This window comes from Bradyrhizobium sp. Ec3.3, from assembly GCF_000472925.1.
Lineage (GTDB): Bacteria > Pseudomonadota > Alphaproteobacteria > Rhizobiales > Xanthobacteraceae > Bradyrhizobium.
The window spans coordinates 1-207,361 of sequence record NZ_AXAS01000012.1; the positions used below are offsets into that span (position 1 = coordinate 1).

Consider the following 207,361-nt stretch of genomic DNA (forward strand, 5'->3'; position numbering starts at 1 on the left):
TCGTCCAGCACCTTGCAGATTTCCTTCGGCGTCGGAATACCGTCGCGCGACTTCACCAGCGAGGACTTGTTCTCCTCACGGATGATGTCCATGCAGAGCTCGACGCACTCATCGCAGATGAAGACCGTGGGACCCGCGATCAGTTTGCGGACTTCGTGCTGGCTCTTGCCGCAGAACGAGCAATACAGCGTGTTCTTGGAGTCGCTCGTGCCGACCTTACTCATTCATGTCTCCGTCCGCGGTTCGATCCCGTCCGCTCGATCGCTCCATTCCGGCACGACAGCCGGCATAGAGTTCAAATAGAGCAAATTCCGTACCAAAAAAGACCCTACGCGTTACATCCCGTGCGAATCACGGTCACTCGATTCTCCCGCGATCTTAGCCCATCAGTCGTAGCCAACCATGCTGTCACCCGACTATCAAGAATTCGCTAATCGGGGGTCGCCGGCTGCCCGTTACAATACCGTGATTTCACGTCTTGGCACGGGAGAACTGACCAAAATCACGCGGGCGTTGCCGGATTACCACGAAAGAACCAGCACGAAAGCGGAACTTTTCGCCTGTCGCAGGGCGCAAACCTGTTTTTTGCGCCGCGCGAACGCGCCGTTAACGTGAAGGCCGCCCTGACGATCCCAAGTAATCCGCGGGATCGCCGTTACCATATCGGTAGTGCTACGGGGCTTTCGGCGGCGCCGGATCCTCGGCGCGCTTGTCGATCACCTTGTCGACAAGGCCAAATTCCTTGGCGTCGTTTGCCGTGAGGAACTTGTCGCGTTCCAGCGCATCCTCGATCGACTTGTAGGTCTGACCGGTGTGCTTGACGTAGATCTCGTTGAGCCGCTTTTTCAGGTTCAGGATTTCCTGCGCGTGCAGCATGATGTCGGTGGCCTGGCCCTGGAAGCCGCCGGAGGGCTGGTGCACCATGATGCGCGCGTTCGGCAGCGAGAAGCGCATGTCCTTCTCGCCGGCGGCGAGCAGCAGCGAGCCCATCGAGGCCGCCTGTCCTGTGCAGAGCGTGGAGACCGGCGGGCGGATGAACTGCATGGTGTCGTAGATCGCAAGGCCCGACGTCACCACGCCACCCGGCGAGTTGATGTACATCGAGATTTCCTTCTTCGGATTCTCGGCTTCGAGGAACAGAAGCTGCGCGACGATCAGCGTCGACATGCCGTCCTCGACCGGTCCGGTCACGAAGATGATGCGCTCTTTCAACAGGCGCGAGAAGATGTCGTAGGCGCGCTCGCCACGGTTGGTCTGCTCGACCACCATGGGCACGAGGTTCATGTAGGTTTCAACCGGATCGCGCATGAGTCACCTAGGTTCTTTGGAGGCGGACATCCTTGCGGCAAGGCAGTCTTGGCTGGAATTGCCGAACTCGGATGGACGTCCCGTGATGCAGGACTTGGGTAGGTAGCGACAGATATAGCCCAATTCGCTCCACACAAGCCCGGAGCGAATTAAGGCTTAATCCGACAAACCTGTTGAAGCTGATTCGCGGAAACAGGCCCAGCCGGCCACTTGGCTAGCGCGCCCGCTTCCGCCGATCATCCTTAACAGACGGCTTTCTTGCGAAGCCCTAAGCGGCGGTCTTGTCCGCCTCGTCATCCTTGTAGAGCTCCTCGCGCGAGACCTTCTTCTCGGTCACGTTGGCGAGCTCGAGGATGAAGTCGACCACCTTGTCCTCATAGATCGGTGCACGAAGCTGGGCCAGCGCGTTGGCATTGTTGCGGTAATAGTCCCAGACTTCCTTCTCACGGCCCGGCACCTGGCGCGCGCGCTCGATCACTGCGCGACCCACCTCGTCATCGGTCACGGTGATCTTGTTCTTCTCGCCGATCTCCGACAGCACGAGGCCGAGGCGCACGCGGCGATCGGCGATCTTGCGATACTCGTCCCTCGCCTTCTCCTCGGTGGTGTCCTCGTCGGCAAAGGTCTTGCCGGCAGAGTCCATCTCGGCCTTGACCGAGTTCCACATCAGATTGAACTCCTCGTCGATCAGCGAGGGAGGCGCATCGAAGCGATGCGCCTCGTCGAGACGATCGAGCAGCGCACGCTTGACGCGCTGACGCGTCGTGGTGGCGAACTCGGCCACCAGCCGCTCGCGCGCGGCTTCCTTCAGCTTGTCCAGCGATTCAAGGCCGAGCGACTTGGCAAACTCGTCGTCGATCTTGGTATCCTGCGGCGCCTCGACCAGCGTTGCGGTGGTCTCGAACTCGGCGTCTTTTCCCGCGAGCTTCTCGCTCATGTAGTTCTTCGGGAACGACGCCTTCACCGTGCGGGTCTCGCCCGCGCCGATGCCGATGAGCTGATCCTCGAAGCCGGGGATGAAAGTGTTGGAGCCGATCTGGACCTGAATGCCCTCGCCGGTGCCGCCCTCGAACGCTTCGCCGTTGATGGTGCCCTTGAAGCTGACGGTGACGCGATCGCCGGAGGCCGCCTTGGCGCCCTCACCCTTGTCGCTGTAGCCGCGGTTGTTGTCGGCGATGCGCTTGATGGCCTCGTCGACCTCGACGTCGGTGACGTCGGCGACCGGCTTCTCGACCTGGAAGCTCTTGAAGTCGGCAAGCTGGATCGGCGGCACCACTTCGATCGCGACCGTGTAGGTCAGGTCGGACTTGCCGGAGAGCAATTCCTCGACCTCTTTCTGCTCGGTCGGCATGGTGATCTTCGGCTCGGTCGCAAGGCGGAAGCCACGCTCCTGGAAGATCTGCGTGTTGGTGTCGCGAATGGTCTGGTCGATAGTCTCGGCCATCACCGAACGGCCATAGACCTTCTTCAGGTGAGCCACCGGCACCTTGCCGGGACGGAAGCCGTTGAGGCGCACCTTGTCCTTGAGGTCGACGAGCTTGGCGTCGGCCTTGGCATCGAGATCAGACGCGGCAACGCTGATCTTGAACTCGTGCTTCAATCCTTCCGAGAGGGTCTCTGTGACCTGCATGGCGTCCAATCTTCTTCTCGCTTCGTCACGGCGCTTGCCGCCGCGACATTTGTCATCAATCGATCCGGCGCGCGGGCAAAACGCCTTTGCGCCGGTGGTTCATCGGACCTACCTCCTCGGGACAAAACGTCCATGAGGAACGAGGTCCTGCAGTAATCCGTGCAAACGCTGAAAGCGCTTGGTGCGGGCGGAGGGACTCGAACCCCCACAACTTTCGTCACTGGAACCTAAATCCAGCGCGTCTACCAGTTCCGCCACGCCCGCGTGAATTTGCATCAAGACCGGCCGCGATGCCGCGGGCGGCCGGGCTTATAGCATGTGCCCGCCTGTTCGCAGCAAAAAAATGGCCGTGTGGACGCCCCCTTCAGATAGGCGCGACGGCTGGACTTATCCAGCGCGGCGTGGTCCGCATCGCCCTCATGACGAAACGATTTTTTGCCCCCACCCGACGCGAGGTTTTGGCCGGCCTGGCGGCCTCGGCGGCGGGTCTGGCCGGGGGCGGCGCGATGCCGCCGGCAGCCACCCGCCTCCCACTCCAGGCGCGGCCTGCGACCCTGGCTCTAAGGCCGGGACAGCCGGCTACACCGATCTGGGAGCTGGTGGCGCCAAGTACTGCCCGTGACGTCCGTCTCAAGCGCGGCGAACGCTGCGAAGTGACTTTGCGGAACGATCTACCTGTCCCGGTTGCCCCCGTCTGGCACGGCCTCGACGGCGCGGCGGCTGCCGAGCCGTTGCTGGGCCGCGCTCCTGTGGGCCCAGGCGTGACGGAAACATCAATTATTTCAATGCCTCACGCCGGGGCCCTGCTGGCCGACCTCAGCCTGCTCGAGGAGGGCCTGAAGCGGCCCGTCCGGCCGCTCCCGATCATCGTCGAGGAAGCCGACCAAGTCGCCGTGGATCGTGATGAAGTGCTGTTGATCGAGGAATGGCGCCTGCGGCCGGATGGGACCGCAATCGCCCCGGGCACCGATCCCAGAGAGACGACGCCGCTCTATACCATCAACGGGCGGACTTCATTCGAGCTCTCAGCCTCTGGCAATCAGCGGCTGCGGCTGCGCTTTATCAACGGCTCCCAACGTACTGTCCTGGCGATCAAACTGGAAAACCACGACGTCCGCGTGATGGCCATGGACGGACAGCCTGCCGAGCCCTTCCTGGCGCGCAACGGTGCGCTGGTGCTCGCCCCCGGCGCGCGGGCCGACGCATTTGTGGATACGGCCACATCGGCCTCATTCCTGCTGCATGACGGCAAGGAGGCGCGCCAGGTCGGGACCCTCGCGATCACCGGCTGGTTCGATCGACGCGCGCCGCTCCTGCCGCCACCACCGCTCCCCTCGAACGACCTTCCCGTCCAGCTCGATCTGAAGGGCGGCTTGCGGTTCGATGTCGCGCTCGGCGCCCCTGACGCCGGCTGGACCCGCCCTGCAAGCTTCTCCGCCTCCTCCACCCCCGCCTTTCGGGCCAAGACCGGTCGCACTGTCGTGCTGGCCTTGAAGAACTCTGCCCCCGTCACCACCGCCTTCCACCTGCATGGCCATCATTTCCGCCTGCTCGACAGGCTCGACGACGGCTGGAAACCGTACTGGCTCGACACGCTCGCAATCGAGCCGGGCCAAACCCAGCGCATCGCGTTCGCGGCGACCTACCCTGGAAGCTGGCTGATCGAGTCCGTCGCGACCGATTGGGCCGCGCCACGGCTCGTGCGCTGGTTCGCGGTGGAGTGAATGCCCTACCGGCGCCTCCAGACGTAGCGAGCGTCCGGCTCTTTCTCCTCATTCCTTGTCCCGTCGGTCTCCTCGACCAGTTCGAACCCGCGGAACTCATAGAAGCGTCGAGCCCGAGCATTGCGCTGGAAGGTCCAGAGCTGCAACTGTTCGAAGGCGCTCTTGGCGACATCAAGCAACTCGCTGCCGACGCCGTGACCTTGCGCGTCGGGCAGCACGTAGAGTTGTTCGATCCAGCCGTCGCGGAAAGCGATGATTCCGCTCAACGCGTCGTCGTCAAAGCGTCCCCACAGGCGGCACGTCGCGAAAACCCCCTCGCGATAAAACCAGCGGTCCTCGTCGGGCGTGTGCAGCCCGACCAGCCACGGCATCGCATGGTCAAAGGCGACGCGATGAACCCGCGCAGCTGCGTCCATATCAGCGAGCGCGAGCTGTCTGAGCACTAGTACTCCACTCCCAAAGCATCATAGATCCGCCGGTGCACGGCCGGCAGCGTCTCGGTCAGGTCCTCCGCGATCAGTCCCGGGCCCGCTTCGCCCGCCGCCTCGCCATGCATCCAGACACCGATGCTCGCAGCCTCGAAGGCCGGCACGCCCTGCGCCAGGAGGCCCGCGATGATGCCTGAGAGCACGTCGCCGGCGCCGGCCGTCGCGAGCCAGGGCGGCGCGTTGGCGGCGATGGTGGCGCGGCCATCGGGCGCGGCAATGGTGGTGTCCGGTCCCTTCAGAAGCACGATTGCGCCGCAGCGCTCGGCGGCGGCACGGACGCGCTCGAGCTTTGAGCGGCCGGGATGCTTGTTGCTGAGGTCGGAGAACAGGCGCGGAAACTCGCCCTCATGCGGCGTCAGCACGACCTCGCTGTCGTGCGACGACTTGATCGATTCAAAGAGCCGTTCGGGATTGGCGGCAAAGCTCGTCAGCGCATCCGCATCGAGCACGAGATGCCGTTGCTCCGTGAGCGCGGTATGGACGAAGTCGCAGGTGCGCGTCCCAGTGCCGGTGCCCGGACCAATAATGCAGGTATTGTAGCGCTTGTCGGAGAGGAGCTCGCCGAATTCGATCGCGGTGTCGACCGGGCGGACCATCACCGCCGTCAGCGCGCCCGCATTGATCGCGAGCGCATCGCGCGGGCTAGCCAGGGTTACGAGCCCTGCGCCGGCACGCAGTGCGCCACGTGCGGCAAGACGCGCGGCGCCGGTTGCTGCGGCATCACCGGATACCGCGAGCACGTGGCCTCGCGCGTATTTGTGGCCGTCGATCCGCGGCACCGGAAAAGTCGCCCCCCAAAAGTCCGGATCGTTCTCGAAAAGCTGCGGCTTGATCTCTTCGAGCACCTCGCCGCCGATGCCGATGTCGGCGACGCGCACGCGGCCGCAATGGATCCGGCCGGGCAACAGAAGATGCGCGGGCTTCTTGCGGAAGAAGGTGATGGTCTCCGTGGCGTTCACCGCAACGCCCATCACGCTTGCGCTGGTGCCGTTGATGCCGCTCGGCAGATCGACGGCCAGCACCGGCGCGCCATTGGCGTTGATCGCCTCGATCATCTCGCGCGCCTCGCCTTCGAGCGGACGGCTGAGGCCGGCGCCGAACAGCGCATCGATGATCAGCGCGGGCTTGCCGATCGCCTGCGGATTGAACGGCAAGAGCGGATGCTTCCAGCCGCGCGCGGCGGAGGCCGCATCGCCCTGGAGCTGGTCGCGCTCGCACATCAGGATGACGGAGACCTCGCGCCCCTGGGCTGCGAGCTCGGCTGCGGCGACAAAGCCGTCGCCGCCATTGTTGCCGGGACCGGCGACCAACAGGATTGGCCCCTCCTCCGCCAGCGCGGCCGCGGCTTCGGCGACCGCCTGTCCGGCGCTCAGCATCAGCTTGAAACCGGGCGTGCCGGCCGCGATGGTGAGCTGGTCGGCCCGCTGCATTTCAGCGTTGGTCAGTACTTCCATGCCACTTCCCTGGTACAAACGCCTTTTCAACAGGCAGTTTCCGTGCCGATCTCAGGTCAAAAACCGCAATCTGCACATAGATTGAACCGTTTGCCTATTTCGTAGTCTTCGCTATTTTGGGCTGGTTGGTCCCACCTATCCGAGATGCTCGTTAAAAGGCTGATAACGCTCCAAAAATCAGGGCATTTGCAACTTGGCATAGACCCTGCTTTCGAGGAAGCCGCTTCGGTTCGTCGTGCTCACTGGCATTCATCAGGGTGTGACCGGCCGCCGCCCGGGCTGGTCAGGCAGCTTGGGACAGCGAGGACAACTCCGCGCGAAGACAAAGCGCATCCTGACGAAGACGTTGCTATTTGATCGAAAGGCCGGGAGGCGCGCAGTGAAGAAAATCGAAGCCATCATCAAGCCGTTCAAGCTCGACGAGGTGAAAGAGGCGCTCCAGGAAGTCGGACTGCAGGGCATTACCGTCACCGAGGCCAAGGGCTTCGGACGCCAGAAGGGCCATGCCGAACTTTACCGCGGCGCAGAATACATCGTGGACTTCCTGCCCAAGGTCAAAATCGAAATCGTGATCGGCGACGACCTGGTCGAGCGCGCGATCGACGCGATCCGCCGAGCGGCACAGACCGGGCGCATCGGCGACGGCAAGATCTTCGTCTCCAATATCGAAGAAGCGATCCGCATCCGAACCGGCGAATCCGGGCTGGACGCTATCTGAGCCGGGTGCTATCCCGAATTTTGCGACAATCTACCTAAGAAATAAGGCCGCCTCGGCGGCCTGATGTCGTTTGTGCACTCGCGCGCCTCAAGAAGCGAGAACAACGTCGCTCGTAGTCTGGAAACCGACCCGCAGAGCCAAAAGGGGTATGCATGAAGACCGCCAAAGACGTCCTGAAAGCGATCAAGGATAACGACGTCAAATACGTCGACCTCCGTTTCACCGATCCGCGCGGCAAGTGGCAGCACGTGACCTTCGACGTCGGCATGATCGAAGAGGACACCTTCGCCGAGGGCCAGATGTTCGACGGTTCCTCGATCGCCGGCTGGAAGGCGATCAACGAATCCGACATGTGCCTGATGCCCGATCCGGTCACCGCGACGATCGATCCGTTCTTCGCAGAGACCACCATGGTCATCGTCTGTGACGTGCTCGAGCCGACCACCGGCGAGCCCTACAACCGCGATCCTCGCGGCATCGCCAAGAAGGCCGAAGCGATGGTGAAGTCGATGGGCATCGGCGACGCCGTCTATGTCGGCCCCGAGGCCGAATTCTTCGTGTTCGACGACGTGCGCTATTCGGCGCAGCCTTACAGCACCGGTTTCCGGCTCGACTCCGCGGAGTTCCCCACCAACTCCGACACTGAATATGAGGGCGGCAATCTCGGCCACCGTATCCGCACCAAGGCCGGCTACTTCCCGGTGCCGCCGCAGGATTCGGTACAGGACATGCGCTCGGAGATGCTGGGCGCCATGGCCAAGATGGGCGTGAAGGTCGAAAAGCATCACCACGAGGTCGCTTCCGCCCAGCACGAACTCGGCATGAAGTTCGACACGCTGACGCTGATGGCCGACCACCTGCAGATCTACAAATACTGCATCCACCAGGTCGCGCACATCTACGGCAAGACCGCCACTTTCATGCCGAAGCCGGTGTACGGGGACAACGGCTCGGGCATGCACGTTCACCAGTCGATCTGGAAGGACGGCAAGCCGGTGTTCGCGGGCAACAAGTATTCCGACCTGTCGGAGACCTGCCTGTCCTACATCGCCGGCATTATCAAGCACGCCAAGGCGATCAACGCCTTCACCAACCCGACGACCAACTCCTACAAGCGCCTGGTCCCGGGATATGAAGCGCCGGTGCTGCTCGCCTACTCCGCGCGCAACCGCTCGGCCTCCTGCCGCATCCCCTACACCGCTTCGCCCAAGGCCAAGCGCGTCGAGGTGCGCTTCCCCGATCCGCTCGCCAACCCCTATCTCGGCTTCGCCGCGATGCTGATGGCAGGTCTCGACGGCGTGAAGAACAAGCTCGATCCGGGCCCGGCGATGGACAAGGATCTCTATGATCTTCCGAAGGAAGAGCTGAAGCAGATTCCGACGGTGTGCGGCTCGCTTCGCGAGGCGCTGGAAAACCTCGACAAGGACCGCGCCTTCCTGAAGGCCGGCGGCGTATTCGACGACGACTTCATCGACAGCTACATCGAGCTGAAGATGACCGAAGTCGAGCGCTTCGAAATGACCCCCCACCCGGTCGAGTTCGAGATGTACTACTCGGGCTAAGCGGCCCCGAACGACGACGGACGAAAGGCGCTCCGCAAGGGGCGCCTTTTTTGTTCATATCGTCGGCAGGATAGGCAGAGCGAAAGCTCCACCTGCGTGCTCAATCGGCGCAAAGCAACGGTCTCAACCATTCGCGCGCCAGGCGAATGTCATCCTCGATGATCGAATGGCCGGTTGGTAGCAGGTGGTGCGTCACCTCTGCACCCATGCGCCCCAGACTCCTTGCCAAGCGGGCGCCATCTCCGGGCGAGCGGCGTTCGTCGTAGTGGCCGTCGACGATGATTGCGGGCGTACCAGGGACGCGCATAGCTGGATCAACAGCGAACGGAGACAACGGCCTGAGAAGAACAGCACCGGAGAGACAGCGGGGATAAAGCATGACCAGAGCAGCCGCCATAATTGCACCGTTCGAAAAACCGACGGCAATCGGCGGCTTTGGAAACCGATAGTCCATTCCGAACTGGTCCACTTCATCTGCAAGCCGCTCCGCTCGGGCAATGAGATCGCGTTCATCGATCGAGCGATCCTCGAACCGGCGAAAGAAGGCAAAGCCACCTTCCCAAGGCAGGGCACCACGAACCGCGATCGCCATCGATGCCGGCGCAAGCTGGCCCGCTAGTGGCACCATGTCCTGCTCGGTCCGGCCAGAGCCATGAAGCATCAGCAGCGGGGTGTCGTGGACCCCGGCCCCCTTGATGAAGTGGTAATCATGCGAGGCCATTCACGGCTCCCCGATAGCACCAAGGTGCTCTCGCTTGCGCCGCTACGCCGTCGCCCGCTGCCGCGCCACGAGCGCCTCGCCGAACGCCTGAAAGATCTTGCGATTGATCGGGTTGCGCTGCGGGTCGTATTCGGCGTGCCATTGCACGCCGAGCGCAAAGGTCGGGGCCTCCGCGATGCGGATCGCCTCGATGGTGCCGTCCTCGGCGACGCCTTCGATCAACACACGCTTGCCCGGCTCCAGAATGCCCTGGCCGTGCAGCGAATTGACCTTGATCTTTTCGCAGCCGAGGATTTTGGCGAAGGCGCCGCCGGGGGTGAGCTCGACCTCGTGGCGGTCGGCGAACACGACGGTGGGATCGGGATGGATCTCGCCGTTCTCAAGCCTGGGCATGCGGTGGTTCATGCGGCCGGGCAATTCGCGGATCTCAGGATGCAGCGAGCCGCCGAAGGCGACGTTCATCTCCTGGAGGCCGCGGCAGATGCCGAACAGCGGGATGCCACGGGCGACGCAGGCGACCGAGAGCGCCAGCGCGACCTCGTCGCGATGGATGTCGTAAGGCTCATGCTTCTGGCAGGGATCGACGTTGAAGCGCGTAGGATGGACATTGGCGCGGGCACCGGTGAGCACGATGCCATCGACGCAATCGAGCAGCGCACCGATATCGGTGATGTCGGCCGAACCTGCAAACATCAGCGGCAAGCCGCCGGAGACCTCGGCCACGGCGCGCAAGTTTCGCTCGCCGACCATCTGGACCTGAAATCGATTTTCGACGCGATGGGAATTCCCGATCACGCCGACGACCGGCTTTTTCATCTCCCGTTCCGACCTCCCCGCCGAAGAAGATTCTCCAAACATGCCCTTCGGATGGAACAATTTCAACCGAAGGGATCGCGGGACCGCAATGCTATTTCGCCTGAATGCCCCGCGGGAAGGCGCAATTGAGGCCCCAACCGCCCCATCCGTGCCCGCGGGCTGAACCTCGGGGGCTCGAGGGGACCGTTCGCAGGGCCCAGTTAAGGCCACGGACGCGTCAAACCGGCACGCGGGTCCGGCTTGATCCGCGGCGGGAATTTCGCGAAAGAGTGCCGTGCACATCGGCCCGCGCAAAGGACATCATGTGACGATCCCCGCAGATGAACGATCCCGGACCCGCAACGATCTGGCCTGGGCGATCGCGGTCGGCGGCATCGCTATCGTGCTGTTTGCAGCGCTGCTGGTCTTCACCTGGTATTTCGCCGCAACGCTGCTGCTGATCTTCACGGGCATGCTGCTCGGCGTCGGGCTCAACGCGCTGACCAACGCGCTCGGGCGCCATGTCGGCCTGCCACATCCCCTACGGCTTGCAATCGTCTGCGTGGTGCTTGCGGTGATGCTCGCGGGTGTGGCCTATCTCGGCGGCGCGACCATCGCCGAGCAGGCCTCCGCGCTCAGCAACACCATCAAGTCGCAGCTCGTCACCGTCAAAGCCTTCCTCGAGAGCCACGGCATCGACACCAGCTTCTTCGACATCGGCAACGCCTCCTCCGCGAACGCAACGCCGTCCGGCTCGGAAACGGCGCCAAGCGCCTCGCCCCCGCCCACCGGACTTCCCGGCGCCGGTGCGCTGGCCTCCAGCGGCGGGGCGATCGTGAGCCAGACCCTCAAGCTGCTGCTCGGCACGATCAGCGCCGTCGGCAACATCTTCATCGTGCTGTTCCTGGGGCTCGCCTTCGCGGCGCAGCCCAGCGTCTATCACGATGGGCTCCTGTTCATCGCCCCGGCCAGGCATCGCTCACGTGCCACTGTCATCATCGACCGCATCAGCGAGACGCTGGAGCGCTGGCTGATCGCGCAAATCATCGTCATGCTCGCGGTCGGCGTGGTGACCTGGATCGGGCTTGCCGTCATCGGCATCCCCGGCTCGTTCATCCTGGGAATCCAGGCGGGTCTCCTCGCCTTCATCCCGACGGTCGGCGCCATCATCGCCGGCGTGATCGTGGTGCTGGCAAGCATCGCGTCAGGCTGGGTCGCTGCGCTCTCCGCCCTGATCCTGTTTCTCGGCGTCCACGCGATGGAGAGCTACGTGCTGACGCCGATCCTCCAGCGGCAGGCGCTCGACATTCCGCCCGCCACACTGTTCGCCTTCCAGATCCTGCTCGGCGTCGTCTTCGGCATCTGGGGCCTGGCGCTGGCGCTCCCGCTGGTCGCCATCGCCAAGGTTTTGCTCGATCATTTCAAGAGCTATGAGACGCCGGCCGCGGCTGCGTGAGACAGCTCAAGCCGTCGTCACCACCGTGTTGGTGTGCTCGACCTCCGGCGGTGCGGCAAAGTATTGGCCAACCAGGCCGCGCCATTCGGCAAAGTTCTCCGAGCCGCGGAAGTCGACGGTGTGGTTCTCCAGGGTCTCCCACTTCACCATCAGCCGGTAGCGCTGCGGCTTCTCGATCGACTTGTGCAGCTCGAAGCCGTGAAAGCCCTTGGAGCGGCCGAACGCGGCCTTGGCCTTGGCCACCGCCGCCTCGAAATCCTTCTCGGTGCCCGGCTTGACGTCGATTTGCGCGATCTCGGTGATCATTGTTTCCACCCTTCTTGTTGATAGGGCGTATCTAGCGCAGACGGCCGAAAAGAAAAAGGCGCCGAAACGGCGCCCTCGTCGATCAAGAGGCCGGCTCTCTCAGCCGAACAACAAGACCGTGCCCGCGACCGTCGCCGCACAGGCCGTAAAGAGGATGAGCGGCCAGAGACCGCGGTTCTGCGCGTACCGGCCCTGGGCACGGCGCTCGGTGATCAGCGCCGTCTCGTACTCGTCCGATGTCGAGAAGATGCAGCCGAAGCCGCCGCGCGCCGATGCTGCGGCCGCTTCGAGCGACACCAGAGCGGCTTGCGAGGTCTGTTGACGGATCGACTCCATGGCCACGATGGTAGGAGTCGATGGTAAACAGCGCCTTACCGCAAGTCGGCTTGCAACCTAAGCCGTCGCAGGCCGTGGCACCGGGAGCCGCGCGGCAGTCTGGCGGCGCCAGTTCTCCAGCGACAGCGGCAGCTCTTCAGCGGCCTCGACGCGATTGCGGCCACCACGCTTGGCCTGGTAGAGCGCGGTGTCGGCGGCAGCCAGCAGCACCTCCAGCTCGGTGCCGGCCGGACCACCGGCAACGCCGATGCTGACGGTGGTGTCGACCGGGCCCTCGTCGACGACGATGCCCGAGGTCTCGAACGCCTCGCGCACGCGCTCGGCGACCAGCACGCCCTCCTCCAGCGAGCACGGCAACAGCGCCGCGAACTCCTCGCCGCCGATCCGGCCCGACAGGTCGGAGATGCGCAGATTGGTGGTCACGACCGTCGAGAACAGCTTGAGCATCTCGTCGCCCGCGGGGTGGCCGAAGCGATCGTTGATCGACTTGAAGTGGTCGATGTCGAAGATCATGACGGTCACCGGCCGCCCCGCCTTGGCCTCGCGCTCGATGACGCGCGAGCAGGCTTCGGCAAATCCGCGCCGGTTGAACATGCCGGTCAGCGGGTCCATCGACGCGGCGGTCTTGTGCGCGGTCACCGTGCGCTCGGACACCAGCATGAAGATCACGAACACGGTGCCGACGGCGTAGAGAATGAGCTCGACCGCGAACACGGTGACCCAGATGCTGCTGGAGAAGTGCGGATCGTTCGGCCGCAGGAAGCCGCCGATCAGGACCGGCATCATCAGCACGCAGCCGTGCATGATCGGCACGGCGTAGACCGGCCAGCTCCGTTGCAGGCTCTTGCGCCGCTCGGACCAGAGCTCGCCAGCGGTCAGCGCTGCGTAGACCGAGACGATGCCGGCGCCGATCAACATGCGCAGCGTCGCGGCGGCCGGATCGAGCAGCGACACCGCGGCAGCCCAGCCGAGCGCACCGAACAGAAGTCCGGGCCAGTTCGGCTTGCGGCCGTGGAAGACGCGCGCGGCGTTCCAGACCATGCCGCAGGCGACGAAGCCGACGGCGTTCAGCGCGAGATAGAGCTGCGCGCCGAGCTTGTCGCCGGCGGCCGTCCACAGCGCGACGGAAGCCGCGCCGAGCAGATAGGCCGTGCCCCACCATTTCAGCGCGGGACTTTTCTCTTGCCTGCCGAAGAACACCATCATGGCACCCAGCAGTGCGGCTACCATCGTGGCAACCAGGTATAGCGTGATGCTATCGAGCGACATCATGTCAGCCCCCTTTGAAACCAAGCCATTACGCGATCAGCCCGATCGCGTGCCCTTCCAGCTGCGACGCTAGGTCCCGCCGGGTTCCATTCAGGTTTTCATGCAGACGCAACTTTTCGGAAAAACACCGGCTCAATTTGCATACAAACGAACAACAAAAGGGCGCCGAATTCGGCGCCCTTTTGCATTTCATTGAAGCCGCTTTCGCGACGAATTTTATCGAAGCGATTAGCGCTTGGAGAACTGGAAGGACCGGCGGGCCTTTGCCTTGCCGTACTTCTTGCGCTCGACCACGCGGGAGTCGCGGGTCAGGAAGCCGCCCTTCTTGAGCACGGTCCGCAGCTCCGGCTCGAAATGCGTCAGCGCCTTGGAGATGCCGTGGCGGACAGCGCCGGCCTGGCCGGACAGACCGCCGCCGGCGACGGTGCAGATCACGTCATACTGGCCGGAACGCTGGGCCACGGAGAACGGCTGCTCGATCATCATGCGCAGCACGGGACGGGCGAAATAGACCTCGACCTCGCGCGAGTTGACTGTGACCTTGCCGGCGCCCGGCTTGATCCACACGCGGGCGACAGCGTCCTTGCGCTTGCCAGTGGCATAGGCGCGGTTGAGCTTGTCGACCTTCTTCTCGTGCTTGGGCGCGTCGGGCGCGGCCGTCTTGAGCTGCGAGAGCTGGTCGAGCGACTGAATGGATTCGGCCATGTTATGCGGCCCTCGTGTTCTTGCGGTTCAACTTGGCGATGTCGATCTTTTCCGGGCTCTGCGCCTCGTGCGGATGATCGGCCCCGCCATAGACGCGGAGGTTACCCATCTGGACGCGACCAAGCGGACCACGCGGGATCATGCGCTCGACGGCCTTCTCGAGCACGCGCTCGGGATGACGGCCTTCGAGGATCTGGCGCGCGGTGCGCTCCTTGACGTGGCCGACATAGCCGGTGTGCTTGTAATAGGTCTTCTGCTCGCGCTTGCGACCGGTCAGCACCGCGTGCTGGGCGTTGATGATGATGACGTTGTCGCCGCAATCAACGTGCGGGGTGTAGGTCGGGAGGTGCTTGCCGCGCAGCCGCATGGCAACGATGGTGGCGAGGCGGCCGACGACCAGACCCTTGGCGTCGATCAGCACCCACTTCTTCGTCACCTCGGCGGGCTTTGCCGAAAAGGTTTTCATATCTGAATTTCCGTGGACGGGGAGATGACGGCGCGAACGACGCGCCGGACTGCGCGGTTTCTAGAGAAGTGACGCGCACCGGTCAATGCCCAATAAGAGAAATTAGTTTAGAAAAATCAATACCTTAAAAATATGGTGTTATATTACCTCAGAAAACTTCAAACATTTGGAATGGAATAGGTCGAGGTGACATGGGCAATCGGGTCCGGCGAGGTGCCCGAGAGCAGGTTGACCTCCCCGACCGCCAGGCGCTTGCCGAGCTTCAGGAGCCGGGCCTCCGCCAGCACGTCCTGCCCGGGCAGGCCCTTGCGCAGGAAATTGATGTTGAGATTGGTGGTGACCGCGAGCCCGATCGGCCCGATCGCAGACAGCAGCACCACGTACATGGCGAAATCGGCGAGCGCCATCAGCGTCGGCCCCGACACGGTTCCACCCGGCCGCAGCATCCTTTCGCTATAGCGCTGGCGCAGCAGCGCGGTCTGTCCGTCGGCGCTCTCGATGGTGATGTCGTCGCCGCTGAAGGCCTGGGGAAACTCCTCACGGAGAAAGTACTCGACCTCAGCCACGCTCATTTTCGCTAACGCCATGCCGCCTCTCACCCTCGCTTCACGTTGCCTGTTACATTAAGTTATCTGCGTCATCCAACTGCAAGATCCCAAACGGAAGCGTCAATGTCCGTCCAACCCGCCCGCACCCCCTCCCCGGAACCGCCGATCCTGCTGCGCGAGATCGTCGGCAGCGTCGCCGTGCTCACGCTGAACCGCCCCGCTGCGCGCAACAGCCTGTCGGAGGCGATGATCGGACAGCTGCATGCGAGCTTCAACGCGATTGCCGAGGACAAGCGCATCCGCGCGGCCGTCATCGCCGCCAACGGCCCGGCCTTTTCCGCCGGCCACGACATGAAGGAATTGACCGCGCGCCGCAGCGATCCCGATCGCGGCCGCGCCTATTTCGCCGAGATCATGAATGCCTGCAGCGCGATGATGCAGGCGATCGTGCGCCTGCCCAAGCCCGTGGTCGCTGCCGTCCAGGGGATTGCGACCGCCGCCGGCTGCCAGCTCGTCGCAAGCTGCGATCTTGCGATCGCATCCGACGCCGCAAGTTTTGCCACGCCCGGCGTCGACATCGGCCTGTTCTGCTCGACGCCGATGGTGGCGCTGTCGCGCAACGTGCCGCGCAAGCAAGCAATGGAAATGCTGCTGACCGGCGAGCCGATCCCCGCCGCACGCGCCCGCGAGATAGGCCTCGTCAACCGTGTGGTCGCAGCCGGCACCGAACGCGATGCTGCGATTGCGCTCGCCGAACAGGTCGCGCTGAAATCCGCCTACACCGTCAAGCTCGGCAAGGAGGCGTTCTATCGCCAGGCCGAGATGAGCCTTGCCGATGCCTATCGCTATGCGGCGGAGGTGATGACCGAGAACATGATGGCGCGCGACGCCGAGGAAGGCATCGGCGCGTTCATCGAAAAGCGCGAGCCGAAATGGGAAGATAAGTAACCCCGTCATTGCGAGCGAAGCGAAGCAATCCAGAAATCCCACCGCAGCAACAGACTGGATTGCTTCGTCGCTTCACTCCTCGCAATGACAAGAAAAAGACAGCTAATGAATCACGACGCCTATCCCGACAATTACATCCGCGGCATCCTCAACAGCGTGAAGTCGATCGCGATGGTCGGCGCTTCGCCGGTCAATGTGCGGCCGAGCTACTTTGCGTTCAAATATCTGGCGCAGCGCGGCTACGACATGATCCCGGTCAATCCCGGCCATATCGGCAAGGAGCTGCTCGGAAAGCCTTTCGTCGCCTCGCTTCACGATATCGGCCGTCCCGTCGACATGATCGATATCTTCCGCAACTCCAGCCACATCATGCCCGTGGTGGAGGAAGCCTTGAAGCTCGATCCGCTGCCGAAGGTGATCTGGATGCAGCTAGGGGCACGCGACGACGCGGCCGCGGAGAAGGCCGAGGCCGCCGGTATCAAGGTCGTGATGAACCGCTGCCCCAAGATCGAATATGGGCGGCTGTCCTCGGAAATATCCTGGATGGGCGTCAATTCGCGCACGCTCAGCTCCAAGCGCCCGCCCGCGCCGACGCAAGGCATGCAATTGTCACTCAATCGCATGAGTGTCGGCGGCGGCAATACCGCAGCGGCCGATCGCGCGGCCAAGAACAAGACCGAGCAGAGCTGACGCAGCTGCGAAAGATTCGCTTCGCGAACGCGACAAAGCGAAGCAAGCCCGTTTCGAACAAGGCGAGGTGCGCGCGAGCGCCTTGACGCCGGCCATCGCCGCGATCAGCATGCCGCGCGTTTTTCAGCCTACCCAAGAACAGGACGCCACGAATGAGCGATCGCCTTCCGGGATTTTCGACCCTTGCCGTGCATGCCGGTGCACAGCCCGATCCGACGACCGGTGCGCGCGCAACGCCGATTTATCAGACGACCTCTTTCGTCTTCAACGACGCGGACCACGCCGCCTCGCTGTTTGGCCTCCAGTCATTTGGCAACATCTATACCCGCATCGGCAATCCCACCAACGCCGTGCTGGAGGAGCGCGTCGCAGCCCTCGAAGGCGGCACCGCCGCGCTCGCGGTCGCCTCTGGCCATGCCGCGCAGGTCGTGGTGATGCAGCAATTGCTCCAGCCCGGCGATGAGTTCATCGCCGCGCGAAAGCTCTATGGCGGCTCGATCAACCAGTTCACCCACTCGTTCAAGAGCTTTGGCTGGAACGTGGTTTGGGCCGATCCCGACGACATCGCGAGCTTCGAGCGCGCGGTGACGCCGCGAACCAAGGCGATCTTCGTCGAGTCCATCGCCAATCCCGGCGGCAGCATTACCGACATCGAGGCGATCTCCACGGTAGCCCGCAAGGCGGGCGTGCCGCTGATCGTCGACAACACGCTGGCGACGCCCTATCTGATCAAGCCGATCGACCACGGCGCCGACATCGTCGTGCACTCCTTGACGAAATTTCTGGGCGGCCACGGCAACTCGATCGGCGGCGTCATCGTCGATGCCGGTACCTTCGACTGGTCGAAGGACGGCAAATATCCCATGCTCTCGGAGCCGCGCCCTGAATATCACGGCATCAAGCTGCACGAGACCTTCGGCAATTTCGCCTTCGCCATCGCCTGCCGCGTCCTCGGCCTGCGCGACCTCGGCCCTGCGCTCTCGCCGTTCAACGCCTTCCTCATTCTCACCGGCATCGAGACGCTGCCGCTGCGCATGCAGAAGCACTGCGACAACGCGAAAGCTATCGCCGAATTTCTGTCCGGCCATTCCGCCGTGGCGTCGGTGAGCTATGCGGGCCTTGCCGGCGACAGGTACAACCAACTCGCGCGCAAATACGCGCCGAAGGGCGCGGGCGCGGTGTTCACCTTCAGCCTCAAGGGAGGCTATGACGCCGGCGTCAGCCTGGTGTCGAAGCTGACGCTGTTCTCGCATCTGGCCAATGTCGGCGACACCCGCTCGCTGGTGATCCACCCGGCCTCGACCACGCACAGCCAGCTCGACGACGCCGCCAAGGTGAAGTCCGGCGCCGGTCCCGACGTGGTGCGCCTGTCGATCGGCATCGAGGACAAGGAGGACCTGATCGCGGACCTCGATCAGGCCCTGGGCGCCTGAGGCTGGTCATTCCGGGGCGCCTCGAGGGGGCGAACCCGGAATCTCGAGATTCCGCGTTCGGTGCTTCGCACCGCCCGGAATGACGGACACTATTCAGGACCGGCCCAGAAATTTACGCGCCTCTCGTTAACGCTCCGTCCGGCATAGACTGAGATACTGGATCGCCTTTCCTGATTCGGAGCCGACCATGCTGCGCTGGATAATGTCCCCTCTGGCCGTGATGCTGATGGTCACGAGCGCACTCGCGGCCGACCAGGTCGTCGTGCAGAAGAAGCGGCACGTCGAGCAATTGCCACCGGGGCTGCCGCGTCCACATTACAAATTCCGCACCACGATCGCGCCGGCGGAGCCGCCGCAGGTCTGGGTCGAGACCGATCCGGACGCGCTGATCTCGCCGGCCTACGGCGTCGGCAGCTACATCCGCAATCTGCCGGGCACCCCGCTCCTGCCAGGCTCGAATACGCTGCCGGGCTACTATGGCCGCCCCTGGGATTACGACTATCAGGGTCCATACTACGGCGGCCCGCAGGTCAGCTACTGGTGGCGGCTGCCCTACGCCTGCGGCGTCTACGGCTACTGCTGATCAGCCGGCTTGGCTCGCGGGAACGACGCGCGAGTAAGTCTCAGTGGACCTTCGCGCAGCAAGGCGCTCGGCCTGCATCACGGCCAGCGTCAGCACGAGGATCGCGACCGCCTGGTGCGCGAGCGCGAGCCCCATCGGCACCTGGTTCAACAGCGTCAGGATGCCGAGCGCGGCCTGCAGGCTCACCGCCGCAAACAGCCACACGGCGCCGCTCGCAGCAGTACCTGCACGCGAACGCACGGCATCGATCGCGTGCAGCAACGCCAGCGCGAACAACGCATAAGCCGTCATGCGGTGCTCGAACTGCACGGTCAGCACATTGTCGAACAGGTTGCGCCACCACGGCGTCTCGAACCACAGCCGCGCCCCCGACGGGATGAACGCGCCGTCGATCTCGGGCCAGGTGTTGTAGGCGCGCCCGGCCCGCAGGCCCGCCACCAGCGCGCCGAGATAAAGCTGCACGAAGGTTACGACGACGAGCACTGCGCTCGTGAACTTCAGTCGCACTGAGACAACGATCCCCTGGCGCGCGCCGAGCCGCCGCAAGGTCCAGACGATGCCAGCGAAGATCAGCAGCGCCAGAACCAGATGCGTCGCCAACCGATACTGCGACACTTCGACCCGTTCCGAGAGGCCAGAGGCCACCATCCACCAGCCGACCGCGCCTTGCAGCGCGCCGAGCCCGAACAGCAGCCACAGCCGCCGTTTCAATTCGCTCGATAGACCCCCGCGCCACAGGAAGAACAGGAACGGCAACAGATACGCGACGCCGATGAAGCGCCCGAGCAGCCGGTGGCTCCATTCCCACCAGAAGATGGTCTTGAAGTCCGACAGGCTCATGCCGGCATTGAGCTGGCGATATTGCGGGATCTTCTTGTAGGCCTCGAAGGCCTCGGTCCACTGCGTCTCGGTGAGCGGCGGCACGCTGCCCGTCACCGGCTTCCATTCGACGATCGAGAGCCCGGACTCCGTCAGGCGTGTCGCGCCGCCGACCAGCACCATCAGCGCGATCAGCGCAGCCACGGAAATGAGCCACCAGCGCACGGCGCGATGCGGGTCGGAGGAAGCTGATATCGTGGTCATTTCGGCCGGAAAACCAATGCTTGAACCAGGCTGCGCGCCCCTTATAGTCCCCCGCTCCCGCAGCGCAAGTTACGCGAAAAGCCGCAAGCTCCCGCCATGAAGATCCGCACCCGCAAGTTCCTCGGTACCATCGCGCTCCTGGTGCTGGCGGCGACATGGGCGCTGCTCGGCATGGTGCTGGCGCAGCTGCCGTGGATCGCGGAATCCGGCTGGCGCCAGGCGATCTATTACGTCGTGGTCGGCATGGGCTGGGTGCTACCGGCAATGCCGGTGGTGAGCTGGATGCAGCGGCCCGACCCGGCTTAGCCTACGCAAACGCGCTTGCGCGTTTGTCGGCAGCAAGCTCGGGTGTCCGCTCATCCTTCCGGATCGAACTTAGCTCAAGAGGACGTGCTGCCCGTCGGCTTCACAGGCGGAAACGTCACGCCCGAGACGAGCACGCGCAGCATCCGCAGCGAGCGGCGCCGGCCGTCCCAGGAAATCCGCGGCAGCGCGCGCAGATTGGTCCGTCCCTCGACGTCGACGATGCCAGGAATCGTCGACACCGCGCTGGCAAAGCCCGCCTCCTCCGCCATCACCACATGGCTGCGCCGGAACGAGATGCGGTCGCCGAACGGATAGGCAAAGTGTCCGATCTCGCGGTGGAACGCGGATTCCGCCACCGCCTTGCCCATCGCCATCTCGCGGGAAGCTGCCGTATCCTTCATGGTGGCGAGCGCGGCATAATTCACCGTCGCGCTGCCGATCGTCACCAGCGGGTCGGCTGCAAGCTTCGAAAGATCCGACCAATCCATCCACGCCTCGCGCGAGACGGCGGCGAGATCGACGCGATGTCGCTTGCAGAGATCGTTGATCGCAGCCGACAGCTCCGCCGGCGGCAAGGTTCTGAGCCAGTCTTCGAGCAGCGTGAACAGCGCCTGCTTCTCCGCACGGTCGGTAACGACGAAGCGTTGCTCCTTCTCGCCCATCATCAGGCTGATGCGACTCTCGCGCGCGATCACCTGTTCGAGCGCGAGCCACCAGGCTTCGCCGACGCCGTCGGGAAAGGCGGTCGGCACGTAGACCGTGAAGGGCACGCCGTGGCGCGACAGCACCGGATAGGCGAATGTGGCGAGATCCTTGTACGCACCATCGAAGGTCAGCGCCACGAAGCGCTGCCGCGCGGGCAGCGTCACCGCGCGCCGGCAGACCTCATCCATGCTGACGATGTCGAACTTCCACCGCTTCAGCGCGCGAAGCATGCGGTCGAGGAATTTTGGTGTGATCTCGCTGGCAAGCAGCGGCTGGAATGGCGCGCGCCCGCGCGGCCTGACGCGCTGAAAGCGCAGGATCGCGCCGGCGCCGCCTGCGCTCCGTCCGCGCAGCCGGTGCTGGCCGGTGAACCAGGCCAGCTCCAGCCGCAGCCGTTCCATCCATCGGTCGTCGGAGGCCAAGATCCACCCTTTGCGAGCCGGCGAGCGGCCGGTTCCTCTTTCCATTGTCCTTACTCTTTGTTGACATTTCTTTGCAAAGGTCGGCCACAGGCCGAACTACGCTTATTTCCGTTTTTCTCGACAGGTTTTGCGAATGACCATGGCTGCGGCGATGCAAAGCCGGACGGCAGAAGCGCCAGCGCGGTCGAAAGCGAGCCGTATCGCCGAGATCGACATCGTCAGCGATCTCGCCATGGCGGAACCGTTCTGGCGCGCGCTGGAGAATACCGGCCACCTCGCAACACCCTATCAGCGCTTCGACCTGCTCGCCCCCTGGCAGCGTCACGCCGGCGAGCACGAAGGCGCAGCGCCGCTCATCGTCGTTGCCCGCGATGCCGAGCGCCGGCCGCTCGTCGTGCTGCCATTGTGCACGCGGCAAAACCATGGCGTGACCGTCGCCTGCTTCATGGGCGGCAAGCATACGACCTTCAACATGGGCTTGTGGGACGCCGATTTCGCCGGCCACGCCAATACCGCCGACCTCGACGCGCTGCTCGCGGCCCTGCGCACGCGCGGCGGCGTCGACGTGCTCGCACTGTCGCAGCAACCGATGCGCTGGCGCGACCAGCAAAACCCGTTCGCGCTTCTGCCGCGCCAAAATTCCATCAACGGCTGCCCGCTGCTCGCGATGCCGCCGGGCGGCCCGCCGGAGTCGCGCATCAGCAACTCCTTCCGTCGCCGTCTGAAGAGCAAGGAAAAGAAACTCAAGGCGCTCGCCGGCTACCGCTATCACCTCGCCACCACCGATGACGACATCACGCGCCTGCTCGACTGGTTCTTCCGCGTCAAGCCGGCGCGGATGGCGGAGCAGAAGCTGCCGAACGTGTTCGCCGAGCCCGACGTCGAGGCGTTCGTCCGCTCGGCCTGCCTGGCGCGGCGCGGTGAAGCCCGCGTCATCGACATCCATGCGCTTGAATGCGACGAGGAGGTGATCGCGATCTTCGCCGGCGTCGCCGACGGCCGCCGCTTCTCGATAATGTTCAACACCTACACGATGTCGGAGCACGCGCGCTACAGCCCCGGCCTGATCCTGATGCGCAACATCATCGACCGCTACGCGGAAGCCGGCTATGACGCGCTCGATCTCGGCATCGGCTCGGACGACTACAAGCGCCTGTTCTGCAAGAGCGACGAAGAGATTTTTGACAGCTTTGTCCCGCTGACCTCGCGCGGCAAGCTGGCAGCGATGGCGATGTCATCGCTGAGCCACGGCAAGCGCCTCGTGAAGCAGAACCAGCTGCTGTTCGACCTGGTGCGAAAACTACGCCGGGCGTTCGGGTAAAACCTATCCCCTTGCACGCTGCCGCCTACGCCGCCACCACGCGCGGCGCTTCCACCGCATCCGACGGCTGCACCGGCTTCTTCAGCATCGTCACCTCGCTGAAGCCGACCGCCTTGAGCTGCTCGCACATCGAGGTGCAGGCCTCCATGGGCATGCCGGCGTCCGGCACCACGACGGCCCGGGCGTTGGTCGTCAGCAGCTCGGCAGGCAGGTCGGAGGCGCTACCGGCGTCGAGCAGCACATGGTCGTAGACGCGGAGCAAGGCGTCGATCGCCAGCGTCACGCGCGGCGATTGCAGAAGGCTGCGGTCGAAGCCCGGGCGACCGCCCGCGACCAGTTGCAGGCGCGAGAGCTTGTCCTTGGTGATGATCTGCGCGAACGAGGCCTCGCCCTGCATCAATTCGGCAAGGCCAGGGGCTGAGGGATCGGCCGAGATCGCCGAAATCGTCGGCGACGATGCGGCGAGATCGACGACCACGACCCGCGCGTCGCGCGCCAGTTGCCGTGCCAGCGTCAGCGCGGTCAGCGTGATGCTCTCGCCCGCCGCGGTGCCGAGCACCGCCACCTTGCGCGCGGCGTCGCCGGCGCGGCGCAGGCTGTCGGCAAGCTGTTCGATCTCGGCGAACTCGGTGATGTCTGCGTCGGAAGCCATCTCCGGCTGGAGCGGCGCCGGCTCGCTCACGACGGGCTCAGACTCGACGGGCTCGGATTCAACGGCCGGTTCACTGCGAACAGCAACGCGCGAGGTGGCAGAGGCCGGCGTGAACGCGGCGATGGCGCGCGGCGCCGTCATGCGCAGGAGCTCGCCGGTGACGACGACGCCGGTGCTGAGCAGCAGCGTCGTCAGCGTGGCGATGAGCACGATCGGCAGCTTTTTCGGATAGGCGATCGTGTTCGAAACGATGGCGCGCGAGATGACGCGCCCCTCGGTGGGCGCGGTGTCGATGGTCTCGCGGGTATTGGCCTCGCGATATTTGGCCAGATAGGTCTCGAGCAGGTCGCGCTGCGCCTTGGCCTCACGCTCCAGCGCACGAAGCTGGACGTCCTGGCCGTTGGTCGAGGTCGCCTGCTTCTTGAGCTGCTCGAGGCTAACGGTGAGGCTGTCGACGCGGCTGCCGGCGATCCGCGCGTCATTCTCCAGCGAGCGCGAGATCTTGCCCGCCTCGTCACGGATCTGCGTGTCGAGATCGCCGATCTGCGCCTTCAATTCCTTGATGCGCGGATGATTGCCGAGCAGCGTCGAGGACTGCTCGGCGAGCTGCGCGCGCAGCGTCACCCGCTGCTCGGACAGCCGGCGCATCAGCTCGGAATTCAGCACCTCCGATGCCTCGATCGGCTTGCCGCTCTGAAGCATCTCGCGGATCAGCCGCGCCCTGGCTTCGGCATCGGCCTTCATCGCACGCGCATTGTTGAGCTGGGTGTTGAGCTCGCCCATCTGCTGATTCGACAGCGTGGTGTTGTTGGTGCCGACGAACAGCGACGATTTGGAGCGAAAATCCTCGGCCTTGGCCTCGGCTTCCGAGACCTTCTTGCGCAGGTTCTCGATCTCGCCCGACAGCCACGCGCTGGCCGACTTGGCCTGCTCCTGGCGCGCGCTCTGTTGCAGCACCAGATAGCCGTCGGCGATCGAATTGGCGACGCGCGCGGCAAGCTCCGGATCGGCCGACTGGAATTCGACGACGATCACGCGCGACTTGTCGACCGCGTAAGCGGTCAGGCGGTCATAATAGGCATCCAGCACCCGCTCTTCCGGCGTCATCGAGAACGGATCGCGGCCGATCCCGAACAGCCCGGCCAGCGACTTCAGCGGCGAGATACCGCGCAGGACCGGGTCGAATTCGGGCAGCTGCGCGAGCTTGTTCTTCTTGATGATCTCGCGCGCCAGATCGCGCGACAGCACGAGCTGCACCTGGCTGGTGACGGCCTCGGCATCGAGCGCCTGCCGCTCCTCGGTGCTGCGGTCGCTGGTCGGACGCAGGAAGACGTTCTCGCGCCCGTCGATCAGGATGCGGGCTTCCGACTTGTAGCGGGGCGTCACCAGATTGACGCCGGCGAGCCCGAGCACCAGCGCCAGCATCGTTGGCGCGATGATGAAGCCCCGCCTGCGCTTGAGCGCGGCACCGAGCGCATGCAGATCGATGTCGCCCGATTCGGCTTGCGCCGCCTGCGCGACGGCGGCCGCGACCCTCGGCTCGGGCTTGTGCAAGGCCCGTTCAATCAAGGCCTTGTCCTTGCCGGCACGCCAGAACGCTAAACGCATCGCACACTCCCGCAGGGCAACGCCGCCGCCCACCTCAACCGGGGCGATTACACTCCATTATGGTTGCCGCTGGGTTAATCGCGCCGCACGCGTGCATAGCGCGACGCGCGAACACCGTTTGTTAACCATGAAGCCGCTTAATCGGGATCGATAATTCAGTGGATTGCTCCGTCATCGCCTGCGAGCGCTGGTTCAGATCATGCCCCCCTCTGTCGACCAGCCGCTTCGCATCCTGCACGCCGTGCGTGCCCCGGTCGGTGGCATCTTCCGCCACATCCTCGACCTCGCCAACGGCCAGGTCGATCGCGGACATCATGTCGGGATTCTCGCCGACGATCTTACCGGCGGCGAGCGCGCAGCGAAGGCGCTGGCCGAGATCGCGCCGCGCCTGAAGCTCGGCGTCTATCGGCTGGCGATCCGCCGCGAACCATCGCCCGACGACTTTCTGGTGTGGCTGCGCATGAGGCGCCTGATCGGAAAGCTCGAGCCGGATGTGATGCATGGCCATGGCGCCAAGGCCGGCGCCTTCGTGCGGCTCAGGCGGCGCTCGAGCGACGCCATCCGCATCTACACCCCGCATGGCGGCTCGCTGCACTATCCCCTGCATACCTTCAAGGGCGAGTTTTACGCGCGACTTGAACGGGCGCTGACGAACAGCACCGACCTGTTTTTGTTCGAAAGCGCCTTTGCCCGCGACACCTATCAGCGCATCGTCGGCAAGCCCAAAGGCGTGGTGCGCTGCGTCTTCAACGGCGTGACGCCGGAGGAATTCGAGCCCGTCGCCACCGCCGAAGATGCGACCGACCTCGCCTATGTCGGCGAGTTCCGGCACATCAAGGGCGCCGACCTCCTCGTCGACGCGGTGGCGCGCCTGCACGCCCAGGGTCGGAACGTCACGCTGACACTCGGCGGCGACGGCGAGGAGATGGCGGCGCTGAAGGCGCAGGTCGAGAAGCTTGGCCTCGCCGGTTCGATCCGCTTCATCGGCCACGTCAAGGCACGCTACGGCTTCTCCAAGGGGCGGCTGCTGGTCGTTCCCTCGCGCGGCGATTCAATGCCCTATGTCGTGATCGAAGCCGGTGCGGCCGGGATCCCCATGATCGCCGCGAAGGTCGGCGGCATCCCCGAGATCTTCGACGCCGAGAGTTCCGCGCTGTTCGCCCCCAGCAATGCCGAGGCCATGGCGGAGGCCATAGGGGCTGCGCTGGACGATCCGCAGGCGACCGCCCAGCGCGCGGCGAGGTTGCGTCAGCGGATCTCAGCGCACTTCTCCCAGCAGGCGATGGTGGACGGCGTGCTGGCCGGCTACCGCGACGCGTTTGCCAATCATTAACCACCCTTAAGGCGGCTTTAGAATTTCTTCCGATTTGTCCGATAAGCGAAAGCGAGGGGGACTCCCGCGCTTCGCGCGCCTAAATGCGCGTCCGGCGGGTTTCAGGAATGGACGTGGACGACCGTGGAACAGCTCAACGCACGCTCGATGCTCGACGCCGCGACCAGTGCCGCCGCACCCGTTGAGAAGCCCTTTGTCGAACGCCGTCGCCGCCTTTCGCCGGCAGCACTTGCGATCGTCAACCAGAAGGTCGCCCGCGCCTATTCGCCGATCGTGATCACCGGCTTCGTGCGCGTCGCCGATTTTGTCCTGCTCAGCCTCGTCGGCACGGTACTTTACTTCGGCTACGTCACGCCGCAGACCGGCTTCCGCTGGGAATATCTCGCTGCGATCTGCGCCGTCGCGGCGGCTGCCGTGATCTGCTTCCAGGCCGCCGACATGTATCAGGTCCAGCTCTTCCGCGGTCAGCTCCGCCAGATGACTCGGATGATCTCGTCCTGGTCGTTCGTGTTCCTGCTGTTCATCGGCATTTCCTTCTTCGCCAGGCTGGGCAGCGAAGTTTCGCGGCTGTGGCTCGCCGCCTTCTTCTCCCTTGGCCTCGCCGCGCTCGCCGCCGAGCGCCTGGCGCTGCGAACGCTGGTGCGCACCTGGGCACGCGAGGGCCGGCTCGACCGCCGCACCATCATCGTCGGCTCCGACCGCAACGGCGAAGAGCTGGTCGAGGCGCTGAAGGCGCAGGAAGACTCCGACATCCACGTGCTCGGCGTGTTCGACGACCGCAACGACAGTCGCGCGCTCGACACCTGCGCGGGCGCGCCGAAACTCGGCAAGGTCGACGACATCGTCGAGTTCGCCCGCCGCACCCGCGTCGATCTCGTGCTGTTCGCGCTGCCGATCTCGGCGGAGACGCGCATCCTCGAGATGCTGAAGAAGCTCTGGGTGCTGCCGGTCGACATCCGCCTCTCCGCGCACACCAACAAGCTGCGTTTCCGTCCGCGCTCCTATTCCTATCTCGGCGAGGTGCCTACCCTCGACGTGTTCGAGGCGCCGATCACCGACTGGGACCTGGTGATGAAATGGCTGTTCGACCGCATCGTCGGCGGCCTCGCGCTGCTCGCGGCCCTTCCGGTGATGGCCCTGGTGGCGCTGGCGGTGAAGCTCGACAGCCCCGGCCCCGTGCTGTTCCGCCAAAAACGCTTCGGCTTCAACAACGAGCGCATCGACGTCTACAAATTCCGCTCGATGTATCACCATCAGGCTGACCCGACAGCCTCGAAGGTCGTCACCAAAAACGATCCGCGCGTCACGCGTGTCGGCCGCTTCATCCGCAAGACCAGCCTCGACGAGCTGCCGCAACTCTTCAACGTGGTCTTCTCCGGCAATCTCTCCCTCGTCGGCCCGCGCCCGCACGCCGTCCAGGGCAAGCTCCAGAGCCGGCTGTTCGACGAGGCCGTCGATGGCTATTTCGCCCGCCACCGCGTCAAGCCGGGCATCACCGGCTGGGCCCAGATCAACGGCTGGCGCGGCGAGATCGACAACGAAGAGAAGATCCAGAAGCGCGTCGAGTTCGACCTCTACTACATCGAGAACTGGTCGGTGCTGTTCGACCTCTACATCCTCCTGAAGACGCCGATCTCGCTGCTGACCAAGAACGAGAACGCGTATTGAAGGTGGATTGCCCAAACCAAGCTGTCATCGCCCGGCTTGACCGGGCGATCCAGTAATCACCGGCAGCGGACGTCACCACTGACGGCGCGGAGTACTGGATGCCCCGCCTTCGCGGGGCATGACTGCGGAAGTTGTGTCGATGAGCTGCGTAAGCGTGTGAGCGTGTGATGGCGTATGCGGCAACGGCCGGGGGAATGAACGTAGCCGCACCGGCTGCGCCCGGCGTGCTGGCCTTGCAGCGCGCTCTAGTGTGGCTGGTCGGCGCCTCCGGTGCGGTCGTCTTCATCGAGCCGAGCCCCTACGAGATCGTGACGCTGCTTGCGACCGTCACCTTCTTCGCCACCGGCCTGCGGCTCCGCCTCGTGTTCATGCCGTTCGTGCTGCTGCTGATCCTGCTCAATGTCGGCTACAGCGTCAGCGCCATTCCGCTGCTCGGCCAGTCCGAGGTGGCAAGCTGGATCGCGACCTCCTGGTACATGGCGGTGACGGTGGTGTTCTTCGCCATGGTCACATCGGAGGATACGGCGGCGCGGCTCGACATGCTGCGCCGCGGCCTCGTGGTCGGCGCGATGGTCGCGTCAACCTCGGCGATCGCCGGCTACTTCAATGTCGTTCCCGGCGGCCACGACCTCCTGACGCTCTACGAGCGCGCGCGCGGCACGTTCAAGGACCCGAACGTGCTCGGCGCGTTCCTGATCCTGCCGGCGCTGTTTTGCTTGCAGAGCGTAGTCTCCGACCGGCTTGCCAAGGCGTTCCGCAACGCGATCGCCTTCGCCATCATGGCGCTTGCGATCCTGCTCGCCTTCTCGCGTGCCGCCTGGGGCGGCCTGATCCTGACCGCCGGCTTCATGCTGGCACTGATGGTGTTGACCAGCCCGAGCAATGCGCAGCGCTCACGCATCATCGTCATGGCCGTGGTTGCGGCCGCGCTGGGGCTGGCGCTGATCGCGATCCTGCTCTCATTCGACTCCATCGCCGAGATGTTCAAGCAACGCGCGAGCTTCGACCAGAGCTACGACGAAGGCCGCTTCGGCCGCTTCGGCCGCCACATCCTCGGCGCGGAGATGGCGCTCGACCGGCCGTTCGGCATCGGTCCCTTGCAATTCCACCGCTACTTCCCGGAAGATACCCACAACTCCTATCTCAACGCCTTCATGTCTGGTGGCTGGCTCTCCGGCATCTGCTATCCCGCGCTGGTTTTCACCACCGTGATCACGGGCTTTCGCCACGTCTTCGTCCGCGTGCCCTGGCAGCGCGCCTATCTTGCGATCTTCTCCGCCTTCATTGGCACCGTCGGCGAGAGCTTCATCATCGACACCGACCACTGGCGGCACTTCTGGATGATGCTGGGGGTGATGTGGGGCATGATCGCGGCCGCGCAGGCCTACAAGATCAAGACCGACGACGAAGCTTCCGCAGCTTGAGGTCGGGACGCTTTTCCGGCGGCGTATCAAGAAGGCCCTTCAGCGCTTCGGTCGCCGCGAGCACCCCCTTGTAGCCCTCATTGGCGAAGCGCAGCAGCAGGCGCAGTTCCTCGTCGGAATAGGCGCCGAAGACCTTCTCCATCGCCTGCTGCATCGGCACGTAGAGTTGGCCGATCTTCATGGCCGTCTCCGGCACGACAGAGATGAAGACCTTGCGGCGGTCGTTTTCATCCCGCTCACGGCGCACGAGCCCAGCCTTCTCGAGCCGGTCGACCACGCCGGTGATGGCGCCGGTCGTCAGGCCCGTGACCTCGGCGAGCCGGCCCGCAGTGACGCGACCTTCGAGGTACAGGATGTCCATGCATTCGAGGTCGGAGTTGGCAATTCCCGCAACGTTCGCAACGGCTTGGCCGTAGAGCACGCCCTGTGCGGAGGACCGGCGCATCGCCTCCTCGAGCTCCTGCAACAGCGCCGCACGCGCCTTCGTCCTTGACAAGGCCGACCTCATATCTTAGTCGATATATATCTTAGCTGCTAAGAGATTTAGCGGCCGTAATTTCTCCTAGCACCACCGCAACGTCGGGAGCAAGCCAATGCACAACCGTCCCCGCAAGGCCCTGATCATCGGCGCCGGCATCGCCGGGCCCGTCGCCGGAATCCTGCTCCGTCGCGCCGGCATCGAGGCGCAGATCTTCGAGGCCTGGCCCTACTCCAAGGGGATCGGCGGCGGCCTGCAGCTCGCGCCGAACGGCATGCAGGTGATGGACGAGATCGGGCTCGCCCGCGAGGTGATCAGCCACGGGTCGATTGCCGACTCCTTCGACTTCTATTCGCAAGGCGGTCAAAAGCTCGGCTCGATCAACCGCGACATGGAGCGGCGCTTCGGCCAGCCGGCAGTGAACATCTGTCGCGCCACGCTGAACGAGATCCTGATCGACAAGGCCTGGTGTTCCTGCGTCTCGCTCTACTTCGAGAAGCGCCTGATCAAGATCGAGGACCGCGGCGACCAGCCGATCATCGCCTATTTCGCCGATGGCACCACCGCGGAAGGCGACTTCCTGATCGGCGCGGACGGCGTGCACTCGGTGGCGCGCCGGCAGGTCGTGCCGGACGGGCCGCAGCCTTTCAACACCGGCCTGATCGGCTTCGGCGGATTCGTGCCGCGCAAGGTGCTTGCCGGCCGCGCGATCGGACAGCGCGTCGAGACCACGTTCGGTCAGAGCGGCTTCTTCGGCTACGGATTTTGCAGCTCCGATCCAAATGACGGCGTGATGTGGTGGAGCACGCAGCCCGCCCACGGCATGGACGCGGCGATGTTCCGCGCTCAGGATCAGGCGACGCTCAAGCAGCACTTACGCGACTTCCATCGCGGCTGGCACGATCCGATCCCCGCGATCATCGAGGCGGCCGAAAATATAGTGGTCACCGATACGCTCGATGTCGCGACGCTTCCGACCTGGTCGCGCAAGCGCTCGCTGCTGATCGGCGACGCCGCGCATGCGACGAGCCCGCATGCCGGCCAGGGCGCATCGCTCGCGCTGGAAGACGCACTTCGCCTCGGCCGGCTGATGGCGGAGGGACACGAGCTCACCGCCACCTTCCAGAACTTTGAAGCCGAGCGCCGCCCCCGCGCCGAAAAAATCGTCGCGATCGCCCGCCGCAACGGCAACAGCAAGCGCGAGTTCACCGCGACCGGCGCCTTCATCCGCGATCAGATGCTGAAATGGCTGCTGCCACTCGGCTCCAGGAGCATGGATTTCATGTATGCGTATGACGCGAGGGCGGCGTAAACGCACGCTGCCGTAGGGTGGGCAAAGCGAAGCGTGCCCACCACTTCTGTACGAAATCGCGGAGAGATGGTGGGCACGGCACTTCGTGCCTTTGCCCACCCTACAATCCCCGGTCAGCTTTCCACCTTGAACGTCAGCCCGGCATGATCGACCAGCCGCTTGATCAGCTTGTGCTGCATCGCTGCGCCCGGCGTCCAGAAGCCGCCTGGGACATCCGGCGTATCGCGCAGCAGGCAGATCGCACATTCGGAAATCATCTTCGAGGTCGAGCCGTAGCCGGGATCGCGGTCGCCGGTGACGCCGGCGCGGACCTGGCGGCCGTCGGGCGCGATCGCGACGTAGAGCAGATTGAAGAGACCGTTCTCTCGCTCCTCCTTCGACGGCCCCTCGCCCGGCTTCGGCGCGTTGGGGCCGGTCTTCTCGGCGTTGGCGGCCATCACACGCTTCGCATTGGCCTCGCCCTTCTCGCCGGGACCGGTCAGCACCATCTCGTCGTAGACGAACTCGTGGCCGTAGGGGAAGCCCATCAGCATGTTGGAGCGATGGACGTTGCGCGTGTTGATCAGCGCCATCATGAACGGCGCGGCCCAGGATTGCAGGTCCTCCTCGTAGGCCGCCCTGTTGCCCTTCGGCTGTTTCGGTCCGGTGAAGCCGGGTGTCAGCGCGAAGTGATCGTTGAGAATCGCGACAAGGCTGAGGTCCTTGGCGACCGCATCGAAGGTCGCCTTCGCACTTGCCGCGGTGCCGCCTGACAGCGTGCCGCGCATGTCGCGCACACGCCCCTTCACGCGCGCAGCCGGCGCACCGTGCACACGCTTGGCCTCTTCCTGCACAAAGAACGTACCGAGCTCGAACGGGACGGAATCATAGCCGCACGAGAACACGATGCGCGCGCCGCTCGTCTTGGCCGCCGCCTCATACTTGTCGATCATTTGCCGCATCCAGACCGGCTCGCCGCAGAGATCGAAATAGTCCGTGCCCGCTGCCACGCAAGCGGCGAGCAGCTCTTCACCATAGAACTGATACGGACCGACAGTCGTGATCACCGACTTCGTCTGCGCGACCATCGCCTTCAGCGAGGCCGGATCGGAGGCATCAGCGACGATCAGGGGCGCATCCACCGACGCGCCGATCGCATCGCGCACGGACTTCAGCTTGTCGAGGCTGCGGCCGGCCATCGCCCATTTCGGCGCCTTGTCGTCCTTGTAATGCGCGGCCAGATATTCAGCGACGAGCTGGCCGGTGAAACCGGTCGCGCCATAAACGACGATGTCGAATTTCGACGAAGAACTCATGTTGCATCCTCAATTTGCTTCGTCATTGCGAGGAGCCAAGCGACGAAGCAATCCAGACTGTTTCCGCGGTGAAATCCTGGATTGCTTCGCTCGCAATGACGATTTACTTCTTTCCGTAACTCACGCCCATGCCGGCACGGACGTCGCTTTGAATTCCATAGGGCGGGATCGGATAGCGCAGGCCATTTTTTGCCAGCGCCTTCATGCCCTTGATCGCCTTGGCGAGATGCGCTGGGCTCAGCGCCATCAGCATCTCCTCGTCCGGCACGCCGCCATAGCGCCGTTCGGCATAGCATGGCAAGGACAGGCTGGGCTCGCCGGTCTTCAGCGCCCGCCCCCAGGAATCCGCGCAGGCGGTCTCGCCGACCACGCCCCATTCGAACTTCCTGTAGCCGGTATATTGCAGCCCGTTGATCAGGATGATCATCTGCCCCGGCGTCGCGTAGACCAGGCAAATGTCGGGCGGATCGAGCCGACCGCTCGCCAGCGGGCTCACCGCGAGCGCCTGGTATTGTCCGAACGGCACCACATCGAGCGCCTCCTGGCGCTTGCGCGCGTCCGCGGCCGTGCCATGCCACACGCCGACATAATTCTCGCCCGCAAGCCATTTCTCGTCCTGCGGCGCAAGGCCAATCACGGCGCTGCACTGGCTGCCAACGAGATCGTCGGCGGTGATGCCGACGGTCCAGCCGAGGCGCGAAGCCATGCTGACGATCTGGTCGGTGGTGTGGACCGCATTCGGCCGGCGGATCTTCGGGATCGCCTCCATGTCCTCGGCGCGCGCAAACAGCTTCATGCCGATCACCGTCGTCTTCAGCCGCAGCAGCGCGTTGAGGTCGGCCACAATGCCGGCGAGATCGATCGGTTCAGCGTTCTCTGGCTGCATGGCGTCCTCCCGGGGCGCGACGATTTTTATGTCCCCCGTTCTAATCCTTCGCCGGACCGGGAAGCAACTCGCCGGTGCGGCCCATCAGGCGGTAGGCGACGAGCCCGATCCATTCGCGCATGGCGATATCGGTTTGCATGATCCCATCGGTGCCCATATTGGTGAAGGTGAAGAGGTCCTCGCGGCCGCCCATCCGAAAGTCCACGGGGTAGGCCTCGACGTCAAATCCGGCCTTGCGGAAGATCCCCATCGAGCGCGGCATGTGGAACGCCGAGGTCACCAGCAGCCAGCGCTCGCCCGGCTTCGGCGCAACCAGCTGCTTGGTGAAGATCGCGTTCTCGTAGGTATTGCGCGAGTTGCGCTCCACGATCAGGCGCTCCTTGGCGATGCCGAGATCTTCCAGGATCGGCGCCGAGTAGTCGGCCTCCTTGGCCTCGGTGGAGATCAGATTGGCATTGCCGCCGGTGAAGACGATGCGCGCATTCGGGTAGCGCCGTGCGAGCGCGGCCGGCGCCAGCATGCGATCGGCGGCATGGGCGACGATCGGCGTTTGATGCGCCGACGACAGGTCGGTATCGACGGAGCCGCCGAGCACGATGATGCCGTCGGGCGCGCCGCGCGAGGCATCCCGCTGCGGAAAGCGCTGTTCCAGGGGATACAGCAGGAGCTTGCCGAGCGGCGAGAACGCCACGAGCGCCAGCAGGACCAGCACGGTCACCGCAAGCCTGCGGCCGGCTCGCGCAAAGCGCGTCGTCATCAGAACGAGCGAGAGAATGCCGAGCTCGACCAGGAAGTTGATCGGCAATAGCGCGACGCCGAGCGTCTTGGACAGGACGAATAACAGGGGAGCCTCGCTTTGGAATCATCGAGCCTATCGATGCGCGGACCTTGACGGGCCGATCCATCTTCAGAAATCTTCTTGAAAGAGGATGGATTGCCGGGTCAAGCCCGGCAGTGACGAGTCCTGATGAAAACACCCGCAAACGATCGGACCAGACCCATGACCCGTCACCACCTGCAGTCCAGCCCCGAAACCTGCCATTGGGGCTTCTTCGAGGCGAAGCTGAAGCCGGTCCTTACCATCGAGAGCGGCGACGAGGTGACGGTCGACACCATCAGCGGCGGGCCGGACGTGCTGCCCGACCGCAAGCAGTTTCATATTCCGCCGGAGCTGTTCGAGGTTCATGCGAAGTCCGAACGCGTGCTGCCCGGCCACATTCTCACCGGCCCGATCGCGGTGAACGGCGCCGAGCCCGGCGACGTGCTCGAGGTCCATATTCTCGACGTCACGCCGCGGCAGGATTGGGGCTGGAACCTGATCAAGCCGCTCTCGGGCACCCTGCCCGACGATTTCCACGAGACGCGCATTCTCAACATCCCGCTCGATCTGACGCGGATGGTCGGCCGCATGCCCTGGGGCCTCGACCTGCCGCTCAAACCGTTCTTCGGCGTGATGGGCGTGGCGCCGCCGCCGGCCTGGGGCCGCATCTCCTCGCTGATCCCGCGCGCGATGGGCGGCAATCTCGACAACAAGGAGCTTGGCCCAGGCGCCACACTCTATCTGCCGGTGTTCGTGCCGGGCGCGCTGTTCTCCTGCGGCGACGGCCATGGCGTGCAGGGCGACGGCGAGGTCTGCGTCACCGCGATCGAGACCGCGCTGCAAGGCCGCTTCCGCCTCACGCTGCGCAAGGACATGCAGCTCGCCTACCCGCGCGCCGAAACCGCCTCGCACTACATGACCATGGCGATGGACCCGGACCTCGACCAATGCGTGGTGCGCGCGCTGCGCGACATGATCGCGCTCCTGGGCGAGAAGCGAAACCTGTCGCGCGAGGACGCCTATACGCTGTGCAGCCTGGCTGCGGATCTGCGGGTGACGCAGACCGTCAACGGCTCAAAAGGCATCCATTGCATGATCGAGAAATCGCTCGTGCACGGTTAGCGCACGCCGCCGCCCTTCCCTCTCAATCCAACCTCCGTCGCCGGTGAAAGCCGCGCGGCGCGCCGGCGCGCGGAATTTCTCCAGCGATTCCAATAGCCTCTGACACCGGTTCGATCCGGATTTGACTCCTCTCGGTTTCTAAATAGACTCTTAATCGTTACTTTTATGTACCCGAGTAAGAGGCTAGCGTTTGCGTCATGGCCACCGAAAAAGCCGAGACTGACCGCATCCCCGTAACCTTGGCGCTCTCGACCATCACGTATCTCGAAAAACTGGTGAGACAGGGCACCCACGGCACCAGCGTTCCCGGCGTCGCGCGGACATTGATTGAGGAAGGCATCCGTCTCGCCATCAAGGACGGACTTTTGTCGATCCGCGACAATGGCAGGACGTGAGGCTCAGGGAGCGCGCAACGCGGTCGGTTTCGGACGGGGTGGTCGATTTGCAACCTGGGACCGTCACAACATGCCTGCTGTTTCACCGACCTCGCCAACATCCGCTGCAACCTGGACCGTTGAGCGCATCGAACTTCTCAAAAGCCATTTTCACGCCGGCCTGTCCTGCCGAGAGATCGCCGCCGATATCGGCGTCAGCCGCAATGCCGTCATCGGCAAGCTCAGCCGCCTCAATCTGACGCGCGGTCCGAAGCGGGAGGAGCGGAGCGCAGACAAGAGCACCGCGCGGGCCCTGCGGACCCTCCGCAGGCTGCAGTATGAATTGCTCTCCACGATCGATATCGAGGCCGAGACGCCGCTCGCCCACGTGCCGATCGACGAGGCCAACCGCTGCTCGCTGCTCGAATTGTCAGAGAACCGCTGCCGCTGGCCGATCTCGACGCCAGGCGCGGATGATTTCTGCTTCTGCGGCAACGCCTCGCCCGACGGCCAGTCTTATTGCACGGGCCACGCGCGCCTCGCCTACCGGCCAAACTCACGCGCGCGTCTCATGCGCGGCTGACGAAGGGGCACAAGCCCGGCGGCGTACTGGGTGCCCCGGTCAAGCCGGGGCACGACACCTGCAACCTGGATACACAATGCTCCTGCAAGGACGCCATGGCTTCGCAGGGCCGACATCGAATGGGCGATACCGCCCCTCGCCTCACCCCAGCCGCCAGCCGGCCTCCTGGGCAAAGCTCTCGTAGAAAGCGCGATCATAGGCCTGCTCCGGCGTCGCGCGCACGCGCTGATCGAGGCGCACGGCGTCCTCGCCGACCAGGATGCGCCACCTCTCGGCCTTGACGCCGTCGAGGATGATCTTCGCGGCCTGCGCGGCCGTGGTCGGCGCATCCTCGCGGAAGCTGCGGGCGCGCTCGACGAACGCCGCCTGGATGTCCTCGTCCGACATCTTCTCCGCATCCGGCACGCCGGCAGCGACCATGCGCTTGCGGGTCAGCACGACCTCGTCGGCATTGAGGCGCTCGGAGCCGTCGCCGCTCTGCACCTTGCGCGAGTTGGAGACGATCGAAGTGCCGATGTGACCGGGCATCACGACCGAGCATTTGACGTGCGGCGCGTGCAGGCGGAGATCATTGATCAGCGCCTCCGTAAAACCCTTCACCGCAAATTTTGCCGAGCTGTAGGCGGTATGCGCCTGCCCCATACCGATCGAGGCCCAGAAGCCGTTGACGCTCGCGGTATTGATGATGTGCGCCTCGTCGGCAGCAACCAACATCGGCAGGAAGGTACGCACGCCGAGATAGACGCCGCCCCAGCAGATGTTGAAGGTGCGCTCCCACTGCTCGCGCGTGTTGGTGAACAGGCTGCCACCGCCGCCGATGCCGGCATTGTTAAACAGCAGGTGGATCTTGTCCGTCTTCTGCTGCTCGGCGAGTTCGTCGCGAAACCGCTTGAGATGATCCTCGATCGCGACGTCGGCAACTTGGGTGGTGACGCGCAGGCCCTGCGGCAGCTTCTCGACCTCGCACAGCCGCTTGGTCTCGGCCATCGCGGCTTCCGACACGTCGCACATCGCAACGTTGCAGCCCTCGGCCACGAGCTGGCGCGCGAGCTCGCGCCCCATCCCCGTTCCCCCGCCGGTGATGACGGCGATCTTTCCGGAAAAGTCCTTCATGGGTTCGGTCCCCTCGCTTGGTCTGGTTGTTGCTCTTGTTGGCCATCACGGACAATGCACGGGGCCGCCGCAAAGTGTAGCAGCGCCGCGCCTGCGGTAAAGCAGGCCGGCGCTGCGTCACGACGAGGGCGAATTATTTCGGCGGACGAACTATTCCGCCGCCTGGAAACGCTGTCCACCCGGCAACACGCCCAGCCCCTCGAGCGCCTTGCGGATCGCGGCCGCTTGCGTCAGCGAGGCCTCCGGCATCGGCGCGCGCGGCCAGGTCTTTTGCAGGCCCTGGAGCGTCTGCGCGTAGCGCGTGCAGGCCGGAAGGTTGTCGGCGATGATCGCATTCCACAGCGTCAGCAGCTTCTTGTGCAGCTCGAGCGCACGAGGGTGATCGCCCGCCTTCACCGCATTCCACAGTTCGACCGAGGCATGGGGCGCCGCGGTCAGGATCGCCGCGATCGAGCCATGGGCGCCGAGCGTGTAGGACGGATACATCAGCGCATCGACGGCGCTATAGATCAGCTTGTCCGGCGCCATCATCATGAGGTCGGCGAACAGCTTCAGATCGCCCGCGCTCTGCTTGACGCCGACCACCAGCGGCACCTCGGTCATGATGCGAGTCAGAAGCGCCGGCGAGAGATAGGACCACGGCACGACGTTGTAGATGATGATGGGCATGCCGGTCTCGTCGGCCATGGCGCGGAAATGCGCGACCATCGCGTCCTCGTGCGGCTTGAACAGATAGTGCACCGGCGTGACCTGGAGGGCGGCGACATTCATGTCGCGCACGAGCTTGCCGCGGCGGATCGCATCGCGCGTGGAGTCCACGATGATGCCGGCGATCACGGGAATGCGGCCCTTCACCGCTTCGACCGTCGCCGCCACCAGGTCGCGATACTCCTCGTGATCGAGCGTGTGCCCCTCGCCGGTCGAGCCGCCGGCTGCAACTCCGTGCGCGCCGGCAGCGATCATCCATTCGACCTGCGGCGCAACGAGCTGAGTGTCGATCTCGCCGTTCTCCCGGAATGGCGTGGTCATCGGCGGTATCACGCCGGTCGGGCGTACCTTCATCTCTCGGCCCTCGCGTTTCCTGCTTCCCGATAGCGGCCCCGCTCTGCCGGCGAGTATCCGCGCGAGCGGTAGCCTAGCGGTTGATGTCGCGGCGGGAAGCGGCACGACCGGGACGCAGCCCTCCTATTCGGTCATAGCGTCGGTTCCCCGTATTTGTCCGGCTTCGGATTGAGGGGAATTTTTTTACAATCCGAATCGTCAAATGGGGCGAAAGCTGAGGTGAGTCTTCAAGCCATCGTGTCGCGGTCGACACAGGGCGTGGCACCCCGCTTGCATCTCCTCGTGGCGTGTAACAACCAAAGAGGTGAAATGCATGTTTATTACCGTCGTGGCCGTGCTCTGCCGGCTAGGCGCAGCAGCTTCGGGCAGTTGCGTCGAGGAAATCGTCACCGACAGCAACATGACGCCCGAAATCTCGCTCATGCAGTGTGCAGTGGGCGCGCAGGCCGAACTCGCAAAATGGATGGGCGAGCACCCGATCTACCACGTCAACTGGCGCATCGAACGCTACAAGTGTGTGCCAGGTCACTACGAGATCAAGGGCCACGCCTAAGGCCCAGCCCCGAAAGGGGAGGAAACGCCCCAAGGGACCGGCTTTTGCCGTTCTGAAAATGGTCGGAGCGAGGATTTCAACCTCCGCCCCAGTCTCCAAGCGGACGCAAGCTTTTGATTGTTGCATATTTTTTGGAAATTGGACTGTTCTCCGCCGCTTGAAATCACAAGCGTTCATCCGCCCCGAAAACGACTGTGATGCGGACGTGCTGTGGCCAGGCTGCAACTCGCCCTCTGTTCCGACCGGGAACGTCGGCTACCGAACCGTTTGCAGACTCGCCTCGAGATTACAGTGCTCGCGCCGGGGCTGAGATCAGCCGCTTGATATTGGACTCGGTGGCCGCCCGGATATTGCGGGCGGCCGTTACCTTTTCCTGACGTTCCGATTTGGGTTCTGCAATGAACCGCAATCGATACTTCGAAGGGCCACGTTGCACCGCGTGCAACCAGCCACGCACCTTGGTCCGAAGCGAACCGGCCACCGGGCGGTACGAAATTCGATCGTATGAATGTCCGACCTGCAAGAGCGTGCTGCGGATCGTCGAGCGCACCGAACCGAGCATGTTTCCGCGCTGATCAGGAACCTCGTCGATAAAAGCGACTGAGTTGCGTGAGACGCTTTCCGAATGGGATTACCGATGACGATCGACAGTTTTAGATCCACGACGCCGCTGTTTCTTCCCGAACGATTTTTCGTCGGGCGGCTCGAAGGCTGGGCAGTGTTGGAGAGTCTGGTTGGCGGACTACTGAAGCGCGCAACGAAGCCCATCGTCCATCGCAATCTCGAAGCGCTCAGTCTTCTCTTTAGCGGTCCTGCCCATCGTCGATCTCAACCGGCCATGCGCGTCAGGCGTGGAGCCGCGCCCCCTCGGCATCGCGACGATAGACGGCAGCTTTGTTCAGTATATCGAGGTGCAATATACTGAGCAACGGGCGACGTTCGTCCAATGGACTTGCGGGAAGTCTTCGCCACCAATCTGCGCCGTTTGCGAAATGCGAAAGGGTTGTCGCAAGACGAACTGGCATATCAGGCCAAGATTAGCCGGAGCTATTTGAGCCAGATCGAGAAGGGCTCGTTTTATGTGAGCCTCAAGGTACTTGGGAAGCTGGCACATACTCTCGAGGCCGAGCCGGAAGAGTTCTTAAAGCGCCCAGCGCGACGCCGAACTCGATAGGCGTTCCCCTTGCCCGAAGCAGCTCTGGCAATAATCGCAGAACTGCCGCCTTGTAGGGTTTCCCGCGACTTCTTTTTCAGAAGTGTCTCGGATCGGCTGTTGCCGGGGATTGGGGAGCGGTGCAATGCAACGGGCGAATGCAGTGGACTGGCGTTGCCATTCTGGCGATAGTGGAACCTTCTTTTGCCAATTTGGAGCTAAGCATGGCTGGGGGCGACGCGAAGATCAAGATCAAGATCGGTGAAATTGAAATTGAGTACGAGGGTGACGCAAGTTTTCTGAAGAACGATCTACTCGGCATCTTCAAGGAGCTGAGTAATACCAATGAACATCTCTTGGTCACGCCGAAGCCCACGCGTGAGAAGGCACACGATAGCCACGGGGCGAAATCAGCTGGCAAGCACTCGACCGTCACCATAGCCACCCTGCTCAAGGCGAAGACCGGCCCCGATCTAGTTACTGTTGCGGCGGCGTACCTGCATTTTTCCCAAGGTAAATCCGAGTTTACGAGAGCTGAAATTCTAGCCGCTATGAAGACGGCCACCGGCTACTGGCAGAAGAACTATACTGGCAACCTCTCCACTTCTCTTGAGGGACTGACCAAAGCAGACAAACTGCGAGTGGTGAAAGAAGGCGTCTACTCACTCCCGGCGGATGAGACGAAGCGATTAGAGGCCGTGCTTGCTAAAGGTTAGCGAACTGAAAAATTGGGTTCATCGCGATTTCAGCGATGTGGACAAGTTGCTCCTTGTGTTGGCAACTTTTTCAACGCCGACACAGGTGAAAGATATTAAGCAACGGTGCAAGGACGTCGGTCTCAGAAAGATAGCCGAGGGGAACGTATCGAGCTACTTTGCTCGAACCAAAGGACTAGCCATCAGTACGAGCGCGGGTTGGGAGCTTTCAGAAGGTGGGAAGCAACATCTACGGACGCTCGGCGTTTCGAGCATTCGACCCGCTGCCGTCCAGATTGCAACCGGCCTACGGGATTTACTCGCGAAGATCAGCGACGCCGACACACGCTCTTTCGTTGAAGAGGCCGTGCAGTGCTACGAATATGAACTGTATCGATCTGCGGTTGTCATGTCATGGCTAGCTGCAATGCATGTGCTCAAGATCGAAGTGCATTCGAAGCATTTGAAGGAGTTCAACACCGAAGCTTCGCGTGTTGATCACAAATGGAAGGCCGCTAAGACGACTGACGATCTAGGCGAGATGAAGGAGTTCACGTTCTTGGAGCGTATTCACGGCATCTCAATGATCGGAAAGAACGTTAAAGAGCAGCTACAGGCATGCCTAAAGACGAGAAACGGCTGTGGTCACCCGAATAGTTTGAAAGTAGGTGAACCGACCGTCTCACACCACATCGACTTGCTCATGCGGAACGTCTTCAACGTGTATTGCTGACGACTTGTCGCGCTAGTTCCGCACCAGTAGGTCCGCGCAGGAATCGCATTCGCCCTGCCTTCCTTCCGCTGCCCGGCCGGCGATGACGGGGTGCCGATTCCAGGCTCCAGCGAAATTCAGGTTGCCGGATAAGCCTTTGATTTGATTAGTCGAAGCGAGACGCCCCTTAGTCTTCTAGACTAGTGCCGCCCAAACCGCGCCTTGGTCCACCTGCTCGACGGTCGTCGGCCCGACCCATCCGACGCGGTGCGATGATGCTGATTTGCCCGACACGTCAATCGATTTTCGTAAAATCCGCAATGCACCGCCCGGGCCGTTGTCGGCTACTTTGCATGGGGTTGTTTTCGACGTTTTGTTGCCCGGTCACGGCAGCTGCAGCTCACCCCCATCGTCACGCAGGCATCAGGGGCAGCGTCCGCGCCGCGCCTCCCGAGCAATCCGCCCGCCAGATGGTTTGAAAAAATGGTCGGAGCGAGAGGATTTGAACCTCCGACCCCTAGTCTCCCAGACTAGTGCGCTAACCGGGCTGCGCCACGCTCCGAATGCCGTTCCCATAGCTAGGATCGCCGCGTTGCGCAAGGCGCCTGAACCGCCCGGACGACCGGGAACATCCCCTGAAATCGCAGAATGCACCTTGCTCAGCCGGCCTTGAGGGCCTCGTCGAGCAGTTCGCGGCAGGCGACGAGGTCCTGGAGCACCCGCTCCAGCCGCTCTCGGTCGGCCGGGTTCGGGCCGGCCCGGTCGGCCGGGCCCTTGCGGAAGGTGGTGAGGATTTCCTCGTCGTCGATCTCGGCGAAGCGGAAATCGATGCCTTCCTCCTCCTCGCCCTGGAAGTCGTCATCGTCGGTATCAGCGACGCCGCGGATCTCGGGTTCCTCCTCGGTCTCCATCAGGCTCTGGCCGATCGCATCCTCGATCGCGCCGAACGAGACCGCGGCCGACGAATCGGCGAGGCCCTGGACCGACTTGATGCCGTGCTCCTTGAGGATCCGCTGCACCCCGCGGATGGTGTAGCCCTCGCCGTACAGCAGCCGGCGGATGCCCTTGAGCAGGTCGACGTCGTCGGGGCGGTAGTAGCGGCGGCCGCCGCTGCGCTTCATCGGCTTGATCTGGGAGAAGCGGGTCTCCCAGAACCGCAATACGTGCTGCGGGATGTCGAGGTCCTGCGCTACCTCGCTGATGGTGCGGAACGCATCCGGCGCCTTGTCCAAGGGCCTCATCCTTTCGGAAGGCGATTACGCCTCCACTTCAGTCTTGCTGCCGTCGCCATTGGCCTTGTGCTGCGAATTGATCCGCTGCTTCAGGATGGCGGACGGCTTGAACACCATCACCCGGCGCGGCGAGATCGGCACTTCGGTACCGGTCTTGGGATTGCGGCCGATACGCTGGCCCTTCTTACGCACCATGAAGGAGCCGAACGAGGACAGTTTCACCGTCTCGCCCCGCTCGAGGCAATCGGTGATCTCCTTCAGCACGAGTTCCACGAAGGCAGACGATTCCGTCCGCGACAGGCCGACCTTTTGATAGACGGCCTCGCAGAGATCCACTCGCGTTACGGTTTTGCTAGTCTCGGTCATCGCCCTGCCCCACCCGACGGCGAACAATTGTCGTCTAAAATTATGAGGTTACGAGACAACGGTCAACCCGCTCATTCCGCGCTTGAGTCGGCAACAAAATGGCCCGCAATCTCGGCAAAATTTTATCGATCGCGCTCTACTACCAGCGCACGAGTGCGGAACCCCAGGTGAAGCCGCCGCCCATCGCTTCCAGCAGCAGCAGGTCGCCCTTCTTCACCCGACCGTCCTTCACCGCGACCGACAGCGCCAACGGAATCGAGGCCGCCGAGGTGTTGCCGTGCTTGTCGACGGTGAGCACCACCTTCTGCGGCGCAATATGCAGCTTGTGGGCGGACGCATCGATGATTCGCTTATTGGCCTGATGCGGGATGAACCAGTTGATGTCCTCGGCGGTCATGCCGGTGGCGTTGAAGGCATCGACGATCACGTCGGTGATCATGCCGACCGCGTGCTTGAACACCTCCTTGCCTTCCATGCGCAGGTGGCCGACCGTCCTGGTCGAGCCGGGCCCCCCATCGACGAACAGTTTGGCCTTGTGGCGGCCGTCCGAACGCAGATGCGTGGTCAGCACGCCGCTGTCGGAGGTCTTCCCCGGTTGCGTCTGCGCTTCCAGCACGATGGCGCCGGCGCCGTCGCCGAAGAGCACACAGGTGCCGCGGTCGTTCCAGTCGAGGATACGCGAGAAGGTTTCCGCGCCGATCACCAGCGCGCGCTTGTAGGCGCCCGTGCGCAGGAAGTTGTCGGCAGTGGCGAGCGCGAACACGAAGCCGGAGCAGACCGCCTGCAGGTCGAACGCCACGCCATGGTTGATGCCGAGCCCGTGCTGGACGGCGACTGCGGTCGCCGGAAACGTGTTGTCGGGCGTCGAGGTCGCGAGCACGATCAGATCGATCGCCTGCGGATCGAGCCGGGCATGCGCGAGCGCCGCGCGCGCCGCCCTGATCGCAAGGTGCGAGGTGAACTCGTCGTCGGCCGCGATGTGACGCTCGCGAATGCCCGTGCGCTGCACGATCCACTCGTCCGATGTGTCGATGCGGGCCGCCAACTCGGCATTGGTCACGACACGCTCCGGCAAATAGCTGCCGCAGCCGAGCACGACCGATCGAATTTGAGTCACGAAACAGCCTCCTGCGCGGTCGGCACTGAAGTCAGCGCGCCACCGTCGCGGTTGAGCATCTGATTGATCTTGGTCAGGAGATCGTAGCGAGCCATCTCATAACCAACATCGACGGCATAGGCAAAGCCTTCAGCGTCGGTTCCGCCATGGCTCTTGACCACGACGCCATTCAGGCCGAGCAGAACGCTCCCGTTGGATTTGCGCGGATCGAGCTTTTCGCGCAACGTCTGGAAGGCGCCGCGCGCGAACAGATAGCCGATGCGCGAAAGCCAGCTCGATGCCATGGCACTGCGCAGAACTTCGAGCATCTGGCGCGAGGTTCCCTCGGCGGCCTTGAGTGCGATGTTACCGGAAAAGCCCTCGGTGACGATCACGTCGGCAAGGCCCTTGCCGATGCCGTCGCCTTCAACAAAGCCGACATAGTCGAGTTGCGGCAGGTTCATGGTGCGCAGCATCTCGGCGGCCTCGCGGATCTCCTCATGCCCCTTCATCTCCTCGACGCCGATGTTGAGGAGACCGACCTTCGGACGCGTGAGGTTGAAGTGGACGCTCGCCATCGCCGCGCCCATCACCGCGAGCGCCACCAGATGGCGCGCATCGCCGCCGATGGTCGCGCCGAGATCGAGCACGACCGATTCCCCGCGCAGGGTCGGCCAGATCGCCGCGAGCGCTGGACGATCGATACCCGGCAGCATGCGCAGGCAGAAGCGCGCCATGGCAACCAGGGCGCCGGTATTGCCGGCGGAAACCACCACGTCCGCCTCGCCCTTCTTCACAGCCTCGATCGCAAGCCACATCGAGGCCTTCTTGCGCCCGCGCCGCAGCGCCTGGCTCGGCTTGTCCTCCATGCTGACGGCGACGTCGGTGTGGATGATCCTGGAGGCGGCCTTCAGCGCGGGGTGCTTGTCGAGCTCGGGCTCGATCTTGGCGCGATCGCCGACCAGCAGGAATTCGATATCGGGATGCCGGGCAAGCAAGATGGCGGCGCCGGGAATGACGACGGGGGCGCCGACGTCGCCTCCCATGGCGTCAAGCGCGATTCGAACCTTGCTTAGCATGAACGTCCCGGAAACCTGATCTCGTGCGGTCTAAGAAACTAGCGGGGCCGCGAAATGGGTTCGCCATCATCAACAGCGATCGGCCAGGCGCCACACCGCACCCGGACCGGGCCGCGACAATAGCGTTTTGTCACCCCGAAACAACCTCTTGCCCCCAGTCTTTTGGATTCCGGGCGATCACGGATCGCCCCCCGCCCAAGCGATAAAAACTCCATGAAATCAAACTGATCACGTAATCTTTCAACCTGACGAGGCAAACCATTCATGCACATCGCAAAGCGAGCCCGCCCGAGGCGCACAGTTATTTGGCCTCATTTGCGCTTGGGCTTGTCCTGGAGCGCCTTCAACGCCGCAAAGGGGTGGTCCTCGGGATCGTGGGCCGTCACCTGGGCCTCGAACACCGCCCCCGGTTTACGCGGATAGGGGTCGATGCCCAGAAACAGGGCGTCCGTGGCCAGCCGGCCGAGGTCGATGACGCCGGCAATGATCGCCTCCGGCGGCTCCGGGACCGCCTCCGCGGCGTCGTCGCTGTCCTGCCCCTCCTCGATGAGGTCAGCCAGTCGCCGCACCTCGGCCTCGGGAGCAAACATCAGGTCAATCTCCTCGTCGATCTCGCTCTCGACCGGGTCGAGCGTCACCACGCAGGTCTGGCCGATCCGCGCCCGGACGTTGCCGGTGACATGAACCCGCCCGCCGCTCTTCGGGGACACGTCGAAAGAGGCCTTCGCGGACACGACCTCGCGAACACCCGCAACCTCGGCCATGGCCTCGCGCTCGCGGCTCGATGCCTCGATCTCCCGATGCAAGCCGGTGTCCGGGATCTGCGCCACGATCACCGGCACGCGCCACGGATCGGTCTGGGGTTCGGCATTTGGTCTGGTCATGGCGCCACATGCTCCCCTGGCGGCGATGGAAATACAAATGAACCGCGCAGCAGCGCGCCCTGGTCAGTCCGGGCAAGATCAGCTTCCGTGGCCCTGGCATAGTCCGCAAGCCGCCGCGCCTGCGCGCCGTCCGTCCCGTTCAAGATATTCCTGGCGATCGCCGATGCCAGCGCCTCGCCGCCTTCGTCCATGGCCTGGTCGTAGGCCCGGGCCCGGCCATAAAAGGCCTCTCCAAAGGCCCGCATCCGCTTGGGGACGGTCTGATCCCCGATACCCATCTCCCGCAGATTGTCTGCCATGTCCTCGCAGAAGCGATCGAACAGCGCCTGCGACAGCTCGGTGGCGTCGGAAGCCGCCCGCAGCCGGCGCAGCAGGAGCCACAAATGCAGGAGAAGCAGGTCGAATCGGCCGTTAACCGTGTCCGGGACGGCCAAGTCCCGGTAAAACATGGGTTCTCGCGCCTGCGTCACGATCATGCCATAGATGGTCTCAATGGTGCCGCGCGGGGCTAGCCGGGGTTTCCTGAAGTGTTTGAACGGCCAGAGCATTGTGGGTTCCACAAGCGTGCGCGCGCGGGTTGCGCTCGCCGCGTCTGCCCGGTACTTCAGCGCCTCGCGCGACGCAAGGGGACGGGATAGTTCCGAGAATGACCAATTCGAGCCAGACCAGTCACCGCGGAGTCAAGGCGCGCGGCCGTTACGCGCGCTGGCGCGCCATCGCCGCCGCCGCGCTCGTCAGCATCGGGCTTGCCGCCTGCACGGGCGAGCAGTTCCAGAAGGGCTATATCCTGCCGCCCGGTGCGCTCGAGCAGATTCCGCTCGGGGCGAGCCAGGACCAGGTGCTGATCGTGATGGGCACACCCTCCACCGTCGCAACGCTTGACGGCGAGGTGTTCTATTACATCTCTCAGCGCTCGGAGCGTCCGGTCGCCTTCATGAACCAGAGTGTGGTCGACCAGCGCGTGATCGCGATCTACTTCGACAAGAATCGGCGCGTGCGCCGGCTTGCGAATTACGGCCTGCAGGACGGCAAGATCTTCGACTCCATCAGCCGCACCACGCCGACCTCGGGCCAGGAGCTCAACTACCTCACGCCGCTGTTCAAGTTGCTCAGCTTCAACTGAGGTCAGGCTGCGGCGTCGCACCGCTCCACGCTGCTTGCGGTGGTGCCCAGCGTTCCCTACGCTCCCTGCAAAACAAAAGCAGGGAGTGGATTCGTGACCAGGACATCGTTTTCCCGCCGACGCGTGCTGACCGGCGCGGCAGCGCTGTCGACGGCGGCTATTCTGCCGCGCACGAGCCTGGCGGACTGGAAGCCCACCGAGAACATTCGCATCATCGTGCCGGCCGCCGCCGGCGGCTCGACCGACGTCATGGGACGGCTGCTCGCGGCGCACCTGCAAGCCGCCTGGGGCCAGTCGGCCGTCGTCGAGAACCGCTCGGGCGGCGGCGGTACCATCGGCACCGCGGAAGCCGCGCGCGCCAGAGCGGATGGCCACACCATCCTGATCGGCAATCCCGGCCCCAACGCGATCGCCTACAGCATCTTCAAGAACCTCAGCTACAAGGCCGACCAGCTCCAGGCTGTCTCCAACATGATCCGGATCCCGAACATCGTCTCGGCGCATCCGAAGACCGGCATCAAGTCGATCGAAGAGCTGATCGCCTTCCTCAAGGCCAATCCGGACAAGTTCAGTTACGCCTCTTCCGGCGTCGGCCAGAGCCCTCACCTCACCGGCGCCTGGTTTCTCCAGCTCACCGGGCTGAAGATGACGCACATCCCGTTCCGCGGTGCGGGTCCCGCACTCCAGGCGGCGCTCGCCGGCGACATCCAGATCCTGTTCGACAACCTCTATCCGAGCCTGCCGCAGGTGCAGAACGGCACGCTCAACGGGCTCTGCGTCACCCCGCCGGAGCGCAGCGAGCTCGCACCCAACCTTCCGACCATGCGCGAAAGCGCGCCGGAGCTGGCCAATTTCGACGTGTCATCCTGGTTCGGCGTCTTCCTGCCGAAGTACGTGCCCGCAGCGGTGCTCGAGGCGCTGAATTTGCAGGTCAAGGCGATGCTCGCGCGCGAGGACATCAGGAAGAACATCGCCTCGATGGGCGCCCGCGCCGACTACGGCACCCCGCAGCAGTTTTCCGATTTCGTCGATGCCGAGACCAAAAAGTTCGCAGGCATCATCGCGAAGGAAGGCTTGCAGATGGATGTGCAGTGACATGCAGCGTCATTCCGGGGCGATGCGAAGCATCGAACCCGGAATCTCGAGATTCCGGGTTCGGTCATGCGGACCGCCCCGGAGTGACGTGAGAAGCTCAAACAAAAACCCCGCGGCTTGCGCCGCGGGGTTTTGTCGTACGGTTGACGCCACTCAGTGCGCGAGGATCGCCAGAAGCAGCAAGGCCACGATGTTGGTGATCTTGATCATCGGGTTGACCGCGGGGCCCGCCGTATCCTTGTAGGGATCGCCGACGGTGTCACCGGTCACGGCGGACTTGTGGGCGTCGGAGCCCTTGCCGCCGAAATGGCCGTCCTCGATGTACTTCTTGGCGTTGTCCCAGGCACCGCCGCCCGAGGTCATCGAAATCGCGACGAACAGACCCGTCACGATCACGCCGAGCAGCATGGCGCCCACGGCGGAGAACGCCGCCGATTTGCCGGCCGCACCCCCGCCCGCGATCGCGTAGATCACGAAGTAGACGACGATCGGCGACAGCACCGGCAAGAGCGAGGGGATGATCATCTCCTTGATCGCCGCCTTGGTCAAAAGGTCGACCGCCTTGCCGTAGTCCGGCTTGTCGGTGCCCTGCATGATGCCCGGCTTCTCGCGGAACTGGCGCCGCACCTCCTCGACGATCGCGCCGGCCGCACGGCCGACCGCAGTCATGCCCATCGCGCCGAACAGATACGGCAGCAGGCCGCCGAACAGCAGGCCCACCACGACATAGGGGTTGTTGAGCGAGAAGTCCGGATTGACGCCGGCGAAGTAGGCATGCTTCGCGGAGTCCGCAACGAAGAACTTGAGGTCCTGGTTGTAGGCCGCGAACAGCACCAGCGCACCGAGACCGGCGGAACCGATCGCGTAACCCTTGGTCACCGCCTTGGTGGTGTTGCCGACCGCATCGAGCGCGTCGGTCGACTTGCGCACCTCCTTGGGCAGACCCGCCATCTCGGCGATGCCGCCGGCGTTGTCGGTCACGGGGCCGAAGGCGTCGAGCGCGACGACCATGCCGGCGAGCGCCAGCATGGTGGCGGTCGCGATCGCGATGCCGAACAGTCCGGCAAGGCTGTAGGTGACGAGGATGCCGGCGATGATGACGATCGCGGGCAGCGCGGTCGCCTCCATCGAGACGGCGAGGCCCTGGATCACGTTGGTGCCGTGACCGGTCACCGAGGCCTGGGCGATCGACTTCACCGGGCGATAGTCTGTACCGGTGTAGTACTCGGTGATCCAGATGATCAGCGCGGTGACGACGAGACCGACGACGCCGCACTCGAACAGCGCCGCGCCCGTGTAGTCGACGCCCTCGAGCTTGCCGAAGCCGATCAGGTAGTAGATCACGCCGGCGATGCCGATCAGCGACAGGACGCCGGTTGCGATCAGGCCCTTGTAGAGCGCGCCCATGATCGACTGGCTCGGCCCGAGCTTGACGAAAAAGGTGCCGATGATCGAGGTGATGATGCAGATGCCGCCGATCGCGAGCGGCAGCGTCATCATGCTGGCGAGGATCGGCGTCTTGGCGAAGAAGATCGCCGCCAGAACCATGGTGGCGACCGCGGTCACCGCGTAGGTCTCGAACAGGTCGGCGGCCATGCCGGCGCAGTCGCCGACGTTGTCACCGACGTTGTCGGCGATCGTCGCCGGGTTGCGCGGATCGTCCTCGGGGATGCCGGCCTCGACCTTGCCGACGAGGTCGCCGCCGACGTCCGCACCCTTGGTGAAGATGCCGCCGCCGAGACGGGCGAAGATCGAGATCAGCGAGGCGCCGAAGCCGAGCGCCACCATGGCGTCGACGACGGTACGGCTGTCGGGCGCAAGCTTCAGCGAATAGGTCAGGAAGCCGAAATAGAGCGTCACGCCGAGGAGCGCGAGGCCCGCCACCAGAAGGCCGGTAATGGCGCCCGCCTTGAAGGCGAGTTCGAGGCCGCCGGCGAGCGATGTCGTCGCAGCCTGCGCGGTGCGCACATTGGCGCGGACCGAGACGTTCATGCCGATGAAGCCGGCTGCCCCCGACAGGATGGCGCCGATGGCGAAGCCGACGGCGACGTAGATACCCAGGAAATAGGCAAGCAGCAGGAAGATGACGATGCCGACGATGCCGATCGTCGTGTACTGGCGTCGCAGGTAGGCCTGCGCGCCCTCACGGACCGCTCCGGCGATTTCTTGCATGCGCGGCGACCCCGCATCCGCGCCCAACACCGAAGACGTCGCCCAGATCGCGTAGACGACAGAGAGCACTCCGCAGAGCACTATCAACCATAATGCTGTCATGTGAATTTTGCCTCAGATCCTTGATGTACCCCCAGCGCCGATTTTTTCCCGTTGTGACGGAGTGGCGCCTTAAAGCGGGACCGCGCCTCCCCAAAAAAAGGAGCAGCCCCGATGGGCGGGGACCTTGCCAAAATCGCCATGCCCGTGCAACGCCGGAGGCGCGAAAATCGTCGATCTCCGCAGGTCCTTAGGTCGTAGGCGTCCGTTTCGCGGAAATTGCTAGAAGTGGCTATAGGACAGCCGCTTGAGGACCAGTTCCCGGCCCGCGCCGTCCAGGAAGCGCGGCGCCTCATTTCCCGGCACTATCGTTCCGACGACGGTTACGGCCACGCCTGCCGCCCGCCCGGCTTCAATCAGATCGGCGCATCGCGCTTCAGGAACAGCACACAGAAGCTCATAGTCATCGCCACCGGACAGCAGCGCGTCGATCCGGACGTCGCCGCGCGCAACGAGGCCGGCGGCCGGCGCCGACAGCGGCACGCTGGCCGCATCGATCGCGGCTGACACGCCTGAGGCTGCACAGAGCTTGACGAGATCGCCGGCGAGCCCGTCCGAGACATCCATCGCAGCGCTCGCGCAGTCGCGCACGGCGTGCGCCAGCACATTGCGCGGTTGCGGAATGCGGTAGCGCGCGACCAGGATATCCCGTGCGGCCGAATCGGATGCCAGCGCCTTCGCCGCAGCACCGCCCTTGAGCACCTCGAGGCCAAGTGCGGCATCGCCAATCGTTCCGGTCACCATAACGCGGTCGCCGGCTTTGGCACCGGTGCGGCCGACCATCCGCCCCGACGGTACGCGGCCGAAGGCCGCGATCGAGATCATCTGCGGCCCGGGCGTGGAGACCGTGTCGCCGCCGAGCAGCGGGCACGCGAAGCCCTTGGCGTCCTCGCCCAGCGCATCGGCGAAAGGCTTCAGCCAGGCATCGTCCTTGCTGCGGAGTGCGAGCGTCAGCACGAAGCCCGCTGGCGTCGCGCCCTTAGCCGCAAGGTCGGACAGGTTCACGCGCAACGCCTTGCGGGCGATGGTACCGGGCGGGTCGCTAGCGAGATAATGCACGCCTTCGACTACGGCGTCCGTGGTGACGACGATGTCCTCGCCGGAGGATTTCAGGATGGCGGCATCATCGACCAGAGCGAACGCGCCGGGGTCAGTCGCCAGCGGCTTGAAATAGCGCGCGATGAGCGAGTCTTCGCCGGAGACATTTGTCGCGTTTGCCATCGGCCTATCCACACACACAACTGTCATCGCCCGGCTTGACCGGGCGATCCAGTATTCCAGAGACGTTCGTGATGAATCGATGGGCCGCAGCGTACTGGATGCCCCGCCTTCGCGGGGCATGACAGCGGAATATGGGGCTGGCGCATTGCATCTTCGACGCCCCTTCGCTTTTGGCTACCGCCCGAACTCGTCGCCGCGAAAGTGGCGGCCGATCTGGTCGAGCACCGCGTTGACCATGCCGGTCTCCTCGCGATCGACGAAGGCGTTGGCGACGTCGACATATTCGGAGACCACGACCCGGCCCGGCACGTCCTTGCGATGCTCCAACTCGTAGGCCCCTGCCCGCAGCACCGCGCGCAGGATCGCCTCGATGCGCTTCAGGGGCCAGCCCTTGGACAGCGCCTCGTCGATCAGGGGATCGAGCTTCTTCTGGTCTCGCACGACGCCGGAGACGACGTCGCGGAAGAAGGCCGCTTCCGCCGGCAGATATTTTTCGCCCTCGACCTCGTTGCCGAGCCAATGGCTCTCGAACTCGGCGAAGATGTCGTTGATGCCGGCGCCCGCAATGTCCATCTGGTAGAGCGCCTGCACGGCCGCGAGCCGCGCAGCGCCGCGCCGGTTTGCCTTTTTTTCCGCCCCGCCGGGCTGTTTCTTGGTGTCCGCCATGGCTCAGGCCCGCGCCAGGCGGCGCTTGATGCGCAGCATGGCAAGCGCCGCGCGCGCGGCATCGCCGCCCTTGTTGAGCTCGCTGGCACGCGCCCGTGCCCAGGCCTGCTCTTCGGTGTTCACTGTGAGAATTCCGTTGCCGAGCGGAAGCTTGCGCGCCACGGCAAGATCCATCAGCGCGCGCGAGGATTCCTGCGAGACGATCTCGAAATGGATGGTGTCGCCGCGGATCACGCAGCCGAGCGCGATCACGGCGTCATAGGGTTTCCCGTTGCTCGCGGCAGCGTCGACCGCAATGGCCGCGGCTGCGGGGATTTCCAGCGCTCCGGGAACCGTAATCACGTCATGGGTGAGGCCGGCCGCCTTCAGCTCGGCGACCGCGCCTTCCAAAAGCGCATCCTGGAGATCGTCATAGAAGCGCGCTTCGACAATCAGCGCACGCGCGCCGGAAATGTCGGTCTGGTCCTTCAGGGGTGCGCGCCGCGCGTCTGCCATCGTTCAATCCGTTCTACTGAGGTCGGCGCGTTATGTAGTCGCCGCAAGCGGTTAAGCCAAGTTTTAAAGTGACCGTCATTCCGGGGCGATGCGACGGGACCGCGGAGCGCGGCCCGGAGCATCAAACCCGGAATCCCGAGATTCCGGGTCTGGTCCTTCGGACCATCCCGGAATGACCGGCTCCGCCGGTCACGTCATTTCGGTCAGTCGCGCCGCATAGCGGGCCATCAGATCGACCTCGATATTGACCTCGTCCCCGGCGCGCCAGGCACCGATGGTTGTGACGCTGAGGGTGTGCGGGATGATCAGGACCGAAAAGGTCACGTCCTTGACCGTATTGATGGTCAAGGACACGCCGTCCAGGGTGATCGAGCCCTTGGTCGCGATGAAGCGCGCGAGCTCCCGCGTGGTCTTGAGCTCGAACCGCGCCATGTCGGGCAAGTCCTCGCGACTGAGAAGCGTCGCGATCCCGTCGGCATGTCCTGCGACAATATGGCCGCCGAGCTCGTCACCGATCTTCAGCGCGCGCTCGAGATTGAGCTTCGTACCAATTTTCCAGTGCTTGGCCGTCGTCAGCGCCAGCGTCTCCGCCGCGGCGTCGACATCGAACCAAGTCCTTTCAGCAGAGTCTTTGCCGCCTTCGATGCCGGAAGCGACCACGGTCAGGCAGACGCCGTTGCAGGCGATCGAGGCACCATCGGCGATGGTCGCACGATCGTAGCGGCAGGCAATGCGCAGCCGATGCAACTGGCCCTGAGCCGTCGGCGTCAGGCCGACGATCTCGCCGATATCAGTGACAATGCCAGTGAACATTTAAGCGCGCTCGTAGATGGTGAGAGTATCCCTGTCGAATGTTTCGCTAGCATGAACCTTGAAGGCGGGCGACTGCGTGATTTTCGACAGGGGCAATGCATCGAGCGCATCGACGCCGCCGGCGCCGATCGCTTCGGTCCCGCGGAACAGCCAGATCTCATCCACCAGATCGGCCGCGACGAAGGACGAGGCCACATGGCTGCCGCCCTCGACCATCAGCCGCGTGATGCCCTTCTCGGCCAGCGCGTGCAGCACTGCAGGAAGATCGAGCCCCGGCGTGCTGCCGGGCGACATGCGCATGACCTGGGCGCCAGCCGCGCCGAGCCGCGTGGCTGCGGCAGCTTCCGCGAGCTCAGAGCCGATCACCCACAGCGCGGTCTCGCGTGCGGAATGGACGAGCTGGCTCGACGACGGAAGGCGTAAACTCCGGTCGAGCACGATGCGCACCGGGGAGCGTGCTTCCATGCCCGGCAGGCGACAGGTCAGAAGCGGATCGTCCGCAAGCACCGTGCCGATGCCGACCAGGATGGCATCGCTCTGCGCTCGCAAGAGATGCACGCGGTTGCGCGCGGCCTCTCCCGTGATCGCGACCGGCTTGCCGCCGGCCGCCCCGATCTTGTCGTCGGGCGAGACCGCAAGCTTCAGGATCACATGCGGGCGCTTGTGGCGGATACGGCGGAAATGGCCGGCATGATCGTAGGCAGCATCCACAGCACAGAGCCCGACATCGACGGTGATGCCTGCGGCGCGCAAGCGCGCGTGGCCTTGTCCTGCGACCTCCGGATTGGGATCCTCGATCGCCGCCACCACGCGCGTGATGCCGGCCGCGATCACGGCGTCCGCGCAAGGCGGCGACTTGCCGAAATGCGAGCAGGGTTCGAGCGTGACGTAGAGCGTCGCGCCACGGGCCGCCTCGCCCGTGCGTCGCAGCGCCTCGCGCTCGGCATGCGGGCGGCCGCCGTGTTGCGTCCAGCCGCGGCCGACGATCACGCCATCCCTGACGATGACGGCGCCGACGGACGGGTTCGGCCAGGTGCGCCCCTGCCCGCGCCGGCCGAGCGCCAGCGCAAGCTGCATGAAGCGGCGATCAGCGTCTTTGGACTCACGGGCCTTCTGCGCGAGCTGATCCTCCAGAATGCGGAAGATCATTTGCGTATCGCGGCGAGCCGCGCTTCCTCCTCGCCGGAGAGCTCGCCGAGCACGTCGGCAAAATCCTTGGCCTCGCGGAAATTGCGGTAGACGGAGGCGAAGCGCACATAGGCGACGTCGTCGAGCGTGCGCAGATGCTCCATCACGGTCTCGCCGATCACCTCCGAGGAGATCTCGGCCTCGCCCGCGGTCTCGAGCTCGCGCACGATGGCAGAAACCATCTTCTCCACCCGCTCCGGCTCGACCGGCCGCTTGCGCAAGGAGATCTGCACCGAGCGCATCAGCTTGTCGCGGTCGAACGGAACGCGGCGGCCGTTGCGCTTGATCACGGTGAGCTCGCGCAGCTGCACGCGCTCGAAGGTGGTGAAGCGGAAATTGCAGGCGACGCAGATGCGCCGCCTGCGGATCACGGACGAATCCTCGGTCGGACGCGAGTCCTTAACCTGCGTATCGAGACTGTTGCAGTTGGGACAGCGCATCCGCTTGTTATCCGCCCTTACTGGTAGATCGGGAACCGATCGGTGAGCGCCTTGACGCGTTCCTTGATCGCGGCCTCGACCAGCGGCGCGTTGCCGTCGTCCGACTGCGCGATTGCGTTCAGGACTTCAGCGATCATGCCGCCGACCTGCTGGAATTCAGCGACGCCGAAACCGCGGGTCGTCGCGGCCGGCGTGCCAAGACGCAAACCGGAGGTGACGAAGGGCTTCTCGGGGTCGAAGGGAATGCCGTTCTTGTTGCAGGTGATGGCGGCGCGGACCAGCGCCTTCTCCGAGACGTTGCCCTTCAGGCCCTTCGGCCTGAGGTCAACGAGCATCAGATGGTTGTCAGTGCCGCCCGAGACGATATCGAACCCGTGACTGCGCAGCGTTTCGGCGAGCGCCTTGGCATTCTCGACGACGTTCTTGGCGTAGACCTTGAAATCCGGCCGCAGCGCCTCGGCGAACGCCACCGCCTTCGCCGCGATCACGTGCATCAGCGGCCCGCCCTGGAGACCCGGGAAGATCGCCGAGTTGAGCTTCTTGGTGAGCGTCTCGTCATTCCACAGGATCAGGCCGCCGCGCGGTCCGCGCAGCGACTTGTGGGTCGTGGTGGTGGTGACGTGCGCATGAGGCACGGGAGAAGCATGCACGCCACCGGCAACGAGGCCGGCGAAATGCGCCATGTCGACCAGCAGATAGGCACCGACGCTGTCGGCGATCTCGCGGAAGCGCTTGAAGTCCCAGGCGCGCGAATAGGCAGAGCCGCCGGCGATGATCAGCTTCGGCTTGATCTCTTCGGCCTGCTTGGCCACCACGTCCATGTCGATGACCTGGTCCTCGCGTCGCACCGTGTAGTGCGCGGCCTTGAACCACTTGCCGCTCATGTTGACGGGCGAGCCGTGGGTGAGATGGCCGCCGGCGGCCAGATCAAGGCCCATGAAGGTGTCGCCGGGCTGCATCAGCGCCAGGAACACGGCCTGGTTCATCTGGCTGCCGGAGTTCGGCTGCACGTTGGCGAAATTGGCGCCGAACAGCCGCTTGGCGCGATCGATCGCGAGGTTCTCGGCAACGTCAACCCATTCGCAACCGCCATAGTATCGCGCGCCGGGGTAACCTTCCGCGTATTTGTTGGTCATCACCGAACCCTGCGCTTCCAGCACGGCCCGGCTGACGATGTTCTCGGAGGCGATCAGCTCGATCTCGTGGCGCTGACGGCCGAGCTCGCCCTTGATGGCGGCGGCGATTTCCGGGTCGGCCTTGTCGAGCGAGGCCGTAAAAAACGAATCGGGCGCGGAGGCGGTTTTGGCGGAAGTCATCGGCGAATATCTCCACCGCCGCAGCCTTTTTGGCGGGCTACGGTCGGTCTTGTGTGACGGTTGGAAGCAGCCGCGATCTACCACATCGCCCCGGTCCGGCCAAGCATTTGCGGGTCCGGGGCGACAATTATGCCAGATATGGTGGGGATCGCGGGGATTTGGAGGCCCGCAGATGTACGGGATCGCCCGCGCCGGGCGCTCGCCGAGCGTTAACAGGCGGCCGCCGCCACACCCGCCGCTTGGCGCCCAGAGGGGCGCCGGCAGCCGGTTCCTCCGGCTTTGAGATAGACTTGGCCGCCTCTCCTCACAAACCGGTATAACCCGCCTTCACCGGGTCGATGCTGCCGTCGAGCTGGCGCAGGTAGGTCAGGCCGCAGACCGTCAACCGATGAGTGTCCTTCTCGCCCGCCTCAACCAGCGTATTGAGGTAGTTGGTCACCTTGGCCCTCGCCTCCTCGCTCGCCGCAGCGGTGCGGTTGGCGAGCAGGTCATAGGTCTTCATGATGCGGTCGATGGCGGCTTCCATGGCATCCTCTGCTTGATCTGAATTTTGGGGAATGCTGTCAGGCAAACGCTTCGGCCTCGAACGCGGCCTCGAATTTCGCGATTGCCTTGTTGGCCAGCCTGATCTTGTTGAATTCGCCGTGCTGGAACAGCTGCACGATGATCTTCAGCAGCCGCTCATCGGTGACGAGCGTATCGGGGAGCGCGCCAGCTCTGCGCAGATAATTCGCGGCGATAGCATAGGCCTCGCTCACGATCTCCACGTTCATGGTCTGTAGTCCACGCTCGACCAGCATCGCACGCCTCCGATCTGAAGGGGATAAGCTGCGAGCCGGCGGCTGGTTCCGCAAGGGCGCTGCTTTTTTCGCAGGTGCAAAAACACAAAACGCGCCGGTCCGGGCAAAGCCGGGCCGGCGCGATCGGGGAAGTTTAGGCACGTTCGCGAGGCACGCCGGTCTTGTTTAGGGCCGGCTTGGCCTTGATCCCTCCGAATAAACTCAGAGCCGATACAGGATCTGGTCGGTCCAGAACCGCTCGAGGCGATGCAGCGACTTGTTGAGCGTGGAGAACTCCTCGCCCGAGATGCCGCCGACCTGCTCCACCGTCTTGACGTGCTTCTGGTAGAGCGCGTCGACGATGCGGCGAACTTCCTGGCCCTGCGGGGTCAGGCGGATGCGCACCGAGCGACGATCAACGCGCGAGCGCTGATGATCGAGGAAGCCGAGCTCGACGAGCTTCTTCAGATTGTAGGAGACGTTGGAGCCGAGATAGTAGCCGCGCGTGCGCAGCTCGCCTGCGGTCAGCTCCTTGTCGCCGATGTTGTAGAGCAAGAGCGCCTGCACCGAGTTGATGTCGGCGCGGCCGCGACGATCGAATTCATCCTTGATGACGTCGAGCAAGCGGCGATGCAGCCGCTCCACCAAAGTCAAAGCTTCCAGATAGAGCGACTGCACCGAGCCCTGCTGGCCGGCGACGCGCTCTGCGGTATCTGCCGCAGTTGCGACGGCTTTCATCATGACACTTCCCCTGTTGTCGTTTTTGTCGACACTTATTCGACGAAACTTTTGTCCCGCCTGATAGCCGCAACTTAAGGGGAGGCGTTTGAAGATCAGCTTAAATAAGAGAATAAAGAGATCATGAATTTAAGACAGTGAATCGCGGATTAAGCCTGTGCGACAAGGACTTTTCGCAACCCTCTGTTGACGGTGGCAAGGTCCTGTTCACCCTCCGTCCGCACCACTTGTCGCATTCCAGAACAGCCCTGCCCTGTTTCGAAACGGGAGCGTAAGAGCTGTGGCGGATCACGCAGGATCCGTGAAAACTTGCCGCAAATTTGAGGCAACCATCGATCAACCATCGACGCGCGAAAACACGCTCTCGTGTCCCTGACGCGCTGCAGCGTGCAACGCTGCTGCGCAGTGCCGGCACTCGGACGCCCGACAGACAATTGTGGAAATTGTGGAAAGATGCGCCCCGCACCCGATCGTGGATGCGCTGCGCAAAACCAGAATTGGCTTTGCTATGGCGGGCGCTCGCGCGCGGCCATCCATGCGAGCGCGAGATAGGCGGCGAGCATGAAAGCTTCGACCGCGACCACGATGAGGCTGCCGCCATAGATGCCGGGGAACATCAATTCGATCACCGCCATCGACACCACCGTCGTGAGCCACACGACCGCGCCCCAGGGCGTCGCGAGCCACAGGCCGACGGCGGCGACGAGTTCGATCACGGCGAAGTAGACGGTTGCGGCCTGCCAGGCCATCGACTGGTTCTCGAACGCATCGTCCTCGCCGCCGACGAAGCCCGTCACCTGCGCCCAGTGATAGAGGCCCTTCAGGATCGAGAGCAGCGCCATCACGCGCAGGAATAGCACGAGCCGCCGCGTCCAGACGTTCTCGTCGGACTCGGGTCTCTCGGACGACAGCGCGGCCACCGACATCGCGCTGTCTCTGCCGTTGTCCCTGGCGCCGTCGCGGGCGGCATCGCGGGTTGAGATCTCGGACATGGCTCCCCTTCTGGCCGCTTCGCCCGGCAAAATCAATCGGTCTGCTACCGGGTTGCGGAAGGTCAAGCCGCGGTGACGGGAACCATGCGAGCTGGTATAAGAATAATTCTAGTTCGGCATGATCCGGAAAAGTCTGCAGCGGTTTTCCGAAAAGATCATGCCCAAACAACAACTAAGCGCGATGATGAATCATCGCGCTGGAGATACCTACAATGGCGATCAAGTACGGACGTCCGATCGAATTGCGCGAGGTAGCGCGCGGAAACGCGACCGCCGCTCCTGCCAGAGATCTGGGCTTGGATCTGACCGTCCGCCCGCGCCGCAACCGCAAGGCGGAATGGGCGCGGCGCCTGGTGCGCGAGAACGTGCTCACCACGGACGACTTGATCTGGCCGCTGTTCCTGATCGACGGCAGCAACAAGCGCGAGGCGATTGCCTCGATGCCCGGCGTCGAACGGCTCAGCGTCGACCAGGCGGTGCGTGAGGCCGAGCGCGCGATGAAGCTGACGATCCCCTGCATCGCGCTGTTTCCCTACACGGAAGCCTCGCTGCGCGACGAGCACGGCTCGGAAGCGACCAATCCCGACAACCTCGTCTGCCAGGCCGTGCGCGCGATCAAGAAGGAATTCCCTGACATCGGCATCCTCTGCGACGTCGCGCTGGATCCCTTCACCAGCCATGGCCACGACGGCCTGATCGCGGACGGCAGGGTCCTGAACGACGAGACGGTCGCCGTGCTCGTGGGCCAGGCGCTGGTGCAGGCGGAGGCCGGCTGCGACATCATCGCGCCCTCCGACATGATGGACGGCCGCGTCGGCGCGATCCGCGAAGGGCTCGACCGTGCCGGCCTGCTCGACGTGCAGATCATGGCCTATGCGGCGAAATACGCCTCTGCCTTCTACGGCCCGTTCCGCGACGCCATCGGCTCGGCCAAGACGCTTGTAGGCGACAAGCGTACGTATCAGATGGACAGCGCCAACACCGATGAAGCACTTCGCGAAGTCGAGCTCGACATCGCCGAGGGCGCTGACATGGTGATGGTGAAGCCCGGCATGCCCTATCTCGACGTCGTACGGCGGGTGAAGGACACTTTTGCGATGCCGACCTTCGCCTACCAGGTCTCCGGCGAATACGCGATGATCGCGGCAGCTGCCGGCAATGGCTGGCTCGACGGCGAGCGCGCGATGATGGAAAGCCTCCTCGCCTTCAAGCGCGCCGGCGCCGACGGCATGCTGACGTATTTTGCGCCGAAGGCAGCAGAGAAGATCAAGGCGCAGAGTTAATACAACTTCCGTCATTCCGGGGCGGTCCGCAGGACCGAACCCGGAATCTCGAGATTCCCAGGTGCGCAAGTGCGCACCATAGTTCGATGCTGACGCATCGCCCCGAAATGACAGTGTCCAATCACTGCCCCCGAATCGCCGGAATATTTCCGCTTGTTGATCGCCGCGGCCTTGGCAGCGGGACGGCCTGATCCCATGTGCAGCCACGAGTGTTTCCGATCGGAGAACGGACCATGTCGTATTCGGACTCGGGCAATTCGAGCCCTAACTCGGGTCCCCGGCGCAATGACGGCGGGGTTCCGCCGCATGCCTATGATCCCTACCTCCAGCCGGAGCTGTTCCGTGGCGTATCGACCCGACGGGTATTCGCCTTCCTGATCGATCTCATCGTGATCTCGGTCCCGGTAATCCTCGGCTACATCTTCATCGCCGTGTTCGGCATCGTCACGCTTGGTCTGGGCTGGGCGCTGTTCTGGCTCGCCTGGCCGGCCTCGGTGATCTGGGCCGTGGTCTATTACGGCGCCTGCATCGGCGGTCCGCATTCCGCGACGATCGGCATGCGGGTGATGGATCTGGAGTTGCGCACCTGGTACGGCGCACCCGGTTATTTCGTGCTCGGTGCCATGCACGCGGTGCTGTTCTGGGTGTCGATCTCGTTCCTGACGCCGTTCGTGATCGTCGTCGGCCTGTTCAACGGCCGCCGGCGCCTGTTGCACGACATCGTGCTGGGAACGGTCGTCATCAACAACTCGGTCCGCTCGCCCGTGCCGCAGACGGCAAGAACCTATTAGAGAAACCTACTAGAGCGCCTCCTAAACCACCTTGTGAGCTGACCGATTGACCATGAGCCTCCGTAGCGCGATGCTGATACCTGTTTCGGAGGCCTACGACGTCCCTTGACCCAGCACTCGCGCGACACCCCCCAATTCTACCTTACGGCGCCCTCGCCCTGCCCGTACCTGCCGGGCCGGCATGAGCGCAAGGTGTTTACGCACCTCGTGGGGGACCGCGCCGGCGACCTCAACGACCTCCTGACCCATGGCGGCTTCCGCCGCAGCCAGTCGATCGCCTACAGGCCCGCCTGCGACCAGTGCCGGGCCTGCGTCTCGGTCCGGGTGGTCGCCAACGAGTTCCGCCCGTCCCGCAACTTCCGCAAGGTGATGGCGCGCAACGCCGACATCATCGGCGAGCAGCGCAGCGCGGTTCCGACCTCCGAGCAGTATTCGGTGTTCCGCGGCTATCTCGACGCCCGACACCGCCATGGCGGCATGGCCGACATGACCGTGCTCGACTATGCCATGATGGTCGAGGACAGCCATGTGGAGACCCGCATCATCGAGTACCGCAAGCGCGGCCCCGACAGCGGCATCACCGGCCGCGGCGAGGAGCTCTTGGCGGTGGCGCTGACCGACGTGCTCAGCGACGGGCTGTCGATGGTCTATTCCTTCTTTGAGCCGAGCCAGGTCGGCCGCTCGCTCGGCACCTTCATGATCCTCGACCACATTGCCCGCGCCCGGCGCCAGGGCCTGCCCTACGTCTATCTCGGCTACTGGATCGAGGGCTCCAAGAAGATGGACTACAAGGCGCGCTTCCTGCCGCAGCAGCGCCTCGCACCCTCCGGATGGCTGCGCGTCGACGCACAAGGCGACACGGCGTCAGAGCCGCAGGATTAGGCCCTTTCGACGTCTTGCCGCTCAGGGGACTGCCGCTTCGGCCTGGTGCGCCGCGGCCGTCCTGGCGCCGGCGCGATGTCTGACGATGAAGTTGAGCGCCGCGATCCCCGGCAGGAAGAAGTAGCCGCCTCCGAGCGGCTTGGTGAACGAGGCCAGCGTCACTTCGCTGCCGCTCGGCAATCCGGGAATGGTGAACGTTTTGGGGTCAGGAAGCGACCCGACGACGGGGTCGTCCTGGTCGTGGAGAGTCCCGAACCTTGGGTTTTGTACCCAGCGCTGGTGAATGAACTCGAACTGGCGCTCGAGATCCGCATTGCACGCGATGAAGAACAGGCCGTCGCGCGTGCCGCTGTCGGTCTCTTCGCGATAGGGCCGTCCACGGCGGAGCAGCCGGTGCAGCTTGGATGACTTGATGCTTGATTGCACATCGATGCCCAGGGAATCGCGCGGGTTGGACCTACGGATGTGAGCCCCCTTCGGACAAGCGAAGCCATTTGCATCCTCGACACGGTAACGGAAGGCGTCGGCCGCCGAATCCGATCCCGGGGGGCCTTGCCAGCCGAGCGGCATGCCATCCATTCGACGTCCCATCAGCTTTTCGCAGATGCCCTGGCCGTTCGCTTTCCTGAACTCCTCGAACGCCTCGACATCCTGCTGGATCTGGCGCACGGCCAGGTAGCTTCCGTTCAGCGTGAAGCGGTCTCCCGACTGCGGCCACTCCTTCACATTGGGACAGTAAGTGAGTTCGTCATACTCGTTGCGATAGCCCAGAACGAATTCTCCGGGCTCGACGACACGATCTTCATAGAAATGGCCGGCGTCCCGTTCGGCCTGCTTCCGCGACGCGCCTCCCTCTTCTCTGAGGCCGCGGATCACGGGTTGCGCGAGGCCATCGCGAAACCCGAACGGCTCGCGCAGTCTGCCGTCTTCTTTCTTCTTGAACGAGCAAGGATTGTTTTCGACGGTCCTGATGACGAACACATCTGGATCGGGAGCCTCCATTCGTGATTCTTCGTCGAGCACCCACCATTGCGCTACGAGAACATGGACCGTCTGGCAGCCGTCGTGGCCTTCAACATCGGACCAGCGCCATTGATCACGCGAAGTGTCTCTCAACAGCTCTTTGCGCAGCGCGCTCCCCATGCCGCTGCTGAAAGGAGTCGGGAACGGATGCGTCTCGGCCTCGGAACAGCCGAGCTTCTTCAGCCCTGAAAAACTGAAAGCGACCGCCACCGCTTCGCTGATCGATGCTTCCGATTTCGCCTTGCCTTCCTCGACGCGCTTGGCACTGACGACCAGGCCGCTGTTGGCGAGTTGTGCAAGCCATGCCCGGGCCTGATCCTCGCGGCCGTCGCGGATCGTCAGCAGCCAGAAGCGGCTGGATTTGAGCCAGCCGAAGCCGCTCTTCAGCATGCCCTGGATGTCGTGTCTCTGCTTGGAAAGATGCGGCGCGTGCTTCACGTACTTCATGTTTCGATGGCCCTCATAATCAGGTCGTCGTTTTTCTCGTTGCGCTCGCCGAACAGGGCGTCGCGCAGCCCAGTGGCGAGATTGATCTCGTCGATCGTCGCGTTGCACGCCACGAAGCGGTACAGATTCGGAAGCATGCTGTCGCGCGCGTAGGATTTGAACTTCAGCTCGCACTTCACTCCCCGGTAAATGAGAAACCGCGTCGGCGGGAAGCTGCGCGGCTGCGCAATGCCGGGCTGACCGGCCACCGCCGGTACGCGCGGGTTCAGCTCCGTCCACCGCCATGCCAGCGTCGTTCCGCTGGAAGCGCCGTTGATGAAGTCGTCGAGGTAGCCGCCAAAATTGCCGTCATAGTTCGAGCAAAACAGGAAGCGGCGACCGTTGTCGATGATGTGCCAGTGGCCGAAATGGATGCCCGGCGCATCTCCCAGCCATCCCTGCGTGAAAAACACCCGTCCGGCGAACGTCACGATGCGCAGGGAAGCCCGGATGCACCACGCGCTCCACCCCTGCGGACCGCACAAGTCCGTCAGGCTGATCATGTGCTGAATTCGGTCGACCTCTCGCGCCTCGCATCTCTCGATCGACGGGTGGATCTGCTGGGCGCGAGGAACGTCGTCTTCGAGTGGATGAAAGAACCTTTCGCTCAGCGTCGTGAACCGGCGATTGAGCCGGGAAAACAGCGCGCCGATGCAGAGCACCACGATGATCGCGACAACGGCGATCTCGGTGAGTTCCAATCCAGTAAGCTTCGGTATCTTCGGTTCGATGGTCTGTTCCATATACTCCGGCACCAGCGCGTAGGCCAAAGGAGCGAGGGTGTAGGCTATGGCGCACGCGGCGATGGCCAGGAGCAGCGGCACGCCGATGACCCAGCCGGCCACATAGGTAGACAGCGACGAGATCGTCTCAGTCGGCCGTTCGAGTTCGCGCTGAATGCTCTTCAACCAGCGTCTCCAGGACACGAATTGCGCCGGGAGCGGGACCAGGAACAGCCAGACCAGAAATGCAATCACCGACACCGCCAGCAGAAAATGTCCACTCATTGCCAGCAGACATTTGCTCGTCTTGCTCACGGCGTCCTCGATCGCCAGCACGACGGGATGCGGCTCGCCGAAGAACCAGTTGTAGGCGCGCGGAAGCGCCCCGCCGAGCCAGAGCACGACGAACCAGAGGACGAGCGCGCTTACTGGATAGGCGAGCTTCGCGCCGATGCCGGCGCCCTTCCCGCGCCAATAGGATCGCGGTGCAGGTTTGGCCGCCCACTCGAAGCGGGGGTTCGTGTATGCCCATCGTGCCAGCGCCAGGGCGAACGCGGTGCGATCATTGCCGTATTTCGGCTTCAGCGTCCGCGCTTCGTTTCGCGTCTGCTTGAGCAGCTCCGCTTCCATCTGGATCTGCCGAACCGACCGGTCGCGGGCGCCGACGAAGGCGCCATCGGCGATGCTGTGGCATTCCATCAGCCGGCCAAGCAATTGCTGCTTCTGCTGATCCGTCGGCTCTTCGACGTTGGGGAAATACATGCCGCCGAAGAGCGACCACATCGCGCCGCCGGAATGGTAGATCAGCCGGTACAGCAGGTCGTATGGGCTGAGACCCTCCTCGACGGCAAGCTCGAGCATCAGCGAAGGCCGCTGCTCCGCTGCATCGGCCATGGCCGGCAGGAGCCCGATCGATGCGAAGTGCACTACCGCGACATCCTTGAACAGGTCATTCAGCGCGCCAGAAACGGGCGTTGGAATTTCGCCTCCGCCGGGCCAGCCTGGCGCAACGATGCAGATCATCTGCTGCCGGACAATCTCGAGCATGGCTGTCCTTCTCCGCGCTTACGGGATACGCATACGCATGCACGACATCAGCGGCCCGTCGTACACGATGGCCTTGCCTTCACCGCGCGCCAGCTGCAGCCCGGGCAGGGTCAGCAAGCCGATCAGCGCGCTCGTCAGGATTTCGACTGCGTAGTCCCTGGCAGGACATTGCCGGTAGCCATATCCGAACATGAGATACCGCAAGGCATGTTCGTTGCCCCAATTGCGATGCGGGCAAAACTTGCCGCTGTCAGGAACCGCGGTTGAATCGAACAGGGCAGCGATCGACAAGAGCGAGACCTTCCCGCCGCCTGGACACTTGGCATTGTGTCGCGCGCCGGTCTCGACTTCGGTATCCCGCGGCACGTCACGCGCCAGGAGCGGAAAGATCGGACGGAAGCGCATCAGCTCGAGCACATGGTCGCGCACGACGTTGCGGAAATTGGCGTCGGTCCAGACGGATGCGCCAAGACTTTTGGCCTGCGATCGTAGCTGTTCGTAGACCTTCGGCCGTTCCAGGAGCTCCTGCACGGCAAGAGCTCCGGACTGCACCGTGACCGGATGCGAGATCCAGGCAAGGCCCACCGCGTTTCGTTCAATGTCCGCAGTGGAGCTCGTGACACCCCACGCCGTGCCGATGAGGCCGGTTAGGCGACCGATCCGCGCCTGTAGCGCATCCCCGCAGGTTTCCGCTCGCCGCCGAACCCCTAATGTCGCCAAGCTGCCAGCCAAGAGCTGCCCCGCGACATATCGGATTTCCAGCAGGTACTGTCGTTGCAGGCCCTGATTGACATTGCCCTGCGCGGCCGCGGCCGGGGCCGCCGAGCCCGCAACCACGGCGCCGGTTGCCGTTCCATACAGGGGCCTCATGGCATGAAACACCACCCACATCAGGTAATCATCAATCAGATCGAAAGCGCCCGCTCCGGGTTGGCTCACAGTATTGATCCGTCGCTTGGCCTCATCATCAGAGTCGACTGGAACGTTCAGAGCGGCCAACCGCTGATGGACCAGGTCCCTGTCGGAATCGTAGGTGGGACCTGGATCCATGCCGATCAGATAGGTCCCGGAGACCATGTTGGCCTCATGCGCCGTGTTGGAGAAGCTTCGCGTCCTTGTCAGGACACCTTTGACGGCACTGGCGCGGGCCACCATGCTGCCGCCCAGCGAGGGCCAGCGCCTGAGCACAGCGCCGACCGCGCGCAGGACGATGATGTGACGATTGAGCCAGCAAAAGGCACCATAGGAGAAGTTGCGGGCTCCCGGCGACAAGGCATCGGGTTCATACATCGAGAGTTTCATGCTGGGTGCCAATCCTCTTGTCGCTTTGCAAGCGCTGCAACGGCCCGCTTCTGGTAGTAGGGCATGCCGAGACGACGCGCCGCCTCGGAGGTCTGTGCGAAGCACGCTTCGGCCGCTGGCTCATCGCCCGCGCGCCGCAGCGTCACGGCCAGTTCGTAAAGGGCTTCCGTCCGGTGCCCGCTTTGTTCGCCCGCCTGGTCGACTGCCTTGCGTCCGGTGCTGATCGCATCGTCCAGCCGTCCGAGAGCGCGATAGGCAATACCGAGGCCGACGCGCATGAACGTCCTGCCGTAAGGATTGGCCGCGTCGTAGATGCGGTCTGCGAAGCCCTTCTCCAGCACCGAGACTGCTTCGGAGGCCTTGCCATTGCGCGCAAGCGCAATGCCGAGCACCCCGCAGCAAGCCGCCAGCGTGGTCGGCACCTTGTGCGTGATGCATTGCTGCACGGCCGTGCGCATCAAGGCCTCCGCACTGTCGAGTTCCTCCTCCTCGACCCAGATCTGTGCCTGGACCGTGTCGACTATCAGACGCGAATACGGATGATCGACCTTGGACAAAATCTCATAGGCGCGAGCGCAGACCTCGTGCCCGGCTTCGCAATCGCCAAGGCGCCATAGCGTGCTGGCATGGAACGCGTACAGGTTGATGATGGGGATGACAGCCCATCCGGGTTGGACGTAGTGCTCAGCTAACTCGGGCGCGTAGTCGGCCAGCAGGACGCGGCCTTCCGCGGCCGCCTCCGAATACCGCCCGAGAGCGTGAAAGTGCAGGAGGCGCGCCTGATGCGCCGCCATCGCCATGTGGCGACGCTGGGCAAGGCGGGCCGCTTCCAGGCCGTGCGTGGCATGCCGCAGCCCCTGTTCGAAGCGTCCGCGCATCCACAGAAACACCGCCGTCTGCGTCGAAACCGATGCGCGCGCGGGTTGGTCGTCCAACTGTGCGGCAAGGGCCTCGGCGCGCTCCATATTGCTGAAGATCTCGTCGATCTGCCCGAGCGCCATCATGGCGCCGATGGCTTCCAGCCGGAGCGCAAGTTCAAGGCCCTGCGCAGTCCGCGTGCCGCCGGCGCGGCGAGCCGCTTCAATGCCCATTTCGAACAGTTGCAGGGCTTCCTGATTGGCCGAGCGCGAGATGGCGCGCGCCATCGACTTCACGGCGTATCTTGCCGCATGCTCCCATTCCTCGCCCTTGAAGGCGTGATGGGCCAGAGCTGGCGCGGCATCGGCGTCCTCGGCACCGGGCTGCGACAGCAAAGCGAGGAAGGCGAGCCGATGCAGCGCCTTGAGGCGGGCGCGTGTCAGCGCCCCGAGCACGACGTCCCTGACCAGTGCATGACGGAACACGAAAGCGTGCTGCTCCAGCGAACGCCCCGTGGGATCGGGGCTCGTCAGCAAGCCGGACGAGACGCAAAGACCAAGCAGCTCCTCGGTCCGCGCAAAGTCTTCGTCCTGCATGGCTGCGATCAGCTCTCGCGTGATGGGATCACCGAGAACACTCGCCGCCTCCAGGGCCGACTTCGCGGCATCCGGCAGCCTGTCGACCCGCGCGCCGATCACGGCGGCGATGGAGCCCGGGACCCGCAACTCCCCGAGGGGGCGCTGCAAACGGTAGGCACCCGGCGTTCCCTCGAGTGATCCGTCATCGATCAGCGTGATGACCAGTTGCTCCATGAAGAAGGGATTGCCGTCGGCGCGACGAACCAGCTCGCTGGTCACCCCAAGCACCGAAGGATCATCGCCGAGCAAGGCTCGCGCGAGGACGAGCATCTCGCCGTCCCGCAGGGGCTCGACCAGGTACTCGGCGAACCACGTCGTCTGTCCCCATTGATGCTCGAAATCCGGACGGTAGCTGACGCAGACCAGAACCTGCAGCCCCTGGAGCCGGGGCAACAAGGCCTCGAACAGCCGCCGGCTGTCGCGATCGGCCAGGAACACATCCTCGAGCACGAGCACGAACGGGCCGGCCCGAACGCGCTGGCGAACGAGCCACAGCAGCGCCTCGCCGATACGGCGCCGCCTTTGCGCCGGATTGAGCACCAGCCAAGCTTCATTGGGCGCAGCAAACCCGAGCAGATCGCTCAAAGCCGCGAGATGGTCGGCGCCTTCTGCCGGCCATTTCGCGAGCAAGGATTGCATCGCCGCCTGCTTGACGTCGGTCGCGCTCGTACGAGGCAACTCCAGCAGACTGGCGATCAGGTCGGCCGCGGTGCTGTAGGCTCTCGTGCTTGCATAACCCCTCGCCTGCGCGACGCACAGGTCCACACCGTGGCCTGCGAGAGCGGCCGTCCAATCGGCGATCAGACGGGACTTTCCGATGCCGGCATCGCCGCGCAGCCCGACCGTCCGCATGGCGCCTTGCCTGACGGTTTCGAGCTCCCCCGCCAGAATCTGCAACAGCTCCTGGCGCCCGATAAGCGGTGCCCAGCGCTGCTTTCGCGTCAACGGTGCGGCCGCCGAGCTTTCGGTCTCGACCACGACTTCGTGAAGTTCGATCGGGGCGGCCAATCCGCGCACGGGCTTTATTCCGACCGGCCGCGTGTCGATCTGCAGTGTGACGAGGCGCTGCGTCGCCGCGCTGATCAAGATGCCGCCCGGGGGCGCCAGTTTCTCCAGCCGCGACGCGATGTGGATCGTCTGGCCGTCCGCACCGTAGTGCGACCACTGGTACTGTCCGACGATCCCGACCAGGACCTCGCCCGAGTTGATGCCGATGCGCAGCGTCGGGCTGGCGACGCCTTGCGCCTCCTGGCCGGGAATGGTTGCCCTCTGCATCTTCAGAGCGGCCATGCAGGCCCGCAAGGCGTGATCTTCCTGCGCCAGCGGAGCGCCGAACAATGCAACGAGGCCGTCTCCCAGCAATTGGCTGACGGTGCCTCCAAAGGTTTCGACCGCGTCGGCAAGCAGGTCGAGCGTTCGGCCGAGATAGTTCCGGGATTCCTCGGGGTCCGCGTGCTGCAACAATGAGGTCGAGTCGCAGACGTCGACGAACAGCACGCTCACCTGCTTGTTTTCGGTCAGCAGCTGCGCCCGCGAGTTGGGACGTTGCGAAGCGGATCGCGGCTCGCGCTCCGTTGCGCCTGAGGTTGAGGGCCCGGAAGACTTGTCGGCGGCACGGTTGAGACCGGCGCCGCATTGCGGGCAGAATCGGTGCTCAAGTTCAACTCGGGCGGAGCAAGCAGGACACCTGGTCACGGCACTACGCACTCATCAATGGCTTCAACGAATAACCGGCGCTCATCCGCATGATCATCGTCTCGCTTGAGGACGTGAACCTGCGCGCAAACAGAGTGGCGGGAGGGCCTGACAAACGTGGCGAAAAGTCTTCCCGCCGGTAAAACAATCAAGACGTCGACATGCGCTTCGCGCGGCATACCTTTGTTCGGAAGGTGCCAATTCCGAAATGCCGGCACCTTTTGTCCTGCCCTTCGAGACGCGAGGCCTATGTTGACCCGAACGGCAGCCGCCTTGGAGCAAACCCAATGGATCTAAACCAATGGATCTAAACCAAACGTCCTGCGCCCATCCATCGAAGTCGCGCGTTGCCGACGATCATGTCTGATGAGAAGCGCGGTTGACGCGCTCATCTCAGCGCATCATTTCGCGGCGTGCAAAAACCATCTTGAAATAACCAACGCCATTATGAGCCCCTATCAAAAATTGAATTCATTATACGCGCCTAGCCAAAATTGAAAAGGACGAATCCGTAAAAGCCCGGGGTACCAGGCGTCAGGCCGCAAGCAAAGCTCGATTATTCCGTCCAACGGCCGAATGCGTTCCGATTTTCCCGCCTTTTGAGGGCACTTTCGAGTGGCGGACGACGGTATCCCCGGGGTTTGCGTACCGATCGATCTCGGAAAAGGATGTCCTCAGCCCTCACCCGAACAGAGTATCGGACAACAACTTAAGGTTGAGGATAACGATGACGCCGGCGACAATCCAGGCGATCGCGGCGACACTACGGGAAATCGCGAACTTGCCCATCTTGCGCCGATCGGAGACGAAGCGCACCAGCGGAATGACCGCAAACGGAAGCTGCATGGAAAGTACGACCTGGCTGAACACCAGCAGATCGGCAGTGCCGCGTTCGCCATAGATCGCGGTGACGACGATCACCGGGATGATCGCAACGCCGCGCGTCAGCAGGCGGCGCGCCCAACTCGGCAGGCGCAGGTCCAAAAAGCCTTCCATCACGATCTGGCCGGCGAGTGTCGCGGTCACCGTGGAGTTGAGACCAGAAGCAAGCAGCGCGATTGCGAACAGCGTCGAGGCGATGCCAAGTCCAAGCAGCGGCGACAGCAGCTCGAAGGCCTGGCCGATCTCGGCGACGTCGGAATGGCCGGTTTTGTGGAAGGTCGCGGCCGCGACCACCAGGATCGCGGCGTTGATGAAGAGCGCCAGCATCAGCGCCACCGTGGAGTCGGTCGTCGCCCATGTGATCGCCTCGCGCCGGCCTTCGTCGGTCCGCTCGTAGGCGCGGGTCTGCACGATCGAGGAGTGCAGATAGAGATTATGCGGCATCACGGTGGCACCGATGATGCCGATCGCGATGTAGAGCATCTCGGGATTGGTGAAGATCTCCGTCCGCGGCGCAAATCCGCGGATCACCTCCGCTACCGGCGGCGCCGCCGCGGCGATCTGGATCGCGAAGCAGATTGCGATCACGACGAGCAGCGACATCACGAAGGCTTCGAGGAAACGAAAGCCGCGGTTCATCAGGAGCAGCAGCAGGAAGGCGTCGAGCGCGGCGATCAGCGCACCGCCGATCAGGGGGATGCCGAACAGCAGCTTGAGCGCGATGGCCGTGCCGATGACCTCGGCGAGATCGCAGGCGATGATCGCGGCCTCGCAGGCGAGCCACAAAAGCCAGTTCACCGCCGGCGAGTAGGTCGCGCGGCAGGCCTGCGCGAGATCACGATCGGTGACGATGCCGAGCCGCGCCGCCAGCGACTGGAGCAGGATCGCCATCAGGTTCGACAGCAGGATTACCGAGAGCAGCGTGTAGCCAAACTTCGACCCGCCGGCGAGGTCGGTCGCCCAGTTGCCGGGATCCATGTAACCGACCGAAACGAGATAGCCTGGGCCGACAAAGGCGAGCAGCCGGCGCCACCACGCCGCGGCGGCGGGGATCGCGACCGTGCCGTTCACCTCAGCCAGGCTTTTGGTGATGGGCGCGTCAGTGCGCCAGCCAGCTGCGTCGGGGGTCAGATCGGGTGATCGGGCATCCATGGGTCAAAGAGAATACCGAACTCGGCTCTTATTGCAACTCATTTGCAACTGCATCTAGCCGCGCTGGTTCCCGGAAGGTCCCGCGACCGGTCTTGTCGGGAAGCGGGTGGGTTTGGCGGTCATTGGGGGCGAATACTGGCCTTTAGATCGACTTTCAGGGAATGACCGATGTCAACGCCCCCCAGCCTGCCGGATACGTTCAACCGCCTCGCCTGGTCCAATCTTGCGGCGCAATCGGCGGAACAGATCGCACTGGCCGCCGCCCCCATCGTTGCGGTGCTGGCGCTGGGCGTCGCCGAAGGCCAGGCCGGCCTGCTCCAGACCGCCCTCACCCTGCCATTCGTGCTGTTTGCGATTCCGGCCGGCCTGCTCGCCGACCGCATCTCGCGGCGCGCGCTGATGGCCGGCGCCGAGGCGCTGCGGGCTGCGGCGCTTGGGACAATCGTGATCCTGATTGCGCTCGGCGCGCTCAACCTGCCGCTGCTCGCAGCACTCGGCTTTGCCGCGGTCTGCGGCACCGTCGTCTACAGCGTGGCGGCGCCCGCGCTGGTACCCTCGCTGGTGCAGGCCGACGCCCTGCCCGCGGCGAATGCACGGATTGAGCTTGCGCGCACCATTGCGTTTGCGAGCGGTCCCGCGCTCGGCGGCGCGCTGGTCGGCTGGCTCGGCGCAAGCCCAGCCTTCGGCTTCGCCGCCGCGCTTTCGGCGATCGCCGTCGTGCTGCTCGCCGGCCTCTACGAGCCCGCGCGCGCACCTGTGCCGCGACGGCACCCGCTGCAGGAGATCCGCGAGGGCGCCGCGTTCGTCTTCCATCACCCGCTGTTGCGGCCGGTGTTCGTCACCCAGTTCATCTTCAACACCGGCTGGTTCCTCCAGCTTGCGGTGTTCGTGCCTTACGCGGTGCGTCATCTCGGCCTGTCCGCGACCGGCGTCGGCGTGGTGCTGGCGATGTATGGCGTCGGCATGGTGATCGGCGCATTGGTAGCGACGCGGGTGATGCGGCGCCTCGCCTTCGGCACGGTGGTCGGACTTGGACCGGTGACCGGATTCGTTGCAGCCCTCGTGATGGCGCTGACGGTGCTGGTGCCTGCCGCATGGCTGGCGGCGTTGAGCTTCTTCCTGCTCGGCGTCGGCCCGATCCTCTGGGTGATCTCGACCACCACGCTGCGCCAATCGGTGACGCCGCCGCGCCTGCTCGGCCGCGTCTCCGCCATCAACATCATGAGCTATGGCGCACGCCCGCTCGGCTCGGCGCTGGGCGCGATCGTCGGCGGCTTTTATAGCGCAGAGGCGTGCCTCTATCTCGCAGCCGCGATCTTCGCCGTGCAGGCGCTGGTGATCTGGCTCTCGCCGGCGGTCGCGCTGGACCGCCAGCCGGAGATGGTCGGCGACGAGGCGACGGCGCGCTGCTAGCAGCTCGTCATTGCGAGCGCAGCGAAGCAATCCAGGAATGCACCCGCGGAAAGCCTCTGGATTGCTTCGCTGAGCTCGCAATGACGGAGTGTGTTGGGGACGCCGACGCTAACCCGCCAGATACCGTTCGTAGCTGCCCGTCACCGGCTCGCTCGTGTCGATGTCCGGATCGAGGGTATAGAGATCCTGCGCGCGGCCGATGCCACGCAGTGCGTAGCGGCCGGTCGAGACGAGATAGCGGCGGCCCGCCGCATCGAGCCCCGCGTAAAACTCCGCCGATGCGAGCAGCTCGCGATCGACCGAGCGGCTCATCGAGGCGATGCGGCTGACCTCGTTGACCGTGGGCCCGACCACCGTGAAATCGAGCCGGTCCTCGCTGCCGATATTGCCGTAGAAGACCTCGCCGACATGCAAGCCAATATAGGCCGAAGTGATCGGGCGGCCGGCGGCGGCCCGCTTCGCGTTCAGCGCCACGATGTTCTTGCGGAAAAGATGCTCGGCCCGAAGCGCCGCGCGACGGGCGCCCGCCATGTCCTCGCCTGTGAACATTGCTAGCACGCCGTCGCCGATCAGCTTCAGCACGTCGCCGCCGGCGTCGTGGATCGCATCGATCACGGCCTGCGCATAATCGTTGAGGAACGGAATGATCTCGTCGGGCCCGATGCTCTCGCTGATCCCGGTCGAGCCGCGCAAATCCGAATACCAGAGCACGGCATTGATGCGCTCGGTGACGCCGCGCGAGATGCGCCCGCGCAGCACCTGCTCCGAGGCATCACGGCCGAGATAGACGCGCCCGAGCGTGCGCACGATATCGACCTGCTGGGCGGACTTAATCGTAAGCCCCAGCACCGGCACGAGATCGCGCAGCGCTGCGAGCTCGCTCTCGGCAAAGCCCTCGCGCCGCCGCGTCGTCCAGTAGGAATAGAGGCAATCCATCTGGCCGAGCGCGCCGCTCTCGCCGAAGCGATGCACGAAGGCGAGGAAATGCCGGTGGCCTTTGTCCGCGAGCTCGCCAATCTGCGAAAAGTCGAGCGATGCGGTGTCCGCGAGATCGATCTGCATCTCGTCCTCGCCGTGCTCGAGCAGATGATAGAACACCGAGCGGCGCCAGTTCTTGGCCGGATCGCCCTGCGCCGTCGATCCATATTCGACGACGTCGCTCTCATTGCTCGGCACATCGCTCCAGCGGAAGGCGCGCCCCTCATAGATCGGGTGCAGCGTGTCGATGACGACGAGCCCGCGCGACAGCTCGATCCCCTCGGCGCGGCAGCGCTCGCAGAAGCCGCGGAGCATCTCGATCTCGGGCAGGCCGGTGAGCCCCTGGCTGGTCAGCCAGTTGATCAACGCAAGGCGGGAGGTCAATTCCATACGCCATTATGGCGTGCATTCGTGACGAGCGAAAGGCAGACGTCGACCTCACGGCTTTAGGTCTCAGGGCTTGCGCGTGACGACCTCGCCATCCTCCTCCACCAAGGATACAGGCGGCTCCAAGCCGGCGCGGCCGCGTTCAGAACCTGTAATTCAGAGTTGCGGTCACAAGGTCACCAAGCATCGAGGCGGAAATCTTCTCGTGATAGAAGGATGCCTTGTCTTTCGACTGATAATTTACAGAGCCGAGATCGAAACGGAGATATTGGACTCCTACCGTCCATTTGGCGCTCAAGGGCAGCTCAACTCCTGCGCCTGCCGTCCAACCGGTCGCTACCGTCGACGCGGCACCATGCGAATCATATCCGTAGTACAGCACGTTGTAATTGTACGTTGATTTGACAGCGCCGAACGCCAACCCGGCGGTGCCGTATAGCAGCGCGCCTCCAAGCGGAATGCCGGCACGGCCGCGCAGGGTTGCGAGCCACTCAATCTTTGTCATCTCCAGGAAGCGCGAGTCCGCCTGGAAATAGGGATCCTTGATGTAACCTGTGTCGCTGTGGCTCGCGAGCGATAGCGCACGGATATCGCCCTCGAGACCCCACACGAAACCCTGCGATTGCCAGTTCCACCCGGCTTGGGCACCGCCAGTAAAATTCGACGGCGAACTCTTCGACGAGCCCGCGGAAGCGATGAATGGTGGAAAGAGTGGATCGTACAACCAATCCGCAGCCTGCACGTCCGTCCGTTGCGAGCCCCAGGCTCCCCCGATGTTTCCTCCGAGATAGAACCCGGACCAATTTGAGGACTGCGCCTCGGCGGTCGACGCCGCGCAGAGCGCGGCTACCAGGGCTCCGGTCGCGACCAACAGCTCCTTAAGTTGCGCAAATCGCAACGTTAGCCTCCGACTTCTTCCGGACCGCTTCATCAGATCAAGGCTCGACTCGTGCATCCTGGAAACCCTCAAATTCTCGGCGCTCAAAGAGAGCCAGTGCGGGCACGTGGCGCCGTCTCCTCTCAGCAAATGTCAGATCGCCGCGGAGATGTCTTGGACCGGGCAGCACACAGTTTGCGCGGGCACGGCACTGAGAAAGAATGGAGACGGCTGTTGTACCGGAGGCACATTCCAAGGGACCGCCTTTGCCCTGACGGCACATGCGCCTTGGACGACACGGCATTGCAACGGCGATGAACCCCGGCGTACAAACAACGACTAATGCTGGTTGCCTCGCTTGAGGGAGCCGACGTCTTGAGGCCGAATTTGCCGGTGGCGGCCGTGACTAATTCCGTGATCGGTGGCAAATTCGGCTGGAGACACTATGTCCGAAAGGAAAAGCGCAACCGATCCGATTTTGGGTCCGCCGACGCGTTTCTCATTCTCGACCGACAATGTTGCACCGGCGCATCGCTTGAACGCCTTCCGCGATGCCGTCAACTCCGTCGAGGAGGTGGACTGGCTTGCGCGATCGCCGGACGAGTTTCGCTGTGCCGTGCAAGCCGACCTGTTCGACGGAGCCATTGCCATTGATCTTCAGGCGTCCGACGTGCGGGGCGGCCCCAATGCACGTCAGGCTCGCCACAACAGCGATCGGATCACGATACAGATTTGCGACCGCGGCAGCCTTCATGTCGAACAGCAAGCCTCGGCTTTTGACGTGGCGCCAGGCCATGCGGCCATCGTCCGCAATGATCTCGAAGGTCACACGACGTATTTAGACGACGCACGCGTCCAGTTCCTTTTTATCGACAGGACACTCGTGCGCCCTCTGTTGAAATCCGATTGGTCGAGGTCAGCGCTCCATATTTCTGCCGCCACGCCCTCCTTGCGCCTGCTCAGAAGCTGGCTGGCCAGCCGGGCCGACGTTGAGCTTTCATCGGACCAGAATCTTCGCGCACTCTATGTCCAACATACCGCCGACCTCGTTGCGATGATTCTGGGACCGCATTCCGATGCGGAGGCCCTGCTGGAAGGTCGAGGGATCAAGGCCGCGCGCCTCAAGGCAGTCATCAACGCGATCAGGCACAATGCGGCGCGCCAGGAGCTGTCAGCGGAGCTGGTCGGCCGCAGCCTCGGCATCTCGGAGCGCTATGTTCGCGTGTTGCTCGAGGAAACCGGAAAGACATTCTCCGAGCACCTTACCGAGGAACGCCTCCTGCATGCCAGAAGGCTCCTCAATGCGCCTCACCTGGCCAACCACACCATCGCCGAGATCGCCATGATGTCGGGCTTCAGCGACATCTCGCACTTCAACAGGAGCTTCCGTCGCCGCTTTGGCGACACTCCGAGTGGAGTTCGCCGCCAGTTCTAGCCAGGCACAATTGGCGAGCGCGGCTCGGCGGCTCCTTGAGATATTCGATCAACTCCGGCTCGACGCCGCTCCTGCGGATCATGGCGAGCGAATTGCGCGAGGTCCCGCAAACCGCAGTTGTGATAGATGGTGACGGCCATGATGGCGTCCTCGCAGGCCCCGGATAGCATCCCGCCCCTTGCAGATCGAATATGCCGTGGGCGATGTTGACGCCGCCCGCGCCGCGGAGGCAAAAGCCGATTGATGTATTCCGATGCCGGCGACGACCAGAAGCGCCAAGATCAACGCAAGCACATGAGCCAGCGACAGCTTCCGATCATTCTGGCGCTGGGCACCACACAGACGCTGGCCTGGGCTTCGAGCTACTACCTGCCGGCCATCCTCGCCGATCCGATCGGGCGCGATCTCGGCGTCTCCGCAAACTGGATCTTCGGCGCCTTCTCCGCCTCGCTGGTGATCTCGGCCCTCCTGGGGCCGCGCATCGGGCGGCAGATCGATCTCGTCGGCGGACGGCAGGTGCTCGCGGCCTCGAACCTGACCATTGCTGGCGGCCTCGTGCTGCTCGGCTTCTCCACCTCCGTCCCGATAATGGCGATCGCCTGGCTCGTGCTCGGCGTCGGCATGGCGCTCGGACTCTATGACGCCGCCTTCGCCGCGCTCGGGCGAATCTACGGCGCCGAGGCGCGCGGCTCGATCACCGGCATCACGCTGGTGGCCGGATTTGCCTCGACCGTCGGCTGGCCGCTGACGGCCTGGGGGCTTTCGCATATCGGATGGCGCGACACCTGCTTTGCCTGGGCGGCCGCTCACATCCTGATAGGCCTGCCGCTCAACTTCCTGATGCTGCCGAAGGTGAAGGGCGCCTGGGAGGCGGCGACGACGGCTGTCAAGCCGCATATCCCGCTCGACCGCACCATGATCCTTCTGGCTTTCGTCTTCGCCGCGGCCTGGACCGTCACCGGCGCGATGGCGGTGCACTTCCCGCGTATCCTTGAAGCCACCGGCGCGACGCCCGTCGAGGCGATTGCCGCGGGCGCCCTGATCGGGCCGGCGCAAGTCGGCGCGCGGGTTCTCGAGGCGAGCTTTCTGAGCCGCTTTCATCCGCTGTGGTCGGCGCGGCTTGCCTGCATCACCCACCCGATCGGGGCGGCCGTGATCGCCATCTTCGGCGCGGCCGGCGCGAGCGCCTTTGCGCTTCTCCACGGCTCAGGCAACGGCGTTCTGACCATCGCGCGCGGAACGCTGCCGCTCGCGATCTTCGGGCCGAAGAATTACGGCTACCGGCTCGGCATCATCGGCGCGCCGGCGCGGATGGCGCAGGCCATTGCCCCGCTCGCCTTCGGCCTCTTGATCGACGTCATGGGCAGCAAGGTCCTGATCGTGTCCTCGGCGCTGAGCCTCACCGCACTCGCGGCACTGTTCCTGGTCCGCCCCGAACGCCGGCCTTCTTGAAGCCCCTTCCCTTCGCGGCTGCTTTCGCGCAAAAGCAAGGCATGACCGACGACACCGGAAATTCAGGCGCACTCAGGCGCATCGCGCGATGGGCGATCACGCCGCCACAGGCCTATGGCGTCTATCTCGCCGCCGTCGTGCTGGTGTTCCTGCTATCGTTCTACGCGGGCAGCCTGAAGCCGAAGAAGGCGCCGGAGGGCGGACCGCCGCCCGTTACGGCTCCGCGGAGCTGATCAGGCCGCCTTCGCCCCGCTGGTGGCGATCCAGATGCCGGCGAAGACGGCGACGAGGCCAATCAGGAGATTGGGCGTGATCGGCTCGCCGATCAGGAGCGCCGCGAGCGCGGCCGCAGCGATCGGGTTGACCGTCATAGTGTTGGCAACGCGCGTCGGCGTCGCAAGCTCGAGCGCCTTGACCCAGAGGATGAAGGCAAGCGCACCGCCGCCGATGCCGAGATAGACCCCCGCGACCCATTGCGCGGTTGTGAAGTAATCGAGCGCCGCGAAGCTTCCGCGCACAAGGCCGACCAGCACCAGCGCGATGGCCCCTGCCCCCATCCCGACCGTCAGGAAGCCGAGCGCGCTCGAGCGCTGCATCAGCGGGCGTGACAACACGTTGTAGAAGGCCATGCAGAAGACGGCCGCGGCCATGATCAGCTCGCCGCGCCAGGCTCCGGGTGGGCTTTGCGCGAGGCCCGTCGCGAGGGCGGCCACGACGCCGAGCACGGCAACGCCGACGCCGAGCGCCTTGGGCACCGTCAGGCGCTCGACGCCAAGGAGCGCGCCGACCACCATGGTATGAAGCGGCAACGTCGCGAGCGCGAGGCTGGCCCGTGCCGCGGTCGTATAGGCGATCGCGATATTGTAGAGGATGAAGAACAGGCCGAAGAAGCTGAGGCCGAGCAGCAGCACGGCCGGCACGTCGTCCCGCGAGGGCCACCGCACGCGCAACAGCAGTGCAACCGGCAGCAGGCAGGCGAAACCGATTCCCCAGCGCAGGATCGCCAGCAGGATCGGATCAGCGCCACCGACAAGATAGCGCGTGATCGCTGCCGCGGTGCCGCCAACGCTGCTGGACAGAAGCGCGATCGCAACGCCCGCCCATTCGCCCAAGGCTGCCTCCAAAGCCTGCTTCCTTAGCGAAGCCAGTCGGACGAATTGCTAGCACCCCCCTGCTGACAGCATCGTGGCAGCAGTCCCAGCTGTCATTCGAGGGATCCGCCGCCCGGACAATGTCAGTCGTAAGACTCCGGCGCCATCTTCAAGCTGTCGCGCTGCGCCTTGTCGTGGTTGATCCAGAGTTGGGCTTTCTCCTTCGCAAGCACGTCGGCGATCTTCCGCATCGAGGCGACCGTCTGGTCCTTGCTGACGTTCATGCTCGGCACGACGCGGTTGTCCCAGTTGCTTTTGAAGTGCACGGCGTCGCCGGACAGCACCACCGCGCCGGTCTTCGGCAGTTTCACCAGCAGCGACTGGTGTCCCGGCGTGTGGCCGGGCGTTGCGAGAATGGTCAGGCTGCCGTCGCCGAACAAATCCTTGTCGCCGTCGAGCAGCACGACGGGATGCGAGGGCTTGAAGCGCGGCTCGTTGTTGGGGCCGGGCCACTCGTATTCAGTCTTCTGAACATGAAGGACGGCCTGCGGAAACATCTCGACATTGCCGGTGTGGTCGGGATGCGTGTGCGATACCGCCATCCATTTGATGTCGCTCGGCTTGAGGCCGAGCTGCTCGAGTTGCGCGAGAAGTGTCTTCGGCCGGCGCCAGACCGTCGCTTTCGGGTCGGAGGGAACCAGGCCATTGGGCATCGATGCAACCGCATCCGGCACACCGGTATCCCAGAGGAACCAGCCCTGGCTGTGCTTGATGAGATAGCAGCTATCAACGAAGTCCATCGGCTTGCCTTCGTTCATGCCCGGCGTCCAGCGCGACACGTCGCTGGTGGCACCCTCCCCGCAATTGAGGATGTAGAGCTTTTCGACGCCGGACTTTTCCGACTGAGCCGAGACTGCATGAGCGGACAGGACGAGCACGGCGGCTGCGAGAGCAAGTTTGATCGGACGTATCATGGGGTTCCTTCCATGCGGCAGGCTGCCAATTGGCAGTTCGGAATCAAACCCCGAGCGGAGCCGAAAAGTCCAGTGTCGTCGGCAGTTGGCGGCCAGAATACGGCGAGGCTCGCGATCGGCGGCATGATCGTAACCGCCATCCTGGCGGTCGGATCGCGGCGCGGCCGTGGCGTCAAGGCGGGAAAGGCTCTCCCCCGAGCAGTCAGGACTGCCCGCGACAATGAGGCTCAACCAGCCATCGGTCGATCATGGTGGAGGCAGATCGCCACCACCGCGTTTCTCGACTTCCGATGGATCGGTCGGAACATCGGTCGCCATCGGGAAGGCGACGCCACCATCCGCGTTGGCAAAGTGCCGTGCGAGTTGGGGGGCCGCCACGCTCGTGCCAATCAAGCGAAAAACCCCACCGCTCCGATTGCCACCGCCAAGAATGCCCTGGAGAGCGTAGGATTCATCGCAAGGCAGCACGTAGTCGGGACCCTCACGAGGGCCGCCGCGAGCGGGCCCAGCCGAGGCATAGGATGATTTGCGCCCATTCGACAGGATGTAGCCACCGGCGACATGTACGCTCGGCTCCTCCGCAGTCGCTATGCCGTTGAGAGTGCCGTGGGTCTTGATCCGCGATCCGGTCAGGTCGAACTCCCCGTCGGCGTATTCGAGACTCTCCTCGGCCGAGAGACTCTCCTCCCATTGTGGATCGACAAAACGAGACGACCTGGCGCCGGAGTGCACGTCGAAATTCGGGTCGGTGCGCGCGACATAGGCATGCACGTTCGCGTTGACACCGATGTAGTCCACTCTGATCGTCCAATCTCCGTGCTCCGGCACGAACCCCGGCCCGGCAATGGTCGGCTCGATTGTAAGAAGCCACATCGTGTTACTTCCCCAGGTGCGGGGGGCGTACGCTCCGGTGTAGGACGGAAATGGGAAGCCGGGCGGTGGCGGAATTGGGCCAGTGACGGATGTCGAGATGAGGCCGCTGGGCGAAGTCAATGTCACCACGACACCGCTGGCAGCGCTCGCGCTCATCCAGACCTCGGCAAAGCACAGCACCGAATTGTCGGGCGGGATGCGCCATATCCATTCGGCATGAACAGGCTGCGTCGTCTTGTTCTCGAAAAAGAGGTGGCCGTCGCTCAGATAGCTGTTGCCGACGGCCAGGAAGACGTCGAGCTTCGGCTTTCCGTGAGTGCCGTCGAATATCGTGACAAGGTCCGTCAGCGCGTCCTCAAGCTCCGCCGTGCCGTCATGTGGCCCGGTCGTCGGCCCATAGCTGACATTGACGACTATGTTCTTCGTTTTCGTCGGGTCGACGAACGACAGAATGTAGTAGATGCCATCCACGACATATGACTTGAGCCATACGCCCGTCGCATCACGGAGGCACGCCTCCGAAAATTGAACGAATACGATGTCCGCGGTGGCCGCAGGACCGGAGTCCGGCTGCCAGCTTGGTGGATCCTGGCGGCCGATGCGTGACGAGACGGGAACGCGTCCCGCGAGCGTATCCATGACGTGACCGCCGTGCGAACGGTGGCGCTTGAGGGTCTTGAAATGTGCGTCGGCATAGCAGTCATCTTCATCGACGAGGTCCGTATTCGTCGTGTGCAATTCGATCCACTCGTCCAGCCCGATCTGTCGTATGCCCGTGCCAGGCGGATCTGAATCGCGCAGGAACTCGAGGCCGTAGTTGAAGTCGGTCAAGAACTTGCCGAACACCTTGGTGCCGTCCGGCCGGATCGGATTTCTGTCAGGATTCTGATCCCAGATGCCGCGCACACGCGTGCCGGTCGCCACGCTGGAGATGAACTTGGTAAAACGCGTCGCCGCGAACGGACAGCCGTCGTCAATCTGGCCGATCAGGACCTCGGTGGGCGGATACTTGCTTGCCGTACGATCACGCAGGTCAGCCCGCTTGACCAGCTCGGCCGTAGTCGGCTTCACGGGCAGCGACAGTTCGACTCTCAAAACATGGTCGATCCAGCTCTGAAACGTCGAGGGCCCAACCGCCGCCTTGAACCCTCGCATCGTCGTGAATCGAGAGGCCGGATCGGACGGACCGAATTCGATACCTGGCGGGGCATGAGGATGGTTGTCATTGTCCATTTCCCCGCCAAACTGCTCTGCATGTTGGACGTCTATGAACTCCACCAGCAGGAACAGCTTGAACCCCTTTTCGTCGAAAGACTCGAAGTACTTGAAGTCTGTCGCGATCGCATAGCGAAGGTAGGGTTCGAAGCAGTTCGGAAACTCGGTGTCGGCCATGGTACGCTCTCCACTTTGACGTGCTCAACGAAGCGTGCCCTAGGGGAATTTGTGCCAGTAGGTCCACTCCTCCTGAGCCTTTCCCCAAAGCTCATTCAAAATGAGGGACTGTGTGATGGGCCCTTCCGAAGATTCAGAATAAAACTTATTTGCCGAGAATTGCTGGTCCGCGCTGAATGGATTGAAGTCCGTGTGGGGATGGCCGTCGACATAGCTGGCATTGAACGTACGGCTCGTCGATGCTGTGGACCCGAGACAGCGTCCGACAAAGTACTCGCCCAGGGTCACGCCCAACATACGCCCCGCCATGCTGTCGACCGGAAAATGAACGCCTGCCACGACACGATTGGTCGTGATGCGCGCCGCCTGACGTTGGAGCTGCGCGATCACCGTTGGGTAATTTGGGTCAAGGTTAAGCAGTGCCTGCAATACATGAGCCACCGCGTAGGCCTGCGTCGCGTGCCCCATGGGGAAAGTTCCATGGCCGGGCGTCGTGATCATCGGCTGTATCTGCGCGTTGTATTCGACCGGACGCCAGCACGCGAGCGCGTGCTTGAAGCGCATTTCCACGTACACGCAGAACTGAAGCACCATGTTGATGAGTTCGAATGTGCGTCTCGTGCGGTCGGAATGCAGATAGACGATCGACGACCAGAAAGCGTATTGGGCATCGATCTGCGCCATGATTTCAGTGGCCCTCTCGTTGCGCAGCTCCGCCCAGCTGAGGACCATCGGAATCTGCTTTTCGAACGTCAACTGCGCCGGACGTTCGATATCTGCGATCAGATATCCGGACGACCACACCTGGAATCCGGTGCCGACTCCCGTTCCCACCTTCACAAAGCTGATCCCGTACAGCAGTTCGCCGAGGGCGATGTAGGCACGAACCCAGGGCTCCCAGCGCTCCAACTGCAGCGGGTTGTCGATGCCTGGCAATTGCGGCGCGTAGTAGTCGAAATGTGGCGCCGTCGAATGTTCGGGAACGACGATGATCCCTTCTCGCTCGAGAATGAGCGCGTCCACCATCACGGGGTTGGCATAAACGTCGCCCAGCGAACCGATTACGCCTCCCCCCGCGCCACCTACTCCACCGGCTCCGCCGGCGCCCCCGGCACCGCCCGCTCCTCCCGCACCACCTGCGCCGCCCGCACCGCCCGCTCCTCCTGCTCCGCCTAGTTGAGCCATTGCCTGCCTCCCTGTTGAGTTGGTCAGTCGATGAGTGAGTCAGCCTGTTGCCGGCAAACCTGCCATTTCCAGGCAGCGAGCCCAGTGCCTGCCTGTTTCGAGGTGCGCGTTGGGAGCGCGCGCGATGTAGCGTTCCACGGTCAATGCCGGCTCGAGCTCGCGCATCTTGCCCAAGGCTCTCCGCGCTTCCTCCATCCGGTTCTGCGCGACGAGCGCAATCGTGAGAACGCGCCAGGTGGACGGATGCATGCGATTGAGCACGAGCGACGATCGCGCCAGCTTTTCCGCCTCGGAATACCGATGTGCCGAAAGTTGCGCCGTAGCGCCGAGGGATTCGAAATAGTAGCGTTGCGGATCGAGCGGAGACAGCTCCATCGCACGCTGTGTCGCTGCCACAGCGGCGGAGCCCTCGCCTTTGAACGCGTTGACGGTGCCGCGATAGAGCCAACCCAGCGCGTGGCTGGGGTTGGCATCGACGGCCTGCTCGCAGCGCTTGCGGGCGGTGTCGAGGTCGTTAAGCAGGTGACAGTAGACGAATCCTTCGGTCGCAAGCGCGAGCGCATCGGACGGATCGCGGTCGAGCGCCGCGTGAGTGGCGCTCAAGGCCTCGGCGGCTTCACGCTTGCGGTCTTCGGACCAGCCGCGCGTCACTCGCAGGATAAACCAGTTGGCGAGCCAGGCGCGCGGGGCGGCAACGCGGCCGTGCCGGTTGATCAGTTCATCAAGAACCTTGCGCGTCTGGAGGAACTCCTCCTTGCTCGATCGGTGCATCAGCCGGATGCTGCCAAGCAGCAGCGAATAGCTCTCGAGCGTCGGCAGCGGCTGGGTCAGGATATGCTCGACCTCGGCATCGAAGACCGACTGATGCACGGCAGCGGCGATGCGATGAGCGAGATCACTTTCCGGCTGTAGCAGGTCGCCGATCTCGCCGCTCAGGCGATCGGTCCAGACGATCTGGTTGGTGCGCGCCGCCGCCAGCTCTGCCGTCACGAGCATCCGGCCTGCATCGACCACGTAGCTACCGCTGAGGATGTAGGTGGCGCCGAGATGCGCGGAAACTTCCGCGACATCACTCAAGTGCCCGCGGAACACGTTCGTCGACAGGCGCGAGATCACCCGCAGGTTCGCCGACCTCGAGAGCCGCCAGATCACGCTGTCCGCGATCAAACTCCCGACATCCATATGCTCCGGCGCATTATTCCGCGCAACGAAGGGGATAACGGCAATCGTCGGCTCCATGGGAGTTCCATAGTCTCTCCGAGCCGCGAGGCTCGGGTGCGGACTTGCCGGACCGACACGATAAGCACGCACCGGTTTGTCAAAGTGCTTGAGTATACATTCTCCCAAATCTTCGCATAGCGCATCCACCCCATGCGTGAGCTCGTCACGCGCCGCTGCACTGCCAATGGTCTCACCCGGTTTTGCGAGGCCGGCGAGGGCCGCCGCCAGTCGATCGTGGGCAGACGCACTGGCAATCGTTTCACCGGGACCTGCGAGTGCGGCCAGCCGGGCCGCGAGGTTGATGCCGGTGCCATAAATGTCGATGCCATCGCTCCAGGCGGACGAGGCGTTGATCCCTGCGCGAAGTTGGAAGTGTTGATCCTCGGGGAGCCCCTCATTCAGGGCGGCGATGGTCCGATGCATCTCGGCTGCGGCATTCACGGCGTCAGGCACTGTCTCAAAGCGGACCATCAGGCCGTCGCCGAGGCTCTTGACGAAGACACCGTGATAACGCGGCAAGATCCGTTCAGTGGCGATATGGACGAAGTCCGCCCATCGACGCACTGCGGATGCCTCGTGCTCCCGCATGAGCCGCACCGACTCCACGAGATCGATCAAGAGGACAACTGTGTCATGCTGCACGAGGCCCATGGTTGTCTCTCCGAGAGCCCGACCTCCGCTGGTCGGACTCAGGTCAATGGCCGCTCAGGCCAGTACGATTCCCGCTTCCTTGTCCGGCAGTTGTGAATTCGACGGATGCCGCGCCATCGAGTGCACTTAGATCAGTACCGCGCACGCGAGCACGATCCTATGAAGCAGATCACGAATGGCGAAATAGATCAGACGGTCGTGCCTGTAACGAAGCGACACAACCTTTGATGAATCATTGATGATATTCACGCTCTGCGAGCGGAGTCATGACCGCGCTAGTGCGGACAGGTCTCGACTTCGACAGTGATGTGGCTCAACCCTTTCAATCCGGCCAACCGCTTCTTGTACACGGCGGGCTGCTTGGGCTTGTCGGAGACGAGCGAGACCAGCACGGCGCGGTGGCCGGGGCCGACCTGCCAGAGATGCAGATCGGTGACGCGGTCCTCGCCCACCTCCATGCGGGCGCGGATGACCCTTTCCAGCTTCTCGTCGGCCCTGACGTCGAGCAGCACCGCGCCCGAGGCCTTGATCAGGCCGAACGCCCAGTTCGCGATCACCACGCTGCCGATCAGGCCGACGGCCGGATCGGCCCACACCCATCCTGAATACATGGCGACGACGAGCGCGCCGATCGCCAAGAGCGAGGTCGCCGCATCCGCCATGACATGGATATAGGCGGCGCGGAGATTGTGGTCTTGATGATGATGGTGATGATCATGGTCGTGGTCCTCGTCATGCACATGTGCGTGGCCATGATCATGGCCGTGATGGTGGTGATCATGGCTGTCGCGCAGCAGCCAGGCGCTGACGAGATTGACACAGAGGCCAAGCACCGCCACCGCGATCGCCTCGCCATAGACGATCGGCACCGGCGAGATCAGCCGCAGCACGCTCTCATAGGCGATCTGGACCGCGATCAGCCCCAGGATGATCGCGCTGGAAAAGGCGGCGAGATCGCCGAACTTGCCGGTGCCGAAAGTGAAATGCGCATTGCCAAGGTGCTGGCGCGCGAAGCGATAGGCGAAGGCCGCGATCCCGAGCGCCGCCGCATGCGTTCCCATGTGCCAGCCGTCGGCGAGCAGCGCCATCGAGCCGAACAGCGAGCCGGCGACGATCTCGCCGACCATCATGATCAGCGTCAGCGCCACCACGAACCAGGTGCGCCGCTCGTTCTCGTCATGCTTGTCGCCGAGGAATGCGTGCTCGTGCGTCCATTGCTCGGTGGAATGTGAGTGCATCGGACATATCTCCGGGAAAGAATCCGTTTGCCGGGAATATAGGCCCCGGTAGCAGAACTTTCTAAGGCTCATTGCCGGTCAAACCCGCGATTGACAGGCACTCGCGGTTTCGCTGTAATACGGCTCATGGGGATTTGAGCGATCTCCCCACGAGGCGACATGCCCAAGTATCGCGTCCCGTTCACTCTTTACGAGGACGCATCATGTCTACTTTCACGACGATATCTTCTGACAAGCTGGCCCGGCTGATCGGCACCGCGAATGCCCCTGCCCTGATCGACGTCCGGACCGACGAGGACTATGCCGCCGACCGGCGGCTGATCCCCGGCTCCATCAAGCTCAGCCACGACAAGGTTCCGGATTGGGGTGCCGACTTCGCCGGACGCCCGGCGATCGTCACCTGCCTGCGCGGCGAAAAGCTCGCGCAGGGCACCGCGGCCTGGCTGCGGCAGCTTGGCGTGCAGGCCGAGACGCTGGAAGGCGGTTTCGAGGGCTGGAAGGCGGCAAAACTGCCGCTTGTCGACACCACCAAGCTGCCGAAGCGGGATACCAAGGGTCGCACCGTCTGGGTGACGCGAGCACGGCCGAAGGTCGATCGCATCGCCTGCCCATGGCTGATCCGCCGCTTCGTCGATCCCAATGCGGTGTTCCTGTACGTGGTGCCCTCCGAGGTCGTCGGCGTCGGCGAACGCTTCAATGCCGCGCCCTTCGACATCGAAAATGTGTTCTGGAGCCACCGCGGACAGCTCTGCACCTTCGACGTCATGGTCGAGGAGTTCGGGCTTGCGACCCCGCCCTTGCAGCGGCTCGCAACCCTGGTGCGTGGGGCCGACACCGCGCGGCCCGATCTTGCTCCGGAGGCTCCGGGCCTGCTCGCAGCCTCGCTCGGCCTGTCGCGGATGTATGATGACGACCTCGAGCAGCTCGAGGCCGGCATGCTGCTCTACGATGCCTTCTACCGCTGGTGCCGCGACGCCACCACCGAGACCCACAACTGGCCGACCAACAAAGTGAAGGCGTGATGGATACCCGCAATGTCCAAGCAGGAGCTGATGCCGGTCACGGCATCAGCTTCAACGAAGCCCTTCGCGTCTGGCTTCGGGTCGCCGTCTTGAGCTTCGGCGGCCCGGCCGGTCAGATCGCGGTCATGCACCGCATCCTGGTCGAGGAGAAGAACTGGATCTCCGAGGGCCGTTTCCTGCATGCGCTGAACTACTGCATGCTGCTGCCGGGACCGGAGGCGCAGCAGCTTGCGACCTATATCGGCTGGCTGATGCACCGGACGGCCGGCGGGTTGATGGCCGGCGGACTGTTCATCCTGCCCGGCATCATCGCCATCATGGGCCTGAGCTACATCTATGCGGCCTTCGGCAATGTCAGTTTCGTCGAGGCGCTGTTCTTTGGCCTGAAGGCCGCGGTGCTCGCCATCGTCGTCGAAGCCGTTGTGCGCGTCGGCAAGCGCGCGCTGAAGAACCGCATCATGATCGCGCTCGCGGCCGCAGCCTTCGTCGCGATCTTCTTCTTCGCCGTCCCCTTCCCGATCATCATCATCACCGCCGGCATGATCGGCTATGTCGGCGCAAGAAGCGGCCGTCCGGAATTCGCGCCCTCGGCCCATGGCCATGGCACCAACACCGCCGCGATCGACAGCATGCTCGGCGAGGCCGTTCCCGATCATGTCCGCCCCAACACCGCGCGTGCGATCCGCGTCGGCGCGCTATGGCTCGCGCTCTGGCTCGTGCCGGTGATCGCTCTGCTCGCGGCGTCCGGACAGGCCAACGTGTTCAGCCAGATCGCGCTGTTCTTCTCGAAGATGGCGCTGGTAACCTTCGGCGGTGCCTATGCGGTGCTCGCCTATGTCGCCCAACAGGCGGTGGAGCATTATCACTGGCTCAGCGCGCGCGAGATGCTGGACGGTCTCGGCATGGCCGAGACCACGCCCGGTCCCCTCATCATGGTGCTGCAATTCGTGGGCTTCATGGCCGCCTTCCGTGATCCAAACGGGCTGTCGCCGATGCTCGCGGGCACATTCGGGGGCCTGCTTGCGACATGGGTCACCTTCACGCCCTGCTTCCTCTGGATCTTCTTAGGGGCCCCCTATGTCGAGCTCTTGCGCGGCAATAAAGGCCTCGCCGGCGCGCTCAGCGCGATCACTGCGGCCGTCGTCGGCGTGATCCTCAACCTCTCGATCTGGTTCGCGCTGCACACGCTGTTCCGCGAGACCGTCCCGGTGCACGCATTTCCGCTGTCCTTCGACATGCCGGTGCTTGCAAGCGTCGACATCGCGGCACTCGTGCTCTCGATCGCGGCCGCGACGGCAATCTTTCGCTTCAAGCTCGGCATGCTGACGGTGCTGGCGGGATCGTGCGCGGCCGGCGTGGCGCTGCGGCTGGCGGGTTTGATCTAGGAGCTAGGAGAGACGCGGCTTCAGGCCGCGATCTCAGCCATCGCTGTCGCTGAGTCTCTAGCCAATCGCAACGCTCCGGGCCTCGGCCCGCGCCACCGCGCTTTCGGGTCAAAGCGGACATCAACCGGGCGATACTCCCTGCTCAATCGGTCGAAAATGACCCAAAGGCAAATCCCTTGGTGTCCCCCATTTGTCGTTCGGTTCCGCTGCTTTCCTGCCGAGTTTGCATAGCCGACGTGCCCGCCGCTTCCCTATGGTCGAGGAGAGTGAACTGAACTCGCAACAGAGGCTCAGATTTTGAAGATCGTTTCGCTCATCGGTTAGGGCCGAGCCTTCAAGGTATGTGGCCAAAGCGGGACGCGAAAAATCTTGAAGCCAGCGATTTCAGGAAACCCGTCCGCTGCGTCCGCAGACACGAGGGCCAGCACAGCAGCCGTCACCTCGCCATTGCTAAGCCGATCGATCGCCGCGGTGTGTCCTGCACTCACTTTGATTGAGACCCTTCCTGCCACAACAAACCCGATCCAAACATCAACGCTGGATGCAGAATACCTTTCATCCATCGCAACATTTTTACCCGCAAGATCGGCTACCGACTTGATCTCCGGACGAGCCATTACAACGGCAACCAGGAGGTCCGCGGGTTCGCCATCGTCATGTGGAGCTGTCAAATCCGCATCCGTCATTCGCTCTGCGACCTCGGTCGCAGCCGCCACCTGCTCCTGCAGGGTTCTGCTTTTGGAATTCGGAGAGAGAACCACAGTGGATTGCCCTATCGTACCCAAATCCGCAGCGGCTTTGCTTTTCGGCTCGAGTTGCGTCCTCAATGAGGGAGGCCGGAGCGGGATGCGAGTTGACGTAGGCTCAGTTTTTGCTCTGATGCTTGCAGGTTTTGTTTTCTTGGTGATGAAACGGGAAGCCCTGTCACGGCCCCGAAGAGACAGCGGCTTTTCGCTCTTGAGTTTGGTTTCTGTCGGCGCTTCGGTCTTGAATGACGCGAATTCGATCGGCTGATGAGCCGCCGCTCTGGGAAAACAGGCGAACTGGCGTTCGTCAGTGCACGGTACTGTACCCGCCTGGTGTGGTGGTTGACGGCTGCAGCCGACCAAGGTCGCCGCGAGCGCGATCATGAGAAGCGCCCTCAAACAATCCTCCTAGAGGATGAATGTCCGCCGTCATTCGCCTTGCGTATTGATCTCCACGCTGGGGGTCTACCTTTTGTGCAAAAACGTTAAAGGCGCACTAACCGTCGGGGTCCTTAATGCGCGATCCCCCATATGGTTAATGTCGGCACGGCCGTAGCAACTTCGATTTGCACCTAGCGAATTTCCGTCGCCTACGTCAGAACCGGTCATATGTCAGCTTGTGTGGGGCAAAGCGGACGTCCATCAGCTGAGTCGCGATGTCCGAGTCTGGCCCTTCGCGACAAAGTGCGCCGCCGCGCGAACTTGGTCGCTAGAGCAGACGCAGCCATCGTCAGGTCACGCCAACAGATTTGTGGGTACACGCTTGACGTGGCTGGGCTTGTGGCGTTTGCGCCGTAATGCCCGAGCATAGAGATTACAGAATTCGTAGAGCAACGACGATGCGGATAGAGGCGCGCGTGACCCAGGACGGACTTTCACAAATCGTCCTCCTTAAGCGGCGCGATTTGTTGAGACTCGCGCAGGTAGGCCTTCAGGGCCTGGCGCAGTGTAGGAAGGATCCACGTCTCATGTTCCGGCCGGTAGAGACCGGCCTCCCGAAACCATTCGAGAAACTCGGCCTTGCGCCCGGCTAGCATCAGGAACGTTCCGCGGGCTTCGAGCCGTTCGCGCAAATCGCGAAGTGCATACAGTCCGGTCGTGTCGATCTGGCTGACTGGAATTGCATCAATCACAAACCATCGTAGTTCCGGGCCTGCGGCGTCGGCCACCGTCAGCGCTCTCGCCTTGAAGTAGTCGGAATTGAAGAAGGTAAGCGGGCCATCGAAGCGATACAGCACGAGCCCCGGAAACGTCCTGGCGTCTGGATGTCGCTCGACCGAATGCAGACCGGGGAGTCCGTCGACCGTTCCCAGGACTTCGTCCCTCGGCCGCGCGGTCAACTTGACGAAGCGGACCAGGGCCAACCCCACCGCGATGAGGATTCCGTTGATGGCGCCCAGCGCGACCACTCCGAGCGTGGTGATCACGGCCAGGACGACCTCGCTACGATCGATGCTCCAGATTTCGCGTAGCGTACGCGTGTCAAACAGCGAAATCGAAGCGAACACGAGCAATGCGCCCAGCGCAGCAATCGGCACATATCGCAAGGGCCCTGTCAGAAACAGCAACACTGCGGCGATTGTCGCCGCCGCCACCAGGCCAGTCACTTGGGTGCGACCGCCGGATGCAACGGCCACGGCTGTGCGCGAGTCAGCGCCGGTCACGGCGAACCCCTGAGACAAGGCGGAGGCGAGATTAGCTGCACCAAATGCAGCCAGCTCACGGTCAGCGTCGATCTCGTAGCCGCCCTTCGACGCAAAGCTGCGCGCTGTCAACATGCCACTCGAAAACAGCACGAGAGCGAGCCCCGCCGCGCTGCCCAGCAGGGATGGTATGTCGTCCGTTGGAAATCTGGGCAATCGCAGCGGCGGCAGGCCCGCAGGAACCGCCCCCAGAATAGCCACTCCATACCGGTCCAACCCGAACAATGCGACCGCGGCGCCGGCGGCGATCAATATGATCGGTGCAGCCGGAAGTCGCGGTACCCAGCGCGCCAGCCCAAACAATATCGCCAGGCTTGCCGCTCCGACGATCAACGTCGGAACCTGCGTCTCCGGAAGCTTGGCGAAGATTTCGAACAGTTGCGGAATAATCCTTTTGGATTCGATGGAAAAGCCGAGCAGCTTGCCGATCTGCCCCAGGCAAATGGAAATTGCGACCCCGTTCAAGAGTCCGACAAGGATTGGCTTGGAAAGAAATTCCGCCAGCGCACCGAGCCGCAAGAAACTCGCTCCAATGCAGAACATGCCGGCCAGAAATGTGACTGCGACCGACAGCGACCAGTACAGTTCGACATTGCCGCCCGCCAGCGGAGCTACTGCGGCGGCGACCATAGCGCACACGGCTGCATCGGGATTCACGATCATTTGCCGCGAAGTGCCGAAGATGGCGTACGCGATCAGCGGCAGAATGCTCGAATATAGCCCCACGACCGGATCGAAGCCCGCGAGCTGCGCGTAGGCAATCGCGACCGGCAAGGCTACTGCGGCAACAGAGATTCCCGCCAACAGATCGTGCCGAAAGTCGTCGGCAAAACTGTAGGACAAAAGTTTTATCAATCCGGGTGCAATACGCGTCAGACGGTCAGTCATGCCGGATTACGAGTAGTGGTACGCCGGAGCGCAAGCCACGCAACTCTAGCTGCGCGAGCGAAGGTCCGCCAGTGGCCCTACGCGACCATGTTGCGTCGCGTTCGCCAAGCCCGATCATGTCGGCGCAATAGCGATATAGGGAATGCAGGCCACGACAACGGCGAGCTGGATCGCATTGCCCAGCATGCCGCCCCAATGCAGCCGCCGGAGTCGGCGCGCGGCCTCCGTGTCGCCGGCATCTCCGTCACTGATCCGGGCATCCATCTGCCGCAGGAACCAGCGGCGCGACCACACGGCGAGAGCCGTGATCAAGCCGACGCCTATGGCCAGGACCGGGCGGCCGTCCACGGCAACGGCAGTCGTGCCTACGGCACCGGCGACGGCCAATGTCAGGAAGTAGCCGTTGAACATGGCGCGCAAGAGCAGCGCGACAGGTCGGACGTCCAGCTTCACCAGCAGAAAGGCCGGCGCCGCCAGCAGCAGATAAAACATCGGAAGCAGCAGGATGATCGTGGCAAACAGGGCGACGTTGTCTGGCATCATCCGAACACCCCCCTCGTTCCTGCGCCGGGCAAGGGTTCTCCGGCAGCGCAGTATCGGCCTCGATTTGTCGCCGGCACCATTGGGCTTTGGTTGGACGCGCACTGCGTCCAGCGGCCTAGGACCCGATCTCCACCGGAAACGTTGATAGGGGTCATCGAAGGCGCGCCATGGAAACACTCTCTGCGTATCTCGACCGGAAGCACGAGGAACTTGCATTGCTGAATGGTTGCCTCGCGAAGCCTTTGGCGCTGCGAGAGTCGGTTGCGGTCGTGGAGGTGATCGAACAGAAATTCCGCCTTGCCGCGGCGCTGAAGGCTGAACACGCCCTGCACGACTGGGCGCGCACGGAAACCGACTGGGCACATTGGGGGCGGCTGCGCGCCGGTCCGTTCGAGTTCAGCTACGATTACCAGCGCGCCGATCTCGACGTCCGCGGTCCTCCGTTCTACGACGTCGAGAACGCCGCGATGCCGGAGACCATCTACACGTCGTCAGGCATGGCAGCGATATCGGCGCTGCTGCTGAGCTCCGCCCGCGTAATCCCGAACGCAGACATTCTGGTCCTGCCCGGCTCCTATGGCGAGACCATCGAGTTGATTGAACGCCATGCCCGACATCTGCGTCTCGTGGCGCTGAACCAAGCGCCCCGTGAACTCGCGCCTCTCGCGGGCCGGCCGAAAATTCTCCTCTTCGACTCCTGTGCGCCGGCTGCCGCCTTCGAAGCGACGCTGCGCTGCGAGGCGAGCGGGCTCGATCTGGTCATCTTCGACACGACATGCTTCTCGACCGGTTCGGGACGGATCCGCCGCGTGCTCGGCTGGGCCCGGCGCCGGCAAATTCCCGTCGTCCTCGTGCGCAGCCACACCAAGCTCGATTCTCTCGGCCTGGAATATGGCCGTCTGGGTTCTGCATCATTCATTGCCGCTGACGAGCGGATGACCACGAATGGCCGGCAATTGCTGACCGATCTGAAGACGGAAATGCGCGATGCCGTGCGGCTGTTCGGCGGCGCGGCCCTGCCGGCGCATTTTCCGCCCTATGTCGGGACGGAAGCCTACCGCATGCTGACCGACCGGCGCGTCGCAGCCATCCTTCGCAACAGCCGGCGAACAGCCCGCTATTTTGCAGCGGCGCTTCCCGGTTCATCGGCCGAGTTGCATTTCGCCCATGGGCTCTACGTGACGCTGGCACCAAAGTGGAGCATGAACGAGCAGCAGGCGCGGCAGATCGCGGTGGATCTGTCGGGCAACTTGGGCCGGGCCGGATTGCCGCTTCGCCACGCAGGAAGCTTTGGCTTTGATTTCGGTGCGACGGAGTGGTTCCACGACACCATCAGCAATCGCTATGTCGTCAGGATCGCCGTGCCGGATTTGCCGACGCCGTTGTGGGACGAGGTCGCTCAAGCTGTGGCGCGCTGGTGGTCTTCGCATGAGCAGGACGCCCCCCGGCGTGGGCTGCCCGCCAACGTATCCGCATAGCCTCACGTCTCACCGGACTCCTCCGCCCCGGTGAAAGACGCTAAGGTGTGTTCGAGGGGGAATCTGCGCCGTGGAATCGTTTCCTGATCAGAAGGCCAGGCCGCGACGACCGGTCATTATTCTCGTGCTCCTGTCCCTCCTCCTGATCGCCTGCTTCGTCGCCATGTATTACGCCGGCGATCTGTCGAAGTATCAGGCCGTCGTTTCCGCCGAGGAGACCCGCACCGCCTTGCGCGAAGTGACTGATGCCGAGCAGCTCGATCAGGTCATCAAGCTGCATCCTTCGAACAGGCTGCTCAGGCTGCTTGCGCTCGCAAACAGCGACGCGATGGAAATCGATGCCGCCGCGCGAAAGCTGCTGGGCGAGGTCGAGCCGAAACCGCTGCCGAAGCTCGGCGATCTCGGCGCGTCGAGCCGCAGCGACCTTGACGGGCTGCGCCGCGATCTCAAGACGGCGGAAAACAATGCGGCAGGTTTGGCGCGTCGGTACGCCGAGACGATCAAGACCACGCGTGACAGGATCGAAAACGACGCGCGCTCGCTGAACCTCGGGGATGCGCGGCTCGCCGGTTTCATGGCGCTGATCGACGAGCAGCATGCGGCGTGGACGGCGCTCACCTCCAAGGCGCTCGCCTCGCGGGCGGATTACTACAATGCTTTCGACAAATGTGTGGCGCTTCTGATACGCGAGTTCGGGGTCTACAAGGTCGCGAACGGTCAGTTCATCTTTCCCTTCCAGTCCACGGCCGACAGCTACAATCGCGCCGCGACGGCCATGACTGCTGCGGTCAACCGCGCTGCCGAACTCGAGGACGAAAGAAAGAGCCTGCGACAGTCAGAGTTCGCCAAATGGAAGACGTTTGTCGACGGTTAGCCCCTGACGGCCTCGCGCGCGGGGAGCAGATTTGCCCCCTGATTTGCCCGACGTGTCAATCCGTCCAGCATCACCCGGGGGCACCCTGCCGGCGACTTGCGCGCTACTTTGCATGGGGTTGTTTTCGAGATTTTGGTTGGGAGCACCGCAGCCACACCCCACCACCGCCTTTACAAGACCAGATCGCCCGATTTCGCGGGCGATCACGGTGGTCTCGGTGGTATGAGCGCTCTGCTGTGCCCCTACCCGATCACCCGCCCGAACTTGTTCGATTTCGGGAAGCCCTTCGGCGGCAGGCGGCCGGCGTCGGCGCGGGTGCCCTGCCACTCGGCGAGTTCCTTCATGGTCGCGCCGAACTCGCGGCCGGCAGAGTCCTTCCAGGTCAGCCCTGCCTTTGCGTCGAACACGGCGACGTCGGACAGGCCGCCGTCCTTGTACTTCTGCAACCGCACGCCGCGGCCGCGGGCCATTTCCGGCACCTGATCGAGCGGGAAGATCAGCATCTTGCGGTTCTCGCCGATGACGGCGATGGTGTCACCGAGCACTTCCGTGACCGTGCGCGCCTCGTTCGGCATCTCGACGTTGAGGACCTGCTTGCCCTTCTTGGTGGTGCCGACGCAATCGTCCTCATTGACGATAAAACCCTGGCCCTCGTGGCTTGCGACCAGGAATTTGCGACCGCCCTTGTTGACGAACAGCGCGACCGGCGCGGCCTCCTGCTCGAGGTCAATGAACAGCCGGATCGGCTCGCCATGGCCGCGGCCGCCCGGCAGCTTCGCAACATCCAGCGAGTAGAACTTGCCGTTGGTCGCGAACAGCAGGAGCTTCGAGGTCGTTTCGGCGAAGAAGGCAAAGCCGAGCTTGTCATCCTGCTTGAAAGCAAGCCCCGACAAATCCTCGACATGGCCCTTCATCGTCCGGATCCAGCCCTTGTCGGAGACGACGACCGTGACCGGCTCGCGCTCGACGAAGGCTTCCTCGATCGCGGCGAGATCGTGCTCCGGCGCGTCAGCAAAGGCGGTGCGGCGCTTGCCGAGCGGCGTCTTGGGCCCGAACATGTCGCGGACCTTGCCGACCTGCTCGCCGACCTTCTTCCACTGCTCGGTTTCGGAGGCGAGCAGGCCTTCGATACCCTTCAACTCCTTGCGCAGATCCCTGTCCTCATTGCGGATCTCCATTTCCTCGAGCCTGCGCAAGTTGCGCAAACGCATGTTGAGGATGGCTTCGGCCTGGATTTCGGTGAGCTTGAACGCCTTGATCAACGCCGGCTTCGGCTCGTCCTCGGTGCGGATGATCTTGATCACCTTGTCGAGGTTCAGATAGGCGACCAAATGGCCGCCAAGGACCTCGAGCCGGTGCTCGATCTGGCTCTTGCGGAAGTTGGAGCGGCGGATCAGCACGTCGCGCAGATGGTCGAGCCATTCGCGCAGGCACTCCGCGAGCCCCACAACCTTGGGGATGCGGCCCTTGATCAGCACGTTCAGGTTCAGCGGGATCTTGCTTTCGAGCTCGGTCAGCCGGAACAGCGACTCCATCATCAAAGCGGGATCGACGTTCTTCGACTTCGGCTCGATGACGAGACGGACGTCCTCTGCAGATTCGTCGCGGACCTCGCCAACCAGAGGCAGCTTTTTCTGGTCGAGCAACTCGGCGATCTTCTCGACCAGCCGCGACTTCTGCACCAGCCACGGGATCTGCGTGACGACGACGACCCAGGTGCCGCGGGCGCCTTCCTCCTGCTCCCATTTGGAACGGACGCGGAAAGAGCCACGGCCGGTGGTGTAGGCCTCCGCAATCGCCTGCTTGGAATCGACGATGATGCCGCCGGTCGGGAAGTCCGGGCCCTTCACCCACTTCAGGAGCGACTTGGACTTGGCATCGGGCTTTTCGATCAGATGCAGGGCCGCGTCGCAAAGCTCGGCCGCATTGTGCGGCGGAATCGAGGTCGCCATGCCGACCGCGATACCCTGCGCGCCGTTGGCGAGCAGGTTCGGGAAGCCGCCGGGCAGGACCACCGGCTCCTTGGACTGGCCGTCGTAATTGGCACGGAATTCGACGCCGTCCTCGTCGATGCCGTCGAGCAGAAGCCGCGCGACGTCGGTCATGCGGGCTTCGGTGTAGCGGTAGGCGGCGGGGTTATCGCCGTCGATATTGCCGAAATTGCCCTGGCCGTCGACCAGCGGATAGCGCGAGGAGAAGTCCTGCGCGAGACGTACCATGGCGTCGTAGATCGCCTGGTCGCCGTGCGGATGGAACGAGCCCATCACGTCGCCGACGATCTTGGCCGATTTCTTGAAGCCGGCGCCCGGGTCGAGCCTGAGCAGGCGCATGCCATAGAGGATGCGCCGGTGCACCGGCTTCAGACCGTCGCGCGCATCCGGCAGCGCGCGGCCCGTGATGGTGGAGAGCGCATAGGCGAGATAGCGCTCTTCGAGCGCATCGCGTAGCGGCACCTCGTGGATTTCAGCCGGCTTCTCCGGCGGTACCTGTCGTTTTCCCATGGGGAGGCGTTAAACCGAGACGGTGAATCGGGCAAGCCGCGAATCAAAATGCTCGATTTGGCGGGCTAACCTCCTCACAGAAAAAGGATTTGCAGGCCGATTCGGATCGGGCTCGCGCTACGCCGCCGCTTCGGATCGCAAATTGCGGACGCAAAACGGGCGAGGATCAATTGATTCCCTGTCGGCTACTATTGCCCGGCCCAGCCCGCGGTCACAGGCGGGGTGGCTTGCGGGCCCTTGGCCTGCGTCGGCGCATTGGCCAGACAGCGGCGCGCAGTCTCGATTTCCGCGTCCGTCGCGCCGTGGGATCGCGCCCATGTCTCCGCGGCGGCTGCCGAATATTTCGCAACATAGTACCGCACGACGGTGCAGGAGGCGCGGCGAAACAGGCCGGGCTGCTGCTCAGCAGCCATTGCGTCCGGCGCCAGCGCAAGCAGCGCGGCGGATACCACGAATCCTCTGATCATCTGGATGTCCCCGGTGGAACCACCCCGGCCAACCCAGTTAGCGTGATTTGGTTCCCGGTTTCAATAGCCGATCGGGCAGAGCAGAGACGCGCTCATGGCGAGCTGATCGCCCTCGCCTGCTGCCGCGTCAGAGCATTGAGGAAGCCGCTTCTTGCGTCCGAATGCCCCTGCCCGCGCGGCTCCAGCACGTGGCGGAGCAGGAACAGGCCGGTGAGCCGAAAGCCATCCTGAAGGTCCTGGTCCGTGAGCTCGCTCGCCGCCTCGCCCTGCCGCAGGAACGGTGGCAGGCGCAACAGCCGGTCGCGCCACGGCTCGCCGGCGGAGCGCGACACCGCGCCGCCGGATTTCGGCGAGACGTAGATCAGATCCGTGGTCTCGCCGGTCACCGCGCAATTCTCCAGCGCGAGGCCGAAGCCGAGTTCGGCGAGCATCGCGAGCTCGAAATGGATGATGTGCACGGCCGCCCCGCCGATGTCGTCGAAGTCATCGAGGGCGTGCTCGAGCTGCGCAAAGATCTCCTCATGCGGATCGCGCTCGGGCAACAGCCGCGCCAGCGAGGCAAGATGCGTGACGCCATAAACGCCGTGCGAGGACGCAAGCAGCTCCGCAGCCCGCAACCGCAGGCCCTCGATCGCATAGGTGCCCAGATGCTCGTCCAGCCGCGCCCGCCACACCGCGCGCACGCTGTTGCCGGGCTGGAGCAGCGGCCGCATCCGCGAACTGGCGCCGCCGCGCGCGAGCCCGAGATGCCGGCCGTGGGCGCGCGTCAGAAGCTCGACGATGGCGCTGGTCTCGCCATGCCGCCGCACCCCCAGCACGATGCCGTCGTCGGTCCATTCCATGGCAACGAGCTTACCGTATTTCGCGGAACCGTAGGGTGGGCAAAGCGAAGCGTGCCCACTGATTTGATCGATCAACACACGGCCAGTTGCGGTGGGCACGGCGCGCGAAAAGCGCGCCTTTGCCCTCCCTACGCATCTCTAGGCGTTGAACCAGCCCTGCGCGTCGCCGGTGAAGGAGAAATACAAGCCGATCGTCGTCAGCACGCAGGACACGATCTCGATGCCGCTGTCGAGCTCGATGCCCTTCTCGCCGATGATCTGCGTAAGCGAGATCACCGACAGCACGAGGGCCGCCGCCAGCACCCAGCGCGGCCAGTTCTTGCGCTTTTGTGCCGCCAGCCAGACGAAATAGACCAGCAGCAGGATCATCCCGCCGGCGATCAGCGTCGCGGTCGTGATCATCTGGTCCGTCATGTCGGGGTTCGGCGTGCGGTCCTGGAACGCAACCGACAGCGCATCCAGCATCAGCGATGCGTAAAGCAGCACTTCGAAGCGCAGGACGTTGCGGGGCACGCTCATCACCAACCCATCTTCTTCTTGTTCATTCTTTGGGGAATTCCAGGCCCATTTCCCGATAGCGGTCGGGATCGTCGCCCCAGTTCTCGCGCACCTTGACGAACAGGAAGAGATGCACGGGCACATCCAGGATCTGCATCAGCTCCTTGCGCGAGTCCGCGCCGATCGACTTGATGGTGGCGCCGCCCTTGCCGAGCACGATCTTGCGCTGGCTTTCGCGCTCGACGAAGATCGTCTGCTCGATGCGCACCGAGTTGTCCTTGCGCTCTTCCCATTTGTCGGTCTCGACCGTGGACTGGTAGGGCAATTCCTGGTGCAGCTTCTGATAGATCTTTTCGCGCGTGATCTCGGCCGCAAGCTGCCGCATCGGCGCGTCCGACATCTGGTCCTCGGGGTAAAGGAAGGGACCAGCCGGCACCATCTCCGCAAGCGTCGTGCGAATGTCGTCGACGCCGTCGCCCGAGATCGCCGAGATCATGAAGGTCCTGGCAAACGGCATGCGCTCATTGGCGGCCTGCGCCAGCGCCAGCAGCTTCTCGCGCTGGACCAGGTCGACCTTGTTGATCACCAGGATCTTCTCGTGATTGACGCTCGCGGCCTTGGTGAGGATCGCCTCGGCCTCCTCGTCGATGCCGGTCTTGGCGTCGAGCAGCACGCAGACGAGATCGGCGTCATGCGCGCCGCTCCAGGCGGTCGACACCATGGCGCGGTCGAGCCGCCGCTTCGGCGAGAAGATGCCTGGCGTATCGACCAGAATCACTTGCGCATTGTCCTCGATGACGATGCCGCGGATCAGCGCCCGCGTCGTCTGCACCTTGCGCGAGACGATCGTGACCTTGGCACCGACCAGCGCATTGACCAGGGTTGACTTGCCCACATTGGGGGCGCCGATCAGCGCCACGAAGCCGCAGCGTGTGGCCGGCGGCGTCGCCGCATTGCTCGCCTCAGCCGTCATTGCCACCGCCAACGCCTTCGCGTTCGATCATGACGGAGGCCGCGACCTTCTCCGCCGCGCGCTTGCTGCCGCCGATGCCTTCCGCCGATGCCAGCCCAGGCAGATCCACGGCGACGCGGAACTGCGGATCGTGATGAGGCCCGGTGCGCTCGACCTCGCGATAAACCGGCGTCGGCAAGCCCTTCCCCTGCGCCCATTCCTGGAGCACGGTCTTGGGGTCGCGCAGCGGCCGCCGCGGCTTGTGCATGCGCTCGGTCCAGTTTCGCTTGACGAACTCGGCCGCGGCCGCATGCCCACCGTCGAGATAGATGGCGCCGATCACGGCTTCGCAGATGTCGCCGAGCACGGATTTGCGCAAGCGGGCGTCGGCGGCGGGACCGACACTACCAAGCTTGATGTCCTCGACGAGGCCAAGCAACTTCGCAACGTCAGCGCAACTCTCCTTGCGCACGAGCTCGGCGAGCCGCTTGGACAGCTCGCCTTCATCGGCGCTCGGGAAGGCGTGATAGAGCATGTCGGACACGACGAGCCCGAGCACGTGGTCGCCGAGGAATTCCAGCCGCTGGTAGCTGTCGCCGCGCTTGCGTCCCGACTTGAGGGCAGAGACGTGCGTGATCGCCTGGATGAGCAGGTTCGGATCGGCGAAATTGTGCCCGATGCGCGCCTCGAGCGCCGCGTTCGCGCCCTTGGCCTTGCCGCTCCTCGCCCGCTTCTTCTTTGCGGGAGCTTTGGGAGCAGCTTCGGCGTCAGGGCTCGCAGCGGCCTCGATCGGTTGGATTGTGATGTCCTTGGCTTCGTCTTTCATCGGACGATTTTGAACATTCGGTTCCAGCGCACCGCCCAGGGCCAGCGCCAGAACATCCAGGCGTGCTCGCCTTCGGCGATGGAGAAGAAAATCATCTGGGCACGGCCGATCAGGTTCTCCTGCGGCACGTAGCCCACCGCCGACTGCACGCGGCTGTCGGTCGAGTTGTCACGGTTGTCGCCCATCATGAAGAAGTGGCCGGCCGGCACGGTGTAGACGTTGGTATTGTCGTAGAAGCCGTTGTCGACGCAGTCGAGCGTCTCATAGGTGACGCCGTTCGGCAGCGTCTCCTTCCAGCGCTTCACCCGCGCGGTAGCATCCGACGAGCCGCAGGGGTCTTCGCCGACGAAGTCGCTCAGGCGTTCGCGCTGCACCGGCACGTCGTTGATGTAGAGCAGCCCTTCCTTCATCTGGACGCGGTCGCCGGGCAGCCCGATCACGCGCTTGATGTAGTCGGTGGTGTCGTCCTTGGGCAGACGGAAGACGACGATGTCGCCGCGGTTCGGGTCCGAGCCGAAGACGCGTCCCGAGAACAGCGGCGGCGAGAACGGGATCGAGTAATGGCTATAGCCGTAGGAATATTTCGACACGAACAGGTAATCGCCGACGAGCAGCGTCGCCTTCATCGAGCCGGAGGGAATATTGAACGGCTGGAACAGGAAGGTGCGGATCACCAGCGCGATCAGGAGAGCGTGGATGACGACCCGGACCGTTTCGCCGAGGCCGCTCTCAGATTTGGTTCCTGAAGTCACGCTCATTGCTTTCCCAATTCCGGTCCCGCGGTCACGGAACGCCCGTTCCCGCGCATAGCCCCGTCGCTTTGCGGCGTAAGGAGATTGTCCTGATTCTGATAGTGGGGGCCAATTCCGGCGTAAAGCCGAATTCGCCCCGGCTGATTTGTGCCGGCGAACTTTTAGACGGTTGTCAGCAGCCACGCAATCAAGGGGCGCATCAACAATATATAAGTCATTGAATTTATTATATTACTTTAATTCTTCGGCCGACAGATCAAGGTTTCGCCAGCGGCACCGCTGAAATGACGACGAAGGCCTGGGCGAGCGGCCAGTCGTCGGTGATCGACAGGTCGATCCGCGCTTCGAAGCCCTCCGGCGTCAGCGCGTTCAACCGGGCCAGCGCACCGCCGGTCAGTTGCATGGTCGGCCGCCCCCCGGGCAGGTTGACCACCCCCATGTCGCGCCACCAGACGCCGCGCCTGATGCCGGTCCCGAGCGCCTTGGAGCAGGCCTCCTTGGCGGCGAAGCGCTTGGCATAGGTCGCGACCACCATCTTCTCGCTCTTGGCGCGGCGCTCCGCCTTGGCACGTTCGGCCTCGGTGAAGATGCGGTCGAGAAAGCGCTCGCCATGGCGTTCGATCACCTTGGCGACGCGGGTGATGTCGATCAGGTCGGAGCCGATGCCGATGATCATGCCCTGCTCCGGCCGCGGTCCATCGCGGCGCGCATGCTGCGCACCGTTTCGGCAAGGCCGACGAACAGCGCCTCGCCGATCATGTAATAGCCGATGTTCAGCTCGATGATTTCGGGGAGGCCTGCGATCTTCTCCGCCGTCGCATAATCGAGCCCGTGGCCGGCGTGGACCTCGAGACCTGCAGCGCGGGCCAGCCTGGCGCCGGCCACGATGCGCTGCCATTCGGCCTCGGCCTTGTCGGTGTGTCCGTCGACGACGGCGTCGCACCAGGCACCGGTGTGGATCTCGATCACCGGCGCGCGCAGCCGCGCCGCCATCTCGATCTGCTGGGGGTCGGCGGCGATGAACAGCGACACGCGGATGCCGGCGTCGTTCAGCCGAGCGATGAAAGGCGCGAGCGCATTGTGCTGTCCGACCACATCGAGCCCGCCTTCGGTCGTCACCTCCTGGCGGCGCTCCGGCACCAGGCACACCGCATGCGGCTTGGTGGCGAGCGAGATGCGCATCATGTCGTCGGTCGCCGCCATCTCGAAGTTCAGAGGCTTGGAGATTTCCGCCTTCAGCCGCGCCATGTCCTCGTCGCGGATATGCCGGCGATCTTCGCGCAAGTGTGCGGTGATGCCATCGGCGCCGGCCTCGATCGCCACCAAAGCAGCGCGCACCGGATCGGGATTGCGGCCGCCCCGCGCGTTACGCAGGGTCGCGACATGGTCGACATTGACGCCGAGGCGAAGCGGAGGAACGGGCATGGCGAGGCTCACGTAGTCGGAGGGACAGGCAAACTCGGCCTATCCATTAACACGTTCGACGCGCGCGACGACCGCCTTCGCGCGCAACTGGGCTATGATCGCGCTCAGGTGCTTCAGGTCGTACACCTCGAGATCGATGGTCGTCTCGGTGAAATCCGGCGAGCGGCGCTGCATGCTGATATTGTCGATGTTGCCGTCGTGCTCGGCGATCACGGTCGCGATCTGCGCGAGCGCGCCGGGCTCGTTGACGTTCTCGACCTTGATGCGGGCCGGGAAGCGCTGCGGAGTGGTGTCCTCGATGTCCCAGCGTACGTCGAGCCAGCGCTCCGGCTCCTCCTCGAAATCCTTCAGGGCCGGCGACTGGATCGGATAGATGGTGATGCCCTCGCCCGGCGTGACGATGCCGACAATACGGTCGCCAGGCACGGCGCCGCCGTTCGGCGCGAACTTCACCGGCAGGTCGGAATTGATGCCGCGGATCGGGATCGCGGTCGGGGGGCGCGGCGTCCCCGGCACCACGGTCTCCTTGAGCTTGGCGGCCAGCCCCTTCTTGGCGTAGCGCCCGACCCGCTCTTCCTTGTAGTCGGGATACATGGCCCGCGCGACGTCGGAGGCCTTGATCTCGCCTCGGCCGACCGCCGCCATCACGTCCTCGATCGAGGAGCGGGCAAGGCGCGGCAGCGCCCCCTTCAGCTTGTCGTCGGCGTAGTCGATTTTGGCACGTTCGAACAGGCGCTCGACGATACGCCGGCCGAGGCCGGCATATTGGTCGCGGACTGCGGTACGGGTAGCACGCCGGATCGCCGCGCGCGCCTTGCCGGTTACGGCAAGCGATTCCCAGGCCGATGGCGGCGCCGATTGTGCCTCCGAGGTCAGAACCTCGACCTCGTCGCCGTTCTGCAGTTCCGAGGACAGCGGCGCGAACTTGCCGTTGATCTTGCAACCCACGGCGCTGTTGCCGACGTCGGTGTGCACCGCATAGGCAAAGTCGATCACATTGGCATGGCGCGGCAGCGCGATCAGCTTGCCCTTCGGGGTGAAGCAGAACACCTGGTCGTGGAACAGTTCGAGCTTGGTGTGCTCGAGGAATTCCTCGGGATTGGTGCTCTCGGAAAGAATTCCGACGGTATGGCGCAGCCAGGCAAACGCATTGGACTCGCGCTTCAGGAACTCCGTCGGCGAGCCGACGCCCTCCTTGTAGAAGACGTGCGCGGCGATGCCGCGCTCGGCGATCTGGTCCATTTCCTCGGTGCGGATCTGGAGCTCGACGCGCTGGTTTCCGGGGCCGATCACCGTGGTGTGGATCGAGCGATAGTCGTTCTGCTTGGGCGTCGAGATGTAGTCCTTGAAACGGCCGGGCACGACAGGCCAGGTGGTGTGGACGATGCCGAGCGCGCGGTAGCAGGCCTCGACGTCGTTGACCACGACACGGAAGCCGAAGATGTCGGACAATTGCTCGAAGCCGACCGACTTGCGCTCCATCTTGGTCCAGATCGAGAACGGCTTCTTGCGGCGACCGTAGACGCGCGCGCCAAGGCCCCTGTGGCGCAGATTGTTCGAGAGCTGAGCCTCGATCTCGCCGATCAGATTGCGGTTGCGCTCGGCCAGCGCATCGAGCCGCTGCATCACCACGTTGTAGGCTTCGGGATCGAGGGTGCGGAAGGACAGGTCCTCCAGCTCCTCACGCATCTCCTGCATACCCATGCGGCCCGCCAGCGGCGCGTAGATGTCGAGCGTCTCCTCGGCGATCCGGCGGCGCGATGCCGGCGGCACGAATTCCAGCGTGCGCATGTTGTGCAGGCGGTCGGCGAGCTTGACCAGGAGGACGCGAACGTCGTCCGCGATCGCCAGCAGGAGCTTGCGCAGGTTCTCGGCCTGCTTGGCCTCGCGCGATACCAGCTCCAGCCGCTTCAGCTTGGTCAGGCCCTCGACCAGCGCACCGATCTCGGGGCCGAAGATCTGGTCGATCTCGGCGCGGGTCGCCTCGGTGTCCTCGATCGTGTCGTGCAATAGCGCCGCCACGATAGTGGCGTCGTCGAGCTTCAGGTCGGTGAGGATCGCCGCCACTTCGAGCGGATGGGAGAAGTAGGGGTCGCCCGAGGCGCGCGTCTGCGAGCCGTGCGCCTTCATGGCGTAGACATAGGCGCGGTTCAGCAGGTCTTCGTTGGTGTTCGGGTTGTAGGACCTGACGCGCTCGACGAGGTCATATTGCCGCATCATGCGCGCCCGCGGCTTTGAGGGCCGTGCCGTCGGCGCAGTCGGGGCCACGGCGACCGACTCGGTCGCGGCCTCCATCTGCGTAAATTTACGACGCCGATACACCATCTCTGCCCGCGTCTTCCTGCCTTCAAACGAACCAGGAAATGGCCCGTTGTATACATCCTAGCGCCGATCGTGCGCGTGTCCGACACAATCGGAAACGGCGCTCGCAAGCGCGCTCTGCTAGCGCTATGGTAACCACGAAAAGGTCAACAAAAGCAAAGGCCCGAACGCGGGTTCGGGCCTTTGATGAAATCAAAATTTCGTCGGCGCGGCGCGAGAACGATTACTCGTCCTCCTCGGGCTGCTCCTCCGGCGGCGCCAGGCCCTCGAGGCCCTTCAGGAGCTCCTCTTCCGTCATGCGCTCGACAGCGACCTCGGTATCGTCGGCATCGACGCTGGCGCCAGCGGAACCGATCAAAGGCACGGTATCGGGCTCAGGCTCATCCACCTCGACGAATTTCTGGAGCGAGTGGACCAGCTCCTCGCGCAGATCCTCTGGCGAAATGGTCTGGTCGGCAATTTCGCGCAAAGAGACAACGGGGTTCTTGTCGTTATCCCGGTCAACCGTTAGTTGTGAACCGGACGAAATCATGCGGGCGCGGTGGGCGGCCAGCAGGACGAGGTCAAACCGGTTGTCGACCTTGTCGATACAATCTTCTACGGTGACGCGAGCCATTAGACTGTCGCTCCGCTCTTGGGTGGGTCAAAACATGTGGATGATGCGGGCTAGTTATAGAGGCCGGGGCGGTTTCGCAAGATCATTTTGTGATTTGGTCTCGCCAAACGCCTTGGTTAACCCCACATTGGGGCTAGAATCGGCATTTCCCGGGTCGCCAAGGAGGGCGGCACCGGACGGGCCGACCGCCATAACTATACCTTGGTTTGCCCCGACTTCTCCGGATTTACGGTTTCGGCGGGTTTTGGCAGCCTCTTGATCTGCGCGGATTGCTGCCGTCGCGCCAACAATAAACGATTGAACACGAACACTACGCGAGCAACTGAATGTCACCTTCTCCAACCAACAAGATCGCGCTCTTCATCGATGGGGCCAATCTGTACGCGACGGCAAAAACGTTGGGTTTCGATATCGATTACAAGCGCCTGCTGAAGGAATTCCAGAGCCGGGGGACGCTTCTGCGTGCTTTCTACTACACCGCCATCATCGAGGATCAGGAATACTCCTCGATACGTCCCCTGATCGACTGGCTCGACTACAACGGCTACACCGTCGTCACCAAGGCCACGAAGGAATTCATCGACGCCAGCGGCCGCCGCAAGGTCAAGGGCAACATGGATATCGAGCTTGCGGTGGATGCCATGGAACTCGCCGAACACATCGACCAGATGGTGCTGTTCTCCGGTGACGGCGATTTCCGTTCCCTGGTCGAAGCCGTGCAGCGCCGCGGTGTCCGCGTCACCGTCATCTCCACCATCGCCAGCCAGCCGCCAATGATCGCCGACGAGCTGCGCCGCCAAGCCGACGTCTTCACCGACCTCGTCGAGCTCCAGTCCAAGCTTGGTCGCGACCCGTCCGAACGCCCGGCTCCGCGCGAGCGTGGCGACCGCGAAGCACGTCATCACGCCCCGCAGTTCCTCCAGCGCGCGACCACGATGGCGCCGAGGGGCGATGACGACTTCGAGGAGTGAGGCGGCCCGTTCAAGCCGCCAGGTCCCCACCGTCGTACCCGACCGTGACTGTCCGCTCTGTCCACGGCTGGTTGCCTTTCGCGAGGCGAACCGGGCGCGCGAGCCGTCCTGGCACAATGCGCCGGTTGCGCCCTTCGGCGACGTCAAGGCGCGCCTGCTGATCGTCGGTCTCGCACCGGGGATGCAGGGCGCCAACCGCACGGGTCGCCCGTTCACGGGCGACTATGCCGGCGACCTGCTCTACGCAACGCTGATCGAATACGGGTTTGCCAAGGGGGCCTATCAGGCGCGGCCCGACGACGGCCTGAAGCTTGTCGACTGCCGGATCGCCAATGCGGTGCACTGCGTGCCGCCGCAGAACAAGCCGCTGCCGGCAGAGATCAACACGTGCCGCACCTTCCTCGCCGCCAACCTCGAGACGATGCCGAACCTGCGTGCCATCGTCGCGCTCGGACGAATTGCGCACGATACCGTACTCAAGCCGCTGGGCCTGAAGGGTGCGCAGGCGCCGTTCGGTCACGGCGCGGTGCACCAGGCGGGCGCGCTCCGGCTGTACGACAGTTATCACTGCTCCCGTTACAACACGAACACCGGCGTGCTCACGCCGGAGATGTTCCGCAAGGTGTTTGCTAAGGTGAAAGCCGACCTCGACTAGGCCTTGACTGGGTGGTCTTTCAGCCAGTGCAGCACGTCGCCGGCGTTTCGGTCGGGCGGAAACACCGGATAGAATACGTGCGTTATCTTCGCGTCGTCGAGGATCAACGCAAGCCGCTTGATCAACGTCAGCCCGGCAACCTCCATCGTCGGCAGATTGAGTGCGCGGGTCAGCTCGAGCTTCTCGTCTGAGAGCACCGGGAACGGCAGATGCAGCCGCGAGGCCATCTCGGTCTGGTAGTCGTTGCTTTGGGTCGAGAGCCCGAACACATGGGACGTGCCGGCTGCCTTCAACTCGGCGAAGAGGTCGCGGAACGCGCAGGTCTGCGGCGTGCAGCCGCGCGCGCCGGGGATCATGTCCCAGTCGTCGACCAGCGCGATCTTGCCGGGCTCGCCTGTGCGCGGATAGCCGAAGACAACGGTGCGGCCGCGGAGCGCCGACAGCGTCACTGACGTATCGTCGGTCGCGCGCAGGCTGACCGGCGGGATCGTCATGCCCTTCAGATGCGTCGCGCCACCATCGTCTGTCGGCGCCGGGATCTTGCTCCAGTCGACCTCGAGCAGGTTTCTCTGGTTCATCGCCTCATCCCCTCGCCCGCATCAGCCGGCCCTTCTCCCGGCCCCAGTCGCGCTTCTTCACGGTCTCGCGCTTGTCGTGCAGCTTCTTGCCCTTGGCGACCGCGAGCTGCAGCTTCGCCCGCCCGCGCTCGTTGAAGTAAAGCTTGAGCGGGATCAGCGTCATGCCCTCGCGGTCCACCGCGCCGATCAGCTTGTTGATCTGCTTTCGATGCAGCAGCAGCTTGCGCGGCCGCTTCGGCTCGTGATTGAAGCGGTTGGCCTGGAGATATTCGGGGATGTTGGCGTTGATCAGCCAGATCTCGCCGTTCTTCGAATCCGCGTAGGATTCCGCGATCGTGCTCTTGCCGTTGCGGATCGACTTGACCTCGGTTCCGGTCAGCGCAATGCCCGCCTCGACCGTGTCCTCGATCGCGTAATTGAAGCGCGCCTTGCGATTTTCCGCCACAACCTTGATGGGGCGTTCGTTCTTGTCGGCCATGGCTCAGGTTACCAGATCGAGATGCGCGTCAACGCTAACAGGTTGGATGAAGCGCGCGCGTCAAGACTTCTTGAGGAGATCGCGGATCTCGGTCAGCAGCTCAACCTCGGCTGAAGGCTTCGGCGGAGCAGCAGGCGCGGCCTCCTCCTTGCGCTTCAACTTGTTCATGGCGCGGATCACCAGGAACAGCACGAAGGCAACGATGATGAAGTTGATCGTCAGCGTGAGGAAGCTACCCCAAGCCAAGACGGCACCCTGCTTTTTCGCATCCGCAAGATTGCCGGCGGTGACTGCCTTCGACAGCGGCGTAAAGTAGTTCGAGAAGTCGAGCCCGCCGGTGACGGCGCCGATCATCGGCATGATGACGTCGCCGACCAGCGAGTTGACGATGGCGCCGAACGCCGCACCGATGATGACGCCGACCGCGAGGTCGACGACGTTGCCTTTCATGGCAAACTCGCGGAACTCCTTGAGCATCTGCATGCCCTTTTCCTCGACGCTCATGAAAGCTCCCCGATTGGCTAGGGCGTCAGTTGATCAGGCCGGCATGGACCATGGCGCTGCGCACCGCGACGCGGGTCGGCTCGGACACCGGCACCATCGGCAGCCGCAGCGTCTCGTCCATCTTGCCGAGCAGCGACAGCGCATATTTGATCGGAGCCGGATTGCTCTCGATGAAGAGGTTGTTGTGCAGCGGCATCAACTTGTCGTGCAACTTTAAGGCGGTTGCGTGGTCACCCTTCTGCCAGGCGGTGTGGAATTCCGAGCACAGGCGCGGCGCAACATTTGATGTCACCGAGATGCAGCCATGGCCGCCATGCGCCATGTAGCCGAGCACGGTGGCGTCCTCGCCCGAGAGCTGGTTGAAATCCTCGCCCATCGCGGCGCGCTGCTGCGACACCCGCACCATGCTGGCGGTGGCGTCCTTGACGCCGGCGATGTTCTTCAAGTCCCACAGCCGCTTCATGGTGTCGACCGACATGTCGATCACCGAGCGCGGCGGGATGTTGTAGATGATGATCGGAATTCCAATCGCATCGTTGATCGCCTTGAAGTGCTGGTAGAGCCCTTCCTGGGTCGGCTTGTTGTAGTAGGGCGTCACCACCAGCACGGCATTGGCGCCCGCCTTCTCGGCGTGCTGGGCAAGCTCGACGGCTTCCTTGGTGGAGTTGGAGCCGGCGCCGGCGATCACGGGCACCCGTCCCTTGGCCTCCTGGATGCACCATTCGACGACCTTCTTGTGCTCGTCGTGGCTGAGCGTCGGGCTCTCGCCGGTGGTGCCGACCGGAACCAGGCCGTGGGTGCCCTCAGCGATCTGCCAATTGACCAGCGAGCGGAAAGCAGCCTCGTCCAGCGAGCCGTTTTTGAACGGCGTGACCAAGGCGGTAAACGATCCCCGGAACTTCGTCTTGGCTGCCATGGGCTTCCTCCGTACGCGTGCTGGCCTGAAAAGAGGCCCCTTTCATATCGGGTCTAACGGGCCGGTAAAAGGCCCGGTCCCAGGTGACGCACCGTTTAGGCCGCGATTTTGCCGCGGTGATGGTCCAAACACGGCCGCGGTAAGCGGCTGTTGGTATTTTTTCCGCATATTCAATCAAATACAGCTAGGTCTTGAGCCACTTGAACGATTCGGGGCAACGAAACTCCGTGACCTTCTTTTCCCATGCCACATGGCGATCCGCCGGTCTGGTTGTGTGCCTGATGGCTGGGCTGTCGGTCGGTTGCGCGGCCTTGGCCAAATCCAATGAGACCACCGCGGACGGGACCAAGGACACAGCGAAGCCAGCCGCCAAGGATACTGCGAAGGGTCCAGCCAAAGGATCGGCCAAGGGAACGGATAAGGGAACTGGCAAGGACACGGCCAAAGGCGGCGCTGGCAAGGGAACGGCTGGCGCACCGGCCAAGGATGCCGCGAAGAAACCCGTCAAGGATGCCGGCAAGGAACCCGCAAAGGACAAGCCCAAGCCTGCGGCCGGGGTACCTGTGCCAAAATCACAGCCGGCCGCCAACGGTTCGTCTCCCAAACCCGCACCCGCCCCGGCGGCGACGGCTGCCGTCAAACCAACCGCACCGGCTGCCGTCAAACCGATCGCAGCACCCGTGCTGGCTCCTGCGACCCGCCAGCATGCCGCACCACGCAAGCCCGTGACGCCGGCCGCGGTCGCTGCGACCTCATCGACTTCGCAGGCCGACAAGGACACGCTGGAGAACGTCATCGAGCTCGTGCGCAAGCACAGGCCGGGTGATGCCACCGACAATGCGGCCACGATCACAGATCCGGTCGCGCGAAAACTCGCCGAATGGATCATCCTGCGCAGCGACGACAATGGCGCCAGCGTCGAGCGCTACCGTGCCTTCATCAGCGCCAATCCGAGCTGGCCGTCGCAAACCTTCCTGCGCCGCCGCCTTGAAGCCGCGCTCTGGGACGACCGGCGCGAAGACTCCGTCGCGTGGTCGTGGTTCGAGAACGAATCCCCTGTCTCCGCCAAGGGGCGCTTCTCGCTCGCCAGGGCGATGCTGGCGCGCGGCGACCGTGCCAATGCCGAGCGCCTCGTGCGCGAGGCCTGGCGCAGCGACCCGATGTCGGAAGAGACGGAGAACAACGCGCTCGACCAATTCGGCGCGCTGCTCACGCCGGGCGACCAGAAAGCGCGAATGGACACGCTGCTCTATGGCAGCGAGCATGAGGCCGCGCTGCGCGCCGCCAAGCGGCTCGGCGCCGGCTACGTGGCGCTCGCCAAGGCGCGCATCGCCTCCTACAAGAAGGCGCCGAACACGCGCGCTCTGCTCGAAGCCGTGCCGCACGAACTGCACGGCGATCCCGGCTTCATCTTCAGCAAGATCCAGCTCCTGCGCCGCGAGGAGAAGTTCGCGGAAGCCGCGCAACTGATGCTGTCGGCGCCGAAGGATCCAAACCGGCTCTACAATCTCGATGAATGGTGGATCGAGCGGCGCCTGATCGCACGCAAGATGATCGACACCGAGGAATTCCGCAGCGCCTATCTGATCGCGCGAGACGCGGCCCTGCCCTCGCGCGACATCTACAAGACCGAGCAGGAATTCACCGCGGGCTGGATCGCGCTGCGCTTCCTCAATGATCCCGCGGCCGCAGCCCAGCATTTTGCCCGCATCGGCGTCGGCAGCGTCAACCCGACCACGCTGGCGCGCGCAGGCTATTGGCAGGGCCGCGCAGCGGAAGCCATGGGCCGCCAGCAGGAAGCGCGCAACGCCTATGCACGCGCGGCCGAGCAGTCGACGAGCTACTATGGCCAGCTTGCGCGGGCAAAACTCGGCCTGCCGCAGATCGAGCTCAACAGCGCGCCGCGCGGCCGCGGCGCCGAGCGGCTGGAGATCGTACGCGCGGCGCAACTGCTCTACGAGCTCGACGAGCGCGAGATCGCGGTCCCGATGCTCGCCGACATGGGGGAGAATGGCGACCCCGAAGCGCTTGCCGGCCTCGGCGAGCTGACCCAGCGCTACAGCGACGCCCGCGGCATGCTGCTGGTCGGCAAGGCCGCGCTCAACCGCGGGCTGCCCTTCGACTTCTACGCCTATCCGGTCAACGGCATCCCGCAGTTCAGCCAGATCGGGCCCGAGGTCGAGCGCAGCATCGTCTACGCGATCGCGCGGCAGGAAAGCGCGTTCAATCCGGCGGTGGTGTCGCCGGCGCAGGCCTACGGGCTGATGCAGGTGACGCCGGACGCTGCGCGCTACGTCTGCAAGCGACACGGCGCGACCTACGACCTGTCGCGGTTGAAGAACGATTCGGTCTACAACGCCACGCTTGGGGCGGCCGAGCTCGGCGGCCTGCTCGAGGACTACCGCGGCTCCTACATCATGACCTTCGCCGCCTATAACGCCGGCCGCGGCAGCGTGAAGAAGTGGGTCGAGCGCTACGGCGATCCGCGCGAATCCAAGATCGACGCAGTCGACTGGGTCGAACTGATCCCGTTCTCCGAAACGCGCAACTACGTGCAGCGCATCATGGAGAACCTTCAAGTTTATCGCGCGCGCTTTGGCGGCGGAACGCGGCTGCAAATCGACGCTGACCTGCACAGAGGCACGAGCGGCAGCGTCGAGTAGCTGGTCAGCGCCGCATCGAGCCTCGTAGCTTACCGCCCTCTGCGAATCCAGGCGCGGTTCAAGGAGAGCTACCAAGCCACTGGCGCGGCATTATAATTGGAAACGCCGCACATCGATTGGTCGACGGCACGAACCTGGAGGCGTGTCATGTTTCGCGTGATCTGCGCAGTGATATCGATGGCCCTGATCCTGTCAGGTATTGCGGCCGGCAGCTCGACGGCTCACGCCAAGAAACGCCCCCATCCGGCTCCCCAGGCGGTCGCGCAGGATCGCTATTGCCTGCAAGGACGACGCTGGGGGTACCCAGGCAATTGCCAGTTCGCCACTTACAGCCAATGCATGGCGACGGCGTCGGGCACGATAGACGCCTGCGGCCTCAATCCCACTTACGCGTTCAGGGAATGGCAGGGACCCCGGTGATCCCTAATTCTTGCGCGCGAACGCGCCGCGAGCCCACCGAGCCGCGCCGGCAATCGAAGCGGCAGGAATTCCATCATCACCTGACCGGAACGGGCCTACCCGAGGGTGCCGGTGGGCGGGCAACGCCCGTTGTGGTCGGCTGGGACCAATATGGATTGTCCATGCACATCGCCGACAATCCCGCCGCGGCCGCCTTGCACGCCTCCCACGAGGGATAGCTGCAATAGATCGTGCTGCTACCGCCCCACTCCCACTTCTGGAGGCAGACGGGATATCTGGGATCGTAGCGCTCGGCCATCGCTGGCGCAGGAGCGAGGATCGTGGCGCCGGCCATGATCACCGCGCCGAGCACGCCCGTCATCGCGGCCATCCGGATTGTCCAACTGCTCACCGTCGAATCTCCAGCTCCGCTCCTTTCACCGGAAAGAAGCCGTTACGTTCGAGCCAATATACGCCGCAACACCCGCAAAGAAAAACCCCGGCGGTTGCCCGCCGGGGTTCTCTGATCGGTCGAGAGATCGATCTTAGAAGTTGCGCTGAGCGCGGAGCAGCATGGTAACGCTGTTCTGGTCCCTCAGCTCATACAAAGCGCGTGGCTTTTGCAACGTGGCAGACGGCTGGATGTCCACCGTTCCCGAGTACCTCTGGTCCAAACGCGTCCAGTTGACGTCGGCGGTGAAGGCGAGGTTCTTGACCGGGGTCCAGACCACGTTGGCACCGACCACTGCAACGGCGAAGTCGGGGTTGCAGTTGCCGGTCAGACCAAGCGATTGCCGAGCGAAGAAGCAGATCGTGTTCGTGGCGAGAGAGCCGTAATCCACCACGCCATAGGCACCGTAGATGCCGCTCGCCCAGTTCGGGCTCCAGTTGTGGGTGTAACCACCGCGGAAGCCCCAGCTCTTCACCGTTTCAAGACTGCTATTCGCGAAGCCATTGCCGCCGGTGAATACCGCATCAGCAATGGCGGCAAACCCGAGGCTCTGGTAAGCACCAGGCACGCCCGTGCCACCAAACATCGCGATGGTGGTCGGGAACAAGCTCTGGAAGTTATAGCGCGTTGCACCGTCCGTATAGACGGCCTGCAAGTTGATCGAGTCGCCCGGTCCGGTCGGGATGTTCTTGATCGACAACGAACCCTGAACCGCCCAGCCAAACTTGGTGCCGGGAGAACCAGTGGACTCATTGGTACCGTAGTAACCCGGGGTATTCTCATGACCCACGACGGAGAGTTGGGCTAAACCCCAAGCTTGGTCAACGCGGACCGCACCGACGATATCCGGAACACGGGTGCCGGCAATCGTGGGCGCACCGTAACCGGTGAGGAAGCTGACAGTACCGTTGGGTGTGATGCTCGGCGTCGCACCACCCGGGAACGACAGGTTCCAGATGTTCGTCTGGTCATAGACTGTGGGGTCCTGCAACGCCACCGAAGCCGTGATGCCCTGACCGAAATCAGCCGTGTAAGCGACCTGGTTCACGCCGGTGACGTGGTTGGAACCGCCTGGCAACGTATCGGGACCGCCAGCCGGATAGCTCTGCCACGGAGCGTCGAAGATCGAGACCGTGCGGCCAAACGTAAATCCAGCGAACTGGATGAACGCGTGGTACAGACCGAGCGAGGCGCCGCCAATGGTACCGGTCGTGCTGTTGTAAACAGTCGTGCCGCCGACCGTGCCAGCGCCGACATAAGAACCACCGGTCCAGGTGAACACCATGTCCGCGTAGGTGCGCACGACGCCGTATTCGGTCGCGGTGCGGGTATCGACCGTGAAGTCCATACGAGCGCGGCTGGCCCAGTAGTTGCTCAGCCGGTTGCGCGCACCATCCGGTGCACCGGTCGCAAAGGCATAGTCGTTGCTGCTGCCGACCACCGTGTCGGCGCGGACGTACCCGCCGAACTTGATGCAAGTGTCAGTGCCCGGCATGTAGTAGAATCCGGCACCGTACAGGGAGCAGATCTTCACGTATTCGACCGCCTTGGCCTTTACGGGGAGATCGGCTGCCTGAGCTCCGCCCACGGCGATCAGACCCGCCGCTGAGCCGAGCAAAAGGCTCTTAACCAACTTCATGTTAAACCTCCAAGTTGCTCTTCAGGGAAGGTCACTGACCGGATGGCCAATTTCCCATTCCCGTTTCAAACACCGCTTAGCCGCTTCGCGCCTTCGGACACACCCGCATGAACGCGAGGGACTTAAGCGAACCACCTAAAACGGGACGACCTCGGGATGCCCCCCTCCGTCGCGTGGTCAGAATTACCGAACGACCTTGCACACACAACAAAAGAACGCTCCGAACCGGCCCTACAAAGCGCGTTTTCCAACGGGTGTTGCACAAATAACACGCGGATGTGATCGCGGCGCGCCTGTAAGTACTTGTTTTCCATACTCTTTTTGCAGCGGCTCCAAATGCTGTCAAAATTCCCTCGTGAAGGGGGACCGAGCGCTTGCTGTCTGTGACGACGTCGCGACGCACTGGAATCGAAGAATCGGCAGCCGACTCGGAACGGAGGCTGGACGATCTCGTCGCCGCGCCGTTCGATCGCTGAGCGCACTGGTCTTTGACTAACGCGAGGCCGTTCCCCCAGGGCCAAGCGAGGACAGAGTGCTAGTTCCCGTGGGGGGCGAGCTGCCGCCGGCCGGACCTACCTGGACTCATATATATTGTGGGGTGATTTGAAGCGGTGGGCCGGAGTTCACGGCTGGCGGAGACGGAGGGATTCGAACCCTCGATAGGCCTTTACAAGCCTATAACGGTTTAGCAAACCGCCGCCTTCAGCCACTCGGCCACGTCTCCGGCTGTGCCGGGTATGCCCGACCCCGCGGCGAGCCGCAAGCGGCAGAATCGAGGCTAACGGGTTTCTTTGCACATGAAAGCTTTGACAGCGACCGAAGCGGGGGACGGGTCGAGACTGGCTTGACGTCCGGAGCGACGGCCGGCCGTCGTCAAGCACGCAGGGCCGGTAGCCATCGCGTCAGTTGGCCAGCACAAATGCAAATATTGTCGCGCGCAAAATCTCGGCACGTGCGCGGTTAGTTTCGTAGCTTGAAGCGCGGGCGGCGCGGCCGTTGTTCTCTCCAGCAAAGGCGACTAGAGTTTTTTGCACCCAGTTCGCCAAAGCACAGACCCGTCATCGCGGTCCGGAAACCCATTCACATGTCGCAGCAAAGCCGCAACAAGGGAGCTTCGGCCCCCTCCTCACTCCATTCGTCGGCTATTCTGGACCGGGCAATTGCGGCGCACCGTTCGGGCAATCTGGCGGATGCGGAACGGGCCTACACGACCATCCTGAGGGCAAGCAGAACGCATCCCACCGCGCTCCATATGCTGGGGCTGTTGCAGGCCCAGCGCGGCAATTTCGCGGACGCCGAGCCATTGCTCAAGAAGGCTGCCCGCATCGACTCCGGCAATCCCGACGTTCTTTTCAACTATGCCAACGTGCTGCGTGCATTGGACAAGACAGACGATGCGCTCGCTTGGCTTGCGAAAGCGATTGCCCTGTCGCCGGACTTCGCCGATGCGCATCTCAATCGCGGCGCGATCCTGATTGCACGGAAGGAGTTTCACGGCGCGATCGCCGAACTTGATCGCGCCATTGCGATCACGCCATCGAGCGCAGCCTTCTTGAACCGAGGTAGTGCGTTCCAGCGGCTCGGTCAGCTTGACGAAGCGCATGACAGCTACCGAAGTGCCATCGAGCTTGCACCGTCGAATCCACAGTACCATTTCGTCTTGTCTGAGGTCCTTACCGAAATGGGCCGACACGACGAAGCGATCGAAGCGCTCGAAAGAACGGTCGCACTCAACAAGGCCTTCCCGTTCGCGTTGAGCAAGCTCGTTGATTCCAGGCGGAAGCGTGCCGACTGGCGCAGTTTCGAACGTGAACAGGCCGCCTTGGACGAGGCCGCCGAATCCGGCGTGGCGATCGACGCGCTCACCTTCCTTGTTGCCTCGTCGTCTCCGGCACACCAATTCACCTGTGCGAAGACGTATGTCGCCAACGTCGCTCCGGAGCGAGGTGCCGCGATAGCCAGAACGCCGTCACCGACTTCCCGGCTGCGGGTCGCGTACCTGTCTGCCGATTTTCGCAATCACGCCACCGCGCTTTTGATGGCCGGACTTTTCGAGGAGCACGACCGCGAGCGCTTCGACATCAGCGCCATCTCCTACGGACCGGATGACGGCGGCAACATGCGCAACCGCCTGAAGGCAGCATTCGAACGCTTCGAAGACGTCAGACATCTTACCGACGAGGACGTGGTCAAGCTGATACGCCAGCTCGACATCGAGGTCCTCGTCGATCTCGGAGGCTTCACCGCCGGTGCGCGGCCGAAAATCCTCGCGCACCGGCCGGCTCCCATCCAGGTCAACTATCTCGGCTTTCCCGGCACGATGGGCGCGTCATATATCGACTACATCATGGCCGACCGGATCGTCATACCCGAAGGAGAGCAGAAGCATTACGCCGAGAAGGTGATCTATCTCCCCGACAGCTATCAGGTGACCGACACCAGGCGACCGCCCCTGCCAAATGCACCAGCCCGGAGCGAGGTCGGACTGCCGGACGATGCATTCGTCTACTGCGCGTTCAACAAAACGTTGAAGATCACGCCTGTGCTGTTCGATGTCTGGATGAGGCTGCTTGCCAAGACCGCCGGCAGCGTCCTTTGGCTGTTTGATGGGGGCCAGATCGCCAGGGAGAACCTGAGGCGTGAAGCTGTAGCGCGCGGCATCGCCGCCGAGAGGATCGTGTTCGCCCCACCCGTCGCTATCGACGAACACTTGGCGCGCCACCAGCTGGCCGATCTGTTCCTGGACACGTTGCCCTACAACGCCCATACCACGGCCAGCGACGCCCTTTGGGCTGGCTTGCCGGTCCTGACCTGCCTCGGCACCGCCTTTCCGGGACGAGTTGCAGCCAGTCTCCTGAATGCTGTCGGCCTTCCCGAGTTGGTGACGCGATCGCTGGACGAATATGAGGGCTTGGCGCTTCGGATCGCGCACGATTCCGAACTTCGAACCGCCCTCAAGAGCAAGCTGGCGACGCATCGGTCCACTTGGCCTCTCTTCGATACTGTCGGTATGACACGACACATCGAAAAGGCCTTCAGTGAAATGTGGCGCCGGCATTGCGCCGGCGAAGCGCCGGCCTCGTTTGCCGTCTAAATCTGATGGTCGCCTTGGCGCAATCGCATCGATCGGTCAAGGTTCGGGTCCGTACGGCGGAGTGAACTGCTCAATGCGCGGTGGCCCAGGCCCTCGCCTCGCGCTGCGCGGCTGCGATCTCGGCATCCGACATCTGCCCGGCGACCTCCTGGCGAAGTGCGATCGCGTCCTTGCGGCCCTTCAGCGCCGCGAGGTTGAACCACTTATGCGCGGCGACGAGATCGACGAGGCCGCAGCGGCCGCTCGCCCAATACATGCCCCGCTCGAACAGCACGTCCGACAAGGCGCTCACGTCGACCGGCGTCGCGGTCTCCAGATCGAAAGTCCCCTGAAACATGTCGCATCCCCTTTATTGTTGTGCCGCCTCGTTCCCCCGAGCGCGGCTCCCATCCAAACTGTTCAACTCGTCCCCATGCCGTTCTTGCCGGCTTGTTGAGGGCGATCTTGGCGAGCAAATTTGAATGGCAGTTTAAGTATCGCGATGAAGGGGACGTAAACGCGAGGCCACCTGGCGCGGCCACGAAAATGCAAGAAGTCCCGGATTCTCAAGTACTTCTGCGATACGTCAGATTTGGTTAACCGTCCGGATTTTCGGACGATGATAACCATCGCGCGTGGTGAGATGCGCACGATCGTAGCCAAATTCTGAGCTGTCATTCCCCGCGAAGGCGAGGAATCCAGTACGCCGCGGCTTCTCCGTATGCGTCACTGGCTCTGGAATACTTGGCGGTTTCAACCGGTCGTCGCAACACTCCATCAAAGGAGGTGGCGATGACGCCGGAGGGTGGGCGCGCGGTCGGGCCACGGCGATCGCGAGCCTGTTCGGCTGCGCTGTCGCGTCTTGGATCTGAAATTTTGAGAAATGAAAACGCCGGCGAGGATCCCGGCTACTCGAACGAGGGCGTCGGCGAACACGTCAGGACCAGATTTCATTTTGGCCGCGAGGCTACTCATGAAATTGCGGAGCCGTTAAAGGCGAACCGCACCGAACGAAGAAAACTTGTTTCTTCTGCCGGACCGGACCTTGACGAGCAAGCTCGACAAGGAAGGACGATCCGACCGTTGACCTGATGTCTCGCCGACACCCTCTATCGCCGATCAGAGCCTAGTTGACTGAGACCTGTCCTGCCGGAGGCAAACCAGATCGCAGAAGGCGCTGATGACGTGCCGGCCATCAGAGAGGCCGGCGACTTCAGAAGCGAAGTTACTTCTTCTTCTTCGCGACCTTGCGGGTCTTCTTCGCAGTCTTCTTCACTGCGCTCTTCGCCTTCTTCGCCTTCTTCGCTTTCTTGGCCATGTTGCCCTCCGATGTGTGAGATGGCTTTAATCGCTGCGTGCATTCGGGGATCGAATGCACTTCATCCCGAATACACCAACACGGCGAAAAAAACATCTTCCCGCTTAAGGAAGTGTTGACGCAGCGAAGCGCGCAAGTACTCCGCGCATCGTGCACGCGGTTGACGAGTCGTTCGATCGTCTATGCGAAAAGTGCCTGCCGCACCGACGCCGGCGAAAGCATCGATTGCAAGAAAACTCTATGCTGCAAGCCCATTTCGCATTCGCAAGTTGCGCGCGATCGATGCTCCGGCGCGCGTTGCGTCTTGTTCGAAGGCGCACGAAGCGTGTTTCGCGGACTCTGAGTCGCGAATTTTGGCAACGAAAATATTTTCATGCTTAACGGCGCGATCGCTCGCCGGAGCGTGCTCGAAGCCGCCGTTTGTACGAATCGAAGACGGCGATTCGGTGGGGCTTGGACGATGCGATCGAGGCGACGTTGGTGTCGCCGAGTGCGCGACGGATGCGCAAAGGCAGGATCGCGGTGACGACACGCGCCGTCACCGCAACGTGTCAGACGCCGAGCTTGGACTTGAGCAGGTCGTTGACCGCTTGCGGGTTGGCCTTGCCGCCGGACGACTTCATCACCTGGCCGACGAACCAGCCGAGTGCCTGCGGCTTGTCCTTGACCTGCGCGACCTTGTCGGGATTGGCCGCGATGATGTCGTCGACCACCTTCTCGATCGCCGAGAGGTCGGTGACCTGCTTCATGCCGCGGCTTTCGACGAGCGCGCGCGGATCGCCGCCCTCCTGCCAGACGATCTCGAACAGATCCTTGGCGATCTTTCCGCTGATCGTGCCCTCGCCGATCAGGTCGATGATCGCGGCAAGCTGCTCGGCGGCGACGGGAGCGCCCGCAATGCCCCGTCCCTCCTTGTTGAGACGGCCGAACAGCTCGTTGATCACCCAATTCGCCGCCATCTTGCCGTCGCGGGTGCGATTGGCGAGCCTGTCCAGCACGGTCTCGTAGAAGTCAGCGCTTTCGCGCTCGGCGACGAGCACGCTCGCATCATAGGTCGACAGGCCGAAGTCGGCGACGAAGCGCGTCTTCTTTTGGTCCGGCAGCTCGGGCAGCTTCGCCTTCAGCTCATCGACGAAGCTTTGCGAGAATTCCAGCGGCAAGAGATCGGGATCGGGGAAGTAGCGGTAGTCGTGCGCCTCTTCCTTCGACCGCATCGAGCGCGTCTCGCCCTTGTTGGGGTCGTAGAGCCGTGTCTCCTGGTCGATCTCACCGCCGTCCTCGAGGATCTCGATCTGGCGCCGCGCCTCGTACTCGATCGCTTGTCCAATGAAGTTGATCGAGTTCATATTCTTGATCTCGCAGCGGGTGCCGAGCGGCCCGCCGGGACGACGCACCGAGACGTTGACGTCGGCGCGCAGGTTTCCCTTCTCCATGTCGCCGTCGCAGGTGCCGAGATAGCGCAGGATCGAGCGCAGCTTGGTGACATAGGCCTTCGCCTGCTCGGCGTCGCGGATGTCCGGTTTTGAGACAATCTCCATCAGCGCCACGCCGGAGCGGTTGAGATCGACATAGGACATCGTCGGCGACTGGTCGTGCAACAACTTGCCGGCATCCTGCTCCAGGTGCAGCCGCTCGATGCCGACGTTGACGCTGCGGCCGCCGTCGAGCTCGACCAACACCTCGCCCTCGCCGACGATCGGCGACTTGTACTGGCTGATCTGATAACCCTGCGGCAAGTCGGGATAGAAATAGTTTTTCCGGTCGAACACCGAACGTAGATTGATCTTCGCCTTCAGTCCGAGCCCGGTCCGGACAGCCTGCCTGACGCATTCCTCATTGATGACGGGCAGCATGCCGGGCATCGCCGCGTCGATCAGCGACACGTGCGTGTTCGGCTCGCCGCCGAACGCGATGGACGCGCCCGAGAACAGTTTTGAGTTCGACGTCACCTGCGCATGGATTTCCATGCCGATGACGATCTCCCAGTCGCCGGTGGCGCCTTTGAGAAGCTTGTGGGGGGCGGGTGCGTTCATGGGTCTCGATGTCCGGACAAATCCATATCGGGGTTGGTTGGGCTTCGCGCAACGGATCGCGCCAGTCAAGCTGGAGAACGTGGTGCGACAATGGGCCGACGACGGCGGCTGGCGCATTCCGCCCGCGCCGGGCCTGCACAGTGCACATTTGGCGCCGCTCCCTCAGGCATTGACGCCGACGCCCGACGCGCCGTAGAAGTTGAGTGCAGGGGGCAATGCATGTTCTTTCGTAGCCTGATTTTGGTGGCTTCGGCCGCCGTTCTCGTGTCCTGTTCGACACCTTATCAGCAACAAGGCTTTACCGGTGGATCCGACGTCAAGGAGCTCAGGCCCGACGTCTTCCGCGTGAGCTTCCAGGGCAATGGTTACACCACCCGCGAGAGTGTTCAGGTCTATTGGCTCTATCGTTCTGCCCAACTGGCGATCGAAAAGGGCTTTGCTGGATTTGAAATCCTGTCAGACATTCAATTCGTGATGCATCGACCACCGGCGAATGATCGTGGCCCTCGCCTCGCCAGCGCAGTGCCGTCGCTGCGCACCCGCATTCCGGTGTCACCACAGGAGACTGCCGATTTCAGGATCTGGGACCATGGCGATTTCGCCAGCCGATCGGATCAGCCGATCCGGCTCGCGCGTGGCGGCGTGTTTATCTACACCGGCGGCGGGGCGGCGGGGCCCAAGCCCGGACTCGAGGCCGACGTGCACTTCCTGCCGGCACCGGTCGAGGCGGCTCCTCCGAAAGTCTTCAATGCCAAGGCGCTGATTGCCCAGTTGGAGCCGCTCATCAAGGCCGAGCGGTGCAACCTCGGCAATATCTGTCCGCATGTTCACGAATATCTGCTGCCGAAAGGAACGCTAAGATAGCGCGCCGCGAGATATCATTGCGGGTGAACCGACCTCACGATCTAAGCAGCGTGGCAGTGATCCGCTCCCACTCCGCCTGCAATGATTCTTTCGCCGCCGGCTGGCCCGCCTGGCGGTACCAATAGCCGGCATTGCCGAGATCGCCTTCAACGCGGTGCAAGTATGCGTGCACCCAGGCGGCGTCGCGGCTGTCCTCGTCCTGGACGATCTTGTGCGCCTTGTCCCAGTCTCCCTTCGCGGCCCACCAGAGCCCTGCGAGCGGCGCGCTGAGTTCGGGCGCCGGCGCTGCGCCTTCGAGGCTGGCGATGTACGCCGCCATGTTCACCACCACCTCTCGGGCGTGAAGCGGCCGGCCGCCTGCTCGATGACCTCGCCGAGCGAGAACAGCGTCTCCTCATCGAAGGGCCGGCCGATCAATTGCAGGCCGAGCGGCAGACCTTGCGCATCCTTGCCCGCGGGCACGGCGATGCCGGGCAGGCCCGCCATGTTCACGGTGACCGTGAAGATGTCGTTCAGGTACATCTCGACCGGGTCGGCGCCGCCCTTCTCGCCGATGCCGAAGGCGGCCGACGGCGTTGCCGGCGTGAGGATCGCATCGACGCCCCTGGCGAAACAGTCCTCAAAGTCCTTCTTGATCAGGGTGCGCACTTTTTGCGCACGCAGATAATAGGCGTCGTAATAGCCGGCCGACAGCACATAGGTGCCGATCATGACGCGCCGCTTCACCTCGGCGCCAAACCCTTCGGCGCGGGTGTTCTCGTACATCTCGATGATGTTGCGTCCCTGCTCGCGCAGGCCGTAGCGTACGCCGTCATAGCGCGCGAGGTTCGACGAGGCTTCCGCCGGCGCCACGATGTAGTAGGCCGGCAAAGCGTATTTGGTGTGCGGCAGCGACACCTCGACAAGCTCGGCGCCGGCGGCCTTCAGCCAGGCCGCGCCCGCTTCCCAAAGCTTTTCGATCTCGGCAGGCATGCCGTCGAGACGGTATTCCTTGGGAATGCCGATCTTCATGCCCTTCACGGACTTGCCGACCGCGGCCTCATAGTCCGGCACGGCGATGTCGACGGAGGTCGTGTCCTTCGGATCGTGGCCCGCCATCGAGCGCAGCAGCATCGCACAATCGCGCACGCTGCGCGCGATCGGACCGGCCTGATCGAGCGAGGAGGCAAAGGCGACGATGCCCCAGCGTGAGCAGCGGCCATAGGTCGGCTTGATGCCGACGGTCGCGGTGAAGGCTGCGGGCTGGCGGATCGAGCCGCCGGTATCGGTCGCGGTCGCGCCCATGCAGAGCAGCGCCGCAACGGCCGAGGCCGAGCCGCCGGACGAGCCGCCAGGCACCAGCGTCGTGTTCGAGCCCTCGCGCCGCCAGGGATTGCCGACGGGACCGAAGCAGGAGGTCTCGTTCGACGAGCCCATCGCGAACTCATCATTGTTGAGCTTGCCGAGCATCACCGCACCGTCGCGCCAGAGCTGCGAGGTGATGGTCGACTCGTAGGTCGGCACGAAATTGCCGAGGATCTTCGAGCAGGCCGTGGTGCGCACGCCCTTGGTCGCAAACAGGTCCTTGATGCCGAGCGGAATGCCGGCGAGCGGGCCGGCATCGCCCTTGGCGATCTGGCTATCAGCTTCGCGCGCCATGGCGCGCGCCTGGTCGGGCGTCTCCAGGACGAAGGCGTTGAGCGCGCGCGCAGCCTCCATCGCACTCAGATGCGCGTCGGTCAGCTCAAGCGACGTGAATGTCTTGTCGGCGAGACCCTTGCGGGCCTCGGCGAGCGTCAGCGATGTCAAATTGGTCATTTATTGATCGGGCTACAGAAGAACGGAGACAGGGTCTTGTCGTTGGCCGGGTCGTCTTGCTTAACGTTGTTCTTGGCGGATGCATTCGCCGACGCCTCGAGCTGGTCGAGCACGGCATTGGCCGCCACGTTGGGATCGGCAGCCTTGCCCTGCCGCTCCATCGCGTCGAGATAGTTCATATAGGCCTGATAGGCCTTCTCATCGTCGCATAGCAGGCACATCGGACTCGTGTCCTAATTTTTTACTCGACGACCTTCGGCACCAGGAAGAAGTGGCCTTCTGTCGCCGGCGCATTGGCAACGATATCATCGGCGATCTCACCATCATTGACGACGTCCTGGCGCTTCTTCATCTCCATCGGCGTCACCGAGGTCATGGGATCGACGCCCTCGACATTGACCTCCGAGAGCTGCTCGACGAAGGCCAGCATGGCGTTGAGCTCGCCCTGGAGATGCGGAACCTCGTCGTCGGAAACCGCAATGCGCGCCAGATGCGCGATGCGGCGGACGGTAGCGGCGTCAACGGACATAATATAAGGCCTCGAACGGCAGAAATCCTGTTCTGCCGTATAGCAGAGGCCGGTTTTGCGCCGCAACCGGCGCTGGGCGCATGATCCGGACCCGAAGGGCCGCGTTAGCGCAAAGTGCGCAGCGGTTTTCCGAAAAGATCATGCGCAAACAATAACCTAAAGCGCGATGACGATCCTCCCGGATCTCATCGCGCCTAGCCGGCCAGCGCTTTCAGGCGGGCCTGCGCGGATTTGGCCAGCTCCCGGGTCAATTCGGCCGCGGGCATCTCGCGGCCCATGCCGATGGCCTGTCCGGCCCAGAGATTCGTGAAATCCACCCTGCCCTGCTTCTCGGCCGCCGCCTTCAAAGGCCCCAGCGCGGTCGCGGCATGGGGAAAGGCCGGCGCGTCCGGTGAAATCGGGCCGGCTTCGCGCATCAGACGGTTCTGCACGCCGCGCGCGGGCCGTCCGGTCATCACGTTGGTAATGACGGTGGAATCGTCCCGCGCTTCGGCGAGCGCCTTGCGGCCACCGGCGCTGACCTTGGATTCCGGGCAGCGCAGATAGGCGCTGCCGATCTGCACGCCGGCCGCACCGAGCGCAAAGGCAGCCGCGATACCGCGCCCATCCGCAATGCCGCCGGCCGCGATCACCGGCACCTTCACGGCATCGACGACCTGCGGCACCAGAGCGAAGGTGCCGGGCTGCTCGGCGATTTCATCGGTCAGGAACATGCCGCGATGGCCGCCAGCCTCGGCTCCTTGCGCGATCACCGCATCGACACCGCGCTGCTCGAGCCAGACTGCCTCCTTGACCGTGGTGGCCGACGAGATGACGAGGCAGCCGGCCGCCTTGACGCGCTTGAGCTGCTCCTCCGCCGGCAGGCCGAAATGGAAGCTGACGACTTCCGGCTTCAGCTCCTCGACGACCTCGCAGAACGCTGCATCGAATGGCGCGCGGTTGGCAGCGTTGATGGGCGCCGCCGGATCGAGACCATGCTCCTTGTAATAGCCCGCGAGACGGTGCTTCCAGCGCGCTTCGGCCTCGGCCGTAAGCTCGAGAGGCTTGTGGCAGAAGAAGTTCATATTCACGGGCGCGGTAACCCGCTGGCGGATGAGATTGACTTGCTCGCGCGCCTTCTCCGCCGACAGCATCGCGCATGGCAGCGAGCCGAGCGCACCGCCTTGCGCCGCCGCGATCACCAGCTCCGCATCCATCACGCCGGCCATCGGCGCCAGCACGATCGGGAATTCGGTCTTGAAGAGGTCGATCAGTCGACGGTTAGGCCACATGGTTGTTCTCTCTTCTCTAAGCAGCGGAAGCGACCGAGTTGCGCCGGCCGGCGAGCAGCTGCTCCGCCTCTGCCGCGATCCGCTCGACGATCTCGGCTGCCGGCGGAATATCATGGATCAGGCCGACCGCCTCGCCCGCGATCACAGCGGCGACATCGAAATTGCCGCTCGCTTTTGCGGCGGCATAGTCGGCCGCAACCTTGGCGACATTCTGCATCAATTCGACCTCGCGGCCCATCCAGCGCCGGGCGTGATCGTTGATCAGGCACCGCCCGGTAAACGGCGCCGGCCAGACATTGTTGCGGGAGAGATCGAAAATGATGCCGCGCACAGTCGAGCCGCTCGTTGCATCACAGATGCGCCGCTTCGCCTCCTCCGCACCGTCGGCCTCCCGGCTCGCATAAAAGCGCGTACCGAGCAGCACGCCGCTTGCGCCCAGCATCACCATGGCGGCGAGCCCGCGTCCGTCGGCGATGCCGCCGGCCGCGACCACCGGCACGCGACCCGCCGCGAGATCGACGATCCCAGGCACGAGATCGATCGTGGTGCGGGATGCACCATGGCCGCCTGCCTCGGTGCCTTGCGCGATCAGAACGTCGGCGCACGCATCGAGCGCCTGTCGCGCCATGGCCTCGTCCTGCACCTGGCAGATCAGCCGCGCCCCGCCCGCCTTGATCTGCGGCGCAAACGGCGCGGGATCGCCGAACGACAGCATGATCGCCCCGGGCTTTGCCGCGAGCGCAACATCGAGAAGCTCGGGGCGCTTGGCGAGGCTCCAGGTGATGAAGCCGATGCCGAACGGCGCGCGCAGCGCCTTCAGCTTCGCCGTCTCCTGCTCCAGCCAAGCCCTTTCGCCATAGCCACCGCCGAGAATGCCGAAGCCGCCGGCGCGGCTCACCGTCGTCACCAGACTGCTGCCGGCGATGATGTCCATCGGAGCAAGCAAGATCGGATGCTTAATACCGAGCAGCGCGGTCAGGGGTGTGGTGATTGGCATGGCTCCTCCCGTGTGGACAGGAAGACTAAGTGGGAATAGCATTCTCGAAAATTGAATTCTTGCGAACGCTGCCATCTCAAAAACGAAACGAAACCATGGAACTCAGCGATATCAAGACCTTCGCCGCGGTCGCCCGCACTGGCGGCATCACCCGGGCCGCCGAAGAACTCAACACCGTGCAATCGAACGTCACCCAGCGCATCAAGGCGCTGGAGGCCGAGATCGGCACGCCGTTGTTCGAGCGCCACAGCCGCGGCATGACGCTGACCGGCGCCGGCAAACGGCTCTTGCCTTACGCGCAGCGGATGGCGGCGCTTTCGCGCGAGGCCGTCCTTGCCGCCCGCGATGATGGCGAGCCGAAGGGGCCGCTCGCGATCGGCTCAATGGAGACAACCGCCGCCGTCCGCCTGCCACCGCTGCTCGCGGATTTCCACCGGCGTTTCCCTGCCGTGCGGCTGAGCCTGCGCACTGCAACCACCGCCGATCTCGTCGCCGCCGTGCTCGATGGTGCGCTCGACGGCGCCTTCGTCGCCGCTCCCATCGAGCATGTCGAGCTCACCGCCGTCAGCGCCTTCCGCGAAGAGCTGGTGCTTGTCAGCGCGCGCCGCTGGACGTCACTCAAAGAGCTCCGCGCCGGCACGCCGGAGTCAGGCCCGACCGCGCTGGTGTTCCGCACCGGCTGCACCTATCGGCAACGCCTCGAGCAGATGTTCGTCGAGTTCGGCTGGCCGTCGGCGGGGCGCTTCGAGCTCGGCACGCTCGACGGCATGATCGGCTGCGTCGCCGCCGACATGGGCGTGACGCTGCTTCCACGTGCGGTGGTCGAGCGCAGCGCGATGATCGGCAGCGTGTCGATCCACACACTGAGCCCGGCTTACGCAGGGGTCGAGACGCTGTTCATCCAGCGCAGCGCCGGCCACCAGTACAGCGCGCTTCAGGGGTTTGCGTCCTGCCTGAACAGGGATGACGAGGTCATCGCGGCCTGAGCGACCAACGCCGCAGCGCCACGATCGCCCAGATCGCCTCGACTACGCCGAACGGCCAGGCGCCCTGCAGGAAACCGTAGGCCGAGCCGAGCGCGCAGGAGGCGGCGAACAGCAGCACGAACCAGTGGCTGCGGTCCTCCAGCGCATAACAGACCAGCATCGCCGTCACGGCGAACAGGCCGAATAAGGTCAGCGCATCCATTGTTCTCGGTTCACTCCGCAGCGCTTGCCATGGTATGCGCTAACACCATGCCGGCTCCTATCCTACCTCTGGTCGATGCTGCAACCCACTGGCCCGCGCGCGGTGCGCTGATTGGGCTCGATCTCGGTACCAAGACGATCGGCGTTGCCGTCTCCGATCCCGACCGGCGGCTCGCGACCGGCGTCGAGACAATCCAGCGCAAGGCATTCAAGCAGGACGCCGCGCGCCTGCTCACCATCGCCGCCGAGCGCAAGGCTGTCGGCTTCGTGCTCGGGCTTCCGATCAACATGGACGGCAGCGAGGGCCCGCGCGCACAATCGACCCACGCCTTTGCCCGCAATCTCGCCGGTCTCACGGCACTGCCGATCGGCCTGTGGGACGAACGTCTCTCGACGTCGGCGGTCGAGCGCGAGCTGATTGGCATGGACGTCAGCCGCGCCAAACGCGCCGAGGTGATCGACGAGCACGCCGCGATCTTCATCCTGCAAGGCGCGCTCGATCGTTTGGCCAATCTTCGCGACGCACCCGGGATGGACTGACCCATGGCGGTGGTGATTGCAGCACTGCTGCCGGTCTTCATTCTCATCGCGCTCGGCGTGGTGCTGAAACACAGCCTGATGCGGCTCGACACGCAATGGCACGGGCTGGAGCGGCTGACCTATTACGTGCTGTTTCCGATGCTGCTGATCCAGACGCTGGTGAAGGCCGACCTCGACAAGGTGCCGGTCGCAGGCGTCGGCGGCGCGCTGCTGCTATCCTCGCTCGTGATGTCGCTGCTGTGCCTCGCACTGCGGCCGGCCCTGGCACGGCTCGACATCGACGGCCCCGCTTTCACCTCGATCTTCCAGGGTGCGACCCGCTGGCAGACCTATGTCGCACTGTCAGTCTCCGCCAATCTGTTCGGCGATATCGGCCTCGCTCTCGCCTCCGTCGCGATGGTCGCAATCATTCCGCTGGTCAACGTGTTCAGCGTCGCGGTGCTCGCGCACTATGCCTCGCCAAACAAGCAATCCGTCGGCGCTATCGTCATGACCGTGGCGAGCAACCCGCTGATCTGGGCCTGCGCGATCGGCCTGCTCGTCAACGTCCTGCACCTGCCGCTGCCAAAGATCTGGCACGAGGTCGCGGATGCGCTGAGTCGCTCTTCCCTTGCCATCGGCCTGCTCGTCACCGGCGCGGGCCTGCACCTGAACGGCCTGCTCCGCCCCAGCGTGGGTGCCGCTATCGGCGTGGCCTTCAAGCTCGTGCTGATGCCCTTGATCGCGCTTCTGCTGGCGCTATGGTTCGGGCTGACCGGGACGAGCCTTGCGATCATCGCAGTCTGCGCGGCGGTGCCGACCTCGCCCAGCGCCTATGTGCTGGCCCGCCAGATGGGCGGCGATGCGCCGTTGCTCGCGCAGATCATCACGCTGCAGACGATCTTGGCGGCGATCACGATGCCGATCGCGATCGCGCTGGTGGCCTAGCCGCCATCATCGGCGCGCGATTGCCGGCAACCTCAACTCCCCAGCCACATCGTCAGCACCACTGCGGTCAGATTGTTCAGCGCATGGAGCACGATCGTGAGCCACAACGAATTGCCGCGGTAGCGCATGTAGCCGAACCACAAGCCGATGGAGAACACCTCGGCGAGGAAATACATGTCGTACTGGAGATGCACGGCCGTCCAGACCAGCGACGACAGGATGATCGCGCCGGGCACGCGCAGAAAGCTTTCTGACCAGCCGCGATAGAGGAAGCCCCGCGCGATCACCTCTTCGGACATCGGCGCGGCAATGCTGAAAGAGAGCACGAGCATCGTCGCCGCACCCTTGTCGCGGCCCGATTTCAAGAGATCGGTCATGAAGCCGGGCGTCGCCTCGCGGCCCAGCGCACGCGACATCGTCTCCCAGATCACCACGATCAGGACGAGACCGACGACACCGAGCAGAATCTGCAACCAGGACGGCCAGCGCAGCGCGAGGTAGTCGGCGAAGGAAGCTCCCTTCAGGCGAATGGCCAGCCACACCGCGGCCAGCGTGGTCGGCAGGCCCGCGATCACCGACAGCGCCAGCGCCTGCGGATCGCGGCCGACGGACTCGAGGGACGCCATTTCGATCGGGCCGCCGCGATGCGCGACGAGATAGACGACCGTGCCGATCTGGCCGACGAACATCGCGGCGAAGACGAACAGCCCCCACAGCGACGTGCCCCAGAATTTCCAGACGCGCGGGGATACCTCGGCGGGCGTCACGATCAGCGGGGGGTGGTCAGGATTGAGAGTGTCCATCAAGAGACTTTCGTTGGATGATCGCTGTCATTCCGGGGCGATGCGCAGCATCGAACCCGGAACGACAGACCAAGTGATCGACACAAAACATTTCAAGGCAGCGCTCGCTCGAGCAGCGCTCGCACGTCGGCACTCTCCAGCTCCACCGCGCCGTACATGCTGGCGTGACTGGTGGCGAGGCGTGTGGCGGCGAACAATTCGGCGTGCCGACGTGACACGACGTTGAGCGCGGCCGTTGCTGCAAGCAGTGCGAGCTTCTCAACCGCTAGCCGCGCGACCCGCTCGGAATCCTGCCGACGGAAAGCCTTATCAATGAAGGCCAATGCATCACCCACACCGGGAAGGCCGCTGGTTTCGGCTCTGAGATGCATCAGCACGTGGGCGGCCGCCTCGGGTTCACGCGCCAGCGCGCGCAGCACGTCGAGGCACATCACATTGCCCGAGCCTTCCCAGATCGCATTCACCGGGGATTCGCGAAAATGGCGCGCCAGGATGCCGTCTTCGACATAGCCATTGCCGCCGAGGCACTCCATCGCCTCGTAGAGGAAAGCCGGCGCGCTCTTGCAGACCCAGTATTTGATCGCGGGCGTGAGCAGCCGCATGTAGTTTGCTTCACGAGCGGCTTGGTGCGCTCGGTCGAAAGCCTGGCAAAGCCGCATCACCAGAGCGACCGTCGCCTCGACATGCAGTGCCATGTCCGACAGCACCGCCTGCATCAGCGGCTGATCGGCGAGATGTTTTTGGAACACGCTGCGATGACGCGCGTGATGCAGCGCTTGCGCCAGCCCCGAACGCATCAGTCCGGCGGAGGCGATCGCGCAATCCTGCCGCGTCAGCTGCACCATCTGGATGATGGTGCGGATGCCCTTGCCCTCCTCGCCGACGGCTTCCGCATGGGCGCCGACGAACTCGACCTCGGAGGACGCATTGGACCGGTTGCCGAGCTTGTCCTTGAGACGCTGGAACTGGATCGCGTTGACCGAACCATCCGGCGCAAAGCGCGGCATGAAGAAACAGGTCAGCCCGCCCTCGGCCTGCGCCAGCACGAGGAAGGCGTCGCACATCGGCGCCGACATGAACCATTTATGGCCGGTGATGCGGTAGGCGTTCCCATCGCGCACCGCGCGCGTCATGTTGGCGCGTACGTCGGTGCCGCCCTGCTTCTCCGTCATGCCCATACCGAGCGTCATGCCGCGCTTCTCCCACCACGGCGCGAAGCTTGGATCGTAGCTCTTCGTCGACAGCACCGGCATCACGCGCGCGAGCAGATCAGGCTGCATCGCAAGCGCCGCGACAGAGGCGCGCGTCATTGTGATCGGGCACAGATGTCCGGTCTCGACCTGTGAGGCAATGTAGAACTTTGCCGCGCGGATGACCTCGGCCGCATCGCCGGCAGGCTTTCCGTCCGTAGTCCAGGTGGAATTGTGCACACCGGCATGCGCGCTATGCGCCATCAACTCGTGATAGGCGGGATGAAACTCGACCTGGTCGCGACGGTTGCCCTTGGCGTCAAAGGTGCGGAGCTTTGGCGTGTTCTCATTGGCGATGCGCCCGCGCTCGGCCATCGCCGCCGAGCCCCAATGCCGGCCGAACGCCGACAGCTCCTGTTCCGCCGCAGCACCGCCATTGGCCCTGACTGCATCCACCAGAGGGCGATCTGCTGCAAACAGGTCGACGTCCTCCAGAGGCGGCGACTGGTTGAAGACCTCGTGGGTTGCGAAGCTCGGCTGGGTCATGGCGTGTCCTCGGACCGGAATCAGTTCCGCCGCGGCTGGATCGGGAAATCATAGGCTGCCCCGCCCGCCCCCGGCAGGGAAAAATGCCACCACTCCTTCGAATAGTTCACAAAGCCTTGCCGGGCCATCACAGCGACCAGCCGCTTGCGCCAGGCGCGCTGATCGGCCGTGATCGACGGTGCAGCGGTATGGCCCTTCGCATCCGTGCAGTCATAGCCGGTGCCCATGTCGACGCTGCCTTCGGGCGGCCGGGCCTCGACCGGCGCCGTGCAGTCGGCGTAGGACCTGGCGGGATCAAATTTGGCGGAGTTGTCAGCCCTGAGATCGACGAGTGTCAGATCGAGCGCAGCACCGGTGGAATGCTGCGAGCGGCTCGCGATGTAACCGAGCCGGAACAGCTCCGTCTTGGGAATCTTGGGATTGTAGCGCCGCTCGGCCGCCGGCTCGCGGCCGTTCTGCGCCCATGCCACCATATCGAGCGACGCGCGCACCGGGCGGTAGCAATCGAACATCTTCAGCGAAAGGTTTTGGCTGGCGAGCTCCTGCTGGATCGCTTTCAGCCTCAGCCCCACCTCCCGCTTCACCACGCATTCGCCGGCGCCGTAGCCGCTCAGCGGATGGCTGGTGAAGTTGTTCGAGGTCGCGTAGCGGATGTCCTGGATGATGGTGGGATCGATGTCGCGCAAGTACACGAAGCCGCCGGGGAGCGTTTGGGCGTGGGCGAAGGAAATTGAGACGATTGTTACAATTGCAATCAAGATCAGCTTCACGGAGCACTTCCCATCTTTCCGTCGTCATTCCGGGGCGATGCGACGGGACCGCACAAAGCGCGGCCCGGAGCATCGAACCCGGAATCTCGAGATTCCGGGTCTGGCGCTGACGCGCCATCCCGGAATGACGGTGTATCAGACTGATCAGGGGATAACTCACTTCCCTACCTTTGGCCCTTGCCCCCTTACCCATCCCCGCCTATAGCTCTGCTTTTAATGACCCCTGCATCGAAATCGACCTTCGTCCTCGGTCACCGGCATCTGCTGGGCATCGAGGGCCTTTCCGCTGCCGACATCACCGGCCTCCTCGACCTGTCCGAAGAATATGTCGAGGTGAACCGCCAGGTGGACAAGAAACGCGCCGTCCTGCGTGGGCGGACGCAAGTGAACCTGTTCTTCGAGGCGTCCACCCGCACCCAATCCTCGTTCGAGATCGCCGGCAAACGCATGGGTGCCGACGTCATGAACATGTCGGTCTCCTCCTCCTCCATGAAGAAGGGCGAGACGCTGATCGACACCGCGGTGACGCTGAATGCCATGCACCCGGACATCCTGGTGGTGCGACATCACGCCTCCGGCGCGGTGGAACTTCTGGCCCGCAAGGTTGACGGTTCCGTGATCAATGCCGGCGACGGCGCGCATGAGCATCCGACGCAGGCGCTGCTGGACGCGCTGACCATCCGCCGCAACAAGGGCCGGATCGAGGGCCTCGTGATCGCGATCTGCGGCGACGTCCTGCATTCGCGCGTCGCCCGCTCCAACATCATCCTGCTCAACACCATGGGCGCCCGCGTCCGCGTCGTCGGGCCGTCCACGCTGCTGCCGCCCGGCATTGAGCGGATGGGCGTCGAAGTTGCGCGCGACATGCGCGAGGGCCTGGAAGGCGCTGATATCGTCATGATGCTGCGGCTCCAGCGCGAGCGCATGAACGGCTCCTTCGTGCCGTCCACCAGCGAATACTTCAACTATTTCGGCCTCGACCAGAAAAAGCTCGCCTACGCCAAACCCGATGCGCTGGTGATGCATCCCGGTCCCATGAACCGCGGCGTCGAGATCGACACAGCGGTCGCCGACGGCGCCCAGTCCCTGATCCGCGAACAGGTGGAGATGGGCGTCGCCGTACGCATGGCGGTGCTGGAAGCGCTCGCCCGTAACCTGCCGAACGCGTGATGCCAATGCTAACCGACCGCCGCCCGATCCTGCTCGCCAACGCCCGCGTCGTCGATCCCGCCAGGGATTTTGACGGCATCGGCGACGTCCTGATCGCCGACGGCACGATCCGCGAGACCCGCCGCGGCATCGGCGCAGCCGGCGTCCCCGAGGGCACCGACATCGTCAACTGCTCCGGCAAGATCGTGGCTCCCGGCCTGATCGACATGCGCGCCTTCGCCGGCGAGCCGGGCTACGGTCATCGCGAGACCTTTGCGAGCGCGAGCCAGGCGGCCGCGACCGGCGGCATCACCACCGTGATCTGCCAGCCGGACACCTTACCCGTCATCGACAATTCGGCGACCGTCGACTTCGTGATGCGCCGGGCCCGTGACACCGCGATCGTCAACATCCAGCCGATGGCCGCCCTGACCAAGGGGATGCGCGGCGAGGAGATGACCGAGTTCGGTCTCCTGAAAGCCGCCGGCGCGGTCGCCTTCAGCGACGGCGACCGAAGTGTCACCAATGCGCAGGTGATGCGCCGCGCCCTCACCTATGCGCGCGATTTCGACGCGCTGATCGTGCATTACACCGAGGATCCCAACCTCGTCGGCGAAGGCGTCATGAACGAGGGCGAGTTCGCGACCCGCCTCGGCCTGATGGGCATCCCGAACGCCGCGGAAGCCGTGGTGCTGGAGCGCGACATGCGCCTCGTCGCGCTGACCGGCGGCCGCTATCACGCGGCCTCGCTCTCCTGCATCGACTCGCTCGATATTCTCAAGCGCGCCCGCGACGCCGGTCTTGCCGTCAGCGCCTCGGTCTCGATCAACCATCTCGCACTGAACGAGAACGATATCGGGCCTTACCGGACGTTCCTGAAACTGTCGCCGCCGCTGCGCACCGAGGACGACCGCCGGGCGCTGGTTGCGGCCGTCGGCTCTGGCCTCGTCGACGTCATCATGTCCGACCACAATCCGCAGGACGTCGAAGGCAAGCGGCTGCCGTTCGCGGAAGCAGCTCCCGGCGCGGTGGGCCTCGAGACCATGCTGTCGGCGGGCCTGCGGCTGGTGCATAATGGCGAGATGGAACTGAAGACGCTGATCCGGGCGATGTCGACCCGGCCGGCCGAGCTGCTCGGCCTGCCCGGCGGCACCTTGCGCACCGGCGCGCCGGCCGACGTCATCGTGATCGACGCCGACACGCCCTGGGTGCTCGATCCCGCCGACCTCAAATCGCCCTGCAAGAACACGCCGTTCGACGAAGCCCGCTTCTCGGGCCGCGTGGTGCGCACCATCGTCGGAGGACGAACGGTGTTCGAGCATGTCTAATCATGCGCGGGAAATACGCCGGACATGGAGATGTGGCGATGGGAATTGAAGCTGTCCTGCCAGTTGCATTCCTTGTCGGCTATTTCCTGGGCTCGATCCCGTTCGGGCTCGTCCTGACACGCCTTGCAGGCACGCAGGACCTGCGCTCGATCGGCTCGGGCAATATCGGCGCCACCAATGTGCTGCGCACCGGCCGCAAGGGACTGGCGGCAGCGACGCTACTGCTCGACGCACTCAAGGGCACGGTTGCGGTGGTGGTTGCGGGCTATCTCGCCGGGCCCGATGCAGCGATTCTGGCAGGCCTCGGCGCCTTTCTCGGCCATCTCTTCCCGGTCTGGATCAAGTTCAAAGGCGGCAAGGGCGTTGCCGTCTATATCGGCATCCTGCTCGGCCTGTTCTGGCCGGGAGCGCTGTTCTTCTGCCTCTTGTGGCTCGCAACCGCCTTCACCACCCGCTACTCCTCGCTCTCGGCGCTGGTGGCGGCCTTCGTGACGCCGATCTTCCTGTGGTGGTTCGGCCACCTCGCGCTCGCCTCGCTGTTCGCGGTGCTGACACTGCTGTTGTTCTACATGCACCGCGAGAACATCAAGCGGCTGCAGTCGGGCACCGAGGGCCGGATCGGTCAAAAGGGCTGAGTCCGGAAAAAGTACGGATACCGACGCAGGCCGTCCGCATTATATTCCAATTCCTGTTCGCAACTCTTGTGCTGACAGTGGCAAAGGAGTTCCATGCCTGTCATCCTCAGGGATGACAATTGCGTCATCCGGTTTGCGTCCGATGAATGAGAAGACCGACGTTACGCATGATCGACTAACTCAGCGCAGCGCCACTGATGCGCCCGCGCAAGCTTGCGGCACCGCTGCGAGCCGCCTGCTCTCTTTGACGAACATCTGGTCAAGCGCCTCCGAATCGCCCGTCGCGGAGGCGCCCGTTCCGAAACCACCGCCCGCCCGCGAAGATATCGCGCCCCCCGTAGCGCCGCCGATCGAACGGCCGGCCCCTGCCCCCGCCATCACGAACGCGCGCCCCTCTACCGCCTGGCCGCCGCGAAAGCTGTCGCTGGCGTTGCAGGGCGGCGGCACCTTTGCCGCTTTCACCTGGGGCGTGCTGGAGCGGCTGCTGGAAGAGCCGGGAATCGAATTCGACACCATCAGCGGCGCCAGTGCCGGCGCCATCAACGCGCTGCTGGTCGCCTGTGGCCTTGCCGAGGGCGGCCGCGAGGGCGCGCGGGCCCGCCTCGAGCGGTTCTGGGTACGGCTGATGCACGAGGCCTCGTTCCGCTCACTAATGCTGGTCGGCGGCTTTTCGCCGGCAGGAAGCTCCGTGGCATTCGGGTCGACGCTGCGCTCCGGCCAGTTCGATCCGTTCGATCTCGATCCGCTGCGGCAGGCGCTGTCGCGCGACATCAATTTTGCGGCGCTGCAGGCCAAGGCCTGCCCGAAACTTCTCGTCGCAGCGACACGGATCCGCGACGGACACCTGCAGGTGTTTTCGAACGACGCGATCACCGCCGACGTCGCGCTGGCCTCGACCTGTCCGCCTTTGGTGCATTGCGCCATCGAGATCGACGGCGAGGCCTATTGGGACGGCGGCTATGGCGGCAATCCGCCGCTGGTGCGGCTGGTGCAGGAGTCGCGCGCGTCCGACGTGCTGGTCGTCCAGGTGACGCCCTCGCGCGACAGCTACGTGCCGATCACGCTTGCTGCGATCGACCGCAGGCTCGACCAGATCGCGGCCAACGCCGCGCTTAACGCCGAGCTCGCCGCGGTGGAATGGGCGCGCGCCGGCTCGGCACCCGCGCTACGCCTGTTCAGGATCGCGGCGGAAGACGAGATCGAGGGGCTGGCGCAGCGCTCATCGACCGATCTTGGCCGCGGCTTCATTCGCCTGCTGCACCGGAGCGGCCGCACAGCTGCCGACCGCTGGCTGCGGCAGGAGACGCGTAGCGAGCCGTCCGTTCAGCGCACGCCTGCCGAGCCCGCGCTAGCTTGACGCCGCGAGCGCGTTCTCGAGGAAGCGCGCGGTGGCCAGCGCGCCCGCATCATTGCCGAAGCGCGCGATCACCTGCACGCCGACCGGCAGGCCGTCCACCTTCAGCGCAGGCACGTTGACGCAAGGATTGCCCATCAACGTCCACAGCCGGTTGTAGCGGGGATCGCCGGTCGATGAGAGCCCCTTTGGCGCGGTGCCCGGCGCGGAATAGGTCAAGAGCACATCGACACCCTCAAAGACTTCGCCGAGCTCGCGGCGGCCGCGGCGGCCAGTCCGGCGCGCCTCGTCATATTCGCGCGGCGTGACCCCGACGCTCGCATCGAGGGTCGCGCGCAGCATCGGCGCGATCTCGTCGTGACACTCGGAAAACTCCCAGGCGAACGCACGATGCGCCTCGAACACCTGGATGACCGGATGAATGCGCCAAGCCTCCCGCACCAGTTCCGGCAGGTCGACGCTCTCGACGCTCGCGCCGGCGCGCTTCGCAGCCTTGATCGCGGCGGCGAGCCCCTCTTCGGCTGCGGGCTCGACCGGACCGGCGAACTCCTGCCTGACCACGCCTATGCGCGGCGAGGTCGCCGGGCTGATGTCGGAGAATTCGGCACGACCGGTCATCGCAAACAGCCCGCGCGCGACGTCGTCGACGCCGGCACCGAACAGGCCGACCGTATCGAGCGCCCAGGAGAAGCACTTTACGCCTACCGTCGGCAGCAGCCGGAACGACGGCTTGATCGCCGCGACGCCGCAATAGGCCGCGGGCCGGATCACCGAGCCGCCGGTCTGCGTGCCGAGCGCGAGCGGGATCATGCCGGCAGCCACGGCTGCCGCCGAGCCCGCGGAGGAGCCGCCCGGCGTGTGGCCGGGATTGTGCGGATTGAGCGTGACGGTCGGATCGTTCGCGGCGAAGGCGGTCGTCGTGGTCTTGCCAATGACGGTGGCCCCGGCCCGCTTGAGCATCATCACCACCGGTGCATCCGCGCGCGGCTGCCAGCCACGATAGATCGACGAGCCCATCTCGGTCGGGAAATCGGCGGTGTCGACGATGTCCTTGATGCCGACCGCAATGCCGCGCAGCGGACCCGAGCCTTGCGCCTTCGCCGATTTGGCGTGACAGACGAAGGCCCGGACAACCTTCTCCCGCGCCTCGATCGCCTCAAGCGACTGCGCGATCGCGGCATCCGGCGAAAGCTCGCCCCTCTCGATGCGGCGCTGGATGTCGGCGAGTGAGATCATGGCGAAATCCTTCTTGTTGGAAGCGCTTTTAGCATCGGAACGAGGTCGCGCAAGCGCAGGCCCCCTGTTGCCCACGCGCCCAGGTTGTTCCATGCTGCGCGCGCAAGGAGACACCGTGGACGCTATCACGAACACAACAACCCTCACCGAGGCCGACAGGATCGACCGCTTGCGTCTGATCCGCTCGGACAATGTCGGCCCGCGCACCTTCCGCTCGCTGGTCGATCACTTTGGTAGCGCACGCGCGGCGCTGGAGCGGCTGCCCGAGCTTGCGCGGCGCGGCGGCGCGGTCGGGGCGCATCTGCTCCGCAGATGAGGCCAGGGCCGAGCTCGCGGCAAGCCGGAAACGCGGCGTGAACTGGCTCGCGCCCGGCGAGGACGGCTATCCCTCGCGCCTTGCGACGATCGACGACGCGCCGCCGCTGCTGGCGGTGCGCGGCGACGCCGCAACCTTGATGCGGCCGATGATAGCGATCGTCGGCTCGCGCAATGCCTCCGGCGCCGGGCTCAAATTTGCAGGCCAGCTCGCACGCGAGCTCGGCGAGGCCGGCTTCGTGGTCATCTCGGGCGTTGCCCGCGGCGTCGACCAGGCCGCACATCGCACGAGCATCGCAACCGGCACGGTCGCAGTGCTCGCCGGCGGCCATGACTGCATCTACCCACCCGAGCATGAGGATCTGCTCGCCGCGATCATCGACCAGAGCGGCGCTGCGATCTCCGAAATGCCGCTCGGTCACGAGCCGCGCGCCCGCGATTTTCCTCGCCGCAACCGCCTGATCTCGGGCGCCTCGCTCGGCGTGGTCGTGGTCGAGGCGGCGCAGCGCTCGGGCTCGCTGATCACCGCGCGCATGGCGGCCGAACAGGGCCGCGAGGTCTTTGCCGTGCCGGGCTCGCCGCTCGATCCGCGCGCCGCCGGCACCAATGACCTGATCAAGCAGGGCGCAACGCTCGTGACGGAAGCCGCCGACATCATCAATGCGGTGCAGCCGATCATGGAACGGCCGGTGATGCATCCGGCCGGCGAGCCTGACAGCGAACCGTTTGAAAGCGATCCGCAAGGGCAAGACCGGGATCAGATCACCGGCCTGCTCGGCCCCGTGCCGATCTCGATCGACGATCTCGTGCGGATGTCCGGCGCCTCGCCTGCGATCGTCCGCACCGTGCTTCTAGAGCTCGAACTCGCGGGACGTCTGGAGCGCCACGGCGGTGGTCTGGTCTCGCTCCTCTAGAAAAAGATCGAAAACAACCCCATGCAAAAGTAGAAAGCCCGCCACGGGCGGGCGTCGCAGGGCTTCTCGCCGCTCCCGAGGTGAACCGGGCTAAATCGCTCCAACCAAAGGAGATTCAGCCCAACAGCTCAGATCAGCCCTCATTGCGCTTGTCGAAGCGCGCCCGCGCCGCCTCGATTTCCGTCTGGTGCGCCTTCGCCCACATGCCGAGCGCCTCGACCGGGCGAGCCAGCCCGCGGCCGAGATCGGTCAGTTCATAATCCACGCGCGGGGGAATGGTCGGAAAGATTGTGCGCGTGACGAGCCCGTCGCGCTCCAGCCCGCGCAGCGTGAGGGTCAGCATCCGCTGCGAGATGCCGGCGATCATGCGCTTGAGCTCATTGAAGCGCTTCGGCCCGTCGCCGAGCATCATGATCACGAACACGCTCCATTTGTCGCCGACCCGGGCAAGGATGGAGGCGACGCCGCGGCAGTCGGAATGGTCGGGATGCGGCACCGGCAGGGCGGGCAAATGGCTGTGTGTCGGTTTCAAAGATGTGCCCATGGCTCAAAAAAGTGCGTTCTTGCGGGGATTTCGATAGTCACTCATGTAGTGCGGGTTACAAATCTATACCATGGGTGACCCAAATGAAACTCCTCCACATCGACTCCAGCGTGCTCGGCCCCCACTCCGTTAGCCGGCAGGTTTCGGCGGCCGTCGTCGACCGGCTGCGCCAGGCCACGCCGTCCCCTGAGATTGTTTATCGCGACCTGACCCAGGTGCCGCTCGCGCACCTCTCCGGATCGCATCTCGCCGCCGCGCAAGGCGGCCCGGCGCCGGCAGAACTCGGGCCCGACCTCGCCGCCAGCAAGACCGTGCTGGATGAATTCCTCGCCGCCGACATCGTCGTGATCGGCGCGCCCATGTACAATTTCACCATCCCGAGCCAGCTCAAGGCCTGGATCGACCGCATCATCGTGGCAGGAAAGACCTTCCAGTACGGCGCCACCGGACCTGAAGGGCTTGCCGGCGGCAAGCGCGTGATCGTGGCGATCTCCCGCGGTGGCTATTACGGCGCCGGTACGCCGCTCGCTGCCCTGGAGCACCTCGAAACCTATCTGCGCAGCGTGTTCGGCTTCATCGGGATCAGCCCGGAATTCATTATCGCTGATGGCATCCAGGTCGGACCGGACCACCGCGAGAAGGCCATCGCAGGCGCGCTTCAGGCCGCGACCAGCCTGCGCGCGGCCTAGGCTTCTCGCCAACGCCATCTGTCGCCGCCACCTGCGGGCGGCGGCAGTTGCATCAGCGCATCTGTCGCAAAGCTAAAACCACATCCCCTGAATGCCCAGGATGACGGCGACCAGCGAGATGAGCAATCCAATGCCGGAGAACAAGGCGACCGCAACGAACTGGTGCGTGTCGGATTTCTTCGCGGGGATGGCGGAACGTTCGGTGTAAATACGCGGTGCTGAAATCGACGAAAAAATGCGAGCGGCTTTCGGCATAACGGGCTCCCTTAAACGGGTCTTATGACCCTGCCCGTAGAAATGTCTGTGCAGCGCACGCCAAGGTTCAACCAGATCACGCACTGTTTTGGAAATACGTCTCAGGGATGAGGGAACCGGCCGGCGCAACCGCGCGAGGCCGGTTCAATTTTCACTTCATCGATCAACCGCGAAAGATCGGCGCGCCCGCAGGCGAGCCGGTCGCACCGCCATCGACGAAGATCTCGGCGCTCTGCACATGAGCGGAATCATCGGAGGCGAGGAACAGCACCGTCTTCGCAATGTGATCTGCTTCACCAATTCGGCCGAGCGGCGTCGTCCTGGCGATGCGGCTCTCCAGCGCGGCAAATGCCTCGTCGGTCGGTGCGGTGCCCTTCCAGATCGGCGTGCGGGCCGCGCCAGGCGCCACCACGTTGACGCGGATTCCGCGCGGCGACAGTTCGGACGCCATCACGCGCGCCATCGCACGCACGCCGGCCTTGCTCGCGGCGTAGGCGGAATAGCCGGGATTGCCAAGCACCGAGATCACCGAGCCGTTGAGAATGATGGAGGCGCCGTCATTGAGATGCGGCAGCGCCGCCTGCACGGTGAAGAACACCGAGGTGATGTTGGTGCGAACCACCTGCTCGAAGGCGGACAGCGTGGTGCCGCCGAGCGGCGTGTTGCCGGGAATGCCGGCATTGGCGAAGACGATGTCGAGCTTGCCGAATTTTTCGACCGCGCGCGCGATCGCCTTCTCGGTCGCGGCGACGTCGTTGATGTCGGCTTCCACCGCAAGACCGTTGGCCCCGAGTTCCTTCGCGGCAGCCTGCAGCGTCTCCTTGTTGCGCCCTGTGATGGTGACCTTGGCGCCCTCGGCCACGAACAGCTTTGCCGTCGCCAGGCCAATGCCGCTATTGCCGCCGGTGATGAATGCCGTCTTGCCCTTCAGCCTCACGTTCGCCTCCGTTGGTTGCATAATGAAACTGGATTGCCATCTAGGGCATCCGGTTTTATAATGCAACCACACAAGCGCGTGATCGGCGCATGATGGGAATGGCACGATGGTGAAACGAACGAGCTTTGAGGGCGACTCCTGCCCGATCGCGCGATCGCTCGAAGCGATCGGCGACTGGTGGTCGCTCCTCATCATCCGCGAGGCGCTGTTCGGCGTGCGCCGCTTCGGCGAGTTCCAGGGCAAGCTCGGCATGGCCAAGAACATCCTCGCAACGCGCCTGCGCGCTCTCGTCGACCTCGGCATCCTGAAGGTCGCCCCCGCCTCCGACGGCAGCGCCTATTCTGAATATGTCCTCACGCCGAAAGGCCACGGCGTCTTCCCGGTCCTGGTCGCGCTCCGGCAATGGAGCGAGGAGTTCGACGACCACCCGGAGGAGATCGCGACCATTTTGGTCGATCGCGACAAGGGCCGCCCGGTGAAGAAGCTCGAGCTGCACGCGGAAGACGGGCGGGTGCTGACTGCCGTCGACACCACGCTCAAGGCGCGGCCGCGGCGGAGCCGGAGCGCAGGTTAGCGGATGTCAGCTTGTCTGGAAACGCTCCGCTTGTCAGAGCATGCCCGGCTCTGACGAGAGAAGATCGGCCCACTGAGCAATCCAATAGTTAGAATCAAGCTACCATTTTCTCACCCGGCTTGCCCGCGATGGGTGCTTCCTTGCGTGGCCGCTTGATGATCTTGTCGATCTTTTTCGACCAGTCGCCGTAGTAGGCCAAGGCGCATAGAATTCCGACCCCCGCGGCGCTAATCAGGATTTGAGTGAGCAGCGCTCCTGAACTGATCGTCAGCAGGAAATAGCCCAGGAATGAGAGAAATATGCCGACGCAGAACACCCGCAGGGACTGTTGGCCGCATTTGATCAACGGATCGCAAATGGGGCTCTTCAGCCCCTTCCAATCCATTGGCATGAATCGGATCACGAGCAATGCGATCAGGATGAAATGCAGGACCCGGTAAGGCCCAAGATTTGTCTTGTCGTTCGGATTGACGGCATCAAACAGCCAGTCTGGAACGATCTGCCTGACGCTTCCGAAGGAAGCCGCCAGCGTCAGGATGAGAGCAAAAACCAGATAGCCGATGCCCAAAGTCACGACCCACCGTGAAATGAGGAAAGGTCGGATTTCTGTGCCTCCACCGAGTGCAGTCCATGCGCCCAGACAGAACAGGAACTGCCAACAGAAGGGATTGAAGAACCAATAGCCTTCAGGATAGGCGGCAAGATTCCAGCCGAAATGACGGGCCGCGAGATAGAGCAAGAACGACGCCAGTAGCGTGAGACTAGGACGTCGCAGCATGATCCATAGCACCAACGGAAACAGCGCCATTAATACGATGTAGAGAGGTAGGACGTCGAGGTTGACCGGCTTGAACCGCAACAGGAGGCCTTCTATCAGCGTCGTGAAAGGCCTGTCGCCCAGTCTTGCCACATTGAATTGATGGACAAGGGTGTCAAATTGAAAGCGATAGGCGACATATCCGACTGTCGCGATGTAGATCACAAGCACCATGACATGCGCGACGTAGAGTTGCCAAACTCGCCTCCATAGCCGCGTCGCACCGACGACAAAGCCGTGGTCTCGCATCATGCGACCAAAAACTAGCGCTGCCGTGTATCCTGATATGAATACGAATAGGTCGGCCCCGTCACTGAAGCCGTAGTTGCGCGTGGTGATCCAGTTGACCGCGTTATTCGGCATGTGATTGAGAAAAATCGCCCAATTTGCCACTCCTCGCAGCAAATCGAGACGCAGGTCGCGGCCCTGCGAAGGAAAGACGGCTGTAATCTTCATCTTGGTTCGCGAGCCTCAACCGGACGCAAACACTGGGCGTTCGACTGCAAATCGTACCTTCCGCGTCTTTCGGAAGATTGATTCAGGTCAACCGTCAGAGCGCGCGTCCGCTACGATTATTAACAATGCTCGCATCTGACCGAGCCCACTGCCGAGCGGTGCTCTTAATAGGCCCCATGAGGGACGGAAGCACATCAGAACCAAAATAGTCCGTATCTCGTGGCGTGGCTTGCTTGGAATGTCATCGTTGCGGCTGCGCTGTTGCTCGCCTCTGTCGCGGGCGGACGCGAGCCGAGAACGGACTACGGTTAGCGGGCTTTACCCCTTTTAAAACACTGGAAAACGGCTCATTCCTGATCCATGCCGAAGTCAAATGTCTCTGCGGGCGCTCCCTTACGAACAGTGCCAAATTGATCGAGCGATAGCGTCAACGCGATGGATGAAGAGTTCAGGTCCGCAAGTTCGAGCTTCAACTGCTTCCCGGAGTCTAGCTTCGCGATGAGATCAGAGTTAACCGGGGCGGCCGCAATGCAGATGTTAGTCAGACACCAGTTGAACGGAATCTGAGTCTGGAGCCCCTGATCCACGCTGACTTTGACGCCCTTTTGCAGGTTCGCCCCTTGTGGAACGAAAAGTTGCATGCGAGCAGCGCCGTCCGCGCGACGGATCAGATCGACTCTGGCCACGACCTGACCAAGATCGTCGGTGCCGGTCGATGTCGTACGGCAGATCGCAGTCCCATCACTGGAATTGAAACAGAGCTTTCTCCAAGCCGAGTATTGAATCGTTTGAGGTAGGCGCACTCTCGGAGCTTTTGCCTGTAACTCCGCACCAGAACGGGTGCTGCCCATTTGTTGCTGCGCGCTGCTCGTTGCTGAATGCTTCTCAAGAAATTGGCTTACCAGCGGAGACCAGATGGGTACTGCGTCGGGGGAATCGATCATGAAATGGCCGTCGCCTCCGAATGCTGGCAGCATGTGATATTCGGCGTTTCCTCCCGCCGCCACGAAGGCGTCATGCATCCGCTTCGTCAGCTCTGGCCCGAAATAGGTGTCGTTCTCTGTGTATAGCCATAGCATCGGTACTCGTGCCGAACGACCAAACTCGCTTGTAGCTGCGACGAGTTTATCGGGAGCACAGTTGTTGTTCGGTTTGCCATCTACTCTGCCTCCACGTCCTGCCGCAAAGGTAATGACGGCTTGAACTGACGATGGGTTCCGACTCGCAAGAGCAATCGATCCCCATCCACCGCCGGACTGACCAACCACGACGACCTTGCCGGGCTGAATCGCCTTCTTCTTGCTCATGTAATCGATGACCCACTCGTTCATGGTGGCGATGGCAAGTCCAGGGCCTTTGAAGTTCGGGTTGTTGCAGGTACCGATGTGCGCAAAGACCGCTCCATAGAGCCCCTGATCTTTGTCATCCAGGCTACTGGCGCCGTATCTCACCGGTGATATGACAAAATAACCGCGGCTCGCGAACCACCGCGCTGCCGCGCGGTACTCGATGGTCGGGAACATCGTCCGTTCCTGGAGGCCGAGCGCAATTCCGTGATTCATGATCACAAGAGGAAATGGACCATCGCCGATCGGCCGTACCACGAAGGCAAGCATAGGAAGTGGGAAGGGGAGCGCCCAGATTTCCTCTTGGATTGTTGGCGCTGCTGCAACATCTTCCGCGACGGCCGAGGAATAAAGAGCCAGTAGAGATGCCAGCAAGGTCAGAGCAATCAGAAGGCGCTTCAGCATCTTCGTACTCCGTTCTCAAAAGATCAATTGCCGCAAGGAGCAGAAGCATCGTGCGCAGGAAACGTATCGGCGTTTCATCGCTCAATTGGTCATTTCGAGGCTAAGTAGCCGTGCCTTGAGCCCTTTGACATAGATCAAGCCCAAACGTTCGGCGGGGCCACAGCAGGGCTACCAGACTTCTGCCGTTGGCCCATCAGAGAAATGGCTCCGCGCCTCGTCGAGTTCGGACAACACGCCGCGAGGCCGGAGTACCGCCGGCCCGACTCCAAAGCATGCATTTGTCCCCGGAGTTTATGCTACTCTCGGGCGGTCGGAAGATGGTGCCATCTTCGCCGACACGTGAAATCCCGTTCAACCTCGTCGACGACTTGGGTGGGAAAATGCATCACGTTCAAGAGAGGCTCCTCGAAAACAGGATGACCGAAATCGAGCAGGCCCGGTCTTGGAGCCCGCGCGTCATCTCCAAATTCGAAAGCTTGATCCGGGGTGGCGACGACCTCTCGCTTTATCGCGTCAATCCGCTTTCCTTTGCGCGCGACCGCGCCATCAGCGAAGCAGAGAGCATCGACCTGTTTCTTCATGCCGCGCGGAGCGGTCTGTTCGACATGAGCTGGGATGTCGTGTGTCCCCAGTCCGGCATGGTGCTCGACAGTTTCGGCGCCTTGCGAACCCTGAAAACCCACTATGTTTGCGGTCTGTGCGATGTCAGCGGCGATACAGACCTCGATGACTTCATCGAAGTGACTTTCACGGTCTCCCCGCAGCTCCGAAGGCTTCCCTTCCACGATCTGGCGTCGCTTTCGGTCGAAGATTTTCACTGGAAGGCCCGCTTTCTCACCGATGGGCGCTTGCCGGGTCAGCCGATCCGCTTTCTTGACGTTCTGCGCGGTCTCGTTCGCGGCATGTCGTTCTTGCCTCCCGGCTCCACCACGTCGCTCATGGTCGAACTCGGCCCCGGCGCACTCGCCGGGGTCAATGTGCAGACGCAGGCCAGCTTCGCGGTGAGTGTGGTCGGCGAGCCCGCATCGGCTCCGGCGCGCTTGTCAATCAAGTATGATGGACGCCGTTTTTCTCCGCTCGCATCCGCCGTGCCGCCCGGGCCGGTGGTCGTTGAAGTGGAGAATTGCTCTGCCACACGCGGCTCCTTGCTTCTGATCAACTGGCCGCCCGAGATCCTGGCGCAGACGGTCAAGCCCGCCCTCGACTTCGATCCCTATCTGTCGGGCGGCATGCTGCTCGCCCGACAGACTTTCCGACGACTGTTCCGGTCGGAGCGCGTCGATGAAAAGGAAGGCCTTGGCATCAGGCAGGTGACCTTGCTGTTCACGGACCTGAAGGGATCGACCGCCATGTACGAACGGCTTGGCGACCTCAATGCCTATGCGCTGGTGCGCGAACATTTTGCCCTGCTGGGCTCAACCGTGCAGGAACACTCGGGCGCCATCGTCAAGACGATCGGCGACGCCGTGATGGCCGTGTTCTCCCGTCCTGCCGATGCCGTCTCGGCTGCGCTGCACATTCTGGCGGATATAGAGCGCTACAATGCCGAGCACGGCGATCCCAGCATCATCCTGAAGATCGGAGCCCATTGCGGCCCCTCGATCGCGGTCACCTTGAACGAAAACCTCGACTATTTCGGGCAGACCGTGAATGTTGCGGCGCGCGTACAGGCACTGGCCGATGCCGGAGAGATTTGCCTTTCGGAAGCGCTCTATTCGGCACCAGGGGTAAGTCAAGTTCTCGCCGGTCACAACGTTGTCGCGTTCGACGCACCGCTTCGGGGAGTCGAGGGAGCGGCGTGCGTCTATCGCGTGACGGACATGTAGACCGTGGCCGCCCTGCTCAGTCATTGCGAGTGCAGCGAAGCAATCCAGACTGTCACCGCGGAAAGATTCTTTCGCCGGCTAGGGAACGGCAGACCTTATTGTCGTTTGGTCAGTACCCGAGCCTTCCGCGCAATTCCCCAAGCGCGAACTTTGGCTACTGCGATGCACGCGTTGAATAGCCACCGCGCCGCGCGTTGCTGCTTGATCTAAGTCAAGATCGGGCGGCGGCTAAGCGAAAATGCTCGGTGTGATAGTATGAAAAGAGGAACGATGTCCGGCGAGAGCAACCAGTCACTCCGTATCGCCGTTCTCGGAGCCGGTGCAATGGGATCGTTGTTCGGGGGCAGTCTCTTCGAGGGCGGAGCAAATGTTACCCTATTCGACCTCGACGTCGCTCATGTCGAATCGATCCGCAAGAACGGCCTCAACCTCAAGACGGACGCAGGCGAACGCCGCATTCACGTCCCGGTTCTATTTCCCTCGGAGGTGAATGGGGTCTACGACCTCGTCATCGTCTTCACGAAGGCGATGCACACGAGACAGGCACTAACCGCCATACGTAGCGCGATCGGCCCAAACACGGCGTTATTGAGCCTGCAAAACGGACTCGATAACAAGCTTGTTCTCACGGAGTTCGCCGATCCCAAAAATGTGCTGATCGGCATCACAACTTACCCCGCCGATCTCAAGGGGCCGGGCCGCGTCGAATCTCATGGTCGCGGCGTTGCCCGGCTTGCGGCGGCAGGCGAACCAGCCTCGCCGACACTGGACCTCCTACCCGACCTGTTCGCGCGCAGCGGGCTCGATGCAGTAATCGATCCACATGCCGAAGCGGCGATTTGGGAAAAAGTGGCGTTCAACGCCGCATTGAACGGCCTTTGCGCAATCACCGGCTCAGCGGTGGGGCAAATCGGCGCTCACCCGGAAACGCGGGCGTTGGCTTTTCAGATTGTCTCGGAGGTCTGTACCACGGCGATCGCCTGCGGCTTTGCTGTTGAGCGGCAGCATGTGGAGGAGATGTTGGCCGATGCGCTGGCACACCACATCCATCATAAGCCTTCCATGCTTCAAGATGTGATTGCAGGTAGACCCACCGAGATCGAGGCGATATGTGGCGCGGTGGTCCGCCGCGCAGACGAGCGGGGCGTAGCAGCCCCGGTTACTCGTACGATCCTGGCGCTCGTACGGCATATCGACTGGCGTGCAGCCACTGCGCGAAGATCGGCCGACCAACTCAGGCGTGATCCTACAGAAGTCTAGATTATTAGCGCAGCGCTGAATTCCTCGATTCGGCCCCTCACGACAGCTTGCGCTTGCTGCGCAGGCGGATGTGCTCATCGGCCTCTAGCTGGGTCATGCCGAGGAGATAATGCAGCACGTCGAGCTTGTGGCGTTCGGCGATCTGGCGCAGGTGAACCACCTGCTCGGCGATGAACGCGACAGCCTCGTCCGCCCCGCCCTCACCCGGTTCCTCGCTCCTCGAACGCTTTGCTCCGGCCGAGACGGCCTGCGTCCGCTTCCTCGCTGGTTTTGTCACCAGACCCCATCCGAATCCTTAGCCATCTCCGATTCTACGCCGCCCCGCGCCACAACTCCAAGGCGGTATTTTACAACTTATCCGATATGAAACTTTGCTCATTTTCGACCCGTTCAACAGCCCTCGATTTGACAGGGACGGCCTCACCACCCATGTTCGGGTCGAAACGGCCGACCCGAGTCCCTTCGAATTTGGCCTAAATTTCTCCCGTAAGTTACTGGAACTACATGAATATCGTCATTGTGGAGTCGCCGGCGAAAGCCAAGACGATCAACAAATATCTGGGCTCGTCCTACGAGGTTCTGGCCTCGTTCGGCCATGTCCGCGACTTGCCGGCGAAGAACGGATCGGTCGATCCGGAGGAAAATTTCAAGATGATCTGGGAGGTCGACCCCAAGGCGGCCGGCCGGCTCAATGACATTGCCAAGTCCCTGAAGGGCGCCGAGCGCCTGATTCTAGCCACCGACCCCGATCGCGAGGGCGAGGCGATCTCCTGGCACGTACTTGAGGTGCTGAAAGAGAAGCGCGCGCTGAAGGACCAGAAGATCGAGCGCGTGGTGTTCAACGCCATCACCAAGCAGGCGGTCTCGGAGGCCATGAAGCATCCGCGCCAGATCGACGGTGCGCTGGTCGACGCCTACATGGCGCGCCGCGCGCTGGACTATCTGGTCGGCTTCACCCTCTCCCCCGTGCTGTGGCGAAAGCTGCCGGGCGCCCGCTCGGCCGGCCGCGTGCAGTCGGTGGCGCTGCGCCTCGTCTGCGACCGCGAGCTCGAGATCGAGAAATTCGTCGCCCGCGAATACTGGTCGCTGATCGCGACCCTGCTGACGCCGCGCGGCGACGCCTTCGAGGCCCGTCTGGTCGGCGCCGACGGCAAGAAGATCCAGCGGCTCGACATCGGCACCGGCGCGGAAGCGGAAGACTTCAAGAAGGCGCTGGAACTTGCCGCCTACGCGGTCACTGCGGCCGACGCCAAGCCGGCCCGGCGCAATCCGCAGGCGCCCTTCACGACCTCCACCCTCCAGCAGGAAGCCAGCCGCAAATACGGCTTTGCGCCCGCACACACGATGCGGATCGCGCAGCGGCTCTACGAGGGCATCGACATCGGCGGCGAGACCACCGGACTCATTACTTATATGCGTACCGACGGTGTGCAGATCGCGGGCGAAGCGATCACCCAGGCGCGCAAGGTGATCGGCGAGGACTACGGCAACGCCTACGTGCCGGACAGCCCCCGTCAGTACCAGACCAAGGCCAAGAACGCGCAGGAAGCGCACGAGGCGATCCGCCCGACCGACCTCTCCCGCCGCCCCGCCAGCATGGCCCGCAAGCTCGATGCCGATCAGGCCAAGCTCTACGAGCTGATCTGGAAGCGCACCATCGCAAGCCAGATGGAAGCGGCCGAGCTCGAGCGCACCACCGTCGACATCACGGCAAAGGCAGGCTCCCGCACGCTGGAGCTGCGCGCCACCGGCCAGGTCATCAAGTTCGACGGTTTCCTGGCGCTCTACCAGGAAGGCCGCGACGACGAGGAGGACGAGGACTCCCGCCGCCTGCCCGCGATGAGCGAGGGCGAAGCCGTCAAGCGGCAGTCGCTCTCCGTCACGCAGCATTTCACCGAGCCGCCGCCGCGCTTCTCGGAGGCCTCGCTGGTCAAGCGCATGGAAGAGCTCGGCATCGGCCGGCCCTCGACCTATGCCTCGATCCTCCAGGTCCTGAAGGACCGCGGCTACGTCAAGCTCGAGAAGAAGCGCCTGCACGGCGAGGACAAGGGCCGCGTCGTGGTCGCGTTCCTGGAGAGCTTCTTCAGCCGCTACGTCGAATACGATTTCACCGCCGGTCTGGAGGAGCAGCTCGACCGCATCTCCAACAACGAGATCTCCTGGCAGCAGGTGCTGAAGGATTTTTGGCGCGACTTCATCGGCGCCGTCGACGAGATCAAGGATCTGCGCGTCGCGCAGGTGCTCGATGTGCTCGACGAGATGCTCGGGCCGCACATCTACCCCGCCCGCGCCGATGGCGGCGACGTCAGGCAATGCCCGAGCTGCGGCAGCGGCAGGCTCAACCTGAAGGCCGGCAAGTTCGGCGCCTTCGTCGGCTGCTCGAACTATCCGGAGTGCCGCTACACCCGCCAGCTCGCCGCGGACGGTGAAGCCAGCGCCGACCGCTCGCTCGGCCAGGATCCCGACACCGGCTTCGAGGTCTGGGTCAAGGCCGGCCGCTTCGGGCCCTACATCCAGCTCGGCGAGCAGAAGGACTATGCGGAAGGCGAGAAGCCGAAGCGCGCCGGCATCCCGAAGGGCACCTCGCCCGGTGATGTCGAGCTCGAGCTTGCGCTGAAACTGCTGTCGCTGCCGCGCGAGATCGGCAAGCATCCGGAGACCGGTCAGCCGATCACCGCAGGCCTCGGCCGCTTCGGGCCGTTCGTGAAGCACGAAAAGACGTACGCCAGCCTTGAAGCCGGCGACGAGGTGTTCGACATCGGTCTCAATCGCGCGGTGACGCTGATCGCGGAGAAGGTCGCCAAGGGCCCGAGCCGCCGCTTCGGCGCCGATCCCGGCAAGGCGATCGGCGATCATCCGACGCTCGGCACCGTCACCGTGAAGAGCGGCCGTTACGGCGCCTATGTCACGGCAGGTGGCGTCAACGCCACGATCCCCGCCGAGTTCGAGAAGGACGCGATCACCCTGCCCCAGGCGATCGCGCTGATCGACGAGCGCGCAGCCAAAGGTGGTGGAAAGAGCGGCGGCAAGGCCAAAGCAAAGAAGGCGAAGGCGACCAAGACCACGGCAAAGACCGCCGAGGGCGAGGACGCGCCCAAGCCAGCAAAGAAACCGGCCGCAAAAAAAACCGCGGCCAAGACGAAATCTGAATCAACCAGCAAGGCACGCGCAGCCGTGTCGTCGACCGCCAAGACGTCGCCGACCAAGGGATCTGCCGCTGCCAAGGCTCCGGCCAAGAAGAGTGCCGGCAAGAATTAGAGGTTAAGTGAAACGTAAGAATGACCATGGCTTTCCTGATCGGAACGCCATCGTCGCCTTCATCAAGGCAAATCCAGGAAAGGTCGGCACTCGCGAAATAGCGCGAGAGTTCGGCCTGAAGAACGCCGATCGCGTCGAGCTCAAGCGCATGCTGCGCGATCTCGCCGACGACGGAATCATCAAGAAAAAACGCCACAAGGTTTCCGAGCCGGACAGCCTGCCGCCGACGCTGCTCGCCGACATCACCGGCCGCGACAGCGATGGCGAGCTGATCGCCTCCCCCGCCGAATGGGACGAGGTCGAGCGCGGCGAACCGCCGAAGATCCTCATCGAGATGCCGCGCCGGCCGAAGCCGGGCGCCGCGGCCGGCGTCGGCGACCGCGCCTTGCTTCGCATCGAGCGCTCCGACGAGACCGAAGGTCCCGCCTGGCGGGGCCGCATCATCAAGGTCATCGACAAGGCCAAGAGCCGCATTCTCGGCGTCTTCCGCAGCCTGCCCGAGGGCGGCGGACGGCTCGTGCCGGTCGACAAGAAGTTCGCCGACCGTGAACTCAACATTGCGAAGACCGAGACGCAAGGCGCAGAGGATGGCGACCTCGTCAGCGTCGACATCGTGCGCTCGCGCGGCTTTGGCCTGGCCTCGGGCCGGGTGAAAGAGAAGCTCGGCTCGGTCAAGTCCGAGAAGGCGATCAGCCTGATCGCGATCTACGCCCACGATATCCCCCTGCAATTCTCTCCCGCCGCGGAGCGCGAGGCGGAAGCGGCGGAGCCGGCAAACCTGAAGGGCCGCGAGGACTGGCGCGACGTCCCGCTCGTCACCATCGATCCGCCTGACGCCAAGGATCATGACGACGCGGTGCACGCGGAGGCCGATCCCGATCCCAACAACAAGGGCGGCTTCATCGTCAATGTCGCGATCGCGGATGTGAGCTTCTACGTCCGCCCCAGCACTGCGCTCGACCGCGATGCGATCGACCGCGGCAACTCGGTCTATTTCCCGGACCGCGTCGTGCCGATGCTGCCGGAGCGGATCTCCAACAATCTGTGCTCGCTGGTACCGGGCGAGCCGCGCGGCGCCCTCGCCGTGCGGATGGTGATCGGCCCCGACGGCCGCAAGCGCTCGCACTCGTTCCATCGCATCCTGATGCGTTCGGCGGCAAAGCTGCACTATGCGCAGGCGCAGGCCGCGATCGACGGCCGGCCGGATGACACCACCGGCCCCCTGCTCGATCCGATCCTCAAACCGCTCTATGCCGCCTACGCCTGCGTCAGGCGCGCCCGCGACGAGCGCGATCCGCTCAATCTGGATTTGCCCGAGCGCAAGATCCTGTTGAAGAGCGACGGCACGGTCGATCGCGTTGTCGTGCCTGAAAGGTTGGACGCGCACCGGCTGATCGAGGAGTTCATGATCCTCGCCAACGTCGCGGCAGCAGAGATGCTGGAGAAGAAGTCGCTGCCGCTGATCTATCGCGTGCACGACGAGCCGACGCTGGAAAAGGTCCACGCGCTTCAGGAGTTTCTGGAGACGCTCGACGTTCCCTTTGCCAAGAGCGGCCCGCTGCGCCCGACCCTGTTCAACCGCGTGCTGGCCCAGCTCGAAGGTCACGACTACTACCCGCTGGTCAGCGAGGTGGTGCTGCGCGCACAGGCGCAAGCCGAGTACTCAGCCGAAAATTATGGGCACTTCGGCCTCAACCTGCGCCGCTACGCGCATTTCACTTCGCCGATCCGCCGCTACGCGGACCTCGTGGTGCATCGCGCGCTGGTTCGCGCGCTGGGCCTTGGCGAAGGCGCGCTGCCCGACAGCGAGACGCCGGAAACCTTAAGCGAAGTCGCCGCGCATATTTCGGTCACCGAAAGGCGCGCGATGAAGGCCGAGCGCGAGACCGTCGACCGGCTCATTGCGCATCATCTCGCCGATCGCATCGGCGCGACGTTCCAGGGGCGCGTGTCCGGCGTCACGCGCGCCGGCCTGTTCGTCAAGCTCGACGACACCGGCGCTGACGGTTTGATCCCGATCCGATCCCTCGGCACGGAATATTTCAACTATGACGAGGGCCGCCACGCCCTCGTCGGCTCGCGCAGCGGTGCCATGCACCAGCTGGGTGATGTCGTCGACGTCCGTCTGGTAGAAGCTGCTCCCATTGCCGGCGCGTTGCGCTTCGAGCTGTTGTCGGCGGGCGAGAGTGCGCCGCGCGGCCGCAGGGACTTTCGTCCGCAGCGCAAATCGGCGAAGGCGCAACCCGGACGCAGTCCGGAGAAGAAGCGCAAGCCGGAGAAGCAGAAGACGTCCGGCAAGGGAAAGAAGGGCAAGGGCGCGAAAGGCAAGGGAAAGAACAAGGCATGGAAGCGATGAGCACGGCGCCAAAGATCTGGACGCGCGAGACCGGCCTCGTCGAGAAGCGCGACGTCTGGGATGCGATGAAGCGCGGCTTTCGCGGTCGCTGCCCGCGTTGTGGCCAGGGCAAGCTGTTCCGCGCGTTCCTGAAAACTGCCGACAACTGCTCGGCCTGCGGGCTCGACTTCACGCCGCATCGCGCCGACGACCTGCCCGCCTATCTCGTGATCGTCATCGTCGGCCACATCGTGGTGCCGACGATCCTCTGGATCGAGACCAACTACACCACGCCGGCCTGGATCAGCTTTGCCGCCTATCTGCCCTTCACCTTCGTCGCATCGCTCGCGTTGCTGCAACCGGTCAAGGGCGCCGTGGTCGGCCTGCAATGGGCCCTGCGCATGCACGGCTTTGACGACAATCCGCCGGATGGTATTCCGCCGGTCTAAACAACAATGAAGAAGAGAATTTGGGGTTGGAGATGACGGACGTGGCGCAAGCGGCACCGGAAAAAGTCCACGAAGAAAAGGAAGCCGACCACCATCCTTATTTTCGACCGAAGGATGCTGCCACCCTGATCCTGGTTGATCGCAGCGGCTCTGTTCCAAAAGTGCTGGTCGGCAAGCGCCACGACAAGGTGGTGTTCATGCCGGGCAAGTTCGTCTTCCCCGGCGGCCGCGTCGACAAGGACGATTATCGCGTGCCCTGCGCGGCGCCGATCACGCCTGAGCTTCAGGCCAATCTGTTCAAGGGCAGCCCGAAGACGGAAGCCTCGCGTGCAAAATCGCTTGCGATCGCCGCGATCCGCGAGGCCTGCGAGGAAACCGGTCTCTGCCTCGGGCGTCAGCACGAGGGCAAGGCGCCGAAGCTTGCCGGCCCCTGGAAGCCGTTTGCGGATGCGGGACTGTTGCCTGATCCCTCCGGCCTGTTCCTGATCGCGCGCGCGATCACACCGCCCGGTCGCGTCAAGCGTTTCGACACGCGCTTCTTCACCGCGGATGCCTCCGCCATCACCCATCGCGTCGAGGGCGTCGTGCATGCCGATGCCGAGCTGGTCGAGCTGGTCTGGGTCGAGCTCGGCCCACAGCCGCTCGCCGACCTGCATCCGATGACGCGGAACGTGCTCAACGAGCTGGACAGGCGGCTCGCCACCGGCCCGCTCCGCCATGACGCGCCGGTGCCGTTCTTCCATTTCTACGGCGGCAAGATGCAGAAGGATATCTTGAGCTGACCTATTCTTGCGGATCTCTGAGATCCGTATCATCTGGCTCGGTGCCGACGTAGTCGCGCGCGGGGAGCTTGAGGGCTCGGCCGAGCTCGTTCGCAAGCTTGTTCGCCTCGTCGCGCGACGTGAAGCTCGACAGCGTGATCGGCGTGGTGTCCCTGTTGCCGCAGAGATTGACGTCGTACATCGTCAGCTCCGCATCGCAGTCATCGGTGATGCTGATCAGGTTATAGTCGGCCAGATTGCGCAATGAGCGGAAATTCAGCGGACCAAACTGCCTGGTGATGATGACCTGGCGCAGCTTATCGTTCAGAATGATGAAATAGCGGTATGTCAGCAGGATGAGGCCGGGAATGCCGACCGCAACGCCGAGACCCGTAAAGACCAGCACAGGCACCCAGTCATCCGCCAGCCGTCCGAAGCCGAACAGGTCCTGTCGCAGCCCAAGGGCGACGTTCCACAGCAGGTAGCCACTCGCCGCAAGCAGTGGCAGCGACAGCAGCCGGCCAATCCAGGGCATCGGCCGATCGATGCGGATTGTGCCGTCCAATATGGTTGCGCCGGCCATAGGCATTGGTTCTCGTCTCGCGGAAACAAGACTTTGTCGGCCGCGACGGCTGACAGGTTCGAGGGCAATGGCTCTCCACCCTCGTCATTCCGGGGCGCCGCATAGCGGCGAGCCCGGAATCCATAACCACGATCGGGAGTATGGATTCCGGGCTCGCGCCAAGGGGCGCGCCCCGGAATGACGGCCATGCTGAGTATGGAGCGAAAAACAAAAAATTGTTCTGCGCGTGGCTGATGGCACATGCGGGCGCCGCACCTATGTCATGTCGAGCGACACCCAGCATGGACACGGGCGATGGCACAGCGGCAACTCAAGCTCGGCGCGTTCATGCGCCCGATCTCAATCCACACCGGCGCCTGGCGCTATCCCGGCGCCTGGCCCGACGCCAATTTCAATTTCGGCCACATCAAGCAGCTGATCAGGAAGCTCGAGGCGGGCAAGTTCGACGCTTTCTTCATGGCCGATCACCTCGCCGTGCTGAACATGCCGATCAATGCCTTGAAGCGTAGCCACACCGTGACGTCGTTCGAGCCGTTCACGCTTCTGTCAGCGCTCGCCGCCGTGACCGAGCGCATCGGCCTGATCGCGACGGGCTCGACCACCTTTGATGAGCCCTATCATGTCGCGCGTCGTTTTGCCTCGCTCGACCATCTCAGCGGCGGCCGCGCGGGCTGGAACATCGTCACCACCTCGAATCCGGACGCGGCGCTGAATTTCGGTCTCGACGATCACATGGAGCACGCCGAGCGCTACAAGCGCGCCCGCGAATTCTATGATGTCGTCACCGGCCTCTGGGATTCCTTCGCCGACGACGCCTTCGTGCGCGACGTCGAACAGGGTCTGTTCTTCGAGCCGTCAAAGATGCACGTGCTCGACCACCAAGGCAAATATCTGAAGGTACGTGGTCCCCTGAACATCGCCCGCCCCGTCCAGGGCTGGCCGGTGATCGTGCAGGCCGGAGCGTCCGAGGACGGCAAGCAGCTCGCGGCGGAGACCGCGGAAGCCGTGTTCACCGGCGGCGGCAGCCTTGCCGACGGGCAGAAGCTCTATGCCGACATCAAGGGCCGCATGGAGAAGATCGGCCGCGATCCCGAGCATCTGAAGATCTTGCCGGGCGCTTTCGTGGTGGTCGGCGATAGCGTCGATGAAGCCAAGGAGAAGCGCGCCCTGCTCGACAGCCGCGTGCATTACGACAGCGCCATCGCCTCGCTCTCGGTCATCCTAGGCACGGACGCGAGCGGCTTCGACCCGGACGGGCCGCTGCCGCCGATCCCCGAGACCAACGCCAGCAAGAGCGGCCGGCAGCGGATGGTCGATCTCGCGGCGCGCGACAAGCTCACGGTGCGCCAGCTCGCCCAGCGCGTCGGCGGCTATGGCGGGCTGTCCTTCGTCGGCACGGCGAAAACCATCGCCGACCAGATGGAGGAATGGCTCCTCAGTCGCAGCTCTGACGGATTCAACATCATGTTCCCGTTCCTGCCGGCGGGCCTCGACGATTTCGTCGACAAGGTCGTTCCGGAACTGCAACGGCGCGGGATTTTCCGGAAAGAGTACGAAGGGGCCACTTTGAGGGAGAATCTGGGGCTGCCGCGGCCGAAAAACCGGTTCTTCGAGGGTTAATCGGGCCGATTTGAGCGAGTTTCTGGCCGCAAAACCTTGACTTTGGGCGGTTTGTGGCTAGGTTGCCGGCCAACGCGGGCCGTTTGGCCGGCTCCTCAAATCCCATTCCATTCGAGGTTTCTGAACATGGCCAAAGCGGTCACCATCAAGGTCAAGCTCGTGTCCTCGGCTGACACCGGCTTCTACTACGTCGCCAAGAAGAATTCGCGCACCATGACCGAGAAGCTGGTCAAGAAGAAGTACGACCCGGTCGCGCGCAAGCACGTCGAATTCAAGGAAGCCAAGATCAAGTAAGATCGCGGAACGCTGAACGACTTCGGCGGGGTCCCTTGCGGGCCCCGTTTTTATTTGCGGCCGTTTTTATTTGCGGCCGTTGGTCGTAGCCTTGGCGTCCATGAGCGCAACCATGGACGAAGGAAACGTTGGTGGCTACTCGGTCGCCTATGGCCGCGACGACACCTATTTCCCCGTCTACGTGACGGCGGCGCTGGCTGCGATCTTCTGCACCGCCGCCCTCCTCACCGGCGCGCTCTACTGGCTCCTGCTCGCAGCCCTTGCAGCCGGCTTCACCTACTACAACATTCCGCTGCTCGAGACCGGCCGTCCCACCATCGGCGCCAATCAATACGGCATCTTCATCCAGGCCTTCGGCCTGATCCGGTGGCGCGCCATCGAGCGCATCGATCTCGTCGAGATCGCCGAACGCGCGATGACCGTGCACGAGCTGCAAATCGTGCTCAACGCGCCGCTCACAAGCGCGCTGGTCGCCGACTGGCGCAAGCAGCCGTCCTGGCGCTGGCTGATGCGCCTGCCCTGGCGGATGAGCCATACCAACACGGTCCGAATCAATGTCGAGCCCTTCGACCAGCCTCCCGACATGATCCATCGCACGTTCCTGAGGATGTGGCGCTACTACCGTAGCTAGCGTGTACCCATAAATCCGTGATGTCCGCTTTCGGTGGTCAAAATGCGAAGAACTCAGTGTGAGCAAATCTGGTCCGCTGTAACCCACTGACCGGACCTCGACGAGGCGTGCGGACACGTTGCTGATGGGCCAATGGGCGACCTCAACCTATTCAATCACCTCGTCGGCGCGGGCGAGCAATGAGGCAGGAATTTCGAGGCCAAGCGCCTTTGCAGTCTTGAGGTTTATGAACAGATCAAACTTGGTGGGCTGTTCGACGGGCAGGTCGGCTGGCTTGGCACCCTTAAGGATTTTGTCCACGTAGGTAGCGCAGCGCCGGTTGAAATCATTGATGTCTGCTCCATAAGACATCAGTCCCCCGAGTTGCACAAACTCTTTACCCATAGCCATTATGGGGAGCCGATGCTCTGTTGCGAGATCAACAACGCGTCTTCGTTCGGTGTAGAGCATCGGACTCGGAAACACGAGAAGAGCCTCGGCGTGCTCTCCGGCAATTGAGGAAAATGCCCGAGGAAACTCGTCGGGGCCGTGCACAGCGACACGTCGCAGCTGTACTCCGAGGGTCCGTGCCGCCTCCTCTGCTTCCTTCATCATGTCGGTCATCGTGCGCTCGCCATATGCCCCGGGATGCCACAAGATCGCTATCTGCGAAATCGCGGGGAGCGCTTCCTTGAGCAAGGCCAAGCGCTTTGGGACAAGCTGCGGGCCGAGGAACGTCAAGCCGGTGATGTTCCCTCCGGGTCGCGCGAGACTGGCCACAAGCCCGTCTCCGACAGGATCACCCATCACAGGCACAACAATCGGGATGGTGGTGGTCACTCGTTGCACAGCACGGGCGGAAAGCGAGTTCGTTGCGACGATTAGATCGATGTTGAGACCGACAAGTTCGCTCGCCAAGGCTGGATACCGCTCAACCTTTGAGTTGGCCGCCCGGACCTCCACGATGATGTTTTGACCATCGATATAGCCGTGTTCGCGTAACCCTTGATAGAAGGCGTTGAGTCCCGCGCGTGTTTCGGGCATTTCAAGCGAGCCAGTCGTCAAGAACGCGACCCGCGGAATTTTCTTCTGAGCCTCCGCCGCGCGCGGCCAGATCGCAGCGCCAGCGAGCACCGTGATAAAGTCGCGTCGCTTCATGCCAAACTCCCCGGCCGGGGCGACCAACAACCCGCTCAACGCAGCTTAACACATCGGAAAGCAGCAGGGACGGCCTCCAGCAAGGTTTTTGGAGCGGCCAGCTACTGGGCGATGTCTCTTGTGGGTGGTAACAAGGCGACATGCCGGGTTCGGTGCCGCGTGTCTGCTTTACCACCCTGGCTGTGTGAAAACGCGAACTTTGGCGAACGGTGGAGAATCTACTTCTCAGATCACGCAGCACTAGAGCTCAGTATCGTCATCGTGGTCTCGGAAGCGGTGTAAGAAGGAATGCTTTTCTCCAAAGTTTGAGCGCCGTTGCGTTTTCACACAGCCGAGACCCGAAGCGGACCTCGCTATTTCTCAACCGCTTCGGCCTGCTTGGGCCACCAGCCAATCACCGACGACCGGTTCGACCGCTGCCTGGTAAGCCGGATGTCGAGCTGGCGTTAGATCCCACGCCCGCGGAGCCTTGAAGCTCGTCGCTTGGTCGGCAGCGTCAGTCAGGTAGTGATCCATGTGGTCGATAATCCGGAGCTCTCCGCGACCGGGGTGCGCGCGGTTGACGTCCTCTAGGATCGCTCGGCTGTCAGCCTCGCTGGTGATGAAATCCGCATTCCCGTAAACCACCAACACGGGTAGGTCGAGCGGGGCCCACAACGCCGGCAGGTTCAGGGCGGCGACGTTGCGCAAGTAGGCGTCTGAAGCCGGATACTTGATCATCGCGGCAGCGGCGGGCCGTTCAGCGAGCAGCGCTGCGCGTGGCTGACCATCGATCAGCAGGCGATGCATCGCCCATTCCTTGAGCGCCATACGTTTGGCCACCTCCGCCGGGGCAATCCCCTCGAGTTCGAGCTGCCGGCGCACGTTGACGAGTTCGTACTCGAACCATGTGGTACCCACGCCTTGCATGACGACGATGCCTCTCACCGGCTCGCGTGCTGCGGCCATTGGGGCTTCTACGCTCCCAATGCTGTGGCCGAGGATAAAGACCCGCTCGGGGTCGACGTCGGCCCGTGCTTTGAGCATCTTCAGGCCGGCGATGTAACCGACGAGCTCGCCATCCAGATCGACCTCCTTGGCCGGAGGACCCTCGCTGTCGCCGACGCCGCTCTTCTCAACTCGCAGGGTGACGAAGCCGCGGCGAGTGAGGGCAGCGAGCAGGCGCCGGTATGGCTCGGCGACATCGTGATCTGGATCGAAGGAATAGTCGACGCTGTAAGTGCCGATGCCGCCGATCAGCAGCACAGCCGGTCGCCGGCCGACAGCAGGCGCTTGCGGCGAGGTCATGATGGTGCGCCGGAGTCCGGTCGGTGTCGCCACGGCGTCGTAGGTGAAATCAATGCCGGGAGCGGTCTCGAACGGTACGCCGTCGAGCTTGATGGCAAGTGTGAGAGGTTGGCCGGCGCGGCGCAGCTCCACAGGAACGGTGTCGCCGGCGCGGTGCACTCCGACCGCTCGCAAGAAGTCGTCAACTGCGCCGAGCGGTTTACCGTCCACGGACACCACAACATCGCCCGAGACGACGCCGGCTTGGGCGGCTGGCGAGCCGGCGATCACGCGCTCGGCCAGCACGCCGGGCCCAATCGAGTCGACGCCTGCCCGCAACGGCGAGGCCGTAATGCCTAGCAAGGCCCGCCGCCCAAGATCGAGACCCGACGCCGGGGCCCCCAAGGCCATAAATAGCAGGAGCGAGCCAAACAATCCGGTCAGGTGCTTACGGATCACGTCGACCTCCTCGCAGAAGCAGTTTGGAGCGTGGCAGCATATGGAGGATACGCAGTTGTCGCAATCGCTGCAGCGTCAGCTTCTGGCCCCTCGCGTCATTTGCTGCTTCTGCACAAATGCGGGCGGGGACCGAAGCGAACATCGATTGGTAGCGAGAACTGCCCGGCTCAGTCGCGAGTGACCCAACTGAGACATGTGCGCCGCAGGATTGTTGCGATGCAGAGCACGTGGATATAAAAAAGGACTACGGCGGCAAGATCGTCCGCAACGCCAACGGCGCGACGCCCCTCCCAGCATCCGGTACCTAATCGCATGACCAAAGCGCGCGCCGTGCCCATGCCCAGCAACAGCGTGCTTGCGCCGCTTTACGCGGGCGCGGACCTTTTGGACGCCTTTGCAATTCCACTGCCGGCGGGGGCCAGCGATGATCTAGAGGTGCTGGCACGCGCCGCGCTCGAGCGACAGGCGTGGTGGATTCGTGCGCTCACTCGTGTTCGCGATGTGGTGATGGCGACAGTCGCCGTCAAATCGTCGCGCGCCGTCGGTCTTGCCGCAGCGGCGCGTGGGCCGGTTATCGGCTTCTTCCCGGTGCTGTCAAAGAGCGCGACGGAGTTGGTAGTGGGCGCGGATGACTGGCATCTCGACTTCCGCGTCACCATCCAACTTCGCGCCGATGCAGCAAATGGGCGCGAGCTGGTCGCGGGTACCGTGGTGCATTGCCATAACCGACTGGGGCGTATCTATCTTACGACGATAGCACCGTTTCATCGCGTGATTGTGCGGGCCAGTTTAGAACAGGCGGCAAGAGCAATGAAGATTTCAGCATGCTTTGGTGGTCGCGACTGGCTGTAGTCGGCCATTAGACGCCTACGACCCACTGCTGGGACGCTCGTGATTTCTGTCACAGATTGAGAAACCGCCCTCCGATATCAACACGAGCAGTGGAGGAACTGGCGTGCTTTGAGCCAGACGTTGTTCACATGAGAGGGGAGGAAGATCACGTCATGCCAGCATTGATTATCGGAGTGTTTCTCGTTGCTGCGTTCGCGATCAGTAGGCTCGTTTAGTAAATTGAAGTTTGCTCCTCGAAGTCTTTCAAAGCACGCTGCGCATGGTGAGACGCATCACAGATTGAATAGCAAGGCCGCGCCTATTCTTCGCCATAAAGGGAATGGTCCCTCAGATAGTAGCAGGAGCATTCAATATGGGAGAGATTATTCGATTTGTCTCAAAGTCTGAGCGCGAGCAAGCCCGCTTAGTTCGAGAAGCCCTTGCGATATATGACAGCATCTTCCCGGCGGCTGATCCGGTCAGGGAGCAGCATGACAAGGCATCGATAAGTCATACGGTCAGCGGCACCAAAGCCCATCGCAGCGACGGGGGTCCCCTGTCGTGATCAAGGTCATCGCCGTGCTCTGCAGTCTCTCTTCTCCGACAGATTGCCACGAGCAGATCGTCACCACCTCGGACTTCGCCGACATCTCGATGCAGTCCTGCCTGATGGGGGCGCCACAGCTCGCCGAGTGGATGAACCAGCATCCGGCAGAGCGCCTGGCGGCATGGCGCTGCGTGATTGGTAACCAGGATCGCAGGGGAGCTTAGGGTGGGAAGCAGCCTCCCCATTTGAACCGCTTAACCACGACCGCTGCGGTTCCTGACTGGGACCGTTCAATGGCCATCATCGGGTAAGTTCTTGTTTGCGGAGCATGAGTCCGGAAGTGGCCCATCGGCAACGTGTCCGCACGCCGCGTCGAGGTCCGGTCAGTGGGTTACAGCGGACCAGATTTGCTCACACTGAGTTCGTCGCATTTTGACCCCATCTCGGACATTGGAACCGGACCAACTAAAAGCTGGCGCGTTGATTTAGGTCAAATGGTGTCATCCTGGCGATGACACGCTCTGGCAGGCCTTACCGCAATGGAGTGCTGGACATGAGCATCCATCGCAGCGTACTTGCGGTCGCAGCAACTTTTTTCGCCCTCGGTTGCGTCTCAACATCAGCTCAGCAGGTCACCGGCGTTCCAGGATCGCCCAGTGCCACCACCACGATAGACGGCAACCAGCTCCCGCCGCCCGACCCGAAATTCGGCGGGGTGATCAAGGAGAGTGCCTCGGAGTCGAAGCCTTGGTGGCCGCCGCGCGTCGTGCCTCCCAAGGGTGCGCCCAACGTGCTGCTGATCATGACCGATGACCAGGGCTTTGGGGCACCCGGCACCTTTGGCGGTGTCATACCCACTCCAACCATGGATCGCATCGCGCAGGCCGGACTGCGCTACACCAACTTCCACTCGACGTCGCTTTGCTCGCCGACGCGGGCCGCGATTATCACGGGACGCAACCATCACTCGGTGGGCTTCGGCGTCGTTGGCGAAATCGCAACAGGTTTCCCAGGTTACGACTCGATCATTCCGATCGAGAAAGGCACGATCGGCACCATCTTGAAGGCGAACGGGTATGCGACCTCGTGGTTCGGCAAGGACCACAACACACCCTTCTATCAGGCGAGCCAGGCAGGGCCGTTCGATCAATGGCCGAATGGTATGGGCTTCGACTATTTCTACGGTTTTGTCGGTGGCGATGCGAGCCAGTGGCAGCCGAACCTGTTCCGCAATACGACGGCCATCTACCCCTTCCTCAACAATCCCGGGTGGAACCTGGAGACGGCGATGGCCGACGAGGCGATCCAGCACATTAAGCAACTCAAGGAGATTGCTCCGGGCAAGCCCTGGTTCGTCTACTACGTGCCGGGCGCGACCCATGCGCCTCATCACCCGACTGCTGAGTGGGTGAAGAAGATCAGCGACATGCATCTCTTCGACGAGGGCTGGAATAAGGTCCGCGAGAAAATCTTTGCCAATCAGAAGCGGCTGGGGATCATGCCCGAGAATGCCAAGCTGACCCCCTGGCCGAAAGATTTGCCTGAATGGGACTCCCTGAGCTGGGACGAGAAGAAGCTCTTCATCAAGCAAGCGGACGTCTATGGAGCCTATCTCGCCTACGCCGACCATGAGATCGGACGGGTCGTCCAGGCCGTCGAAGACCTCGGTGAACTCGACAACACCTTGATTATCTACATCGGCGGCGACAACGGCGCGAGTGCCGAGGGCATGCTCAACGGAACGCCGAATGAATTCACGACTTTCAACGGCATTGCCGTTCCGGTGAAGGATCAGTTCCTCTGGTATCCGTTCTGGGGATCGGAGCGGACGTTCCCGCATTACGCGGCTGAATGGGCCTGGGCGATGGACACGCCCTTCAAGTGGGTGAAGCAGGTGGCATCACACTTCGGCGGGACGGCTCAGGGCGTGGTCATGTCCTGGCCCGGCCACATCACGGATTTGGGCGGGATCCGCCGCCAGTTCCATCACGTCATTGACGTCGTGCCGACCATCCTCGAGGCGACCGGCATTCCGCAACCCGACACCCTCAACGGGATCAAGCAGATTCCGATTGAAGGCGTGAGCATGGCGTACGCGTGGGACAATGCGAACGCCGCCGCACCCACCCGGCACACCACGCAATATTTCGAGATGCTCGGCAATCGCGCCATCTATCAGGACGGATGGGTGGCCACCACGACGCCTGCGACGCTCCCGTGGGAGCTGAGCACCAAGACGCCACCGAACGTGATCACCGGATACAATTGGGAGCTCTACAACGTCCAGGAGGATCCGACGCAGTCTAATGACCTTGCTACCAAGATGCCGGACAAGCTCAAGCAGATGCAGGATGCCTTCTACGCCGAGGCGAAGAAGTACAACGTGCTGCCGCTCGACAACACAACGCTTACTCGCTGGAACACGCCTCGTCCGAGCCTCACGGCAGGACGCACGGTCTTTACCTATTCGGGCGAACTGATCGGCACGCCGGCCAGCGCAGCGCCCAACATCCTAGACAAGAGCTACACCATCACTGCCGAAGTCGACATCCCCGAGGGTGGCGCGGAGGGTATGATCGTCACGCAGGGCGGACGCTTCGGCGGCTACGGCCTTTTCCTGAGCAAAGGCGAGTTCGGATTTGATCGCGGCAGGGTGGTGTTCTTGTACAACCTGCTCGATCTCAAGCGCACGATGTGGGAGGGGCCTGAATTGACCGCTGGCAAACACACCATCGTGTTCGATTTCAAATCCGCTGAGCCAGGTTTGGGCAAGGGCGGTACCGGCGTGCTATCTGTCGATGGCAAGGAAGTGGCCCGGAATTCGATGGAGCACACCACCCCGATCACCTTCCCCGAGGATGAAAGCTTCGACATCGGCCAGGACACGCGGACCGGATTGGCACTGATCGAGTATCGCTACGATCCTCCGTTCAAGTTCACCGGCAAGATCAACAAGCTGACGTTCAAGCTTGAACCGGAGCCGCAAACGCAGGGTAAGAATTAGCAACTTATCGCAAGCGCGATTAATGCAATGGCGCGATGAAAAAGATCCTGGTTTTCGCTGCTGTCGCCGAGGCTGCCACAGGATTGGCATTGCTACTTGCTCCGTCTCTGGTGGGCCAGATGTTGCTCGGTCAACAACTTGCCGGGGTTGCAGTACCGATAGCGCGGGTCACCGGCATCGCCCTGATTGCTCTAGGAATAGCTTGCTGGCCAGCCACGCCACTCGTCGGGATGCTCGCGTATAGCTCAATCGTAACGCTGTATTTGGGTTACGTCGCTCTCGCGGGCGAGTTTGTGGGGGTGCTTCTTTGGCCCGCCGTCGTGTTTCATGCAGTCCTGTCGATCCTTCTTGGTCGGGCTCGGTTTGCCCCAAACTAGAGATGCCCAAGATCGGGTAGTTTCGATATGTCGGCTTGCGCCCCAAGCGGCGCTTGAGGGATGTCTGCTATTCCGCCGCTATCAGCGGATAAGCAGACATCCAGCCAACCGACCGGCGGTGACGCGACTGTATTTGGCCGCCAACGCCGACGCGAGCCGTCAACCTCCTTGTCAGAAGCCTGCGGATGTTACGCTGTTATGTGCCGGGAGTTTTAACGACCAGCTTGATGTTTAACAGGGTGACTCCCTTGAACGGGTTCGGCGCGCTTTCGATCGTTCCTGTGCCCGTAGCGTTCGCATAGGCACCTGTACCCGAAAGGATCGTATACTCGCCCTTTGACTTGCCGTCCTTAGCCGAGCCGCTGTAACGCGCCGTGATCGAACCCTCCTCGAACGTGTAAGTGCTATAGCCGAAGAAGGAGCCCGAGCCTTTGAGCATGTCCGAGGTATTCACGAACTCTTTCACCCCGATACGGCCGTCATTGAAGACGGCGACGCCAAACAATTTGCCCGACGCAACCGTCTGTCCCTCGACGTTTGCGACCTCTAAGACCTTGACGTCGATCGGCTTAGTGACGAGTTTGAACTCAAGGACCTCCTCACCCGCGAAGGCGTTCGAAGCTGCGGCGGCAAGCGCGGCTGATAAGAAATAGGAAGCGTAGCGTATTCGCATGATCTTCCCTCCAAATTAACTGAAAAAGATAGTGTCCCGCTCTGGCGGGAAGTCGATTACTAGCACAACCCAAAATGGCTTTGGGCCAAAACATCGGACAGTCATCTTGACGCGATAAGTTATCTCGCGGCTACCTTATCATCCAAGGCGCACCGCATCCAAAGGCTATCGCTGCGATCAATCGACTCAACATCATGTGCGTTAGTTCCTTGCTCATCGCTTTCGCAGGGACACGTGTCGCCGAGCGCGCCGAGCAAAAAAGCTTGGACAATGAAACAAAGCCTGGTGGCTCATTCCACTCGTCCGCCTTGGCAAGACAGGCGGATGCGATCTCGCGTCGGACCTGATCGACGACGGCGTCGCACGCCCCAGCCTTTCATGTCCTCTGGACCAGTTGCGCATAGGCCTCCGTCCGCATGCCGTAGGTCCAGGCGACCGCCTCGCGTGCGGTGCGCAGATTGGCCGGCACCTGCAGGAAGAAATGCCGGCGCGTGCCATCAGGCTCGGGCGTGGCATTGACGACTTCCACCGCGGCCCAGGCGTCCGCGGCGAGCCAGTTACGCCGCCACAGGATTCCGGTCTCGTCCTCGGCGATGCGGGTGGCGCCGCCGAGCGCGATATAACGTTCCGGCGTCATGATCTCGATCATGCAGCGGCGGACCTGGACATCCACTTGCTCGTCGATCGAGGCCAGCGTGATTCTGTCGCTGTGCGCGATGATCCAGCGCGGCACCTCCACCCCGCGCCAGGCCCAGACCGACCAGCCGTCCGGATAGCGCAGCGCTGGACCGCTCGCGTGATGCAACCGGTCGCGCGCGTCACCGCACAACCGGTTCGGCCGTTCCGCGAGCCAGCAGGTCTGCTCATGCGGCTGCAACCAGCCGACACTGGTCGCAAGCTGCATCAGTCCGCGCAGCGGCTCGGTCTCGGCATGAAAGCCCAGCACCTCGCGGAGATAATCGTAGATGCCAAGCCAGGACAAATCGTGCGGCCCCACCGCGCAGGACGAAAAACTCCGTGGTGCAAGCATCGCCTCGCGCACGCCGGACCACGACAGGCCGTAGCGGCGAAGATGACCCAGCACGGACAGAGTCTGCTCCGGCACGCTTCGTATCACCGCATCAGTCGCGGCAGCGACCAGGGGATCGGCGGGATTGACGGCGCTCTCGACAGTGGCGAGCGCCTTCCGATGGACCCGCCTTCCGACCAGCGAATCGACTTTTCGACGCAGATGATCGACCAGAAGGGAGCGGACGTTGCGACCGTCGTCGCGCGACATCCGGCCGGCAAGCGTGGCCAGCGTAAGCGGGCTGTCGCACCAGACGATGCGCGCTGGCGGCGCAAGTTCGGCAGCATGATAGGCAAGCTGCACCGCTTGCGCCGCCGCGCCGCGGTCGGCAGGCACCGTCGAGCGCCGGACGGCAACCCACCGCGCGCGAAAATCCCCCAGCGCCGCTGTCTGCTCCGCCGTCAGCGCCTGTTCAGTCGGCAAGGACGCGTGCATCGCGTGGCCCGAGCTCGCGCTGGCGGCGCACCCGGTAGGTCCCCCGCGGCAGCGTCAGCGGCGCATGCTCCTCATGCGTCACCCGCGCACAGGCCGCACCGATCAGAAGATGCCCGATATAAAGCCCGGCCGGAATGTCGCGCGCCAGATCGTCGTCACGAAACAGCGTCACGCGCTCGCGGATCGCATGACAATGTCCGGTGGCTTCGCCCTCCAGCAGGACCAGCGGCGCGCCCTCGGCGGTTTCAGCAAGCATACCCGACGGCGCCACATCGGGTACCCGCTCGATCAGCAGGTCACCTTGCGCAAAGATCTCGGTCATCGTTTCCTCTCCCGTGCCGGTGCATCCGCGGGCAACGCGGATGCCCGGATTGCTTCGCTATTATTGCCGGCGATCCAAAGCGCGATGAGATTGAATCACCATCGCGCTTTAGGTTGTTGTTTGAGCATGCTCTCCGCGCAAACGCGTTCCGCGTTTGTCGTCCGGATCATGCTCTAGTGCACGACCTCGCCATGCAACGCGAGATCGAGACCATCGCGCTCCATATCCTCCGACACCCGCAGGCCGACGAACAGCTTGACCACATAGAGGATGATCAGGCTGACGACGGCGTCATAGACGAACACCGTGGCGACACCGATGCACTGGTTGATGAACTGGCCCGGATTGCCTTCCAGCGCGCCCGCGGTGCCGCCATATTGCTCGACGGCAAAGATGCCGGTGAGCAGCGCGCCGACGATACCGCCGACGGCGTGAACACCGAAGCAATCGAGCGCGTCATCATAGCTGAACATGGCCTTCAGCCCGGTGCATCCCCAGTAGCAGAGCACACCGGCGGCAATGCCGATTACGAAGGCGCCGATCGGGCCGACGAAGCCGGACGCGGGCGTGATAGCGACGAGGCCTGCGACCGCGCCCGAGCAGATGCCGACGACCGTCGGCTTGCCCTTGAGCGACCACTCGACCAGCATCCAGGTGAAGCCGGCAACGGCCGTTGCGATCTGCGTCACCAGCATCGCCATGCCGGCCTGCATGCCCGCCGTCACCGCCGAGCCCGCGTTGAAGCCGAACCAGCCGACCCAGAGCAGCGAGGCGCCGATGAAGGTCAGCACCATGTTGTGGGCGGGTCCTGTCTCCTTGCGCTTGCCGAGCATGATGGCGCACATCAGGCCCGCCACGCCGGCATTGATATGCACGACGGTCCCGCCGGCGAAATCGAGCACCTTGACCCAGGCGGCGTCGTTGCCGGAGGCGAAGATCCCGTCAGGGCCCCACACCCAATGCGCGATCGGCGCATAGACGAAGATCGCCCACAGGCCGATGAACCAGAGCATCGCGGAGAATTTCATCCGCTCGGCGAAGGCTCCTGCGATCAGCGCCGGCGTGATGATGGCAAACGTCATCTGGAAGCAGATGTAGACGCTTTCGGGAATCGTCGCCGCGAGCGGATTGGGATTGCCGATCCCGCCCTTGCCGATGTCGCTCAGGATGTCCTTCAGGAACATACGGTCGAGCCCGCCGATAAACGGCGTGCCGGCGCGAAAGGCCAGGCTGTAGGTCAGGATCGCGAACAGGATCGTGACGAGGCACGTCACCGCAAAGCTCGTCATCACGGTGTCGCCGACGTTCTTCTTGCGCACCATGCCGCCATAGAACAGCCCAAGCCCCGGAACCGTCATCATCAGCACCAGTGCAACGGAGGTGAGCATCCAGGCGGTGTCGCCGGGATTGGGCGTGCACTTCTCGAGGATCTTGCCGCCGCAAGCCGGCGGCGCTGCGTCCTCGGCAAGAGCAACATCGCCGAGGGCGAGGTAGAGCAGCGCAATTCCCAACAGCGCGACCACCAATGTCACGAGCCTTTGGCGCGTGGATATTCTTGATTCCATCGTCATCCTCCCAAGTCGCAAGAGATGTCTTCCGGCAATTGCCTTGACTGGAACCCGCGAGACGAGCGTTCGCGCCGGCGCGATCGGGCCAGCGTGATCAGCTCGGATTTTCGGGACACAATGTTCGCGGCTCGGCGCGATGAGGTCGTCGAGCGTCGATGGCTGGAGACTGGCGGCGACCAGCCTCATGGCTTATCGGCCTTTCCCTTGTCGCCAGATCGGAAAGCGTCAGTGACGGTTCCAATTCCTGGGTTAAGAAGAAGCAAAATTCACGCCATCGACGCTTCTCGCTCAACCCACTGAATGCGCATCGATTCCAGCTTGCTGCCTTGCGACAGGCGCCACGCACGCTGCTTCACGCAGCAGCGCTTCGCCCAACAAATGGGCAGAAGCCGACGATGCCTACGCCGTTTGCAACACCGTCGGCAACGATCGGGGCGGAGCAGTGCGAACTGGATGATGCCGGCGGCAAGCCCGACCGCAACGCCAATGCGCCAGGCCATGTCGTAGGAGCCGAGCGCGGAGCAGCGCAAGCGCGCGCCGCCGCCGTATCGCACGGTATCATCACCCGCCTTGTGCGCAATTGCGCACTGGAGCGGGTGATCCAGTATTCCAGAGACGGTCGTTGGATACGGAGACGCCGCGCTACTGGATTCCCCGCTTTCGCGCGGAATGCCAGCGGAGCGGGCGGCGAGAACAGCGCGCCCCTCACCTGCCCTGAACCACGCCTCCAGCCTCACGCCGCCTGAGAGACCACGCGGTTGCGGCCATCGTGCTTGGCACGATAGAGCGCGGTGTCGGCGCGCTTGAGCACGTCGGCGACGGCCTCGCCCTTCTGCTCCAGCGTGGTCAGGCCGATCGAGATCGTGACCTCGATGCGCCTGGTGCCCTTGTGGACGGAAAACGGCTCGCCCGCGATCGAGCGGCGCAGGCGCTCGGCGACCATGCCGGCAACGTGCAGATCGGTCTCCGGCATCACGATGACGAACTCCTCGCCGCCATAGCGACAGGCGAGATCGATGCCGCGGATCGATTTGCGCACGCGCACCGCGAATTCGCGCAAGACGTCGTCGCCGGCATCATGCCCGTAATTGTCGTTGATCGACTTGAAATAGTCGATGTCCAGAATCATCAGCGCCAGCGGCTTGCCGCGCGTCGAGGCCTGCTCGGCGAGCGTCGCCAGATGGCTCTCCATGTAGCGGCGATTGTGCAGGCCGGTGAGCGCGTCGGTAATCGCCATCTCGATCGAGTTCTGCACGTTGTCGCGCAGATGATCGGTGTAGCGGCGGCGGCGGATCTGCGTGCGCGCACGCGCGAGCAGCTCGTTCTTGTCGACGGGGCGGAGCAGATAGTCATTGACGCCGATCTCGAGCCCGCGGAGCAGCCGCGTGCCGCTCTCGGCGTCCGAAATGGCGAGGATCGGAACGTGGCGGGTGCGCTCCAGCGAGCGCGCCTGGCTGCACAGCCTCAAACCATCGAAATTGTTGAGGTCGAGCGAGACGATCAGCAGGTCGTAATTGCCCTCAGCGGCGTGGAACAGCGCCTCCGTCGGATTGGGCTCGACGTCGACGGTGTGCTCGGCGGCAAGCAGCGACGCCAGCCGTTCATAGGAGGACTGGCGGTCGTCGACCAGGAGGATGCGGCCGCCCTTCCCGGTGTCGGCCACCGCGCTGCGCTCCGGCGCCTGCACGCCGATCTCGAGCGAGGTGATGGCACGCATGCGCAGCTCGTCCGTCATCATCTTCAGCCGCGTCAGCGAGCGCACGCGCGCGATCAGCACGACGTCCGAGACGGGCTTGGTGAGGAAATCGTCGGCGCCCGCTTCCAGGCCGCGGATGCGGTCGGCGGGGCTGTCGAGTGCGGTCACCATCACGACGGGAATGTGGTGCGTCAGCGGATCGGTCTTCAGGCGGCGGCAGACCTCGAACCCGTCCATGTCGGGCATCATGACGTCCAGCAGGATGATGTCGCACTCGGCGCGGAGGCAGATCGCCAGCGCCTCAGCGCCGTTCGAGGCCGTCATCACATCGAAATATTCGGCGGAGAGGCGGGCTTCCAGCAGTTTGACGTTGGCAGGGACGTCATCGACGACGAGGATACGCGCGGACACTGAAATGCACTCCCTACCCGATAAAACGCCGGACCGTCTCAATGAACTTGCCGACCGAGATCGGCTTGGAAAGATACGCCTCGCAGCCACCTTCGCGTATGCGCTCTTCGTCACCCTTCATCGCGAATGCGGTCACTGCGACGACGGGAATGTTGCGCAGCTCCGGATCGTCCTTGATCCAGCGCGTCACCTCGAGCCCCGACACCTGCGGCAACTGGATATCCATGAGCACGAGATCGGGACGCATCTTGCGAACGAGATCGAGCGCCTCGTAGCCATTGCTGGTGCCCGAGGTCTGATAGCCGTGCGCCTCCAACAGGTCGCGGAAGAGCTTCATGTTGAGCTCGTTGTCCTCCACGATCAGGACGGTCTTAGCCATCCCGTCCCTCCCCATTGTCAGGAGACCAGTTCGACATGTTACGCCTCAGGCGCCTTCCGCGGGCGCTTCGAAAACTGGATTCAAACTAGCCTCAGATTCGCTCTAGTTTCGTTAAACCCGAGGGCCAACTTTCCGCGATTTGGTTTCCAGTTGCTTGTCTGAGCTCACCAGACTCGGGCATGATGATTCCAAATTAGAGACCGAAAGTTAACGGAAAGGCAAACCGTCCGCTTGAAAAAGCCTGTTCAAAACCCCCGCGAAGTAGCTGAAATCGTTGCGATTCAGGCGTTGTCCTTCGTCGCCAGCGATCCCGAAAGGCTGGGCCTGTTTCTGGCCGAGACAGGCATCGGCCCGGAGACGCTGCGGAACGCGGCCTCCGACCCGAATTTCCTGATCAGCGTGCTCGATTTCGTGCTGCGCGATGACGCAACCGTGAAGGCCTTTGCGAGCGCCTCGGAACTCCATCCGACCAACATCGCCGCGGCTCGTCAGGTGCTGGGCGATCCGCACTGGGAGCGCGACGTGCCGTGAGCACCCCTGAGGCGGCCGGGCCCCGCTGCTTCTGCCGGGATTGTCTGGCCGACCAGGGCATGTCGGCGCGACGCTGTTCCGCCTGCGGTTCCCCGCGCCTCGTCCGCCACCGCGCACTCGCCGCGCTGACGATCGCCCATATCGACTGCGACGCGTTCTACGCGACGGTCGAGAAGCGCGACAATCCTGACATAGCGGACAAGCCTGTGATCATCGGGGGCGGCAAGCGCGGCGTGGTGTCGGCCGCCTGCTATATCGCGCGCACGTTTGGCGTGCGCTCGGCCATGCCGATGTATAGGGCGTTGGAAGCCTGCCCGCATGCAACCGTGATCCGCCCAGACATGGCGAAATACGTCCGCGTCGGTCGCGAGGTACGCCACGCCATGCAGGCGCTGACGCCTCTGGTCGAGCCGCTGTCGATCGACGAGGCCTTCCTCGACCTCTCCGGCACCGAGCGCGCTCACGGGATGATCCCGGCAAAGGTGCTGGCGCGCTTTGCCCGCGACGTCGAGCGCGACATCGGTATCACCGTGTCGGTCGGGCTCTCCTGCAACAAGTTTCTGGCCAAGATCGCCTCCGATCTCGACAAGCCGCGCGGCTTTGCGCCCCTCGACCAGGAGGAAGCGCGCCTCATGCTGGCTTCGAGGCCGGTCGGCTTCATCTTCGGCGTCGGGCCGGCGACGCAGGAGCGGCTTGTTCAGCGCGGTTTCCGCATCATCGCCGATCTGCAGAAGGCCGACGAGATCGAGCTGATGCGGCAGTTTCCGAGCGATGGCCGCAGACTCTGGCGGCTCGCCCGCGGCATCGACGATCGCCGCGTCGAGCCGGACCGCGGCGCCAAGACGATTTCCAGCGAGACCACGTTCGAGACCGACATCCGCGACTTCGCGACGCTGGAGAAGATCTTGTGGCGACTCTGCGAGAAGACCTCTTCACGGCTCAAGAGCAGCGAGCTTGCGGGCTCGACCATCACGCTGAAGCTGAAGACCGCCGACTTCCGCCAGCGCACGCGCTCGCAATCGATCAATGCGCCGACGCAGCTGGCGGCAAAGATCTTTTCGATCTGCCGCGAGATGCTGACCAAGGAGATCGACGGCACCGCCTTCCGCCTGATGGGCGCCGGCGTCAGCGCGCTGCGCACGGGCTCGGCCGCCGATGACACCGACATGCTCGACCGCCGCGCCGCCCACGCCGAACGCGCCATCGACGGCCTGCGCAAAAAGTTCGGCAGCGCCGCGGTGATCCGCGGCATTGCGTATGACGGGCCGGAGAAGGCGCAAGAGTGAGAGTCATCTGCTGTCGCATTAACAATAGCCGATGGCCAATCCCTCGATGTCGTCCTGGCGAAAGCCAGGACCCATTACCACCGGCCTCGGTTTGGCGGAGGCCCGCGGTTGACAGCTCAGCGCCGCAACTTTTCCCTGGGGTAATGGGTCCTGGCTTTCGCCAGGACGACCTTGGGGAAGCATGTCGCGCTCAGATATCGAGCTGTTGGAATTTCGTGAAAGGCAAACAACCGTGACAGGCGAACGCGATCTCAATGCGCTGTTGGGGGACATGAAGCCGGAAATGCAGGAAGGCACCTTCGTGTTCTGCACGATCCCGCCAAACGAGAGCATTCCGGCCGGTATCAACCCGCTGCTGACGTTTCGTGAACAGGAAGGCACCACGCTCGTGATCCGGCGTGAAGAGGCCGAAGCGGCAGGACTTCCTCACGCGTTCGCCTCGCGCCTGATCACCCTGACGGTTCATTCCTCGCTCGAAGCGGTCGGGTTCCTGGCTGCGATCACGACGCGGCTAGGCAAAGCCGGCATCAGCGTGAATGCGGTTTCGGCCTTCTTTCACGACCACCTGTTCGTGCCCGATGACAGGGCTGATGAAGCGTTGGGCGTTCTGCAGGGGATGTCCAACGCGAAGCACCCGTAACCGGTAGGATGGGTCGAGCGAAGCGAAACCGATCAATCTCGTCCGACAAGAGAACGATGGGTTTCGCAAGAGCTCAACCCATCCTACGGGTCGAAATCAATCCGCAACCGCCACCGCCTCGATCTCGATCAGCCATTCCGGCGCCGCGAGCGCGGTGACGCCGACGAGCGTGCTGGCCGGCGGGTCCATGCCTTCGAAGAAGACCGAGCGCGCCTTGCCGATGATGGGGCGCAGCTCGGGCTTGTAGCCGACCACGAAGGTGGTGATCTTCACGATGTTGGCGTAGCTCGCACCCGCAGCTTTCAGCGCGAGGCCAAGGTTCTGCATCACCTGCGTCGTCTGCGCAGCGAGATCGCCTTCGCCGACGATCCTGCCCTCCTCGTCGGTCGATACCTGCCCCGAGATGTAGATGGTGCGCGCGCCGGAGGCCGTGACGACGTGCGAATAGGCCGGATTGTGGTGCAGGCCGCTCGGGCGGAGATGGTCGATCTTGGGCATGGGTGCCTCCCTGACGTTTGTGATTGGGAGGGAGCGTAGCGGGAGACAGCGCTCAAAGCCAGACCGTCATTGCGAGGAGCTCTTGCGACGAAGCAATCCAGAATCGTTCCGCAGATGCATTTCTGGATTGCTTCGCTTCGCTCGCAATGACGGAGGAGAAAGCCGATGCCTCCCCTGCCTCGTTATTCCGGAGCGATGGGCAGCATCGAGTCCGGAATGACCTCAAGACCGTCAATTACAGGGCTTCGTGTCCTTGACGTCGAACTTGCCGAGCGCGCCGGAAATCACGAAATCATTGTAGTCGAGCACCAGCGCGCGGGAGACGCCGTTTTCGTAGAGTTCGAACGACATCGCGTAGACGGGCGTCTGCTCACCCTCTTTCTGCTGGGCTTCGCGGTCGAAATAGCTGACGGTGACCGGCCAGCGCGTCAGCGACTTCATGTGCTCGTCGGACGTCGACGGATCGGGCGAGGACGCTGCGCGATCGGCCGTGATCGGCTGGCCGATCACGGTCAGCGTGTTGTAGACCTTCTCGCCATTGTCGGAGCCGTCATAGACGGAGAGCTCGAGCAGCGATTTGCCCTCCTTGGCGGCGGCAATGATGCGCTGGATCTGCTCGGTCGGAAACACAGTCGTGCCGTCGAGCGTGAAATTCTTCGGCACCGGGAGCTTCAATTTGACGTTGATGTGGTCGCCATCGCGCTCGGCCGTTCCGTCGACCTGGCTCGAGCCGGTATCGTTCATCCGCGTCTCGATCTTGAAACGATAGCTCTTGCCGGCCGCGTCTTCCCAGGAATTGGAGCGGAGATCGCTGAGCGTGACCTTGCCCTCGCCGCTGTCGAGCTCGGAAACCTGGCGGAATTCCGACGTGTAGCCCTCGCAGGAATTGCCGGCGAAATTGTAGAGGATGCGACCGCGCGCGCTGTTGATCGAGTTGGAGCGCGACTTGGCCAGGCTCAGCTCGTACAGGGCCTGGTGCGAGAGGAAAGGACCATTCGCGGCCTCAGCCCCGCCGGAAGCACCAACAGCAACAGCCGCGAGCGCCATGACACCGAGCGACGTCCGGAAAAGGTGCACCATGAATATTCCTTGGGGAAATCGAGATTCGTCATTTTAATGACCGTCGCATTGCGTCGCAACTGCGGCCGCTTCACGGAAAGTTGCGCTTTTTCCCAGAAAATCGCTGCCTTGCCTCGGAAAGATGCAACCCTGCCGGGCGCCCGGGCCGCCGCCTCGCCACCTTGCATGTCACTGCACAATCGGCGAAACAGGCGCGCTGGCCGGCTTGAGGCCGGACAGAATTTCCAGATGACATCGAGGTCGGAACATGGCGGGCACGGTCGAGCAGAAACTGGCGGAACAGGGCATCAAATTGCACGAGGCCCCCACCCCCGTGGCCAACTACGTGCCGTTCGTGCGGACCGGCAACCTCCTGTTCGTTTCCGGTCAGGTCTGCTTCGATCCGGCCGGCAAGCTGATCGCCAAGGGCAAGCTGGGCGCCGGCGTCTCCATCGAAGAGGGCGCGGCGGCGGCGCGCGGCTGTGCCATCAACCTGCTGGCGCAAGTCAAGGCGGCGCTCGGCGACCTCGACAAGGTCGTGCGCGTGGTGCGGCTCGGCGGTTTCATCAACTCGGCGCCGGATTTCGTCGACGGACCGAAGGTGCTGAACGGCGCCTCCGACCTGATGGTCGCGGCCTTCGGCGACAAGGGCCGCCATGCCCGCACCACCGTCGGCGTCGCCTCGCTCCCGGCGGACGCCGCGGTCGAGGTCGAAGGCGTGTTCGAGGTCGCCTGAGCCGGGAGCAAGAGACGTGCGTGCTCCGGATTGGCTGACTGCGCGGCCGGTCGCCCATCGCGGCCTGCATGACATTTCACGCGGTATCGTCGAGAACATGCCGGGCGCGGTGCAGGCTGCGATCGCAGGCAATTTCGCCATCGAGGTCGATATCCAGCTCTCCGCCGACGGCGAAGCCATGGTGCATCACGACCATGCGCTCGGTCGACTCACGGAGGGCAACGGCGAGCTGATCGAGAAGACCGCGGCTGAGCTCAGGGCCGTCAAGTTCAAGGACACGTCCGAGCGGATGATGTCGCTGTCGGACCTCTGCACCATGGTCGCTGGGCGGGTTCCTCTTGTGATCGAGGTGAAGAGCCATTTTGGCGACGACCGCAAGCTCGTGAAGCGGATGGCGGAGGTGCTCGCCTCCTATGACGGGCCGGCCGTCGGCATGTCCTTCGATCCGGACCAGGTGCTGGCGCTGCGCGAGCTGTTGCCGTCGCGCCCACGCGGCATCGTCGCGCAGCGGACCTATGAGGACGAGTACTGGGCGAAGCTGACACAAGCCCAGCGCGACAGCATGCTGTACTTGCGCCACGGCTTTCAGACCCAGCCGAATTTCGTCGCCTTCAAGGTCGACGATCTGCCGGCGCCGGCGCCATGGATCGCGCGCAACGCTTTCGGCTGTGCCCTGCTCGGCTGGACCGTGCGCACACCCGAGCAGCGGACGCGGGCTGCGCGGTGTGCGGATCAGATGATCTTTGAGGGGTTCGTGCCGTAGGGCGCCCCAAATGTCGTCCTGGCGAAAGCCAGGACCCATAACCACCGAACGCAGTTGGCGCGAAGAACCGGTGGTTGGCGGCGCTGCGCCACAACTTCTCCTTGGGGTAATGGGTCCTGGCTTTCGCCAGGACGACTCGCGGATGGAATTGCGTGTCATCCTCGACACCGCATTCGCGCCGCGTCAGTTCCCGCCTCTTGAAGTCGCTGCTGCAATGCACGATCTTGGGCGCGATGGCATCATCCGAAATCACGCTCGAGGCCGTACCATCCATTGGCGAAGTGACGCCGGAGGACTGGGACGCTTGCGCCAATCCCGGCAAGGCCTGCAACGGACATGGCGCAGGAACCTCATCCGAGCTCCCAGGCGATTCCGCCCGACTCTTAAGACCGTCCTATAACCCATTCGTCTCTCACGCCTTTTTGTCAGCGGCGGAGAATTCGGGTTCAGCGACCGCACGGACCGGCTGGCGACCGCGGCATCTCGTTGCCAGGCTCGATGGCCGCGTCGCGGGCGTCGTGCCCTGCTATCTGAAATCGCATTCGCAAGGCGAGTACGTCTTCGACCGCGGCTGGGCGGATGCGTATGAGCGCGCCGGCGGGCGCTACTATCCGAAGCTGCAGGTCTCGGTTCCCTTCACACCGGCGACCGGCCCGCGCCTTCTGATCCGCGATGGCGTCGATCGCGAGCGCATCGCCTCTGCCCTGGCCAGCGGGCTGATCGCGCTGTGCGGTGTGAGCAAGGCCTCCTCGGTGCACGTCACCTTCGCGCGCGAGGCCGAATGGAAGCTGCTCGCCGAGCACGGCTTCCTGCAACGGACCGACCAGCAGTTCCACTGGCACAACGATGGCTTTGCGTCCTTCGACGATTTCCTTGCCACCCTCAATTCGCGCCACCGCAAATCGATCAAGCGCGAGCGGCGCGACGCACTTGCAGCCGGCATCAGCGTCCACTGGCTCACCGGCAGCGACATCACCGAGGAGGCCTGGGATGCGTTCTTCGACTTCTACATGGAGACCGGCTCGCGCAAATGGGGCCGGCCATACCTGACCCGCGAATTCTTCTCGCTGATCGGCGACACCATGAGCGACGACGTGGTCCTGGTGATGGCCCGCCGCAATCACCGCTGGATCGCGGGCGCCATCAACTTCATCGGCTCGGACACGCTGTTCGGCCGCAACTGGGGCGCGGTCGAGCATCATCCGTTCCTGCATTTCGAGGTCTGCTACTACCAGGCGATCGACTTTGCGATCAAACACGGCTTGATGCATGTCGAAGCCGGCGCGCAGGGCGACCACAAGATCGCACGCGGCTACCTGCCGCGAACGACGCATTCGGCGCATTTCATCGCTGACCCCGGCTTGCGCCGTGCCATCGACGATTACCTCAAGCGCGAACGTGCGTATGTCGCGGAAGCCGGCCGCGAGCTTGCCGAGTTGGGCCCGTTCCGCAAGGGCGCCGAAGAGGCGTCTTGACGCCTTCTTAGAGGTGATGACAGTAAGGCCGCAACTTCAGGAGCAGCCGCATGACCGCCTACGATCCCAACAATGTCTTCGCGAAAATCCTGCGCGGCGAATTCCCCTGCTACAAGGTCTATGAGGACGAGCACGTGCTCGCGTTCCTCGACATCATGCCGCGCTCGCCCGGCCATACGCTTGTCGTCCCGAAAGCCCCGGCCCGCAACATTCTCGACGTCAAGCCGGACGACTACGCCCATGTCGCGCGTGGCGCGCACAAGATCGCGGCCGCCGCGATGAAGGCCTTCGATGCCGACGGCATCACCGTGCAGCAGTTCAACGAGCCGGCCGGCGGCCAGGTCGTGTTTCACCTGCACATGCACGTGATGCCGCGCCACGACGGCGTCGCACTGCTGCCGCCCGCGAGCCGCAAGGAAGACGGCAAGGCGCTGGAAGAACACGCGGCACAGCTGATCGCGGCGCTGAAGACGGGCTAGGTCTTTCCCCCGTCATTGCGAGCGAAGCGAAGCAATCCAGACTGCCTCCGCGGAAACACTCTGGATTGCTTCGTCGCTTCGCTCCTCGCAATGACGGAGGAGAGGACTTCATTCCGTCTCGAAATCCCCAGCCTGCGGCGCGGCCAGTGGTGTGAACTCGCAACGGTCCGGCTTGATGTCGATCAGTGGCGTGTTGTCGATGCAGTCGAGGCCGCGCACCAGGATCGTGTTGCCCTCGATGCCGACCAGCCTGACGATCGAGGTGCCGATCGGATTGGGCCGCACCGGCGAGCGCAGCGAGAATGTGCCGCGGGTGTTCTGGTTGTTCTTCGGGCTCTGCAGGATGATGTCGCGACGCGACCGGTCGAGCCAGTAGAGCACTTCGAGATTGCTGTAGAAGTCGACGCCCTTGATCGCCGGCACGAAGGGCTCGAAGATCTCCAGCCGGCACACCGGGCCGTCATGCCGCCCCTGCCGCGGCGTCTCCAGCCGGGAGGTCCAGGGCGTGCGGATCCGGCCGATGAAGACGAGGCCGGCATCCTGCGTCGCCGGCAGCTCGATCGCCACCTCGCCTTCGCGGAGCTCATTTTCGCGAACCATTTTGTCTGTTCCTTGCTGTTCGCTGGCGGTTTTAGCCCAGCCACCACTTGCCGGCCAGCATGAACAGCTCGCCGGTGACGACGCCGGCGAAGATCGAGCGGCGGGTCAGCATGAAGACGACGAAGCCCGCGACCACCGCACCATACCGCAAGACATCGGGCACGCTGGCGAGCGCGCCCGGGGGCTGGACCACGATCTGGGCGATGACGCCGGCCAGGATCGCGGTCGCCACCGCCCTCACCCAGACCAACAGCTCCGAGCCCTCGTCGATGCCGCCGCCGAACCACAGGCCCAGCATGCGCCATATCTGGTTGGGAATAACGCCGGCGACGAACAGCACGGCGAGCGCATGCCAGTCGCCGAGAAAGCCACTCATGCGCGCGCCTCTCGCCAGAAATGGACGCCATAGGCGATGGTGCCCGCCACGACGCCGCTAACGAGGATGTCGAGGCCGCTGTTCATCTTCGCGGCCAGCGGATAGAGCACGAGCCCGAGCACCAGCGCGACCACGTCAGCGATCTCGCGGCTGTTGCGCGCGGTCGAGAACAGGAACGACAGCGGGGTGAGCAGCAAGATCGCCGCGCCCAGCGTCTGCGTGAGGTTGGCGGCGAGGAAATAGCCGACCGTGTTGGCGGTCAGGCACACCGAGACCAGGCCGCAGCCGAGCCCGTGAACGAAGGCGATGCGCCGCTCGCGCGGCACCTGCGGCAGGAAGCGGTGGCATTCGACCCACAGCGTCACGGCGGTGAGATGCGCCGCGAAGATCAGCTCGCGCCGTTTTGTCGTCGGCGTGCGCATCAAGGGCAGGACCGACACCACCATTGGAAACAGGCGGATGGCGCTGACAGTCACGGCGATCGCCGACTGGATGACGGTCGCCCCGGAGCCGAGCGTGGTGATCAGGATGATCTGCGCCGGCCCCGCCCAGACGAACAGCGTCGATGCCAGCGCCCAGGCCAGGCTGAAATGCGTGTCATGCGCCAGCGCCCCGATGCCCAGATAGGTCACGAACAGCACGATGGTGAGGATGGTCTGCGTAATCGAGCGCAGCCCCCACGCAAAGGCGCGAAAGGCACTGTGCCATTCAGGAGAATCGAGCGGAGGAAGCGCCACGGGGGGTCTTGGCCGGGAGAGGAATCGTGCCTGCATAACGGGGGATGGGGCGGCGCGCGTCAAGAAAGCGCGAGGCTGGGCTGGCATGCGCGCCACATTGACACGCCGTCATTCCGGGGCGCGCCCCCTTGGGCGCGAGCTATGATGCGCAATTGCGCATCTGAGAATCCATACTCACGATGGTGGTTATGGATTCCGGGCTCGCCGCTTCGCGGCGCCCCGGAATGACAGGTGTTGATACCCCCTATCCCGTCACGCCCCGGTTCTTCAGTACGAAGCAGGCGCCGCCGGCTTTGCGGATGCGGTTGCAGAGATCATCCGCCTCGGGCCGCGTGTCGGCGCCGATGCGCACCTGGTAGAAGGCGTGCGTGCCGCGGCTGCGCATCACGGACGACAGCAGGCTCGGATCGCGGTCACCGATCACGGCGCTGAGGCGCGTCACCGCGCGGGAATACATCGCCAGCGCCCTGTTGCGGTCGAAGCCTGCAGCGAGCTGCACACCCCAGACTTTTGCGGCGGCAAGCTCCACATGCTGCTCGAGCTCGGCGACGAACGGGTTTGGCGCGCGCTTCAGGAGCGCCATCAGATCGCGACAGCTCGTCGTCGGCGCATTCGGCGGCCCCTTGCCGGTCGCGCCGGCCTTGGCCCAAGCGTCGACCGTCGCCCCGGTGATGGCGAAGACGTAGTTGCGAGTCTGCTCCGGCATCGGACCGGTGCCCGCGAGCCATTCCTGCACCCGCCTCGGCCCGGCATTGTAGGCAGCAGCCGCGAGACCAAGATTGCCGAACTGGTTGCGCAGCTCGTTGAGGAATTCAGCCGATTTCGGCAGCGCCTGCACCGGATTGAAGGGATTAAGGAGCCCGCGCTCGCTCGCCGTGCCCGGCATGAACTGCGCGATACCCTGCGCACGCTCGCCGCTGCGCGTCACAGGCCCCACCGCGTCGCTCTGGAACCGGCTCTCCTGCCAGATCACGCGGGCGAAGAATTCCAGCGGCAGATTGGCGTCGCGCGCGGCGGCCTCGATGATCAGGCAGATCGATTCCCGTGTATCGCTCTCGCGCGCCGCCTCGGCGGGCTTGCCCGGCGGCATCGCGAGCTCCTCGACGCTCGGCACGGCAACATTGGTCTTCGCGGGCGAATTGTCCCATGCCGCTGCCGGCGCGACCAGGAACAGCGCGGTGGCGGCCTGGCAGAGCGCAAATCGGGCTCGTGTCATCGGCATGGTACCGGCGATATCGGACTTGAACTCGGAGACTAAGCGAACTAGCAACTGGCGGCATAATCAACGTAGGCCGGGGCGGAATGGCTACAATCTATTTTGATCTCGACGGCACGCTGACCGATCCGAAGCCCGGGATCACCCGCTCGATCCAGTATGCGCTGGAACGGCTCGGACAGCACGTCCCGAGCGAGGACGAATTGACCTGGTGTATCGGGCCGCCGCTGCATGCGAGCCTGAAAAAACTCACCGGAACCGATGAGCTCGCCGACCGGGCCCTGCTGCTCTATCGCGAGCGGTTTGCCGATATCGGCCTGTTCGAGAACGAGGCGTATTCCGGCATCGAGGAGACTCTATCCACGCTGTCGGCGACGGGCGCGCGCATGTTCGTGGCGACCAGCAAACCGGTCGTCTATGCGAGCCGCATCGTCGATCATTTCGGCCTCAAGCGTTATTTCGAGCAGGTGTTCGGATCCGAGCTCGACGGCACCCGCGTCGACAAGGGCGATCTCCTGCGCTACGCCCTCGACACCGCGAAAGTGGATCCGCAAGCGGCCATCATGATCGGCGACCGCAGCCACGACGTGGTCGGCGCGCGCAAGAACGGCTTGACCGCGATCGGCGTGCTCTACGGCTATGGCAGCGAGACCGAGCTCAGGGACGCCGGCGCGCATCATATCTGCGCCGCCCACCCCGAGCTGGTTGCCTACTGCACGACGCGTGCCGCTTGAACGTCCGGCACTGACGCTCTGCATCCCTGGTCAGCTCGCTGCCGCCGCGATGTCCGCGGGCTCGACGGTGTCGACCGGCAACGCGAACTGCTCGACCCGCTTATACGGCTTCTTGTTGAGCAAGAGCCGCGTCACGTCGGGCCGCGAATAGTGCCCGGCGGGATCGGCCGCATTCTTGGCGACGCCAATGACGCCGAGATCGATCTCGGCGACCAGAAGCCCTTCCTGATCCGGTGCCAGCTTGTCGCCGATCTGGCTGCCGTCGGGGCCGTAGATCGCGGCAAAGCCGCCGCCGGCATGCAACAGCGCATGCTTGTCCGGGCGGTCGCAGAGCTCATCGATCATCGCCTGCGAGACGGTTGCGCAGGGCGCAAGCACGAAGCAGGAGCCCTCCACCGCATAGACGCGCGAGGCAGCGTTGTTGACCTCCGCTCCCAAGGCGGGCGCGAAGGGATCGTAGAGCGAGAAGCTCGGCCATGACGCCACATGCACCTGCTCGTTCTGGGCGTACATCGCATATTTCGACAGCGGCTGGAGATGCTCCCAGCAGCACAGCGCACCGAGACGTCCGATGTCGGGGCGGTCGTGGACGGCAAGATCGCTGCCGTCGCCCTCGCCATAGACGGTCCGCTCGGCATGGGTCGGCCGCAGCTTGCGGCGCTTTGCAATGGTCTCGCCATCTGGCCCGATCAGCCATTGCGCGATGTAGAGGCTGCCGCCGTCGCGCTCGGAAAGCCCGATGACGGCGGTCAGGCCAGCCTTGCGCACGGCCTGCCGCAGCTTCTCCGCCTGCGGGCTGTCGTAGGCGAGCGAATTGTCGAAATAGCGCTGCACGAAGCCGCGGCCGATCGACCAGGCCGGCGAATCCAGCCAGATATGCCAGGGGTATCCGGGGATGAACACCTCCGGGAAAGCGATCAGCTTCGCACCCTTTCTTGCGGCCTCCTCGATCAGCGCGATCGACTTGTCGACGGACGCGTCGAGGTCGAGCCAGGCCGGCGCCGCCTGCACCACCGCGACTTTGTATTTCGGATGTTCGATGCCCATTCCCGCCTCCACGTGATCCACTGGGACGCGCCGCTTTCCGGTTGATCGCGGCAGACGTCCGATGCAGTCTATTGGGCCACGGCTGGACCAGGCCTGCTCGACTGCCACGGCATGAAAATTCGACCGGGACGGCGGTACCGAATTTCCCTGCGCGGGGGCCAATCCAAGTTCGTGAAAGGGAGGCCCGCGCATGACCATCCAGTTCACGACGGACGGCAGCCCCGGGCACCGGCGCCTGGCGCTCTGGCAGGACATCGTCTGCGACGTCTTCGTCGAGCTCGACTGCAAGTCGGATCTCGGCAGCGCCTTCCGCGGCTCGGTGACGCAAGCTTCGCTTGGGCGCGCGGTCTGTTCGGATGTCTGCTCGGACCGCCAGCACGTCTTCCGCACGCCGTCGCGGATCGCCCGCTCGGATCTCGACTTCGTTCTCGTCGCGCTTGGCAATCAGGGCGTCGGCGGCGTCGTGCAGGACGGCCGCGAGACCGTGATCCATCCCGGCGAGTTCGCACTCTACGACACCACGCGCCCGTATGAGCTGAAGTTCGATCACGCCTTCACGCAGACCATCTTCAAGGTGCCGCGCGAGATGCTGCAGCGGCGCCTCGGAGCCACCGAGGCGCTGACGGCGATCTCGTTCGGCTCCGACGCACCGCTGCAAAAGCTCGCCTACGATTTCATCTTCAGGCTTTGCCACAGCGCCGATCAGATCGATCCGCAGCATGCCGTCGCGCTTTCCGAGCAGGCGGTCGATCTCGTCGCCATGGTGCTGAGCGACCGGCTCGGCAAGACGGCGCCGCCCTCCTCGACGCATCGCTCGGCCCTGCTCTACCGGCTGAAGGCGCATATCCGCAGTCATCTCACTGACCCCGATCTGACGCTGTCGGATACCGCGGCCGCGCTTGGCATCTCGCCGCGCTATGTCAACGATCTCCTCAGTCAGGAGCACACCTCGTTCCAGCGCTATGTGCTTGCGGAGCGTCTTGCCCAATGCAGGCGCGATCTCGCCTCACCCGCGCTCGCAGGCCGTCAGGTCGGCGAAATCGCGTTCGCGTGGGGCTTCAATGACCTCTCGCATTTCGGCCGCGTCTTCCGCGAGCAGTTCGGAATGTCGCCGCGCGACTTCCGGCAGAGCCTATTGCCGCACTAGACTGGCCACCGTTTCGCAGCAACCAACACGACCGCGGAGCACACGCTGACAACGAGGGCACAACCGGGAAACGATTTGAAGCCTCGCGCCAATCCTGCGGTCCGTTTTCGTGCTGGGACCGTCCGGCTGTTCCAGATGCTCGCGCGCAACGCGGCCCTCGGGCTTGCATTGGCGCTATTTGCCTGCATCTCCTGCTCCACGGCCCAGGAGGGGACTACCAAGCCAGGGACCACCAAGCTCCGGGTCGCGACCCGAATAGTCCCTCCCTTGGTCATCGAGAAGAACGGCACCCTGAGCGGCTTCAGCATCGAGCTCTGGAACGGCATCGGGGAGCGACTGCATCGCGAGACCGAGTACGTCATCACGCCCGACGTTGGCGAATTGCTTGCCGCCGTGGAAAGCGGGCGGGCAGATCTCGGAATCGCAGCCATCTCGATCACATCCGAGCGCGAGAACAGGTTCGACTTCTCGCAACCGATCCTGAATTCGGGACTACAGATCCTGGTGCGCGGTACCGCCGCCAATGTCGAGCCGAATCCGCTGCTCGAGTTCGTGGAGCTGTTCTTCTCCCGCACTCTCCTGATCTGGCTTGGCATTGCGCTGCTCCTGATCCTCATACCGGCGCATCTGATTTTCCTGGTGGAGCGGCATCATCACAACGGGATCATTCCAACCAGCCGGTATTTTCCGGGAATCTTCCATGCGATGTTCTGGGCCGCGGGCACGCTGGCGACCCAGGCGGATCAAATGCCCCGGCACTGGATCGCTCGCATCGTCGCCGTGCTGTGGATGTTCACGGGCGTGGTGTTCGTGGCGTTCTATACGGCGCAACTCACCGCATCGCTGACGATCCAGCAGATCAGGGGACCGATCAACAGTCCGCAGGATCTCGTCGGCAAGATCGTCGGCACGACACGGGGAAGCACGGCAACCATCTATTTGAACGAGGTCAGGGCTCAGGTCCGTGAGTTTGAGAAGATCGATGACCTCTACGGCGCCTTGCTGAATCAGGAGGTCGACGCGGTCGTCTTCGATTCACCGGCGCTGCTTTACTACACAACTCACGACGGCAGGGGATCGGCGCGGACCGTCGGCAGCGTCTTCCATAAGGAGGACTACGGCATCGTCTTTCCGACCGGCAGCCCGCTGCGTAAGCACGTGAATGAGGCCCTTCTCGCGCTGCGCGAGAGCGATGCGTATCAGCGGATTTACGAGGAATGGTTCGGCAAGCACTAGGCCGCTGACGCCACAGCGCCGCCCCCGATGCCGCCGATGTGACTGATCGTGAAGCCGGGAGAGATTGCGGCGCCGCAAGGCGAACCTCACCTAAGGTCGGTATCAGGTTCCACCCGGGGAGAACGCAATGCGTCCCGTCTTGCTCTTGAGCCTTCTGATCGCGCTATCGAGTGCTGCCAACGCCGCTCCGGCGCATCGCACGCACCGGCACTATGCCGTTGACCCTGCCACTCGCGTGTACAGGGATCCCATGTCGAGTTTTGGCTATGCGCCGCCTCGGGCACCGGCCCCCTATCTGTCCGCGCCGAGCTATCAACCCGATGCAACGTATGACAGTCCCTACAAGAACTGGGGCGGATAGCTGACATCGCGTGCAGCCGGTCCCCCGGTTGCATGCGCGTGACGCATTGACGTGCATCAAGCCGATCTTCGCCGGACGTGCCATCGTCTATGAGCGAGGATCGCCGATGCGCCGGTTTGCCATGAAGGCACTGTTCACCGCCCTCAGCCTCAACAGAGAGGAGAGAAAGCGGATCGATTGGGATCGCAACGTTCTGATCTTCTCGACGGCGGTGACTGCGGGTCTGATCGCGCTCTATGTCCTCGGCAAGGCGACGGCGCGCTGGTAGGACGCATGAAGCGATCGCTGCCCTTACTTGCGATCGTCGCCGCACTGTCCGCCACGCCGAGCCACGCGCTGGATGCCGAGCAGCAGTACGGCCAGGCTCTCCTGCAAAGGATGTGCGCACGTTGTCACGCGGTGGGCACGTCCGGCGCGAGCCGAAACCGACGAGCCCCGGCGTTCCGTACCCTCGGCGAGAACAAGCTCTACGACGCCGACTTTGTGCAGCGGCTGCAGGATGGCTACAGCAGCATTCACCGCTTCATGCCGACCTTCCGTTTCGAGCGTGCCGATGCCGAGGCCGTGGTCAACTATCTCAAGGCGATTCAGGAGCCGCGCAAGCCGAACTAACGCGGACACAGCGCCCGGACGCCCATTGGGCTCGCGCTGGAACTGTCCCGGGTCGACCAACCTGAGACTGTCACCCGCCGGTGCCCGTGGCGCGGAGCGCCCGCGGATTCAGGACGGCAGCGAATGAAGGGGGACTAGCGCGCCGCCCCCCGCGCGTCCGCGGCACAACCTGTGCGTGGCTTAACCATTTGGCGTGTCTGCCACTTGCCCGCGCGCGTTGGTTGCGCTTGATTGCAGCGGGGATTTAGGGGCATTTCATGCGTATCTTTGGAATTGTGGCGCTCGGCGTCATGCTGGGCGGCTGCGCGTCGGTGACGCGCGGCACGACGGAAAATATCGCCATTTCATCAACACCATCTGGCGTCGAGGCCGTGGTTTCCGGACTTGAAGTGCCGACCACCTGCACCACGCCATGCTCGGTCGTCGCCAAGCGCAACGCCGACATTTCCATTACCTTCGAGAAGCCCGGCTACGAGTCGCAGGTCGTGCAGCTGCAACGCGACATACCGGGGGCCGGAGCCGCCGGCTTCGCCGGCAATCTGCTGCTGGGAGGTGTCGTGGGCATGGGCGTCGACGCGGTCACGGGCGCGGCGACCGATCACAAGCCCAATCCCGTCATCGTCACGATGCAGCCGAAGGCTCCTCCGCCGCGGGCGCCGGCGCCAGCTGCGAGAAAGCCACGCCCGCCGCGGGCACCCGAGGCGGGCACCTAATAAGCCTGCTCCGCAGATCGACAAAAAGGCCGGCTTCACAGCCGGCCTTTTTTCAGTTCATGACGCTCCCTATCAAACCTTGACCAGCGGTCCCTTGGAGGTCGGCCCCTTGGAGGGGCCGCCGGGACCGCCCGGCTTGGACTTGCCTGACGGCGGGCGCTTGCGGGCGCCGGGCAGCTTCTCCTGCTTCGGCGTGACCGGGCCCTCGACGAACTCGAAGCCGATCTTGTCCTTCTCGGCGTCGGCCTCGTCCTTGACCAGGACGACGCGGACATGGCCGCCGCCCTTGAGCTTGCCGAACAACACCTCGTCGGCGAGCGGCTTCTTGATGTGCTCCTGGATCACGCGGGCCATCGGCCGCGCACCCATCTGCTCGTCATAGCCGTGCTTGATCAGCCAGGCTTTGGCTTCCTCGGACAGCTCGATCGTGACGTCGCGGTCGCCGAGTTGCGCCTCGAGCTGGAGCACGAACTTCTCCACCACCATGCCGATCACGTCGGCATTGAGATGAGCGAAGGAGACGATGGCATCGAGGCGGTTGCGGAATTCCGGCGCGAACTGCCGGTTGATCGCCTCGTGGTCGTCGCCTTCCCGCTTGGAGCGTGTAAAGCCGAAGGCCTGCTTGGCGAGATCGGCCGCGCCGGCGTTCGTGGTCATGATCAGGATCACGTTGCGGAAGTTGACCTGCTTGCCGTTGTGATCGGTGAGCCGGCCATGGTCCATGATCTGGAGCAGCACGTTGTAGAGATCGGGGTGCGCCTTCTCGATCTCGTCCAGCAGCACCACGCAATGCGGATGCTGGTCGACGCCGTCGGTGAGCAGGCCGCCCTGGTCGAAGCCGACATAGCCCGGAGGCGCGCCGATCAGGCGCGACACGGTGTGCCGCTCCATGTATTCGGACATGTCGAAGCGCAACAGCTCGACGCCGAGGCTGGAGGCAAGCTGCTTTGCGACCTCGGTCTTGCCGACCCCGGTCGGACCAGAGAACAGGTAGCAACCGATCGGCTTCTCCGGCTCGCGCAGGCCGGCACGCGCCAGCTTGATCGAGGCGGACAGCGACTCGATCGCCTTGTCCTGGCCGAACACGACGCGCTTCAGGGTCTGCTCGAGATGCTTGAGCACCTCGGCATCGTCCTTCGACACGCTCTTCGGCGGGATCCGCGCCATCGAGGCGATCGTGGTCTCGATCTCCTTGATGCCGATCGTCTTCTTGCGCTTGTTCTCGGCAACCAGCATCTGCGCCGCACCGGATTCGTCGATCACGTCGATCGCCTTGTCCGGCAGCTTGCGATCGTGGATGTAGCGCGAGGAGAGCTGCACCGCGGCCTCAATGGCCTCGTTGGTGTATTTCAGCCGGTGGTAATCCTCGAAGTACGGCTTCAGCCCCTTGAGGATCGCGATCGCGTCCTCGACAGTCGGCTCGTTGATGTCGATCTTCTGGAAGCGCCGCACCAATGCGCGGTCCTTCTCGAAATGCTGGCGGTATTCCTTGTAGGTGGTCGAGCCCATGCAGCGGATGGTGCCCGAGGCGAGCGCCGGCTTGAGCAGGTTCGACGCATCCATCGCGCCGCCCGACGTCGCACCCGCACCGATCACGGTGTGAATCTCGTCGATGAACAGGATGGCGTTGGGATGCGCCTCGAGCTCCTTCAGCACCTGCTTCAGGCGTTCCTCGAAGTCGCCGCGATAGCGCGTGCCCGCGAGCAGCGTGCCCATGTCGAGCGAGAACACGGTTGCAGCCGCCAGAACCTCCGGCACCTCGCTGTCGACGATGCGCTTTGCAAGGCCTTCCGCGATCGCGGTCTTGCCGACACCGGCCTCGCCCACGAACAGCGGGTTGTTCTTCTGCCTGCGGCATAGCACCTGGATGGCGCGATTGATCTCGGAATTGCGACCGATCACCGGATCGATCTTGCCGTCGCGCGCCTTCTTGTTGAGGTTGACGCAGTAGGTCTCGAGCGCCTCGCCCTTTTTCTTGGAGTCCTCGTTGCCCTTGGTCTCGGTCTCCTCGTCGACGCCGCGAACGGGGCGCGCTTCCGAGACGCCCGGCCGCTTGGCGATGCCGTGGCTGATGTAGTTGACCGCGTCGTAGCGCGTCATGTCCTGCTCTTGCAGGAAATACGCGGCGTGACTCTCGCGCTCGGCGAAGATCGCGATCAGAACGTTCGCACCGGTCACTTCCTCGCGACCGGATGACTGCACATGAATCACCGCGCGCTGGATCACGCGCTGGAAACCGGCCGTCGGCTTGGCGTCGTCGGCGCCATCCGTCACCAGATTTTCGAATTCGGTCTCAAGATAGTTGACGAGACTGGTGCGCAGCTTGTCGAGATCGACACTGCAGGCCCGCATCACGGCTGCTGCGTCGGAGTCATCGATCAGCGACAACAGCAAATGTTCGAGCGTCGCGTATTGGTGATGACGCTCATTTGCGATCGCCAGTGCACGATGCAGGGATTGTTCAAGGCTTTGAGAAAAAGTCGGCATTCGCGTCCTCTGTGGCCCCCACCATCATGATCGCCATCGCCCGGTCAGGCAACAACAACCTTTGTCACATATAGTTATACAAGATCGCGGCAAAAGATCGGTTCCGCGACACTGGACTCACGCGCGGTATTTTCGATGCAAAACCCGTTCCTATTTGGGCAGGGTTGGCGCCAGTCCCCCTACTCCCCGTAGTTCGCCGGCCATGGCGGCCGTGAGGATGACGAACGGGGTGACACGAATGTCAGAACACGCAGTAACTCGGGACGCGCCTACTTCTTTTCCATCACGCATTGCAGCGGGTGCTGGTGCTTGCGGGCAAAGTCCATCACCTGTGTGACCTTGGTCTCGGCGATCTCGTAGGTGAAGACGCCGCATTCGCCGATGCCGTGATGGTGGACATGCAGCATGATCTTGGTCGCTGCCTCGATGTCCTTGTTGAAGAACTTCTCCAGCACGAGAACCACGAACTCCATCGGCGTGTAGTCGTCGTTCAGGATCAGCACCCGGTACAGGTTGGGCCGCTTGGTCTTGGGCTTGACCTTGGTGATGACCGAGGTGCTCGGGCCGGACGGACCATTAGAACGGTTCTCGTCATTGCTCATCCGGGGAGCATAGGCGACGGCTGACGCGGGCAGATCGAGGCTGGAAGTTAGTTGCGGCATGGCACAGGCGTTCAAAATCCCCACGGAAACGTATGGCAGCCCGCCGCGCTGCCCCGCCATCGGAGCCTCGCATAGGCGAGCCGTCTTGTTCGATCGCCGCTCCCGACCGGTCCGGTCCTCACCGGAACGGCAACGGTGAATATGGGCCCGCCCCCGGCCCGCCGCAAGCGTGCAGAGGCTGGAGCGATGCGGCCGCACGGCGGTCCCGATTCCCGGTCCCTGGCGATCCTGACCAAGGTTAATCAATCCGGACCCGTTTGACAAAAAAATCCGATCGGCAGGTTTCTCTGCCCTCAACCAGGAACCCGACGTCGACCCGCGGCGACCAGTTCGCAGGCCGGCACGTCCGGTCTTCTACGGTCGAATTAACCAACCACTCAATTGCGCGCTCTTCACCGACGAAGCCTCGCCGGCGCTGTCACGAACCGCAGCGACCATCAAGCCAACGTGCGCAAGCAACAGCTCGACGGTCTCGACAATCCAGTCGACGACGATTTGACACCATCTGCAGAACCGCGCGAGCCGCTCGAACAAGTTCTTCATGCTGACGAGCTCGACCCGGATCGTGACGACTTCGACACGATCGGCATTGCGCTCGGCAAGCTCGGGGGCTCGCAATAGCCCTCGCAAACGCGTCCACGAAAAAAGCCCGGCTGAACCAGCCGGGCTTTTCCGATTCCAAGACTTGACGAAGAGTTAGTGAGCGGCCGGGGTGAACTTCGAGACGATGGTCTCGACCGGCTTGAACGCCTGCTTGGCGAGGTCGTTGTAGAGGCCGGCGATCTTCTGCGATTCCGCAACGAAGGTCTCGTAGGCGGAGCGCGCGAAATCGGTCTGCGCTTCCAGCGCCTTGTCCAGCGACTTCACGCCGGAAAGCTTCTCAACGAAGGACTTGGTGTCCTCGAACGACTTCTTGGTGTAGTCGCCATAGGCGCTGGCGATCGCCTGGAGGCCGTGCTGCACCGAACTCGCAGAGGCCACGCACTGCTCGAACTGCTCTTTCCCGTAGTTCTGAAAGTCTTCAACCTTGAACATCATGGAATCCTTTTTTCCCTGGCTCTCGTCCGGAAGCCTTAGATTTTTCAAGCCTTGGATATCTCAAGCCTTGGATTTCTCCTTGGGGCCACCTGACGCTGCCCATAATTAGTGCAACGCACAAAAAAGTCAAGAATATTTGTGCGACGCACAATAATACATGCAACTTGAAGTGATTCCGGGCTATCTACGCAAGGGTTCCTTAAGCTTTTGGAAACCGGGCGCCCCTACCCTGATTCCCTGGACGTGTTCAGCTTCCGACAGGCGGTCAAAAGCCGTTTGCGAACATCGCCTTAGCCAGAACAGCGGCTTGAGCTTCGATTGCCGGCGATGAGCGCTGGCGGATTGGCGGTTCAAGCAGGTCATGGTCCCGGATCTGGAGGGCACAATTTTGCCTCACGAGCCGGTGATCAAGTCAGAAACGGGGACGGGGTTTCATGCTTCGTAAGAACTGGTCTTCCTCGCGCTTGGCGCGGGCTGGAGTCTTCGGGCTTCTTACAGTCACCACCGCGGTCATCTTCACCAGCGATGCTGCCGAAGCGCGCCGCCACCGCGGCCGGCACTATGCGCATCATCGCGTGCATCGCGACTCAGGCGAGAGCTACAGCCCGCAATTCGCCTCGATCATCGTCGACGGCAATTCCGGCGCGACGCTGCAAGCGACGAGCCCCGACGGAATTCGTCACCCCGCTTCGCTCACCAAGATCATGACGCTCTATCTGCTGTTCGAGCGTCTGGAGTCCGGCAAGGTCAAGCTCGACACCGAGATGCCGGTGTCCGAACACGCCGCCGATCAGGATCCCACCAAGCTGGGCCTGCGCCCCGGCCAGACCATCCGGGTCGAGGACGCGATCAAGGGCCTCGTCACCCGTTCCGCCAACGACGCCGCAGTCGTCATCGCCGAATATATCGGCGGCACCGAAGACGATTTTGCCAGCATGATGACGCGCAAGGCGCGCGCGCTCGGCATGTCCAGGACGGTCTATCGCAACGCCTCGGGCTTGCCCAACGACGAACAGAACACGACGGCGCGCGACCAGGCCACCCTTGGCCGTGCGATCCAGGATCGCTTCCCACGCTACTACCGCTACTTCTCGACCACGGCCTTCAATTTCCGTGGCCGGACGATCACGGGCCACAATCACCTGCTCGGCAGCGTCGAGGGCGTCGACGGCATCAAGACCGGCTACACCCGCGCCTCCGGCTTCAATCTCGTGAGCTCGATTCACCGCGGCAACCGCTTCCTGGTCGGTGTGGTCCTGGGCGGCCGCAGCGGCGGCTCGCGCGACGCCATCATGCGCAACCTGCTCGCGGAGAACCTCGAGAAGGGCGCGGGCAGCCGCACCGTGGCCGCCATCACCGAGCGCAATGGCGCCGACACCAGCACCGACGTCGCCGACGCCTCCGACACACCGGCGCGAGCGGCACCGCAGGTCCAGGCCTCCGCCCCCGCTCCCGAAGCGCCCGCGCCACGGCCCGCCTCGCGCCTCGCCACGCTTGCCGCCGCCACCGCGGCGATGCCGCCGGCCGCCAAGCCGGAGCCCAAGGCAGTCGAATCCAAGGTCGAACCCGCGCCGCTGACCAATGGCGTGATCTCGAGCCAGCCGCTCTCGATCATTCCGGGCTCGTCCGAGCCGATGAAGCCGGTCAAGGTGAAGACGGTCCAGGTCAAGGCCGGCGCCGTGAAGGTCGCGTCCGCCGCCCCGTCGCAACCGGCCCCGCCGATCACCAACACGATCTCCACCGCGCGCGCCGAAGTCGCGGAAACCTCCGGCGCCGTCGTCGCCAAGGCCGACATCGTCAACAAGCCGGACGTCATCGCCAAGCCTGAAGCGGTCCGCAGCGACCTGCCGCCGCAGCCGCCGGGCTTTGGTACCGGCAACGGCATCCTCGGTGTCCTGCCGGCTTCCGGCGCTGCGGCGTCCGCGCCCGCACCTGCCGCAAAACTCGCCTCGGTCGAGCCGGCCCCGCAGCCGATCCAGACGAGCGCAACGACCAGGCCGGTCACGCACAGCGGCTGGATCGTTCAGGTCGGAGCGCTGGAGAGCGAGAACGAGGCGCAGCAGCGCATCGAAGCCGCCCGCAGTTCGGCCCGCGGCCTGCTCAGCAAGGCCGATCCCTTCACCGAGGTCGTCGCCAAGGACAATCGCAAGCTGTTCCGCGCCCGCTTTGCCGGCCTGGAGCGCGATCAGGCGGAAGCCGTCTGCCGCACGCTGAAGCGGGCCGAAATCTCCTGCATCACCGTCCGCAACTGACGGCGAGCAAATCGATCCGGTCCGATGCCCGCGCCTCATGCGCGGGCATTATCGTTTCAGGCAGGCACGAAGACCGTCTCGCAACAACCTCTCGTCAACGATTTACGGTTAAGATTTTGCTCAAGGGATCGACCACGCCGATAATGGCGGGCATCGGGGCGACGGCAGACAGAGCAATACGGAGCTGACGCGGTACGGGCGTTTGTAGCGTTGGTTGCCGGAGTTAGCTGTTATGCGTGCGAAGCAGAGTATCCTTGGCCTCGTTTACCCGGGCAGCGAGATACGTCGAGCCCCCCTGGTCGGGATGCAGTTTCTTCATCAGGGTCTTGTGGGCCCGTCCGATCTCGTCGCGCCCCGCTCCCGGCTGCAGGCCAAGGATCTGATAGGCCTCCTCCGCCGTCATTTTGCCGCTCGGCGCCGCGCGGCTCTGCCGCCCTGCCGCATCTCCTTGCGCGTTCTGACGCCAGGCGGGAAACCGGCGGTCCAGATAGCTTTCAAGTAACGCGACGCTCTCGGCATCGAAGGCGGGGCACATCGCAAGCAGCGCGGCGAGATCGAACTCGTCGAGCGAACGCCCGGCGTAAGGCCCGGCGACGATCTCGCCTGCAAGCTGGCCGGACTCGTGGTCCAGCCGCATGTCCAGAAATTGCGAGCGAACGCGCGAGGTCTGCCCGGGCGAGCGCGTCGCGCCACCGAACAGCCCGCCGATATTGCCGAAGCTGGAGTTCGCGAGCGGCGTCCAGCCGAGCAGGCCGGCACCGAAGATGCCGAGCGGGATCGCGACCGCCAATTCGCCCCGCAGCCCCGTGAAGGCCGCGACCGCCAGCGCCACGACCCCGCCGCCGACCTTGATGGCGCGCGCGAGCACCGCCGGATTGGCGGAACGGAACATCTGCAGCAGCAGGTAAAGTGTAACGACGGCGACAGCGCCTGCGATCAGGGTCGGCATGAGCGCAATATAGTCGCCTCGCTCGCAAAAATCATGCGGCCGGACTTCGTTGTGGACGGCCAGCGCCTCACTTCATCTGCCCGATCAGCTTGGCCGCGCCGCTTGTCGTCTTGGCCAGCCTGAGCAGCGCCTCGCGGCCACCGGCGGCGTAGGCGGCTGCCGCGCGCAGGAGTTCGCGCAGTTGCGCCGCGGCGCCCGGATCGAACCTGCACCAGGCCCCGCCGGTCAGCCGTGCGATCTCGCGAAAGGCCTGCTCGGCCGTCGCATCATGGCCTTCCTGAAACATGAAGACCGGGACCTTGAGCATGCCGAGTTCGCCCGCCTTGGCACAGAGTTCGTCGACCTGCTCCTCCATGGCGTCGCCGACGAAAACCACCGCGCGCACGCCGGAGGATGCCGCTTCGCGCCGCGCCTCCGAAAGCACCCTGCCGATCTGGGTGTCGCCGCCGCGGCAATCGATCTTGCTCATCAGGCTCGCGAGCCTGGTGCTGTCGGAGATCCATCCCGTCGCACGGCACTCGTTGAAGCCGCGGTAGTAGACCAGCCGGATATCGAGGCTGCCGAGCGCCGCCGCCTCGCGGAACATGTCGGCCTGGAGCGCACAGGCCATGTCCCAGGTCGGCTGCCGGCTCATCGTGGCGTCGAGCGCGAAAATCAACCGGCCCTTCGCGCCCGGCGCATGGGGCGACATCGCGCGCGCCTTGGCGACGAAGGCCGCGATGTCGTCGCTGGTGGAGGTCTTGGCCTGCGGCAACTTGCCGTCTTTCTCGGCCCGCGCCGACACGGCATCGCCGCTGCGTGGTTTGGTCGGTTCGCCGGACATCCTGCTCTCACGCTGGACTACACGGCCAATATTTGGCGAGCGCACCGTGATCGGTCAATGTGCAAAGGCCTCCGCGGCGGTCAGCAGCGGAGGCCTGGCAGGTCAAAAATTCGGAGGTCGACGGAAAAACGTCAGCTCTTGGCGGGCTTCATCAAGGCGACCGGACCGGGCTCGAGCACCTTGGGCGGCGCGCTGAGGGTATCGACGGGCGCCACTTCGCTGTCGGTGTCGGCCAGGAACTTGTCGAGCATGCCCTGGATCGAGTTCTTCGCGTCATCCGGACCGGTGTCGCGCATATCGTTGTGCTGGAAGTCCGTCTTCACGACGGTGATGCCCGCCTTCTCGCACTCCTCGTCGGTCGGGAGCACACCGGGATCGGTCTTGAACTGCGGATCCTTCGAGCGGAACGACAGGATCTTGAACTTGCCGGCAGTGACGAACGGAACGCGCAGGTTATCGAGGGTCACGACCTTCTTGACCTCGTCCGGATACTGCTTGGCGAAATACATCGAGATGTCGCCGCCCATGGAATGGCCGACCATCGTCACCCTGGCGTAGTCGGCATTGGGCTGGACGGCCTTCATGTCATGCAGCGCCAGATGGATGTTGGCCACGCCGCGCAGGATCTGCGGCAGGCGGCCGACATAGAGTTCGCCCGGCTTGGTCACCATGGGCGGATCGGTCGGCAGGTCATGCTGCGGGCTCATCACGAGATAGCCGCGCATCGCGAAGACGGTGGAGAGGAAGCCGTACTCGGTGTTCTTGACGGTGTTGCCGTGATTGAGGACTGCGACCGGCAGCGTGATCAAGCCAGCGTTCGCCTGCATCTCGCGATCGCGACGAACAGCGATATCAACCGGCACCGGACGGTTGTCGCGCGAGGCATCGTAGAAGGTGATGGTCTCGTGCTTGATGGCCCACTTGTTCGCCGTGAAATAGGCGATGCCCGCAAGGGCAGTGACCGAAACCAGTACGGCAATTCCACGCTTCATTTTCGTCCTCAGCCTCAGGCTTTTCTGGCCTGAAATCCCAATTGAAATCGTGTTGCTTGAAGGCTCTTGGGCCCCTTGTCGGTTATTCCTTAATATATGTCACAGCGTCGTGACGGGAAGACCAAAAATTGTGAACCGGCAGCCCTTTCATTGTGCGCTGCACTCGTTTTGTGGGCACGGTATTCCAGGACCACTACGTTAGGTACAATTGTCCTTCAGACGCAACCTGTCTGCGCAGGGTTCAATCGCAATTGCCCCGCCCGGTTCCCGTGGAACCGGCGGCTCGATCGAAAAATCTTGAGTGGAAGTAGCAGCGTACCGCGCCTGGTCAGGCGCCGAGGATGTCGTGAAGCTCGAGCGGCTTGTCGACCTGGCTGAACCATTCGGCGCGGTTGGCGGCGCGGCGTCGTCCGCGCTCGTCGAGCGGCAGCTTGAGCTGGCGGAGCAGGCTCGTCACCTCCTCGCGGGCGGTGACGTGGCCGAGATTGGGCCGCATGCCGAGGGTTGCTTCGTCGATATCGTCGAGGGCTGTCAGGCCACGCGGGAAAAATTCGCGGTAGACGACACGCTCGGCAAAGCCGTCGACATAGCGGAAACCGAGCCGCAGCGACAATTCCTTCAACCCGTCGGCGACGAGCTGCTTGTTGCGTGAGCCCAGCATCGACAGGCGGTTGCGCACGACGATCCAGTCGGTAGTCGAACCGTCGAGCTGGCGGCGCTTGCGGCGGCTGTCGCGGACCATCTCGGCATAATGACTCTCGCCGGTCACCGCATAGTTGGCGGGATCGACGGTGCCGAGCACGTCGAAGTCGAGGAAGCTGTCGTTGATCGGGGTGACCAGCGTGTCCGCCATCGAATGCGCGAGCCGCATCAGGTAGCTGTCGGTGCCTGGCGTATCGATGACGATGAAATCGAAGTCGCTCTCGACCGCCGAGACCGCCTCCATGAACTGCAGGAACTCGGAGTTCTCGTTGTCGGCGATCTGCATGGTCTCCCCGAGCTTGATGCAGCGATGCACCGGCAACTCGAGGGCGAGGCCGGTGCGGCGCGCCCAGGCGGAACGGTTGTTGATGTAGCGGGTAAAGCTCTGCTGGCGGCAGTCGAGGTCGATGGTGGCGACGCGCTGGCCGGCCTTGAGCAACGCGACCGCGATATGCAGGGCAGTGGTGGATTTCCCGGAGCCACCCTTCTCATTGCCGAGCACGACAACGTGCGCCGAGCCCAATTGGCCTTGGCTAGCCTGCACAAGCATGTAGGAATCCTCGACGCCCCGAATAATTATCTTCAAGTTGACCGCGTCTGCGGTCAAGTGAAATGCGTGACAGGAAATGCAAATCGCGACGCGCCGTTCTTAAGCATGAATCGCGCGCGTGTTTCGCGTCTCTGGTCGAGCCCACATTGTTGCTCACGCGAAACATTCTCTGACTCCAGCAGGTGCATGGCGTCTACCCGTGCCGCTTGTTAAGGTTAGCCCCTGCCCGCGGAACGCCGCATCAGCCGCATCTCCAGAGCCTAGAGTCCAGATGCCACGAAGCCCCCTGATCGCCCGCACGGTCCCTGCCCTGCGGCGCAGCCTCGATGCTCTTCGCAAGCGGAAGGCCACGGTCGCGCTGGTGCCGACGATGGGTGCGCTCCATGACGGGCATATGTCGCTGGTGCGCCTCGCCAGGCGACGCGCGAGCCGGGTCGTCGTCTCGATCTTCGTCAATCCCACGCAGTTCGCGCCGACCGAGGATTTCGGCGCCTACCCGCGCACCTGGAACGCCGATATCGCGAAACTTGCGGCGGAGGACGTCGACCTCGTCTGGCACCCCACGGTCGAGGCGATGTATCCGGATGGCTTTGCAACCCGCATCGTGCCGGAGGGACCGGCGCTCGCCGGGCTCGAGGACCGCTTCCGGCCGCATTTCTTCGGCGGCGTCGCCACCGTCGTCGGCAAGCTGTTCACGCAATGCCGCCCGGATGTCGCGATCTTCGGCGAGAAGGACTTTCAGCAGTTGCGGGTGGTGACGCAGATGGCCGGGGATCTCGACCTCGGCATCAAGGTGGTTGGCTCGCGCACGGTGCGCGAGCGCGACGGGCTCGCGATGTCCTCGCGCAACGTCTATCTGTCGGCCGAGGAGCGCCAGCGCGCCGCAACCCTCTATCGCGCCATGAAGGAGAGCGCCGGGCGGATCCGCGCCGGCGAAGCGATCGGGCCGGTGATGGCCGATGGCGCCCGGATGATCGAAAAGGCCGGCTTTGCGCTCGACTATTTTGAAGCCCGCCATGCCGAGACGCTGGCGCCGGTCACCTCGCGCAAGGACGGGCCGCTGCGCATCCTGGTGGCGGCCCGGCTCGGCACCACCCGCCTGATCGACAATATCGCGGTGTAGGACGCCCAGGTTGCGCTTGCGTGGTCCCTCGCCCGCATGGATGATCGGCGCGAGTACGGAAAGCCGACCGGCAGGGGCATGTCATCCATCCGCACGATCATCGCGAGCTGTGTGCTGGCGCTCGCCGCCAGCGGCGCCGCACAAGCGCAGCAGCGGCCGCCGATCGGCGTGTTCGGCTCGCCGCCCAACGCCATGATCTTCTATGTCGCCCATGGTGCGGCCGGCGCCTGCGGACCGGGCTGCTCGGACTGGATCGCTGCCGAGGGCACCGTGCAGTGGGACAGCTACAAGCGGCTGATCGCGATCCTCGACCGCCAGCAGGGGCGCAAGCTGCCGCTCGTCATCCATAGCTGGGGCGAGTCCGACCTCAATGTCGCGACCAGTCTCGGCCGCATCCTGCGCGACCGCGGCCTTGACGCCACCGCCGGTGCAACCGAGGTCGAAGCCTGCGCCGGCAAGCCGGAGGCCGAATGCTTTGCGCTAAAGCGTCCGGGCGGACCGCTCGACGCCAAGGTGATGGTGCCGGACCCGGCCTGCGACTTCACCTGCCTGCTCGTGCTCGCCGGCGGCGTGCATCGCAGCCTGCCGCAGGGCGCGAAGGTGGTGCTGTCGGGTCGCTTCATCCGCAACCGCGTCGCGCCCAACGTCTCGGCCGAGCAGCGCGAGAGCCTGACGGCGCATTTTGGCGAGCACTACCGCCGATACCTGCACGACATGGGCGTCGAGCCGGAGCTGATCGACATCGTGGACAGTCTTGGCGAAGGCGGGCGCCGGATCGAGATGCCGTCAACCGACTGGGCGCGGCTGCACCTCGTCACGCCGCCGTAGCGGCGGTTCAGAGCAATCCGAGATCGCGCAACTCGCGCCGCATCGGCTCGGGCATCGCCGCGATGGTGCCGGCGGCGGCCTTGCCGAGATCGGGCGGCACGGCATCTTCCGTCAGATAGCGCCAGCCCTGGAACGGCCGCATCGGCCGCGGCGACACGGAGATCACCTTGGGCTGCATCACGATGCGGCAGCGCCCGATGCCGTCCTTGTCGCGGAACGGCTCGATGCCGATGATCTTTTCGCGTGCGGCGATCTCGCCCTTGATCACCCAGTAGAGCGATCCGCCCGCGAGGATCTCGTCACCGCGCTTGGGCACCATGCGGGTGACGTGGACGTGGTGTTGCGGCAGGCCCTTCTTCTTGGCGGCCTGCATCCGTTCGGCGATCCACTCCTTCAATTCCTTGACGGAGTCGCAGCCGACGGCGAGCTTGATCAGGTGGAGTGGCATGCCCCAGCATTAGCGGGCCGGCCGCGCCTTTGAAAGCCGAACTAATTGTTATCCGCAGCCGCGGGAGCCGGAGCCTGCTCGGACTGAGCCGCCGGCGCAATCTGAACCGGCGCAGACGCAGGTGCGCGCGCGGCCTTCGGCGCAGGCTGCTTCTTCGCAGGTGGCGGCGCGGAGGCCTGGGCCGCGGTGGCCGCCGGCGCGCGCGCAGGCGGTGCGGCCGCAGTTCCCGACGGCGGCGCCGGCCGCGTGGCCGGCTCCGGCGCCATGATGCTGACCGCCGGCGTCGATGCGGCGCTCGGGAACTCCGCGTTGGTCGGCTTGCCGGTCGGCATTGAAGGCGGCAGCGCGGCGACGGCACCCGGCATCGCCGCCACCGGCGTGTTCCAGTTCGATGCGTAGCGCGCGACCAGCCCCTCATAGAGATGGGCGTCCATATTGGAGGCGATCTGTTGCTGGTCCGTCAGCGAACGGAACACGGCGCAATCGAATTGCGTGCAGCCGTCGCGGGCGACCAGCACCTGGGCGACGAGGCCGTAGCGGTCGTGCTCGATCGCCCGTCGCAACGCCTTGAGTTCCGGGGGCGGGTTCTTGCCGGCGGCAGCGACATCGCCGAGCGCGGTGAGACGGCTGATCTGGGCCGCGGTGTAGGAGACGGCGGCGGCGGTCGCTTCAGGCGATCCGAACAGCGCCTTCTCGCAGGCCGCCAGAACGGTGTCGCCGGCCAGATCGTCGATGCAGGACAGTGCGGGCAGCGCGGCGGTCGTCACGGGCCTCGCGCGGGTTTCGTTCGCGGGTGCTTCCCTGCCGCTCGGTCCATAGGCGCGAATGGTGGCAGCGCCCGCGATGCCGATCGCGAGCAGCGTGATCACGGTCAGCGCCCCGTTGGCGACCGATCGCTCGGCGCGCAGCAACGTGATCAGCAGGATCAGGCTGAAGAAGCCGGCGGCCGCCAGCGTCAGCCACATCGGAAAGCCCGGCGAGCGCCAGATGTCGTCGAGCGAATTGGCCCATGCCCAGTTCATGCGCGACGTCCCCTCACGCGAGCCGAGATCAAATTCAGTGATGGTAACTGCCCGCGAAGCGACAGCAGCCCTCTCACCATGTTGACTTGAACCGGACCTTTTGACGGCGGGACAACATCCAATTCGTCATCCCACCCTTGCGTAGCATCAGGACAGGGCGAGCTGGCTTTCCTTGGCAACCCGTTCGAAGGCTTCGGTCGAGCTCTTGATCCGATACTGACAATCGTCGCCCTCGGTCGGCAGCAGGCGGATGACCTCGTAGGTACCGCTGGCGGCCGGGCGCGCGATATTGCTGGCCGTGAAAAGGACGCGCGCGCCCACGGGGAATTTGTGCTTCAACACCCTCTCCATCACTCAAACAACGCCTGCCGCGCCCACGTGTCCCGCTGCGGCGGCCGGCCGGAAGCCCGGCGCGGTGTATAGCACGCGGCCGGCCTTCTTGGCCAGCGCTATGCCACTATAGCAAATGTGTGATTTTTGTAATATTTTCAGCACGATAGCGGGCACATGGGCCCACCAATGAGACCCCGGAACCGTAGAACTACGGGCCGACCTCACGAGCCCTGGGGCAGCTTTCCGTCGGGGCTCGCATTATCCACAGCCTTGGGCAGCTCCTGGGCCAGGATCTGGCTGAGCTGGTCGACCGGGATGTTGTAGCGCGCGGCAAGCTGCCTGACCGTGTCGTTGCCGAGCACCCGGCGGAGCTGGTCGGCCGAGATCGGCAGGTTCTGGCCGTTGCCGAGCCACGACTTGACCTGATCGGCGAAGCCCGCCTGCTCGAGCTTGGCGACGATGGCACCCAGGCCGCCCTGGTTGTTGCTGCCGAGCACCTCGTTGAGCACGGCCGGCAACACCGCTGCGCCAAGCTGGCCGAGCGCGCTGCGGAACGCGGGGTTGTTTTCCAGCGCGTCGAAGATTCCCATGGGCCGTCTCCCCTTGCGCCTGATGCGCGTTGCCTTCGTCGATTGAGCGCCGCCCGCCGGTCGGCCGTCAAGCTGCGCCCAATCACATTCCTGTCTGCGCCCGGCCCCGCCTCGCCTACGCGGTTTCGAACTTCTCGATGACCAGCGTTTCGGCGAGCCCGTCGCGCGTCCATTCCTGGAATGCCGGCTGCGCCAGCATGGTGTCCATATAGGCGCGCGTCTGCGGCGTGACCTCGATCGCATAGGTGCGGAAGCGGTGTACCACCGGCGCATACATCGCATCCGCCGCGCCGAAGCGGCCGAACAGGTAGGGCCCGCCCGCGCCATAGCGCTCGCGGCACTGCTGCCAGATCTCCTGCACGCGGGCGACGTTGGCCTGCGCATCCGCCGACAGTGTCACGGGACGCACCGGACGATGCAGGTTCATGCCGCATTCGCTGCGCAGCGCCATGAAGCCGGAATGCATCTCGGCGCACACTGAACGGGCATGTGCGCGCGCCGCGGCGTCATCGGGCCACAGCTTCTTCTCCGGAAAGCGCTCGGCGATGTATTCGATGATGCTGAGCGAATCCCACACCGTGACGTCGCCATCGACCAACACCGGCACCTTGCCGGCGCGGCTGAACGAGATGATGCGCTGCTTGTCTGCGGGATTGTCGGTGTAGAGCGGGATCACGACCTCCTCGAACGGGATGTCGTTGGCGCGCAGCGCGAGCCATGGCCGCATCGACCATGACGAGTAGTTCTTGTTGCCGATCGCGAGCTTCAGCGCCATGTGACTGGTCCTTCTCAAATGCTGGTCCATCAAGCCGCTGCTTTTAACGCCATCGCGTGCACGCAATCAATCGTTGCCGCGACGGAACATGCATGGCAATCCTGCGCGGCAACGAGAGGATCACAATGAGCGGATACTGGGTCGACATGGCAGCGGTCGGCTTTTTCGTGCTGGAATGGCTGGTCTACGCCGCCACGCTGGAGCACTCGGCCTATGGCCGCGACAGCCTGTCGGCGCGCATGAACCGCTACCGCGAGGTCTGGGTGCGCCGGCTGCTCGACCGCGAGGCGCGCATGGTCGACATGCAGATCATGGCCTCGCTCCAGAACGGCACCGCCTTCTTTGCCTCCACCAGCCTCATCGCGCTCGGCGGCGCGCTGGCGCTGCTGCATGCGACCAACGATGCACTCGTCATCCTCTCAAAGCTGCCGGTCGATCTCAGCCCCTCGCCCGCGCTGTGGGAGCTGAAGTGCGTCGGCCTCGTCCTGATCTGCGTCTACGCCTTCTTCAAGTTCGCCTGGGCCTATCGCCTGTTCAACTATGTCGCGATCCTGTTCGGCGGCATGCCGCCGGCCTCCCAGCGCGGCACACCGGAAGCCGAAGCCCACGTCATCCGCACCTCCCGCCTGTTCGAATCGGCCGGCCGTCACTTCAACCGCGGCCAGCGCGCCTTCTTCTTCGCGCTCGGCTATCTCGGCTGGTTCGTCAGCCCCTGGGTGCTGTTCGTGACCACGGCGGCGGTCGTCATCGTGACGTGGCGGCGGCAGTTCGCATCCAGCGCGTGGGCGGCGATGGCGCCGGAGGAAGCGTCGCCGAAGGGCTAGCACTACTTTGGCAGAATCTATTTGCGCCAGTGTTTTTCAAGGATTTGTTTTCGGCAGTATGGGCACCGCTGAGACGGCGGCCGAAGGATGA

The 207,361-nt window shown here is 63.7% G+C and carries 204 protein-coding genes, 3 tRNA genes and 2 pseudogenes; 85 read left to right on the forward strand and 124 right to left on the reverse strand.

Translation table 11 applies throughout. The features are described from left to right. The 4 genes from YUU_RS50865 to YUU_RS0113490 form a co-directional block, all read right to left on the reverse strand. Window positions 1-224 (reverse strand): ClpX C4-type zinc finger protein (locus YUU_RS50865; protein WP_035662312.1); only part of this gene is annotated, 224 nt, incomplete at its 3' end. Window positions 225-672: 448 nt separating this feature from the next. Beyond that, the gene (locus YUU_RS0113480) at window positions 673-1,308 is read right to left on the reverse strand and encodes an ATP-dependent Clp protease proteolytic subunit (RefSeq protein ID WP_027522840.1); all 636 of its coding nucleotides are present in this window, start codon (window positions 1,306-1,308) and stop codon (window positions 673-675) included. A gap of 268 nt (window positions 1,309-1,576) precedes the next feature. Then, window positions 1,577-2,938: a trigger factor gene (gene tig / locus YUU_RS0113485; RefSeq protein ID WP_027522841.1), complete on the reverse strand. Its 1,362-nt coding sequence runs from the start codon at window positions 2,936-2,938 to the stop codon at window positions 1,577-1,579. Window positions 2,939-3,117: 179 nt separating this feature from the next. After that, a tRNA-Leu gene (locus YUU_RS0113490) sits at window positions 3,118-3,202 on the reverse strand. A gap of 155 nt (window positions 3,203-3,357) precedes the next feature. On the opposite strand from YUU_RS0113490, the gene YUU_RS0113495 reads away from it, so the two are divergent. After that, the gene (locus YUU_RS0113495) at window positions 3,358-4,662 is read left to right on the forward strand and encodes a multicopper oxidase family protein (RefSeq protein WP_027522842.1); all 1,305 of its coding nucleotides are present in this window, start codon (window positions 3,358-3,360) and stop codon (window positions 4,660-4,662) included. Window positions 4,663-4,667: 5 nt separating this feature from the next. Here the strand turns inward: YUU_RS0113495 and YUU_RS0113500 are convergent, their stop codons facing one another. Both YUU_RS0113500 and YUU_RS0113505 read right to left on the reverse strand, forming a co-directional pair. After that, window positions 4,668-5,105, reverse strand: coding sequence for a GNAT family N-acetyltransferase (locus YUU_RS0113500; protein WP_027522843.1), 438 nt, complete (start codon window positions 5,103-5,105; stop codon window positions 4,668-4,670). Next, window positions 5,105-6,604 carry a bifunctional ADP-dependent NAD(P)H-hydrate dehydratase/NAD(P)H-hydrate epimerase gene (locus tag YUU_RS0113505; protein ID WP_027522844.1) on the reverse strand — a complete coding sequence of 500 codons (1,500 nt, stop codon included), beginning with the start codon at window positions 6,602-6,604 and terminating at the stop codon, window positions 5,105-5,107. Before YUU_RS0113505 ends, YUU_RS0113500 begins: the two co-directional genes overlap by 1 nt. 379 nt (window positions 6,605-6,983) lie before the next feature. Between YUU_RS0113505 and YUU_RS0113510 the strand changes: the two genes are divergently transcribed. Together YUU_RS0113510 and glnA are read left to right on the forward strand one after the other, a co-directional pair. Further along, window positions 6,984-7,322 (forward strand): P-II family nitrogen regulator, encoded by a 339-nt coding sequence (locus YUU_RS0113510; RefSeq protein ID WP_007603495.1) that lies wholly within the window; start codon window positions 6,984-6,986, stop codon window positions 7,320-7,322. Window positions 7,323-7,474: 152 nt separating this feature from the next. Continuing rightward, on the forward strand, window positions 7,475-8,884 hold the full coding sequence (gene glnA / locus YUU_RS0113515) for a type I glutamate--ammonia ligase (protein ID WP_027522845.1): 1,410 nt from the start codon (window positions 7,475-7,477) through the stop codon (window positions 8,882-8,884). A 100-nt stretch (window positions 8,885-8,984) separates the two neighbouring features. On the opposite strand, the gene YUU_RS0113520 is transcribed toward glnA, so the two are convergent. Continuing rightward, complete coding sequence (locus tag YUU_RS0113520; RefSeq protein WP_027522846.1) at window positions 8,985-9,605, reverse strand: alpha/beta hydrolase; 621 nt, start codon at window positions 9,603-9,605, stop codon at window positions 8,985-8,987. Window positions 9,606-9,647: 42 nt separating this feature from the next. After that, window positions 9,648-10,421: a gamma-glutamyl-gamma-aminobutyrate hydrolase family protein gene (locus YUU_RS0113525; protein ID WP_027522847.1), complete on the reverse strand. Its 774-nt coding sequence runs from the start codon at window positions 10,419-10,421 to the stop codon at window positions 9,648-9,650. 304 nt (window positions 10,422-10,725) lie between these two features. Here YUU_RS0113525 and YUU_RS0113530 point away from each other — a divergent pair, with 304 nt between their 5' ends. Beyond that, window positions 10,726-11,856: an AI-2E family transporter gene (locus tag YUU_RS0113530; protein WP_027522848.1), complete on the forward strand. Its 1,131-nt coding sequence runs from the start codon at window positions 10,726-10,728 to the stop codon at window positions 11,854-11,856. A 6-nt stretch (window positions 11,857-11,862) separates the two neighbouring features. Here YUU_RS0113530 and YUU_RS0113535 read toward each other — a convergent pair whose 3' ends face one another. From YUU_RS0113535 to YUU_RS0113560, 6 genes are all read right to left on the reverse strand, one after another. After that, the gene (locus tag YUU_RS0113535) at window positions 11,863-12,162 is read right to left on the reverse strand and encodes an antibiotic biosynthesis monooxygenase (protein ID WP_027522849.1); all 300 of its coding nucleotides are present in this window, start codon (window positions 12,160-12,162) and stop codon (window positions 11,863-11,865) included. A 99-nt stretch (window positions 12,163-12,261) separates the two neighbouring features. Continuing rightward, the gene (locus tag YUU_RS0113540) at window positions 12,262-12,498 is read right to left on the reverse strand and encodes a hypothetical protein (protein ID WP_027522850.1); all 237 of its coding nucleotides are present in this window, start codon (window positions 12,496-12,498) and stop codon (window positions 12,262-12,264) included. Window positions 12,499-12,555: 57 nt separating this feature from the next. Beyond that, window positions 12,556-13,770, reverse strand: a complete 1,215-nt coding sequence (locus tag YUU_RS0113545; protein ID WP_027522851.1) for a GGDEF domain-containing protein — start codon at window positions 13,768-13,770, stop codon at window positions 12,556-12,558. Between the two features lie 225 nt (window positions 13,771-13,995). Then, entirely contained in the window at window positions 13,996-14,472 is a 477-nt protein-coding gene (gene rpsI, locus YUU_RS0113550) for a 30S ribosomal protein S9 (RefSeq protein ID WP_027522852.1), read from the reverse strand. A gap of 1 nt (window position 14,473) precedes the next feature. Next, window positions 14,474-14,938, reverse strand: a complete 465-nt coding sequence (gene rplM / locus YUU_RS0113555) for a 50S ribosomal protein L13 (protein ID WP_027522853.1) — start codon at window positions 14,936-14,938, stop codon at window positions 14,474-14,476. A gap of 158 nt (window positions 14,939-15,096) precedes the next feature. Further along, the gene (locus YUU_RS0113560) at window positions 15,097-15,525 is read right to left on the reverse strand and encodes a PaaI family thioesterase (protein ID WP_027522854.1); all 429 of its coding nucleotides are present in this window, start codon (window positions 15,523-15,525) and stop codon (window positions 15,097-15,099) included. Between the two features lie 84 nt (window positions 15,526-15,609). Between YUU_RS0113560 and YUU_RS0113565 the strand changes: the two genes are divergently transcribed. The 4 genes from YUU_RS0113565 to YUU_RS0113580 all read left to right on the forward strand — a co-directional run bounded on the left by YUU_RS0113565 (window position 15,610) and on the right by YUU_RS0113580 (window position 19,140). After that, a complete protein-coding gene (locus YUU_RS0113565) occupies window positions 15,610-16,434 on the forward strand; it encodes an enoyl-CoA hydratase (protein ID WP_027522855.1) in 825 nt (274 codons plus the stop codon). A gap of 105 nt (window positions 16,435-16,539) precedes the next feature. After that, entirely contained in the window at window positions 16,540-17,124 is a 585-nt protein-coding gene (locus YUU_RS0113570; protein WP_027522856.1) for a CoA-binding protein, read from the forward strand. Window positions 17,125-17,276: 152 nt separating this feature from the next. Then, on the forward strand, window positions 17,277-18,557 hold the full coding sequence (locus YUU_RS0113575; RefSeq protein WP_027522857.1) for an O-acetylhomoserine aminocarboxypropyltransferase: 1,281 nt from the start codon (window positions 17,277-17,279) through the stop codon (window positions 18,555-18,557). Window positions 18,558-18,744: 187 nt separating this feature from the next. Beyond that, complete coding sequence (locus YUU_RS0113580; RefSeq protein ID WP_027522858.1) at window positions 18,745-19,140, forward strand: hypothetical protein; 396 nt, start codon at window positions 18,745-18,747, stop codon at window positions 19,138-19,140. Here the strand turns inward: YUU_RS0113580 and YUU_RS0113585 are convergent, their stop codons facing one another. Continuing rightward, window positions 19,141-20,223, reverse strand: a complete 1,083-nt coding sequence (locus tag YUU_RS0113585) for a COX15/CtaA family protein (protein WP_027522859.1) — start codon at window positions 20,221-20,223, stop codon at window positions 19,141-19,143. Window positions 20,224-20,319: 96 nt separating this feature from the next. Here YUU_RS0113585 and YUU_RS0113590 point away from each other — a divergent pair, with 96 nt between their 5' ends. Next, window positions 20,320-20,529 carry a DUF2842 domain-containing protein gene (locus YUU_RS0113590; RefSeq protein WP_027522860.1) on the forward strand — a complete coding sequence of 70 codons (210 nt, stop codon included), beginning with the start codon at window positions 20,320-20,322 and terminating at the stop codon, window positions 20,527-20,529. Window positions 20,530-20,603: 74 nt separating this feature from the next. On the opposite strand, the gene YUU_RS0113595 is transcribed toward YUU_RS0113590, so the two are convergent. Beyond that, entirely contained in the window at window positions 20,604-21,656 is a 1,053-nt protein-coding gene (locus tag YUU_RS0113595) for a polysaccharide deacetylase family protein (RefSeq protein ID WP_027522861.1), read from the reverse strand. A gap of 133 nt (window positions 21,657-21,789) precedes the next feature. Between YUU_RS0113595 and YUU_RS0113600 the strand changes: the two genes are divergently transcribed. After that, entirely contained in the window at window positions 21,790-22,977 is a 1,188-nt protein-coding gene (locus YUU_RS0113600) for a GNAT family N-acetyltransferase (protein ID WP_027522862.1), read from the forward strand. A gap of 25 nt (window positions 22,978-23,002) precedes the next feature. Here YUU_RS0113600 and YUU_RS0113605 read toward each other — a convergent pair whose 3' ends face one another. Continuing rightward, window positions 23,003-25,237 (reverse strand): exopolysaccharide transport family protein, encoded by a 2,235-nt coding sequence (locus YUU_RS0113605; RefSeq protein ID WP_027522863.1) that lies wholly within the window; start codon window positions 25,235-25,237, stop codon window positions 23,003-23,005. A gap of 199 nt (window positions 25,238-25,436) precedes the next feature. On the opposite strand from YUU_RS0113605, the gene YUU_RS0113610 reads away from it, so the two are divergent. The 3 genes from YUU_RS0113610 (at window position 25,437) to YUU_RS0113620 (ending at window position 29,662) form a co-directional block, all read left to right on the forward strand. Then, entirely contained in the window at window positions 25,437-26,570 is a 1,134-nt protein-coding gene (locus YUU_RS0113610) for a glycosyltransferase family 4 protein (RefSeq protein WP_027522864.1), read from the forward strand. 123 nt (window positions 26,571-26,693) lie between these two features. Continuing rightward, complete coding sequence (locus tag YUU_RS0113615; protein WP_027522865.1) at window positions 26,694-28,238, forward strand: undecaprenyl-phosphate glucose phosphotransferase; 1,545 nt, start codon at window positions 26,694-26,696, stop codon at window positions 28,236-28,238. Window positions 28,239-28,405: 167 nt separating this feature from the next. Beyond that, window positions 28,406-29,662 carry an O-antigen ligase gene (locus tag YUU_RS0113620; RefSeq protein WP_027522866.1) on the forward strand — a complete coding sequence of 419 codons (1,257 nt, stop codon included), beginning with the start codon at window positions 28,406-28,408 and terminating at the stop codon, window positions 29,660-29,662. Here the strand turns inward: YUU_RS0113620 and YUU_RS0113625 are convergent. Next, the gene (locus YUU_RS0113625) at window positions 29,631-30,107 is read right to left on the reverse strand and encodes a MarR family transcriptional regulator (RefSeq protein ID WP_051389744.1); all 477 of its coding nucleotides are present in this window, start codon (window positions 30,105-30,107) and stop codon (window positions 29,631-29,633) included. The two genes, YUU_RS0113620 and YUU_RS0113625, sit on opposite strands and share 32 nt — an antisense overlap. Before the next feature lie 148 nt (window positions 30,108-30,255). Here YUU_RS0113625 and YUU_RS0113630 point away from each other — a divergent pair, with 148 nt between their 5' ends. Beyond that, the gene (locus YUU_RS0113630) at window positions 30,256-31,452 is read left to right on the forward strand and encodes an FAD-dependent monooxygenase (protein ID WP_027522868.1); all 1,197 of its coding nucleotides are present in this window, start codon (window positions 30,256-30,258) and stop codon (window positions 31,450-31,452) included. A gap of 113 nt (window positions 31,453-31,565) precedes the next feature. On the opposite strand, the gene YUU_RS0113635 is transcribed toward YUU_RS0113630, so the two are convergent. The 3 genes from YUU_RS0113635 to YUU_RS0113645 all read right to left on the reverse strand — a co-directional run bounded on the left by YUU_RS0113635 (window position 31,566) and on the right by YUU_RS0113645 (window position 34,477). After that, window positions 31,566-32,747, reverse strand: a complete 1,182-nt coding sequence (locus YUU_RS0113635; RefSeq protein ID WP_027522869.1) for a trans-acting enoyl reductase family protein — start codon at window positions 32,745-32,747, stop codon at window positions 31,566-31,568. A gap of 103 nt (window positions 32,748-32,850) precedes the next feature. Next, on the reverse strand, window positions 32,851-33,633 hold the full coding sequence (locus YUU_RS0113640; RefSeq protein WP_027522870.1) for a DUF169 domain-containing protein: 783 nt from the start codon (window positions 33,631-33,633) through the stop codon (window positions 32,851-32,853). 40 nt (window positions 33,634-33,673) lie between these two features. After that, window positions 33,674-34,477: a YdcF family protein gene (locus tag YUU_RS0113645; protein WP_027522871.1), complete on the reverse strand. Its 804-nt coding sequence runs from the start codon at window positions 34,475-34,477 to the stop codon at window positions 33,674-33,676. 156 nt (window positions 34,478-34,633) lie between these two features. Between YUU_RS0113645 and YUU_RS0113650 the strand changes: the two genes are divergently transcribed. The 3 genes from YUU_RS0113650 (at window position 34,634) to YUU_RS0113660 (ending at window position 36,532) form a co-directional block, all read left to right on the forward strand. Further along, window positions 34,634-35,575 (forward strand): acetamidase/formamidase family protein, encoded by a 942-nt coding sequence (locus YUU_RS0113650; protein ID WP_027522872.1) that lies wholly within the window; start codon window positions 34,634-34,636, stop codon window positions 35,573-35,575. Window positions 35,576-35,772: 197 nt separating this feature from the next. Further along, on the forward strand, window positions 35,773-35,970 hold the full coding sequence (locus tag YUU_RS0113655; protein ID WP_007603456.1) for a hypothetical protein: 198 nt from the start codon (window positions 35,773-35,775) through the stop codon (window positions 35,968-35,970). 70 nt (window positions 35,971-36,040) lie between these two features. After that, window positions 36,041-36,532, forward strand: a complete 492-nt coding sequence (locus YUU_RS0113660) for a GcrA family cell cycle regulator (RefSeq protein WP_027522873.1) — start codon at window positions 36,041-36,043, stop codon at window positions 36,530-36,532. Window positions 36,533-36,673: 141 nt separating this feature from the next. Here YUU_RS0113660 and YUU_RS0113665 read toward each other — a convergent pair whose 3' ends face one another. Together YUU_RS0113665 and YUU_RS0113670 are read right to left on the reverse strand one after the other, a co-directional pair. Beyond that, entirely contained in the window at window positions 36,674-37,645 is a 972-nt protein-coding gene (locus YUU_RS0113665) for an SDR family NAD(P)-dependent oxidoreductase (protein ID WP_027522874.1), read from the reverse strand. 150 nt (window positions 37,646-37,795) lie between these two features. After that, a complete protein-coding gene (locus tag YUU_RS0113670; RefSeq protein WP_027522875.1) occupies window positions 37,796-38,707 on the reverse strand; it encodes a dihydrodipicolinate synthase family protein in 912 nt (303 codons plus the stop codon). Window positions 38,708-39,020: 313 nt separating this feature from the next. Here YUU_RS0113670 and YUU_RS0113675 point away from each other — a divergent pair, with 313 nt between their 5' ends. Continuing rightward, window positions 39,021-39,260: a hypothetical protein gene (locus YUU_RS0113675; RefSeq protein ID WP_027522876.1), complete on the forward strand. Its 240-nt coding sequence runs from the start codon at window positions 39,021-39,023 to the stop codon at window positions 39,258-39,260. Window positions 39,261-39,546: 286 nt separating this feature from the next. Here YUU_RS0113675 and YUU_RS0113680 read toward each other — a convergent pair whose 3' ends face one another. Then, window positions 39,547-39,822: a hypothetical protein gene (locus tag YUU_RS0113680; RefSeq protein WP_027522877.1), complete on the reverse strand. Its 276-nt coding sequence runs from the start codon at window positions 39,820-39,822 to the stop codon at window positions 39,547-39,549. Between the two features lie 75 nt (window positions 39,823-39,897). Here YUU_RS0113680 and YUU_RS61165 point away from each other — a divergent pair. The 4 genes and pseudogenes from YUU_RS61165 to YUU_RS0113695 all read left to right on the forward strand — a co-directional run. After that, a pseudogene (locus tag YUU_RS61165) lies at window positions 39,898-40,020 on the forward strand (DUF3833 domain-containing protein); the annotation flags it as partial. 186 nt (window positions 40,021-40,206) lie between these two features. After that, window positions 40,207-40,434 (forward strand): helix-turn-helix domain-containing protein, encoded by a 228-nt coding sequence (locus tag YUU_RS0113685; RefSeq protein ID WP_027522878.1) that lies wholly within the window; start codon window positions 40,207-40,209, stop codon window positions 40,432-40,434. A gap of 203 nt (window positions 40,435-40,637) precedes the next feature. Next, window positions 40,638-41,129: a hypothetical protein gene (locus YUU_RS0113690; protein ID WP_210164173.1), complete on the forward strand. Its 492-nt coding sequence runs from the start codon at window positions 40,638-40,640 to the stop codon at window positions 41,127-41,129. After that, window positions 41,116-41,841: a hypothetical protein gene (locus YUU_RS0113695; protein ID WP_027522880.1), complete on the forward strand. Its 726-nt coding sequence runs from the start codon at window positions 41,116-41,118 to the stop codon at window positions 41,839-41,841. Before YUU_RS0113690 ends, YUU_RS0113695 begins: the two co-directional genes overlap by 14 nt. Window positions 41,842-42,304: 463 nt before the next feature. Here the strand turns inward: YUU_RS0113695 and YUU_RS0113700 are convergent. From YUU_RS0113700 to YUU_RS0113730, 7 genes are all read right to left on the reverse strand, one after another. After that, a tRNA-Pro gene (locus YUU_RS0113700) sits at window positions 42,305-42,382 on the reverse strand. Between the two features lie 97 nt (window positions 42,383-42,479). Next, entirely contained in the window at window positions 42,480-43,052 is a 573-nt protein-coding gene (locus tag YUU_RS0113705; protein WP_027522881.1) for a MerR family transcriptional regulator, read from the reverse strand. Between the two features lie 24 nt (window positions 43,053-43,076). Continuing rightward, the gene (locus YUU_RS0113710) at window positions 43,077-43,418 is read right to left on the reverse strand and encodes an integration host factor subunit alpha (protein ID WP_027522882.1); all 342 of its coding nucleotides are present in this window, start codon (window positions 43,416-43,418) and stop codon (window positions 43,077-43,079) included. A gap of 139 nt (window positions 43,419-43,557) precedes the next feature. Then, window positions 43,558-44,535 carry a beta-ketoacyl-ACP synthase III gene (locus tag YUU_RS0113715; RefSeq protein WP_027522883.1) on the reverse strand — a complete coding sequence of 326 codons (978 nt, stop codon included), beginning with the start codon at window positions 44,533-44,535 and terminating at the stop codon, window positions 43,558-43,560. Then, window positions 44,532-45,593 (reverse strand): phosphate acyltransferase PlsX, encoded by a 1,062-nt coding sequence (gene plsX, locus YUU_RS0113720; protein WP_027522884.1) that lies wholly within the window; start codon window positions 45,591-45,593, stop codon window positions 44,532-44,534. The genes YUU_RS0113715 and plsX overlap by 4 nt, the downstream gene beginning before the upstream one ends. A gap of 311 nt (window positions 45,594-45,904) precedes the next feature. After that, window positions 45,905-46,477 (reverse strand): DUF177 domain-containing protein, encoded by a 573-nt coding sequence (locus YUU_RS0113725; RefSeq protein ID WP_027522885.1) that lies wholly within the window; start codon window positions 46,475-46,477, stop codon window positions 45,905-45,907. Next, the gene (locus YUU_RS0113730) at window positions 46,474-47,025 is read right to left on the reverse strand and encodes a ubiquinol-cytochrome C chaperone family protein (RefSeq protein ID WP_027522886.1); all 552 of its coding nucleotides are present in this window, start codon (window positions 47,023-47,025) and stop codon (window positions 46,474-46,476) included. The genes YUU_RS0113725 and YUU_RS0113730 overlap by 4 nt, the downstream gene beginning before the upstream one ends. A gap of 98 nt (window positions 47,026-47,123) precedes the next feature. Here YUU_RS0113730 and YUU_RS0113735 point away from each other — a divergent pair, with 98 nt between their 5' ends. Next, on the forward strand, window positions 47,124-47,600 hold the full coding sequence (locus YUU_RS0113735; RefSeq protein ID WP_027522887.1) for an outer membrane protein assembly factor BamE: 477 nt from the start codon (window positions 47,124-47,126) through the stop codon (window positions 47,598-47,600). 93 nt (window positions 47,601-47,693) lie between these two features. Continuing rightward, window positions 47,694-48,695 (forward strand): tripartite tricarboxylate transporter substrate binding protein, encoded by a 1,002-nt coding sequence (locus YUU_RS0113740; RefSeq protein ID WP_027522888.1) that lies wholly within the window; start codon window positions 47,694-47,696, stop codon window positions 48,693-48,695. Window positions 48,696-48,848: 153 nt separating this feature from the next. Here the strand turns inward: YUU_RS0113740 and YUU_RS0113745 are convergent, their stop codons facing one another. The 12 genes from YUU_RS0113745 to YUU_RS0113800 all read right to left on the reverse strand — a co-directional run bounded on the left by YUU_RS0113745 (window position 48,849) and on the right by YUU_RS0113800 (window position 59,614). After that, window positions 48,849-50,969 carry a sodium-translocating pyrophosphatase gene (locus YUU_RS0113745; RefSeq protein ID WP_027522889.1) on the reverse strand — a complete coding sequence of 707 codons (2,121 nt, stop codon included), beginning with the start codon at window positions 50,967-50,969 and terminating at the stop codon, window positions 48,849-48,851. Window positions 50,970-51,188: 219 nt separating this feature from the next. After that, window positions 51,189-52,187, reverse strand: coding sequence for a thiamine-phosphate kinase (gene thiL / locus YUU_RS0113750; protein WP_027522890.1), 999 nt, complete (start codon window positions 52,185-52,187; stop codon window positions 51,189-51,191). Between the two features lie 174 nt (window positions 52,188-52,361). Further along, window positions 52,362-52,853 carry a transcription antitermination factor NusB gene (gene nusB, locus YUU_RS0113755; RefSeq protein ID WP_027522891.1) on the reverse strand — a complete coding sequence of 164 codons (492 nt, stop codon included), beginning with the start codon at window positions 52,851-52,853 and terminating at the stop codon, window positions 52,362-52,364. 3 nt (window positions 52,854-52,856) lie between these two features. After that, complete coding sequence (gene ribH, locus YUU_RS0113760) at window positions 52,857-53,348, reverse strand: 6,7-dimethyl-8-ribityllumazine synthase (protein ID WP_027522892.1); 492 nt, start codon at window positions 53,346-53,348, stop codon at window positions 52,857-52,859. A 189-nt stretch (window positions 53,349-53,537) separates the two neighbouring features. Then, entirely contained in the window at window positions 53,538-54,161 is a 624-nt protein-coding gene (locus tag YUU_RS0113765; protein WP_027522893.1) for a riboflavin synthase, read from the reverse strand. Beyond that, entirely contained in the window at window positions 54,162-55,310 is a 1,149-nt protein-coding gene (ribD, locus tag YUU_RS0113770) for a bifunctional diaminohydroxyphosphoribosylaminopyrimidine deaminase/5-amino-6-(5-phosphoribosylamino)uracil reductase RibD (RefSeq protein ID WP_027522894.1), read from the reverse strand. It abuts the gene before it with no gap. Further along, a complete protein-coding gene (gene nrdR, locus YUU_RS0113775; protein WP_027522895.1) occupies window positions 55,307-55,789 on the reverse strand; it encodes a transcriptional regulator NrdR in 483 nt (160 codons plus the stop codon). Before nrdR ends, ribD begins: the two co-directional genes overlap by 4 nt. Window positions 55,790-55,806: 17 nt before the next feature. Next, entirely contained in the window at window positions 55,807-57,105 is a 1,299-nt protein-coding gene (gene glyA, locus YUU_RS0113780; RefSeq protein WP_027522896.1) for a serine hydroxymethyltransferase, read from the reverse strand. 304 nt (window positions 57,106-57,409) lie between these two features. Further along, complete coding sequence (locus tag YUU_RS0113785; RefSeq protein WP_027522897.1) at window positions 57,410-57,631, reverse strand: hypothetical protein; 222 nt, start codon at window positions 57,629-57,631, stop codon at window positions 57,410-57,412. A gap of 37 nt (window positions 57,632-57,668) precedes the next feature. Continuing rightward, entirely contained in the window at window positions 57,669-57,905 is a 237-nt protein-coding gene (locus YUU_RS0113790; protein ID WP_027522898.1) for a hypothetical protein, read from the reverse strand. A 201-nt stretch (window positions 57,906-58,106) separates the two neighbouring features. Beyond that, window positions 58,107-58,625, reverse strand: a complete 519-nt coding sequence (gene ldtR, locus YUU_RS0113795; RefSeq protein ID WP_027522899.1) for a transcriptional regulator LdtR — start codon at window positions 58,623-58,625, stop codon at window positions 58,107-58,109. Between the two features lie 503 nt (window positions 58,626-59,128). Beyond that, the gene (locus tag YUU_RS0113800; protein WP_027522900.1) at window positions 59,129-59,614 is read right to left on the reverse strand and encodes a DUF6163 family protein; all 486 of its coding nucleotides are present in this window, start codon (window positions 59,612-59,614) and stop codon (window positions 59,129-59,131) included. Window positions 59,615-59,826: 212 nt separating this feature from the next. Between YUU_RS0113800 and hemB the strand changes: the two genes are divergently transcribed. The 3 genes from hemB (at window position 59,827) to YUU_RS0113815 (ending at window position 62,570) form a co-directional block, all read left to right on the forward strand. Next, on the forward strand, window positions 59,827-60,897 hold the full coding sequence (hemB, locus tag YUU_RS0113805) for a porphobilinogen synthase (RefSeq protein ID WP_027522901.1): 1,071 nt from the start codon (window positions 59,827-59,829) through the stop codon (window positions 60,895-60,897). Between the two features lie 233 nt (window positions 60,898-61,130). After that, window positions 61,131-61,688, forward strand: coding sequence for an RDD family protein (locus YUU_RS0113810; protein ID WP_027522902.1), 558 nt, complete (start codon window positions 61,131-61,133; stop codon window positions 61,686-61,688). A 105-nt stretch (window positions 61,689-61,793) separates the two neighbouring features. Next, complete coding sequence (locus tag YUU_RS0113815; protein ID WP_027522903.1) at window positions 61,794-62,570, forward strand: arginyltransferase; 777 nt, start codon at window positions 61,794-61,796, stop codon at window positions 62,568-62,570. Between the two features lie 21 nt (window positions 62,571-62,591). Here YUU_RS0113815 and YUU_RS0113820 read toward each other — a convergent pair whose 3' ends face one another. The 5 genes from YUU_RS0113820 to YUU_RS0113845 all read right to left on the reverse strand — a co-directional run bounded on the left by YUU_RS0113820 (window position 62,592) and on the right by YUU_RS0113845 (window position 72,375). Further along, window positions 62,592-63,983, reverse strand: a complete 1,392-nt coding sequence (locus YUU_RS0113820) for a Dyp-type peroxidase domain-containing protein (RefSeq protein ID WP_245288011.1) — start codon at window positions 63,981-63,983, stop codon at window positions 62,592-62,594. Between the two features lie 53 nt (window positions 63,984-64,036). Continuing rightward, complete coding sequence (locus tag YUU_RS0113825; RefSeq protein ID WP_027522905.1) at window positions 64,037-65,848, reverse strand: hypothetical protein; 1,812 nt, start codon at window positions 65,846-65,848, stop codon at window positions 64,037-64,039. 18 nt (window positions 65,849-65,866) lie between these two features. Next, complete coding sequence (locus YUU_RS0113830) at window positions 65,867-67,150, reverse strand: cytochrome P450 (protein ID WP_027522906.1); 1,284 nt, start codon at window positions 67,148-67,150, stop codon at window positions 65,867-65,869. Continuing rightward, window positions 67,147-70,149 carry an adenylate/guanylate cyclase domain-containing protein gene (locus tag YUU_RS0113835; RefSeq protein WP_245288012.1) on the reverse strand — a complete coding sequence of 1,001 codons (3,003 nt, stop codon included), beginning with the start codon at window positions 70,147-70,149 and terminating at the stop codon, window positions 67,147-67,149. The genes YUU_RS0113830 and YUU_RS0113835 overlap by 4 nt, the downstream gene beginning before the upstream one ends. A gap of 873 nt (window positions 70,150-71,022) precedes the next feature. Beyond that, on the reverse strand, window positions 71,023-72,375 hold the full coding sequence (locus YUU_RS0113845; RefSeq protein ID WP_027522909.1) for an Nramp family divalent metal transporter: 1,353 nt from the start codon (window positions 72,373-72,375) through the stop codon (window positions 71,023-71,025). Between the two features lie 168 nt (window positions 72,376-72,543). On the opposite strand from YUU_RS0113845, the gene YUU_RS0113850 reads away from it, so the two are divergent. After that, a complete protein-coding gene (locus tag YUU_RS0113850; RefSeq protein WP_027522910.1) occupies window positions 72,544-73,788 on the forward strand; it encodes an MFS transporter in 1,245 nt (414 codons plus the stop codon). Between the two features lie 108 nt (window positions 73,789-73,896). Here the strand turns inward: YUU_RS0113850 and YUU_RS0113855 are convergent, their stop codons facing one another. Together YUU_RS0113855 and YUU_RS0113860 are read right to left on the reverse strand one after the other, a co-directional pair. After that, the gene (locus YUU_RS0113855; RefSeq protein ID WP_027522911.1) at window positions 73,897-75,156 is read right to left on the reverse strand and encodes an adenylate/guanylate cyclase domain-containing protein; all 1,260 of its coding nucleotides are present in this window, start codon (window positions 75,154-75,156) and stop codon (window positions 73,897-73,899) included. A gap of 139 nt (window positions 75,157-75,295) precedes the next feature. Beyond that, a complete protein-coding gene (locus YUU_RS0113860) occupies window positions 75,296-76,108 on the reverse strand; it encodes an outer membrane protein (protein ID WP_084801437.1) in 813 nt (270 codons plus the stop codon). A 457-nt stretch (window positions 76,109-76,565) separates the two neighbouring features. Between YUU_RS0113860 and YUU_RS55075 the strand changes: the two genes are divergently transcribed. The 3 genes from YUU_RS55075 to YUU_RS0113875 all read left to right on the forward strand — a co-directional run bounded on the left by YUU_RS55075 (window position 76,566) and on the right by YUU_RS0113875 (window position 79,150). Then, entirely contained in the window at window positions 76,566-77,465 is a 900-nt protein-coding gene (locus YUU_RS55075) for an AraC family transcriptional regulator (protein WP_198031753.1), read from the forward strand. A 294-nt stretch (window positions 77,466-77,759) separates the two neighbouring features. Beyond that, window positions 77,760-78,917 carry an MFS transporter gene (locus tag YUU_RS0113870; protein WP_027522913.1) on the forward strand — a complete coding sequence of 386 codons (1,158 nt, stop codon included), beginning with the start codon at window positions 77,760-77,762 and terminating at the stop codon, window positions 78,915-78,917. A 41-nt stretch (window positions 78,918-78,958) separates the two neighbouring features. Then, on the forward strand, window positions 78,959-79,150 hold the full coding sequence (locus tag YUU_RS0113875; protein WP_027522914.1) for a hypothetical protein: 192 nt from the start codon (window positions 78,959-78,961) through the stop codon (window positions 79,148-79,150). Here the strand turns inward: YUU_RS0113875 and YUU_RS0113880 are convergent, their stop codons facing one another. The 6 genes from YUU_RS0113880 to dmeF form a co-directional block, all read right to left on the reverse strand. After that, entirely contained in the window at window positions 79,151-80,029 is an 879-nt protein-coding gene (locus YUU_RS0113880; protein WP_027522915.1) for a DMT family transporter, read from the reverse strand. A 122-nt stretch (window positions 80,030-80,151) separates the two neighbouring features. Continuing rightward, entirely contained in the window at window positions 80,152-80,982 is an 831-nt protein-coding gene (locus YUU_RS0113885; protein ID WP_027522916.1) for an N-acyl homoserine lactonase family protein, read from the reverse strand. Between the two features lie 246 nt (window positions 80,983-81,228). Beyond that, on the reverse strand, window positions 81,229-83,247 hold the full coding sequence (locus tag YUU_RS0113890) for a hypothetical protein (RefSeq protein WP_027522917.1): 2,019 nt from the start codon (window positions 83,245-83,247) through the stop codon (window positions 81,229-81,231). 39 nt (window positions 83,248-83,286) lie between these two features. Continuing rightward, window positions 83,287-84,432 carry a phosphatase PAP2 family protein gene (locus tag YUU_RS50875; RefSeq protein ID WP_084801438.1) on the reverse strand — a complete coding sequence of 382 codons (1,146 nt, stop codon included), beginning with the start codon at window positions 84,430-84,432 and terminating at the stop codon, window positions 83,287-83,289. A 39-nt stretch (window positions 84,433-84,471) separates the two neighbouring features. Next, the gene (locus tag YUU_RS0113900; RefSeq protein WP_027522918.1) at window positions 84,472-86,304 is read right to left on the reverse strand and encodes an adenylate/guanylate cyclase domain-containing protein; all 1,833 of its coding nucleotides are present in this window, start codon (window positions 86,302-86,304) and stop codon (window positions 84,472-84,474) included. A gap of 275 nt (window positions 86,305-86,579) precedes the next feature. Further along, window positions 86,580-87,542, reverse strand: a complete 963-nt coding sequence (gene dmeF / locus YUU_RS0113910) for a CDF family Co(II)/Ni(II) efflux transporter DmeF (RefSeq protein ID WP_027522919.1) — start codon at window positions 87,540-87,542, stop codon at window positions 86,580-86,582. A gap of 203 nt (window positions 87,543-87,745) precedes the next feature. Here dmeF and YUU_RS0113915 point away from each other — a divergent pair, with 203 nt between their 5' ends. Both YUU_RS0113915 and chrA read left to right on the forward strand, forming a co-directional pair. After that, window positions 87,746-88,564 (forward strand): chromate resistance protein ChrB domain-containing protein, encoded by an 819-nt coding sequence (locus YUU_RS0113915; protein ID WP_027522920.1) that lies wholly within the window; start codon window positions 87,746-87,748, stop codon window positions 88,562-88,564. After that, window positions 88,564-89,949, forward strand: coding sequence for a chromate efflux transporter (gene chrA, locus YUU_RS0113920; protein ID WP_027522921.1), 1,386 nt, complete (start codon window positions 88,564-88,566; stop codon window positions 89,947-89,949). Before YUU_RS0113915 ends, chrA begins: the two co-directional genes overlap by 1 nt. Before the next feature lie 320 nt (window positions 89,950-90,269). Here chrA and YUU_RS61175 read toward each other — a convergent pair whose 3' ends face one another. From YUU_RS61175 to YUU_RS0113935, 3 genes are all read right to left on the reverse strand, one after another. Further along, entirely contained in the window at window positions 90,270-91,079 is an 810-nt protein-coding gene (locus tag YUU_RS61175; protein WP_051389738.1) for a hypothetical protein, read from the reverse strand. A gap of 491 nt (window positions 91,080-91,570) precedes the next feature. Then, a complete protein-coding gene (locus YUU_RS0113930; RefSeq protein ID WP_027522922.1) occupies window positions 91,571-93,286 on the reverse strand; it encodes a SulP family inorganic anion transporter in 1,716 nt (571 codons plus the stop codon). Window positions 93,287-93,400: 114 nt separating this feature from the next. Next, complete coding sequence (locus tag YUU_RS0113935; protein ID WP_035662357.1) at window positions 93,401-93,826, reverse strand: hypothetical protein; 426 nt, start codon at window positions 93,824-93,826, stop codon at window positions 93,401-93,403. Between the two features lie 170 nt (window positions 93,827-93,996). Between YUU_RS0113935 and YUU_RS50885 the strand changes: the two genes are divergently transcribed. Beyond that, window positions 93,997-95,307: a hypothetical protein gene (locus YUU_RS50885; RefSeq protein ID WP_051389739.1), complete on the forward strand. Its 1,311-nt coding sequence runs from the start codon at window positions 93,997-93,999 to the stop codon at window positions 95,305-95,307. A 70-nt stretch (window positions 95,308-95,377) separates the two neighbouring features. Next, window positions 95,378-96,181, forward strand: a complete 804-nt coding sequence (locus YUU_RS0113945) for a hypothetical protein (RefSeq protein ID WP_027522924.1) — start codon at window positions 95,378-95,380, stop codon at window positions 96,179-96,181. Window positions 96,182-96,423: 242 nt separating this feature from the next. Here the strand turns inward: YUU_RS0113945 and parC are convergent, their stop codons facing one another. From parC to rpoZ, 11 genes are all read right to left on the reverse strand, one after another. Next, window positions 96,424-98,682, reverse strand: coding sequence for a DNA topoisomerase IV subunit A (parC, locus tag YUU_RS0113950; RefSeq protein WP_027522925.1), 2,259 nt, complete (start codon window positions 98,680-98,682; stop codon window positions 96,424-96,426). Window positions 98,683-98,870: 188 nt separating this feature from the next. Then, window positions 98,871-99,149, reverse strand: a complete 279-nt coding sequence (locus tag YUU_RS0113955; RefSeq protein ID WP_027522926.1) for a hypothetical protein — start codon at window positions 99,147-99,149, stop codon at window positions 98,871-98,873. Window positions 99,150-99,241: 92 nt separating this feature from the next. Then, window positions 99,242-99,991 carry a DNA repair protein RecO gene (recO, locus tag YUU_RS0113960; protein WP_027522927.1) on the reverse strand — a complete coding sequence of 250 codons (750 nt, stop codon included), beginning with the start codon at window positions 99,989-99,991 and terminating at the stop codon, window positions 99,242-99,244. Window positions 99,992-100,129: 138 nt separating this feature from the next. Next, a complete protein-coding gene (locus YUU_RS0113965; protein ID WP_027522928.1) occupies window positions 100,130-100,510 on the reverse strand; it encodes a hypothetical protein in 381 nt (126 codons plus the stop codon). A 22-nt stretch (window positions 100,511-100,532) separates the two neighbouring features. After that, window positions 100,533-101,462 carry a GTPase Era gene (gene era / locus YUU_RS0113970; RefSeq protein WP_027522929.1) on the reverse strand — a complete coding sequence of 310 codons (930 nt, stop codon included), beginning with the start codon at window positions 101,460-101,462 and terminating at the stop codon, window positions 100,533-100,535. Then, window positions 101,452-102,267, reverse strand: coding sequence for a ribonuclease III (gene rnc / locus YUU_RS0113975; RefSeq protein WP_027522930.1), 816 nt, complete (start codon window positions 102,265-102,267; stop codon window positions 101,452-101,454). Before rnc ends, era begins: the two co-directional genes overlap by 11 nt. Then, window positions 102,264-103,025, reverse strand: coding sequence for a signal peptidase I (gene lepB, locus YUU_RS0113980; RefSeq protein WP_027522931.1), 762 nt, complete (start codon window positions 103,023-103,025; stop codon window positions 102,264-102,266). The genes rnc and lepB overlap by 4 nt, the downstream gene beginning before the upstream one ends. A gap of 250 nt (window positions 103,026-103,275) precedes the next feature. Beyond that, on the reverse strand, window positions 103,276-103,695 hold the full coding sequence (acpS, locus tag YUU_RS0113985; protein WP_027522932.1) for a holo-ACP synthase: 420 nt from the start codon (window positions 103,693-103,695) through the stop codon (window positions 103,276-103,278). Continuing rightward, window positions 103,692-104,444, reverse strand: a complete 753-nt coding sequence (locus tag YUU_RS0113990) for a pyridoxine 5'-phosphate synthase (protein ID WP_027522933.1) — start codon at window positions 104,442-104,444, stop codon at window positions 103,692-103,694. Before YUU_RS0113990 ends, acpS begins: the two co-directional genes overlap by 4 nt. Window positions 104,445-104,483: 39 nt before the next feature. Then, the gene (locus tag YUU_RS0113995; RefSeq protein ID WP_027522934.1) at window positions 104,484-106,769 is read right to left on the reverse strand and encodes a bifunctional (p)ppGpp synthetase/guanosine-3',5'-bis(diphosphate) 3'-pyrophosphohydrolase; all 2,286 of its coding nucleotides are present in this window, start codon (window positions 106,767-106,769) and stop codon (window positions 104,484-104,486) included. A gap of 220 nt (window positions 106,770-106,989) precedes the next feature. After that, on the reverse strand, window positions 106,990-107,382 hold the full coding sequence (rpoZ, locus tag YUU_RS0114000) for a DNA-directed RNA polymerase subunit omega (protein WP_027522935.1): 393 nt from the start codon (window positions 107,380-107,382) through the stop codon (window positions 106,990-106,992). A 326-nt stretch (window positions 107,383-107,708) separates the two neighbouring features. Between rpoZ and YUU_RS0114005 the strand changes: the two genes are divergently transcribed. Next, window positions 107,709-108,353, forward strand: coding sequence for an NYN domain-containing protein (locus YUU_RS0114005; RefSeq protein ID WP_027522936.1), 645 nt, complete (start codon window positions 107,709-107,711; stop codon window positions 108,351-108,353). Then, window positions 108,334-109,008 carry a uracil-DNA glycosylase gene (locus YUU_RS0114010; RefSeq protein ID WP_027522937.1) on the forward strand — a complete coding sequence of 225 codons (675 nt, stop codon included), beginning with the start codon at window positions 108,334-108,336 and terminating at the stop codon, window positions 109,006-109,008. The genes YUU_RS0114005 and YUU_RS0114010 overlap by 20 nt, the downstream gene beginning before the upstream one ends. On the opposite strand, the gene YUU_RS0114015 is transcribed toward YUU_RS0114010, so the two are convergent. The 4 genes from YUU_RS0114015 to dapA are packed head-to-tail and all read right to left on the reverse strand — an operon-like array spanning window position 109,005 to window position 111,484. Continuing rightward, complete coding sequence (locus tag YUU_RS0114015) at window positions 109,005-109,586, reverse strand: peroxiredoxin (protein WP_027522938.1); 582 nt, start codon at window positions 109,584-109,586, stop codon at window positions 109,005-109,007. The two genes, YUU_RS0114010 and YUU_RS0114015, sit on opposite strands and share 4 nt — an antisense overlap. 4 nt (window positions 109,587-109,590) lie before the next feature. Continuing rightward, window positions 109,591-110,064, reverse strand: a complete 474-nt coding sequence (gene smpB / locus YUU_RS0114020) for an SsrA-binding protein SmpB (RefSeq protein ID WP_027522939.1) — start codon at window positions 110,062-110,064, stop codon at window positions 109,591-109,593. Window positions 110,065-110,124: 60 nt separating this feature from the next. Further along, window positions 110,125-110,541, reverse strand: coding sequence for a large conductance mechanosensitive channel protein MscL (gene mscL, locus YUU_RS0114025; RefSeq protein ID WP_027522940.1), 417 nt, complete (start codon window positions 110,539-110,541; stop codon window positions 110,125-110,127). Between the two features lie 52 nt (window positions 110,542-110,593). Then, window positions 110,594-111,484 carry a 4-hydroxy-tetrahydrodipicolinate synthase gene (gene dapA, locus YUU_RS0114030; protein WP_027522941.1) on the reverse strand — a complete coding sequence of 297 codons (891 nt, stop codon included), beginning with the start codon at window positions 111,482-111,484 and terminating at the stop codon, window positions 110,594-110,596. Window positions 111,485-111,765: 281 nt separating this feature from the next. On the opposite strand from dapA, the gene YUU_RS0114035 reads away from it, so the two are divergent. Both YUU_RS0114035 and YUU_RS0114040 read left to right on the forward strand, forming a co-directional pair. Beyond that, window positions 111,766-114,147 carry a lytic transglycosylase domain-containing protein gene (locus tag YUU_RS0114035; protein ID WP_035662333.1) on the forward strand — a complete coding sequence of 794 codons (2,382 nt, stop codon included), beginning with the start codon at window positions 111,766-111,768 and terminating at the stop codon, window positions 114,145-114,147. Window positions 114,148-114,294: 147 nt separating this feature from the next. Then, entirely contained in the window at window positions 114,295-114,567 is a 273-nt protein-coding gene (locus tag YUU_RS0114040; RefSeq protein ID WP_027522943.1) for a DUF3551 domain-containing protein, read from the forward strand. 76 nt (window positions 114,568-114,643) lie between these two features. Here YUU_RS0114040 and YUU_RS0114045 read toward each other — a convergent pair whose 3' ends face one another. The 3 genes from YUU_RS0114045 to YUU_RS0114055 form a co-directional block, all read right to left on the reverse strand. After that, window positions 114,644-114,958, reverse strand: coding sequence for a DUF3551 domain-containing protein (locus YUU_RS0114045; RefSeq protein WP_371260485.1), 315 nt, complete (start codon window positions 114,956-114,958; stop codon window positions 114,644-114,646). Between the two features lie 133 nt (window positions 114,959-115,091). Further along, a complete protein-coding gene (locus tag YUU_RS0114050; protein WP_027522945.1) occupies window positions 115,092-116,636 on the reverse strand; it encodes a porin in 1,545 nt (514 codons plus the stop codon). A gap of 630 nt (window positions 116,637-117,266) precedes the next feature. Further along, window positions 117,267-117,360: transfer RNA gene (locus YUU_RS0114055), tRNA-Ser, on the reverse strand. 360 nt (window positions 117,361-117,720) lie between these two features. Between YUU_RS0114055 and YUU_RS0114060 the strand changes: the two genes are divergently transcribed. Continuing rightward, window positions 117,721-119,730 carry a tetratricopeptide repeat protein gene (locus tag YUU_RS0114060; RefSeq protein ID WP_027522946.1) on the forward strand — a complete coding sequence of 670 codons (2,010 nt, stop codon included), beginning with the start codon at window positions 117,721-117,723 and terminating at the stop codon, window positions 119,728-119,730. Window positions 119,731-119,800: 70 nt separating this feature from the next. On the opposite strand, the gene YUU_RS0114065 is transcribed toward YUU_RS0114060, so the two are convergent. Next, complete coding sequence (locus YUU_RS0114065; protein WP_027522947.1) at window positions 119,801-120,067, reverse strand: hypothetical protein; 267 nt, start codon at window positions 120,065-120,067, stop codon at window positions 119,801-119,803. 434 nt (window positions 120,068-120,501) lie between these two features. On the opposite strand from YUU_RS0114065, the gene YUU_RS58630 reads away from it, so the two are divergent. After that, window positions 120,502-120,801 (forward strand): hypothetical protein, encoded by a 300-nt coding sequence (locus YUU_RS58630; protein ID WP_156944280.1) that lies wholly within the window; start codon window positions 120,502-120,504, stop codon window positions 120,799-120,801. 777 nt (window positions 120,802-121,578) lie between these two features. On the opposite strand, the gene gatB is transcribed toward YUU_RS58630, so the two are convergent. Next, complete coding sequence (gene gatB, locus YUU_RS0114085; RefSeq protein ID WP_027522949.1) at window positions 121,579-123,060, reverse strand: Asp-tRNA(Asn)/Glu-tRNA(Gln) amidotransferase subunit GatB; 1,482 nt, start codon at window positions 123,058-123,060, stop codon at window positions 121,579-121,581. 243 nt (window positions 123,061-123,303) lie between these two features. On the opposite strand from gatB, the gene YUU_RS0114095 reads away from it, so the two are divergent. Continuing rightward, a complete protein-coding gene (locus YUU_RS0114095) occupies window positions 123,304-123,924 on the forward strand; it encodes a hypothetical protein (protein WP_245288013.1) in 621 nt (206 codons plus the stop codon). A 34-nt stretch (window positions 123,925-123,958) separates the two neighbouring features. Here YUU_RS0114095 and YUU_RS0114100 read toward each other — a convergent pair whose 3' ends face one another. The 6 genes from YUU_RS0114100 to YUU_RS0114125 all read right to left on the reverse strand — a co-directional run bounded on the left by YUU_RS0114100 (window position 123,959) and on the right by YUU_RS0114125 (window position 128,518). Next, window positions 123,959-124,243, reverse strand: coding sequence for a hypothetical protein (locus YUU_RS0114100; protein ID WP_198031754.1), 285 nt, complete (start codon window positions 124,241-124,243; stop codon window positions 123,959-123,961). Between the two features lie 2 nt (window positions 124,244-124,245). Further along, window positions 124,246-125,721 carry an Asp-tRNA(Asn)/Glu-tRNA(Gln) amidotransferase subunit GatA gene (gatA, locus tag YUU_RS0114105; RefSeq protein ID WP_027522953.1) on the reverse strand — a complete coding sequence of 492 codons (1,476 nt, stop codon included), beginning with the start codon at window positions 125,719-125,721 and terminating at the stop codon, window positions 124,246-124,248. Further along, window positions 125,718-125,942: a hypothetical protein gene (locus YUU_RS0114110; RefSeq protein ID WP_027522954.1), complete on the reverse strand. Its 225-nt coding sequence runs from the start codon at window positions 125,940-125,942 to the stop codon at window positions 125,718-125,720. Before YUU_RS0114110 ends, gatA begins: the two co-directional genes overlap by 4 nt. 20 nt (window positions 125,943-125,962) lie before the next feature. Then, a complete protein-coding gene (gatC, locus tag YUU_RS0114115) occupies window positions 125,963-126,250 on the reverse strand; it encodes an Asp-tRNA(Asn)/Glu-tRNA(Gln) amidotransferase subunit GatC (protein ID WP_027522955.1) in 288 nt (95 codons plus the stop codon). Window positions 126,251-126,444: 194 nt separating this feature from the next. Beyond that, entirely contained in the window at window positions 126,445-127,521 is a 1,077-nt protein-coding gene (locus YUU_RS0114120) for a nitronate monooxygenase family protein (protein WP_027522956.1), read from the reverse strand. 16 nt (window positions 127,522-127,537) lie between these two features. Further along, the gene (locus YUU_RS0114125) at window positions 127,538-128,518 is read right to left on the reverse strand and encodes a nitronate monooxygenase family protein (RefSeq protein WP_027522957.1); all 981 of its coding nucleotides are present in this window, start codon (window positions 128,516-128,518) and stop codon (window positions 127,538-127,540) included. 95 nt (window positions 128,519-128,613) lie between these two features. On the opposite strand from YUU_RS0114125, the gene YUU_RS0114130 reads away from it, so the two are divergent. After that, window positions 128,614-129,504: a LysR family transcriptional regulator gene (locus YUU_RS0114130; RefSeq protein ID WP_027522958.1), complete on the forward strand. Its 891-nt coding sequence runs from the start codon at window positions 128,614-128,616 to the stop codon at window positions 129,502-129,504. Here YUU_RS0114130 and YUU_RS0114135 read toward each other — a convergent pair. After that, window positions 129,491-129,706, reverse strand: coding sequence for a hypothetical protein (locus YUU_RS0114135; RefSeq protein ID WP_027522959.1), 216 nt, complete (start codon window positions 129,704-129,706; stop codon window positions 129,491-129,493). The two genes, YUU_RS0114130 and YUU_RS0114135, sit on opposite strands and share 14 nt — an antisense overlap. A gap of 47 nt (window positions 129,707-129,753) precedes the next feature. On the opposite strand from YUU_RS0114135, the gene ruvX reads away from it, so the two are divergent. Further along, window positions 129,754-130,245: a Holliday junction resolvase RuvX gene (gene ruvX, locus YUU_RS0114140; protein WP_027522960.1), complete on the forward strand. Its 492-nt coding sequence runs from the start codon at window positions 129,754-129,756 to the stop codon at window positions 130,243-130,245. A gap of 3 nt (window positions 130,246-130,248) precedes the next feature. After that, window positions 130,249-131,172, forward strand: coding sequence for an AEC family transporter (locus YUU_RS0114145; RefSeq protein ID WP_027522961.1), 924 nt, complete (start codon window positions 130,249-130,251; stop codon window positions 131,170-131,172). Window positions 131,173-131,204: 32 nt separating this feature from the next. On the opposite strand, the gene YUU_RS0114150 is transcribed toward YUU_RS0114145, so the two are convergent. From YUU_RS0114150 to YUU_RS0114160, 3 genes are all read right to left on the reverse strand, one after another. Beyond that, a complete protein-coding gene (locus YUU_RS0114150; protein ID WP_027522962.1) occupies window positions 131,205-131,975 on the reverse strand; it encodes a CPBP family intramembrane glutamic endopeptidase in 771 nt (256 codons plus the stop codon). 92 nt (window positions 131,976-132,067) lie between these two features. Next, the gene (locus tag YUU_RS0114155; protein WP_027522963.1) at window positions 132,068-133,711 is read right to left on the reverse strand and encodes an acyl-CoA dehydrogenase family protein; all 1,644 of its coding nucleotides are present in this window, start codon (window positions 133,709-133,711) and stop codon (window positions 132,068-132,070) included. Window positions 133,712-133,731: 20 nt separating this feature from the next. Beyond that, on the reverse strand, window positions 133,732-134,481 hold the full coding sequence (locus YUU_RS0114160) for a M15 family metallopeptidase (protein WP_051389740.1): 750 nt from the start codon (window positions 134,479-134,481) through the stop codon (window positions 133,732-133,734). A 216-nt stretch (window positions 134,482-134,697) separates the two neighbouring features. On the opposite strand from YUU_RS0114160, the gene YUU_RS0114165 reads away from it, so the two are divergent. The 4 genes from YUU_RS0114165 to YUU_RS0114180 all read left to right on the forward strand — a co-directional run bounded on the left by YUU_RS0114165 (window position 134,698) and on the right by YUU_RS0114180 (window position 138,950). Beyond that, on the forward strand, window positions 134,698-135,651 hold the full coding sequence (locus YUU_RS0114165; protein WP_027522965.1) for an aspartate carbamoyltransferase catalytic subunit: 954 nt from the start codon (window positions 134,698-134,700) through the stop codon (window positions 135,649-135,651). Between the two features lie 5 nt (window positions 135,652-135,656). Beyond that, complete coding sequence (locus YUU_RS0114170; RefSeq protein ID WP_027522966.1) at window positions 135,657-136,958, forward strand: dihydroorotase; 1,302 nt, start codon at window positions 135,657-135,659, stop codon at window positions 136,956-136,958. A gap of 38 nt (window positions 136,959-136,996) precedes the next feature. After that, entirely contained in the window at window positions 136,997-137,593 is a 597-nt protein-coding gene (plsY, locus tag YUU_RS0114175) for a glycerol-3-phosphate 1-O-acyltransferase PlsY (protein ID WP_027522967.1), read from the forward strand. Between the two features lie 142 nt (window positions 137,594-137,735). Beyond that, the gene (locus tag YUU_RS0114180; RefSeq protein WP_027522968.1) at window positions 137,736-138,950 is read left to right on the forward strand and encodes a patatin-like phospholipase family protein; all 1,215 of its coding nucleotides are present in this window, start codon (window positions 137,736-137,738) and stop codon (window positions 138,948-138,950) included. Here YUU_RS0114180 and YUU_RS0114185 read toward each other — a convergent pair. Next, window positions 138,942-140,183 carry an amidase gene (locus YUU_RS0114185; RefSeq protein WP_027522969.1) on the reverse strand — a complete coding sequence of 414 codons (1,242 nt, stop codon included), beginning with the start codon at window positions 140,181-140,183 and terminating at the stop codon, window positions 138,942-138,944. The genes YUU_RS0114180 and YUU_RS0114185 overlap by 9 nt on opposite strands. A gap of 91 nt (window positions 140,184-140,274) precedes the next feature. Between YUU_RS0114185 and dprA the strand changes: the two are divergent. Beyond that, a pseudogene (gene dprA, locus YUU_RS50890) lies at window positions 140,275-141,412 on the forward strand (DNA-processing protein DprA). Window positions 141,413-141,545: 133 nt separating this feature from the next. Here dprA and YUU_RS0114195 read toward each other — a convergent pair. After that, a complete protein-coding gene (locus YUU_RS0114195; protein WP_027522970.1) occupies window positions 141,546-141,956 on the reverse strand; it encodes a helix-turn-helix domain-containing protein in 411 nt (136 codons plus the stop codon). 83 nt (window positions 141,957-142,039) lie between these two features. Between YUU_RS0114195 and YUU_RS0114200 the strand changes: the two genes are divergently transcribed. Further along, a complete protein-coding gene (locus YUU_RS0114200) occupies window positions 142,040-142,645 on the forward strand; it encodes an FMN-dependent NADH-azoreductase (protein ID WP_027522971.1) in 606 nt (201 codons plus the stop codon). Window positions 142,646-142,717: 72 nt separating this feature from the next. On the opposite strand, the gene YUU_RS0114205 is transcribed toward YUU_RS0114200, so the two are convergent. Both YUU_RS0114205 and YUU_RS0114210 read right to left on the reverse strand, forming a co-directional pair. Then, window positions 142,718-142,900, reverse strand: a complete 183-nt coding sequence (locus YUU_RS0114205) for a hypothetical protein (protein WP_027522972.1) — start codon at window positions 142,898-142,900, stop codon at window positions 142,718-142,720. Between the two features lie 163 nt (window positions 142,901-143,063). Beyond that, on the reverse strand, window positions 143,064-143,837 hold the full coding sequence (locus tag YUU_RS0114210; protein WP_027522973.1) for an SDR family NAD(P)-dependent oxidoreductase: 774 nt from the start codon (window positions 143,835-143,837) through the stop codon (window positions 143,064-143,066). Window positions 143,838-143,943: 106 nt separating this feature from the next. Between YUU_RS0114210 and YUU_RS0114215 the strand changes: the two genes are divergently transcribed. Then, on the forward strand, window positions 143,944-144,411 hold the full coding sequence (locus YUU_RS0114215; protein ID WP_027522974.1) for a helix-turn-helix domain-containing protein: 468 nt from the start codon (window positions 143,944-143,946) through the stop codon (window positions 144,409-144,411). Window positions 144,412-144,505: 94 nt separating this feature from the next. Here the strand turns inward: YUU_RS0114215 and YUU_RS0114220 are convergent, their stop codons facing one another. After that, window positions 144,506-145,684, reverse strand: coding sequence for an OpgC domain-containing protein (locus YUU_RS0114220; protein ID WP_027522975.1), 1,179 nt, complete (start codon window positions 145,682-145,684; stop codon window positions 144,506-144,508). Window positions 145,685-146,031: 347 nt separating this feature from the next. After that, window positions 146,032-147,435 carry an invasion associated locus B family protein gene (locus YUU_RS62690; protein ID WP_027522976.1) on the reverse strand — a complete coding sequence of 468 codons (1,404 nt, stop codon included), beginning with the start codon at window positions 147,433-147,435 and terminating at the stop codon, window positions 146,032-146,034. 380 nt (window positions 147,436-147,815) lie between these two features. Between YUU_RS62690 and YUU_RS0114230 the strand changes: the two genes are divergently transcribed. Both YUU_RS0114230 and YUU_RS0114235 read left to right on the forward strand, forming a co-directional pair. After that, window positions 147,816-149,261, forward strand: coding sequence for an adenylate/guanylate cyclase domain-containing protein (locus YUU_RS0114230; protein WP_027522977.1), 1,446 nt, complete (start codon window positions 147,816-147,818; stop codon window positions 149,259-149,261). Window positions 149,262-149,531: 270 nt separating this feature from the next. Continuing rightward, a complete protein-coding gene (locus tag YUU_RS0114235; RefSeq protein ID WP_027522978.1) occupies window positions 149,532-150,521 on the forward strand; it encodes a ketopantoate reductase family protein in 990 nt (329 codons plus the stop codon). Window positions 150,522-150,558: 37 nt separating this feature from the next. On the opposite strand, the gene YUU_RS0114240 is transcribed toward YUU_RS0114235, so the two are convergent. After that, window positions 150,559-150,798, reverse strand: a complete 240-nt coding sequence (locus YUU_RS0114240) for a hypothetical protein (protein WP_027522979.1) — start codon at window positions 150,796-150,798, stop codon at window positions 150,559-150,561. A 227-nt stretch (window positions 150,799-151,025) separates the two neighbouring features. Here YUU_RS0114240 and topA point away from each other — a divergent pair, with 227 nt between their 5' ends. Genes topA through YUU_RS0114260 form a run of 4 tightly spaced genes read left to right on the forward strand, consistent with a single transcriptional unit; the run spans window position 151,026 to window position 157,345 of the window. After that, window positions 151,026-153,779 carry a type I DNA topoisomerase gene (topA, locus tag YUU_RS0114245; RefSeq protein WP_027522980.1) on the forward strand — a complete coding sequence of 918 codons (2,754 nt, stop codon included), beginning with the start codon at window positions 151,026-151,028 and terminating at the stop codon, window positions 153,777-153,779. Between the two features lie 7 nt (window positions 153,780-153,786). Beyond that, the gene (rnr, locus tag YUU_RS0114250) at window positions 153,787-156,135 is read left to right on the forward strand and encodes a ribonuclease R (protein ID WP_027522981.1); all 2,349 of its coding nucleotides are present in this window, start codon (window positions 153,787-153,789) and stop codon (window positions 156,133-156,135) included. Further along, on the forward strand, window positions 156,123-156,563 hold the full coding sequence (locus YUU_RS0114255; protein ID WP_027522982.1) for a DUF983 domain-containing protein: 441 nt from the start codon (window positions 156,123-156,125) through the stop codon (window positions 156,561-156,563). The genes rnr and YUU_RS0114255 overlap by 13 nt, the downstream gene beginning before the upstream one ends. A 32-nt stretch (window positions 156,564-156,595) precedes the next feature. After that, window positions 156,596-157,345 (forward strand): NUDIX hydrolase, encoded by a 750-nt coding sequence (locus tag YUU_RS0114260; protein ID WP_027522983.1) that lies wholly within the window; start codon window positions 156,596-156,598, stop codon window positions 157,343-157,345. Window position 157,346: 1 nt separating this feature from the next. On the opposite strand, the gene YUU_RS0114265 is transcribed toward YUU_RS0114260, so the two are convergent. Next, window positions 157,347-157,907 carry a hypothetical protein gene (locus tag YUU_RS0114265; protein ID WP_027522984.1) on the reverse strand — a complete coding sequence of 187 codons (561 nt, stop codon included), beginning with the start codon at window positions 157,905-157,907 and terminating at the stop codon, window positions 157,347-157,349. 294 nt (window positions 157,908-158,201) lie between these two features. Between YUU_RS0114265 and YUU_RS0114270 the strand changes: the two genes are divergently transcribed. The 3 genes from YUU_RS0114270 (at window position 158,202) to YUU_RS0114280 (ending at window position 160,452) form a co-directional block, all read left to right on the forward strand. Next, window positions 158,202-159,527 (forward strand): LLM class flavin-dependent oxidoreductase, encoded by a 1,326-nt coding sequence (locus tag YUU_RS0114270; protein ID WP_027522985.1) that lies wholly within the window; start codon window positions 158,202-158,204, stop codon window positions 159,525-159,527. Window positions 159,528-159,653: 126 nt separating this feature from the next. After that, window positions 159,654-159,821, forward strand: coding sequence for a 50S ribosomal protein L33 (gene rpmG, locus YUU_RS0114275; RefSeq protein ID WP_027522986.1), 168 nt, complete (start codon window positions 159,654-159,656; stop codon window positions 159,819-159,821). Between the two features lie 112 nt (window positions 159,822-159,933). Then, window positions 159,934-160,452 (forward strand): hypothetical protein, encoded by a 519-nt coding sequence (locus YUU_RS0114280; protein ID WP_245288014.1) that lies wholly within the window; start codon window positions 159,934-159,936, stop codon window positions 160,450-160,452. A gap of 147 nt (window positions 160,453-160,599) precedes the next feature. Here the strand turns inward: YUU_RS0114280 and YUU_RS0114285 are convergent, their stop codons facing one another. Both YUU_RS0114285 and YUU_RS0114290 read right to left on the reverse strand, forming a co-directional pair. Beyond that, window positions 160,600-161,589, reverse strand: coding sequence for an ABC transporter substrate-binding protein (locus tag YUU_RS0114285; protein ID WP_027522988.1), 990 nt, complete (start codon window positions 161,587-161,589; stop codon window positions 160,600-160,602). A 360-nt stretch (window positions 161,590-161,949) separates the two neighbouring features. Continuing rightward, window positions 161,950-163,314: a PDZ domain-containing protein gene (locus YUU_RS0114290; protein WP_156944284.1), complete on the reverse strand. Its 1,365-nt coding sequence runs from the start codon at window positions 163,312-163,314 to the stop codon at window positions 161,950-161,952. A gap of 312 nt (window positions 163,315-163,626) precedes the next feature. Between YUU_RS0114290 and YUU_RS0114295 the strand changes: the two genes are divergently transcribed. From YUU_RS0114295 to YUU_RS0114315, 5 genes are all read left to right on the forward strand, one after another. Then, a complete protein-coding gene (locus tag YUU_RS0114295) occupies window positions 163,627-164,166 on the forward strand; it encodes a DUF2867 domain-containing protein (protein ID WP_027522990.1) in 540 nt (179 codons plus the stop codon). Window positions 164,167-164,518: 352 nt separating this feature from the next. After that, entirely contained in the window at window positions 164,519-164,710 is a 192-nt protein-coding gene (locus YUU_RS61190; protein WP_084801440.1) for a hypothetical protein, read from the forward strand. After that, window positions 164,707-164,916: a hypothetical protein gene (locus tag YUU_RS0114305; RefSeq protein ID WP_027522991.1), complete on the forward strand. Its 210-nt coding sequence runs from the start codon at window positions 164,707-164,709 to the stop codon at window positions 164,914-164,916. Before YUU_RS61190 ends, YUU_RS0114305 begins: the two co-directional genes overlap by 4 nt. Window positions 164,917-165,245: 329 nt before the next feature. Then, complete coding sequence (locus YUU_RS0114310) at window positions 165,246-167,696, forward strand: arylsulfatase (RefSeq protein ID WP_027522992.1); 2,451 nt, start codon at window positions 165,246-165,248, stop codon at window positions 167,694-167,696. Window positions 167,697-167,731: 35 nt separating this feature from the next. Continuing rightward, window positions 167,732-168,073, forward strand: coding sequence for a hypothetical protein (locus YUU_RS0114315; protein WP_027522993.1), 342 nt, complete (start codon window positions 167,732-167,734; stop codon window positions 168,071-168,073). Window positions 168,074-168,269: 196 nt separating this feature from the next. Here YUU_RS0114315 and YUU_RS0114320 read toward each other — a convergent pair whose 3' ends face one another. The 6 genes from YUU_RS0114320 to YUU_RS0114350 all read right to left on the reverse strand — a co-directional run bounded on the left by YUU_RS0114320 (window position 168,270) and on the right by YUU_RS0114350 (window position 174,626). Continuing rightward, window positions 168,270-168,746, reverse strand: a complete 477-nt coding sequence (locus YUU_RS0114320; RefSeq protein ID WP_027522994.1) for a hypothetical protein — start codon at window positions 168,744-168,746, stop codon at window positions 168,270-168,272. Between the two features lie 376 nt (window positions 168,747-169,122). Further along, window positions 169,123-170,238 carry a DUF6745 domain-containing protein gene (locus YUU_RS0114325; protein WP_156944285.1) on the reverse strand — a complete coding sequence of 372 codons (1,116 nt, stop codon included), beginning with the start codon at window positions 170,236-170,238 and terminating at the stop codon, window positions 169,123-169,125. Then, entirely contained in the window at window positions 170,228-170,572 is a 345-nt protein-coding gene (locus YUU_RS0114330) for a hypothetical protein (RefSeq protein ID WP_051389742.1), read from the reverse strand. The genes YUU_RS0114325 and YUU_RS0114330 overlap by 11 nt, the downstream gene beginning before the upstream one ends. A 173-nt stretch (window positions 170,573-170,745) precedes the next feature. Continuing rightward, window positions 170,746-172,143, reverse strand: a complete 1,398-nt coding sequence (locus YUU_RS0114335; RefSeq protein ID WP_371260486.1) for an ammonium transporter — start codon at window positions 172,141-172,143, stop codon at window positions 170,746-170,748. A 730-nt stretch (window positions 172,144-172,873) separates the two neighbouring features. After that, window positions 172,874-174,247: a PleD family two-component system response regulator gene (locus YUU_RS0114345; protein WP_027522999.1), complete on the reverse strand. Its 1,374-nt coding sequence runs from the start codon at window positions 174,245-174,247 to the stop codon at window positions 172,874-172,876. A gap of 13 nt (window positions 174,248-174,260) precedes the next feature. Next, complete coding sequence (locus YUU_RS0114350) at window positions 174,261-174,626, reverse strand: response regulator (RefSeq protein WP_027523000.1); 366 nt, start codon at window positions 174,624-174,626, stop codon at window positions 174,261-174,263. Between the two features lie 231 nt (window positions 174,627-174,857). Between YUU_RS0114350 and YUU_RS0114355 the strand changes: the two genes are divergently transcribed. From YUU_RS0114355 to YUU_RS0114365, 3 genes are all read left to right on the forward strand, one after another. Continuing rightward, entirely contained in the window at window positions 174,858-175,157 is a 300-nt protein-coding gene (locus YUU_RS0114355; RefSeq protein ID WP_027523001.1) for a DUF3572 domain-containing protein, read from the forward strand. Further along, a complete protein-coding gene (locus YUU_RS0114360; RefSeq protein WP_027523002.1) occupies window positions 175,154-176,443 on the forward strand; it encodes a DNA polymerase IV in 1,290 nt (429 codons plus the stop codon). The genes YUU_RS0114355 and YUU_RS0114360 overlap by 4 nt, the downstream gene beginning before the upstream one ends. A 232-nt stretch (window positions 176,444-176,675) precedes the next feature. Continuing rightward, the gene (locus YUU_RS0114365; protein WP_027523003.1) at window positions 176,676-177,083 is read left to right on the forward strand and encodes an ACT domain-containing protein; all 408 of its coding nucleotides are present in this window, start codon (window positions 176,676-176,678) and stop codon (window positions 177,081-177,083) included. Between the two features lie 96 nt (window positions 177,084-177,179). On the opposite strand, the gene YUU_RS0114370 is transcribed toward YUU_RS0114365, so the two are convergent. Further along, the gene (locus YUU_RS0114370; RefSeq protein WP_027523004.1) at window positions 177,180-177,581 is read right to left on the reverse strand and encodes a RidA family protein; all 402 of its coding nucleotides are present in this window, start codon (window positions 177,579-177,581) and stop codon (window positions 177,180-177,182) included. Between the two features lie 231 nt (window positions 177,582-177,812). Continuing rightward, window positions 177,813-178,661 carry a cell envelope integrity EipB family protein gene (locus tag YUU_RS0114375; protein WP_027523005.1) on the reverse strand — a complete coding sequence of 283 codons (849 nt, stop codon included), beginning with the start codon at window positions 178,659-178,661 and terminating at the stop codon, window positions 177,813-177,815. A gap of 247 nt (window positions 178,662-178,908) precedes the next feature. Between YUU_RS0114375 and YUU_RS0114380 the strand changes: the two genes are divergently transcribed. The 4 genes from YUU_RS0114380 to YUU_RS0114395 all read left to right on the forward strand — a co-directional run bounded on the left by YUU_RS0114380 (window position 178,909) and on the right by YUU_RS0114395 (window position 182,093). Next, window positions 178,909-179,376: a RidA family protein gene (locus YUU_RS0114380; protein WP_027523006.1), complete on the forward strand. Its 468-nt coding sequence runs from the start codon at window positions 178,909-178,911 to the stop codon at window positions 179,374-179,376. A gap of 16 nt (window positions 179,377-179,392) precedes the next feature. Beyond that, entirely contained in the window at window positions 179,393-180,139 is a 747-nt protein-coding gene (locus YUU_RS0114385) for a glycerophosphodiester phosphodiesterase (protein WP_027523007.1), read from the forward strand. A 233-nt stretch (window positions 180,140-180,372) separates the two neighbouring features. After that, window positions 180,373-181,614, forward strand: coding sequence for a GNAT family N-acetyltransferase (locus YUU_RS0114390; protein ID WP_027523008.1), 1,242 nt, complete (start codon window positions 180,373-180,375; stop codon window positions 181,612-181,614). Window positions 181,615-181,664: 50 nt separating this feature from the next. Further along, the gene (locus YUU_RS0114395) at window positions 181,665-182,093 is read left to right on the forward strand and encodes an HIT family protein (protein ID WP_027523009.1); all 429 of its coding nucleotides are present in this window, start codon (window positions 181,665-181,667) and stop codon (window positions 182,091-182,093) included. A 108-nt stretch (window positions 182,094-182,201) separates the two neighbouring features. On the opposite strand, the gene tsaA is transcribed toward YUU_RS0114395, so the two are convergent. The 4 genes from tsaA to YUU_RS0114415 all read right to left on the reverse strand — a co-directional run bounded on the left by tsaA (window position 182,202) and on the right by YUU_RS0114415 (window position 185,022). Beyond that, complete coding sequence (gene tsaA / locus YUU_RS0114400; protein ID WP_027523010.1) at window positions 182,202-182,693, reverse strand: tRNA (N6-threonylcarbamoyladenosine(37)-N6)-methyltransferase TrmO; 492 nt, start codon at window positions 182,691-182,693, stop codon at window positions 182,202-182,204. Window positions 182,694-182,724: 31 nt separating this feature from the next. After that, window positions 182,725-183,069 (reverse strand): AzlD domain-containing protein, encoded by a 345-nt coding sequence (locus YUU_RS0114405; RefSeq protein WP_027523011.1) that lies wholly within the window; start codon window positions 183,067-183,069, stop codon window positions 182,725-182,727. Further along, window positions 183,066-183,806: an AzlC family ABC transporter permease gene (locus YUU_RS0114410; RefSeq protein WP_027523012.1), complete on the reverse strand. Its 741-nt coding sequence runs from the start codon at window positions 183,804-183,806 to the stop codon at window positions 183,066-183,068. The genes YUU_RS0114405 and YUU_RS0114410 overlap by 4 nt, the downstream gene beginning before the upstream one ends. Window positions 183,807-184,050: 244 nt before the next feature. After that, window positions 184,051-185,022, reverse strand: a complete 972-nt coding sequence (locus YUU_RS0114415; RefSeq protein WP_051389745.1) for a lytic transglycosylase domain-containing protein — start codon at window positions 185,020-185,022, stop codon at window positions 184,051-184,053. Window positions 185,023-185,108: 86 nt separating this feature from the next. Between YUU_RS0114415 and YUU_RS0114420 the strand changes: the two genes are divergently transcribed. Further along, a complete protein-coding gene (locus tag YUU_RS0114420; RefSeq protein ID WP_027523014.1) occupies window positions 185,109-185,756 on the forward strand; it encodes an HAD family hydrolase in 648 nt (215 codons plus the stop codon). Between the two features lie 30 nt (window positions 185,757-185,786). On the opposite strand, the gene YUU_RS0114425 is transcribed toward YUU_RS0114420, so the two are convergent. After that, complete coding sequence (locus YUU_RS0114425; RefSeq protein WP_027523015.1) at window positions 185,787-186,803, reverse strand: carbon-nitrogen hydrolase family protein; 1,017 nt, start codon at window positions 186,801-186,803, stop codon at window positions 185,787-185,789. A 190-nt stretch (window positions 186,804-186,993) separates the two neighbouring features. Here YUU_RS0114425 and YUU_RS0114430 point away from each other — a divergent pair, with 190 nt between their 5' ends. The 6 genes from YUU_RS0114430 to YUU_RS0114450 all read left to right on the forward strand — a co-directional run bounded on the left by YUU_RS0114430 (window position 186,994) and on the right by YUU_RS0114450 (window position 190,872). Beyond that, window positions 186,994-187,950: a helix-turn-helix domain-containing protein gene (locus YUU_RS0114430; protein ID WP_027523016.1), complete on the forward strand. Its 957-nt coding sequence runs from the start codon at window positions 186,994-186,996 to the stop codon at window positions 187,948-187,950. A 75-nt stretch (window positions 187,951-188,025) separates the two neighbouring features. Next, complete coding sequence (locus YUU_RS50895) at window positions 188,026-189,186, forward strand: transporter substrate-binding domain-containing protein (RefSeq protein ID WP_156944286.1); 1,161 nt, start codon at window positions 188,026-188,028, stop codon at window positions 189,184-189,186. Between the two features lie 127 nt (window positions 189,187-189,313). Next, on the forward strand, window positions 189,314-189,547 hold the full coding sequence (locus tag YUU_RS58635) for a hypothetical protein (RefSeq protein ID WP_156944287.1): 234 nt from the start codon (window positions 189,314-189,316) through the stop codon (window positions 189,545-189,547). Window positions 189,548-189,653: 106 nt separating this feature from the next. After that, a complete protein-coding gene (locus YUU_RS60210) occupies window positions 189,654-189,815 on the forward strand; it encodes a hypothetical protein (RefSeq protein ID WP_198031755.1) in 162 nt (53 codons plus the stop codon). Window positions 189,816-189,820: 5 nt separating this feature from the next. Beyond that, window positions 189,821-190,159, forward strand: coding sequence for a cytochrome c (locus tag YUU_RS0114445; RefSeq protein WP_027523017.1), 339 nt, complete (start codon window positions 189,821-189,823; stop codon window positions 190,157-190,159). 257 nt (window positions 190,160-190,416) lie between these two features. Next, on the forward strand, window positions 190,417-190,872 hold the full coding sequence (locus YUU_RS0114450) for a PEGA domain-containing protein (protein ID WP_027523018.1): 456 nt from the start codon (window positions 190,417-190,419) through the stop codon (window positions 190,870-190,872). A 72-nt stretch (window positions 190,873-190,944) separates the two neighbouring features. Here the strand turns inward: YUU_RS0114450 and clpA are convergent, their stop codons facing one another. Together clpA and clpS are read right to left on the reverse strand one after the other, a co-directional pair. Next, window positions 190,945-193,359 carry an ATP-dependent Clp protease ATP-binding subunit ClpA gene (gene clpA / locus YUU_RS0114455; protein ID WP_027523019.1) on the reverse strand — a complete coding sequence of 805 codons (2,415 nt, stop codon included), beginning with the start codon at window positions 193,357-193,359 and terminating at the stop codon, window positions 190,945-190,947. Window positions 193,360-193,628: 269 nt separating this feature from the next. Continuing rightward, window positions 193,629-193,961 (reverse strand): ATP-dependent Clp protease adapter ClpS, encoded by a 333-nt coding sequence (gene clpS, locus YUU_RS0114460; protein WP_027523020.1) that lies wholly within the window; start codon window positions 193,959-193,961, stop codon window positions 193,629-193,631. Window positions 193,962-194,468: 507 nt separating this feature from the next. Here clpS and YUU_RS0114465 point away from each other — a divergent pair. Beyond that, window positions 194,469-194,642, forward strand: a complete 174-nt coding sequence (locus tag YUU_RS0114465; protein ID WP_156944288.1) for a hypothetical protein — start codon at window positions 194,469-194,471, stop codon at window positions 194,640-194,642. Window positions 194,643-194,717: 75 nt separating this feature from the next. On the opposite strand, the gene YUU_RS0114470 is transcribed toward YUU_RS0114465, so the two are convergent. After that, the gene (locus YUU_RS0114470) at window positions 194,718-195,056 is read right to left on the reverse strand and encodes a phasin family protein (RefSeq protein WP_027523022.1); all 339 of its coding nucleotides are present in this window, start codon (window positions 195,054-195,056) and stop codon (window positions 194,718-194,720) included. Between the two features lie 437 nt (window positions 195,057-195,493). Between YUU_RS0114470 and YUU_RS0114475 the strand changes: the two genes are divergently transcribed. Then, window positions 195,494-197,311, forward strand: a complete 1,818-nt coding sequence (locus YUU_RS0114475) for a D-alanyl-D-alanine carboxypeptidase (RefSeq protein WP_027523023.1) — start codon at window positions 195,494-195,496, stop codon at window positions 197,309-197,311. Window positions 197,312-197,534: 223 nt separating this feature from the next. Here YUU_RS0114475 and YUU_RS0114480 read toward each other — a convergent pair whose 3' ends face one another. The 4 genes from YUU_RS0114480 to YUU_RS0114495 all read right to left on the reverse strand — a co-directional run bounded on the left by YUU_RS0114480 (window position 197,535) and on the right by YUU_RS0114495 (window position 201,327). Beyond that, window positions 197,535-198,260, reverse strand: a complete 726-nt coding sequence (locus tag YUU_RS0114480; RefSeq protein ID WP_027523024.1) for a DnaJ domain-containing protein — start codon at window positions 198,258-198,260, stop codon at window positions 197,535-197,537. 67 nt (window positions 198,261-198,327) lie between these two features. Beyond that, a complete protein-coding gene (locus YUU_RS0114485; RefSeq protein ID WP_027523025.1) occupies window positions 198,328-199,083 on the reverse strand; it encodes a hypothetical protein in 756 nt (251 codons plus the stop codon). A 131-nt stretch (window positions 199,084-199,214) separates the two neighbouring features. Continuing rightward, complete coding sequence (locus YUU_RS0114490; protein ID WP_027523026.1) at window positions 199,215-200,075, reverse strand: alpha/beta fold hydrolase; 861 nt, start codon at window positions 200,073-200,075, stop codon at window positions 199,215-199,217. A gap of 328 nt (window positions 200,076-200,403) precedes the next feature. Then, window positions 200,404-201,327, reverse strand: coding sequence for a division plane positioning ATPase MipZ (locus YUU_RS0114495; RefSeq protein ID WP_027523027.1), 924 nt, complete (start codon window positions 201,325-201,327; stop codon window positions 200,404-200,406). 271 nt (window positions 201,328-201,598) lie between these two features. Here YUU_RS0114495 and panC point away from each other — a divergent pair, with 271 nt between their 5' ends. Together panC and YUU_RS0114505 are read left to right on the forward strand one after the other, a co-directional pair. Further along, complete coding sequence (panC, locus tag YUU_RS0114500) at window positions 201,599-202,450, forward strand: pantoate--beta-alanine ligase (RefSeq protein WP_027523028.1); 852 nt, start codon at window positions 201,599-201,601, stop codon at window positions 202,448-202,450. 78 nt (window positions 202,451-202,528) lie between these two features. Next, a complete protein-coding gene (locus YUU_RS0114505; protein WP_027523029.1) occupies window positions 202,529-203,278 on the forward strand; it encodes a hypothetical protein in 750 nt (249 codons plus the stop codon). 7 nt (window positions 203,279-203,285) lie between these two features. Here YUU_RS0114505 and YUU_RS0114510 read toward each other — a convergent pair whose 3' ends face one another. The 5 genes from YUU_RS0114510 to YUU_RS0114530 form a co-directional block, all read right to left on the reverse strand. After that, on the reverse strand, window positions 203,286-203,726 hold the full coding sequence (locus tag YUU_RS0114510; protein ID WP_027523030.1) for a DUF1489 family protein: 441 nt from the start codon (window positions 203,724-203,726) through the stop codon (window positions 203,286-203,288). A gap of 41 nt (window positions 203,727-203,767) precedes the next feature. Continuing rightward, window positions 203,768-204,748, reverse strand: a complete 981-nt coding sequence (locus YUU_RS0114515; RefSeq protein ID WP_027523031.1) for a hypothetical protein — start codon at window positions 204,746-204,748, stop codon at window positions 203,768-203,770. Between the two features lie 147 nt (window positions 204,749-204,895). Then, a complete protein-coding gene (locus tag YUU_RS0114520) occupies window positions 204,896-205,099 on the reverse strand; it encodes a hypothetical protein (protein WP_156944292.1) in 204 nt (67 codons plus the stop codon). Between the two features lie 203 nt (window positions 205,100-205,302). Continuing rightward, a complete protein-coding gene (locus YUU_RS0114525) occupies window positions 205,303-205,671 on the reverse strand; it encodes a YidB family protein (protein ID WP_027523033.1) in 369 nt (122 codons plus the stop codon). Between the two features lie 115 nt (window positions 205,672-205,786). Then, on the reverse strand, window positions 205,787-206,446 hold the full coding sequence (locus tag YUU_RS0114530) for a glutathione S-transferase family protein (RefSeq protein ID WP_027523034.1): 660 nt from the start codon (window positions 206,444-206,446) through the stop codon (window positions 205,787-205,789). Window positions 206,447-206,571: 125 nt separating this feature from the next. Here YUU_RS0114530 and YUU_RS0114535 point away from each other — a divergent pair, with 125 nt between their 5' ends. Next, complete coding sequence (locus YUU_RS0114535; protein ID WP_027523035.1) at window positions 206,572-207,270, forward strand: DUF599 domain-containing protein; 699 nt, start codon at window positions 206,572-206,574, stop codon at window positions 207,268-207,270. Window positions 207,271-207,361: the final 91 nt, after the last annotated feature.

Coding starts and splice junctions, on each gene's coding strand:
- YUU_RS0113725 (WP_027522885.1), bottom strand. CDS start 46,477: ATGACCAGACCAAATGCCGAACCCCAGACCGATCCGTGGCGCGTGCCG.
- YUU_RS0113820 (WP_245288011.1), bottom strand. CDS start 63,983: ATGCTGAAGAGCGGCTTCGGCTGGCTCAAATCCAGCCGCTTCTGGCTG.
- YUU_RS0114445 (WP_027523017.1), top strand. CDS start 189,821: ATGAAGCGATCGCTGCCCTTACTTGCGATCGTCGCCGCACTGTCCGCC.
- clpS (WP_027523020.1), bottom strand. CDS start 193,961: ATGAGCAATGACGAGAACCGTTCTAATGGTCCGTCCGGCCCGAGCACC.
- parC (WP_027522925.1), bottom strand. CDS start 98,682: ATGGGAAAACGACAGGTACCGCCGGAGAAGCCGGCTGAAATCCACGAG.
- YUU_RS0113635 (WP_027522869.1), bottom strand. CDS start 32,747: ATGAGTTCTTCGTCGAAATTCGACATCGTCGTTTATGGCGCGACCGGT.
- ribH (WP_027522892.1), bottom strand. CDS start 53,348: ATGGCAGACGCGCGGCGCGCACCCCTGAAGGACCAGACCGACATTTCC.
- YUU_RS0113605 (WP_027522863.1), bottom strand. CDS start 25,237: ATGCGTTTAGCGTTCTGGCGTGCCGGCAAGGACAAGGCCTTGATTGAA.
- YUU_RS0113680 (WP_027522877.1), bottom strand. CDS start 39,822: ATGCTCGGTTCGGTGCGCTCGACGATCCGCAGCACGCTCTTGCAGGTC.
- YUU_RS0113690 (WP_210164173.1), top strand. CDS start 40,638: ATGGCTGGGGGCGACGCGAAGATCAAGATCAAGATCGGTGAAATTGAA.
- YUU_RS0113575 (WP_027522857.1), top strand. CDS start 17,277: ATGAGCGATCGCCTTCCGGGATTTTCGACCCTTGCCGTGCATGCCGGT.
- YUU_RS0114110 (WP_027522954.1), bottom strand. CDS start 125,942: ATGTGCCTGCTATGCGACGATGAGAAGGCCTATCAGGCCTATATGAAC.
- nusB (WP_027522891.1), bottom strand. CDS start 52,853: ATGGCGGACACCAAGAAACAGCCCGGCGGGGCGGAAAAAAAGGCAAAC.
- YUU_RS0114150 (WP_027522962.1), bottom strand. CDS start 131,975: ATGGACACTCTCAATCCTGACCACCCCCCGCTGATCGTGACGCCCGCC.
- recO (WP_027522927.1), bottom strand. CDS start 99,991: ATGGAATGGACCGACGACGGCATCGTGCTGGGGGTGCGGCGGCATGGC.
- YUU_RS0114230 (WP_027522977.1), top strand. CDS start 147,816: ATGCATCACGTTCAAGAGAGGCTCCTCGAAAACAGGATGACCGAAATC.
- chrA (WP_027522921.1), top strand. CDS start 88,564: ATGGATACCCGCAATGTCCAAGCAGGAGCTGATGCCGGTCACGGCATC.
- YUU_RS0114485 (WP_027523025.1), bottom strand. CDS start 199,083: ATGTCCGGCGAACCGACCAAACCACGCAGCGGCGATGCCGTGTCGGCG.
- YUU_RS0114510 (WP_027523030.1), bottom strand. CDS start 203,726: ATGCCACTCCACCTGATCAAGCTCGCCGTCGGCTGCGACTCCGTCAAG.
- YUU_RS0114450 (WP_027523018.1), top strand. CDS start 190,417: ATGCGTATCTTTGGAATTGTGGCGCTCGGCGTCATGCTGGGCGGCTGC.
- YUU_RS0113745 (WP_027522889.1), bottom strand. CDS start 50,969: ATGACAGCATTATGGTTGATAGTGCTCTGCGGAGTGCTCTCTGTCGTC.
- YUU_RS0114405 (WP_027523011.1), bottom strand. CDS start 183,069: ATGAGTGGCTTTCTCGGCGACTGGCATGCGCTCGCCGTGCTGTTCGTC.
- YUU_RS0113900 (WP_027522918.1), bottom strand. CDS start 86,304: ATGGGCCTCGTGCAGCATGACACAGTTGTCCTCTTGATCGATCTCGTG.
- YUU_RS0114495 (WP_027523027.1), bottom strand. CDS start 201,327: ATGCTTGTGCAGGCTAGCCAAGGCCAATTGGGCTCGGCGCACGTTGTC.
- YUU_RS0114370 (WP_027523004.1), bottom strand. CDS start 177,581: ATGCCCAAGATCGACCATCTCCGCCCGAGCGGCCTGCACCACAATCCG.
- YUU_RS0113995 (WP_027522934.1), bottom strand. CDS start 106,769: ATGGTGTATCGGCGTCGTAAATTTACGCAGATGGAGGCCGCGACCGAG.
- tsaA (WP_027523010.1), bottom strand. CDS start 182,693: ATGGTTCGCGAAAATGAGCTCCGCGAAGGCGAGGTGGCGATCGAGCTG.
- plsX (WP_027522884.1), bottom strand. CDS start 45,593: ATGCTAAGCAAGGTTCGAATCGCGCTTGACGCCATGGGAGGCGACGTC.
- YUU_RS62690 (WP_027522976.1), bottom strand. CDS start 147,435: ATGCTGAAGCGCCTTCTGATTGCTCTGACCTTGCTGGCATCTCTACTG.
- YUU_RS0113800 (WP_027522900.1), bottom strand. CDS start 59,614: ATGTCCGAGATCTCAACCCGCGATGCCGCCCGCGACGGCGCCAGGGAC.
- ribD (WP_027522894.1), bottom strand. CDS start 55,310: ATGATCTTCCGCATTCTGGAGGATCAGCTCGCGCAGAAGGCCCGTGAG.
- YUU_RS0114320 (WP_027522994.1), bottom strand. CDS start 168,746: ATGCGAATACGCTACGCTTCCTATTTCTTATCAGCCGCGCTTGCCGCC.
- YUU_RS0113790 (WP_027522898.1), bottom strand. CDS start 57,905: ATGCTGGTCGAGCGTGGACTACAGACCATGAACGTGGAGATCGTGAGC.
- dmeF (WP_027522919.1), bottom strand. CDS start 87,542: ATGCACTCACATTCCACCGAGCAATGGACGCACGAGCACGCATTCCTC.
- YUU_RS0114130 (WP_027522958.1), top strand. CDS start 128,614: ATGGAACTCAGCGATATCAAGACCTTCGCCGCGGTCGCCCGCACTGGC.
- YUU_RS0113735 (WP_027522887.1), top strand. CDS start 47,124: ATGACCAATTCGAGCCAGACCAGTCACCGCGGAGTCAAGGCGCGCGGC.
- YUU_RS0114185 (WP_027522969.1), bottom strand. CDS start 140,183: ATGATCTCACTCGCCGACATCCAGCGCCGCATCGAGAGGGGCGAGCTT.
- YUU_RS0113570 (WP_027522856.1), top strand. CDS start 16,540: ATGAATCACGACGCCTATCCCGACAATTACATCCGCGGCATCCTCAAC.
- YUU_RS0113625 (WP_051389744.1), bottom strand. CDS start 30,107: ATGCGCCGGTCCTCCGCACAGGGCGTGCTCTACGGCCAAGCCGTTGCG.
- tig (WP_027522841.1), bottom strand. CDS start 2,938: ATGCAGGTCACAGAGACCCTCTCGGAAGGATTGAAGCACGAGTTCAAG.
- ruvX (WP_027522960.1), top strand. CDS start 129,754: ATGCCGGCTCCTATCCTACCTCTGGTCGATGCTGCAACCCACTGGCCC.
- mscL (WP_027522940.1), bottom strand. CDS start 110,541: ATGCTCAAGGAGTTCCGCGAGTTTGCCATGAAAGGCAACGTCGTCGAC.
- YUU_RS0114145 (WP_027522961.1), top strand. CDS start 130,249: ATGGCGGTGGTGATTGCAGCACTGCTGCCGGTCTTCATTCTCATCGCG.
- hemB (WP_027522901.1), top strand. CDS start 59,827: ATGGCGATCAAGTACGGACGTCCGATCGAATTGCGCGAGGTAGCGCGC.
- YUU_RS0114270 (WP_027522985.1), top strand. CDS start 158,202: ATGGCACAGCGGCAACTCAAGCTCGGCGCGTTCATGCGCCCGATCTCA.
- ldtR (WP_027522899.1), bottom strand. CDS start 58,625: ATGATGAAAGCCGTCGCAACTGCGGCAGATACCGCAGAGCGCGTCGCC.
- gatB (WP_027522949.1), bottom strand. CDS start 123,060: ATGAACGCACCCGCCCCCCACAAGCTTCTCAAAGGCGCCACCGGCGAC.
- YUU_RS0113765 (WP_027522893.1), bottom strand. CDS start 54,161: ATGTTCACTGGCATTGTCACTGATATCGGCGAGATCGTCGGCCTGACG.
- YUU_RS0113730 (WP_027522886.1), bottom strand. CDS start 47,025: ATGCTCTGGCCGTTCAAACACTTCAGGAAACCCCGGCTAGCCCCGCGC.
- YUU_RS0114035 (WP_035662333.1), top strand. CDS start 111,766: ATGGCTGGGCTGTCGGTCGGTTGCGCGGCCTTGGCCAAATCCAATGAG.
- YUU_RS0113545 (WP_027522851.1), bottom strand. CDS start 13,770: ATGATGTCGCTCGATAGCATCACGCTATACCTGGTTGCCACGATGGTA.
- YUU_RS0114530 (WP_027523034.1), bottom strand. CDS start 206,446: ATGGCGCTGAAGCTCGCGATCGGCAACAAGAACTACTCGTCATGGTCG.
- thiL (WP_027522890.1), bottom strand. CDS start 52,187: ATGGCAAACGCGACAAATGTCTCCGGCGAAGACTCGCTCATCGCGCGC.
- YUU_RS0114200 (WP_027522971.1), top strand. CDS start 142,040: ATGAAACTCCTCCACATCGACTCCAGCGTGCTCGGCCCCCACTCCGTT.
- YUU_RS0114280 (WP_245288014.1), top strand. CDS start 159,934: ATGGACGAAGGAAACGTTGGTGGCTACTCGGTCGCCTATGGCCGCGAC.
- YUU_RS0113620 (WP_027522866.1), top strand. CDS start 28,406: ATGGCGTATGCGGCAACGGCCGGGGGAATGAACGTAGCCGCACCGGCT.
- rplM (WP_027522853.1), bottom strand. CDS start 14,938: ATGAAAACCTTTTCGGCAAAGCCCGCCGAGGTGACGAAGAAGTGGGTG.
- YUU_RS0113560 (WP_027522854.1), bottom strand. CDS start 15,525: ATGGCGTTAGCGAAAATGAGCGTGGCTGAGGTCGAGTACTTTCTCCGT.
- YUU_RS0114490 (WP_027523026.1), bottom strand. CDS start 200,075: ATGAAGCGTGGAATTGCCGTACTGGTTTCGGTCACTGCCCTTGCGGGC.
- YUU_RS0113655 (WP_007603456.1), top strand. CDS start 35,773: ATGGCCACCGAAAAAGCCGAGACTGACCGCATCCCCGTAACCTTGGCG.
- YUU_RS58630 (WP_156944280.1), top strand. CDS start 120,502: ATGACGCCGGAGGGTGGGCGCGCGGTCGGGCCACGGCGATCGCGAGCC.
- YUU_RS0114205 (WP_027522972.1), bottom strand. CDS start 142,900: ATGCCGAAAGCCGCTCGCATTTTTTCGTCGATTTCAGCACCGCGTATT.
- YUU_RS0113630 (WP_027522868.1), top strand. CDS start 30,256: ATGCACAACCGTCCCCGCAAGGCCCTGATCATCGGCGCCGGCATCGCC.
- panC (WP_027523028.1), top strand. CDS start 201,599: ATGCCACGAAGCCCCCTGATCGCCCGCACGGTCCCTGCCCTGCGGCGC.
- YUU_RS0114195 (WP_027522970.1), bottom strand. CDS start 141,956: ATGGGCACATCTTTGAAACCGACACACAGCCATTTGCCCGCCCTGCCG.
- YUU_RS0113665 (WP_027522874.1), bottom strand. CDS start 37,645: ATGAAGGACTTTTCCGGAAAGATCGCCGTCATCACCGGCGGGGGAACG.
- YUU_RS0113845 (WP_027522909.1), bottom strand. CDS start 72,375: ATGGATGCCCGATCACCCGATCTGACCCCCGACGCAGCTGGCTGGCGC.
- YUU_RS0113650 (WP_027522872.1), top strand. CDS start 34,634: ATGACCCGTCACCACCTGCAGTCCAGCCCCGAAACCTGCCATTGGGGC.
- YUU_RS0114395 (WP_027523009.1), top strand. CDS start 181,665: ATGACCGCCTACGATCCCAACAATGTCTTCGCGAAAATCCTGCGCGGC.
- YUU_RS0114260 (WP_027522983.1), top strand. CDS start 156,596: ATGACGGACGTGGCGCAAGCGGCACCGGAAAAAGTCCACGAAGAAAAG.
- YUU_RS0114515 (WP_027523031.1), bottom strand. CDS start 204,748: ATGAACTGGGCATGGGCCAATTCGCTCGACGACATCTGGCGCTCGCCG.
- YUU_RS0113915 (WP_027522920.1), top strand. CDS start 87,746: ATGTCTACTTTCACGACGATATCTTCTGACAAGCTGGCCCGGCTGATC.
- plsY (WP_027522967.1), top strand. CDS start 136,997: ATGGGAATTGAAGCTGTCCTGCCAGTTGCATTCCTTGTCGGCTATTTC.
- YUU_RS0113535 (WP_027522849.1), bottom strand. CDS start 12,162: ATGATCACCGAGATCGCGCAAATCGACGTCAAGCCGGGCACCGAGAAG.
- YUU_RS0114125 (WP_027522957.1), bottom strand. CDS start 128,518: ATGCCAATCACCACACCCCTGACCGCGCTGCTCGGTATTAAGCATCCG.
- topA (WP_027522980.1), top strand. CDS start 151,026: ATGAATATCGTCATTGTGGAGTCGCCGGCGAAAGCCAAGACGATCAAC.
- rnc (WP_027522930.1), bottom strand. CDS start 102,267: ATGAAAGACGAAGCCAAGGACATCACAATCCAACCGATCGAGGCCGCT.
- YUU_RS0113685 (WP_027522878.1), top strand. CDS start 40,207: ATGGACTTGCGGGAAGTCTTCGCCACCAATCTGCGCCGTTTGCGAAAT.
- YUU_RS0114065 (WP_027522947.1), bottom strand. CDS start 120,067: ATGTTTCAGGGGACTTTCGATCTGGAGACCGCGACGCCGGTCGACGTG.
- YUU_RS0113810 (WP_027522902.1), top strand. CDS start 61,131: ATGTCGTATTCGGACTCGGGCAATTCGAGCCCTAACTCGGGTCCCCGG.
- YUU_RS0113855 (WP_027522911.1), bottom strand. CDS start 75,156: ATGGAATTGACCTCCCGCCTTGCGTTGATCAACTGGCTGACCAGCCAG.
- rpmG (WP_027522986.1), top strand. CDS start 159,654: ATGGCCAAAGCGGTCACCATCAAGGTCAAGCTCGTGTCCTCGGCTGAC.
- YUU_RS0114375 (WP_027523005.1), bottom strand. CDS start 178,661: ATGGTGCACCTTTTCCGGACGTCGCTCGGTGTCATGGCGCTCGCGGCT.
- YUU_RS0114165 (WP_027522965.1), top strand. CDS start 134,698: ATGACCCCTGCATCGAAATCGACCTTCGTCCTCGGTCACCGGCATCTG.
- acpS (WP_027522932.1), bottom strand. CDS start 103,695: ATGATCATCGGCATCGGCTCCGACCTGATCGACATCACCCGCGTCGCC.
- YUU_RS0113505 (WP_027522844.1), bottom strand. CDS start 6,604: ATGGAAGTACTGACCAACGCTGAAATGCAGCGGGCCGACCAGCTCACC.
- YUU_RS0114215 (WP_027522974.1), top strand. CDS start 143,944: ATGGTGAAACGAACGAGCTTTGAGGGCGACTCCTGCCCGATCGCGCGA.
- YUU_RS0114330 (WP_051389742.1), bottom strand. CDS start 170,572: ATGACCGAGATCTTTGCGCAAGGTGACCTGCTGATCGAGCGGGTACCC.
- YUU_RS0114475 (WP_027523023.1), top strand. CDS start 195,494: ATGCTTCGTAAGAACTGGTCTTCCTCGCGCTTGGCGCGGGCTGGAGTC.
- YUU_RS0114335 (WP_371260486.1), bottom strand. CDS start 172,143: ATGACGATGGAATCAAGAATATCCACGCGCCAAAGGCTCGTGACATTG.
- YUU_RS0113875 (WP_027522914.1), top strand. CDS start 78,959: ATGACCGACGACACCGGAAATTCAGGCGCACTCAGGCGCATCGCGCGA.
- YUU_RS0114120 (WP_027522956.1), bottom strand. CDS start 127,521: ATGTGGCCTAACCGTCGACTGATCGACCTCTTCAAGACCGAATTCCCG.
- YUU_RS0113590 (WP_027522860.1), top strand. CDS start 20,320: ATGAAGATCCGCACCCGCAAGTTCCTCGGTACCATCGCGCTCCTGGTG.
- YUU_RS0114315 (WP_027522993.1), top strand. CDS start 167,732: ATGAAAAAGATCCTGGTTTTCGCTGCTGTCGCCGAGGCTGCCACAGGA.
- YUU_RS0114350 (WP_027523000.1), bottom strand. CDS start 174,626: ATGGCTAAGACCGTCCTGATCGTGGAGGACAACGAGCTCAACATGAAG.
- nrdR (WP_027522895.1), bottom strand. CDS start 55,789: ATGCGCTGTCCCAACTGCAACAGTCTCGATACGCAGGTTAAGGACTCG.
- YUU_RS0113785 (WP_027522897.1), bottom strand. CDS start 57,631: ATGGAAGCCGCCATCGACCGCATCATGAAGACCTATGACCTGCTCGCC.
- YUU_RS0113600 (WP_027522862.1), top strand. CDS start 21,790: ATGACCATGGCTGCGGCGATGCAAAGCCGGACGGCAGAAGCGCCAGCG.
- YUU_RS0113930 (WP_027522922.1), bottom strand. CDS start 93,286: ATGACTGACCGTCTGACGCGTATTGCACCCGGATTGATAAAACTTTTG.
- YUU_RS0114310 (WP_027522992.1), top strand. CDS start 165,246: ATGAGCATCCATCGCAGCGTACTTGCGGTCGCAGCAACTTTTTTCGCC.
- YUU_RS58635 (WP_156944287.1), top strand. CDS start 189,314: ATGCGTCCCGTCTTGCTCTTGAGCCTTCTGATCGCGCTATCGAGTGCT.
- YUU_RS0114135 (WP_027522959.1), bottom strand. CDS start 129,706: ATGGATGCGCTGACCTTATTCGGCCTGTTCGCCGTGACGGCGATGCTG.
- glyA (WP_027522896.1), bottom strand. CDS start 57,105: ATGACTTCCGCCAAAACCGCCTCCGCGCCCGATTCGTTTTTTACGGCC.
- YUU_RS0113955 (WP_027522926.1), bottom strand. CDS start 99,149: ATGATCAGAGGATTCGTGGTATCCGCCGCGCTGCTTGCGCTGGCGCCG.
- YUU_RS0114480 (WP_027523024.1), bottom strand. CDS start 198,260: ATGCCGACCCTGATCGCAGGCGCTGTCGCCGTCGTTACACTTTACCTG.
- era (WP_027522929.1), bottom strand. CDS start 101,462: ATGACGGCTGAGGCGAGCAATGCGGCGACGCCGCCGGCCACACGCTGC.
- YUU_RS0114390 (WP_027523008.1), top strand. CDS start 180,373: ATGGCATCATCCGAAATCACGCTCGAGGCCGTACCATCCATTGGCGAA.
- YUU_RS0113935 (WP_035662357.1), bottom strand. CDS start 93,826: ATGCCAGACAACGTCGCCCTGTTTGCCACGATCATCCTGCTGCTTCCG.
- dapA (WP_027522941.1), bottom strand. CDS start 111,484: ATGGCAGCCAAGACGAAGTTCCGGGGATCGTTTACCGCCTTGGTCACG.
- YUU_RS0113890 (WP_027522917.1), bottom strand. CDS start 83,247: ATGGCCGACACCGAGTTTCCGAACTGCTTCGAACCCTACCTTCGCTAT.
- YUU_RS0113885 (WP_027522916.1), bottom strand. CDS start 80,982: ATGATACGTCCGATCAAACTTGCTCTCGCAGCCGCCGTGCTCGTCCTG.
- smpB (WP_027522939.1), bottom strand. CDS start 110,064: ATGGCCGACAAGAACGAACGCCCCATCAAGGTTGTGGCGGAAAATCGC.
- YUU_RS0114060 (WP_027522946.1), top strand. CDS start 117,721: ATGTCGCAGCAAAGCCGCAACAAGGGAGCTTCGGCCCCCTCCTCACTC.
- YUU_RS0113565 (WP_027522855.1), top strand. CDS start 15,610: ATGTCCGTCCAACCCGCCCGCACCCCCTCCCCGGAACCGCCGATCCTG.
- YUU_RS0113525 (WP_027522847.1), bottom strand. CDS start 10,421: ATGAAAAAGCCGGTCGTCGGCGTGATCGGGAATTCCCATCGCGTCGAA.
- YUU_RS0114155 (WP_027522963.1), bottom strand. CDS start 133,711: ATGACCCAGCCGAGCTTCGCAACCCACGAGGTCTTCAACCAGTCGCCG.
- YUU_RS0113495 (WP_027522842.1), top strand. CDS start 3,358: ATGACGAAACGATTTTTTGCCCCCACCCGACGCGAGGTTTTGGCCGGC.
- YUU_RS0114255 (WP_027522982.1), top strand. CDS start 156,123: ATGGAAGCGATGAGCACGGCGCCAAAGATCTGGACGCGCGAGACCGGC.
- YUU_RS0114170 (WP_027522966.1), top strand. CDS start 135,657: ATGCTAACCGACCGCCGCCCGATCCTGCTCGCCAACGCCCGCGTCGTC.
- YUU_RS0113870 (WP_027522913.1), top strand. CDS start 77,760: ATGAGCCAGCGACAGCTTCCGATCATTCTGGCGCTGGGCACCACACAG.
- YUU_RS0113825 (WP_027522905.1), bottom strand. CDS start 65,848: ATGCTCGAGATTGTCCGGCAGCAGATGATCTGCATCGTTGCGCCAGGC.
- YUU_RS0114520 (WP_156944292.1), bottom strand. CDS start 205,099: ATGGAGAGGGTGTTGAAGCACAAATTCCCCGTGGGCGCGCGCGTCCTT.
- rpoZ (WP_027522935.1), bottom strand. CDS start 107,382: ATGGCTCGCGTCACCGTAGAAGATTGTATCGACAAGGTCGACAACCGG.
- rpsI (WP_027522852.1), bottom strand. CDS start 14,472: ATGGCCGAATCCATTCAGTCGCTCGACCAGCTCTCGCAGCTCAAGACG.
- YUU_RS0114220 (WP_027522975.1), bottom strand. CDS start 145,684: ATGAAGATTACAGCCGTCTTTCCTTCGCAGGGCCGCGACCTGCGTCTC.
- YUU_RS0114295 (WP_027522990.1), top strand. CDS start 163,627: ATGACCAAAGCGCGCGCCGTGCCCATGCCCAGCAACAGCGTGCTTGCG.
- YUU_RS0113610 (WP_027522864.1), top strand. CDS start 25,437: ATGCCCCCCTCTGTCGACCAGCCGCTTCGCATCCTGCACGCCGTGCGT.
- YUU_RS61175 (WP_051389738.1), bottom strand. CDS start 91,079: ATGATCGCGCTCGCGGCGACCTTGGTCGGCTGCAGCCGTCAACCACCA.
- YUU_RS0114040 (WP_027522943.1), top strand. CDS start 114,295: ATGTTTCGCGTGATCTGCGCAGTGATATCGATGGCCCTGATCCTGTCA.
- YUU_RS0113580 (WP_027522858.1), top strand. CDS start 18,745: ATGCTGCGCTGGATAATGTCCCCTCTGGCCGTGATGCTGATGGTCACG.
- gatC (WP_027522955.1), bottom strand. CDS start 126,250: ATGTCCGTTGACGCCGCTACCGTCCGCCGCATCGCGCATCTGGCGCGC.
- YUU_RS0114010 (WP_027522937.1), top strand. CDS start 108,334: ATGACGACTTCGAGGAGTGAGGCGGCCCGTTCAAGCCGCCAGGTCCCC.
- YUU_RS60210 (WP_198031755.1), top strand. CDS start 189,654: ATGCGCCGGTTTGCCATGAAGGCACTGTTCACCGCCCTCAGCCTCAAC.
- YUU_RS0114505 (WP_027523029.1), top strand. CDS start 202,529: ATGTCATCCATCCGCACGATCATCGCGAGCTGTGTGCTGGCGCTCGCC.
- YUU_RS61190 (WP_084801440.1), top strand. CDS start 164,519: ATGGGAGAGATTATTCGATTTGTCTCAAAGTCTGAGCGCGAGCAAGCC.
- YUU_RS0113850 (WP_027522910.1), top strand. CDS start 72,544: ATGTCAACGCCCCCCAGCCTGCCGGATACGTTCAACCGCCTCGCCTGG.
- YUU_RS0113520 (WP_027522846.1), bottom strand. CDS start 9,605: ATGGCCTCGCATGATTACCACTTCATCAAGGGGGCCGGGGTCCACGAC.
- YUU_RS0114430 (WP_027523016.1), top strand. CDS start 186,994: ATGACCATCCAGTTCACGACGGACGGCAGCCCCGGGCACCGGCGCCTG.
- YUU_RS0114420 (WP_027523014.1), top strand. CDS start 185,109: ATGGCTACAATCTATTTTGATCTCGACGGCACGCTGACCGATCCGAAG.
- YUU_RS0114015 (WP_027522938.1), bottom strand. CDS start 109,586: ATGAACCAGAGAAACCTGCTCGAGGTCGACTGGAGCAAGATCCCGGCG.
- clpA (WP_027523019.1), bottom strand. CDS start 193,359: ATGCCGACTTTTTCTCAAAGCCTTGAACAATCCCTGCATCGTGCACTG.
- glnA (WP_027522845.1), top strand. CDS start 7,475: ATGAAGACCGCCAAAGACGTCCTGAAAGCGATCAAGGATAACGACGTC.
- YUU_RS0114100 (WP_198031754.1), bottom strand. CDS start 124,243: ATGGCGGCGTACATCGCCAGCCTCGAAGGCGCAGCGCCGGCGCCCGAA.
- YUU_RS0113965 (WP_027522928.1), bottom strand. CDS start 100,510: ATGAGCGTGCCCCGCAACGTCCTGCGCTTCGAAGTGCTGCTTTACGCA.
- lepB (WP_027522931.1), bottom strand. CDS start 103,025: ATGAGCGTGACTTCAGGAACCAAATCTGAGAGCGGCCTCGGCGAAACG.
- YUU_RS0114005 (WP_027522936.1), top strand. CDS start 107,709: ATGTCACCTTCTCCAACCAACAAGATCGCGCTCTTCATCGATGGGGCC.
- YUU_RS0114525 (WP_027523033.1), bottom strand. CDS start 205,671: ATGGGAATCTTCGACGCGCTGGAAAACAACCCCGCGTTCCGCAGCGCG.
- YUU_RS0113710 (WP_027522882.1), bottom strand. CDS start 43,418: ATGACCGAGACTAGCAAAACCGTAACGCGAGTGGATCTCTGCGAGGCC.
- YUU_RS0113585 (WP_027522859.1), bottom strand. CDS start 20,223: ATGACCACGATATCAGCTTCCTCCGACCCGCATCGCGCCGTGCGCTGG.
- YUU_RS0114380 (WP_027523006.1), top strand. CDS start 178,909: ATGGCGGGCACGGTCGAGCAGAAACTGGCGGAACAGGGCATCAAATTG.
- YUU_RS0114180 (WP_027522968.1), top strand. CDS start 137,736: ATGAATGAGAAGACCGACGTTACGCATGATCGACTAACTCAGCGCAGC.
- YUU_RS0114535 (WP_027523035.1), top strand. CDS start 206,572: ATGAGCGGATACTGGGTCGACATGGCAGCGGTCGGCTTTTTCGTGCTG.
- YUU_RS0114425 (WP_027523015.1), bottom strand. CDS start 186,803: ATGGGCATCGAACATCCGAAATACAAAGTCGCGGTGGTGCAGGCGGCG.
- YUU_RS0113830 (WP_027522906.1), bottom strand. CDS start 67,150: ATGAAACTCTCGATGTATGAACCCGATGCCTTGTCGCCGGGAGCCCGC.
- YUU_RS0114415 (WP_051389745.1), bottom strand. CDS start 185,022: ATGACACGAGCCCGATTTGCGCTCTGCCAGGCCGCCACCGCGCTGTTC.
- YUU_RS0113860 (WP_084801437.1), bottom strand. CDS start 76,108: ATGCACGAGTCGAGCCTTGATCTGATGAAGCGGTCCGGAAGAAGTCGG.
- gatA (WP_027522953.1), bottom strand. CDS start 125,721: ATGACCAATTTGACATCGCTGACGCTCGCCGAGGCCCGCAAGGGTCTC.
- YUU_RS50885 (WP_051389739.1), top strand. CDS start 93,997: ATGGAAACACTCTCTGCGTATCTCGACCGGAAGCACGAGGAACTTGCA.
- YUU_RS0113675 (WP_027522876.1), top strand. CDS start 39,021: ATGTTTATTACCGTCGTGGCCGTGCTCTGCCGGCTAGGCGCAGCAGCT.
- YUU_RS0114265 (WP_027522984.1), bottom strand. CDS start 157,907: ATGGCCGGCGCAACCATATTGGACGGCACAATCCGCATCGATCGGCCG.
- YUU_RS0114050 (WP_027522945.1), bottom strand. CDS start 116,636: ATGAAGTTGGTTAAGAGCCTTTTGCTCGGCTCAGCGGCGGGTCTGATC.
- YUU_RS0113990 (WP_027522933.1), bottom strand. CDS start 104,444: ATGCCCGTTCCTCCGCTTCGCCTCGGCGTCAATGTCGACCATGTCGCG.
- YUU_RS50875 (WP_084801438.1), bottom strand. CDS start 84,432: ATGGCTCAACTAGGCGGAGCAGGAGGAGCGGGCGGTGCGGGCGGCGCA.
- YUU_RS0113660 (WP_027522873.1), top strand. CDS start 36,041: ATGCCTGCTGTTTCACCGACCTCGCCAACATCCGCTGCAACCTGGACC.
- YUU_RS0113670 (WP_027522875.1), bottom strand. CDS start 38,707: ATGAAGGTACGCCCGACCGGCGTGATACCGCCGATGACCACGCCATTC.
- YUU_RS0113480 (WP_027522840.1), bottom strand. CDS start 1,308: ATGCGCGATCCGGTTGAAACCTACATGAACCTCGTGCCCATGGTGGTC.
- YUU_RS0113540 (WP_027522850.1), bottom strand. CDS start 12,498: ATGGAGTCGATCCGTCAACAGACCTCGCAAGCCGCTCTGGTGTCGCTC.
- YUU_RS0114285 (WP_027522988.1), bottom strand. CDS start 161,589: ATGAAGCGACGCGACTTTATCACGGTGCTCGCTGGCGCTGCGATCTGG.
- YUU_RS0114235 (WP_027522978.1), top strand. CDS start 149,532: ATGTCCGGCGAGAGCAACCAGTCACTCCGTATCGCCGTTCTCGGAGCC.
- YUU_RS0113640 (WP_027522870.1), bottom strand. CDS start 33,633: ATGCAGCCAGAGAACGCTGAACCGATCGATCTCGCCGGCATTGTGGCC.
- YUU_RS0114470 (WP_027523022.1), bottom strand. CDS start 195,056: ATGTTCAAGGTTGAAGACTTTCAGAACTACGGGAAAGAGCAGTTCGAG.